We start from the raw sequence: 228,245 nt of genomic DNA, 5'->3' as shown, positions 1-228,245 counted from the left end.
CTCGACCCGGTAGGTCACGGCGGCCTTGCCGTTGGGCGAGAAGACCACGGCCTTGTCGCGGCGGGTGGCGAAGTAGCCGAGCGAGTCCTGGCGGCCGTACGCGCCGAGCAGCGCCCGGATGCGGGGCTCCTCGTCTCCGTGGAGGGCGGCCTCCATCCGCTGGGACCTGAAGAGCGTGGAGGCCGCGGTGAGCAGGGCGATGGCGCCGAACAGGCCGAGGAGGAAGTACAGGGGCCGGGGCGGGCTCCCGTCGAACTGGCCGCTGGACGCGAGGCCGCCGAAGACGCGGTTGGTGGCCCACAGCAGCCGCTGGCCGCGCGGCAGGGTGTCGGGGAACAGTTCCACCAGGCCCCAGCCCACCAGGACGCCCGCCGCGAGCCCGAGGCACAGCACCCCCACCGCCCGGCGGAAGGCACCCTTGCGGGTCTGTGCGTAGAACTGCTTGCGGGCCAGGATCAGGACGGCGAGGACGAGGGCGCAGAAGACGCCGTTGGGGATCCACGCCCATTCGGTGACGGAGATCAGGAGCACGTCGAGGAGGAGCAGCAGCCCCAGGTAGATGACGACCAGCCACCAGGCGACCTTCTTGCGGGCGCCGATCGCGGCCGCGAGCAGCAGCAGGAAGACCGCGTACGCGAGGTTGGCGCTGACCGGCACCGTGACCCGGTCCAGGAACCAGGAGACGGGGTGGAGCAGCCTGCGCAGCGCGGGGATCAGGGCGATGACGGCGCAGAACAGGCCGAGCGCCCCGAAGAACATCGCGAACGCTTCCGGTACGCGCCCCCGAAAGCCGGTCCGGGACGGCATCGGCGCCGTCTCGCTGACAGTCATGCTCAGCACTCTAGGGAGGCCGGGGCCGGGCCGCCTGTCGGAAGCGCCGCCCGGCCCGTTAGCCTCGGGGCGTGACAGAGCAGCGGCCCCAGCCCCACCCCGAGTCCCAGCGCTTCGAACGCGGCACCGACGGTCCCAAGGTGATCGTCGCAGGCGTCGACGGCTCGGACTCCTCCCTCAGAGCCGCGGCGTACGCCAGTGGTCTGGCCCGGCGCCAGAACGCCCTGCTCGCCCTCGTCTACGTCCAGCCCGTGCTGCCGGCGGGCGCGGCGCTCGGTGCGCCCGTCGCCGACACGACCGGCGAGATCGCCGAGGGCCTGGCCGCCGAGATCAGGCAGGCGGCGGAGCGGCTGCGGGGCATCTGGGACGTGCGCTGGGAGTTCCACACCTTCCGCGGCGATCCCTACTCCGGCCTGGTGACCGCGGCCGACGAGCTCACGGCGGACGCGGTGGTGGTCGGCGCGTCGGAGTCGGCGGGGCACCGCATCATCGGGTCGGTGGCGGTGCGCCTGGTGAAGGCGGGCCGCTGGCCGGTCACCGTGGTGCCGTAGCCGCGGCGCCGGTCCGGCGGGGCCCGGTCAGTGGGACATCGTCAGGCCGTCCTTCGCCGCGCCCCGGCTCAGGACCGCGGTGCGGATCTCGTCCTCGGCCTCGGCGTAGTCCTCACGGCCGGGTGACGCGGCCAGCGCCTCGGGCAGGTTCAGGACGCGGCCCCGGTCGACGTCGATCCACTGCGGGATGAACTCGGCCCTGCTGACCTCCCAGCGCGCCTTGGGGGTGCGCGGCGGGACGAAGGTGAAGCGGGCGATCGAGCTCATGTTGCCCCGCTCGTCGCGCTCCCCCGACTCGTTGAACATCTCCCCCGCGATCTGGTCGCCCTCCCCGTACACGATCCAGACCCCGTTGACCTTCTCGTACGCCTGCGGGATGTGCGCGTGGGTGCCGAGGATCAGGTCGATGTCGGGGCGGCCACCGGACCTGGACGCGGTGAGCGCCCTGCCGAGGGTGAGCTGTCGCTCGTCCGGTTCGGTCTGCCATTCGGTCCCCCAGTGGATGCTGACCACCACGACGTCGGCGCCCGCCGCGCGGGCCGCCCGGGCGTCCGCGATGATCTTCTTCTGGTCGATGAGGTGGACCGCCCACGGCTGGCCCGCGGGCATGGGGTAGCCGTTGGTGTCGTAGGTGTAGGCGAGCTGGGCGACCCGCGCGCCGCCCGCCCGCATCAGCGCGGGCCGCGCCGACTCCTGCGCGGTGCGGCCGGAGCCCGTGTGCGAGAGGCCCGCCTTGTCGAAGGCATTGAGCGTGCGGGCCACACCGGCGGCGCCGTCGTCCAGGCTGTGGTTGGAGGCCGTCGAGCAGGAGTCGTACCCGGTGTCCTTGAGCGCGGCGGCCACCTGCGGCGGTGAGGTGAAGGCGGGGTAACCCGTGAAGGGGCCCTCGTCCGGGCCGTACACCGTCTCCATGTGGCAGATCGCCAGGTCCGCGCGGGAGATGACCGGCCTGACCCCGGCGAGCATCGGCCGGAAGTCGTAACTCCCGTTCGCGGCGTCGGACTTGGCCCGCTCGATGGTCGAGTCGTGGGGCAGTACGTCGCCGGTGGCGACCAGAGTGAAGGGGCGTAGGGCGTTCGCGGCGCCCGAGGCCGGGGAGCGCCGGGCGTCCTGGCGGGGCGGGGCCTTCGGTCCGCCGTCGCATCCTGTCGTGGCCGCGAGCAGGAGGACCGCGACGGCCGCCGCGCTTCGTCGGGTGCGCCGGGTCGGCTGGTGCATCGGCGGGGCTCCATCGGTCGAGGGGCGGGCACGAGCGGGGCGGAGCGCGGTCGGGGCCGGTCGTGGGCGCGGCCGATGGACGCGTGGGGACATGTGTCCGAAATTCACCCCCGCGAGAACCGGCCGGTCAAGCCGAAAAGCCGGTGATACGACTGAAGATCGCTGGAACGGACGCACGAGTGCGTCGTCCGTCCGTGTGCCGTGCGCCGTTCGGCGCACCACTCGCCGCTCGGTTCGACCGCTCGTCGCAGCGTGCGGCGGCGCCCTTGTCCCGCTTCGTCCGGACGCGCTCGGATACGGAGCGGTCCACGGATTCGGGGAAAGGGCGTGCGCGGTGGCGACGGTGGTCACGGAGATACGGCGCCACACCGGCGAGCGGGATCTGGCCGAACTACAGCGCGTACACGGTCCCGCGCTGCTGCGTTTCCTGCTGGGGCTCACCTACGGGGACCGTCAGCGGGCCGAGGACCTGGTCCAGGAGACCCTGCTGCGGGCCTGGCAGCACCCGGAGGCGTTCGACGCGCCGTACGGCTCGATGCGGCCCTGGCTGTTCACGGTGGCGCGGCGCCTGGCCATCGACGCCCGGCGCAGCCGCCTCGCGCGGCCCGCCGAGGTCGGCGACGAGGTGCTGCTTTCGCGGCCCGCCCCGGGCGACGATCCCGCAGAGCGGTGCGCGGCGGTCCTCGACGTCCGGATGGCCGTGAGGTCGCTCACACCACAACACCGGGCGGTCCTGGTGCAGTTGTATTTCCGCGGCCTGAGTGTGAACGAGGCGGCCCACGTGCTCGGTGTGGCGCCCGGGACCGTCAAGTCCCGTTCGTACTACGCCCTGCGCGCGCTGGCCCGGATGCTGCCCGGCTATTGTGCGTCAGGCCCCGAAGGGCTCTCCCCGTCGCATTCCAGGTCCGCCTCGGTGAGCAGGGCGAGCAGCGAGAACGCCTCGGCGACCTCCGCGTAGGCGCCCCGGCACGGCGCGCAGCGGCGCAGATGCGCGGCGACGGCGCGGTCGTCGCCGGGCGCGAGCGCGCCAAGGACATAGGCACCGAGCAGCTGCCGCACATGCATGAGCACCTCGGGTCGTGTGACGGATCCTGCCCTTCTGGCCACGGCGGGCACGCGCCCCCGGTTCAATGCTCCCTGGAGCTCCCCGGGAGCGCCGGGACGGTCGATGAAAGAGGCGAGACAGGATGCGTCCGGAGGGAAGTAGCGGGACCAGTGGTGACGAACTGGTGGTGCCGATGGCGTGGATGTACGCGGAGTACATCGCCGATGAATTGCTGCGTACCGGCGACCTGATGCCGCCGACGACACTGGAGTTCCGGGCCGGGCGCCATGCGCTCGCCCTGACGATCTTCCTGTCCGACGGGGCGGTCGGCGGGGCGCGGGTGGTGGGCCGTCTGGAGGAGTGGAGCTCGCTCACCGCGGCCGGGGGCCCGTGGCGGCGCTGGGTGCGCGGGCGGCTGCGCGCCCGGGATCAGGAGACGGGGCCCGATCTGGCGCTGGCGCGGGCCGCCTGGCGCTGGCTGGAGGAGACCGAACTCCTCGCGACGGACCTGGACGCGGTGGTGCCCGGCGGCGTCGACCCCCGCGAGCGCGAGGAGGACGAGCCCCGGGTGTGGACGCCCGCCTGGGAACTGGGCCTGCCGCTCGGCCACTTGGCCATCCACCTGTTCTGACGGTACGTCAGCTACGCGCGTACGTCAGTTGTGCGCCGGCGTCAGCTGTGCGCGTACGTCAGCTGTGCACTCCGGCGCGGTATTTGGGGAAGCGGGCGGTGACCTTCATGCCCGCGCCGACGCCGGTCTCGATGACGAGACCGTAGGTGTCCCCGTACACCTGGCGCAGGCGTTCGTCAACGTTGAGCAGGCCGATGCCACCCGAGGGCCCGCCATCGCCGCGCAGGACGCGGCGCAGGCGCTCGGGGTCCATGCCGGCGCCGTCGTCCTCGATGACGACCTCGGCCTCGTTGCCCGCGTCGAGGGCGCTGATGGTGATGCGCAAAGGAGCCTCCCGCTCCCGCGCGGGCCGGGGGCCCCGGGGGTCCGCGGACGCGCCCTCGACGCCGTGCTTGACGGCGTTCTCCACCAGCGGTTGCAGACACAGGAAGGGCAGGGCGACCGGCAGGACCTCGGGCGCCACCTGGAGGGTGACCGACAGGCGGTCACCGAAGCGGGCCCTGACCAGCGCGAGGTACTGGTCGACGCAGTGCAGCTCCTCGGCGAGCGTGGTGAAGTCGCCGTGCCTGCGAAAGGAGTAGCGGGTGAAGTCGGCGAATTCCAGGAGGAGTTCGCGGGCGCGCTCCGGATCGGTCCGTACGAACGAGGCGATCGCGGCGAGGGAGTTGAAGATGAAGTGCGGGGAGATCTGGGCCCGTAGTGCCTTGATCTCGGCCTCGATCAGACGGGTGCGGGAACGGTCGAGTTCGGCCAGTTCCAGCTGGACCGAGACCCAGCGGCCGACCTCGCCCGCCGCGCGCGCCAGGACCGCCGACTCGCGGGGCGCGTAGGCGACGAGCGCGCCGAGCACCCGGTCGTCCACCCTCAGCGGGACGGCCACGGCCCAGCGCAGCGGGCAGTCGGGCCCGGCGTCCGCGCAGGACAGCGCGAACGCCTTGTCGCGCCCGGTGTCGAGCAACGCCCTTACCTGGTCCATCACTTGGGAGCCGTGGTGCTGCTCCCCCGCGCCGTCCCAGGTGAGGATGGTGTCGCGGTCGGTGAGACAGAGCGCGTCGGTGCCGAGCAGCGAGCGCAGGCCCCGGGCCGACTTTCGGGCGGCCTCCGCGGTCAACCCGGCACGCAGCGGTGGCGCGGCGAGCGAGGCGGTGTGCAGCGTTTCGAAGGTGGCGTGCTCGACGGGGGTGCCGACGTCGCTGGTGCGGGCGCGCCGCGCGCTGCGGCGGCCGAGCAGGAATCCGGCGGCGGCCAGGAGGGGGCCGAGGAAGAGCAGGGCGGCCAGGGTCACCGGCTCACCCCCCGGCGGACCAGCGCCTCGGGCAGGTGGAGGCGGGCCATGGCGGCGTTGGTGCCCGCCGGGATCCGGCCCGGCGTCGCGAGCGACACTCCGGCCATGGTGAGGAAGCCGACCGGCACCGACCACACCGCGGGCCAGGCGAGAAGGGTGCGCGCGGGACCGGGCGGTACCGCTCCGAGAACGGTGGCGGCGACGGCCAGCAGCGCGGAGCCGCCGCCCAGGAGCAGCCCGGCGGCCGCGCCCGGCGGGGTCAGCCCCCGCCACCAGATGCCGAGCACGAGCAGCGGGCAGAAGGAGGAGGCCGACACCGCGAACGCCATGCCGACGGCGTCGGCGACCGGCAGCCCGCTCACCAGGAGCGCCCCGAGCAGCGGCACCAGGATGGCGAGCGGGGTCGCGAGGCGGAAGTGGCGCACGCCCCGGGCGGGCAGCACGTCCTGGGTCAGGACTCCGGCGACCGCCATGGTCAGGCCGGAAGCGGTGGACAGGAACGCGGCGAAGGCGCCACCCGCGACCAGGGCGCCCAGCAGGTCGCCGCCCGGGCCCCCGACGAGACGCCCCGGCAGCAGGAGCACCGCCGCGTCGGCGTCACCGGTGAGCGCGAGTTCGGGGGTGTAGAGCCGACCGAGCGCGCCGTACACGGGAGGCAGCAGATAGAACGCGCCGATCAGGGCGAGCACCACGACGGTGGCCCGCCGGGCCTCGCGGCCCCGGGGGCTGGTGTAGAAGCGGACGACGACATGGGGCAGGCCCATGGTGCCGAGGAACGTCGCCACGATGAGCCCGTACGTCGCGTACAGCGGGTGGCCGGCGCGGGCTGCGCTGCCGGGGACGCGCGCCTTGGCGTCGAGGCCGAGCCGGGCGCCGGCCTCCACACGGTGCTCGCCCGCGCCGAGCGTCAGCGGCTCGCCGTCGTGACGGCGGCCGTCGACCACGCCGTTGATGTGGACGCGCAGCGGTTCGGTCAGGCGCAGCGCGAGCGGGTCGGCGACGCGCACGGTCTGCTGCTGGCGCAGCGCGGCCGGTTCGCCATAGACGGGGCGCGGCGCGCCGTCGCCGCGCCAGGCGATGACCAGGAAGAACACCGGGACGAGCAGCGCGGTCAGCTTGAGCCAGTACTGGAAGGCCTGGACGAAGGTGATGGAACGCATGCCTCCGGCGGCGACCGCCAGGACCACGACAGCGGCGACGAGCACCGGCCCGAGCCAGCCGGGCGCGCCGGTCAGGATCTTCAACGTCAGCCCGGCGCCCTGGAGTTGGGGTACGAGATACAGCCACCCCGCGCCCACCACGAACACGCTCACCAGGCGGCGCACGGCCCGCGATTCGAGCCGCCCCTCGGCGAAGTCGGGCAGGGTGTACGCGCCCGAGCGGCGCAGGGGGGCCGCGACGAAGAGGAGCAGCACCAGATAGCCGGCGGTGTAGCCGACCGGGTACCAGAGCATGTCAGGGCCCTGGACGAGGACGAGTCCCGCGATGCCGAGGAAGGAGGCGGCGGAGAGGTATTCACCGCTGATGGCGGCCGCGTTGAGGCCGGGGCCCACGGTGCGCGAGGCGACGTAGAAGTCGGATGTGGTGCGCGACAGGCGCAGCCCGAACCCGCCGACGAGGACGGTGGCGAGCACGACGGTGGCCACGGCCACCACGGCGTACGTCTGGCTCACGGGGCGACGCGGCCTTCCGTCGGGCGGCCCTGGGGCGGGTGGTTCGGCGTCGGGTGCTCCCGTGTCGGGTGGCTCCCCGGTGCGCGGCCCTCGAACGGGCGGTCGGCGATCAGGCGGGCGAAGTCGCGTTCGTTGCGCTCGGCGGTCCGCACGTACCACCAGGCGATGAGGCCGAGCGGCGGATACAGGGCGAAGCCCAGCACGTACCAGGTGACCGTGGGGTCGTCCAGGGCGCGCAGGGCGAGCGGCAGCGTGGCGACCGTGAGCGCGAGAACCGCGAACCCGGTGAGCGCGGCACGCAGTTGACTGCGCATCAGGGACCGCACATAGGCGCCGCCGAGCGCGGTCTGCTCGTCTATCTCGGACTGGGCGCGGTGGCGCGGCAGCGGGCGGACCCCTCTCGGCTCCCCCGTGACCCTCTCGCGGCGCGCCGCCTGCTCTGCCGCCATGGCGCGGAGTGTACGCAGCGCCCGGGGCCCGGCGAAAGAGCCGGTTCAGTGCGGGGCGCGCCCCAGCAGCCGGTCGCGCACCGTGCGGGCGTGGCGTCGGCTGACGGGGAGTTCGGCCTCTGCGACGCGCACGCTCATGCTGCCGCCTTCCAGGCGGAGTTCGTCGATCCGGTCGAGCGCGACGAGGTGGCTGCGGTGGATCCGGACGAAGCCCCGGCTGCGCCAGCGTTCCTCGAGGGTGGACAGCGCGATCCTTACGAGGTGACTGCCGCGCGCGGTGTGCAGACGCGCGTAGTCGCCCTGGGCCTCGGCGTAGGTGATGTCGGCGATGGCCAAAAAGCGGGTGACGCCGCCGAGTTCGACGGCGATCTGCTCGGGTTCCTGGACCGTGGTGGCGCGGTCGCCGACGAGCTCGGCGACCCGGCGCACCGCCTCGGCAAGGCGCTCACCGCGCACCGGTTTGAGCACGTAGTCGACGGCCTTGAGGTCGAAGGCCCGTACGGCGAAGCCCTCGTGGGCCGTGACGAAGACGACGAGCGGGGGCCGGGCGAACCCGGCGAGCAGGCGCGCGATGTCGAGACCGCTGAGGCCGGCCATGTGGATGTCGAGGAAGACCACGTCGAGTCCGCGATCGCCCTCCTGGCACCCTTCAAGGGCCGCGCCGATGAGCCGCAGGGCCTCGGTGGCGCAGGTCGCGCCCTCGGCCGAGTGGATACGAGGGTCGGAGCGCAGCAGATAGAGGAGTTCTTCCAGGGCGGGGGCCTCGTCGTCGACCGCCAGTACGCGCAGCATGGGGCCGGAGTGTAGGGGCCCGGGCGGCGCGGTGTCTGAGCGTTCGGCACGGTCGCGCCGTATCTGTGGGCATGAGTTCGCCGCAGATCCACCGGGACGCCGGGGCCTACGCCCTTGGCGTGCTGGGCGCCGCCGACGCCTTCCGCTTCGAGGACCACCTCGACGGCTGCGCCCCGTGCCGGGCGGCGCTCGCCGGGTTCGGCGAGGTCGCGGCGCTGCTCGCGGCGTACTCGGCGAACGGGCCGGCGCCGGCCGGGCCGGTGTCGCCCGAGATCCTTCACCGGATGCTGGGGGCGGCGGCCGGGCGGCGCCGGCGCGGGCGCGTGGCGTGGATGGGGCTGGTGGCCGCCGCGGGGGCGCTGGTGGCGGGCGGGCTCGGCGTCGCCCTGGACCCGACGCCTCCGCAGTGGCAGGTGGCCGCGCACACGCCGGGTGTGACGGCGTCCCTGGCGACGCGGGCGCGGGGCTGGGGCACGGATGTGGAGCTCGCGCTGGCGGGCGCGGCGCCGGGGACGTGCACGCTGGTCGTGGTGGGACGGGACGGCACGCAGCAGACGGTGGCGACGTGGGCCGAACGGGGCGGCGCTCCGGTGCGGATGCTGGGCTCGGCGGCCCTGGCGCAGGACACGATCGCGCGGTTCGAGGTACGGGGCGGCGCGAGCGGGACGCGGCTGGCGACGATCACGCCCGGCTGAGGACGGGCTCCGCACCCGGCGGGGCTACTTGAGGAACTTCGAGGTGCGGCGGTCCGCGAGGATCTTGCCGTCGGTCTGACAGGTGGCGCAGTACTGGAGGGAGGAATCGGCGAACGACACCTCACGCACGGTGTCCCCGCAGACCGGGCACGGCTCGCCGGTCCTGCCGTGGACGCGAAGCCCGCTCTTCTTCTCCGCCTTCAGGCGCCCGGCCGCAAGACCGCGTGAGCGTTCGACCGCCTCGGTGAGGGTGGTACGCATCGCCTCGTACAGGGCGGTGATCTCCTCGTCGGTCATGTGGGCGACGGGCTTGAAGGGGGACATCCGCGCCACGTGGAGGATTTCGTCGCTGTAGGCGTTCCCGATGCCGGCGATGAGGCACTGGTCGCGCAGTGCGCCCTTGAGCCGACGCCGCTCGCCCGCCAGGAGCGCGGCGAGCTCGTCGCGGCCGAAGCCGGGGGCCAGCGGATCGGGGCCGAGCCGGGCGATGCCGGGGACCTCGGCCGGGTCGCGCACGAGGTATACGGCGAGGCTCTTGCGGCTGCCCGCCTCGGTGAGGTCGAAGCCGGCGCCGCCGGCGAGGGTGACCCGCAGGGCGAGCGGGCCCTTGCCGGGCTTGGGCGGGGCGGCGGGCAGGGTGTCGTGCCAGCGCAGCCAGCCCGCCCGGGCGAGGTGGACGCACAGGTGCAGCCCCTCGGCGTCGATGTCGAGGAACTTGCCGTGCCGAGCGACACCGGTGACGCTCCGCCCGGCCAGTTCCGTGTACGGCGGGTCGTACGTCTTCAGGGCGCTGATGGCGACCGGCTGGGCGCCGGCGATCTCCTGCCCGACCAGATGGTCGGAGAGGAAGTCCCGCAGGGCCTCGACTTCGGGCAATTCCGGCATACGTACCAGGGTGCCCCGGCCGGGCCCGCTCAGCGAGCCATGGGAGGCCGCGAAGGCCCCGCCGGGGCGGCGGTCACCGCCCGGCGCCGCGCTCGGGGACGACGAACTCGCACCACACGCACTTGCCGCCGCCCCGCGACTCCACGCCCCACACGTCCGCGAGCCGGTCCACCAGCATCAGGCCGCGCCCGGACACCCCGGACGCGCCGGCCTCCCGACGGCGTGGCAGCGCGCTGGAACGGTCCTCCACCTCGACGCGCAGACGGCGTTCGGGGCCCGAAAGCACCCGGATGGTGACGATCGCCCCTCCGTCGGTGTGCATCAGGGCGTTGGTGATGAGCTCGTCGGCGGCCAGCTCGATCTCGTCGGAGCGCTCGCGCGCGCCCCAGGCGCGGACCGCCGCGCGGATCATGTGCCGCGACGAGCTCAGCGCCTCGGGGTCGTTCTGCGCCACGTGCTGGCGCAGCCGGCCGCCGCCCCTCGGCACTTCCGTGACGTCGCGGCGCAGGAGCAACAGGGCCACGTCGTCGTCGCCGCCCCGCTCGTCGACCTCGTCGCACAGCCGGTCCGCCAGCGCCTCCAGCTCCTCGGGTCCCGATCTGACAAGCGACGCCAGGAGCCGCATGCCGTCGTCCAGGTCGGCGCCGGGCTGCTCCACCAGACCGTCGGTGTAGAGCAGCAGGGTCTGGCCCGGGTCGAGCTCGACGGTCGAGACCGGATACTCCAGCCGTCCGAACTCCGCCGAGAGTCCCAGTGGAAGGCCGCCCTCCACCGGCATTCTGCGGCAGCTGCCGTCCGGGAGGCGCACCAGCGGGTCGACGTGCCCGGCGCGCACGATCTGGAGCACCCCGGTGCTCAGGTCGGCCTCGGCGTACGTACAGGTCGCGAAGCGGTCGGTGTCCAGCTCGTGCAGGAAGACCGAGGCGCGCGCGATGACGGTGGCCGGCGCGTGTCCCTCGGCGGCGTACGCGCGCAGCACGATGCGCAGCTGGCCCATCACGGCGGCCGCGTGCGTGTCATGTCCCTGGACGTCGCCGATGGCCACGCCGACCCGGCCGCCCGGCAGCGGCACCACGTCGTACCAGTCGCCGCCGATGTCGCGGCCGAACCGTGCCGAGCGGTAGCGCACGGCGAGCTGGGCGCCGGGCACGTCGGGGATGCGGCGCGGCAGCATGGCCTGCTGAAGCCCCTCGGCCAGGTCGTGCTCCTGCTCGTACAGCATGGCCCGTTGCAGGGACTGGGCGATCGAACTGCCCAGCGCCACCAGGAGGTTGCGTTCGTCGCTGCTGAATCCGCGTTTGCCGCTGTAGAGCAGTCCGATGGCGCCGATGGGGCGGGCCTGGGCGATGAGCGGGAGGTAGGCGGCGGAGGTGATGCCGAGTCCGCTGATGTTCGGCCACAGGACCGGATAGGACTCGGCGAAGTCCTCGGGCGATTCGATGAACCGGGGGGCGAGGGTGCGGACCACTTCGCTCATCGGGTACTGCTCGTCCACCCGCGTCCAGCGGGTGCCCGGCACGAAGCTGCCCTCGGGGCCCTCGGCGATCAGATGGATGCGGCCCGCTTCGAGCAGGCCCATCACCAGACTGGTGGCGCCGAGGTATTCGGGGCCCCGGGAGTCCCTCATGACGTCGATGACGTCCTTGACCGTCCGGGCGTGCGCGAGGGCGGCGGTGGTGGCCTCCACGACGCTGGTGGTGCGGCGCCGCTCGTCGTCGAGGCCGACCCGGGCGGTGGCCTCGGTCAGTTCCTCGGTGGCGTCGCGGACGATGCCGATGATGCGCAGGGGACGGCCGCTCTCGTCGCGGCGCACGAAGCCCTGGGTGTGCGTCCAGCGCAGGCTGCCGTCCCGGCGGCGGATGCGGAAATACACGCCGTAGTTGACGCTGCCGTTCTTCAGCGCCTGCGAGACGAGCGCGTCCAGCCGCAGGGCCTCGGCGGGCGGCACCCGGGCGGCCAGCGTGTCGGGCCGGTCGTCGTAGTCCTCGGCGCGCAGGTCGAAGACGCCGAGCGCGGGCTCGTCCATGTGCAGGAGACCGGTGGTCAGGTCCCAGTCGAAACTGCCCATCCGCAGGTCGGGGCCGTAGGAGTGCAGGAAGCGGCACTCCTCGCCGTCGGCCGGACCGCCGCAGTGGCACAGTTCGGCCGCGCCGGCGTCCCCTTCAGCCACGTCCATGGGGCCACGCTAGGCGCAGCCAGGACCGTGCGCACGCGCAGAGCGCGGGCCCCCGCCCGCGGGGCGCGGGGGCCCCGAACGGTCAGCGCGCCGGGGACGCCTGGCGCAGGGCGGTGATGCAGCTGCCGATGGCCGACTGGAGGGCTTCGAGACGCTGGACCATGTCGTCCTCGTAGAAGTCGCCCGCGTCGTCCAGTGTCAGCTCCTCGAACACCTTGGTCGCCTTGTGCAGGCTGCTGTAGAACTTCGTGCGGCGCTCCTGGACGCGCAGCTCCGGGTCGGCCTCCACGGCGTCGGCGACCAGGCCCTTGACGGTGTCGTACGCCTCGGTGGCCCACTCGCAGGACTCGTCGGCGTCGTCGAGCTCGTCGAGCAGCGAGAGGTGGCGCTCGGCCTCCGCGCGCAGCTCGGCGGGGGCCTGGACGGTCTGCCCGGCGGGTGTGCGGATCTGGCCGTTCTCGACGATCTGGCGGACGTAGCCGATGCGGTCGGCGGCCCGGGCCTCGGTGGCGACCGCCTTCTTCAGGACGTCGGTACGGGCGATGTCGCGGGCGAGCTCGGTCCCGAGCGCCGGGTCCTCGCGGACGCGGTCGAGGAGCGCCGTGCGGGCGGCCTGGGCCGTGCCGGGGTCGGCGAGGATCGCGGCGCGCAGCGCGGTGGGGTTCTCGGCCACCTCCAGGGCCTTGGTGGGGCGGATGCCCTCGGCCTCGGCGGCGGCCGTGATGGCGCTGCCCCGCTCGGAGGTGGCGCTGGAGCGCGACACGTAGTACGTCAGCCACACGTCCGCGTCGGGCAGCTCGATGTCCTCGCCCGGCACCAGCGCCTCGAAGAGCGGGACGAGACCGTCGTCGGATGCCTTGTCCCACGCCTTGTAGTAGCGCATGACGCGCTCGGCGGAGCAGCCGGCCAGCGCGCCGAACTCCTTGGCGGACACCTTGGGCGTCTCGCCGGCCGCCTGCCCGCCGGGGCGCACGCTGCGGGCCACCTTCAGGGCGAACGCCCAGCCGCCGGTGCGGGCGTAGGCGCCGAACTCCCGGGCGTCGCGGGCCACGCTCTCGTGCACCTCGCAGACGGGCGGCGCGGACGGTTCGGGCAGGTCGATCGCGACGGTCACGGAGAAACGCTCCTGGCTGCTCAAAGGGGCGACGAACGAGTCGGACAAGGGGTGCAGCCTATATGCACCCCTTGGTCCGCCTTTTCGTGACTCCCCGAACCGGGCCGGGCGCCGGGGTCTCAGACGTTCTCGGTCTCCGGCGACGGTCCGTAAATGTCGTAGTCGGGGCTGCTCGGTACGCCGCTCGGGACATCGGTGGGCGGCGCGGGCATGTCGCCGGACGAACTCGGCTCGGGCACGGGCGGCGACGACGGCGACGAGGCGGGCGGCGAGACCGGCGGCGCGGTCACGGTGGCCCTCGGGCAGCCGCTGGGGGACGGCGCGGGCTCGCTGGCCGGCGCGGACGGTGTGGCCGGCGCGGACGGCGTGGACGGGGGCGATGGGGTGACGGTCACGGTGGGCGCCGGGCTCGGGCAGTCGGGACTCGGCGCCGGGCTGGTCGCGGGCGGCGAGGTGCTGGGGCTCGCCGGCGGGGACACGGGCGCGGGCACGAGCGGCTCGGCAGGGTCGATGTGGATGTCGGGGCGCCGCCGGTCGTGCCGGCCGTCGTCGCCGGTGGGCCGCTCGATCCAGGTGTTGTTGACGACGTTGACGATGATCAGGTTGTTGATGACCACCGTGGTGGGCCGCACGACGACCACCCGGTCGGCGCGGTAGCCCGGCCAGGGCTTGCCCTTGGCACTGAAGCCGCCCTGGTGGGCGCCGGGCGGCTTCAGCGGGTTCCCGCAGGCGCACCGCACCCGTGGCGCGCCGTGGTCGTCCACCAGGACGGCGGTGCCCGCCTGGAGCACCGACTGGAAGCTGGTTTCCGCGCCGGCGCGGAAACCGTGGTTGGTGACCCGGGTGTCCACGCGCAGCACGACCGGGGTGAGGCCGCGCAGGAAGGACGGGACCGAGCCGGGATCGACGCCCGCCGCGCCGGCGAAGGCCCGGTTCTTGGCCCGGTCACCGCTGAGGAAGCGGATCTGCTTCTCCACGTCGCAGCTGGCCACCGACTGCGTGCCGCCGTACAGGCCGGGCGTGGAGCCCGAGACCGGGCGCGCCGCCGGGACCGCGGACGGCTGCGCGGTGCCGTTCGGCGCGGAGGGCGTGGCCGGGGCGGGGGTCGCCGCCGCTTCGGCGGTGGACCGCGTGAACGGGTCGGGGCCCGGGGCCGCGATCGGCTGGAGGTCGAGGTCCTGGCGGCTGTCGGCGCCGCTCGCGCCGCCACCGCATCCGGCGGCGAAGGCGCCGAAGGACAGCACGGCGGCGGCAGCGGCGATGGTGCGCAGGGTCGAGGGCACGTGGATCTCCCACCTGTACGCCCCGAGTTGGCCCCTCATTGTGTGCGGGAGCCTCCTGCCCCGCGCAAACGGACGGGGTCAGAACGGGCGAGTCACAGCAGTTCGGGCCGCTGCCAGGGCGCCCCGAGCACGTGGTGGTCGAAGAAGTTGAGCAGTGTCGAGTACCACAGCCGGGCGTGGGTGGGCCGCAGTATCCAGTGGCCCTCGTCGGGGAAGTACAGGAACTTCACCGGTACCTCGCGGCGCTGGAGCTCCTGGAAGAGGGCCATGCCCTGGCCGACGGGCACCCGGTAGTCCCTGGCGCCGTGCACCACCAGCATGGGCGTGCGGATGCGGTCGGCCGCGCGGGAGGGGCAGTTCTCCTCGTAGCGCTCGGGCCGGGTCAGCGGGTCCCCGAAGATCTCGCGGAAGTACGGCGAGGCGTCCGACTCGGCCTGCAAGGAGCGCATGTCCCAGATCGTGGCCTGCGAGACGATCGCCTTGAAGCGGTCGGTGAGGGTGGCGACGCGGCCGGCCAGGTAGGCACCGTACGAGGCGCCCGCGAGCCCGGTGCGGGTCCCGTCGATGTCGGGGCGGGTCTCGGCGGCGTCGGTCAGGGCCATCAGATCGTGGTAGGGCCGCCCGCCCCACTGGCCCCAGCCGCGCTCGTGCATCCGGGGGCCGTAGCCCGCCGAGAGCGCGAGGTCGGGCAGCAGGACCGCGTAGCCGCGCGCCGCGAAGGGCCAGGGGTTCCAGCGCCAGGTCCAGGAATTCCAGGAGACCTCGGGCCCGCCGTGCGGGAAGACGATCAGGGGCGCGGGCCGCTCGGCGCAGGCGCCTTCGGGCAGCACGAGCCAGGACCGCAGCGGGAACTGGTCGTCGGCCACCGTGTGCACCTCGGTCAGCGTGCCCGGCAGCCGGCCCACGCCACCGGGCGCCTTGAGCACCACGGGCTCCTGATCGGGCGCGGCCGCGTCGAGGCGGACCGGAGTGGGCGGCGCGTCGACGGCGGCGCGCAGGGCGTACAGCGTCCGGCCGTCGGGTGCCACGCACAGCGAGGTGTACGCGCCTGAGGCGGTGAGCCGGGTGACCGTGCCGTCCGGGTCGCGCCGGAACACCGGGGCGTGGCCGCGTTCGTCGGCGGTGAACCAGAGCGTCGCGTCAGCGGCCAGGGGCGAGACGACGACCCCCATGGGCCAGTGCTCGAAGCCGGCCAGGAGCTCGCTCTCCGCGCCGCTCGCGAGATCGACGCGGACCAGGGTGTAGGAGAACGGCGTCTCGTAGGTCGCGATCCGCCGGCGCACGCACAGGAGCGCGGTTCCGTCGGCGGTGAACATCGGGGCGCCGTATTGGTAGCCGTCCCGGTCGACGACGAGCAGCTGTTCGCCGGTGGCGGCGTCGGCCACCACGACGACCGCGTGATGGTCGGCCGGCAGGCGCCCGGGCGCGTAACGGGTGTGGGCGACCCGGGTGCCGTCCGGCGACAGCGCCGTCTCCGCCTCGCTCGGTGCGCCCTGGCCGCCCGCGTCGACCGCGACGCCGTCCCCCGCGGTGGCGCGGACGAAGGTGTGCGGCTCGTCCGGGCCGAGGTCGCTGTCCCAGAACCGGGTCGTCCCGGTCTCGTAGAGGATCGCGGTGACCTTGGCGCCGGCGCGGTCCGCGCGCAGCTTGCCGTGCGCCTCGGCGTCGGCGGCGCCCGGCAGCAGGCCGGCGGTGTAGGCGAGCACGGGGGCGTTGCCGGCGAGCGTGAACCCGGCGATGCCTCCGGGATGGCGGGCCACGAGCGCCGCCTCACCGTGCTCGGGCAGCGCCCACACGCCGGGGCCCTCCGCCTCGTCCAACGCCGTCCCGGGGTCGTTGTCCGCGCGCCCGGAGAGGAAGAAGAGGGTTCCGTCGGCATGGAAGGCGGGCGCGTACTCGCCGGCGCGGGAGCGGGTCAGCCGACGGGGCTCGCGGCGCGCCGAGGGGTCGATGTCCCAAAGGCCCGGCACATATCCGTTGCCCTCGGCGTTGAGGCCCTGCACGGCGGCGACCAGCCGCTGTCCGTCGGGCGAGAGCGCGAGCCGGCTGACGCGTGGCGTCGCGAGGAAGGCGGACAGGTCGTGGAAGGCGGTGGGCTCACCTGATATCTCGGGCATGGCGGCCATCGTGCCCGCGGCACTCGCGGCCCACAAGGAACGGGAGAAACCTGGGACATTCCCGACATCACCGACAGCCTCGCAAGCTCCGACAGGCCTGACGCTGCGTCAGCTGCTGTGCTCGGGAGGGGCGTTGAGATGGCGGCGCCTTGGTGGCGCGCATCTCGCAGGATGCGCGGTAGGTACGCCGTCGGCCCGTGCCCCCTCAGGGAACACGGGCCGACGGCTCGCGCGGGTCAGTCGATGCCGGGCAGGATGTGCGGCTCGGCCAGGTCGTCCTCGTAACCGGCGAGACGGATCGGGGCCGAGCGGGCCCAGACCTCGATGTTGCGAAGCTTCTCGGGTCGTCCGGGCCGCTCGCCGCCGCGTTCGGGCGTCCGGCGTTCGCGCTCTGTCGTCTCTGGTGTCACCGCGCACTCCTCTGTGTCGCGTAACCCTGGGCGTCCCGGTCGCGTCGCGCCGCGACCCGGTGTCCATCCGCCCTTGGGCAGGGTCTTGGGCAGTTCTGACGCGGTGGCGCCGGCACTCTGTCCGCATCACGGCCACAGGTTGCGGGACGGATCCGGAACGGGCCTCGAGGGCTGGTGGACCCGCTGTGGCTACCGTTCGCACCAGAGTAACCAAATGAGCGCGGTAGCGCTCGATAGCGCCACTTCCTTTGCGTCAACTTTCCTTCTCCGGGCGTTCAGCCCGGTGTTCATCCCGCCATGATCTGCTGACCCGGTCGGCCGCCGCGCGCGGGGAGGAGCACGGATGGAGCTGTCCAGCGGACCCGGTGCCCAGGGGCCCGAGGTGCGGGTGGGGCCCGGGGCCGGCCGGCCGGTCGGCTCGGTCGAGGAGCTGATGGAGCTGCTGCGCGCCTGCCGCGGCGCCTGGGACACCCCCGATCGCAGCGGTGATCCGGTCGATCTCCACGACCACGCGCTCCAGACCGCCCACCTGCTGCGCCGCTCGCACCCGGCCGACAAGGAGCTCCAGGTCGCGGGCCTCGTGCACGATCTCGGTCATCTGCTCCGTCCGGGTGATGACGCCGGGCACGCCGACACCGCGGCGCGGGCGGTGCGACCGCTCCTGGGCGGGCGGGTGGCAGGGCTTGTGCGCTTGCACGTGGCCGCCAAGCGCTATCTGGCCTCGGCCGAGCCGGACCGTACGCTCTCGTCGCGGAGCGCGTTGACGCTGCGCGCGCAGGGCGGGGTGATGGGGCCCGAGGAGGCGGCGGCCTTCGCGCGCGATCCGCTGGCCGAGGACGCGGTGACCCTGCGCCAGGCGGACGACGCGGGCAAGGTCGTCGGGCTGGACGCGGGGGTCATGGACGACTGGCGCGAGATCCTTGAAATCCTCGCCCGGCGGGCCGGCCGGTCCGCACACGGCGCCCGCTGACGGCGAAGGGGCGCCGCGCGGACACGCGACGCCCCTTGGGCGCGGGCTCTTCACGGCGGCCTTGGCACCCGGCCCACCAGTTGGCGGGCGCGTCGTCCTTGCTACCAGTTGGCAGGCGCGTAGTCCTTGAGGAAGACGCTGTGCAGGTCCTCGCCCAGCTCGCCGCGCACGATCGGGTCGTAGACGCGGGCCGCGCCGTCGACCAGGTCGAGCGGGGCGTGGAAGCCTTCCTCGGCGAGGCGCAGCTTGTCGTGGTGCGGGCGCTCGTCGGTGATCCAGCCGGTGTCGACCGACGTCATGAGGATCTTGTCCGTCTCGAACATCTCCTGGCCGCTGGTGCGCGTGACCATGTTCATGGCGGCCTTGGCGGCGTTGGTGTTGGGGTGTCCCGCGCCCTTGTAGCCACGGCTGAACACGCCCTCCATCGCGGACACGTTCACCACGTAGGCGCGGCCGTTCGGAGCCTTGCGGGCGGCGTCGGCCATCGCCGGGCGCAACATGCTGATCAGGATGAACGGCGCCGTGTAGTTGCACAGCTGGGTTTCCAGGAGCTCGACCGGGGAGATCTGCTCGATGGACTGCACCCAGGTGTTGGTGTCGACGACGTCCGGGAGCAGACCGCCCGCGTCCAGGGCGGTGCCGTCCTGGTACTTGGCGATGCTGGCGTTGCCCGCGACCAGGGCGAGGTCGGCGACCCGCTGGGCATCCAGGCTCGACGTGCCGACGGGGAGGGCGGTCAGGCCGTCGACCGCGCCGGAGTTGAACGCTCCGATGACGTGGTGGGCGGGGAGCTCACCGGCGGGCAGCGGGGCGCTCTCGCCGTCGACCAGGGCGGCGTAGGCGGAGGGCAGCCGGCGCACCGTCTGGGTGGCGTTGTTGATCAGGATGTCGAGCGGGCCCGCCTCGGCGGTCCGCTCGGCGAGGGCGACCGCCTGGGCCGGGTCGCGCAGGTCGATGCCCACGACTTCGAGGCGGTGCATCCACTGCGCGGAGTCCTCCATCGCCTTGAAGCGGCGGATGGCGTCCTTGGGGAAGCGCGTGGTGATGGTGGTGTGGGCGCCGTCGCGCAGCAGCCGCAGCGCGATGTACATGCCGATCTTCGCGCGGCCGCCGGTGAGCAGGGCGCGCTTGCCGGTGAGGTCGGTACGGGCGTCGCGCCGGGCCCGGTTCTCGGCGGCGCACTTCTGGCACAGCTGGTGGTAGAACGCGTCGACCTCGACGTACCGGCCCTTGCAGATGTAGCAGGAGCGCGGGCGCTGGAGTATGCCCGCGATCTCGCCGGTGACGGACGAGCTGGGCAGCAGGCCCTCGGTCTCGTCGTCGATGCGCTCGGCGGAGCCGGTCGCGGTCGCCTCGGTGACGGCCCGGTCGTGGGCGGTCTTGGCTGCCCGGCGCTCCTGGCGGCGGCGCTGCTTCACCGTGCGGTAGATGCCGGCGGTGGCGCGGCGCACGGCGATCGCGTCGGGGTGGTCGACGTCGATGGTGTCGAGCTCGGCGAGCACACTCAGGCAGAGCGCGAGCCGCTCGGGGTCGATGCCGGGGCCGAAGTCCTGGTCGACGCCCTGGGCGGGCCGCTCGTCGACACCAAGACCGTGCCCCTGGTCCTGGAAGTCCTCTGTCACCGTCATGGCCGCCGCGTCCTCGATCAGTCGTGGGATCAGTCATGGGATCAGTCGTGGATCCGTCTGGATCCGTCGTGAATACCACGATCCCAAAAGCGCCATGGTACGGAGCGAGTGGCCCCCGCACCAAACCGCCCGCCCCCGGGGCCGGGACCCGGCCGGATCACGGCATACCGTGCCACGGCGACACGAATAAGCCATGGCCGAATCCAGGGCCGTGGACAGGGATGTTCCGGCCGGGCGCTTACTCACGCCCCCACCCGCGCGCAAGGCGCGCACCCCCTCCCTTGACGCCCCTTTTGAGCTGCGGTTTTACTGAAAGTCCGATATCTGGGACGACTTTGGTCGTACGCCCCTACTCCTCCTGGAGTACGGCGCATTCGGTGCTCAGGGACGACGACACGGGGTCGACAACGAGACATCGTGGGAGTCATGAGCGCCCTGGTCCTGGCCGTGCTGCTGTCCCTGGTCTCCGCCGTCGCGTATGCGGCGGCGGCGATCATTCAGGAGCGCGTCGCCGCGGCCGGCCCGGGCCGCGCGTACGCTCCCGTCCGCCGTCCGGCCTGGTGGGGATCGGTCGGGCTCAATGGGCTCGGCGCGACGCTGCACGTGGCGGCCCTGGCGTTCGGGCCGCTGACGCTGGTGCAGCCGATGGGCGCGCTGACCATCGTCTTCGCGCTGCCGATGGCGGCGGTCTTCGCCCACCGAAGGGCCGGGGGTGCCGCGTGGCGTGGAGCCGTCCTGGCCACGGCGGGTCTGGCGGGTCTGCTGGCGCTGACCAAGGGGGCGGACGCCGACGCGCTGGCCACGGGGTCGCGGCTGGTGCTTGCCGCCGCCGGGTTCGGCGCGGTGGCGGCGCTGTTCGTGACGTCCAGGGCGCCGCGCCGGGCAGCCACCCGCAGCGTCCTGCTCGCCGCTGCGGCGGGCACCGCCTTCGGCCTCGCCTCGGTGTTCACCAAGTCCGTCGCCGAGGACTGGCAGTCGGGACTCCCCCTCGGCGAGGTGCCCCTGCTGTTCGTCGTGGCCGGGTTCGCGGCCACGGGGCTGCTGCTCTCCCAGGCCTCCTACCGCGGCGCGGGCCTCGCGGCGCCGCTCGCGACGGTCACCGTCGTCAACCCGGTGGTCGCCGCCGCCATCGGTCTCTGTCTGTTCGGCGAGTCCTTCCGGTACGGGACGGCGGGCACCGCGCTCGCCCTCGGCTTCGGCGTGGTGGCGGCGGGCGGCCTTGTCCTGCTCACCACGCGGCGGCCCGGCGCCGCCCGGCCGGACAAGCCGGTCATGACCTCGGGCGCGCCCGGCGCCCCGGCCCGTGAACGCCAGGGCGACCACCCGGATCAGACCGCGACGCCGCCCGCCCTCAGATAGGCCAGCGGGTCCACGTCCGAGCCGTAGGCGGGTCCGGTCCGTACCTCGAAGTGCAGATGGGGCCCGGTCACATGGCCCGTCGCGCCCGAACGGCCGATCCGCTGGCCGGTGTTGACCTTCTGGCCCGCCTTCACGGTGAGCGCGGACAGATGCGCGTACTGGCTGTAGCGGCCGTCGGGATGGTGGATCACCACCTGGTATCCGTACGCACCGCCCCAGCCGGCCTCCACGACCGTGCCCGAGGTGACCGCCTTGACCGATGTGCCGGTGGAGACGGGGAAGTCGACGCCGGTGTGATAGCCGCTGGCCCAGGACGAACCGGCCCGGTGGTAGGGGGTGCTGGGGTGCGCGTCGACCGGCGCGGTGAACGTTTTTTCGGCCGACGTGGCGGGCTTCTTCGCCACCGGCTTGGCGGCGGGTGGCCTGGCCGCCGGCTTCGGCGCGCTCCTGGGCGGAGCCGTCGGCTTCGCGGGGGCGGCGCCGGGCAGCGTGAGGCGCTGACCGGGACGGATGAGGTCGGGGTCGGCGCCGATGACCGTACGGTTCTCGGCGTACAGGTGCGGCCAGCCGCCCTGGACGCGCTCGCGCTCGGCGATCTCGGACAGCGAGTCGCCGTGCAGCACGGTGTACGACTCCCGTGGGCCCGGCACCTTGGTCGGACTCGCCTGCTCGGCCTTCTTCGGGGCGGCCGGCTTGGCGGCGGGCGCCTTGGTCGCGGTGTGAGCGGCGGCGCGGGTCGCGGTGTGGGCGGCGGCCGGCTTGATCTCGGTGCGGCGCTGCGTCGTCGTGGTCAGCTGGGGGGCCGAGCCGCCCCGGGACAGACCCGCCTCACCCGAGCAGACCGGCCAGGCGCCGGGCCCCTGCCCCCTGAGCACCTGCTCGGCGACGGCGATCTGCTGGTCGCGGGTGGCCAGATCCGCGCGCGGCGCGTACCGGTGGCCGCCGTACGCCGCCCAGGTGGACTGGGTGAACTGGAGCCCGCCGTAGAAGCCGTTGCCCGTGTTGACGTGCCAGTTGCCGGTGGACTCGCAGGCGGCGACCTTGTTCCACACATCGACGGACGCGGCGTCGGCGGCGCCCGCGGCGATCAGTGGAAGGGCGATGCCCACCCCGCCGGCCGTCACCGTCAAGGAAGCCTGGTTGATCCGGCTCGGCTGATACCGGCGGTGCCGGCCGCGTAAGGCCATGAGTCCCCCTCGAAGGCATCAAGAGCCGCCAAAATAGGGGCTGCCAACTGGCCATGACAAGGGGTCGGACGAACGGAGGCCACGCCCTGGTCCGGGCGGGACTTACGGCGCCCGTGTCGGGAATCGAGTCCGTGCCGTCTGACGTGGTGCGTTCCGTAGGGTGGATGGCAACCGCGCGTCGTGACGGTTGCTCGTGGCGCCGCGAACCCCGAGGATCCAGGAGCACACGCATGAGTGGAACAGCCCAGATCGGCGTCACCGGACTCGCGGTCATGGGACGCAACCTCGCCCGTAACTTCGCGCGCAACGGTCTCACGGTCGCCGTGCACAACCGGACGGCCGCCAAGACCCGCGCGCTGGTCGACGAGTTCGGCTCCGAGGGCACTTTCGTCGCGGCCGAGACACCGCGGGACTTCGTGGCCGCCCTGGAGCGGCCGCGCCGGCTCGTCATCATGGTCAAGGCGGGCGAGCCGACGGACGCGGTGATCCAGGAGTTCGCGCCGCTCCTCGAAGAGGGCGACGTCATCATCGACGGCGGCAACGCGCACTTCGAGGACACGCGCAGGCGCGAGCGCGAACTGCGCGAGCGCGGCATCCACTTCGTCGGCGTCGGCATCTCGGGCGGCGAGGAGGGCGCCCTGAACGGGCCGAGCATCATGCCCGGCGGCTCCGCGGAATCCTATGACTCCCTCGGCCCGCTCCTGGAGCGGATCGCGGCGAAGGCCCCGGACGGCGCCCCGTGCGTCACCCACGTGGGACCGGACGGCGCGGGCCACTTCGTGAAGATGGTCCACAACGGCATCGAGTACGCCGACATGCAGCTCATCGCGGAGGCGTACCACCTGCTGCGTACGGTCGCGGGCTACTCCCCCCAGAAGATCGCCGAAACGTTCCGCGGCTGGAACACCGGCCGCCTCGACTCGTATCTGATCGAGATCACGGCCGAGGTGCTGGCCCATGTCGACGCGGCGACCGGGAAGCCGTTCGTCGATGTGGTCCAGGACCAGGCGGAGCAGAAGGGCACCGGCCGCTGGACCGTGCAGATCGCGCTCGACCTCGGTGTGCCGGTGTCGGGCATCGCCGAGGCCGTGTTCGCCCGCTCGCTCTCGGGCCACGCCGAACTGAGGGAAGCCGCCCGTGCGTTGAGCGGCCCCACGGTCGCCCCGCTGGAGGAGAAGGAGGCCGCGGCCTTCGCCGACCAGGTCGAGCAGGCGTTGTACGCGTCCAAGATCGTCTCGTACACGCAGGGCTTCCACCAGGTCCAGGCCGGCAGCCAGAACTACGACTGGGACGTCGACCCCGGCGCGGTGGCGGCGATCTGGCGCGCGGGCTGCATCATCAGGGCCGCGTTCCTCGACCGCATCCGGGCCGCCTACGACACCCAGCCCGACCTGCCGAGCCTGCTCTCGGACAAGGGGTTTCGCGACGAGATCGGCGCGGCGCAGGACGACTGGCGCGCGGTGATCGTGGCGGCGGCCCGCCAGGGCGTTCCGGTGCCCGGCTTCTCTGCGGCGCTCGCCTACTACGACGCGCTGCGCGCCGAGCGGCTTCCGGCAGCGCTCACGCAGGGCCAGCGCGACTTCTTCGGCGCGCACACCTACCGGCGCACGGACCGGGAGGGCTCGTTCCACACGCTGTGGGGCGGGGACCGCTCGGAGCAGAGCGCGGGCTGAGGGCGCCGGGCCGGAGAGGGCCCGGGCCGGAGAGGCCGGGGCAGGCACCGGCTGACCGGCGCCTGTTCCCCGGCGGCTCCCCGGACCCTCAGCCGGCGGGCTCGGGCTGGGGCGGACCCGGCACGGGGTCGGGGCCCGGGGGCTGCGGTACCGGGTCGGGCAGATCCGGGTCCGGGTCCGGCCTCGGCGGTTGCGGATCGGGTCCCGGGCTCGGCGGCACCGGACCCGGGCCGGGACCGGGCCTCGGCGGCACGGGGTCGGGGCCCGGGCCGGGGCCAGGACCCGGCAGCGGGCCCGGTTGGGGGTCGGGCAGCGGCGTGGGCCACGGCGGAGAGGGTTCCGGGTGCGGCACGGTCATGGTCGGCCTCCTCGTTCGAGTCCAGCTTCACCTGCGCGCGTGCCCGGCGCCCGCCGGTTCAACCCGTCCGGGTCAGGCCTCGGGGACCTGTACCTGTCGCGGGCCGGTCAGGTGAGCCCCGTACGAGCGCGCCAATTCCGCCGCCGCGCGCAGGCCGAGCCGGGGGCTGGCCAGGACGGGGACGCCGAGCGTGGTGAGTGCGGCGGCGGGAGCCATCGAGGCCTGCGCCAGCACGACGACATCGACGTCGAGCAGCGCGTCAACGGTCCTGGCGATCTCGTCGTGGTACGCCCGCGTGTCACCGGCCTCGAAGTGCTGCCAGGCGCGGTCGGCCAGGACCAGCCGCAGGACGGGCGACGACGCGGTGGCGCGTACGGCGGCCGGGGCATGCGCCGGGGCCGGGGCATGCGCCGGGGCCGGGGCATGCGCCGGGGCCGGGGCATGCGCCGGGGCCGGGGCATGTTCGGAGCCCGGGGCGTGTTCGGAGCCCGGGGCATGTTCGGAGCCCGGGGGGTGGGCCGGGCCGGCGCGGCCGGGTGGGGCCGGAACGTCGGCGTCCGCGCCCCGGGCCCGCCGCTGGGCTCCCGGCCCCCTGGCCAGGACCGGCGGCTGGTCTCCCTGCTCCGGGGCCGTCGCCGGCGTCCGGGCGTCGGCCTCCTCGCGGATCAGCGCCGCCGTCGGCTCCAAGGTGGACGCGAGAGCGGCCACCACGGCGATGCGGTCGCCGAGCGCGACGGCGGCCGAGGCCATCGGCCGGTCCACCCGGAGCACGGGAACCCCGAGCGAGGCGGCGGCCGCCTCGGCAACGGCCCCGATGGTGGAGCAGGTGCACAGGACCGCGTCCGCGCCCTGGGCCACCGCGTCGGTCAGGACGGCCCGCACTGCCCCGGCCACCGCGTCTGGCCCCAACTCCCGCGCACGGCTGAGCAGTTGCTCGTCCACGAGATGGCGCAGCTCGAGGCCGGGGGCATCCTCGTCGCGCAGGGCGTCGAAGACGGGGACATGGACGGGCGAGGTGTGCAGCAGGGCGAGCGTGGTCATGCGAGCTCCGGGTGCGCGGCGACCGCGGCCCAGGCCGCCTCGACCAGTTCGGCCGGGGCGACGGGCGCTTCGTCCGGGTGACGCCCGGCCCGGTCGGCGGCGTACGGGCAGAGCGGCACGACGAAGACGCCCTCGCGCCCGGCCATGGCGTAGAGCTCCCGCACCAGCGCGCCCGCGATCCCCTTGCCCTCGTGCGCGGGTTCGACGACGGTGTGCACCGCCACGAGCGCGGGCTTTGGCGCATCGAGGGCAAGGGGATCGAGGACAAGGTAAACGACGCGTTCGTCCTCGAACGCCTCCAGGATGCCTCGGGGGCGGTCGTCGCGGATCTGTGCCACGGGTACGGGGGCCTCTTCTCCTCGCGTTCTCCTCGTGCCGACACCGGGCTGCCGGGCCCCGCTGGCCGGGGCACGGCCGGATCAGCTCTGCGGGCTGGGGATCCGCGCGTGCGGGCTGCGCCGCTGGTCGCTGCCGGGCACGGGCGCGGACGCGTCGGTGCCGAGCTCGACGATCCGGTTGGCGCCGTCGACATGCACCACGCTGGGCTTGAACGCGCGGGCCTCGACGTCGTCGACCTGGGCGTAACTGATGAGGATCACCAGGTCCCCCGGGTGCACGAGGTGGGCCGCCGCGCCATTGATGCCGATGACACCGGAACCGCGCTCGCCCTCGATGACGTACGTCTCCAGGCGGTTGCCGTTGTCGATGTCGACGATGTGCACCAGCTCACCGGGGAGCAGGTCGGCGGCATCCATCAGATCGGCGTCCACGGTGACGGAGCCCACGTAATGCAGGTCCGCGTGGGTCACGGTGGCTCGGTGGATCTTGGATTTGAACATCGTACGTATCATCGAGGTACTCCTGGACATAGGCTCCCTGCCTGCGTTTTTGCAGGTCAAGGGCGGTTTCCCACTGTACAACGCGGACGCGCGCCGGGCAGGGCCCACAGCGGTCCCCACGACGGCACGGACCACCCTACGCAGCACTGGCGGAACGGCGCCCGTGATCACCGTCACTCCGGTGGTCCCCGATGCCCGTCGAGAGCGCGTCGGGAGCATGTCGGGGGCCCGGTGTACGCGACCGGTGCGGTTGTATGCGACCCGTTCGGTGTACGCGACCGCTTCGGCAGCCGGCCTGAGTGCGGACGCCTGCTGGAGCGCCTCAGCCGTCTCGGTCCGTCTCAGCCGGCCGGCTCCTCGTCGGGCTCGGTGCGGTCCCTCGCGCGGCGGCCGACCACCGCTGCGGCCGCCACCGCGCTGCCGAGGAAGGCGAGGGCGACCGTCCAGGGCTGGTCGATCACGTGGTCCGTGGCGTGGTCGAGGGAGTAGCGGCCGGCTCCCGCCAGGCCGATTGCCGCGGCGGTGAAGCCGAGGAACGCCGGGTACTCGAACCCGCCGCCCTGGGCGAAGAAGCCGGCCGGGGCGTGGACGGAGACCGCGCCCGCCATGGCGCCTGCCGCGGCGGCTCCCGCCGCCGGGGTGGCGAGGCCGAGGGCCAGCAGTGCGCCGCCGCCCATCTCTCCGAGACCGGCGGCGACAGCGCTCTGCTTGCCCGGGCGGAAGCCCATGTGTTCCATGGCGAGCGCCGTGCCTTCGAGCCCGCCGCCGCCGAAGCAACCGAAGAGCTTCTGGGCGCCGTGCGCCATCAGGACCGCGCCGGTGCCGGTCCGCAGCACGAGCAGTCCGAGGTCACGTCGGTTGAGGCAGGTCATGGGTTCTCCCGGAGCGTGGGGCCGATGGGCTCGGGACCAGTCTCAGGCGCGCACCCGGGCGACCCTCAGCGATGCTGGGCCGTACGGGGCGGGGGCGTGCGGGGACGGGCACGTGCGGGGCTGGCACGTACGGGGACGGGGCGTGCGGGGGTGTGTCCTGGGCCCGGCGCGCGGCACGGCTTACAACGCCCTGGGCGCGACCGAGTTAGGCCACGTGCGGGGGTCGCCGCGCGACCGGGTGGAGGGGACGGGGGTCGCCACGCGACCGGGTGGACGGGACGTGCGGCTCTGGGGCCGGCCGAGCGCGCCCCGGCATGCGTCGGCGCCGGACGTGCGGTGCACCGAGGTCACCGGCGTCATGGGGGTCAGCGGGCCACCCCGTTCCGGCCGTGGTCAGCGGCCAGTCTCACCCTGGGCCGTCTCGATGCCGCCGTGCAGATCCGCCGCCGCCTCGATCGCCGACGCGGCCGAGACGCACAGACAGCCCAGCAGGACGGCGCCTATCAGCCGGGCACCGCGCGCGCGGGCCTTGCCGGTCGCGGGGCGCCGGTCGAGCAGGGCGGCCACCCGGCGCGGCACCGGTCCCGCCGCCGCGGCGAGCACCGCGCGGGGCCGGGGCGCGGCGACGCGGGAGGCGAGGGCGGCGCGGCCGATCGCGCGTGCGGCGAGGCGGCGGTCGCCCACGGCCGATGCGGCGTACTCGTCGGCGGACCGCTCCAGGGCGAAGGCGAGGGGGGCGCGCAGCGAACGCAGCGCGGGGTGGCAGTGCCCGGCGAGCTCGGCGGCGGCGAGGAACAGGTGGTGCCGGCCCAGGAGGTGGGCCCGCTCGTGGGCGAAGAGGGCTTCGCGCTCGGCGGGACCGAGGGCGCCCAGCATGCCGGTGGTGACGACGATCCGTCCCGGGCGCCCCGGCAGCGCGTACGCGTCCGGATTCTGGTCCCGCAGCACCGCGAGCTCGCCGGTGGCCGGGCCCAACTGGGCGCGGGCGGCGCCCAGTTCGGCGAGGTGACGCCGGGCGGCGCGCACCAGTGACGCGACCGTGAGGGCGACAAGTCCGGCGGCGGTGACGGCGGCGGGGAAGCCGAGCCAGGCGGGAAGCGCGTCGAGCGGCGCCGTCAGCTTTCCGAGCGAGGCGAAGAACGGCAGCCGGAGCGCTCCGGCCAGCGCGATCAGACCGAGGGCGGCGGTCGAGCAGGCGGCGAGACCGGTGGCCGTGGCCGCGAGCAGCCAGCCGGCCGGCCGGGGCGGCAGCGCGTCGGCGAGCCGGCGGGCCGCGGGCGCCGCGAGGAAGGGCACGGCGAGCGGGATCCACACCCAGAAGATCATTGGCCGTCGCCTCCGGACTCGTCGAGCAGGGCGCGCAGCAGCCGCTCGTCCTCGTCGCCGAGCTGGGAGACGAAGCGGGCGAGGACGGTGGAGCGGTCGCCCTCCTTCGCCAGCTCGGTGTGCATGCGGCGGGCGGTCAGGCCCGGCGCGTCCTCGGTGGGCGTGTACGCGTAACCGCGTCCGACGCGCCGACGGGTGACCGCGCCCTTGTCGTACAGACGGGTCAGGATCGTCGTCACCGTGGTGCGGGCCAGGTCACCCCCGAGTCCGGCCTGGACCTCGGCGGCTGTGCGCGGCGCTCCTGCGGCCCAGAGCGCGGCGAGCACTCCGGCCTCCAGCTCTCCCGAGGGGCGTCTCGACTCCCCGTGCCCGGTGTCTCCCCTGACCGCCATGGGGCACTCCTCCCGCCTCATTCGTCTACAGTGCTGTAGACCGCCTACTTCACTGTAGTCAGCCGAGCCGCCCGTCCCCGGGACGAGCGGCCCGACCACCATTATGGGAGGGCCCACTGACATGGCTGTCGCACCCCTGTTCGCAGCCTCGGCCCCAGCGGCCGTGAACGTCCTCGACGCGGGCTCACTGCTGTCCGCGTTCGGGGCCATCGGCATCGCCGTGGTGCTCTTCGCCGAGACCGGTCTGCTCGTGGGTTTCCTCCTGCCGGGAGACTCCCTGTTGTTCACCGCGGGCCTGCTCTGCGTGCCGGGCGGCAACGGGCCCGTCTCACTCTCGCTCCCCCAGGTCCTGATCTGCTCGGTGGCCGGCGCCCTGGCCGGCGCCCAGGTGGGGTACTGGATCGGCCGACGTGGCGGCCGCGCCCTGCTGGCCCGCAGCAAGTCGCGCAAACTGCATGAGGGCGCGGCTCGCGCCGAGGAACTGCTCGCCAAGTACGGGCACGCGAAGGCGATCGTGCTCGCGCGCTTCGTGCCGATCGTCCGCACGGTGCTCAACCCCCTCGCGGGCGCCCTGGACGTACCGGCCCGCGTGTTCGCCCTCTGGCAGATCGCGGGCGGCCTCGTGTGGACCTGCGCGCTGGTGCTCGGCGGTTACGCGCTCGGTTCGTCCGTGCCCAACATCGACCGCTACCTGCTGCCGCTGGTCGCGCTGGTCGTCGCCGTCTCGCTCACTCCGGTCGTCCTGGAGGTGCTGCGCGCCCGACGCGCTCGTGCGCGCACCGAGGACGCCCGGTGATGGGCGCGGGGTCCCCTGGCGCGTGCCGCGTGACCGCGCGATGACGAGGGTCCGGCGCACGGGCGCGGCGGCCGGCCTCCTGCTCGCGCTTCTCGTCCTGCTCACGGTGACCGTCGCTGTACGCCACGGGGCGCCGCTGCCCGGCGACCGCGCCCTGCACCACTGGCCCCTCGCCCACCGGCCGCCGGTCGCCGTGGCCACCGCGCGCGCCATCACGGCGACCGGGACCGGCGTCGTGCCCTACGTCCTGGCCGTGGTCGCGGGCCTGATCGCGGGCCGTGGCCGCAAGGGGCGTCGGTACGCGGTGGCCGGCGTACTCGCGGTGCTCGCACTCGGCCAGGTGGTGCGCTACGGCCTGATGGCGGCGGTGGCCCGGCCGCGCCCCGCCGCCGTGGACTGGGCGACCACGGCGTCGGGCCACTCCTTCCCCTCGGGACACACCACCACGAGCGCCCTCACCGCCGGGCTGCTCGCCTGGGCGGTGGTGACCCGCTCCGGCCGCTCGGCCGCCCGTCCCACGATCGCCGTGCTGTCCCTGTGGGCGGTGGCCGTCGGGCTCTCCCGGGTCTACCTCGGGGTGCACTGGGCGAGCGACGTGCTGGGCGGCTGGCTGTTCGCCTCACTGTGGCTCTGCCTCGCCGCGCTCGCCACGACGCCCGGCGTGCTGATCGTGCGCCGGCGCGGGGCCGAACCGTCCGCGCGCGCCGCCGGGACCGACCCGGACGCGACCGCGCCCCCTGGGGGCGGCAACTCCCGGGACATACAAGCGGGTTGAGTCGGCTCAACAGCGGCGCGACAAGACGGCCGCCGCGGTCGAGGTCCCCCCGCCGGTCTCCGCGCCGGTCTCCGCGCCCGTTCCACGCCGGTCTCCCCGCCGCTCTCCGCGCAAGGCCGGCGAGTGGCGCCGGCCCGAACCGGCCTCAGCACGCGGCCATGCATATTCCGCAGTAGCGGTCGGCGTCGGTCAGCTCCGGCGGGACCGGTTTGGCCGCCTCGTGGCGCTCCAGGCTGCGGCCGCACAGGGTGGTGGGATCCTGGTCGCTCATGACGTGCCACAGGAGGGTGTCACCGCGTTCCGCGCCCGGCCCGTCGAGAACCGATTCCGCTCGCATTTCGTGCATGGTGTGCTCCCTCCGCCCCGGGCCGAGCCGGAGCCGCTTCGCGCTCCGGTGCCGGGACTGCCGGTGGGCGCGCGGCCGCCGGCCGGTCCGGCCGGGGTCGCGCTTGCCTTCTTCGAGCAGACCCCGCGCGCCGCGCGTCCGCCTCCCGGCGCCGTGCGGCACGTCCGGCGAAATCCCCCGCGACGCCCGCGACGGCGCAGGTCGTCGCGGGTACGCCGGTCGGAGTCGGCCCGGGCGAAATACGCGGGAGCGCGCCCGAACGGGTGAAGCGCGGAGACGAGGGGACACCAACTGCGCACCCCGCATGCCGCCTTCGCGCACCCCGGTCCCGACCGACCCGGCCGGCCTCGCTCAGGCCGCCTTGAAGAAGGCGTTCCAGCCGCCGGGCGGCGCCTGCCCCACTTCCAGTGAGCGCAGCCGGTCGAGGACCCTCGGGTCCTGCACATCGAGCCAGTCCACGAACTGGCGGAACGAGACAAGACGTACGTCCCGCTTGCCGGCCATGCCCTTCAGGGCCTCCTCGACGGCGTCCATGTAGATGCCGCCGTTCCACTCCTCGAAGTGGTTGCCGATGTAGAACGGCGCGCGGTTCGTCTCGTACGCGCGCTTGAAGCCCGCCAGGTAGGAGGAGGTGGCCTGGGAGCGCCAGCCGGCGTAGCGCGAGGTCATGCCCTTGGTGCTGTTCTTCGACTGGTTGGCGAGGATGTTGTAGTCCATGGACAGGACCTCGAAGGAGTGCCCGGGAAACGGGATGCCCTGCAACGGAAGATCCCATACGCCATGGCGCTTGTCCGGCCACTTCTGGCGTCCGCCGGGCGACGAGGCGTCGTAGCGCCACCCCCGCTCCTTCGCCGCGGGCAGCAGGTTGTCCTGGCCCAGCAGACAGGGCGTACGGCCGCCGACGAGCTCTTTGTGGTAGTCGAACGGCAGCGGGTCCTCGTCGTGCCAGCCCGTGTTGGTGCGCCATTCGGTGACGAAGGAGACCGCCTGGTCGATCTCGCTGTGCCACTGCGCGGGCGTCCAGCCCGCGACCGATCCCGAGCCGCCGCAGAAGTGGCCGTTGAAGTGCGTGCCGATCTCGTGCCCGTCCAGCCAGGCCTGCCGGGTGTACTTCAGCGTCTCCTTGAGGTGTGCGTCGCTGAGGTAGCCGATGTCGGAAGCGCCGACGGGGTTGTTCGGCGGGCGGTAGAGGCTCCGCTTCGATTCGGGGAGCAGATACAGGCCGGAGAGGAAGAACGTCATGCCCGCGCCGTGGTCCCGCGCCACGTCGAGGAAGCGCGGGAAGAGTCCGTTGCCCACCTCGCCCGCGCCGTCCCAGGAGAAGATCACGAACTGCGGTGGGGTCTCGCCCGGTTCGAGCGGAACAGGTGCGTCGGGCTGGTTGGGCTGCTTGCCCGTGTCCGCGGTCGAGCCGTCGCCGATCAGCTTGGCCTGCGCTTTCGCCGGCTTCCCCGGCCCCTGCCCCTGCCCGGGCCGGCCCGCCTCCCCGGAGCCTTCGCCCCCGAAGCCGCACCCGGCGAGCCCCGCCACCGCGACCGCCCCAAGTCCCGCGCCCAGCAGTCCCCTTCGAGTGATGTCTGGCATTCCCGCTCCCGTCACAGATCCCACGGACCTCAGATGTGTAGACCAGTGAGGGGTGAAATAACCCGATTTCCACCTAATTTGAGCCTCCCGCCCCGCCGCACGAGCCCCCTGGCCCAGCGCGCGTAACGAGACCGTCCCCCTCGCCCCCAGGGGAGGCAAAGCGCGGCTAAAGAGCTCCCCATCCCGCACGGCGACCCTTCGCGCACCCCCAACTCGCACCGACCGCGCCCACCTTCCCGGCGTTAGCGTCATATTGACGACAACAAGAAGCTCCCTATCGTCGAACTGACGAAAAGAGAGGGGTGTCCCTCATGGCCGACATCTCCCGGCGCTTCGGCTGGCGCCATCTGCGCTCCGCGCCCACCTCGCACATCCGCCACCACAGGAACGGGAGGCCGGCCCACGACGGCGCCGGCCTGAGCTTCTGGTTCAGGCCGCTGAGCGCCGCCCTGTCCGAAGTGCCGGTCAACGACCGGGAGCCGGCCATGGCCTTCCACGCCCGCACCGCCGACTTCCAGGACGTCACCGTGCAGGCGACCGTGACGTGCCGGATCAGTGAGCCGGACACCGCCGCCGACCGGCTCGACTTCTCGATCGACCCCGACACGGGGGCCTGGCGCGGCGACCCTCCTCGCGGGGCCGCGACATCAAGGAGGTGACCGAGCGCCATCACCGGACCGCGCGGGCGCTGGCCGACGTGGCGGCGGCGATCCCCCCGGCCTGGCGCCGGGCCAGGACCGAACGCGGGGACCTCGACCGCTTCCTGTTCGCGGCGCGGGACGTGGTCGTGGTGGTCGGCCAGGACGGTCTGGTCGCCAACGCCGCCAAGTACCTGTCGGGGCAGCCGGTGATCGGCGTCGACCCCGAACCGGGGCGCAACCCCGGCGTTCTGGTACGCCACCGGCCCGCGTCGGCCGCGGCGCTCTTGACCTCCGCGGTCTCGGAGCGCTGCCCGGTCGAGGAGTTGACGATGGCGGAGGCGCTGACCGACGACCGTCAGCGCCTGCTCGCCCTCAACGAGATCTACCTCGGCGCTCCGGGCCACCAAACCGCGCGATACCGCATCGGACCCGACGACCCGGCTGCGGCCTGTGAGGCGCAGGCGTCGTCGGGCGTCCTGGTGGGCACGGGCACGGGGTCCACCGGCTGGCTGCGCTCGCTGTGGCGCCAACGGGCCGGGGCCCCAGGGCTGCCGGGCCGCTCCGATCCCCGCCTGGCGTGGTTCGTGCGCGAGGCGTGGCCCTCGCCGGTGACCGGCACGTCGTTCATCGGCGGAGAGCTCTGCGGGTCCGAACGGTTGCGCGTCACCGTCGAGTCGGACCACCTGGTCGCCTTCGGGGACGGAATGGAAGCCGACGCCCTGAACCTGACGTGGGGTCAGGCGGTGAGCCTCGGCGTGGCGCGGACGGCGTTGCGGCTGGTGGTGTGAGGGCTGCGAGCGACGGCCCTGGGGGCGCCACCGGGCCCGGCGCCGAGATTCCGCGTCGCCGTCCGGACGCCACGGGACCCGAACGACCGCGCGTCAGCGGGCCGTGACGGACGATTGTCAGTGGCGTACGGCATCGTGAAGGGTGAGGGCCCAACTGGGTCCGGTCCGGGTCTGATCCGGGGTCCGCTCCGGGCCTGAACCGGTTCTGATCGGGGTCCGATCCGAGTCCGAACTGCCGAGGAAAGGCTGCCGATGACCGCCACCGCTGTGATGACGTCCCATGAACGCTCCGCCGCCCAGGCGTATCTGCGCCTGCTCAGCACGGTGCGCGCCGCCCTCGACGCGCCCATGGACCGCCCGCAGGCCCCGCTCGCGCTGGAGGGAGTCATCGCCGAGGCGGACGACGCGCTCGCGCGGGCGGGGCTCGCGGGCAACGAGACCGCGCTGTTCACGCTCGTCGGCAGCCTGCACACGGGCGGGGCGGCCGCGCCCGGACAGCCCCGGCCATGACCACCCCGCCCCTGGCGCCGGGCTCCGGGCGGGGTCCGGCGCCGGCCTCAACTCCCGTACCCGGCTCAGCGCTTGATGCCGACACCACCGAACATCGCGACCTCGTCGGGCAGCTCGCCCGCCTGCTCCGGGCGCCAGCGCGAGCACGACACCACGCCCGGTTCGAGCAGGTCGAGCCCTTCGAAGAACCGGGCCACCTGCTCCGGGGTGCGCTGTGTCAGCTTCGGCGTACCGTGCTCGTTCCAGAACGCCACGGCGTCGTCGACGTCGGGCATCGCCGGGCTGGTGATGGTGTGGGACAGCACGAGGTAGCTGCCCGGGGCGAGTTCCTTCATCAGGTCGCGTACGAGTCCGCGCGCCTCGGCCTCGTCCTCGATGAAGATGACGACGCCGAGCAGCATCAGGGCGACCGGCCGGCTCAGGTCGAGGGTCTTGCCCGCGTGCTCCAGGATGGTGGCGGTGTCGCGCAGGTCGGCGTCGAGATAGTCCGTGCGCCCCTCGGGGGTGCTGGTCAGCAGGGCGCGGGCGTGCGCGAGGACCAGCGGGTCGTTGTCCACGTAGACGATCCGGGCCTCGGGCGCGAGTGCCTGGGCGACCTCGTGGGTGTTGTCGGCGGTGGGCAGGCCCGTACCGACGTCGAGGAACTGGCGCACACCCCGCTCACCCACCAGATGGCGTACGGCCCGGCCCAGGAAGAGCCGGTCGGCCTGCGCGTAGTCGCCGATGCCCGGGTGCAACGCGCGGATCTGGTCGCCGGCCGCGCGGTCGACGGGGTAGTTGTCCTTGCCCCCGAGCCAGTAGTTCCAGATCCGGGCGGTGTGCGGCTGTGCGGTGTTGATGCGGTCACGCACATGGTCGGGCGTCGAGGAGGGCTCGGGGTTCTCGGTCACGGGTGTGTCTCCTGGGATACGTCGCTACGTCAACGGCCAATCTAGATACTCGCGTTGCGTGTGTCACAGGGGAGCGAGCCGTAATCTCAAGGGGTGTCGCGGGGAGTCCGCCCTCCCCGCCGGCGCCGGGTTCCCGCCGGGCCGCGCTTTCACCGGGCGGCGGATCTCGCCGGGCGGCGGATCTCGCCGGATGGCGGTTCGCGACGGACGGCGCCGGGCGAGCGGGCCTGTCGTCGTCAAGCCGTGCCCCGGGTCTCCTCCAGCGCGTCCGCGACCCGCTCGAAGAACGCGGCGTGGGCGGCGGCGCTGCCCGGCGGCTCGGGGTTCCAGGCGACGATGCGGGCGCCGGCCTCCAGGGCGCGCCAGGACGCGTCGGCGCGCACCACCTCCAGCGGGGCCGCGTTCGACCTGATGTCCATGAGGACCAGGCCGGGGCGCAGCGCGGCGGCCGCACGCCAGGACGTGGTCAGCCAGTTGGTGCCAGGACTTTCCTCCGGCTCGATCAGTGCCACCCCGTGCCGAACGAGGTCGCGCAGATCGGGCCAGGCTCCCGGGCGGGCCAGATGGACCTCGTCCGGGCCTGCCGGGGAGAGCGCGAGGACGCGCGGCGCGGGTGCCCTCCCGGCGGCCGCCCGCAGTCGGCTCTCGGCGGCGTTCAGCGAGGTGACGTCCTCGGCGGGCGCGCCCAACGACCGTGCGAGATCGCTGAACCGGGCCCTTGTTCGGGCCGCCGTGCGCGCCTGGCCCACGTCGAGAACGATCACCGGGACCCGCTCCTCCAACTGCTTGGCGGCCTCCGCATCCAGCCCGTACACCTGTCCACCGCCATAGCTGACGGCGACGACGAGGTCCGGGGCGACGGCGAGCAGTGCTTCCGCGGTGAGATCGCCCCCCGCGCCCAGATAGCCGACGTCGTCGAGCGGCAGCGCGCCGCTCTTGGCCGGGTCCGGCAGCGGCCCGTCGTGGAAGGAGCCGAACACCGCCACGGGGCGGATGCCCAGATCCTCCAGCGTGGCGCCGGCCTGGATGTAGGCCAGCACCCGGGTGGGCGGGGCCGCCGCCGTCGCCACCTGTCCACGGTCGTCCGAGAATCGCCAGGCCCTCTGCTCCATGACGTCATCCGCCCCCAATGCGGTCGGTTCACCGGCCCGGGCACGAGCCGGTCCCCCGCTTGCCTGCCCAACGCCCGGGGCCATCAAGCCAGTTCCCGGCGCCACCTCGCGGCCGCCCGCTTCCACCGGGCGTCGCGGCGGCGGACCACCCGTGCCGGGCCGGCCGTTTCGGCGGCGGCGCGTCCTTCGGGCGGAGGCCGGGTTCTCACACCGCACCGGGCCGACCGTGCCGGGTCGGGCCGGCCTGCCGCGACGTGCACGGAGCCGCACCGCGCCGTGCTGCCGGAACGCTCAGGAGCCTCCCCGCCGGGGCATTGGCCCGGCAACGACGGTTTCGAGCCGTTGGGCGCGTAGGGGGAGGACGGCGGGCCCGGCCGGCTTCTACTCTGCGGGGCCATGAAGATGACACGCATCGCGGGTCTTGGCCTCGCCGCGGTCCTTTCATGCGCCGGCGCCCTGCTGTTCGGCGTCGGCACACCCGCGAACGCCGACACGGCGGATCTGACGTTCAGCACGGACACGGCCTCGGTCACACCCGGCTCCACCATGGAGCTGACGATAACGCTCACCAACACCCAGTCGACCGACGTCAGGTTCGTCTACCAGTCCATCCGGCCGACCTGGGAGACCAGCCACCAGAGCGGTCTGAAGTACTCGCTTGCGTCCTGCCGGACCCAGGACGGCCCCTGCGCGGACCCCGGCACCGGCAACCTGGCCCTCAGCTACGCGCCGCCGCTCGCCCCCGGCGAGAGCCGCACGGTCACGCTGACCTACCGCGTCGCCCCGGACTCCGCGTGCGGGCGGGACCTGGGCTTCTCCTCCTACCTCTACTACGAGTACGGCGCCGGCCTGTTCTCCACGAGCGACACGTACTGGAGTCCGGTCGTCCGCGTCGAGTGCCCGGCCGGGCACCCCTGACCCGGCAGACGCGTGGCTGTGGCCCCGGCGTCGCCACCGGGGCCACAGCTCACTGCGCGTACCGCGCGGCCACCTCGTGGTCAGCGCCGCCACCTCGTGGTCAGCGCGCGGCCCGGCGGAACCTCCGGTAGAGGACCCCGCCGCTCAGGAGCAGCGCGGCCGAGGCCGGAAGCGCGAAGCCGAGCCCGTCGGCGCCGGTGTGCGCGAGGGCGGCCCCCTGCGGCTGCGGCGCCGGGAGGGCGGGAGCCTCGGGCGCGGGCGGGGCGGGCTTGGGCGCGGGGGCCGGCGGCGGTGTGGGGCGGTGCCGGACCGGCGGCGTCGAGTGGTTGGACGCGCTGTTGCCGAGGGCCGGATTGCCCACGCCCACCAGACCGACGGAGTTGCCCGCGATGTTCACCGGCAGGTCCACCGGCAGCTCCAGGCCATTGCCGGAGAGCAGCCCGGGCGAGCCCTTTTCGACGCCGGACGCGGAGGCACCCCCCGCGTTGCCGCTCCCGGAGGTTCCCGCGTGCCCCGGACCCGAACGGGCGCCCCGGTGGGCGCCCGAGGCGTTGGCGCAGGTGTTGCCCGCGGCGGGGTTGAGCAGCCCGAGCACATCGACGGTGTTCCCGCACACGTTGACCGGCACGTTCACCGGAAGCCGCACCGCGTTGCCCGCGAGCAACCCGGGGGAGGAAGCGGCGCTCCCGTCGGCGCTCGAGTCCGCGTAGGCGTAGCCGGTCGCTGCCAGCACTCCGCCTGTGGCCACCGCCGTGACCAGGCCCTTCATGGCGACCCGTCTCATTGGTTTCCTGCCTTCCGGAGTCGGTCGCGGACCACACGCCCGCACCGCCATCAACGGGGGCAGGGCCAGATGGGTTATGCCCAGTACGTCTTTCACCCCATCGAGTGGCCTGATTTTCGATTGCGTCAGTAGGTGCCAGATACGTAAGCCCTATGTCGTTATGTACACATGTGCACTGCGCGCAGGGGCCTCGCGCACGCGGCCGAAGAGGCCGGGGGGCGCCCCGGGTTTCGCGCGCGCCCCGTGACAGGATCGTCCGGAGGCCGGCGGGAAGTCCCTGGCCAGGGCGGTTGCGGGGGTTCATGGTGCGCGGGGAGACGGAAGTCCGGTCAAGGCCGGCGGAGCCGGCGTCGGAGCGCGCGGCCGGCGCGCGCCCCCTCGCGGCCCCGGCGGCCGAGCCGCCACGCGCGACCGAACACGGCGGCCTCACGCGTTGCGTACGTTTCCTCCGGCGGAACCTGCGCCGCGAGTTCCGCGGCGTCGTCGTGGAGCCGGTCCGCGCCCTCGTGCGGCACGGTCTCCGCGGTGTCCCGGTGGCAGTGTTCGCCTCCGTGGCGGTCCTGGTGCTGCACGCGGTGGACCAGTCCCGCACCGGAGCCACGCTGGTGCGGCTGATCTCGCACGTCCGGGGCGACATCCCGATCCCGCTCGTGCTGCTGCGTACGCCGCTCTCGCTGTTCGTCCCGGCGCGCGACCTGCCCGCGCTGCCGGGCATCCCCGTGCTGTTCCTCGGATTCGCGCTGGCTCAGCTGGTACTGGGCCGCACCCGGACCCTGGTGGTGGCGTACGCCGTCTCGCTCGCGGGCACGTTCAGCGCCCGGGTCATGATCGCTGTTGGGCCCCGGTGGTGGGGCCTGCCGCCGGAGGCGGCCCATGTGATCGACACCGGGGCCTCCGCCGCCGTGGTCGGCCTCTTCGCCCACATAGCCGTCCTGAAGCGGGCGCCCGTCCTGTTTCTGTGCGCCGTGGGCCCGACGGTGCTGCGGTCGTTCGAGAAGCCGAATCTGGCGGGCCGCGAGCACATCGTCGCGATCACGTTCGCAGTGCTGCTCGGCCTCCTGGCCGCCCGCTCCCCGCGATGGCCCGCGTGGCTCGCTCCGAGGCTCGCGGCCTGAGAACGGCGGGGCCCGACGCACCGGCCCGAGGCGCGCTCACTCGTCCTCGTTGCCCCCTCGGCTGCACGCCACCACACCGGCGACATCGGCGAACCGGGCCGTCAGCGCGCCCGGATCGCCCCGGCCGACCGCCGAGATCAGGACCTCGCCCATCTCCCCGGTGCCGCCCGGCCTGAGGATCTGGAGCCCCGCGACGGCGAACCCGGCGCGCTCGCACTGCTCCATGAGTTCTCGCAGCAGCCCGGGCCGCTGTTCGTACGCGATCCGGAAGCTCGGCGCCACCGACCGCATCGCGGGCAGCCGGTGGACGACGGGACGCACCACATAGGCGGCGACGAAGTACGCGGCCGTCGCCAGGATCGCGAGCAGCGGCAGACCGGCGGCCGCGGCGGCGCCGACGGCGGCCGTCAGCCAGATCGTCGCCGCCGTGGTGAGGCCCTGCACCGACCCCCGGTGCACGAAGATGACCCCGGCCCCGATGAAGCCGACCCCGGACACGATCTGCGCCGCCACGCGTGACGGGTCCAGCTCAATGGTCCCGGGGTGCAGGACGTCTCCGAACCCGTACTTGCTGACGAGCGTGAACAGGGCCGATCCGACGCCGACCGTCGTGTACGTCCGCAGCCCCGCCGCCTTCTGACGGATCTCGCGTTCGAGCCCGATGGCCGCCGACAGCAAGAACGCCAGGCCGAATTCACCGACCTGGAGCCAGCCCTGCCCGGACGGCTCCACCGCACCGACCGCAAGCACCATCCCGTGCCCCTTCCCACTCAGCCCTCACCCACAGCGCGTGAACAGGCTCTCCCTACCCATGGAGCCACACTCCATGACGTCCCGCGCGCACGAAGGGCGGGTCTCCGGGCCGCTCTGCGGCGGCACGGAGACCCGCCCTGATCATGGACTACCTTACGGCGGCCACGGCATCCCGCTCCCCCGACGCCTTCGACGACCGTGACCGCGTCACGGCCTCACGGCCTCGGGGCCGCAAAGCCTCACGGCCTCGGGGCCACCGACGGGAAGACACGCGCATCCGACGGATGACGGACGCGCGCATCGCCGCCGCGTTCGTCCGTCAGGCGGTGAACCCCCCGTCGACGTTGATCGCCGCTCCGGTGATGTACGCCCCGTCCGAACTCGCCAGATGGGCCACGGTGGCGGCTATCTCCGCCGCGCCCGCATAACGCCCCAGCGCCGTGAATCCGGCGATCGCCGCCGCGTTGGGCCCGTCGGCGGGGTTGGCGTCCGTGTCGGTGGGGCCGGGGTGCACCACGTTGACGGTGATGCCCCGCGGACCGAGCTCCCTGGCCAGGCCCTTGGTCATCCCGACGAGCGCCGTCTTGCTCATCGAGTAGAGGGCAAGCCCCGGGAAGACGGCGCGCTCGGCCATGTTGCTGCCGATACTGATGATGCGGCCGCCCTGGCCCATGTGCCGGGCCGCTGCCTGGGACGCCAGGAACGGCGCCCGGATGTTCACCGCCAGAGTGCGGTCGATTTCCTGGGCCCCCATGTCCTCGAGGGGGCCCACGAGGAACGCGGCGGCGTTGTTGACCAGCACATCCAGCCGGCCGAACGTCTCGACGGTCTCCTCCACCGCCGCGGTCAGCCTCTCGGGCACCGCGCAGTCGGCCTGGATGGCCAGCGCCCGGCGGCCCACGGCCTTGACCCGCTCCACCACTTCGGCGGCGCGCTCCGCGTTGTTCTCGTACGTCAGCGCCACATCGGCGCCCTCTTCGGCCAGTCGCAACGCCACGGCAGCGCCGATGCCCCTGCTGCCGCCCGTCACCAACACCACATGTTCTTCAAGTCGGTTCATGAGTAAGAGCATCGCGTCGGCCGACGCCCAGAGCTGGCGCCAATCGGACCTCACGTTCGGTGCTGTGCGGGGGGCGGCATCGACGGAGCCGAACCCGCCGCGCGCAGGGGTGGCCCGATGCTGATGGCCGTTCTCCCACGAGGCCACCTCCGGAGCCGGCCAACCGGCCCGCGCCCGACGACAGCACACGATGAGACACACGTGCATCGTCACCGGAAGGCACCCATCGTCAGATCGCCGCCGACCCGAACCTGCGCCTGTACGCCGAGGGTGTGATGCCGGTCTCGCGGCGCATCAGCGCGCGCAGATTGGCAGCGGTGCCGAGCCCGCTGCGTCGCGCGACCACCTCGAACCGGGACTCACCTCGCTCGATCAGCCGGCACGCCAGAGCAAACCGTTCCCCCGTCAGCCACGCCAGCGGCGTCGTGCCCAGCTGAGCCTGGAAGCGGCGATGCAGAGTCGCCGGGCTGACGGCCGCACGCGCCGCGAGGCCGGACACGGTGAGGGGTGAGTCCAACCGTTCCTGGGCCCAGGCCAGGACGGGCGCCAAGGACTCGTCCGGCAGGTCCGGCATGGGACGCTCCACGAACTGCCGCTGCCCGCCGTCCCGGTGCGCCGCGAAGACCAGCCGCCGGCTCACGGAGTTGGCGACCTCCGCGCCGTGGTCGCGGCGGACCATGTGCAGCCCGAGATCGAGCGCTGCCGCACTCCCTGCCGCGGTGAGGATGTCTCCGTCATCGACGAACAGGACGTCCGTTTCGAGCAGGACGGAGGGAAAGCGGGCCCGGAAGGAATCCGCCCATTGCCAGTGGGCGGTGGCCCGGCGCCCGTCGAGGACTCCGGCCTCGGCCAGTGTGAAGGCGCCGCTGCACAAGCCGACCAGGCGTGCGCCGCGGGAGTGTGCCCGGCGGACGGCATCGAGTACCGCGGGGCGGCGGGGGACTGCGATGTCCGGGCGGTTGGGGACGATCAGGGTGTCCGCCGCGTCGGCCGCTTCCAGGCCGGCGACTCCCGAAAGCGTGAAGAATCCGTCTCGCATCAGAGTGCGGGGCTCGGGTGAACAGAGCTTGAAGTCGTACAGCTCACGCCCGATCTCGGGTCTGCGCAGACCGAAGACCTCGGTCACGCAGCCGAGCTCGAAGGGGTTCGAGTTCTCGTCCACGATCACGACGATCCGGTGAACGCCCGCCGCGTGAGCCGTTTGCGAGGATTCTTTCGCCATGTGCGATTCCTAGCACTCACGGCGGCGGTACGGAACGGCTCAGGATGAGCCCATGAGTAGCGAACCCATCCCCCTCAGCAAGGCTCTGGCCTCCTTCGACGCCCTCTGGAGCCCTCGCATCGTCACGCGCGTCAACGACTACGACGTTCGCGTCGCCAAGGTGGAGGGCGAACACATCTGGCACGCCCACGACGACACCGACGAGTTCTTCCTGGTACTCGAAGGCGAGGTGCGCATCTCCCTGCGCGAGCCCGGCGGGGAGCGCACGGTACTGCTCCCGCAGGGGGCCGTTTTCACCGTGCCCAGAGGCACAGAGCACAAGCCATCCGCCCCGTCCGGCGCCGCGATCCTCATGTTCGAGCCCACCGGGACACCGACCGTGGGTGACCGCCACGACGAGATCCCTCAGCATGTCGACTCAACGACCGGGCACGCCCTCACCACCTGACCGGCACTCAATCCTCGGCGGTGTCCGGATCGCGGTGGTGAGGTGGCGGCGGACGACCGGGCCGAATCGCCGGTCCACCTGGCGGTTCAGTACGGCGGCCAGCAGGAGGGAGAAGGAGAGGCCGACCGCGATCGAGGGGAGCAGACCAAGGGCCGGTACGCATCTCAGAACGCCCCGGGTGACGGGTATGCCCAGGCTCTGGTGCACGAGGTAGAAGGGGTAGGTCAGGGCGCCCGCGTACACGAGGAGGCGCCCTTGGACGCGGCGCAGCGGGCCGCAGGCCAGGACGAGCAGCGCCAGGAAACCGGTGAGGACGGCCGCGCTCGGCCCCCAGGTGGAGGTGGGGTGTGTGGCGACGCGGTCCTCCAGGACGGTCAGGGTGTAGCACCAGGCGAAGCCGGCCAGCAGCCACAGCAGCAGGTCGGATCCGAAGCGGTGCATGAGGTAGAGCGCGATCCCGGTCACGAAGAGGCCCGCGTACTGGCTCAGCAGGAACTCGTCCACGGCGCTGGAGCGCAGTTCACGGCCGATGGAGGCCAGTACGAGCCAGAGGAACCCGAAGGCCACGATCCGCCGGTAGGTCAGACCGATCAGCAGCAGGGCGCCCATCAGGAGGTAGAAGCGGGCCTCCACCCACAGCGTCCAGGCGACGCCCGCGGTGAAGTCCACACCCAGTGGTCGCGGGATCATGGTGAGGTTGCCGAGCGTGGTGCGCAGATCCGTGGGCGCGCCCGACCGCTGGCCGATGAGTACGGTGACGGTGCCCGACACGACGATGATCAGGACGACGGCCCAGTACAGCGGGAAGAGCCGGGCGATGCGGGAGACGGCGAACCCCGCCGGGGTGCGGTCCCAGCAGCTCATGCAGATGACGAACCCGCTGATCAGGAAGAACGCCTCGACACCGAGCCAGCCGTAGCCGCCGGCCGCGTGCAGCAGCGGCGCCGCCCGGGGCAGGTCGTAATTCTCGCCCCAGAAACGAGGGGTGGGAGTGCCCAGGTAGTGGTAGGCGGCCACGCCCGCCGCGGCGAGCAGCCGCAGCCCGTCGACGGCGGCCAGCCGCCCCGCCCCGCTCGGCGACGCGCCGGACAGGCGCCGCCAGGCGGCCCGGGGAAGACGGCTCATGCTGCCCCGCACGCCGCCGTGCGGGGAATCGGGCGCGGGCGCAGACGCGGGCATCGGGGCTCCAGAGGTGGGGCGGCCGGACGGGAGGGGGCCGCTGGCAGACGAGGAGGGGGGAGAAGGTGAGCAAGGCGCGCGCCGGGCACCGCGACGCGGTGAGTAAAGCGCGCGCCGGGCACCGCAACGCGCGCTCCCTCAGGCGGTGTTGATCCGGTCGACGTCGCCGGTGCGCCGCAGCCTCAGGACCACAGCGGTGACCGCGAGGGCGCCGATGAGGGTGAGGAGTTCGTCGGTGCGCACCCATCCGGAGAAGTACAGGATGGTGATGAACGGCGTGGCGGCGGCGGCAAGTTGGCCGGTGGTGCGGATCGCGGCGAAGGCGCGGCGGCCCGCGAGCACCAGGGCCGCGACGATGGGGACACCGAAGCGCCACGGAACGCGCAAGCCGATGCCGAGCGGGTCGATGACCACGAGGGCCGCCACCAGGAGCACGGCCCACACCGCGAGCGCGACCACGCCCGCCGCTCCGCGCGCACGCCGGGCCGGGCGCAGATCCGGCGGACAGGCCAGCGGCAGCGCGGCGAACACGACCGGCGCGAGAAGGAAGCCCACGAACTGCCCGCTCACCTCGGCCGGGGAGGGCCAGACGGGGTGGAGGAAGCTCACCGAACTGACCACCGCCCCGGCGGTCGCCGCCAGCACGCCGGGGACGTAACGTCCGGCCGGCGCCACCACCGCGCCGAGCAGGGTCAGCAGATAGCCGGCGTTCATGAGCGTCAGCAGCGGCGCGGCGTCGGCCACGGCCCCCACGCCGCGCATGACATACCAGTCTCCCGCGCTCGCGTTGAGGTTGAAGGCGGCGTACGCGGCAGTCGCGGCCAGAGCGAAGGGCGCGGCGGCCGCCATGAGACCTCCCCCCGCGTGGGCGGACCCGATCCAGAGGCGCAGCCGCAGGGCGTGCGCGACGACGTCCGCGGCTTCACGGAGCCGGTCGCGCGGGCCGGCGCCGGCCGTCGCTTCGCGGTAGGACTCGGCTATCTCATCGCCGAAAGCACGGCGGAAGCCGGCCGGGTACAGGCGCAGCAGTACGGGGTTCACGAGGTGGCGGCCTCACCGGTCACGCCGAGGCGCCTGGTGGCTTCGCGCGCGGTGGCGGCGATCCGCTCAGCCTCGGCGGCAAGTGCGGCGCGGCCGGGCGAGGTCAGCGTGTAGATGCGCCGCAGCCGGCTGTCGACCACCTCTTCGCTGTGCACCTCGATCAGCCCCTGCTGCAAGAGGCGTTCCAGCGCCCCGTACAGCGTGCCGGTCCGCATCTTCATCCGCCCGCCCGAGATCACCTCCACCTCGCGCGCGATGGCGTAGCCGTGGCGTGGCTCGTCGGCGAGCGCGGTGAGAAGGAGCAAGGTCGGTTCCTGCATGGCCCGATCAGTCATGGCACCACCATATGTCATTCACCGACATATGTCGTGAGCGGGTCCACCGTCCAGGAGGGGCGCGGGCGCGGTCCGTGCGACCGCCCGGGCCTCGCGACGCCACGGCGGCGCCTAGGATCGACAACCCCCTATCGCTGGAGCCGCGTTGACCGTCGTCCTGAAATTCCTCGACCACCGGCTGTCGGCGGACGCCAAGTACGGCGGCCGGTACGACGTGGACGCTCGCCCGCCGCTCCCCGATGTCCTCGACCAGCACCTGCGCGCCCGCGCCCGATGCGCGGCCGACGCCCTTGGCGTGAACCAGGAAATCCGGGCCCGCTGCGTCCGGCGCCCCCGAGTTCACGCGGTTGCTGGCCCATGTGTACACCGGCGAGCCCGGCTACCGGCAGGCCTGGCCTCCGAACCTGCCGAACGCCGAACCTGCCGAACCTGCCGGCGCCTGCCGGCGCTGCCGGACGCCTGCACACCCTCCGGCGGGAACGATCCCCGCGTCAGGGCGCTGCTCGAACAGTGGCGCGCGCAGGAGGAGTTGGCGCCGCAGGCCGCCGAGCACGCCGGCCTCGACTTCGGCTGGCGTGAAGCGGAGCGCCAGGACGGGCAGGGCGTTGTCATCGACGGAACCGGTCGCCCACTCTGGGAGGGCGCCGTCCATCCAGGGGGCCGTTACGCCCTGTGCCGCCAGGGACCGGGCCGCGTCTTGCGAGAGTCGGCGGTGTGGCGCGCGACGCTGTCCCGTCTCGACCTCTCCGCCGACGCGGCTGGGCGATCCTGCACCGCATGGCCAATCGGCGGCAGCGTGGGCGTTCCAGGCGTCGGAGCCGCAGCGTACGGCGAGGCCAGTCGGCTTACGAAGAGGGCGCCTGCGGCCGGAGACTATCGAGGTAGCCCTCCTTCGCCACCAACATCGGCCGGGCCCCGTCCGTCAGCCAAGGAAAGTGATGGATAGCGGTCTGCGCTTGGTCGAGGCTTCCTGTGGCATGACGCCAAAGGGGCAAGTCCTGCCTCCGCGGTCGGCCTCCCTACGCGCTTCCCACCGCCCGTCGTCGCTCTCGTCATCCTCGGTATTTCGTTTGAAGTTGAAGGAACTCGGCTGCGGACCCATACCTCGCCCTGCGTCCAGTGCACGTCCTCCTCCGGCTCCGCACAAGCCCGCAGCTGGTGAAGCGGGCCCGCGCCGCCGAGCGCTCCCATGAAGACGCCCAGCACGGATGTCGGCTGCGCCTCTGGCCCCCAGCCCACGGCGCAACCCGAGCACAACGGTGCCCTCCAACGGCCCGAGCGGTACATCGGCTGCCGGCATGCGGTCGCGCACGAACCCGCTTCTCCCGTCTTGCGAGCTGAGCACTGACACACGCCGTCAGACGGAGAACTCTTCACGCCTCCCGGTCGGCGAATGCACGCGCGACCGCTCGCTGGCGTACCTGGAGTAGCGGCAACTCGGCCAAGGTCGGGCGGGAAGCTGATACCCGAAGACCACGCGCTCGGCGTATTCCTCACCCATACCTGAGGTCGCGCTTGCTACCAGAGCACCCTCGCACGCCGTTCACTATTGAATCCGAGACCGTGTCGATAGATCTCCGGCACCCAGTAGCGTCCGTCGGACCCCTTGCTGAAGACTCCGGATTCGATCAGGAGGTCTGCCTCCGCGACCGTCAGCTGAACCTGCTCGAGCTCGAACGGAACCAGGACAGAGTGGCCGAGCCCCTGCATGTGCACCAGCAGACGCCCAATCTCCTTGTCCTCCTCCCCCACTGAAGCGATCTTGTTCCTGCTGCATTCGAGCAAGGCCTTACGCATAGCAGTCGGGACGAGCACGCGATCGTCCACGGTGTCGTTGTACTGCTCGGATTTCTTGGCCGCTGTCGCGAGAAACATGACTACGTCTCGGGCCTGCACCTGGCCGTTGAAGTCCCCGAGCGCCGCCGGGACCCACAGGTGGGAGCGTGCCTCGCGAGACTTCGCGCTACCCATCTTCCAGCCCCATACCTGGATGAGGCTGTCAATGAGCTCATCCGCCGAGAGATCCGTGATCCCGGAGAGCGAAACAGGTTCGGGTAGTGCTTCGGCGTGCGCAGTCACCCAGAGTGCGAGACGCAACGCCTCGTCCTTGCTCCAATGCAGGGCGTAGTGATCGTATCTGCCGAGGAGCTGGCCGCTGTTCTGCCGAACCGCCCCAGTGACGAGGTCTCGCCGAACGAACACCACGAGGCCGAACGGGCGGCCTCGCAGCGAGCGAAGCCACCCCAGGACATCGATCAGCAAAACCCTCAATGCCGTGCGCTTCGTATCGCTGTCCAGGTTTTGCATGAGATCTTCGAGCCCGTCGATCACGAAGACCGCTTTGGCCCGTCGGCCAAGATCGATCAACGCCTCTTCTGGAGTCCGCTGCTCGGAGACTTCCAATCCACAGGCCACAGCCAAGCATTCCAGCCACAGGCTCCGCCAGCCGAGTTCATCATGACCATCGAGCCTTCCTAGCCCAGCCTTCAGCTTGTACGAGATGCTGGACGCGGTGACATCCCCTGGCGGCAAGTCTTCGTAAGCCGAAGCGAAGGCATCACGCAGGTCCTGCGGCACGAGATCCCCATACTCCAGGTTCGCTGACTCCAGAACAGGAACGATGGGCGCTTCGACCGTGACACCTGTGATTCCGGACTGCTCGGCGAACGTCTGCCATGTCCGCGCGGCGCATGCCTTCGCGTACATGAAAGTCTTGCCTGCTCCTTTGGCTCCCACCACGAGCGCCTGCGGCAACTCAGTTCGGTGGTCGGCAAGCAGACGACGGAGCGGTTCAGTCACGAGGAAGCCGCCCGCCGAGGAGAGCCCGCTCTGTTCCGCGTATACGAGGTTACCGGCGGTCCGGGCGAGATTGCGGCGCAATTGACCATAGTCCGGCACTGTCCCGGGCACCGATCCAGCCGTGGCTCGGGATGCCGGAGCCGGCAGCAGGAACTCGAGTCCGTCGGCGACTCCACACGACGAAATCACGTCCAACACCGCGTCCCAGGAGGAAGGAAGCGCGAGGAGCTCCTCCCTGAAGAGGCTCAATACTGGCTGGGCAAGCAACGCCGCGTCGACGGTTTCAGTTTCGTCTCCGTCGGTCCCCGCCGAACTGCGAAGCGCGGCTCCTAGCGCTACGGAAAGCATATTGCGTGCAGCATCGGCCTGTGCAGTGTGAGTATCCATCCGATATTGGGTGACGATGACCGCCGTCGCAGGGTCGGTGCCTTGAACGGTGGGCGCCTTCGCTCCGAGTTGACGAATCATCAATTCCGTGCCGGCCAGAGATTGATGACTGAGCGTGGTCACGAAGATGCGTTGGACCCTAGGGTCGAGAAGTACCGGAGCAGACAGTTCGGAGGCGCCCGCCCTCAGGTCCACGACCACCGTGTCCACCCCGAGCCGCGCTCCCAGAGCTGCCAGCGCCTCCGTCACGAAGTACGTCGACCTCCCCGGGGAAAGCAGGTCCGCCGGTTCGATCCGAGGCGGAGCCAACGTCACACGACGGCTCGACGGCATGACGGTGATGCTGCCGCCGCCTGCATAGTGGCCAGCCTGCTGATTGGGCAAATAGGCGGTAGCGATATCGACCGCAGTCGCATACTCCCCGTTTTCATCACCCTGCAGAAGAGTGATGAAATCCTCGTACGTGAAGTCGCACTGTCCGCCCTGCTCCTTGTGCATCCACGTGATACCAGGAGCCTCGAGGTCGGCGTCGATCAGCAGGACCTTGCCCCCGCTCCGTGCCACTTTGTCGGCGACGGCCACCGCGTGTACTGTGCGCCCGACTCCGCCCTTGAAGGAGTGGAAGGCCATGAGCTGCACATCGTCAGCAAAAGCCGGCGCGTCGGGCCGGTGAAGGGGTTCTGCCAGCTGGCGCGTGATGTGTTTCTCCCGAAGCAACGGCACGCGTCTCCTCGCCCCGCCAGTCTGCTCAACGTCCACGCTGAGTTCGACCCGCAATCCGGTGAACTCGGTGGTCCGAGGATCGTCGAGCCCCAGCAACAGATCGCCGTCCACCCACCCGGCCGACCCGGTGCCGAACACCTCGTCCAGCCAGCGCTTCACTGTTGCGGGCTCGACAGAAGCCCTGGTGACCAGTTCCAGGCAGTCCCACCACCCGTCCGCGGCAACAAGCCAGTCGGGCCACTCCCCCGCCAGAGCCAGCCTGGTCAAGTGCTCATCCACATCCACCCAGCTGAAGAGGTGGCTGGGAGGCACAATTCCGCTGTCCATGATCTCCAGCTTTCCCAGTTCTGCCACGACTTGCCCCCCTCAATCCTGCTCACACCATGAGATGAGCTCGTCCAACAGTTCACGGGCCCTTTTCTCGTCCTCGACGTGCAGTTTCACACCATAACGCCAGGCTTGATGCAGCTCGGCCAGGGCCACGTTCACCCCGGGCTGCCCTGCGGCACGGCAGTTCTTCATCCCCTTCAGCGCGGTCCCCAGACGCCGTGGCAGGCCAAGGTCCTTTGCCAATTTCCAGAGATCATGTGTCGGCTCGAGATACGAGGTGTCCCGAAGGCCTCGTCGCGCCAGCACCCTCTCCTTGAGCGCACACTCCGCCGCGTAGAAGAGAAGAAGGCAGGAAGTGACCGTATCCCCACCGTCCGCCACCTTGCCCGCACTGTCCCGCAACTGCGTCCGTCGCTTACGGAGCGCAGCCACCCCCACGTGAAGCACCATGCCGCACATCATCGCACCGCAAGTGCGGCCATACCTCCGATGTGATCAAACGTCCGAAACACGCCTACCTTTCACGCATCCAAGGCCCCGCCACCGAACGGCCGCGGTCCGACGCGGGTTCATCAAAGACTCTCTGGCCAAGTCGCAAAGAAGTGCGGTCGCAGCCGCCGCCGACCCCCTACACCTACTCCTCCGCTTGCTGGCGGGAGCCAGTCCCGGCCTGTCGCGCAACCCCAAGACCCCAGTAGGCACTGACAGCATCGCTGGTCACAGACAAACGGACTCGCTCCACGATGGGTGGAGCAGGCCACGTCGGCTCGACCGACATGAGCAAGCTGCCCCGCTCTCCCGTCGCATCCTTCCGGCAGCAGCACAACGGCATCGCGCGTCCTGAGCACGGTTCCCGCCACGCCATGGCCATCGGGCTGAAAGGCGTCACAGCTCATCAAGGGGCTCCGCCGAGCGGCGCCCTGCGATCAAGGCCCGCCTCGACCCGGTCACAGAGCACTCGGGTCCGGTCAAATGCGCTGATCCCCATCCGTCCCAGAAACGATCAAAGGGCCGTTTCAGATTGCTCTGAAACGGCCCCTGATCTGCGACTCTCACGAGTCGGGACGACAGGATTTGAACCTGCGACCCCTTGACCCCCAGTCAAGTGCGCTACCAAGCTGCGCCACGTCCCGATGCCCGTCTGACCTGGGGTTTCCCCCGGCCGTTCGTGCATGAGAACCATACCGCACTCCGGGGGCGGACCAGGAACGGGGCACAATCGCCGTATGGACAGTTCTGCGGCCCGGGATCGTGACGCCGAGGGGCGGGCGCGCAATGCCCGGCCCCGGGACGGGCTCGGGCGGCCGTTGCCGTACGGCGCCGAGGGGGTGGCGCGGCAGCCGGAGGGCGTGACGCGCTCCCCCGAGGAGACGGTGCGCGAGGCGCAGCGGCTGCTGGGGGCGGGGATGCCCTTCCACGCGCACGAGGTGTTCGAGGACGCGTGGAAGTCGGGCCCCGCCCAGGAGGAGCCACTGTGGCGGGGATTGGCGCAGCTCGCGGTGGGGCTCACGCATGCCGCGCGCGGCAACGCCAAGGGAGCCCGCTCGCTCCTTGAACGGGGTACGGGCTCGCTCGCCCGGTACGGGGCGGGTCCGGGCGCCGGGGCCCATGGGCTGGATCTGGACGGGCTCGCCGCGTGGGCGCACGAGCTCGCGGGCCGGCTGCCGGGGCCGGTCGACGCCGCAACCGACGCGCCCCGGCTCACCCGCTGAGCAGGATCACTTCGAGGGCGCGGGGTCCGTGTACGCCCTCCACCCGGTCGAGCTCGATGTCGCTGGTGGCGGAGGGGCCCGAGAGCCAGGTCAGCGGGCGGCGCGGGTCGAGGCGTGACATGGCGCGCGGGACGGAGGCCACGATCTGCTCGGGCGCCCGTACGACGCAGATGTGGTGGTCGGGTACGAGGGTGATGCGCCGGCGCCCCTGGGCCGGTCCCGCGTCCAGGACGAGAGTGCCGGTCTCCGCGATGGCCAGGGCGCAGCCGGTGATGACGCTGTCCACGGCGTCGAGTTCGGCCGCCGTCGCTTCCACGCGGTCCGCCACGCGTACGCAGTCGGTGTCCGCGAGCCACGCGTCGGGGAGCCCCGCCGGAACCAGGACGCTTTTCGCCCCGCGCGCCGCCAGCAGCCGCGCGACGAGCGGCGCCACTCCCGCCGGGTCCGCGCGGTGCACGAGGGCGCGGTAGTCGGCGAGGTTGTCGTGCAGCAGGTCGAGCAGGGCCGCCGGGTCGTCACGGGTGTGGCTGGTGAGGTAGTCGCGGAGCACGGCCGGTGCCTCGGGCGCGCCGGCCACGGCGGCCCGGACCCGGGCGAGGACGCGGTCGCGTGAGCTCATGTGCGGTTCTTCTTCCACCAGTCACGGAAGGGTTGTGCGGGCAGCGGAGGCAGGTCGCGGCTCTCGGTCCAGGCGCCCGCGCCCGGTGGCCGCCCGGGGTGCAGCGCGCGGGTCCTGGCCGCCGCCCGCTCCCCCGCCGCCAGAGCCGCGGGGTGGTCCATGACCCAACTGGCCGCCCGCATCACGGCCTTCTCCGCGCGGTGCCCGCGCCCGCCTTGGTCCGCGACCCGCTCACGGAGGTGGACCAGGACCTCGGGGATGTCGATGGCGACGGGGCAGACGTCGTAGCAGGCGCCGCACAGGGAGGAGGCGTACGGGAGCGAGGCGTCGATCTCGCTCGTGGTGCCCCGGAGTTGAGGCGTGAGGATGGCGCCGATGGGGCCCGGGTAGACCGAGCCGTAGGCGTGGCCGCCGGCCCGTTCGTACACCGGGCACACATTGAGACAGGCCGAGCAGCGGATGCAGCGCAGCGCCTGGCGGCCGATGTCGTCCGCGAGGGCGTCGGTGCGGCCGTTGTCGAGCAGCACGAGGTGGAAGGTGCGGGGGCCGTCGTCGTCGGACGTGCCGGTCCACATGCTGGTGTACGGGTTCATCCGCTCGGCCGTCGACGAGCGCGGCAGGGTTTGCAGGAAGACCTCCAGATCGCGCCAGGTGGGGACGGTCTTCTCGATGCCGACGACCGAGATCAGGGTCTCGGGCAGGGTCAGGCACATGCGGCCGTTGCCCTCGGACTCGAGGACGACCAGGGTGCCGGTCTCGGCGACCATGAAGTTGGCGCCCGAGATGGCGACCTTCGCCCGCAGGAACTTCTCCCGCAGGTGCAGCCGGGCGGCCTCCGCGAGGTCGGCGGGCTCGTCGGTGAGGTCGTCGGGCGCGGGCCTGCCCCATCTGCCCATCCGCTCGCGGAAGATGGCGCGGATCTCGGCGCGGTTGCGGTGGATCGCCGGGACCAGGATGTGCGAGGGTCGGTCGTCGCCGAGCTGGACGATGAGTTCGGCCAGGTCGGTCTCGTAGGCGTGGATGCCCTCGGCGGCCAGTGCCTCGTTGAGACCGATCTCCTGGGTGGCCATCGACTTGACCTTGACCACCTCGCGCTCCCCTGTGGCCTTGACCAGGCCGGTCACGATCCGGTTGGCCTCGTCCGCGTCGGCCGCCCAGTGCACGGTCGCGCCGGCGGCGGTGGCCGCCGCCTCCAACTGCTCCAGGTACCGGTCGAGATGGCGCAGCGTGTGGTCCTTGATCCGCTTGCCGGCCTCGCGCAGCCGCTGCCAGTCCTCGAGTTCGGCGACGGCCCTGGCCCGTTTGTCGCGGATGGTGTGGGTGGCATGGCGCAGGTTGGCGCGCAGAGTGGTGTCGCGTACGGCGTCGCGAGCGGCCTCGGGGAAGGCACGGGGGGTGGGCGGGGGAGGCACAGGGCGGGTGGGCGGGGGAGGCACAGGCATGCCGATGAAGGTGCCGCTCATACGTGGGGCTCCGCTTCCGTACTGAGAAGGATCTCGGCGAGGTGGAGAGCCCGCGTCGGGGCGTCCTGGCGGTGCAGGATGCCGCCGATGTGCATCAGGCAGGAGTTGTCGGCGCCGCACAGCACCTCGGCCCCGGTGGCAAGGGCGTTGCGCACCTTGTCGGTGCCCATCGCGGCGGAGACGTCGGGGTTCTTCAGCGCGAAGGTGCCGCCGAAGCCGCAGCACTCCTCGGCGCCGGGCAGTTCGCGCAGCTCAAGGCCCTTGACGGCGGCCAGCAGGCGGCGCGGGCGGTCGCCGAGGCCCAGCAGGCGCGCTCCGTGGCAGGAGGGATGGTAGGTGACGGTGTGCGGGAAGAAGGCGCCGACGTCGATCACGCCGAGCACGTCCACCAGGAACTCGGTCAGTTCGTAGGTGCGCGGCGCCAGCGCCTGGGCGGCCTCGGTCAGTTCCGGGTCCCCTCCTTCGGCGGCGGCCTTGCGGGCGATGCGGGGGTAGTTGTCGCGGATCATGGCCGCGCAGGAGCCGGAGGGGGTGACGATGTGGTCGTAGCCCGCGAAGACCCGGGCCATGCGGCGCACCAGGGGCTCGGTCTCGTGCCGGTAGCCGGTGTTGAACATGGGCTGTCCGCAGCAGGTCTGGCCGGGCGGGAAGTGGACTTCGACCCCGAGCCGTTCGAGCAGTTTCACCGTCGCGATGCCGGTGGCGGGATACACCGCGTCGTTGACGCAGGTGACGAAGAGTGCGACGCGCATGGTCGGAGGATATGCCGCACGCTCACCAGATCAGCGGGAGCTCTTCGGGCGAGCGGTGGATCATGGTGGGGCGCATGACCACGGGTCTCTCCTCGGCCAGGCGCAGTCCCGGCAGCCGCGCCGTGAGCAGTTCCAGGGTGACCCGCAGCTGTTCGCGGGCCAGCTGGGAGCCCGGGCAGCCGTGCACTCCGTAGCCGAAGGCGAGGTGGCGTGCGGGCGGACGCGTGATGTCGAAGACGTCGGGGCGTTCGTGGCGGCTCGGGTCGCGGTTGGCGGAGCCGAAGGCGACGAACACCACGGCGCCGGTGGGCAGTTCGGTGCCGGACAGCACGACCGGCCGGGTCGTGATGCGCCGAAAACCCTGGATCGGGCTGTCGTAGCGGGCGGCTTCCTCGACGGCGGCCGGAATCAGCTCGGGCTTTTGGCACAGCAGGTCCCACTGGGCCCGGTGGTGCATCAGGTGGAGCAGTGCGGAGCCGATCAGGGCGCTCGTGGTGAGGTGCCCGGCCAGCAGGAAGTTCTGTAGGTGGGCGACCATCTCGTGGCGCTCGTCGAGGGTGAGCTCGCCACCGCCCGGCTCGCCGGGGGTCACCAGCGCGGTGATCAGCGAGCTGCACAGGTCGTCCTCGGGGCGGGCGTACCGCTCGCGCACATAGGTGTCCAGGAGGTGCTGCATCTCCACGACGTCGCGGGCGGCCGCGAGCTGGTCCGCCTCGGCCATCGGCCGGAAGAGCAGTTGCTCGGCGCGGTAGCCGCCGTGCACGGCGAGCGGGACGTCCGCCGGTGCCAGGCCGATCAGGTGCCCGATCACCTGGCCGGGGAGTACGAGGGCGAACTCGGCCATGAGGTCGGCGAAGCCCCGCTCGGCGAAGCCCTCGATGAGCACGCCGGCCCGCTCCGCCGCGTACGGCACGACGGCGGCGACGCGTGAGGGCGAGAGGCCGTGCACGACCGGGGCGCGCAGCCGCTGGTGCAGCGCGCCGTCGGAGCTGACCACGACGGGGCGGCCGCCGAAGCCCCGGCCCATTTCGGCGAGCACCGTGGGACCCGGCAGGACGTCGGGGCGCAGCGCGTTGGCGGAGGAGAACGCCTCGGGGCGGCGCAGCACCTCGCGCACGTCCGCGTCGCGGGCCACCAGCCACGCGTCCAGCTCCGGTACGAAGGTCAGGCCCTCGGCGTGCCGGGCCCGCGCGTAGAGCGGATACGGGTCGCGCTGAAGCGCGTCGAGCCGAGCGTGCTCATGCCTGTCCACAGGGCCCATCGTCTATGACGTCCGGCCACATCGGAAGAGTGCCGCACTGGCGGAACGTGGCGCCGTGGCTGCCGGGGCCCGCGAGGGGACCGGCAGCCGGGCGCGTGCGTCTCAGGCGTCGCGGTCGAGCACCCCGATCAGGCGGGTGACGGTGGCGGCCATCGCCTGCCGGCCGACCGTCAGATACGTGCGGGCGTCGACCGCCTCGGGGTGGGCCGCGAGGTAGGCGCGGATGGCGTCGGTCATCGCCAGGTTCAGGGCGGTGCCGATGTTGACCTTGGCGATGCCGCCCGCGACGGCGGCCGCGAGGGCGTCGTCGGGCACCCCGGATGAGCCGTGCAGGACCAGCGGCACCTTCAGCGCGTCGTCGAGTCTGGCCAGCAGGGCGTGGTCGAGTTGGGCGGTGCGGGAGGTCATGGCGTGGGTGCTGCCGATGGCGACGGCGAGCGCGTCGACGCCACAGTCGGCGACGAACTGCCGCGCCTGCTCGGGGTCGGTGCGCGCGCCGGGCGCGTGGGCGTCGAGCGGCGCCTTTCCGTTCTTGCCGCCGACCTCGCCCAACTCGGCCTCGATCCACAGGCCTTGGGTGTGGGCCCAGTCGGCGGCCGCGCGGGTCGCCGCCAGGTTCTCCTCGTAGGGCAGGTGGGCGGCGTCGTACATGGCGGAGCTGAATCCCGCGTCGGCGGCCTGGCGCAGGAGTTCGTCCCGGGTGACGTGGTCGAGGTGGAGCGCGACCGGTACGGCTGCGGCCTCGGCGGCCGCGACGGCGGCGCGGGCCAGCGGCAGTACCCGGCCGTAGCGGAACTTGACCGCGTTCTCGCTGATTTGCAGGACCACCGGGGACTTGGCGGCCTCGGCGCCCGCGATGACCGCCTCGGCGTGCTCCAGCGTGATGATGTTGAAGGCCGCGACGGCGCGGCGTTTGACGGCGGCCTCGGCGACAAGTGTGCCGGTCCGTGCGAGTGGCATCTGTGCTTCCCCTTCACCTGTGGCGCGTTGTGCGGTGTCTCACCTGTGCCGCATGGTGCGGCGTCTCACCTGTGCCGCGTGGTGCGGCGTCTCCGCCTGTGCCGCGTTGTGCGGCCGTGTCGTGCGGTGTCGTCTGCGGCTCAGGCGCCGTCGAGGATGACCGAGCGGGTGAGGTGGCGCGGGCGGTCCGGGTCGAGACCCCGGGCGGTCGCGACGGCGACGGCCAGACGCTGGGCGCGGACGAGTTCGGCCAGCGGGTCCAGGCGCCCCTCGATCCACAGCGCGCCGGTGGCGGCCACCTGAGCGGCGAGGCCTTCGGGCGCCTCGCCGAACATCCAGGTGGCGGTCGTGGTGGTGGAGATGGCAATGGGGCCGTGGCGGTACTCCATCGCCGGGTAGGCCTCGGTCCAGGACAGGGAGGCCTCACGCATCTTGAGGGCGGCCTCCTGGGCGAGGCCGTTGGTCCAACCCCGGCCGACGAAGGTGAACTGGGCCGCTTCCACCAGGCCTTGGGGCAGCGGATCGGCCAGCGCGGTACGGGCGTCGGCGACGACCTGCTCGGTGTGCAGCCCGAGGTGGGCGCGGAGCAGGGTGAGGGCGGTGGTGGCGAAGCGGGTCTGGACGACCGACTCCTCGTCCGCGAAGTCGAGCACCACGATGTCGTCGGCGGCCCGCATGACCGGCGTCGCGGGGTCGGCCGTGATGGCGGTGGTACGGGCCCGGCCGCGCACCCGCGCCAGCAGGGCGAGCACTTCGGTGGTGGTCCCGGAGCGGGTCAGCGCGACGACCCGGTCGTAGGAGCGGGCCTCGGGGAACTCCGACGCGGCGAACGCGTCGGTCTCGCCGAGGCCCGCGCTCTCGCGCAGGGCGGCGACGGCCTGCGCCATGAAGAAGGAGGTGCCGCAGCCGACGACCGCGACGCGCTCGCCGGGGGCCGGCAGGGCCTCCTTGTGCTGGACGGCCACCTCGGCCGCCCGCGTCCAGCACTCGGGCTGACTGCTCAGTTCGTTCTCGACATGGCTCATCCGGGCACTCCCACCCTTGAGGTCACTGGACCTTGAGGTCACTGGACACTGGTCAGTCCGCGTCCACGTGCTTGTTTCTGCAAAATATAGCGAGATTTCGAGCACGATCAAGCATATGGACGTGCGCTAAGGTCACTACGGACGGTTACCGGTACGAAGAACGGGGATGCGGATGTCGCGCGACGCCCGCTGGCAAACGCTCCTTGAGCTGCTTGTGGATCAGGGCCGCCTCGACGTCGACGAGGCGGCGAGCGCCCTTGGGGTGTCGGCCGCCACGATCCGCCGCGACTTCGACCAGCTCGCCGAGCAGCAGATGCTGGTGCGCACCCGGGGCGGAGCGCTGGTGCACGGCGTCTCCTACGAGCTGCCGCTGCGTTACAAGTCGGCGCGCCAGGCGTCGGAGAAGCAGCGGATCGCCAGGGCCGTGGCGGATCTGGTGGCGCCGGGCGAGGCGGTGGGCCTGACCGGCGGCACCACGACCACAGAGGTCGCCCGCGCGCTCGCGGTGCGGCCCGAACTGGCCCATGGCGCACCGGCGTTGACGATCGTGACGAACGCGCTCAACATCGCCAACGAGCTCGCGGTGCGGCCGCAGTTCAAGATCGTGGTGACGGGCGGGGTGGCCCGCCCCCAGACCTACGAGCTCACGGGGCCACTCGCGGGCGGCGTCCTGAACCAGATCACGATGGACGTGGCGGTGCTCGGCGTCGGCGCCTTCGACGTGACCCACGGGGCCTCGGCGCACGACGAGGACGAGGCCGGCATCAACCGGCTGCTGTGCGAGCGCGCCGAGCGGGTCGTGGTGGCCGCGGACTCGACGAAGCTGGGCAAGCGCTCGTTCGCCAGGATCTGCGCGACATCCCAGGTGGGCACGCTGGTGACGGACACGGCCGTGACCGAGGAGACGGTCGCTCGCTTCACCGAGGCCGGGGTGACGGTCATCGCCGTCTGAGTGAGCGTCAACTCGCGTACGAATACGTCGAGTCGGCCCCGCACCTCAGCCGATCCGCAGCGCCGGGAAGATCACGGCCTCCAGGAGGCCGAGCAGGGTGTCCTCGCCGCGGAAACGGTCCTCGAACAACCGCTCGATGCGCAACATGCCCATGATCATGGGGGCGACATAGCCGAGCGCGGGATGGTCCGCCGCCACCTCTCCGCGCTCGACACCCCGTGCGAGCATCGCGTCGAGCGCGGCGATCTCGGGGTTCAGGACGGTCTCGCGCAGGGCTTCGCGCAGGTCGGGGTGTTTGATGTAGGCCTGGCCAACCGCTTCCATCAGCTCCGTGTCGGGGCCCTCGCGCCGGCCGACCGCACGGGCCGCCTCACGCAGGTCCCCGGCCAGGGTCCCGGTGTCGATGCCGGTGAAGAACGAGCAGCGCTTCGCGCCGAGCGCCGCCGTCACCAGGAGCGGCTTGTTCTTCCACTGCCGGTACAGGGTCGCCTTGCCGCACCGGGTGCGCGCGGCGACGCCCTCCATGGTCACGGAGTCGTAGCCGCCCTCTCTGAGCAGGTCGAGCACCGCCTCGTACAGCTCGAGCTCGCGCTCGGGGCTGATCTTGCTGCGGCGGGCAGCGGCCGTGGCGGCCTGCGTCGACATCGTTGCCTCCGAGGGAAGAGCACGGGGTGCTTCTGCACGTACGAGAGTAGGCTCCGCTCAATCGAGACGCAAACGTATCGAGACGTTTGCGTCTCGATGAGTTTCGATCTAGCCTTCCTGTGTTCGCTTGCGCTTTTTCCACGTATCGATCCAGGTTCAAAGGGGCCGGAGCATGTTTGCCGGTATAACCACGGGGGCGCGTCGCCAGACCCGTCCCGCAGAACCGGAGACGACCGCTTCCCGGCCGCCCCTGGTGCGCGAGCTGCTGCTCGTGACCGCGCTCTTCCTCGTCTACAAGTTCGGCCGTCAGCTCGCGAACGGGCACGAGGCGAGCGCCTTCGACAACGCCGACCGCGTGTGGAGCTGGGAGCGCGCGCTGCGTCTGCCCGGCGAGGGCTCGGTACAGCATCTGCTGCTGCACGGCGACACCCTGGTGAAGGTCGCCAACACCTTCTACGCGACGGTGCACTTCCCCGCCACGGTGGCCTTCCTGGTCTATCTGTACCTGCGCCGCCCCGGCCACTACCTCTGGTCGCGCCGGGTGCTCGCGGGGCTCACCGCCGCCGCCCTCGTGCTGCACATCACGGTTCCGCTCGCCCCGCCGCGCATGCTGACCACGGCGGGACTGGTCGACACGGCGCAGGTCTACGGGCCCTCCGTGTACGCCGCGACGCCGGGCACCGACACCATGGCGAACCAGTTCGCGGCGATGCCCTCACTGCACTTCGGCTGGGCGCTGATGGTGGCAATCGGGCTGATCATGGCGACCCGGAGCCGCTGGCGCTGGTTGTGGCTGCTGCACCCGCTGCTCACCCTGCTCGTGGTCGTCGGCACCGCGAACCACTACTGGCTCGACGCGATCGTGGCCACCGCGCTGCTGGGAGCGGTGCTCTGCTTCGTGCCCGCGCCCCCGCGGCCCGCACGGTTGCCTGCGGCATCCAAGTCGGCCGAACGGGCACACGGGCCACGGGCGGCGGCCGGTGTCGAGCTCCGGTCCAGGCCCGGGTACGCGCCGGCCCCCCTGCCCGCCGCCGAGGCCACCACGCCCGCGTCCCGGCAGACACCCACTCCCCCGCGCGCTCCCGCGCCCCAGCTCTCCGAGGCCGTGCGATGAACGAATCCGCGTTGCTCGCGATCCTGCTCTCGCTCGCGTCGGCCGCCGGTTACGCGCTGGCCGCCGTCGCGCAGTCCCGCCTCGCCGCCCAGGGCGGCAAGGGCGTCGGCCAGTTGCTCACCCGGCCGCTGTGGTGGTGGGCGGTGGGCCTGAACGCCGCCGGCGCCCTCATGCACGTGGCCGCGCTCCACTACGGCCCGCTCACTCTGGTCCAGCCGCTCGGCGCGCTCACCCTGGTCGCCGCGCTGCCGCTGTCGGCGTACTACGAGCGCCGCAGGGTCGGCCGGCGCGAGTGGCGCGGGGCGGCCTGGACGCTGGCCGGGCTCACCGGCCTGATCGCGGTCACCGGACCCGCGAGCCCCGGTGACGCGCTCAGCGTGAACGAGGCCCTTGCCATCGCGACAGGCACCGCGCTGCTGCTCGCCTTCCTGGTACGGGCCGGCGCGCACTCCGCGCACGGCGGCGGCCTCGGCCTCGCCACGGCGTCCGGTGTCGCGTCCGGCGTGGCGTCCGCCCTGACCCAGACGGTCACCGCCTCCCTCGCCAGGGAGCTGCCCTCGGGACCGCCGGCCTGGTGGGGAACTACGCTGGTCGCTGTGCTCGTGGCGGCGTTCGCGGTCGGCGGGCTGCTGCTCTCGCAGGCCGCCTACCGGGGCGGGCTCGCCGCCCCCCTGGCCGTGGTCAACCTCGCCAACCCCGCCGCGGCCGCGGTGATCGGGGTCGCGCTGCTCGGCGAGAGCTTCCACGGCGGCCCGCTCGGCTGGCTGACCGCCGCGGCGTCCGCGTGTGTGGCGGCCCGGGGCGTCCTCATGCTGACCGGCGCCACGCCCCCGGCCCCGGCACTCGCCCCCACGCCGCCCCGCCCGCACCAAGCGCCGACACCCCCGGCGGACCTCCCGCCCACCCTTTCCCTGCCACCGCTGCCCCTGCCGCTGCCGCCGCTGGCCGGCGACGTGCACTCCACCGAACCGGCGGTACACATCCCCGCCTGAGGGCGACCCGGGCGGGGGGCGCGGGTCAGGCGTCGAGTGTGAGGGCGTTCTTGGCGCGCTCCAGGGACTCCTCGCCGGCCGCGCCGCCCGGATTCTCCGTCGCCAACGCCTGGTTGAGCGCGACGAAGGGCCGCATCCGCGCCTCGTACCGCGCGAAGGCGGCGCGGTGGTCCCCGCCTGTGCGCCGAAGCGCGTCCACGAGGATGTACGCGCCCACGAGCGCGAGGCTGGTGCCCTGGCCCGAGAGCGGCGAGGCACAGTATCCGGCGTCCCCGACCAGCACCGCCCGGCCGCGCGACCAGCGGTCCAGCCTGACCTGCGCCATCGCGTCGGCGTAGAAGTCGGGCGCGGTCCACAGCGCCTTGAGGAGCCGGGGAGTCTCCCAGCACAGCGCGCCCATCCTGTCCGCGACCTCCTGCCTCAGCACCTGCGGGTCGCGCGTGGCGGGGTCGAGCGGACCGGACGCGAAGCCGAAGGTGATCCGCAGCTCGCTGTCGTCGCGCACTGGATATATCCCGTATCCGGCGTCCCCGTCGCGGTGCCACAGCTGCCAGTTGTCCAGGCCGAGAAAATTCTCGGCGCTGAAGATCGCCAGGTGCGTGCCGAGGTGGTGCGGGGACGTTCCTTCGGGGCCGAACGCGAGCGTACGCACCGTCGAGTGCAGTCCGTCGGCGCCGACCACGAGGTCGAAGGTCCGTGCGGGGCCGTACTCGAAGGCGACGTGGACCCCGTGCTCGCCCTCGTCGAGTGCGACGATCCGGTCCCCGTAGATGAACTCGGCCTGACCCGCGCCCAGTTGCTCCAGGACGCCCACCAGATCCTCGCGCAGCAACTCGACATCCCCGCTGTCGAGTCTGCCGGCGCTGAACGTCGCCTCCGTGGAACGGTGCAGCTCCTTGCCGTTCGCGTCGATCACGGACATGCCCCGCATATGGGTGGCCCCCTCCCTCACCCGGCGGAGCAGCCCCATCCGCTCCACGACGCCGAGCGCCACTCCCCTGACATCGACCGCCTGCCCGCCGGGCCGCACCCCAGGAGCGCGCTCGACGACCGTCGGAACGAAGCCGCACCGACCCAGCCAGTACGCGAGGGCACACCCCGCGACCCCCGCCGTCCCAGTACAGCGGGGCGGCCGCGTGGAAAGGGGACCGGGCATGGAAAGGGGAAGGTGAGCAGCCGCCCTATCTGCGTATCGCCGGGGAGATCCGGCGGCGTGTCACGAGCGGGGAGCTGGCGCCGGGCGACCGGGTGCCTTCGACGCGCGGGATCGTCAAGGAGTGGGGTGTCGCGCTGGCGACCGCCACCAAAGCGCTCACCACCCTGCGCCTGGAAGGCGTCGTGGAGACCCTTCCCCGGGTCGGCACCGTGGTGAGCGTCCGCACGAGCGCGTCACGGGCACGGACGCGCGTCCGGCGCGATGAAGAGCACCCGCAGGAGCGGGATCTGACGCCCGAACGCATCGTGGCGGCCGCCATGAAGATCGCCGACAGTGAAGGGTCGGGCGCGCTGTCCATGCGCGCAGTCGCCGCCCGGCTAGGGGTCGCCGCGATGTCGCCGTACCGGCATGTCGGCGGCAAGGACGACCTGGTGCTCCTGATGGCGGACGCCGCGTTCGGCGAGGCGGGCTATCCGGCCGTGCCCCCGGACGGCTGGCGCGCACGGCTCGAACTGGGCGGCCGGACCCCGCGCCGTCGGTCAGGCGTTGACGTCCACCACCGTGCGGCCGCGTACCTGGCCCTTCAGGATGCGTTCGGCGACCGCGGGGACCTCGTCGAGGGCGACGAGGGTGGTCATCGTTTCGAGGCGGGTGAGATCGAGATCCCGTACCAGCCGCTCGTACGCCCTGATCCGGCGCTCCATCGGCGCCTGCACGGAGTCGATACCGGTCAGGGTCACCCCGCGCAGGATGAACGGCACCACCGTGCCCGGCAGATCGATGCCCTGGGCCAGGCCGCAGCTGGTGACCGTGCCGCCGTAGCGGGTGCCCGCGAGGACGTTGACCAGGGTGTGGCTGCCGACCGAGTCGACCGCGCCGGCCCAGCGCTCCTTGCCGAGCGGGCGGCCGGGCTCGGAGAGTTCGGCGCGGTCGATGATCTCGGCGGCGCCGAGGCCGCGCAGATAGTCGGCCTCGGCGGCCCGACCGGTGGAGGCGAGCACCCGGTAGCCGAGTCCCGCCAGGAGCGACACGGCGACCGAGCCGACGCCTCCCGCCGCGCCCGTCACCAGCACGTCACCGCTGTCGGGGGTGAGGCCCGCGTCCTCAAGGGCGAGCACGCTGAGCATGGCCGTGTATCCGGCGGTGCCGATCGCGGCCGCCTGCCGGGTGGTGAGCCCGGCGGGCAGCGGGACCAGCCAGTCGCCGTTGACCCGGGCCTTCTGCGCGAAGCCGCCGTCGTGCCCCTCCCCCACGCCGTAGCCGTTGAGCACCACCTGGTCGCCGGGCGCGAACGAGGGGTGCGTGGACGATTCGACGGTGCCCGCGAAGTCGATGCCGGGCACCAGCGGATACGTCCGCACGATGCCCTTGCCGTGGGCGAGCGCGAGGCCGTCCTTGTAGTTGACGGTGGAGTAGTCCACGGCGACCGTCACATCGCCGTCGTGGAGTTCCTCCTCCTCCAGCGTGACGGTCTCGACGTGGTGGCCCCGCTCGTCGTCCTTGGTGACACGGATGGCACGGAATGACATCGGATCGATCTCCTTGACGGTGGAGTGCCTGTTCAGCCGTACGCCGATCCTGCCCCAACCCACCTCCCGCACGTGCGAAGGGGCCGTACCGGACGGCTCACGGTACGGCCCCCGGCCCGGCGCCGGGCGTCAGGCCACCCTCACGCGATCTCGACGGAGAAACCGCGCCCGGTGGACTGCGACGGCGTCCTGATCTGCGTCACTCCGGTCGCCGGATCGAAGAACCAGCCGGTGCCCGCCGCGCCGAGCTCGGCCGCCGAACCGTACCGGCGCAGCCGCTGCCCGCCGAGCGCGACGATGGTGGGCGCGGTCCTGCCGTGCACGGTGAGACGGTAGGCGCGGCTGGCCGGCTTGCCCTGGTAACTGCCCACACTGGGGCCGACGTTGACGACCGAGGCCCGTCCGGCCGAGGTCACCTGGACCCGCTGGGTTGCCGAAGCGCCCTGGGCGAACTTCCGTGTGACACCGTCGTCCTCGTACAGCGTGTAGGAGGAAGTGCCGAGGCGCGGATAGATGTCGTAGTCCAGCTCGCCCTTGTTCCGGGTCTCCCAGGATGTCGTGCCCTGGGGCCACATCGGCACGATCGAGCCGCCCTTCACGAACAGCGGCAACGTGTCCAGGGGCGCGGCGTAATGGTCGATGGTCGTGGGGCCCTGGTAGGTCTTGCCCGTCCAGTAGTCGGTCCAGGTGCCCTTGGGCAGGTAGATGCCGTCCCGGACGCTGGTGTCGCTGTAGACGGGCGCGACGAGGAAGTCGGGACCGGCCAAGAACTCGTACTTGGCGTCGGCGCCCAGAGTGTTGGGGTCGTCCGGGTACTCCAGGGAGAGCGGGCGGACCGCGCCGACACCGGTCTTCGTGGCGTCCTTGGAGAGCCCGTACATGTACGGGATGAGACGTTCCTTGAGCTGGAGGTACTTGCGGTTGATGGAGGCGTAGGGCCCACCGTCCAGCCAGGGCTGCTGGTCGGCGGCCTTGCCGGTGGTGAGGTCCTTGGCCCAGCCGTCCATCGTCATGATGGCCGGCAGGAACGCCTTCCACTGGAGGTCACGCGTGTACATCTTGGGGTCGTGGCCGAAGATGCTGCCGACGTCACCCGTGTTGTACGCGATGCCCGACAACGTGGCGCCCGCGTACGTGGGGATCTGCCAGCGCAGATAGTCCCAGCTGAGCTTCTGGTCACCGCTCCACAGGACGCCGCAGCGCTGGGCGCCGGCCCAGGAGACGGGCAGCCATACGAAGCCGCGCGCGTCGCTGTTGTCCTCGATGCCGGCCTTCGCCTGGTCGCAGGCGTTCAGGGCGAAGCCATATCCGTTGCCGACCCACGCGACGTCCAGCTTGGCCACGCGCTGGCCCGCCTTGACCTGGTCGGCGAGTTTGCCGAGGCCGTCCTGGGTCCACAGGCCGAGCTGGGCGTTGTGGGCCCGCAGGCCCTTGCCGGTCTCGGCCAGGTTCTCATAGCCGCAGCCATAGCCGTCGTTGACGAGCATCCAGCCGAGCGGCATCTGGTTCTGGGTGTAGCCGTCGGCGACCTTGAGCGCGTCCAGCGTGTGGCGCTCGCCCCGGTTGGCGTTGTGCAAGTAGCAGTCGGAGTCGCCCGGTTCGAGGCCGTACACGGGCGGCATGAACGGCTTGCCCACCAGCGAGGTGTACTTGCCGATGACCGACTTGACGTCGCCGGTGAAGTAGTAGGCGTCCAGGCGCCGTTCCTGCTGTCCGGTTCGCACGCGCGGCCCGAAGTCGTAGACGCCCGGCGTGAAGGTGTTGCGGAACACGCCGTATCCGGCCGAGGAGATGTAGAAGGGCTGGGAGTTGTTCCAGCCACCCTCGTTCCAGTTGGTGTTGTTGCCCACGTTCATGACCTGGTCGCGGTGCGAGAAGCTGCCGTTCTGCTCGCCGCCGCCGAAGAACTGCTCATCCGCGCCACGGGTCAGGCTCTGACGCATCCCACCGGAGGTCCAGCGCAGCGGGTCGGCCTCGGACCAGATGACGGTTTCGTTGTCCCCCTTGTAGAGGGCGAAGCGCAGCGGCTTCTTGTAGACACGCAGGACGGTGTCCTTGCTCCGGATACCGTAATAGCCGTGCGCGTCAAAGGACTTGGTGTCCTTCTGCGCCTTGGGCTGCGTCTGGATCATGTGGCTGCCGGGCGGGTCGGTGAAGGTGCCGTCCGGCGCGGCGCGCAGCCGCAGGGTGTCGTCGGCGAGAAAGTCCACGCGGGCCTTCAGCGCGCCGGCGGCGATGTCGTACGTACCGTCCTTGCCGGCGAAGGCGGTGAGGTTCCCCGCGTCCGTGGGCTCGGGCAGGTACGCCGTACCCGTGAAGGAGTTGTGGTGTACGTCGTAAGGGACGATGACCACGTGGTAGGTCCCCGACGCCTTCGGGATGACGGTGGCCTCGGGGTCGGCGGTACCGGCGCTGGAGGCGACCTGCTTGCCCGCGTCGTCGTAGACGTAGAGGTCGAAGTCGTCGGTGGGCGTGGCCCATTGGACGGAGACGGGCACGCCGCCCTCCGGGTTGTCGTCCCACTGGTGGGCGGGCGGACGCACCGTCAGGTCGAAGCGGGCGCAGACGGCGCCGGCCGGGTCCTGCGCGGGGGGCGGGCACTTGTCGGGCGCGTCGACAGTGCCCTTCTCGTAGATCGGGCTCTGCCAGGTCAATGACTTCGTCCCGCTGTCCAGGACGCCACCGGGCGGCGCCGCGGCCTCGGCCCGCGCGGCGGCCGGGACGGTCAGGGCGGTGAGGGCGAGCGCGAGCGCCGAGAGGGCGGCGACGGCGGGGCGCCGGGGAGGGTGAAAGCGATACCAGAGGGTCCGCAAGAGTCGTTCTCCGTTCGTACCGAGCAACAGCCGGGCGCGGTGTGCGCGCTTACGCCAACAGCCGGTGGCGGTGTACGCGGTTATGCCGACGGCCGGGGCGGGTGTGCGCGTTCATGCTTGGAACAGTGGAGTTTCGAGCATCAAGATTCACCGTGAGGCGGGTACATGTCAACGGGTGGGGGGAGGGCAAGTGCGGGTGGGTGGGGCGCGGGGAGCCTCGGGCACGTTGGCAGGCGGGGCACGCGGCGCCGGGCCGGGCCGTCTGCTGTGCCGGCTGCCACGAGGGCCGGTGAGGGCAGCCGCTTCGGGCTCGGGCGCAGCCTGAGAGCGCTCTCAGACCCTGGGTGGAGCGAGGGCGCGAGATGCGGTGAGCCGTAACGGGGTGGGGTAGGCGGCACGGGGAGGCGGGGTTGCTGGGGGGTGCCCGGGCGGGGCGGGGTTGCTGAGGGGTGCCGGGACCGGGTGGCCCGCTGGGCGGGTGGGCCCGAGGGCGGGGTTGCCTGAGGCGCCGGTTGGCTTTCGAATTTGACCGGCCTGAGAGCGCTCTCGGACGGGGCGCTCGTCGGCCCTGCGAAGCCCTGCGGGGTGCCGGGGTGCCCGCCGGCCCGCGTGGCGTGGGGCCGGGGAGCAGGGAGGGAAGCAACCGAAGGCGGCCTGTCAGGGCAGGACGAACCAGTCCATGCCGAACGCCGCGGCGAGGCCCACCACGAGGAGCCAGGAGGCAAGCCGGGTACGCCCGTTGCGGCTCAGCTCGATGACCACGCCGCACAGGATGAGAGCGATTCCATAAACGCCGACGACCAGCACCGAGGAACGGGTCGCCAGCCGTACGACGAGGATCACGCCGATCGCCACCATGAGCACACCGGCGGCGACCATGCGGATGCGGCGCGCCTGCCGGGGGGCAAGACCGCCCCGCGCGGGCGCGTCCTGGGGCGGGGCGCCCTCGGCGGAAGCGTGCGGGGTCGCGTCGGCGGGGGCCTGGTCGTCGAGAGCGTCCGGGGCGCCTTCGTTCCCACCACCCCCGCGTTGGGCGTCCGGGGTGACCGCTCCACGGATCTCCGGGTCACCCGCTGCCGGGGCGCCCGGGGATATCTCACCAGGGTGGGCCGCCGCACCCTTGACGGGCTCGCCCGGGGTGGCCACACCAGTCGCGCCCATGGCCGCCTCAGAGCCAGTCTCGGCACGCCCGCCCGAAGCGGCCGCATCAAGAGCGTCGTCCGCAGTCGCTTCGACCGAACCGGAGCCCGAACCACCCGCCACGCGCCCGCCTCCGCCCGAGGTGGCCCCGTCAAGCGCGTCCACGGCCGCCTCGACCGAACCAGAGCCCGAACCACCCGCCACGCGCCCGCCGGACGCGGCCTTGGGGTGGGCGGTGGCGCCCGGATCAGCCGCCGTCGCGCCTTCCGGGTCCTGGGTTGCGTTCAAGTCCCCTTCTGCACGCGGAAGTTGAGCGGCGCGAGGGGACGCCTCCCCGCCCTGCCGCTCCCCCGCCTCCGGGGCCCGCCCGGCGCTCGCGGACTGAGCCCGGGTGCCCTCGGAAGCGTCCCGATCGCCGGCTGCCTCGGCCCCACCCCGCTCCGAACGCGGCTTCGCCGCAGGCGATGGCTTCGCTCCGGTCGTTCCGGGGGCTTCCGGGGTCGCGTCCACCGCTTGGTCCTGATCCGAGGTGCTCATGAGCCGGATCGTAATCGTTGCCCGTTACCGTGTCCCACCCCGGCCATGCCTTCTCCCAAACCGCCGCCACAACAGCTGACGGCTCGTCACCACGCCCGTACGGGCGCGATGCCCTCACGGCGCGGGCGCGAGGGCGTCCAAGGTGGCGGGCCGCACCGCCGAGGTGGCCGCGGAGCCGCGCAACAGGGCCGCCAAGTCGCGGGGTTCGGCCTGTTCGGCGAGGGGTTGCGCCGTCGCGATCCGGTCGAGGCGGAAGCCCCGGCCCGCCCGGCGCGTACGGCACCAGGCGATGAGGTACCAGCGCCCCTCGGCGGTGAGCAGTCCCGCCGGTTCCACCACGCGGACGCTCGCGCGGCCGCCCGCGTCGAGGTAGGACAGCCGCAGGGCCGTGTTGGCGCTGAGAGCGCTCTCCACCGCGCTACGGACACCGCGGTCGCCCGGCGAGGGCAGCGTCACGATCCGGGCGGCGAGTTCGCGCGCCGCGGTCGACGCGGGACCGGTGATCGAGGCCGCGATCTTCTGGGCGGCCGTACGGGCGGCGCCCGCGTACGGGGCGCCGGCCCCGACCCCCGCGAGGGCCACCGTGAGGGCGGCGGCCTCATCGGCGGTGAACCGCACCGGCGGCAGGGTCATGCCGGGGTCGATCGACCAGCCCCCCGCCCCGCCCCGTCATCGTGCGCACCGGCACGCCGGTCTCCATCAGTGTCTGGAGGTCGCGCTGCACGGTGCGCGTACTCACCTCGCATCGCGCGGCGAGCGCCGCGACCGTCAGGGGCCTCGGCGCCGCCGCGCGCAGTTCTTCGACCAGCCAGTACAGACGGGCAGTACGGTTCACGTCGTCGGACGCTACCGTGCCGAGGCCAGGAAGCTTCCCTGGCGTCGCAGTTCCCGCTCGGTGATGGTGAGGGGGAACAGGGTGAAGCCGTGCATGGCCCCGGCGACGACATCGAGCCGTACGGGTGCGCCCGCCGCCCGCCACCGCGCGGCCAGAAAGAGGGAGTCGTCCCGCAACGGGTCCTCGGTTCCGACCACGATCCGGGCCGGCGGCAGTCCCGTGAGGTCGGCGAAGAGCGGGGACATGCCGGGATCGCGGCGCCGCTCGGCGTCCATGCCGGGCGTGAACTGCTCATAGGTGGAGCGCAGGGTGTCCGTGTTGCTCAGCGACCGCCGGGAACCGAACAGGCGCTGGCTCGGAGTCATCGACAGGCGTAGGGCCCGAACAGCAGGTGGGCCGCCCGGAACGCTCCGCTGACGCCGTGCCGGTCACGCAGGCGCAGCAGCGTCAGGACGCTCAGGTGCGCGCCGGCCGACTCGCCGCCGATCAGGAGCCGGCGGGTGCCGAATTCGGCCTCGGCGTTGTCCACCAGCCAGCGGGCGGCGGTCTCGCAGTCCTCGGGCCCGGCGGGGAAGGGGTGTTCGGGCGCGAGGCGGTACTCCACGCTCACCACGGCGACCCGGGCGTCTCGCGCCAGACGCCACAGGCGGTCGTCCTGCCCGTCGGCGGAGCCGAACGCCCAGCCGCCGCCGTGGATGTGCAGGTACACGCCGTCGACGCGCGGGGGTATGAAGGTCCGGACCCGCACCCCGCCCGCGAGGACGCGGTCGTGCCCATGGGGCAGTCGTACGGGAGGCGTGTCGCCGCCCAGGCGGTTGCGGCGAAGGGCGGCCAGCATGGTGGCGTCGGGCGCTCCCCGGCGTACCCGGCTGTCCGCGTCGGCCGCGAACCGTTCATTGAACGCCAGGGTCTCGGTGAGGCAGTCCTCGTCTTTGATCATCATGTGCGGCACGGTCGCAGCCGTCCGCGACACCGTCGTGTCACCCTTTTCCAGTGAGCCGCGTCACGTCCGCGCCGAGCCCCCCGCGCGCACACGACAGGGCGCGCAGCCGCGTCGCGGCGGTACGCGCCCTGGGGTGCTCGCACCGGCCCGCGAAGCGCCGGAACGAGGGGGCCTCAGTGGGAGTGGTGACCCATCCAGCCGCCCATCTGGCCCATCCACTCGGAGTGCTTACAGGCGCTGCCGAACGACGCGTTCCCGCCGTGCGCCGCGGCGAACGTGGCGCAGCTGCCCTTCCTGCCGCCGGAGTAGTGGTCGTCCCGGTCGTGGGCGAGCGCGGTGCCGGTGCTGCCGAGGATCGCGGCGACGGCGAGGACGCCGGCGGTGAGGGTGGTACGCATGCGCATGATTGCTCCTGTTCGAGCGGTTGGATGAGGAACAGGGTGATCAGTCCCCGGCGCCCGGGCCCGGCAAAACCGGTATCACCCGACCGCCGACGCGCCCGCTCCAAGTCCCCGCCGAGCCCCCGCGTCAGCCGGCACCCCGGCCGGGCGGCGCCGCGCTCCGCCCGGCTCGTGGCTCCTGCCGTCCAGGAACAGCGGGGTCGCGGCGGGGCGGGGCCGGGGCCACGGCCCTAACGGTGCTGTCCGGCCGCGCAGCTCGGGCCAGGATCGGGCCGGCACTCGCGGGTCATCGCCTCGGCCGCTCCCTTGGCGGCCGCGTAGGTCTCTGCCAGGGTGTTGCCCGGCGCCGCCCGGACCCGGCCGTCCCGAAGCCGGCCAGCGGGTCAGCGGGTCAGCGAGCCGGCCCGCCTCACCCGCCAGCCCGTCACGACCGCCAACCCGCCAGCCCGCCAACCTGTCAACCTGTCAACCTGTCACGCCAAAATCTCCACGTACCCGTCCGTCCCGTGCACCCGGATCCGCTGCCCGTCCCGGATCCGGCGGGTGGCGCCCTCCACGCCCACGACGGCGGGCAGGCCGTACTCCCGCGCGATCACCGCGCCGTGGGTCATCACGCCGCCCACCTCCGTGACCAGACCCGCGATCGCGACGAACAGCGGCGACCAGCTGGGGTCGGTGAAAGTGGTGACCAGGATGTCGCCCGCTTCGAGGTCGGCGTGCGCCATGTCCAGGACGACGCGGGCCCGCCCCTCGACGGTCCCGGCGGACACCGGGATGCCGCTCAGCGCGCCGGGCGGTACGTCGTCGCGCCGGTAGGCCCCGTTCAGGGCCTCGCCCTCCGAGGTGAGCACCCGGGGCGGCGTGAGCGCCTGGTAGGAGCGGAACGCTTCCCTGCGCTCCTGGAGGAGACGGCCGTCCACCCGGCCCGAGCGTGCGACGTCACGCAGTTCCTCGAACCTGAGGTAGAAGATGTCCTCCTCCTCGTCGAGCACCCCGGCTCGCACCAGCCGCCCGGCCTCCTTCAGGAGGGCCTGCTTGTAGACGAAGTACCGGCTGATGATGCCGTACTTGGGGTACTCCCGGTATCCGGTGAAGGTCCTGACGCGCCTGATCACGCGCTCGGTCTCGGCGGCCTTGTCATCCCCGTCCGGCAGGGCCCGCAGGCGGGCCAGCACATCCTGTTCCTTGGCCAGCGCCTTCTGCCGCCCCTGCTCGAACCGCCGCTGCGCCGCGCCCGGTTGGAAGTTCCTGACGTTGTCGAGGATGACCGGCACGAGAGTCGAGGGGCGTTCGCTCCAGCGTGGCCGGGTGATGTCGATCTCGCCGACGCAGCGCATGCCGTACCGGTCGAGATAGGACTCGATGGCGGCACGCGCCTCGGCCCCGCCCGTGAGCTTTCCCAGCTCCTCCAGGAAGCCGTTGCCCGCGACATCCCCGACGCCCCCCAGGTACGCGACCACCTCCGGGTACGGGCGGATGGCGTCCGCGACGTCGAGCAGCGCCAGGCCCATCTCCGAGGTGACGTTGTCGGGGGCGGACAGGATGAGCGTGTCCGCCGCGTTCTTCTCGCCCAGCCACTCAAGGAGCTTGTCGTTGAGCCACCAGGTAGCCTCCATGCCGGCCATGATCGCCCGCATGCTCAGCGGATCACCGAGCTCGCGCTTGTGCGTGGCGAACGCGTCGAGCAGGAAGTCGAAGAGCGCCGGTCCGCTCTTCGTCTCGATGTCGCGCTTGAGGGCGGCGACGGCGGCACGGTTGCGTTCGATCAGTCCGGTGACAATGGCCGGGTCGGTCTCGATCGGGGCGGCGGGCGCGCCGCCGGGCGCCGGACCGGCGGGCCGCGCGTCGGGAAGCGACGGAAGGAACCCGTCGCGGGCGAGGACGGTTTCCAGCGCGTCCCTGGTCAGCGGATCGCCGCGCCCGATGAGGTCGAGCAGGCCCGCGCGGCTCGTGGGCGAGGCAAGCCGCCGGGTGGCGTCGACGAACAGCCTCCCGCCGGCCTCGGGCATCGGCGCCATGGCCGTCAGCTGCCACACCGAGAGCCCCAGTGGCTTGATGGCGTCGGTCATCATCTGCTGGTGGCCGACGGAGAGATAGACGTGGTTCTCCTCGTCCCCGCTGTCCGGGACCGGGAACAGCGTCGTGATCGGGCGGCTCTGCACGATGTGGAAGGTGTCGCCGACCAGGCACCATTCGACGTCCTGCGGGCGGCCGAAGTGCGCCTCGATGCGTCGTCCGAGTTCCACCAGCCGTACGGCCTGCGCGTCCGTCAGCGCCGGCTCCTCCTGACGCCCCGCGTCGATGGCCACCTCACGCGTACCGCCGCCGGGCACGGCGTCGACGGCGCACGCCTTCGCGGCGATCGTCCTGGCGAGGACCTGGCCGTCGCGCACCTTGAAGACGTCCGGATTCACCAGGCCGGAGACCAGGGCCTCACCAAGGCCGAACCCGGCGTCCACGGTGGCGATCGCGCGGTTGCCCGTGACGGGGTCGGCCGTGAACATCACGCCCGAAGCCCGCGGCTCGGCCATCCGCTGCACGACCACGGCCATGCGCACCGCGCGGTGGTCGATGCCGTTGCGCTCCCGGTAGGTCACGGCCCGCTCCGTGAACAGCGAGGCCCAGCACCGGCTGATGTGCCGCAGGATCTCCGCCGGCCCCACGATGTTGAGGTACGTGTCCTGCTGACCGGCGAAGGAGGCGGTCGGCAGGTCCTCAGCCGTCGCGCTGGACCGCACGGCGTACGCGTCCCGCTCGCCGTGCCGGGTGAGCGCGTCGGTGATCTCGGCGGCGAGGTCGCCTGGAAGGGGGATCTCTTCGATGGTCCGGCGCAGCTGTGCGCTGAGCGTACGGACGGCGTCCCGGTCCTCCGGTTCCACGCGGGCCAGCCGCTGGAGGAGTTGGCCGACCGATGGCTGTCGGGCCACGACCCTGGCGAAGGCCTCGGTCGTCACGCAGAAGCCGTCCGGCACCTCCACCCCCTCGATCCGCGCGAGGGCGCCCAGGTGCCCGGCCTTGCCGCCGACGAGCGCGAGCGGCGTCCCGTCGGCCTCCTGAAGATCCAGCACGTACTGCTCAGTCACTGCGTTGCCTCCGAGGCGTGGTGCTCCGTCGATGTGCGGCGGACGGTCGCGTCCTGGCCGCCCGGCCCTTTCGGCTGGTGTCGGGCGCCGATTCTGCGCTCCCCCCTGGGCCTTGTGGCAAGCCCCCCGGTGCGCTATATCTTGAGACAGGCGGGGAGAAGTGTCTCCCTGCCTTTGTCATGTGGTCTGCCTCTGTCATGTGGCCTGCCTTGGTCATGTGGGCCTCGGCGGGGCGCCCAGGCCGGGCGCGCCGACCACACGCGCGCCCGTGGCCACTCGGGACGGCTCCCCACCCCCATCCCCCTCGGACAGCGCCCTTCGCGACTGCGCCAAGCGCGCCCGCGTCCACCCGCGCCGGCCCTCCCGCGAGCATGATCCGAACGTGACGGAGGCACATCCCGGTGGCGCTGTCGGCGTTCCGCCCATCGACAGATGACGAAAAAGCGCCACCGACCTTTCATACATCTGTACGAAGTGGGGGCGGGGAGGTTCTGCGAGAGTGCGGTTCGCGACAAGGAGCCGGTCCGGTCGCGGAGTTGGGGGTTCCGGCGGCACCACGCGGTCCGTGATGAGCTGTGCTCACCTGCGCCGATGACCAGGCCCGGAGTTTTTTGCCGATGACCACGCCCAGAGATTTCTCCGGCCGTCGAGTCCCCTCGGGGCGCCGACTGTCGGCGGTCGAGGAGGACTTGAGTGACGCATTCGCCTCAGGAGGCTGTTGTGACGGATGAGACAGACGAGAACAAGACGCGCAAGAACGGCCTGTACGGGGGCGTGAGCACCGAGCTCACCGAGAACATGAGGCAGGGCTGGGCGGACACCGAACGCCGCGACCTCCAGCCCATCGCGCAGGCGCCGCACACCGCGCGCCGCCGGGCGGCGCTGTCCGCCCAGTTCCCCGGTGAGCTCCTGGTGATCCCCGCCGGCAACCCCAAGGTGCGCTCCAACGACACGGACTACCCTTTCCGGCCGTCGTCGGACTACGTGTACCTGACGGGTGATCAGTCGCAGGACGCCGTCCTGGTTCTCGAGCCGGGCGAGAGCGGCGGGCACCAGGCCGTCGCCTACGTGCTGCCCCGCTCCGACCGCGAGTCCGGCGAGTTCTGGCTCGACTACCACGGCGAGCTCTGGGACGGCCGGCGCAACAGCCTCAGCGAGAACGAGCGCCTGCTAGGCCTGCCCTGCCGTGATGTCCGCACCCTGACCGGCCGGCTGGCCGAGGCGCGTGGACCGATCCGGCTGCTGCGCGGGTACGACGCGGCCGTCGACGCCACACTGAGCGACAAGGTCACCGCCGAGCGGGACATCGAGTTCCGGATCGCGCTCTCCGAAATGCGCCTGGTCAAGGACGAGTTCGAGATCGCCGACCTGCGTCACGCCGTCCAGGCCACCGCGCGCGGTTTCGAGGACGTCGTGGGCATCCTCGGCACGGACCGGCCGACCCTGGAGCGGGCCATCGAGGGCACGTTCTGGATGCGCGCGCGGATCGAGGGCAATGACGTGGGGTACGCCTCGGTCTGCGCCGCCGGCCCGCACGCAACGACCCTGCACTGGGTGCGCAACGACGGCGAGGCCCGCCCCGGCGACCTGCTGCTGCTGGACGCCGGCGTGGAGAGCCGCAATCTCTACACCGCCGACGTCACCCGCACCCTGCCCGTCGACGGCCGCTTCACTCCCGCGCAGCGCAAGGTGTACGACGCGGTGTACGCGGCGCAGTCGGCCGGCATCGCCGCCGTCAAGCCGGGCGCCAAGTACCGGGACTTCCACCACGCCGCCCAGCGGGTGCTGACCGAACACCTCGCCTCCTGGGGCCTGTTCGGCAGCCGCTCGGTGGACGAGGCGTACGAGCTCGGGCTCTTCCGGCGCTGGACCCTCGCCGGCACCGGGCACATGATCGGCCTCGACGTCCACGACTGCGCCAAGGCCCGTACCGAGCTGTACGTCGAGGGCACCCTCGCCGCGGGCATGGTGCTGACCGTCGAGCCCGGGCTGTACTTCCAGTCGGACGACCTGACCGTCCCGGAGGAGTTCCGGGGCATCGGCATCCGGATCGAGGACGACATCCTGGTCACCGAGGACGGCAACGAGAACCTGTCGGCCGACCTCCCCCGGGCCGCCGACGAGGTGGAGGCCTGGATGGCCCGGCTGCGGGGCTGACGGCGACCGCCGTGGCCGGCCGCACAACGGCGTGCGGCCGGCCACGGCCAGGACCACGGGGTCCTCCGGCGAGAACGGATCACCACACGAGGGGACGCGAGTGATGGAACAGCAGGACGGTTCGCGCGGGTTGCGCAGCCACGATCATCAAGTACCGGACGCGGTGGCGGAGGTCTTCCGGCACGGCTGGGCCGACACGAGCCGGCCCGCGAGGCCCGGGTCGGGAGCCGCGTGGGCGGCCAAGCGGCGGGCCGCGGTGTCCGAGCGGTTCCCCGGCGAGCGGATCGTCGTTCCGTCCGGTGGCCTCAAGACCCGCAGCAACGACTTCGACTACGCCTTCCGGCCGCACTCCGCGTACATCCATCTCACCGCCGAGCTGGGCACGCGAGCGGTGCCGGACAGCGTGCTGGTCTTCGAGCCGACCGGGCAGGGGCACGAGGTCACGCTGTTCACCCGGCCGCGCTCGCCCCGTGACGCCGGGCCGCGCGGCGCGGAGTTCTACAGCGACCGCCGGCACGGCGAGTTCTGGGTCGGCAGGCGCCGGACGCTCGCCGAGACCGCCGGTGACCTCGGCATCGAGACGCGCTCCCGCGACGACTTGGAGCGGGCACTCGCCGGCGGCGTGCCGACCCGGGCCGTGCGGGGCGAGGACGCGGTCGTCGACGCCCTGGTGACGCCGTCCGCGCCCGGCGACGCCGAACTGCTCGCCTTTCTGGCCGAGTCGCGCCTGGTCAAGGACGAGTGGGAGATCGAGCAGCTGCGTACGGCGGTGGGGAACACGCTGGCCGGCTTCCACGACGTCGCCGCCGAACTGCCGTACGCCACCCGCCTGGAGCGGGGCGAGCGCTGGATCGAGGGCACCTTCAACCGGCGGGCGCGGCTGGAAGGTTATGGCCTGGGATTCGAGACGATCGCGGCGGCCGGTAACCATGCGTGCGTCCTGCACTGGATGCACAACGACGGTCCGGTGCGCGAGGGCGATCTGCTGCTCCTCGACGCGGGCGCCGAGGCCGACACGTTCTACACCGGGGACGTGACCCGGACGCTGCCGGTCGGCGGCCGCTTCACCGACGCTCAACGCCGGGTGTACGAGCTGGTGTTCGCCGCGCAGTCCGCGGGCATCGCCGCTCTTCGGCCCGGCGCGCCCTACGGCGCGTTCCACGACGCGGCGACGCGGGTCATCGCCGAGGGCCTTGACGCCTGGGGCCTGCGGCCCGGCGGCGACGTGGTCGCGCACGAGTCGGCCCTGTACCGCAGGTACACCGTCTGCGGCACCGGTCACATGCTCGGTCTCGACTGCCACGACTGCGCCTCGGCCCGCAGCGAGACCTACGCCCGGGGCGTGCTCCGCGAGGGCCATGTGCTCACCGTCGAGCCCGGACTGTACTTCCAGCCCGACGACTTGACGGTCCCTCAGGAGCTGCGGGGCATCGGCGTGCGCATCGAGGACGACTTCCTCATCACGGCCGACGGCGCGGAGTGTCTTTCGTCGGGCCTGCCACGCGCCGCCGACGACGTCGAGGCGTGGATGGGCGCGTCGCGGTGAGAGCCCCCCGCCCCCTGGTCGACCAGGTCTGCGGACAGCTGCGGCAGGCCGGTGCGGTGGCGGTGGTCGGACCCACCGGGTTCGGCAAGTCCGCGGTCCTCGACGCGGTGTGCACCGTGTGGGAGACCTCGGGGGACCCGGTGGTCAGGCTCAGTTCGGCGCCCGGCGACACCCATCTGCCGTATGTGCCCTTCATGGATCTGTTCACCGTCTGCCCGGACGACGTCAGCCGTGAACTCTCCGACGTGCAGCGGTCGACGATCGACTGGGTCCTGCGGCGGGTCACCGGTCCCGAGCCCGATCCCGCGGTCCTGCGCGTCACGGTCCTGTCCTGCCTGCAGGCCTGGGGGCGCAGGGCCCGGCTGTTGCTCACCGTCGACGACGTGCACTGGTGGGGGCGGGACAGCCTGGGCGTCTTCGGTTACGCGGCACGCCGCAGCCGGGGCAGCGTGTCGTTGCTCGCCGCCCTGCGGCCCGGCGGGCCGCCCGCGCACGACGTCCTGGGCGGCGACGCCGTGGAGATAACGGTGCCCACGCTCAGACCGCAGGAGTCGGCCGCCGTCGTACGGTCCTTCGGGATCCCGCTGCGCACCGCCGCGCGCATCCACACGGCGACGGGCGGCAACCCCCGGCTCGTCTCGGAGATCGCCGCCGGGCTCGCCCGCGCCGGGACGCCGGCGGTGCTCGACGTCCAGCCGCTCGCCCCCTATGCCCGCAAGGCACTGCGCGCCTGGCTCTCCGGGCTCGCGGCGCCGGTGCACTGGGTGCTGCTGCTCGCCGCGCTGGCCGCCGACCCCTCGCTCGACACCGTCCGGCGCGCGGGCGGCCCGTGCGCCGACACGGCCCTGGCGGACGCCGAGGCCGCGGGTCTGATCCAAGTGGGCGCCACCGTGCGCTTTCCCGCCCCGGTCGTCCGTGAGGGCATCATCGCCGAGGCCAGCGGCGAGGCGGTGAGCCAGGCCCATCTCGCCCTCGCCACCGCCTCCTCCGCCGATGAGGACCGGGTCTGGCACCAGGCCTCCGCGCTGGCCCCGGCCGGGCTGCCCGCGTATCTGGTCCCGGCGCTCCTCGGCGCCGCCGCAGAGGCGCGGGCCGGCGCCGACCACGCCAGGGCCGCCGAGTTCGGCCTCCTCGCGGGCGCGAGGCCCGGCGGCGACCAGCACCGCCTGCTGGTCGCCGCCGCCCAGGACGCCGAGGCGGCGGGCCGCTTCGACCTGGCCCGCGCGGCGCTCGACCAACTGGAGCGCGGCCGGGCCGCACCCGAGGCCCGCGCCCGGGCCCGGCTCGCCGTGGTGGACGCCGCCGGACGGGGGGCCGCACTGGTCGAACACCTGGCGGCCCAGGCCCTGGCCGAGGCCACGGCCGCCGACGATCCGGGTCTGATCGCGGCGACCCATCTGCGGCTGGCCCGTGGCCTGCGGCTGAGCCGGGGCTGCCACCCCGAGGCCCTTGGCCACGCCTGGTCCGCCGAGGAGTGGGCGGGACGCGCCGGTGACGCCGCGACCCGTGCCGCCGCCCTGGCCCTGACGGCGCTGATCGAGCAGGGCTCGGGATCGGCCGGCCACGGCGCGCTGCTCGGGCGGGCGCTGGCGGCGGGTCACGGCCACGGCGCGGGCCCCGCCCCGGGGACACCACGCCGTACCGCTGTCGCCTTCGCCCTCCTCGACGACCGGGTCGACGAGGCCGCCCGGCTCCTCGATGAGGCTCCGGCCCCCTGTCGCGCCGACCGGCTTCGGCTGCTGGCCGGCTCCGTCCGCGTCCACGCCCTGCGCGGTGAGGGCGCCGCCGCCCGCGAGGAGGCGGGCCACCTGCTCGCCCTCACCCGTGATCTCGGGGCATCCCCCGGGCCCGCCTGGCATGCGGCCGCGCTCGCCGAACTCGCCGGCGGCAGCCTGGAAGAGGCCCTGGCGTGCGCCGATCTCGGCCTCACGGCCTCACGTGAGGAAGCCGACACGGTCCTTGCCGCGCACTGTCTGCATCTGTCCGGTGCGACCCGGCTGCTGCTGCGCGACACCGGCGGAGCGCTTGCCGATCTGCTCGGCGTCCGTGACCTGGCGCGGGAGTTGGGCATGCGCGATCCGGCGGAGATCCGCTACGACGCCGACCTCGCCGAGGCGCTGCTCGCCGCCGGTGACCTCCCGGCCGCGCTGCGGACGGTCGCATCGGCCCGGCGCCGGGCCGAGGACCTGCGACGCCGTGGCGTCCTTGCCTCGCTCGCCCGCGCGGAGGCCCTGTGCCACACGGCGGCGGGCGACTTCGACCGGGCCGAGGAACTGCTGGACGAAGCCCGGCGCGCCTTCGAGGCGCTGGGGCATCCGTTGCAGCGCGGGCGGGTGCTGCTCGCCCACGCGTCGGTCGAGCAGCGCCGCAGACGCCCCGCCCGCGCCAGGGAACTCCAGGCCGCGGCCGAGGCGGTGTTCCGCGGGGCGGGCGCGCCGCTGTGGGGGCCGCCGCGGTCCGAGGCCGCCCGGGCGCAGGCCTGGCAGGCCGGGCTCACCGACGCCGAGCGGCGCATCACCGAGCTCGTCGTCGAAGGGCTCGCCAACCGTGACATCGCGGCCGCCCTGTACATCAGCGTCAAGACCGTGGAGGCGGTCCTCACCCGGATCTACCGCAAGTTGCAGGTGCGCTCGCGCGTCCAACTGATGGCGCTGGTACGCAAGGACGACCACCGGGCGGCCCGCTGACCCGGGCCGTCCGGACCGCCATGTGCCGGGGCGCTCAGTCCTCGTACCAGCCGACCGATCCCAGGATGCTCGACGCCGCCGCCCCCGGTTCGGCCCCGCCCGGGGCGGGGACGTCGTAGCGCACCCCGCATCCCGTCATGCGACCGCCCATGAACAGCGGTCCGAACACCGCGCCCGTGCTGATGCCGAGGTAGCTGTCCCGGTCGCGGTCCAGGACGTCCGCGCGGATCCTGGTGCTGTGGACGGCCTCCTGCGCTATCCAGGTGCCGGCCGCCTTCGCCCTGGTGATCACGTGCTCCCAGGCGGCGGGTTCGGTCCTCGAGCCGATGTGCACGTCGAAGTTCTGGTCGCCGTCGGAACGCTTGACGACGAAGTCCTCCCGGCGCCGGCGCAGCAGCTCCTCCAACTGCCATGTCTCGCCCTGGAATTCCACCTTCTCCTCCCGTATGCCGCGCGACCACGGCAGGTAGCGCCGCGTGAACGCGCGGTCCTCGTCACTCATCCAGTCCTGGCCCTTGGACAGCAGCGCGAACAGCTGCTTGTTCGCCGCCTGGTAGGAGCTCTGCGGGGTGAGCACGGCCGAGCCGCACTTCCTGATCCTCAGCAGCGGCCGGATGTCGCGGCCCGCGTCCAGCCACTCCTGCGGCACCGTGCGCTCCAGGACCAGCGGGTGGGGCGCCCGGCCGGCGTCGAGGGCTCCGATGAACTCGTCGGTGTCGAAGTAATCGGCGGCGATACCGGACTTCCGCAGCGACTCGACCTCGATGTCGTAGTACCTGCGGCTCCCCGTGTACCCGCCGACGAAGACGTCCGGCAGATAGCCGACGACCGCCACGCCCGGATCGAGCCCCAGTTCGCCGAGGACGCTCCGCAGGACGTCCGCGCGTGCCTTGAGGGGGTCGGCGAGGATGAGCGTGCCGAGCACCGCCTCGGACAGCAGCTGCCGCCACAGATCGTTGAGCAGATGGAGGTAGACCTGCCCGCCGGTGGAGGAGCAGAAGTTGAACTCGATGAACTTCCAGCCCGCGTCGGTGAGGATGACGTCCGGGCGGCCCATCACCGTGGCGTAGGCGTTCTCGAACTCCTCGTCGCCGTAGAACGCCGTCAGGCGCTCGTCCAGGCCCAGTGCGCGGTGCCGGGCGAGGCAGTCCTCGCCCAGGTGCCGCACCGCGCGGCGCAGCAGGTCGGCCAAGTAGGCGACCGCGCCCTCCAGTTCGGCTCCTTGGGCGGCGGGCCTGACGACGGGGCCCGCCGGGGCGATCCGGTCGAACCAGAACGTCCTGAAGCCCCGCAACTGGTGGTCGAACGCGTTGATCAGGGTGCGGGGATCCGGTACGTGCGGCCCTCGCGCCGCACCCACCCGCAGCGCCGCCGAGGTGTCTTCCATGGTGTCTTCCGCTCTGTCCGGCGTGTTGGGTCCGGACGGGTCTGCCGGTCCGGCTTGTCTTCTCATTTCAGGACGGGCCGGGTCTCGCGCCGGCCGAACTCGGCCTCCAGCGCGAGACCGGCCCGCAGCAGGTCCGCCTCGCCGAAGGCGCGCCCCACCAGCTGCACCCCGATGGGCAGGCCGTTGCCGGCGAACCCCAGGGGCACGGACAGGGCGGGGTGTCCGGTGACGGCGAACGGGATGGTCTGCATGTCGTTGGCGAGCTTCGGCGGGGGCCAGTCGGTGCCGAACGCGTCGACCCGGGCCGCGGTGGTCTGCCCGCAGGCCGTGACCAGCACGTCGTGACCGGCGAAGATCCGCCGGTCGAGCGCGGCGGTGAGCTGCTCGCGCACCTCGTGGGCCCTGCGCAGTTCGGCCGGCCCGACGCCCGCGCCGGGCATCAGCTTCTGGTAGGTGTAGCGGCCGAACGAGCGGGGCGAGCGGCGCAGGTTCTCCTCGTGCACCGCGAAGCCCTCGGCCATGAGGACGACGCGGCCGCAGGCGTCGAAGACCTCGTACGGCGGCAGATGGCACTCCTCGACGATCGCGCCGAGCTTGTCGAGGTGGTCCAGGGCCCGGTCGATGCTCTCGGTGATCTCGCCGAGGGTCCCGGGGTCGGCCGCGTACCAGTCCTTGGCGTACGCCACGCGCAGTCCCTTGACGTCGCCGTCGAGGGCGCCGAGGAAGTCGGGCGCGGGGGTGTCGCGGGTGCGGGCGTCGCGGGGGTCGGGGCCCGAGACGACCTGGAGCGCGACGGCGGCGTCGGCCACCGTCCAGGCCAGCGGGCCGAAGTGGTCCATGGTGGGTGCCAGCGGGGTCGCCCCGTGGCCGGAGACACTGCCGTACGTGGGTTTCAGGCCGACCGCTCCGCAGTGGAAGGCGGGGCCGCGCAGCGAGCCCGCCGTGTCGGAGCCGAAGGTGACGCGCAGGAACCCGGCGGCCACCGCCGCGCCCGCTCCCGACGAGGAGCCGCTGGTGATGTGGTCGCTGTTCCACGGGTTGCGGGCCGGCGGGAAGGGCAGGTCGTGGCTCGGGCCGCCGAAGGCGAACTCGTAGGTGGCCAGTTTGCCCAGGAGCACACCGCCGCCGGCCCGCAGGCGGGCCTCCACGGCGCTGTCCTCGGTGGCGACGCCATTGAGGGTGAGGTGGGAGTGGTTGGTGGTGGGCAGGCCCTCGACGTCGAGGATGTCCTTCAGGGCGTAGGGGATGCCGTGCAGCGGGCCCCGGTCGGTGCCGGCCCGCAGTTCGCGGTCGGCCCGGGCGGCGCGGCGCAGCGCGAGGTCGCGGGTGACCAGGACGAAGGCGTGCAGGTCGCCGTCGTGCGCGTCGATCAGGCTCAGCGCGTGCTCCACCAGCTCCACCGAGGTGAGGCGTCCGGCCCGCAGCAGCGCGCCGGCCTCCACGACGGACAGTTCGGTGAGGGCGCCGGGGTCCGCGGTGACGGTCTCAGACATCGGAGACCTCCACTGCGCGCAGCAGCTCGCTCATCGCCCGCAGGGAGCGGGCGCCGGCCAGGACGCCGGGGGCCAGATCGGGCGGCATCACGATGTCGCGGCGCGCGAGGGCGTCGGTGAACTCCCGGTCGGCGGCCGCCAGTTGGGCCTCCTGGGTGCCGGGGGGGCCGGCGCTCTCCTGTGTGCCGGGCTGTGCCACGTACGGTCGCCCCTTCGGTGCGGTGGATGCCTGCCGCGTCACCAGGTGGGCGCAGGTGATGAGGTCGAGCGATGCGTGCCCGGTGGAGCTGAAGACGGTGGTGCGCCCGGGCAGGCCGGTGTGGTCGCCGCTCACCAGGGATTCCAGGTCGATGGCCCCGCGGTGGATCTCGCCGGCTTCGGCGACGGCGATCTCGATGTCCTCGACGACGAGCGCGGCACGTTCCATCAGCGTGCGGGACACCTCACGCGAGTCGGTGGTGTGGGCGCCCATGCAGTTGATGTGCACATGGGGCGCGAGCCGCGCCGCGATCGGCAGCGGCCGCACGGACGTGGTCGCCGTGGAGATGACGTCCGCGCCTTCGGTGGCCTCCCGCGCCGAGGCGCAGACCCGCACGCGTGCCGAGGGGTCCGCGCGCCGGACGCGCGCGCACAGCACGTCGGCGTGGGCGGCGGTGCGCGAGTGGATGCGTACGTCGGTGATCGGGCGGGCCGCCGTGACCCCGAGGTACTGCTGCCAGGCCTGGACGCCCGATCCGATGATCGCGAGGCTCGTGGCGTCAGGAGCGGCGCAGCAGTCGGTGACCAGCGCCGTCACGGCCGCGCACTTCAGGTCGGTGACGAGTGCGCCGTCCAGTACGTCCAGCAGGTCTCCGGTGGCGGTGGAGAACACCGGAACCACCGAGGTCACGGTGGGGCCCGGGCCGTCGGTGATGGTGGCGGTCTTGTTGACGCACAGGCCGAGGTCGGCGCTGACGGCCGGCATGGAGAGGAACCGGGTGCCGTGGCCGTCCTCGACGACCTCGCGCAGCGGCACGGCCATCCGCCGCACCGCGCCGCCGCGCAGGCTCTGCCGCATCAGCGCGGCGACGGCCAGCACGTCGGTGCGGTCTCCCGTGCTGCCGTGCCCGGTCGTCTTGCCGTGCGGGGTCATCCGACGTCCGCCAGCACCTCGAGGAGGTCCGTCGCGAAGCGCTCGGTCAGCTCGGTGGGCATGTCGCCGCGCAGCATCATCCGCACGCCGGCCTGGCCACGGGCCACGATGGGGAAGAACATCGCGGAGCAGTAGTAACCGCGCCGGTAGAGCTCGGTGGAAAGGCGCACCGCCCGGTCGTTGTCGCCGACGGTCACGAACTTGATGTGCGACCCTTCGCCGCGCAGGCCGTGGCCGTCGAGCCGTTTGTCGAACAGGGCGATGTTGTGGGCGAGTTGGCGCTGGCGCTCACCGAGCAGGGGGCTTCGGTGGACTTCGAGCGCGCCGAGGGCCGTGCCGATCGCGGCCGTCCGCAGCCCCTGCGACCAGGCCAGTGGCCCGCTCCGGTACAGGAAGTCGAAGAGGTCGCGGTCACCGACCATCGCGATACCGCCGGTGGCGCCGAAGGCCTTGGCGATGGAGGCGACGACGATCGTACGGGGGCCGAGGGTGTCGAACACGGTGCGCGCGTAGCCCACTCCGCGCTCGCCCATGGCGGACAGGGCGTGCGAGTCGTCGAGGTAGACGAACATGCCGTACCGGTCCTGGAGGTCCTTGATGCCGGACAGGTCGGCCTGGCCGCCGGTGGAGTAGACGCCCTCGGCGACGTAGGCCACCCTCGGGTAGCGCTTGCAGACGTCTTCGAGGAACTGCGTGTCGTTGTGCGGGCAGGTCATCACCAGCGTCTCGTCGGCGATGACCGGCTTGAGGAAGTTCATGGAGAAGTGCGCGAACCGGTCGAAGACCACGACGAGCGGTTCCCCGTCGGTGAGGTGTCCGGAGGCGAGCAGCGGCAGGATCGCCGCGCTGAGCACACCGCAGGACACCGACGGCAGCACCTGGGCGCCGAAGTGCGCGCTCAGCTCCTCCTCCAGGCGTTCCATGATGCCGAGCCGGATCCGGAACTCCCCCATGGAAAGGCCGGTTATCTGCTCCTGTTCCAGTGCGGCGCGCCCGGCCTCGACCACCGTGGGGTGGCTGTTGAAACCGAGGTAGGAGCAGGACGAGAGGTTCGCGAACTCGTGCCCGGTGCGCAGGTCACGCAGCCGGTTCTGGCCCTCGACGGCCTCGACGACGAGGCCGAGCATGCCGTGCTTGCGCGACAGACCCCAGGCCTCCTCGCCGGCCGGCACCATCTTGCGGTTGTTGCGGTAGCGGTGGGGCCCTGTGATGTCCGCGACGTCCGTGATCTCTTCGCTCATCAGGCGCCCACCGCCTGGGCGCGGAGCCAGCCGCCGAGCCGGTTCACCGCTTCGCGTGCCTTGCCCAGGCGGGCGTGGTGCAGGTGCCACACGTGCACCATGCCGGGCCACACCTCCAGGACGCCGGTGCCGCCCGCGCGGCGCAGGCCGGCGGCGAAGCGCTCCGCGTCGCTGAGCAGGATCTCGCGGCTGCCCACCTGGAGCAGTACCGGGGGGAGCCCGGCGAGGTCCCCGAACAGCGGGGACACATACGGGTCGGTCCGGTCGGTGTCCCCCAGGTAGGAGGAGGTCACCAGGTCCACGACCGGCTTGTCCAGCATGGGGTCCTCATGTTCCAGGGTGCGGTAGCTCTCGCCGCTGCCGGTGAGGTCGGTCCACGGGGAGACGCAGGCCGCGGCGGCCGGCAGCGCGATCCCCGCGTCGCGCAGCCTCAGGAGCGTCGCGAGCACCAGGCCACCGCCCGCCGAGTCGCCCGCCAGGACGATCTGGCCGGCCGTGAGCCCGTCGTCCAGCAGGCTCCGGTAGGCGGCCACGGCGTCGTCCAGCGCCGCCGGATAGGGGTGTTCGGGGGCCCGCCGGTAGTCCACGAAGAACGTGCGGCAGCGGGCCACCCTCGCGATCTCGGCGACCATGTGGCCGTGGCTGCGCAGCGACCCGTACACATAGCCCCCGCCGTGCAGGTAGAGCGCGGTCAGGCGCCCTTCGGCGTTCGGCGGGGTCAACAGGTGGCCGCCGTCGCGCTGTTGGACCGCGATGTCGTCGGCGATCGGCATGCCCCACGCGTCGTAGAACAGCCGGGCCCTGCCGATGTCCATCGGCCACTCGTCCGCGGCGAGCGCCGCGAGCAGCGCGTCGAGCTCCTGGTGGTCGTGGTCGGACATGGCCGGCACCGTGAAGTGCACGGAGGTACTCATCGGCCCGTCCCGACGGGGTCCACGCCGCGGTGGTAGCGCTCGCGCGCCGCGTCGTCGGGGACCTGGAGGCTCGGCTGGGGGATCTCCAGGCGGTAGTGCCGGTACCACTTGTCCAGTTCCACGCCCTCGGCGAACTGGTACTCCAGGTGCCGGATGGGGCGGCGCGCCGGCAGCTTCGCGTCGGCGGGGCGGGGCTCGGAGCCGGCGTGCGCGAGGCCGCCGTCCACCTCGTTCAGGAGCACCACCATGACCAGGTCGGCCGAGAGGTCCACGTCCACGGCGGCGGCGTAGCCGTCGAGGACGGGTCCTGCGTGCTCCTCGCGGACGGCGACGTTGAAGCTGTGCGGCATCAGCTCCAGCAGGTCCGCGGGGTCCACGCCCCGCTCGCGGCAGTAGGCGCGGGTGTCGCACACCAGCGGGATGCCGCCGACGATGTTGGTGTTGGGGCCGTAGATGTTCCCGATGAAGGGCGTGCCGGCGTCGAAGTGCACGCACTTGGTGGTCAGGAACTCGCGCTCGGTGGTGTGGTCGCCGTTGGGCGTGAAGTGGGTGTTCTTGTTGTAGCCGTCGACGTCCATGCCGGCGATCCGGTCGTAGTCCATCTCCACGGGACTGAAGCGAGCGACGTCCACCCGCTCGCCGAAGGCGCGGAACAGGGACTCCAGGTAGTCGCGGGCGAGACCCGCGTGGTCCTGGTCGCGGACGTCGAGGCCGTGGCGCGCCAGCGTCTTGGCCAGGCCGTGGCAGACGGCGACGCCGTCGCCCTCGGCGACCAGGCGTACAAGGGTGGAGACGATCTCGTCACCGACGGCCTGGAGCCGGCCGTCGGCCAGCCGCGTCTCGTAGGCGGAGACGTCGATGATCACGTGCTGCGGAAGCTTCTTCATGGGATCCCCCGGTTACTTGGTGCGGGCGTTCGACTGGGCTTCGGGTGCGTGGAGCTGGAGCATGCGCTGGGCCCTCAGCACGAAGGGCGGGGCCAGCACACGGTCCTTGTCGACCGCGAAGCCGTACGGTGTGGAGTGGTAGTCCTCGACCACGCTGCGGAATTCGGCGAGGGCGTCCGGGCCGACGGTGAACGTCTCGGCGATGACGTCGACCTGCCGGGGATGGATGGCCGCCTTGCCGGTGAAACCGGCGTCGCGGGCCGCCCGGCACTGCGCGGCCACGACATCGAGGTCGTGGAGCTCGAAGGAGTTGGTGTCGATGGCGGGCACCTGGTGCCTGGCCGCGGCGGCGCACAGCCGGGCCCGGGCGTGATCGAGGTAGAAGGCGTTCTCGGCGTACAGGTCCGCGGTCAGGTCCGCCTGTCCGAAGCACAGGCCGTCGCTCACCGAGGCGATCTCCAGGGCGTTCTCGACGGAGTCGACGCTCTCGATGAAGCTGCATATCTCGGGTGGGTTGGAGGTGTGGGACAGCAGCGAGCGGTAGATCATCACGTCGCCCGGGCCGGAGATCTTCGGGATGAAGACCACGTCGAGGGGGATGCCGCCGATGCGGGCGTCCATCGCGATCACTGCCCGCAGGTCCTCCAGGCCGTCGGGCGTCGCCAGGGTGTTCACCCGCAAACCGAGCGCGGGAATGCCGGAGCCGGTGAGGTCCGTGCTCGCCATCAGCGCGCGTGCCTCGGCCTTCCTGCCCGGATGGATGGAGTCCTCGAGGTCCAGGACCAGCATGTCGGCGCGGACCTTGCCGGGCCGGGCGACCGACGCGAGCAGCAGCGCCGGGGTGTACAGCAAGCTTGCGTAGGACTTCATCGCGCGCCTTCTCTCCCGAACAGCAGATTCATCTTCTGAAGTGAGAAATCCTCGTAGCGGATCGGCTCGTACTTGGGGGCGCGGTCCGCGGCGAACTTGGGGAAGCACTCGATGACGGTGTCGTCGTTGGCCAGCTTGAAGAACACGATGGACTGGCGCTGCCGGTCCGCCAGGCGCACCCGGTGGGGCGTCGAGACGTATTCGTCGTTGGACCAACGGGCCATCAGATCACCGATGTTGACGATGAAGCTGTCCCGTTCCTGGACGTCGATGTCCAGCCAGCGTCCCGCGCGGTCCTGGAGCTGGAGCCCGGGGCCGTCCTGGGTGAGCAGGGTGATCAGGGTGCCGTCGGTGTGCTGCCCCATGCCCTGGTCGTTCAGGAACTCCGGGGCGACTCCCGGGTAGAGATGGGAGCGCAGTGAGTCGTTGGAGGTGTTGGTCCGGGTGGCGAAGAAGGTGCGGGGCAGATCCAGGGCGAGGGCGAGCAGTTCGGCGATGTGACCCGCCACGCTCTCGCAGGCCGCGAAGTACGCCTTCAGACTGGCGCGCAGCCGCTGTCCCGACTCGTCCTTGGGGAAGGGGAGTTCTTCGTCGTCGTCGAGGATCAGCCGTCCGACGCTGAACTTCTCCACGTAGTCCGACGGCATGCCGGGCCTGCCGGTGTAGGCGTAGGCGTTCTCCGACAGCAGGGCGCTGTAGCCGTAGGGGCTGTAGTCGTTGTCGCCGCGCGCGGTCGAGGTGCGCATCGGCAGTTCGCGCTTGGCTTCGAGCGGGAGCTGGAAGAAGCGCAGCGAGGCGCTGTAGGCGTCGTCGAAGACCTCGCGGGCGATGCCGTGTCCGCGTACGACGAAGAAGCCGGTCTGCCGGCACGCCTGGGAGATCTCCTCCGCGGTCCTGCGCTCGTCGCGGTGGGCGGGGGCCAGGTCGATCACCGGAATCATGCGGCTGCTTCCTTGGTGGGGACGAGAATCGTCCGGTCGAATTCGATCACCGTCACGTCGTCCTGGTTGCGGCCCGTGGTGTGGACGGTCACGATGCCCTGGTCGGGGCGGGTGGCGGACTTCCGGCAGGAGACGATGCGGGTCGAGGCGTAGAGGGTGTCGCCCACGAAGACCGGAGCGGTCAGGCGCACGCTGTCCCAGCCGAGGTTGGCCACGCACTTGGAGCTGATGGTCGACACGGTCAGGCCGTTGACGATGCCGAAGGTGACCAGGCTGGAGACGACGATCTTGCCGAAGCCGCTCTGCTCGGCCCAGACCGCGTCGATGTGCAGCGGGTGCTGGTTGAGGCAGAGCAGCGAGCTCCACACGTTGTCGGTCATGGTGATCGTCCGGCCGGGACGGTGTTCGACGATCTCGCCGGGGACGTAGTCCTCGTAGACCATTCCGCTGTCTTCGCGGTAGATGCCGGGACCGACCGCGAGAAACGAGTTGTTCTTCACCGTTCTCCTTCGTGCAGGCCCGCGCGGCGCAGCGCGGAACGGGCCGATCTGTGGGCCGCGTCCGCGGCGGTGGCTGCCTGGCCGAGTCCCCAGACGGTGCGCCCCTCGAAGTCCAGGGCGATGAAGCAGGTGGCTCGCGCGCCGGCCCGTGCGGCGTCGCCGGTGGGGCGCGGCGGGGTGAAGGCGACGCCGTGCCGCGCGGCGAGCTGGGCCAGGACCTCATCGGCGTCGGCGCCGCCGGGCAGCGCGGGCGCGTCGTCGAGGCCGTACGTGTCCAGGAGCAGCCGCCAGATCTCGGCCCCTTCGAGTTCACGGCCCAGGGCGTCGGTGGTGGCCTGGACCACGGCCGCGAAGTCCCGGCGCAGTTCGACGGGGAGGTCCACGCCCCAGCCCGCCTTGAGCACATAGGCGATACCGCCCTTGCCCGACTGGCCGTTGACGCGGATGATCGCCTCGTAGTCGCGCCCGACGTCCTTGGGGTCGATGGGCAGATAGGGGACCTGCCAGGGCATCTCCTCCACGGTCCTGCCCTCCTGGGCGGCCCGCGCGTCCAGCGCGGCCAGGCCCTTGGCGATGGCGTCCTGGTGGGTGCCGGAGAACGCCGTGTACACGAGGTCGCCGGCGTAGGGGTGGCGCGGGTGGACGGGCAGCCGGTTGCACTCCTCGACGACCGCGCGGACCGCGTCGATGTCGCCGAGTTCGAGCTCGGGGTCGACGCCGCTGCTGAACATATTGAGCGCGAGCGTCACCAGGTCGACGTTCCCGGTGCGTTCGCCGTTGCCGAACAGCGTGCCCTCGACCCGGTCCGCGCCGGCGAGCAGCGCCAGTTCGGCCGACGCGACGGCGGTACCCCGGTCGTTGTGCGGATGCACCGACAGGATGATCGCCTCGCGCCGGTCGAGGTTGCGGTGCATCCACTCCACCTGGTCGGCGAAGACCTGGGGGCCGTGGGTCTCCACGGTGGTCGGCAGGTTGAGGATGAGCGGGCGCTCCGTCGTGGCGTCGACCACCTCGGCGACCCGGCCCGCGATCTCCAGGGCGAGCTCCGGCTCGGTCAGGTTGAAGGTCTCGGGCGAGTACTCGAACCGGATGTCGGTGCCGGGCTCCCGTTCCGCGAGCCGCACCATGTGCTCCGCGCCGTCCACGGCCATCCGCACGACCTCGTCGGCCGTCAGGCCGAACACGACCTCGCGCCACAGACAGGCCGTCGCATGGCACAAATGCACCACCGCGCGGTCCGCCCCCCTAATCGCCTCGAAGGTCCGCTCGATCAGTTCCGCGCGAGCCGGTGTGAATACCGAGACCGTCACATCGTCCGGAATTGCGTCCTTGACGATCAGCTCCCGTACGAAATCAAAATCGTGCGCGCTCGCCGCAGGATATCCAATTTCTATGTCTTTGAATCCTGTCGCGGTGAGCAGATCGAACATCCGCCGTTTGCGGTGGGTGTCCATGGGATCGGCAAGAGCCTGATTCCCGTCCCGCAGGTCCACCGAAGCCCACAGCGGGGCCCGGTCGAGCGCCTTGTCGGGCCACCGCCGCGACCAGCCGACAGTCGGGGACACGGAGTCCCGCGCATACCGGTGGAACGGCATGGATGACGGATGTTGTGCGGCTGTCCAAGAATCTCGATGAAAGGACAATGGTGATCCCCCTCGCACTTCCGTGCTGCACCTTTCGCGTTCTCAGCGCTTCGAGACTAGGGAGCGCCGGACCCGGCGGGGAAGTAGACCGTCCTCTATACCTGACCCTGGAATCGGGCTATTCGGACACCGGGGCCGGACCGACCGGTTCCACGGTTGACGCCTCCGGTTTGACCACTAGGATTTCGCAGTATTGCCCGGCATCTATTCACCGCCTCACGCGAAATGGCAGGCCATGGCCGAATCGACCAGCTTCGACAAACGCGCCCCGGACACCGTGGGCGCTCCTGTGCGCCCCGGCCGGGTCCTGGCCGTGGCCTGCCTGGCGCACGGGATGATCGTCGTCGACACCAGCATCGTCCACGTCGCGATCCCCACCATCCGCGACCACCTCCACGCGAGCCTGCCGGCGATGCAGTTCGTCGTCACCTCGTACGTGGTGGTCATCGCCGGCCTGATGCTCGCCGGAGCGGCGGCCGTGGGGCGCCACGGCGCGGTGCGGATGCTGCGCCTTGGGGTCGCGCTGTTCGGGCTCGCCTCCGTGCTGTGCGCGCTGGCCCCCAACAGCGCCGTGCTCGTGGCCCTGCGGGCGGCGCAGGGAGTGGGCGCGGTCCTGGTCATGCCCGCCGCCCTGGTGATGCTGACCGAGACCTACCGGGACACCGGGCAGCGCGCCAAGGCCATATCCATCTGGTCGATGGTGGCCGGCAGCCCGGTCGCCTTCGGGCCCACGCTCGGTGGCGCCCTGGTGGAGACGGTGGGCTGGCGGAGCATCTTCTGGATCAATGTGCCCTTTGTCCTGCTCGTGCTGTGGCTCTCCAGGCGGCACATGCCCCGGGGCGAGCGGCCGGCCGCCGCCCGTGAACCGCAGGACGTGCCCGGCCAGTTGCTCTCCATCGTCTTCCTCGGCGGCCTCGCGCTGGCCCTCGCCGAGGGCCAGGACCTGGGCTGGAGCCGCCCCCTGCCGGTGGTGGCCTCGGTGACGGCGCTGGCCGCGCTGGCCGCGTTCGTCGTCCGCCAGCGCCGGTACGCGCACCCCATGATCCCGGCGGACCTCTTCCGCGCCCCGGGGTTTCGCAGCTATGTCACGGTCGGCCTGCTGCTCTTCGTCGGCTACAACGGCCTGATCTTCACCCTCAGCGTCTTCCTCCAGCAGGTGCGGGGCTACGACCCGGTCACCGTCGGGCTCTGCCTGCTGTCGTCCGCCGTGCCGATCACCTTCATGCCCCTGCTCGCGGGCCGCTTCGCCGCCAAGTACGGGGCCCGCGCGGTGCTGGGCGCCGGGGTCGCGTTCTCGTTGCTCGGCGGGGTGGCACTCGTGCTCGTCGGCGGCCACGCCCCGCTCGGCACCTGTCTGGGTCTGGTGTTCATCGGCCTCGGCTTCGGCCTGGTGACGGTGCCTCAGATCACGCTGACCATGGCGGCGGCGCCCGGACACCGCTCGGCCATCGCATCCGGGCTGCTCTCGGCCGGCCGCTCGACCGGATCGCTGGTCGGGATCTCGCTGCTGGCCGGCCTCCAGTCGGGCGCGGGCATCACCGGCCCCGCGCTCGCGCTCGTCGCCGTCTACGCCCTGATGGGTCTCGCCGCCGCGCTCGGCGCCCGGAAGCTGCCCGCCGAGGCGTAGGGGGTGTCTGGTGGACCATGGCCGGGGGTGCGGCGTCCGGCACGGCACCTCACGGCGTTGCCGAATCGCCCCGGCAGCTCCGCCATCGAGACGCTCCGGCGCCTTGCGATGCACCGCACCAGACGCCGCCCTGACCGACCCTGACCGACCCTGATCCACCGGACACCCCCCGGCCGCGCGCCGGCTGCCCGCCCGGACACCTCCCACCGCACGTTTCCACCACCGGAGCACTCATGTCAGAGCACAAGGCAGGCCATGACGTCGCGTCCAGAATCGCCCAACTGCGCTTGAATGACGGCGAGTTCGTTCGGGCCGCGCCCTCCCCCGAGGTCGCCGGGGCCATCGCGGGACGCGCCACGCTGACCGGGGCCATCGCGGCGGCCATGGCCGGATACGGAGACCGGCCGGCCCTCGCCCGCCGCGCCCACCACGTCGTACGCGACCGGGCCACCGGGCGCGCCGTCCGTGAACTCCTGCCCGCCTACAAGGCGTTGACGTACACCGAGCTGTGGCAGCGGGTGGGCCGGATCGCGGCCGCCTGGCGCGAGGGCGCGACGGGAGTGCGGGCCCACGACTTCGTCGCAACCCTCGGCTTCACCGGTGTGGACTACGCCGTCATTGATCTGGCCTGCATGTATCTGGGGACCGTCTCGGTGCCGCTGGCCACGGGAGCGCCCGCCGCGCGTCTCGCCCCGGTCGTCGCCGAGACGTCGCCCCGGCTGCTCGCCGCCGACATCGGCTCGCTGGACGCCGCGGTCGGCGTGGTCCTCGCGTCGGACTCCATCGAGCGTCTGGTCGTCTTCGACTACGACCCGCTGGTGGACGAGGAACGCGAGGCGTTCGAGGCGGCCGCAAAGAAGCTGGCCGGGCGCGCCGAGGTGGCACCGCTGCACGAGGACCTGGCGCGCGGGGCCCTGCTGCCGCAAGCCCAACCGTACGAGAACGACGATCCCGACCGTCTGGTCGGCCTCATCTACACCTCCGGCAGCACGGGCACCCCCAAGGGCGCCATGTACACCTCCTCCATGATCACCAGGATGTGGCACAACGCGCGCGGCGGCCTCAACACCCCCGGCGGCAGCGGCAATCCGGTGATCGTGCTGCACTACATGCCCATGAGCCACGTCAACGGACGCTCCTGGCTGATCAACGGGCTCGCCTCCGGCGGCACCGGCTACTACACGGCCCGCAGCGACATGTCGACGCTGTTCGAGGACATCCGTCTCGCCCGTCCCACGGTGCTCAGTCTGGTGCCCAGGATCTGCGACATGGTGCACCAGCGGTACCTGCTGGAGGCGGACCGGCTCGGCCGCGCGGGCACCCCGCGCCCGGAGGCGGAGGCGGGCGCGGCCACGCTGGTGCGCGACGGGATGCTCGGCGGCCGGATCGTCTCCGCCCTGTGCGGCAGCGCACCGCTGTCCGACGGCATGCGTTCCTTCACCGCCTCACTCCTCGGCACCCCGGTCATCGACTGCTACGGGTCCACGGAGACGACCCGGGCCATCGTGGTCGACCAGGTGCTGCGCAACCCGCCGGTGACCGACCACCGCCTCGTCGACGTGCCCGAGCTCGGCTACTTCACCACCGACAAGCCCTACCCGCGCGGGGAGTTGAGGGTGAAGTCCGTCGGCCTCTTCCCCGGCTACTACCGCCAGCCGGAGGTCACCGCCCGCGCCTTCGACGAGGACGGCTACTACCGCACGGGCGACGTGTTCGCCGAGACGGCCCCGGGCCGCCTGGTCTACGTCGACCGCATCAACAACGTCCTGAAGCTCTCCCAGGGCGAGTTCGTGGCCGTCTCGGGACTCGAGGCGCTGTACTCCACCAGCGCGGACATCGCGCAGATCTATGTGTACGGAAGCAGCGAGCAGGCGTTTTTGCTGGCCGTGGTGGTCCCCGACGCGGGGCGCCTGGGGCACGTGGACGACGAGACCGTACGGGCGAGAGTGCTCGACTCGATACGGGAACTCGCGCACGGGGCGGGCCTGCACGCGTACGAGATCCCCCACGACGTCCTCGTCGAGCGCCGGCCCTTCAGCATCGCGAACGGTCTGCTGTCGGGCGTCGGCAAAGTGCTGCGGCCAGCCCTCAAAGAGCACTACGGGCCGCGTCTTGAGCGGATGTACGCCGACCTCGCGGCGGGGCGCGCGGGCCGGCTCGCCCAGCTGCGGGCCCGGGGCCATGACGTCACCCCGCTCGAAGCGGTCCTGGCCGCCGCGCAGATCACCCTCGGCTGCCCCTCGTCGCTGGTCCGGGCGGACGCCGCGTTCGCGGATCTGGGGGGCGACTCCCTGTCGGCGCACACCTTCGCCACGGTTCTCGAACAGATCGTCGGCCAGGAGGTGCCCATCCAGGCCGTCCTCGCGCCGGCCTCGACGCTGGCCCGCATCGCCCAGGGGCTCGGCGTCGCCCGGGAGCCCGGCGCCTCGGGCCCCACGTTCGCCTCCGTCCACGGCCAGGGCGCGCGCGAGGTGCGGGCCACCGATCTGACGCTCGACCGGTTCCTCGGGGAGCACGTGCTCACGGCCGAGCGGACGGCGCCGGATGCCTCGGCCCCCGTCCGCCGTGTCCTGATGACCGGGGCGACCGGCTATCTCGGACAGTTCCTCGCCGTCGAATGGCTGCGGCGCCTCGCCGGGAGTGGCGGGGAGCTGACCTGCCTCGCCCGGGCCGCCGACGACGCCGGCGCACGGGCGCGCGTGCTGGAGACCCTGCGCACGGCGGCGGGTGAGGACAGCGCGTGGTTCGAGGCCGCCGCCGCGCGGCACCTGCGGGTCCTCGCCTCGGACGTGTCGGCGCCGAGACTGGGCCTGGGCGTGGCCGACTGGGAGGCGCTGGCCGAGCAGACCGACCAGATCGTGCACGCCGCGGCGCTGGTCAACCACGTCCTTCCCTACCACCGCCTGTTCGTACCGAACGTCGCCGCGACGGCCACGCTCATCGAGCTGGCTCTCACCCGCACAATGAAGCGCTTCGCGCAGATCTCGACGGTGGCCGCCGCGATGCTGCCCGGCGGCCCGGTCCTCGACGAGCGCGCCGACATCCGAACGGCCTCGCCCCTACGGCAGTTGGACGAGTCCGACGCCAACGGGTACGCCACCAGCAAGTGGGCCGGGGAGGTACTGCTGCGCGAGGCACACGAGCGTACGGGCCTGCCGGTCACCGTGTTCCGGCCGGACATGATCCTGGCCCACAGCCGCCTGCCCGGCCGGCTGAACCTCACCGACCGCTTCACCCGTCTGCTCCTGAGCGTCCTCGCCACGGGCATGGCGCCGCGTTCGTTCTACCGGCCCGGCCCCGACGGCGCCCGCTCGCGGGCCCACTACAGCGGCCTGCCCGTCGACTTCACCGCCACCGCGATCACCGCTCTGACCCTGGACGCGCCGCGGGGGTACGTCACCTACAACACGGTCAACCCGCACGACGACGGCATCTCGCTCGACGCGTTCGTGGACTGGCTGACCGAGGCGGGGCACCCGATCGCCCGCTTCGAGGACCACACGCAGTGGCACATGCGCGCCCTGGCGGCCATGCGCGGCCTGCCCGAGCGTCAACGCGCCCTGTCCCTGCTGCCGTTGATGGACGCCTACGCCCGGCCTGGCGAGCCCAAGTCCGGCACCGACGCTCCGGCGGCCCGCTTCACCGAGGCGGTCGGCGCGCTGGGCGTCAACGAGGGGGCGGTGCCCTCTCTGTCGCCCGAGTTCATCGCCAAGTGCGTGCAGGATCTGCGCCTGCACGGCCTGCTCTGATTCCGGGGAGCCGGGCGCGAACGCCGCGCTACAGGCGCCGCCAGCGCGCGGAGGCGAAGGAGAAGACGCCGAAGAGAATCAGGCCGAGGGCCACGGCGAGCAGCAGCCAGGGGCCCATGGGGGTGTCCGCGAGGCTGCGCAGGGTCGCGTCCATGCCCTTGGCCTGGTTGGGATCGAAGCGGACGGCTGCCACCAGGACGAAGACCCCGGCGGCGGCGAACACGATGCCGCGCGCCGCGCCGCCGCCCACGCCGAGCGCGGTGACGGCCATCTTCGTACGGGAGTTCATCGTGGCGGTGTTCAGCTGGCGCAGAAAGCGCCGCATGGCGGCCCGCACGGCGAGGGTGAGGCCGACGCCGATCAGGACGCACCCCGCCGCGCCCACCAGGAACCGGCCGAAGGAGAGCCCCAGGGCGGTGGCCGTCCAGTCACGCGACTTGGCGTTGCCGTCCGAGCCCCCGCTGTCGCCGGTGGCGAAGGTGGCGGTGGCCCAGCAGACGGAGGCGTAGAAGACGGCCCGGCCGGCGTCCAGGACCCGTGAGCCGGCCTTGCGGCCGGGCCCTCTGGTGAGCACGGCGCGAGCCCCCCGCCACAGCGCCATGCATCCGAAGCCGACCACCAGCAGCCACAGCATCACCTTGCCGAAGGGCTGCGCCGCGACCTGGTTGAGGGCGCCCTGCCGGTCCGCCTGCCCCCCGCTGCCCAGGGCTATCCGGATGGCCAGCACACCGATGAGGACATAGACGACACCCCGGGCGACGAATCCCGCCCGCCCGGCGGCGCTCAGCGTCTCGCGCTGCGCGGAGCGCCGGGTGAACCTCCGGTTGACCGAGGCCAGGGCGCGACTCCCTGCTCCTGAGTGACGTGCGGGTGACGAGCTCACGATGCCCTCCTTCAGGCCCAACGCGCCGTGTGGCACGGCGCGTTGAGGCGAAACGGTCAGCCGGTACGGCGGTCACGGGGCGGGGGCGCACCCCGCGCGACGCGCGGACGACCGGCCCCGTGTGCACGTCGAGTGCCCCCACGGGCGGGCGTCAACCGGCCGTCAACTCGTCCGCCACCGCTGGTCGGGCAGGAACCGCACGTCGTAACGTCCGGGCACGGTCGCGAACTTCTCGGGTTCCGGCACAAGGGGCTCGGCCGGCAGCCCGTGCCCCGTGGTCGGGGCGCCGAGGGTTTCGAAGAACCGCTCGAAGGTGCCGCCCGGTCCGGCCGCGACGCCGACGAGCTGACTGTGGTGGCGCTCCATGCGGTAGGCGTGCGGACAGTTCCTTGGCACGAAGCCGAAGTCGCCCGGCGTGAGCAGTTTCTCCTGCTGAACGCCCTCGGTGTCCTCCACGAACAGCCGCACCGCGCCCTGGGTGACGTAGAAGACCTCGTGCGTATCGGGGTGCAGATGGGCGGGGATGAGGTCGCCCTTCGGGCCTTCGACCGTGAAGAAATTGAAGGCGTTGCCGGTCTGCTCACCGCCGGCGTAGATGGTGATCAGGTCGCCGAACAGATGGGCCCGGTCCCCCTCGCCCTTCTCGATGAAGTACGGCTTGCCCGGGTCAGCGGGTATGCGTGAGGCGGCCCGGTACCGGGTGGCGTACTCGATGGTCATGGCGTCTCCAAGGTCGACGGGTCCAATGTCAGGTAGCCTGACATTAAACCGGGCGCACGGGCAAGTGACGCCCCGGCCGTCAGCCATCCTCGTGAGGATCAGATGCACTCCACCCGCCACAGCCTCCCCCAGCTGCTCACCGAAGCCCGGCGCTGGTTCGAGGAGGGCCTGCTCACGGCGATGGAGGCGACAGGGGCCACCCCGGTGTCGCCGACCCAGGCCCAGCTCTTCGCCGTCCTCGACGAGGACGGCACGACCGTCTCGGAGCTGGCGCGACGCATGGGAGTCACGCGGCAGACCGCCCATCAGGCGGTACACGGCCTGGTCGACGCCGGACTGCTCGCCCAGTCCCCCGACCCGGACTCGGCCCGGCGCCGGCTCATCCGCCGCACCCCGCAGGGCGAACACGCACACCGCCGGGCCACGGCCGTTCTCGACCGCCTTGAGGAAGACCTCGCCGAACGCATCGGCCGGAACACGGTCGACGCGTTGCGCGCGGCTCTGGAGACCCCCTGGGGCGAACCCCCCACGCCGCGGCGCCCCGGGCATCCGGTCCGCCCGGCGCAGAAAACGCCGGAGACAGGATGACGTGCGCCCACAGCAGCTGAGAGAGTGCGGAAACACCCGGCTGGGCGCTGGGGACCGAGGTTCTTGGTCCCAGGTACGAGGCGAGGTCCTAGGTACGAGGCTAGGTCCCAGGTACGAGGCTAGGTCCGAGGTCCGGACACGGGTGTACGCGGTGACCGACCAGGGTCCGGGCATGCGGAAGGCCATCCTCTCCAGCGAGAGAATGGCCTCCGACCTGCTCAAAGCATGGTCGGGACGACAGGATTTGAACCTGCGACCCCTTGACCCCCAGTCAAGTGCGCTACCAAGCTGCGCCACGTCCCGATGCCCGTCTGACCTGGGGTTTCCCCCGGCCGTTCGTGCATGAGAACAATACCGCACTTCCCCGGGTGGTCACGAACCCCTTCGCCGAACGCCCCCCGACGCCCCCGGCGACCGCGCGGCCGGCCCGGCGCGCGCGGGCCCCGGCCGCCCCTACCGCTGCCCCCGCTCGAAGTACGCCACCAGGTCCGGATCAAGGCGCGGTACCTGGCGCGGGACGCCGCCCGCCCGCAGGGAGGCCGTGGCCTCGTAACCGGCGGCGACCGCCATCCGCGCGGCCACCGGCGAGGTGTCGGTGGCGCCGCCCTCCCGCACGAAGCGCAGGAACTCCTGCACGATCAGCGGATCGGCCCCACCGTGCCCCCGCTCGTCCCCGCCCTTGATCTCGTACGTCTCGTCGGGCTCGGCCCGGTAGGCGGAGCGGCGGGAGTTCCAGACCTTCACCAGGCTGCCGGGACCGTCGCCGAAGTTCTCCAGGCGGCCCGCGTCACCGATGACCGTGTAGTTGCGCCAGTAGTCCGGGGTGAAATGACACTGCTGGTACGAGGCGAGGACGCCGTTGTCCAGGCGCATGTTGAGCAGCGACACGTCCTCGATGTCGATCACCGGGTTCAGCGCGCGCTGGGCGGCCGGGGGCCAGTGGCCGTCCTTGGTGTACCAGTCATCGGTCTTCGGCTCGCCCGGGGCCCTGCGGTGCGGGCTGTCGCCGTAGACCATGAGGTCGCCCATCGCCTGCACGTCACGCGTGTAGCCGCCGGACAGCCAGTGCACCACGTCGATGTCGTGTGCCGCCTTCTGCAACAGCAGGCCGGTGGTGTAGCGGCGCTCGGCGTGCCAGTCCTTGAAGTACCAGTCGCCGCCGTACCCCACGAAGTGACGCACCCAGACCGTTTTGACGGCGCCGATGACACCCCGGCCGATCAGGTCGCGCATCATCCGCACCACGGGCATGTGCCGCATGTTGTGGCCCACGTAGAGGCGGGTGCCGGTCTCGTGGGCCGTGCGCAGGATCTCGTCGCAGCGCTCCACGGTGATGTCCAGGGGCTTCTCCACGAACACCGGCTTTCCGGCGCGCAGGGCGGCGCGGGCGAGGTCCGCGTGGGTGTGGTCGGGGGTGAGGACGAGCACGGCGTCCAAGTCCGCGGCGCCGGTCACCTCGTGGTGGTCGGCGCCGACGCGCGCGCCGGGGAAAGCGGCGGCGGCCGCCTCCCGCGCCCGGGGGTCGGGGTCGGCGACGGCGGCGACGACCGCGCCGCGTCCTGGCCGGTGCGCGGTACGGGCGATGCTGCCGCGCAGGCCGTATCCGATGGCGCCGATACGGAGGTCGGTCATGTCACCTTCCTTGTGGTTCAGGGGAGTTGGGGCAGGAGCCCGCACCGGCCGAGCGCGAGGTAAGGGGCGCGGGGCGCGAGGTACGGGGCGTGAGGCGTGAGATACGGGGCGTGACATACGGGGCGCGAGGCACAGGCGCGAGGTGCGAGGTGATCGGCCCGGGTTCGCCCCCTCGACCGCGCGGCGTCCGCGCCGGAACACGCACCTCGCGGCTGCCACCCGGGCGCGTACCCCCACGCGCTGTCCGCGTCGGCGTCGGCCACCCCCCCGCACGCGAACCCCGGGCCCCAGAAGCACCGTCCAGCTCCCCGCTCCGCCCCGCGCGATGGCCGGATTCCTCACCATTTCCCCACACCTCGGGGGCGGCCCGCCCACGCGAGCGCGGCGACCCGCCCCGCGCCTCCGGAGCACGTGGCAGGGGCGCGTGTCCGGATGCGACGGGTCGGCGGCCGGAACTCGACGGCACGCGACGAGCGCGGTCAGGGAGGCGTCCGGTTCCACATCGCACACTCCCCCGCGCGCCCCGCACCACCTTCGCGCCCCCTTCACGCCGGTCCGTGCCCCAACGCGCCTCCCCCTGGGGCCACCGAAAAGACACCGCCAGGGTCCCACAGCTGGACCCGAACCGTCCCGTTCCCCTTCAGGACCAAGGACGCCCTCGATCATGGGCGGACGGCCCGCCCGAGCCGGCGGGCCCGTGCCGACGCGTGGACGCGCCGCGCCACCCCCGCCCGCCCCGCGCAATCGATCTCCGTCGTGCCCACACCCCTCCACCGCCAGCGGGTCCACCGACAAAAACACCAGGTCAGATGGGCAGAGAGGCGACCGCAGCGCCCTCACGACCCGGCGCACAGGACACATACGCCCGGCGCGGCATGCCGACGGGTGCGCTCGACCCGCCACCCCCCGCCACCCCGGAAGCGCAAGGGTGCTGGTGGGGGCAGAGGCGCGGGCCCCGTTCATTCACCCACACGCGTGAAAAAGAGTCCGTTTGCGTCAGGTTCGAAGCTGAATCGGTTCTGCACTTGTTCTCAGATGTCACGTCCATGCTCATCCGATTCCGCTTGCTGTCCCTCAGTGCCACATGGCCACGAAACTTTTGCCGTGGGCATGTGGCAGGAACTTGTGTGAAGGGGATGCAATCGACTGGGACCGGACGGGGCCGGGCCGCACACAACACATCGCCATCCAACGTCAACTCGGCTGCTTCTGGCCAACGTTGGCAAAAAATGGCACAGGAACCGATGGTGAACCACACCAGGAGCTGGGGAGCCACAACTGGAGAGGCCGGCCCCTTCAGGACGGGACCACTGCCGATGCACCACCTGCCGGGGCCACCCATGGCAGGCGTTTCGCGGAGGAGGCTCGCGGATGCACGGATACGTCAACAGCCGGCCGTACCAACAACTCAGGGAAGACGTCAGGCACTTCGCGGAGAGCGAGGTGAGGCCCCGGATAGCCGAGATGGAGACGGCCCGCACCGTCCAGCACGAACTGTCGCGGCTCATCGCCCGCCAGGGCTGGATCGGCGCCACCGTGAGCCCCGCGTACGGGGGCATGGGCGTCGGCCACCTCGGCAAGACCATCATCATCGAGGAGCTGTCGCGGGTCAGCGGCGCGATGGGCGCCATGGTGCAGGCCTCGCAGCTCGGCGTCGCCAAGATCGTGCACTTCGGTAACGAGGAACAGAAGAAGAACTGGCTTCCGGCGGTCTGCGCGGGCGACTGCCTTCCGACGATCGCCGTCACCGAGCCCGAGTCGGGCGGGCATGTCCTGGGGATGGCCGCGAGCGCGGTCCGCGATGGCGACGACTACATTCTTCAGGGCCGCAAAGTCTTTGTGGGCAATAGCCATGTCGGCGATCTTCACGGGGTGATCCTTCGCACCGGGCCGGGCTCCCACGGGCTCTCGGCCTTCCTTGTCGAGTCCGGCCGGCCCGGCTTCTCACTGGGCGAGCATCGGCCGGCGATGGGGCTGCACGGCTTCAGTTTCGGCGAGGTCCGTTTTGACAACTGTCGTATTCCGGTGGCCAATCGGCTCGGACAGGAGGGCGACGGCCTCGCCGTGGCGTACTCCTCGAGCGTGTTGTACGGGCGGGCCAATCTCACCGCCGTGTCCCTGGGCATTCACCAGGCGATCCTGGAGGAGACCACCAAGTTCTGCCGGGAACGCGTTCGTTACGGCAAGCCGTTGTACGAACTGCCCAACATCAAAATCAAGTTGGGACAATTGCAGTCCCGGGTGATGACGGCGCGACTTGTGGCCTACCACGCGGTCCAGATGCTCGACCAGGGGCTGCCCTGCGATGCCGAACTCATGAACGCCAAGGTGGTCAACGTCGAGTCGGCTCTGGACTCGGCGCGCAACGCCATGGAGATCCACGCGGCGGCGGGCCTGTTCACCGACCGTCCCATCGAGAGGTATCTGCGCGACGCCCACCACATCTTCGCGCCGGCCGGCACCTCGGACGTCCAGCTGCTGCGGCTGGCCGAGGTGGCGCTCGGCATGGCGAAGGGGCAGTGGTCGCAGCGGCTGTCCGACCGGGTGCGCCTCGAAGAGCCCGCACCCCTGCACTGACCGTCACCGCGCGCGAGGACGTCAGAAACCGCCGTCCTCGCGCCGGTGGATCTGCTCGATCAGCTCCGCCGCCATGGACTTGATCGTTTCGAGCCCGGCCCTGCCCCAGGGCCGGGGTTCGGTGTCCACCACGCAGATCGTGCCCAGCGCGATGCCCGTGCGGTCGATGAGCGGCGCCCCGAGATAGGACCGGATGCCGATCTCGTCGACGACCGGGTTGCCGGCGAACCGCGGGTAGTCGCACACGTCCTCAAGGACGAGCGCCTTGCGCCGGACCACGACGTGCGGGCAGTACCCGTGGTCGCGGGCCATGATCCGGCTCACTCCCCCGGTGCCGGCGACCGCCGCGCCCAGGTCCGAGCCGGTGTGGGCGCCCTGGGGGGTGTGCAGGCCCGCGAAGAACTGCTGGTTCTCATCGATGAAGTTGACCATCGAGAAGGGGGCGCCGGTCACCTCGGCGAGCTTGTGGGCGAACTCGTCGAAGGCGGGATCGGGCAGTCGCCCCATGCCGAGCTGGCGCAGCCGCTGCACGCGGGCCGGCGCCTCCCGGTCGACGGGGGTGAGCAGCAGATGTCCGGTCGGGTCGTACGTCATAGTCAGGCTCCATGGCTGGTGGCTGCCGGGACGGTGGCGAGCAGATGCTGGACCAGGGTGACCAGCGTCCGGATGCCGGAGCTGCCGATGCGGGCGTCGCACAGCACGACGGGGACCTCGGGTTTGAGGTCTATGGCGGCCCGCACCTCCTCCGGCTCGTAGCGGTACGAACCGTCGAACTCGTTGACGGCGACGAGGAATTGGATGCCCCGCCGCTCGAAGAAGTCGACGGCGGCGAAGCACGCGTCGAGTCTGCGGGTGTCGGCGAGGATCACCGCGCCGAGCGCCCCTTCGGACAGCTCGTCCCACATGAACCAGAAGCGCTCCTGGCCGGGCGTGCCGAACAGATAGAGCACATGGCGGTCGTCCAGGGTGATGCGGCCGAAGTCCATGGCGACCGTGGTGGTGGTCTTGGACTCGACCCCTTCGAGGCTGTCGTGCGCCACGCTGACCGTGGTCAGAAGCTCTTCGGTGGAGAGCGGTTCGATCTCGCTGACCGCTCCGACAAAGGTGGTCTTGCCGACCCCGAACCCGCCCGCGACGAGGATTTTCAGCGCGGTCGGGAACAGGTCCACGGCGTCCCGTTCGGGGCGGGTGTCACAGCCGTCGTCGTAGGCCATCGAGCACTGCCTCCAGCAGAGATCGGTCGGTGGGCGTGTGAGTGAAGCGGGGGGCCCGTGCGGTCACCGCCCCGCAGTCCACCAGATCGGACAGGAGCACTTTGGTGACGACGGCCGGCAGCCGCAGGTGAGCCGAGATCTCCGCCACCGATGTGGGGCCCTTGCACAGGCCGAGTGCCTGTGAGTGCTCGGGGCCCAGGTGCATCAGGGGAGGAGTGCCGGTCGCCATGACCTGGGAGAGCAGATCGAGCGTGGCAGTCGGCCTGGTGCGGCCGTTGCTCACCGTGTAGGGGCGGATCAGCCGCCCGGCCGCGTCGTCGAGCCACGGCCCGTCCTGAGGGGCCGCCACCGTCAACTCCTCAGACCGCTCGGTGTTCCGGCGCTCTGCCTCGCAGGTGTCACCAGGTAGGGACGTACGCTCTTGACGAGCATGGCCATCTCGTAGCCGAGCACGGCGGCGTCCGCCTCCCGGCCGGCGAGTACGGCGAGACAGGTGCCGGAGCCGGCCGTGGACACGAACAGCAGGGTGGAGTCCAGCTCCACCACCACCTGGCGCACCTCGCCCCCGTCGCCGAAGCGCGCCCCGGCGCTGCGGCCCAGGGAGTACAGGCCCGAGGCGAGGGCCGCCATGTGGTCGGCGCTGTCGGTGTCCAGACCGTGCACGGATTTGACCAGTCCGTCACAGGAGAGCAGAACCGCGTTGTGGGTGTAGGGCACCCGCTGGACAAGACCGCTCAGGAGCCAGTCGAGGTCCGAGACGTGTCCGGTCGGCGCATCGCTCGCCATGGTGCATCTACTCCTTGGAGTGTTCGGCGTCAGTTTCCGACTGGAGCGCCTGGGGGGACTGGTGGGTCGGCTCTGCGAAGTGGTGCTGCTGCGCCTCCGCGAGCCCGATGCCGCGCTGGAAGGCGGCCATCAACCCCGGATCGTGCAGGGTGTGTTCGTCGTTCCTGCGGGGCGCGGGGGCGTCGCGCAACTGGGGCACCAGGTGTTCCTGGCTGCGGCGCCGGGGCAGATCGGGGCGGCCCATGGTGCCGCGCACGGCGGCGCTCTGGTTTCTCGGCGCGCTGGAGACGCGCGGTTCGGCGCTCTCGCCGGTCACGCCGGTCACGCCGTGGTGGATGCCGGGGGGCGCGGCGGCGGGGTTGGGCCGCTGCGGGTCCGCCCCGCGCACGGGGAGCGGCCCGTTGCCGTGCCCCACCGTGGTCGGCTCCGCGCGGTGCTGCCGGGGCGGCGGCACCGGATCCATGGGGAGCCGCGTCGCGGGGGCAGGGGCTGGGGCGGGATCCAGCGGTACGGATGCGGACAGCGGCCTCGCGCGTTCTGCCTGCGCCGGGTCGAAGGCCGGCTCCGAGTGGGCCGGTTCGCGGTGAGCCGGTTCGCGGTGCGTGGGCTCCAGGTGGGCCGGTTCGTGATGGGCCGGTTCCAGGTGGGCCGGTTCCAGATGGGCAGGTTCGGCGTGGGCGGGGAGCGGGGCGGGGGCCGGGAGCGCGGGGCTCGCCTCGGCGGCGGCCGCCGGCCCGCCGGGCGCCTTCGCCCCAAAGACCTGGCCCGCGCCCTCCCGCGCGGCGCTCCGGCCCGCCTGCGCGTCGGAGCGATGGTGCTGGCCGCCCTCGCCCGGCTCGGCGCCCAACAGGTCCTGCGGCAGCACCAGTACGGCCTGCACTCCCCCGTAGATGTTGGTCCCCAGGCGGACCGCGATGCCGTGCCTGCGGGCGAGCGCGGAGACCACGAACAGTCCGATGCGGCCGTCCTGTAGGAGGTGGGCGACGTTGACCTGGTCGGGGTCGCACAGCAGGGCGTTCATCTTGTTCTGCTCGGTGACCGGCATCCCCAGGCCCCGGTCCTCGACCTCCACGGCGAGGCCCGCCGTCACGAACTGGGCCCGCAGCAGGACCTGGGTGTGCGGGGCGGAGAACACCGTGGCGTTCTCGACGAGTTCGGCGAGCAGGTGGATCACGTCGGCCACGGCGTGGCCGCGCAGCGTCCCGTCGATCGGCGGGACGAGCTTGACCCGGGGGTACTGCTCGACCTCGGCGATAGAGGAGCGCAGGACCTCCGTCATGGTGACCGGATGCGACCACTGGCGCCGGGAGATGGCGCCGCCGAGCACGGCCAGGTTCTCGGCGTGCCGGCGGATGCGGGTGGCCAGATGGTCGACGTGGAAGAGGCCCTTGAGCAGTTCGGGGTCCTCCACCTGGTTCTCCAGCTCGTCCAGGAGCTGGATCTCGCGGTGGACGAGTGATTGCAGCCTGCGGGCGAGGTTGACGAAGACCTCGACCTTCTGTTCGTTGCCGACGCTGCTGGAGAGCTGGGACGCCTGCACCACGGCGGCCACGGCCGCGTCGTGGGAGCGGGTCAGCTCGTGCGCGAGCAGTTCGAACGCGTCCGCGCCCGGCGGCAGTTGGGCCGGCGCGCGGCGCGCGGGCGGCCCTTCGCCGCGGCGCAGCGCCTCCACGACCGTACGCAGATCGGCGGCCGACCGCGCGCTGCCGCGGCGCAGTCCGTTGGCGCGGCCGAGGACGGACTTGGCCACCCGGTCGGCGCCGATGCCCGCCGCGACCAGCGCGGCGATCGCCAGCACGGCGAGCCCCGCGAGCAGCGCCCAGAGCCCGAGGGAGGGGTGCTTGCCGGTGGAGTGCAGGGTGAAGGCGACCGCGGCCGCGCCGCACAGGACCGCGACGGTGGCGGGCAGCACGGCGGCGCGCAGCAGTTGGGGTCGTATGCGGGACTCGTGCGGCGGGCGGGACCGTTGGGGCGCCGGGGCCCGGCCCGCCGGGTCCTTGCGGCCGGCGTCGGCGGGGGCGTGCGGCCGGGTGGCGTTACGGCCGTGCCGCCCGCCCTCGCGGCGGTCCGGCCGCGCTGCGGATGCGCGGAGATGTGACATCGGCGTCCTCGGTGCGTGGGGTGCCATGGATCACTTCGGCAGGCCCGACACGGCTGCCGCAAGGCCCACGTTGCTCGTCGGCGCCTCACCGTAGTAGCCAATCCATCACCCTCGGTGCGCAGTTGGCAAACTTCCCCGGACGGCGTCCCACTCTGGTATGACGCCTCGTACGGCCGACCGATATCGGGCAGGGGCGCACGCCGCCCCTGCCCCTGCCCCTGCCCCTGCCCGACCGATCGTGGGGCACCTTTCCGGCTGCGGGGTACCTTCTCAGCCGTCCGAACCGGGCAGCGTCGTCGTGGTCAGCGTGCCGGCGGGGACCCCGGCGAGCGCGCCCTCGATCGAGTCGCGCCAGACGGGCCCCGCGAGGGTGCCGCCGAACGCCTGGCCGACGATCGTGCCACCGATGCTCTGGCCGTCGAGGTCGTGCGGGCTCTTGGTGTCGCTGACCACGGCCGCGCCGGACAGCTCGGGGGTGTAGCCGGCGAACCACACCTGCTTGCTGTCGTCGGTGGTGCCGGTCTTGCCCGCGCTGTCACGGTCGGTGAGCCCGGCGGGCTTGCCGGTGCCGTCCTGGACGACGCCCAGGAGCATGGTCGTGACGGTGTCGGCGGTCTCCGGCGACATCACCTGGTGACAGTCGGCCCCCGGCACCGGGACGCTGCCGCCGTCGGGCTTGGTCACCGAGGTTATGGCGACGGGGGCGCAGTAGGTGCCGTGGTTGGCGAACGTCGCGTAGACGTTGGCCATCTCCAGCGGCGTCAGGTCGTTGCTGCCCAGCGTGAGCGAGGGGACGACCTGCAACTTGGTGCCACCGGCCTGGGCCTTGATGCCGAGCGAGTTGGCCATCTTCGCCACCTCGCACAGCCCCGTGTCCGCCTCCAGCTCCGCGAAGTAGGTGTTGACGGACTGCGCCATGGCGTCCGGCATGGCGAACGGCCCGACCAGGGAGTGGCTGTCGTTATGGACCTCGCCGTTCTCCGGATAGGTGTTGCCCGCGCAGTCGGACATCGCGGGCCAGGGCATGGAGTACGGCGCCGGGTACTTCTGCGACGGGCTCGTGCCCTTCTCCAGCGCGGCGGCCGCCACGATCGGCTTGAACGTGGAGCCGGTCGGGAAGCCGAGGCCGCCGCCCATCTTCGTCCCGACGTTGAGGTTGATCTCGGTCTGGTGCGCGCCCAGGCCGTAGTCGCGGCTCTGGCCCATCGCGACGATCTTTCCGGTGCCGGGCTGGACGAGGCTCATCACGGCGGCGGCGTCGTCCGTGGTGTACGCGTGCGAGGTGACCGAGTCCTGGAGCGACTTCTGCGCCTTGGGCGACAGCGTCGTGTGGATCTTCAGACCGCCCCTGCTCCACAGCGCGCGCCGTTCGGCGGCCGTCTTGCCGAAGGCCGGATCGCTCAGGACGGTCCGGTGCACGTAGTCGCAGAAGAAGCCCTCGCCGTGCTGAGCGGTGATGCAGCCCTGGCGCGGCGCACTGATCTTGAGCTGGATCGGAGTGGCGATCGCCTCCTGGGCCTGGGCGGAGGTGATCGAGCCGTATTCGGCCATCTTGCTCAGCACGGTGTCCCGGCGCTGCTTGGCCAGGGCCGCGTTGCTGACCGGGTCGTACATGGACGGCGACTGGACGAGCCCGGCCAGCAGAGCCGCCTGCGGAAGGCTCAGGTCCTTGGCGTGCACGCTGAAGTAACGCTCAGAGGCCGCCTCGATGCCGTACGCCTGCTCACCGAAGAAGGTGATGTTGAGGTAGTTGGTGAGAATCTGGTCCTTGGGCAGGGTCTGCTCCAGCTCGATCGCGTAGCGCAGCTCCTGGATCTTGCGGCCGAGGGTCTGGCGCTGGGCTTCGAGTACCGCCTTCTGGTCGCTGCCCGCCTGCTCGACGAAGACGTTCTTGACGTACTGCTGGGTGAGGGTGGAGGCACCCTGGGCGACGCTTCCACTGGCCGCGTTCTTGTTCAGCGCGCGCAGTACGCCCTGGAGATCCACGGCTCCGTGCTGGTAGAAGCGGTTGTCCTCGATGTCGACCAGTGCCTGGCGCATGACCGGCGCGATCTGGTCACCGGGTATGACGGTGCGGTCACGGTCGTAGACGGTGGCGATGAGCCCCCCGTCGGCGTCGTAGATCCCCGACGCCTGCGACAGCGGGGGCGTCTTGAACTCGTCGGGCAGGCTGTTGAAGCTCTCCGCGGCGGATTTGGCGCCCACCCCCAGCGCACCCGCCACCGGCAGCGCGACGCCGGCGGCCATCGCGCCCGCCAGGACACTCACTCCGAGGAACCGAAACGTACGACTGAGGGCGGATCCGGATCCATCCGGACGGGAACGCGTGAAGGGCATACGGCGAAACATACGCAGTACACCTATGAATCACATCAAAGAATTATGTACGAGGTGTCGATCCGGCTGCCGGGGCGGGTGGCCGGATATAGGTGAGGGTGTGGTGGGAGACCAGCCTCCCCTCGGTGTCGGTCGTCTCGGCGGTGCCGTAGACGATCAGGCGGCCGGCGCGGACGATGGTCGCCTCGCACATCAGATCGGTGCGTGCGGGACCGAGGAAGCTCGTGGTCATCTGCTGCGTGACGCTGGGGTCGTCCGCGCCGGACAGCGACATGATGGCGATCCAGCAGGTCACGTCGGCCAGCGTCATGGCGCACCCGCCCTGGAGGACGCCGCCCGGCCTGAAGAGCTCGGGGCGCTGCGGCAGCGCGACCTTGGCCCACCCCTCTTTGAGTGCTTCGACCCGGAACCCCCACCAGGGCCCGAAGGGGCTGCTGTCAAGAACCGCTTGAGCCGCCGCGACATCCATCACCGGGGGAACATAGCACCGGATCTCGACGGCGGCGCGCGTGAGTCCGGCGAGGTGGGTTGGTTTGCTCGGGTGCGTCAACTGGCAGCGGCAATAGGGCAGTTACGCGCCGGCGTACGCTCAAGTGCCGCTTACGCAACCGCACTCCCGACCTCCACCTAAAACCGCCTCACCCGGGACCGCCCTCGCCGAGCAGGGGCCTCAGGTGGTCATGGGCCCACGCGGCGAGCGTGGTCGGGGTGGTGGTCCCCACGGTTCGCGGCTGTTCGGGTACGAAGTCCTCGCGCAGGCCGGTCGACATGCCGATGACGGCCTCGACCAGGCCTTCGCTCATCCCGGCCCGCCGGAGCTGGGCGCGCATCGCGTCGTCCGTGACGCGCTCGACGCCGATCCGCCGCCCGGTGGCCGCCGTCAGGATGCCGGCGACCTGGTGCCAGGTGAGGTCGGCGGGACCGTGCACCGCCTGTACGCACCGGCCCGACCAGGCCGGCGAGAGCAGCCGCCCGACGGCCACCTCGGCGATGTCGCGGGGCGCGACCCAGGCCATGGGCTGGTCGAGCGGCAGGATCACCTGGAGCTTGCCGGCCCGCAGGGCGTCGATCTGGAGGTCGAGGTTGGTGAAGAAGTAGCCGCAGCGCAGGTGGGTCACGTCGACACCGAGGCCGTCGAGAGCGCTCTCCGTGTGGGCGAGACCATCGATCTCGCCGGCGCCGTGCCGCTTTTCGGCGCCGACGCTGCTCTGGAAGACGACGCGGCCGATCCGGTTCTCGGTGACGGCGCGGACCACGCTCGCGGTGGCCCGCGCGTAGTCCGCGAGCGGGTCCTGACCGCCGGTGGTCGGGTCCACCCAGAACAGCGCGTCCACGTCACGGGTGGCGGCGGCCACGGCATCGGCGTCGTACTGGTCGACCCGCGCGGCATCGACCTCGCCCCGCACGTCCGGGGCGAGCCGTCCCGGGTCGCGCGCGAGGACGCGCGGCCGGACGCCGGCACGGATCAGGGCGGTGACGACGTGCCGGCCGACGTTGCCGGTCGGGGTGGTGACGGCGATCTTCATGATGTCCTCCCACTCGGTGGTCGTCCGCAGGATGGCCGAAGGCGGCGGCAGCGCCCGCGACCAACACGAACCGCCTTCCCGGATGCGGTCGCCGGAATGCCGCCCGTTCCCCATTCCCCGAACCGGGCTCCCCAGGGCTTGCCCCCCGGCCCGGCCCCCAGCCCCGGGCCCCGACCCTGCCCCGGCCCCGGTCCCGGCGCGGGTTCCCCCTGGCCCCGCCCCCGGCCCCTGGCCCCCGGCCCGGGTTCCCCTCGCCCCGGTACGGCCCCCGGCCCCGCCCCGCGCCCCCTGGCCGACCCGGGCTCCCCCGGCCGGACCGGGCCCCGGGCATCCACCCATCAACCGGAGTCCCCCCGGCCTCCGCCCCCGGCCTCCACCCCCGGCACCCGTCCCCCGCCCCGCCCTGAGACCCCCTCCGCCCCCCGCCCCGCCGGATGGTTGACTACCCCGCATGGCTCTCCCACCACCGCCCGCCCCGGATCCGATCGACCCGGCGATCCCTGTGCCGGTGGACCTCGAACTCCTCGTCGCGCTGCGGGGGTTGGGGGACGCCGCCAGGGAGCCGTTCACCCCGGCGAACCTCGCGGCCCGGCAGAAGCAGGACGCGGCGGCGCGCCCCCGGCCGACCGCGCGGGACCTGTGCGCCGACGGCCGCTTCGAGGTGGCCGAGCTGCGGGTGCCGGGGGCCCGCGCGGGGCGGGAGGTCACCCTGGTGAGTGCGCGTCCCGCGGGTCTGACCGGTCCGCTTCCGCTGCTGTACTACCTGCACGGCGGCGGAATGATCATGGGCAACGCGTGGTCCGTCCTGCCGAAGGTGCTGCGCCAGTGGGCGCTCCCACTGGGCCTCGCCGTCCTCTCCGTCGAGTACCCGCTCGCGCCGCGAGCGCGGTATCCGGTACCGGTCGAGGACTGTTACGCCGGGCTCCTGTGGACGGCCGCGCACGCCCCGGACCTGGGGATCGACCCGGACCGTTTCGTCATCGGCGGCCGGAGCGCGGGTGGCGGGCTCGCCGCGGCGCTGGCCCTGATGGCGCGCGACCGGGGCGGCCCGGAGCCGGCCGGCCAACTGCTCCTGTGCCCGATGCTCGACGACCGCGCCACCACCTTCTCCACGCGTCAGATGGCCGGCGCCGACCTCTGGGACCGTACCTCCAACGCCACCGCCTGGCAGGCCCTGCTGGGCGACCTGTACGGAACGCCGGACGTGCCGCCCTATGCCGCGCCCGCACGGGCCACCGATCTGACGCGGCTGCCTCCGGCGTACATCGAGGTCGGGTCTGCCGAGACCTTCAGGGACGAGGGCGTGGCCTACGCGAACGCGATCTGGCAGGCCGGCGGCCGGGCCGAACTGCACGTGTGGCCGGGCGCCTTCCACGGTTTCGACAGCTTCGCCCCGACGGCGGCGCTCAGCCTCGACGCCCAGGAGACCCGCGTCCGCTGGCTGCGGCGCACCCTCGCGCCGTCCGGCGCAAACGAAAAGCGCGACACTTGACCGAATCTCGCCTCACGACGTGGAGTTGACGGGCCGTCACGTCGGGGGGTCCGGCGCGCCTCACACCTGCCGGGCGACCACGAACAGCACCAACAGCACGGTGGCGCCCGCGCTCACCCCGTGGGCGACGACGGCGGTGAAGGGGAAGTGGCGCTCCGCCGTGGCGCCGCCCGTGGAGTGCCGTCCGGAACTGGGCAGCCACCGCAGCAGCATCGTGAAGCCGAACGCGGCCACCACCAGGACACCCGCGCACGCCGCCCAGGCCAGGCTCGCCAGGTCGCCCAGAAGGTAGCCGCTCCAGGCCGCGAGTCCCGCCACCGCGACCGCCACATGACCCCCGACCAGCCACAGCGGCAGGCGCGTCACGCCGGGGGCCCGCTGGCTCAGCCCGCCGTGGCGGATCCACACGACGGCCAGATAGCCGCCGAGCGCGGCGGTGAGCAGCCACGCACCCAGCACGAACACGCCCATGCGCTCCCCCGAAGTCCCGAGACGGGATGTCGTGCACCAGCACAGCGCACGCCGGGGAGCGGTCCCGGACTCCCATTCACCGATTCACCCGTTGGCGTGAACAGAGTCCCGAGTCCCCCGCGCGGCCGGGCTCGGCTGTGGCATGGCGCGCTCGGCCCCCGCCGAATCCGAGACTCCGCCCGGCACGCGCCCGCCCGCCGAATCCGAGACTCCGCCGAGGTGGGCGCAGGCCCCGCCCGCCGCCGAAATCGAGGGCCCGCCCCGCCCGGCACGGCCCCATGCCGCCGTCACCCGTCGAGCGCCGTCCCGCAGCTCCAGCAGAAGCGCGCCCCGCGCTCACCGCAGACCCGCCCGCACTCGGGGCACACCCGGGTGAGGAAGCACGCCGCCTCTCCGCCCTCCTCGTTCGGCGGCCCGCCGATGGTGAGCCCGGGCCTGCGCTGGTGCACGGAGAGGTAGCCCATGCCCTCGTCCCCGGCGATCAGGGCGCGCCGCGAACCCCTGGGCAGCCAGAGCGCGGTGACGGGGCGCAGCTCCTGGGTGCCCGCGTCGGTGCGGAGCCGGCCACCGCCTTCGAGGACGACCAGGAGGACGTCGAGCCGGAGATCGGTGTGCTCCTCGATGGTCCGGCCCGGCGGCAGGCGCAGCAGGTTCGCGTCGAGCCCCCGTCCGCTCTCGCTCAGCCGCCACAGCGCGCCACTCGTGTCCGGCGCCGCCGCCGCGAGCTCCCGGCCGAGGTCGGCCACCACCCGCGCGGTCCCCTGCTCCATCTGTCCCTCATCCTCCCCGCGACCGGCACGGTTCTTCCGTGGGCCGCCCCGTCGTCCGCACACACATGCCTATTGCAAGTATTGCAAAGAGCAAGACAAAAAGCGTATAGCTCGCATCAACTCTCCGGAGTCGCACCCTTGCCCACCGCGCCCGGGATGCAGTCTGAGGTGAAGCGGAACACCGGCCACCGTAAGCCAGAACGGAGGACCGGCGTGTTCCGGGCAGCCCTGAAAGGAGCGACGGTGGCGGTACGGCGTGGTGCTCGGATGGAAGCGGAGAAGGTGGCCGGCTACGCCACGGAACAGCTTCTGCGGGCCGGGCGGATACTGCGGCGGACCACGACGACGCCGGACCTGCGGGCGGTGTACCGCGCGGACCAGAAGGTCAACGACGAGCCGTACCGCGAGCGTTGGGCCCACGACAAGGTGGTGCGCTCCACGCACGGCGTGAACTGCACGGGGTCGTGCTCGTGGAAGGTGTACGTCAAGGACGGGCTCATCACCTGGGAGACCCAGGAGACGGACTATCCCTCGGTGGGACCCGACCGGCCGGAGTACGAGCCGCGCGGCTGCCCCCGGGGCGCCTCCTTCTCCTGGTACACCTACTCCCCCACCCGTGTCCGTCACCCCCTGGCGCGCGGCGTCCTCGTGGAGATGTACCGGGAGGCCAAGGGGCGGCTGAAGGACCCCGTGGCCGCCTGGGCGGAGGTCACCCAGGATCCCGAGCGGCGCCGGCGCTACCAGACGGCGCGGGGCAAGGGCGGCCTGGTGCGCGTCGGCTGGGAGGAGGCCCTGGAGATGGCGGCCGCCGCCCAGGTGCACACCATCAAGACCTACGGCCCCGACCGCGTCGCCGGGTTCTCCCCCATCCCCGCCATGTCCATGGCCTCGCACGCGGTCGGCGCCCGCTACCACTCCCTCATCGGCGCGCCCATGCTGTCGTTCTACGACTGGTACGCGGACCTGCCGATCGCCTCCCCGCAGGTCTTCGGCGACCAGACGGACGTGCCGGAGTCGGGTGACTGGTGGGACGCGGCGTATCTGATGCTGTGGGGCTCCAACGTGCCGGTGACGCGCACCCCGGACGCGCACTGGATGGCCGAGGCGCGCTACCGGGGGCAGAAGGTGGTGGTCGTCTCTCCCGACTACGCGGACGCGACGAAGTTCGCGGACGAGTGGCTGCATCCGCATCCCGGCACCGACGGGGCGCTGGCCATGGCCATGGGGCATGTCGTCCTGAGCGAGTTCTTCGTCAAGCGCCAGGTGCCGTACTTCACGGACTACGTACGCAAGTTCACCGATCTGCCCTTCCTGGTGGAGGTGACGGCCCGCGAGGACGGCAGCCGCGTCGCGGGCAAGTTCGTGACCGCGGCCGACCTCGGGCTCGGGGACGAGCCGGGCGCGGCGGCGGACCGGTTCCGGCCGGTCCTGGTTGACGAGGTGTCGGGGCGGCCGGTCGTGCCGGGCGGCACCCTGGGCGACCGCTGGTCCAAGGAGGGCGAGGGACGGTGGAACCTGGAGCTGGGTGACGTCGTGCCCGAGCTGACCTTCCACCGGGCCACGGGCGCCCCGAGCACCGAGATCCTGCTGCCGCGCTTCGACCAGGCGGGCACGGTGCGGCGCGCGGTGCCGGTGCGGGAGATCGGCGGGCGCCAGGTGACCACGGTCTTCGACCTGCTGCTCGCCCAGTACGGCGTATGGCGCGAGGGTCTGACCGGGCAGTGGCCCGTCGACTACCAGGACACCTCGCAGCCCTGCACGCCCGCCTGGCAGGAGACCATCACCTCCGTCCCGGCGGGGGCGGTGGTGCGCGCGGCACGGGAGTTCGCGCACACCGCGGAGAAGACCCGGGGGCGCTGCATGATCGTGATGGGGGCGGGCACCAACCACTGGTTCCACTCCGACACGATCTACCGCTCGTTCCTGTCCCTGCTGCTCCTGACGGGTTGTCAGGGCGTGAACGGCGGCGGCTGGGCGCACTACGTGGGGCAGGAGAAGGTCCGCCCCTATACGGGCTGGCAGCAGACGCAGTCCGCGGCGGACTGGGTGCGTCCCTCGCGCCAGATGGCCGGCACACCGTTCTGGTACCTCCACACCGACCAGTGGCGCTACGAGAGGTACGGCGCGGACGCGCTCTCCTCGCCGGCCGGCCAGGGCCTTTTCGCCGGACGGCACACCATTGACCTGGTCGCGCAGTCGGCGCGCCTGGGCTGGATGCCCTCCTACCCCACGTTCAGCGCCAACCCGCTCGACCTCGGCGCGCGCGTGCACGCCAGCGGCCACGAACCCGGGGAGTGGACGGCGACCGAACTCGCCGCCGGGCGGCTCCAGTTCGCGGGCGCCGACCCCGACGACCCGGCCAACTGGCCCCGGGTCCTGACGGTGTGGCGGGCCAACCTCATCGGCTCGTCCGCCAAGGGCAACGAGTTCTTCCTGCGCCATCTGCTCGGCACCGGCGACAACGCCCGCGCCGAGGAGGCGGCGCCCGACGAGCGGCCCCGCGAGGTGGTCTGGCACGATCAGGCGCCGCGCGGCAAGCTCGATCTGCTGCTCGCCCTCGACTTCCGCATGACCTCCACCACGCTCATGGCGGACCTGGTCCTGCCCGCCGCCACCTGGTACGAGAAACACGACCTGTCCAGCACGGACATGCACCCCTATGTGCACGCGTTCTCACCCGCGATCGACCCGCCGTGGCAGGCCCGCACGGACTTCGAGATCTTCCACGGGCTCGCGGCCAAGCTCAGTGAGCTGTCCGCGGGACACCTGGACACCGCCTATGACCTGGTGGCGACCGCCCTGCACCACGACACCCCGGGCGAGGTCGCCCAGCCCGGCGGCGTGACCCCCGAGTGGCAGGGCGGCCCCGCTCCCGTCCCCGGGTTCAACATGCCCGACGTCACGGTGGTGGAGCGCGACTACACCACCGTCGCCGCCCGGCTCGCGACGCTGGGGCCGCTGGCCGAGCAGCACGGCATGACGGTGAAGGGGGTAACCGTCCATCCCGGCCCCGAGCTGCGCTGGCTGGCCAGCCGCTGCGGGACGGCGGCCTCCGGGCCCGCGAGCGGCCGGCCGCTCCTGGACACCGATGTGAAGCTGTGCGAGGCGATCCTCGCGCTCTCGGGCACCACCAACGGGCGCCTCGCGGCGGAGGGGTTCGACCAGCTCGCCCTGCGCTGCGGCCCTGAGAGCGCTCTCATCACGCTGTCCGAGACGGTCTCCGAGCGGCGCGTGGTCTTCTCCGACACCCAGCGCGGGCCGGTCCAGGTAGGGGCCAGCTTCGAGTGGTCGGGCAAGGAGGCGCCCGACCGCCGCTACTCCCCCTTCACCATCAACACCGAGCACCGCAAGCCCTGGCACACCCTGACCGGCCGCCAGCACTTCTACCTCGACCACGACTGGATGGCCGAGCTCGGTGAACAACTTCCGCTGTACCGGCCGCCGTTGGACCTCGCGGCGCTCGGCGAGCACGCCCAGGCACAGGAGGAGGGCGCCCGCTCGGTCGCGGTGCGCTATGTGACGCCGCACTCGAAGTGGTCGATCCACTCCGAGTACCAGGAGAACCTGCTGATGCAGACTCTGGCGCGCGGCGGACCCGTGATCTGGATGAGCGTCCAGGACGCCGAGGCCATCGAGGTGGCGGACAACGACTGGATCGAGGCGGTCAACGCCAACGGCGTCGTCGTGGCCCGCGCCGTCGTCTCGCACCGCATGCCGCCCGGCACCGTCTTCATGTACCACGTGCAGGAGCGCCTGGTGAACGTACCCAGGTCCGAGACCACGGGCCGGCGCGGCGGTGTCCACAACGCGCTCACCAAGGTCCTCATCAAACCGACCCATCTGATCGGCGGATACGGCCAGTTGTCATTCGCGCCCAACTACTACGGGCCCACCGGCAACCAGCGCGACGCCGTCACCGTGATCCGCCGCCGTTCGCAGAACGTGGAGTACTGAGACCATGCCCCGTCGTGAAGCACGCAGGGGACGCGTCATGGCGCAGGTCGCCATGGTGATGAACCTCGACAAGTGCATTGGCTGTCACACCTGTTCGGTCACGTGCAAGCAGACGTGGACCAACCGCAGTGGCACCGAGTACGCCTGGTTCAACAACGTCGAGACCCGGCCCGGCCAGGGCTATCCGCGCGGCCACGAGGACCAGGAGAAGTGGAAGGGCGGCTGGCGGCTCAAGAACGGCCGTCTCGTGCCGCGCTCCGGCGGCCGGGCCCGCCGCCTCGCCACCTTGTTCGCCAACCCCGAACTTCCCTCGCTCGCCGACTACTACGAGCCCTGGACGTACGACTACGAGACCCTGATCAGCGCCCCGCTCGGCGACGACGTACCCACCGCCCGGCCGCACTCCCTGATCGACGGCCGGCCCACCGAGGTGACCTGGGGCCCGAACTGGGACGACGATCTGGGCGGCGGCCCCGGCCACCTGACCGGCGACCCCGTCCTGCGGCAGATGAACGAATCGGTGCGCCTGGAGTACGAGCAGGCGTTCATGTTCTATCTGCCGCGGATCTGCGAGCACTGCCTGAACCCGTCGTGCGTCGCGGTCTGCCCCTCGGGCGCCCTGTACAAGCGCATCGAGGACGGCATCGTCCTGGTCGACCAGGACCGGTGCCGGGGCTGGCGGATGTGCGTGTCGGGCTGCCCGTACAAGAAGATCTACTTCAACCACCAGAGCGGCAAGGCCGAGAAGTGCACCTTCTGCTACCCGCGCGTCGAGGCGGGTGAGCCCACCGTCTGCTCGGAGACGTGTGTGGGCCGGCTGCGCTATCTCGGCGTGATGCTGTACGACGCCGACAAGGTCGGCGAGGCGGCCGCCGTCGCCGACGAGAAGGACCTGTACGAGGCGCAGCTCGGCTGTTTCCTCGATCCGCACGACCCCGAAGTCGCCCGCGCCGCCGAGGAGTCGGGCATCCCGCACGACTGGATCACCGCCGCGCGCCGCTCGCCGGTCCGCGCGCTGATCACCGACTACCGGGTCGCGCTGCCGCTGCACCCGGAGTACCGCACCATGCCCATGGTCTGGTACGTGCCGCCGCTGTCGCCCGTGGTGGACTCGCTGACCCGCAGCGGACACGACGGCGAGGACCCGGCCCAGCTCTTCGGCGCCATCGACTCGTTGCGCATCCCGCTGGAATACCTCGCCGGGCTCTTCACCGCCGGCGACACCGGACCGGTGGAGGCGGCCCTGTGCCGCCTGGCCGCGATGCGCGCCCATATGCGCCGCGTCAACCTCGGCGAGGAGCGCGACCCGGCGATCGCGCGGGGCGTGGGCCTCGACGAGCGGCGCATCGAGGAGATGTACCGGCTGCTCGCCGTGGCGAAGTACGAGGACCGCTATGTGATCCCCACCAGCTACACCGGTTCCGTCCCGAGCGATCCCGGGGACGGGTGCAGTCTGGACGGGGAGGGCGGCCCCGGCATGTACGAGGCGGGGCTGCCGGGCATGGAGGCCTTCCACGCGCCGCCCGCCACCGCGCCGGCCGGCGCAGGCGGAGCCTCGGACACCGCGCTGCGCGGCCGGGTCAACCTCCTCAACTGGGACGGCACAAGCACCCCGCGCGGCCTCTTCCCGCGCCGTCGCGAGGAGGAGGGCAAATGATCCGGCCCGCCCTGCACCAGGCGGCCTCGCTGCTGCTCGCCTACCCGGACACCGACTGGCCGCGGCGGCTGGGCGTCGTCCGCGCGGCTCTGGCCCAACTGCCGTCCAAGGACACCGAGTTGCTGCTGCGGTTCTGCGACAGCGTCGCCGAGGTTCCTCCGTTGGAACTAGGCGCCCGCTATGTCGCCACCTTCGACCGCAGCAGGCGCCGCGCCCTGCACCTGACGTACTACACCGACGGCGACACCCGCCGCCGCGGCGCGTCCCTGGCCCGCCTCAAAGCCCTCTTCCGCGCGCACGGCTGGGAGCAGGGCGATGGGGAGCTGCCCGACTTCCTGCCCGCCGTCCTGGAGTTCGCCGCCCGCTGCCCCGAGCCGGGGCTCGCCGTGCTGGTCGAGCACCGGGCCGCCCTGGAACTGCTCGGACACGCACTGGAGAAGTTCCGCAGTCCCTACGCCGACGTGGTGCGGGCCGTGTGCCGCACCCTGCCGGGGCCCGCGCCCGCCGATCACGCCGAGGCGCTGCGCCTGGCGCGCACCGGGCCGCCCACCGAGAGCGTCGGTCTCGCCCCCTTCCCGCCCCAAGGTTCGCGGCCCACCGAAGGAGCCCGCAGGTGACGCATCTGCACATCGCCCTGTGGGGCGTCCTGCCCTATCTGGCCCTCACCGTCCTCGTGGCCGGCACCGCCTGGCGCTACCGCTACGACCGCTTCGGCTTCACCACCCGCTCCAGCCAGCTCCACGAGTCACGGCTGCTGCGGGTGGGCGGCCCGATGTTCCACTACGCGCTGCTGCTCGTCATCGGCGGGCACATCATGGGCCTGCTGGTGCCGGAGGCGGTGACCCAGCGCCTGCGGGTCAGCGAGGAGATGTACCACGCCTCGGCGCTCGCCATGGGCGGCGTCGCGGGCCTCGCGGCCACCGCCGGCCTCGGCATTCTGCTCGTACGGCGTCTGCGCACCCCGGGCGTGCGCCGCGCGACCAGCCGCAGCGACCGGTTCGTCTACCCCCTGCTGGTGCTGGTGCTCCTCGCGGGTCTGACGGCGACCGCGACCAGCGCCACCAACCCCTACGACTACCGCCTCGGCGTCTCGGTGTGGTTTCGCAGTCTGTTCGCGCTCGACCCGGACGTGGACGCGATGGCGCACGCCCCGCTGGTGTACCGACTGCACGCGCTGCTCGCCATGACACTGTTCGCGGCCTGGCCCTTCAGCCGGCTCATCCACGCCTTCACCGCGCCGCTCGGCTATCTGGTGCGGCCCTATGTCGTCTACCGCTCGCGGGCCCGCGCCACGCCGTATCGCCACCCCGCCGCCGGGGTCACCCCGGGGCACGAGCGGCCCGTACCGCGCTGACCGTCCCGCCGCCGACGGCTGACCCGGTGAACGTGCGCCGGGTCAGCCGTCGGCGGCGGCCTCGCGGAAGTGGTCGGCGAGGTGGCGGCGGCCCGTCGCGGGGGCCAGGACGTCCTGAGTGAGCACGGTCAGCGGGAACTCCAGCCGGCCGTGCACCCGCAGCGGGGTGAGGCGCCGCAGCACGGCGAGCGCGCCCGTGAGCGTCCAGGAGGGCAGCCGGGTGATGCGGGGCGGGCGCCCCAGGGCCGCGAAGGCGGCCCGCGCGATGTCCTCGTGGGTGAGCACGTCGGGCCCGCCGACGTCGACCTCCTCGGCGGCTTCGGTGACGGCGTCGGCGGCCGCCACGGCGACGTCCGCCCCGTCGACGGGGTTGATGCGCAGGCCGCCCCCGCCGAAGACGACCACGCGGCCCCTGCGCGCCATGGCGAGGAATTCGTCCATGTCGGAGAAGAAACCATTGGGGTAGAGGATGGTGTACGCGAGCCCGCCGCTGCGCAGATCCGCCTCGAACTGCCGCTTGGCGCGCACGAGTTGGACGCGCTCCAGTCCGGGCGAGCGCACCACCGACACATAGACGAACTTGGTCACCCCCGCTCGCCGCGCCTCCTGGAGCAGGGCGCGGTTGGCGCCTCGGTCCACGTCCCAGCAGGTCTGCTTGGTCCGCTTGCCGACCAGACCCATGGCGCTGATCACCACGTCGACGCCGTCGCAGCAGCCTGCCAGCGACGCGGCGTCGGTGGCGTCGGCGATGTGGACGTCGTCGAGGCACGCCCGCAGGGGCGCCGGCGTGTCCGGGGTGCGGGCCAGGGCCCGTACCCGGTGACCCCGCGCCGCGAGTTCCCGCACGATCCGGCTGCCCAGATAACCGGTCGCGCCGGCCACCAGCACCTTCATCCGCGCACCCCCTTCCCGGCCGGCTTCAGCGTCCGGGCGCGAGGGGGTCCTCGACGAGCCCGCCGATGCGCCGCACCTCGTCGAACGGGTCGACGGCCAGCTCGCCTGCGGCCTGGGTCAGGGCGCGCAGGGCGGGCACGAGCCCGGCCCGCTCCTCGGCCGGCACGCGGGCGACGAGCGCGCCGACCTCGGCCTGACGGTGCGCCATCACCCGGCTCACCAGGGAGCGGCCCGCGTCGGTCAGGTTCAGGACGACCTCACGCCGGCTCGCGGGGTTGGTCCTGCGGTCCACGAGACCGGCGGCCTCCAGGCGGTCGACCATGCGCATGGCGGTGGAGGGGTTCACTCCGAGCGTCGTCGCCATGGCCGCCAGTTTGAGCGGTTCGCAGCTCTCCAGGACCACCAGGGCGCGTAGCTGCGGCAGCGTCATCGTGTCGTCGATCGAGGCGAGAGCGCGGGCGGAGATCGCGACCAGGAGACGTGAGGCCGCCATGACGGCCACGGCGACCTCCTCGGCCTCCTGGTCGAGTGCCTGCCGCTCGGGTCCCGCGGCGCTGCTGGAAGGTTTCTGCGGCTGCCGCGGAGCCGCTTGGCCGTGCGTCTTGGACATCGGTACACCCCGCTGTGTCAAGGCTGCCTCAAGACGGAGGGGCGGCCCCTGTAATCATTGCAGTCTGCAATGTTAGCCTGTGTTCGGATCGACCGGACCTGCGCGGGCGCGACGGGAACGGTCAGCTAGGAGTGATTGACGATGAGGGTGGAGCCCACACGCGAAGCCTATTCGTTCGTGTGTCTGCACTGCGGGCACGGCTGGGAAGGCTCGTACGACCTCAGGCACGCGACGGATGCCAACGGTGTCCCGCGCACGGACTACTACGTCCGGGGCGTGCGGGAGCCCTCTCCGCTGACCCAGAACACCTGCCGGACCTGCCACAGCACCACGATCCGCGTCCTGCGCCCCGGCCGCGTCGCGGCGGCCCGCCCCGTCCGCGACTGACCGGACCGCACCCCCGAGGCACCGCGTTCGACGAAGCACGCCGCACCTTCGGGGCGCGTGCGGGGCACGCCCCGCGCACCCCGACGACGTCCCCTTCCCGTCCCTTTCCGCACCTCTCCGTTCTTTCCCCTCCTGACGGGCAGCGCCGCCCGTCCCCTCCCGCTGCCCCGGGCCACGCGGGCACCACGCCGCGCCCGGAACCGACCCGTCCCGCCAACCCCCGTCCCCGCCCCGGATCCGGAGCCCCGCCATGCCGTTCACCCATGCCGCCCATCCCCATCCGCCCGCACGCCCCGCCGTGAAGATCCCGCATCTCGGGGACTTCCACGTACCGCCGCGCGTCGTGGCCATAACCGCGCTCGCCCTCCCCATCGGCGCGGCCGCCGCACTGGTCGCTGTCGGCCTGCTCAAGCTGATCGCGCTCTTCACCAACCTCTGCTTCTACGGCAGGTTCGCCTTCTCCACGGCCGCGCCGCACGGCACGCCGCACCGCTGGCTCCTGGTGGTCATGCCCATCGTCGGCGGCCTGGTCATCGGCCTGATGGCGCGGTACGGATCGGAGAAGATCCGCGGCCACGGCATGCCCGAGGCCATCGAGTCGATCCTGATCGGCGGCAGTCGCGTACAGCCTCGCGTGGCGGCGCTCAAGCCGCTGTCGGCCGCGATATCCATCGGCACCGGCGGCCCCTTCGGCGCCGAGGGCCCCATCATCATGACCGGCGGCGCCGTCGGCTCGATCATCTCCCAGCATCTGCGCGTCACCACCGACGAACGCAAGGCGCTGCTCGTCGCCGGTTCCGCGGCCGGCATGGCCGCGACGTTCAACGCGCCGCTGGCCGCGATCCTGCTCGCCATCGAGCTGCTGCTCTTCGAGTGGCGCCCGCGCTCGTATCTGCCGGTCGCCGTCGCCGCCGCGACCGCGACCCTCGTGCGCGGCCCGCTCCTCGGCACCGCGCCCCTGTTCGGCGGCGCCCACGTCCCCGCGCACCTGGCCACGTCGGCCTACGGGCTGTGCGTCGTCGCGGGCCTGGCCGCCGGAGTGCTCGCCCTGGGCGCGACCTGGCTCGTCTACTTCTCCGAGGACCTGTTCGCCAAGCTGCCCTTCCACTGGATGTGGTGGCCCGCCATCGGCGGCGCGATCATCGGCGTCGGCGGCCTCTTCGAGCCCCGCGCCCTCGGTGTCGGCTACGACGTCATCGACCAGCTCCTGACCGGACGCGCCACCACCGGCCTGATCGTCGGCATCCTCCTCGTCAAGACGCTCATCTGGGGCCTGTCGCTCGGATCGGGCACCTCGGGCGGCGTCCTTGCCCCCATGTTCATGATCGGCGGGGCACTCGGCGCCGCCGAAGGGCTCGTCTTTCCCGCCGTCAGCCCCGGCTTCTGGGCGCTCGTCTCGCTCGCGGGCGTACTGGGCGGCGTGATGCGCTCACCGCTCACCGGCATCGTGTTCTGCCTGGAGCTGACCCATGAGATGAACGCCCTCATCCCGATGGTCATCACCGCGTCTGCGGCCTACCTCCTGTCCGTCATCGTGCTCAAGCGCTCGGTGCTCACCGAAAAGCTCGCCCGGCGGGGCATGCACCTGACGCGCGAGTACTCCGTGGACCCGCTGGAGGTCCATCTCGTACGGCAGTTGGAGACGCCGCTGCGCCTGACCCTCCAAGCGGGCCGGACGGTGGGCGAGGCGGCCCGGACGCTGCACCGCGCATACGAGGCGGGCGACCCCGACAAGCTCCTGGCGCAGCGCCTCTACCCCGTACTCGACGGCGACACCCTCGCCGGTGTCGTCACCCGCCACCAGCTGGTGCACGGCTCGGACGACGACAGCACCCCGCTCGCCGACCTCGCACGCCCCGCCGTCACGGCCTTCGAGGACGAGACGCTGCGTACCCTGGCCAACCGGATGGCCGAGCACGACATCACCCGGATCCTCATCGTCAGCCGTGACCAACTGCCGCGCCTGGAGGGGCTGGTGAGCCTGCGTCAGCTCCTGCACGCCCGCCGGGTCGATCTGCACGAGGAGCAGCACATGCAGCGCCATCTGAGTCTGCGGCCGCGCCGGGGCCGCTCGCTCGTGGTCGCCTCGGGCAGCGGATCGACGCCGCGGCCGGGCCCCGACGAGCCCGCGACGCCCACCGAGCCCGCCGCGCTCCCCACCCAGTCCGCCGGCTGACGGCCCCGCCCACCGCGCCGGCCGTCCGCGTCCCTGTCGGGCTTCAGCGCCCGGTCGGCGCGGGCGCGGCGGCGGGCCCCGGGGGCCGGCCCCCGGGCAGAGCGCAGGCCGGGGTGGCGCCCGGCATCCGGTCGCGGTGGTCGGCGACGAGGCGGTAGACGCCATGCGCGAGCCGGCGCACGGGCGGCAGGGCGAGCAGCGCCCCGAGCACGCTCCATCCGCCGCCCGAGCTCAGCAGCAGCTTGGCGACGGCCCCGGCCCCGCCGTACACCGTCCCGGTCGGGGTGACCCACAACACCTCGTACTGGGCGCGCCGCTGGGTGACGCCGAGCGCGTCCGGATCGGCGAACTGCCACGGGACGCTCTCGCAGTGGGGCCCGATGCGCCGCTCGGCGAAGCTCACACAGCTGCTGCAAAAAGCGCAGTCTCCGTCATAGACGAGCAGGGGCCTGGTACGCATGCCCCCCATCATCGCGCACCCCCACTCCCCCTATCCTTGTGTCCTGTTGTTGCACATCATTCGCAACAACGAACAACAGGCAGAAGAGGTGTGCGGGTGGGCAATCCAGTGGTGCTCGGGATCGAGTCGTCGTGCGACGAGACCGGCGCCGGTCTCGTGCGCGCGGGCCGGCTGCTGGGTCACGCGGTGGCGTCGAGCATGGACGAGCACGCCCGTTACGGCGGGGTGGTCCCCGAGATCGCCGCACGGGCCCACGTCCACTCCCTCACCCCGGTCGTCCGGCGGGCACTCGACGAGGCAGGGCTCACGATGTCCGACATCGACGCGGTCGCCGTGACGACCGGACCCGGCCTGTCCGGGGCGCTCCAGGTGGGTCTCGCGGGCGCGAAGGGCCTCGCGTACGCCCTGGACGTACCGCTGTACGGGGTCCACCACCTGGCGGGACACGTCGCGGCCGACACCCTGGAGCACGGCCCGCTGCCCGACCCGTGCGTGGTGCTGATCGTGTCGGGCGGCCACACCTCGCTGCTGCTCGTACGGGACCTGGCGCGCGACCCGATCACGCACCTCGGCGACACGCTGGACGACGCGGCGGGCGAATGCTTCGACAAGGTGGCCCGCGTATTCGGGCTGCCCTACCCCGGCGGCCCCGCCATCGACCGGGCGGCCAGGGGCGGCGATCCGGGCGCCGTGACCTTCCCCAGGCCGCTGACCGGGCCGCGTGACGACCCGTACGCGTTCTCCTTCTCGGGGCTGAAGACGGCGGCCGCCCGCTGGGCCGAGGGGCACGCGGGCCGCCAACTGCCCGTCGCCGACGGCTCGGCGGCCCTCCAGGAGGCCATCGCCGACGTCCTGACCCGCAAGGCGGTGGCCGCCTGTCACGCCCACGGGGTCGGCACGCTGGTCGTGGTGGGCGGGGTCGCCGCGAACTCGCGGGTGCGCGCGCTGGCCGAACAGCGCTGCGCGGTGGCCGGGATCACCCTGCGGGTGCCACCCCTGAAGCTGTGCACCGACAACGGGGCGATGATCGCCGCCGTGGGCGACCTCCTGGTACGCGCGGGCGCGCGGCCGGCCCCGCTGGACGTGTCCATCGACCCCTCGGCCCCCCTGGAGTACGCCACCCTGCACCCGCGCGCCAGGGCCCTGGGCGCGGCGTAGATCCGGGCCCCCGCCCCGGCGCGGCGCCGCCGGATCAGCCGCGCGTCACCGCTCGCCTGCGAGGTCGAGCTCGCCCAGCGGCTCCGGCGTCAGCTCCGGGGCCGCGGACGCGCGCCAGGGGTGGTCGAGCGGCGCGGACAGCGGCTGCCACCACGGCGCCGTGGGCAGCTCACCCCCCGGCTCGAACGGCTCGCCCGGGCGGGGGAAGGCCGCCGCCTGCTCCGCTTCCTGGGCCGCGTCCCGCGTCCACTCGCCGGGCTCGGCCCACGCGTGGGGGGCGAGGTTGAACGTGGCCCAGTGGATCGGAAGCAGCACCCCGTGCGGTGCGCCGCCCTGGAGGTCGAGGTGGGCTCGCATGCCCTCGGCCGGTGTCATGTGGATGTCGGGCCAGAACTCGCTGTAGGCGCCGATCTGGATCATGGTCGCGTCGAACGGTCCGTGCGCCGCGCCGATGTCCTTGAAGCCGCTGAAGTACCCCGTGTCGCCGCTGTGGTAGATCCGGTGGTCGGGCCCGGCCACCACCCAGGACGCCCACAGGGTGTGCTGCTGGTTGCGCAGACCCCGGCCGCAGAAGTGGCGGGCGGGGGTCGCGGTGAGGGTGATGCCCTCGACCTCCACGGCCTCGTTCCAGTCCAGTTCGTGGATCCGGTCGGGGCGCACCCCCCAGTGCTCCAGGTGTGCGCCGACCCCGAGCGGCACCGCGAACACCGTGCTGGTCCTGGCAAGCGCGCGGATGGTCGGCAGGTCGAGGTGGTCGTAGTGGTCGTGGGAGATGACGACGACGTCGACCGGCCCCAGGGCGGCGAGCGGCAGCGGGACGGGGTGCAGCCGCTTGGGCCCGGCGAAGGCGAACGGGGAGCAGCGCTCGCCCCACACCGGGTCGAAGAGCACCCGGCGTCCGTCGATTTCGGCCAGCACGCTCGAATGACCCATCCAGGTGAGGCGCAGTCCGCCGGCCGCCGGCTCGGCGATGTCCGCGAGCGTGGTGGGGTGGACCGGGATGGTGCCCATCGGGGCCCGACGCAGGCGCTGCTCCTTGGCGAAGAACTGTTTCGCGAACTCCATCGTCGACCCCGAGGGACGCACGCGCGCGCCCTCGGGGTTCTGGAACACCCCGTCCGCGAAGTTCGGCGAACCGAGGATCCGGGCCCACCGCTCCCCCTTCGAGTCGGCACCGAACGCGTCGGGCCGCAGCTCGCGGAGTCTGGAGCGGAGCGGAAGCAGAGAACCAGCGCCGGTCACGGCACCTCCTGGGGGTTCGGGTTGAATTCCATTATGTGCGCCCCCCGTGTCCGCCCCCACGCGACCGCCCCCGCGAGCCGCCGGTGGGCGGCGGGTCAGGCTCCGTCCCGGCGTGGCTGGCCGTACGCCCGCTCCACGCGCAGCCGCACCACGAGCCGCCGGTCGCGGACCATCGCGGCGCGGTACTCGTCCCAGTCGGGATGCTCGCCCTGGACGGCCCGGTAGAGGGAGATCAGTTCTTCGACCGTCTCGTCGTGGGGGTCGTGGGCGACCGGTGTGAGGTCGGCCGTTCCCTCGGCGACCGTCCACGCCCAGCGGTCCTCGCTGGTCACGTGGTAGCTGGCCCGCGGGTCCCGGCGCAGGTTCCTGGTCTTGGCCCGGTCATCGGTGACCGAGACCCTGATGACGCCATCCGCCGGAGAGTAGGCGTGGGTGACGTTGGAGAGCTGGGGCCGCCCGTCCCGCTTCAGGGTGACCAGCACGCCGCCCTTGGCCTCCGCCAGCAGGTCGAGCAGCGCTTCTTGGGGTGCCTCGAATGCCGTCATGGCTGGGGAACGCCGGCACGGGGTGTCCGGATTCCCCGGCGACGCCCGGACGGCCGGACGCCCGGACGCCCGGACGGCCGGACGCCCTGCCATGGCGGGGAGGTGATCGCTCCGGCGTCCCTCGGTGCTCGCCGGTGTGCGCCGGGGCCCCCTTTCGATTACGCCCAGAGCAAGACACGCCTCCCGAGGGCCACCCCGCGGGCACAGTGACGGCCATGAGAGTGCTGATGCTGGGCGGAACGCAATTCGTCGGCCGGGCCGTGACCGTGGCGGCGCTGGCACGCGGACACGAGGTGACGGTCTTCCACCGGGGACACCACGAGCCGCCCGCGCCGGCGGTGTCGCTGCGCGGCGACCGCACCGAGCCCGGCGGACTCGCCGCGCTCGCGGACGGCACGTGGGACGTGGTCGTCGACACCTGGTCAAGCACCCCGGCCTCGGTGCGCGACACGGCCCGGCTGCTCGCGGGGCGCGCGAAACGGTACGTCTATGTGTCGAGCCTGTCGGTGTACCGACACCCCACTCCCCTCAAGGCGGACGAGCGGGCACCGCTGGTGGAGGGCTCACCCGACGAGGCGGGCGTGGTGCCCTATCCGCAGGCCAAGCGCGGTGGCGAGCTGGCCGCCGTCGCGGAGTTCGGCGCCGAGCGGACCGTGCTGGCGCGGGCGGGCCTCATCCTGGGCCCCTGGGAGAACATCGGCCGGCTGCCGTGGTGGCTGGGCCGGGCCGCGCGCGGCGGCGCCATGCTCGCGCCGGGCCCGCGCGATCTGGGGATCCAGTACATCGACTGCCGCGATCTCGCGGAGTGGATCCTGGACGCGGCGCAGGGCGGGCTCCACGGCGCATACAACCTCGTCAGTCCGCCGGGCCACGCCACGATGGGCTCCCTGCTCGATGCGTGCGTACGGGTCACCGGCGGGCGGGCCGCGCCGCGCTGGACGGACCCGGAGGCCATCCTCGCGGCCGGGATCGAGCCGTGGCTTCAGCTTCCGGTGTGGGTTCCACCTGGCGAGCAGCACGACACGGTCCACGGGACGGCTGTCGCCAAGGCGCTCACGGCCGGACTGCGCTGTCGGCCCGTGGAGGAGACGGTCGCCGACACCTGGGCCTGGCTGCGCTCGATCGGTGGGACCGCGCCTCAGCGCCCGGACCGTCCCCGGGTCGGTCTCGACCCGGAGACGGAGGCCAAGGTGCTGGCCGAATGACGGCACGACGACTCCCTCTGCCCAGCGCCCTGGTGACGGACCATCAGATCTGACACAACCTCAGAGCGGAAGCAGATCGGGGCGCTTGGCGGACACCGCGTCGCCCGACGACTCACCACGCAGCCGCCGCCCGATCCATGGCACCAGATACTCGCGCGCCCAGTGAATGTCGTCGCGCCGCACCTCCAGGGTGCCGCGCGGCGGCAGCGGGGGCCACGGCTGGTCGGGGTCGGCCGGCACATCGAACCCGAGCACCTGGGCCGCGCGCAGCGCGACCCGGGTGTGCCCCTCGGCGGACAGGTGCAGCCGGTCGCCGTCCCAGGCCCGCCGGTCCTGGACGGACTTGAGCGACCACAGGTCCAGCACCGGGCAGTCGTAGCGGTCGGCGATGGCCCGCACATGCCCGTTGTACGTCGCGATCTTGCCCCGCAGATGGCGCAGGAGCGTGACGCCCCGGGTGTCGAAGCCCGTCGTCACCATGACCGTGCCGACCGCCGGCTTCAGGTCCGCGAGGGCCCGCTCGAAGCGTTCGGCCACCTCGTCGGGGTCGGTGCCGGGGCGGATGATGTCGTTGCCGCCGGCGCAGAAGCTCACCAGGTCCGGGGCGAGCTCCTTGGCCCGGGGCACCTGGTCCTCGACGATCTGGTCGAGGAGCTTGCCGCGCACCGCGAGATTGGCATAGCGGAAGGACCCCTCCGGCCGCTGGTCGGCGAGGAGGACGGCGAACCTGTCCGCCCAGCCGACGAACGTCCCGTCCGGGCCGGGGTCACCGACGCCTTCCGTGAAGCTGTCACCGATCGCCGTGTACGACCCGAACGTGCCGTTGCTGAATGATCTCGAATCGTCTGCCACGAGGGCTCATACTCCTCCAACGCGAGTGACCTACGCCACCGTAGGGAGGGGTTGACGAGGGGTGATATAGACCACCCGGTCAGTTTCGTGGGACCGGGAATAGTGCCGGTGGCGATCACAACAGCGGTACGGGGAGCGGGCGGAGGGCGGGCACGGCGGATGGGGCCGCCGCGAACGCGACGGCCCCACCTGGTGTCGGCGGTCCGGGTCAGCCGGTGAAGGCCGCGGTGCCGTTCGGGGTGCCGAGCCCGGTCGGGCCGTCGTAGCCGGAGCCCGCCGTGCACAGGTAGGCCGGGCTGCAACTGCCGTTGGCGCCGGAGGTCACGTCGTTGAGCGCGGAGGTGTGGGCGTAGGGGAAGGAGGAGGGGGTGGAGTTCGCACCGGGGGTGCCGGCCAGCGCGTACACGCCGGCGATGATGGGCGAGGAGGCGCTGGTGCCGCCGTACACGTTCCAGCCGCTGGCCTGGTAGCTGTCGTACACCGCGACGCCCGTGGCGGGGTCGGCGACGGCCGCGACGTCGGCGACGGCCCGCTTGGCGCAGCCGGTGTCCTTCTGCCAGGACGGCTTGGTCTCGTACGCGGAGCAGCCCGAGCCCGCGCCTTCACCGCCGCCGCTCGACCCCCACACCGACTCCGACCAGCCGCGCGTGCTGCCGTCCCGCTTCAGCGAGGTGCCGCCCACCGCCGTGACATACGGAGAGGAGGCCGGGTACTCGACGCCGTAGCCGTTGTCGCCGGAGGAGACGGTGATGGCGACGCCCGGGTGGTTGAAGTACTGGGTGTCGGCCGCGGTGTCGCCGGTGTCCTCGCCGCCGCCATAGCTGTTGGAGACGTACTTGGCGCCCATGGCCACCGCGCGGTTCACCGCGGCGCCCAGGTCTTCCATGTTGGCGGAGTTGGCCTCGACGAGCAGGATGTGGCACTGCGGGCAGGCGGCGCTGACCATGTCGACGTCGAGGGAGATCTCACCGGCCCAACCCGCGTCCGCCTTGGGGTAGTTGGTGCCGCCGTCCTGGTCGGTCTTCTGGAAGCAGCCGTTGGCGGTGGTGCAGGCGGGCAGACCGTACTGGGAGCGATAGGTCGCCAGGTCGGCCTCCGCGTTCGGGTCGTCCTGCGCGTCCACGATCGCCACGGTCGCGCCGGAACCGCCGCCCGCCGGGAGGTTGTAGGCCTTCTGGAGATCGGCGGGGCCAAGACCCGAGGGGGTGGCGTCGGCGGTGATGCCTCTGTGCTGCTTGACGTCCGTACGCTCCAGGGCGAGGCAGTGCATCATGCCGGGCTGTGCCCGGGTCGCGCACAACTGCTTCACGTTGGAAGCGGGGTCACCGGCCTGCTGGGCCGAGGCCGAGGGCGCCGCCGCCAGCAGTCCGCCCGTGACGAGGGCGAGCAGGGACAGCAGCGCGGGCGCCGTACCGGCGGAGCGCCGGTTGGGACGGGAGGTTCGTATGTGGTGCACGTTCTTCCTCCATGGGGGGTCGTCCGCTCCTGGGTCGGGGCGGACGCGAAGAAACGTCGAGTGCATGACAAATTGACGTTCGGGGATTGCCACCACGGCGAGTGGGGGCAGTCCTGAACGTACCGACGCGCACCACTGGTTGACAGGAGCCTCAGAGCAAAGGCTTTCTCTCGACTCTGTGTCCGCTCGCTCCGTTGGTGGCGGCGCGGTGAAGAGATCACACCGGAACGCGCAAGCCCCTTGTCACGGCGGCGAGTTCAAGCGTAGAAGGCCGAAATCGTTCGGTGGGGCGTCCCGTTCCCTGACCGGGGCGCCCGCCCGCCGGGGCACGTCTGTGCGGTGTCCGAGGAGATGGTTGCCCCGGGAACGCTTGTCGTATCGTCGAAAGACGCGCAGGCCGCGCCGCCAGGATCGACGTCAGGAGTCCCCGTGACCCAGCAGATACCGCAGGCCCCCTCGACCCCTTCCGAGCTGACGGGCGTGCGCAATTTCCGTGATGTGGGCGGGCTGCCGACCGTGGACGGACTGCGGGTGCGCCGTGGGCGGCTGTTTCGCAGCGGTCATCTCGCCCACGCCACCGCGGCCGACGCCGCCTTCCTCGCCACGCTCGGACTGCACACCGTCTTCGACTTCCGCAACGCGGGCGACCAGAAACTGGAGGGGCCCGACATCGAGCTGCCGGGCGTTCGCAACATCAACATTCCGCTGACGGATCCGGCCGACGGGGCGGAGTTCTGGAAGATGGTCCGCGAGGGCGAGCTCGAGGAGTTGCGGGCCGCTCTGTCGGGAAGCAGGGGCGCGGACCGGATGATCGCGTCGTACCGCGAGCTCGTCCTTGGGCGCACCGCCGAACACGGCCGGGTGCTGCACGCGCTGGCCACGGACAGCGTGCCTGCCCTGATGCACTGCGCGGCCGGAAAGGACCGGGCGGGCGTGTCCATAGCCCTGGCCCTGCTCGCGGTCGGCGTGGAGCGGGACGCCATCGAGGCCGACTACCTCAAGTCCAACGCCCCGCACCGTCGCTACCCGGTACGCCGCGCCGGCACGTCCGCCGATGCGATGTCCGCGGAGGTGATGGAACTCCTCAGCCCCCTTTTCGATGCCCGCGCCAGCTATCTGCGGGCCGCGTTCGACACCATCGAGGAGACCTGGGGCACCTCGGAGCGCTACTTCAGCCAGGGCCTCGGGCTCGCTCCCGAGACCCGCCGGCGGCTGCGTGAACGGCTCCTGGAGAGCTCCGTGTGAGCCTGCGCTCCCGCGCGGCGGGCGCTACTTGCCGCCCACCTCGAAGAGCAGATAGAGGAAACCGGCGAAGACGTGTCCCGCGACGAGGTAGGCGAAGAGCCTGACCACCAGGCCCCTGGGGAACTTGGTCTCCGCCGTCTCCTCGATGTTCTTGCGGGGTGTCGCCGAAAGGGGAGCGGTCTCGTGCTCGGACATGGCGGTGGCGTCCTTTCAGCTGTGCGGGTGGTACGGATGCGGGTCGGGGCTCTGGAGCAGGGTGTGCACGAAAAGGAACGCGGCTCCGCCGTGCGAGGCGGCGGAGATCCGGTGCGGGGTGAGTGAGTCGAAGTGCGCGCTGTCGCCCGGGTCGAGTTCATGGGTGGCCTCGCCCAGGCTCAGCCGGAGCCGTCCGGTCAGCACGTAGAGCCATTCCTCGCCGGGGTGGACCCGGACCAGCTCGCGCTGGGTGCCGTAGGGGACCTCGACGCGCAGCGCCTGCATGGCGCGGCCCGGTCCCCCGGTCTGGTGGTACGTCCAGCCGTCGGCCTCGCTCGGTGCGGCGCGGCCGGCCCGGATGACGGGCTCGCGCTCCGGCGGCATCTCCCCGAGCAGTTCCGAAACCGTCGTACCGTAGATGCGGGCAAGCGCGAGCAGCATCGGCAGCGAGGGCTGGCGCGCGCCCGTCTCCAGGCGGGACAGATGCGCGGGCGAGAGGCCGGCTCGCTGGGCGGCGACCTCCAGGGTGAGACCGCGGCGGCGGCGCAGTTCGCGCAGCCGGGGCGCGACGCCCGGAAGCGCCGCGACGTCTTCGTCGCCAGGAGTGCTCATGCACTCCATTCAGACAGGCGGTTGCCTCAGAGGCAAACTTTTTGCCTCTGAGGCAAAGCCGGCGGGAGGCGACGCGCCGGGAGGGGACGCCGAGCGGTCAGCGGTTGGCGACCGCCTGCTTCACCAGAGTCCGCCCGAAGTCCCACATCAGGCCGCCGCCACCGTGCGCGTCGTCCATGACGGCGGTGAAGGCCGCCACGAACCGGTCCACCTCGCGCTCGGTGATGGTCAGCGGCGGAATCAGCTTGATCACCTCCAGGTGGTCGCCGGACACCTGGGTGAGGATGCGGTGCTTCTGGAGCAGCGGCACCACCACCATCTGCGCGAACAGGCCCTTGCGCGCGGCCTGGAGCATGGTCCAGCGCCCGCGCAGCTTGAGCGAGGACGGCCGGCCGAACTCGATCCCGATCATGAGACCGCGTCCGCGTACGTCCGCAAGGAGTTCGTAGCGGCCGATCAGGTCCGCGAGCCGGGTGCGCAGCAGATCGCCGGTGGTGCGCGCGTTCTCGACGATCGCCTCCTCCTCCATGACCGACAGGACGGCGAGCCCGGCCGCCATGGCCTGGGCGTTGGAGCCGAAGCTGGCCGAGTGGACCAGGACGCGATCCATGGACGAGTAGACCTTCTTGAAGATCCAGTCCTTGCCGAGGGTGGCGCCGACCGGCACATAACCGCCTGAGAGCGCTTTCGCCACGCACACCAGGTCGGGCTCGACCCCCGCGTCGTGCTGGTAGGCGTAGAAGTCACCGGTGCGCCCGAGACCGGTCTGCACCTCGTCGGCGATGAGCAGCGCCTTGTGCCGGCGCAGCAGCTCCTGCGCGGCGAGCAGATAGCCGGGGGGCGCCTCGTGGACGCCCTTGCCCTGGATCGGCTCGACGATGAGCGCGGCCACGTCGCCGCGCTTCAACTCCCGCTCCAGGGCGGCCAGATCACCGAGCGGCACCGCCGTGTCGGGCAGCAGCGGCGCGAAGCCGTCGCGAAAACCCGACTCGCCGTTGACCGAGAGCGAGCCGGTCGTCAGGCCGTGGAAGGCGTGCGAGCAGTACAGGATCCGGGGTTTGCCGGTGGCGTAGCGGGCGAATTTGAGAGCGGTCTCCACGGCTTCGGTGCCGCTGTTGCCGAAGAACACCCGGTCCAGGTGCGGGCTGTGCGCGAGCAGCCGCTCGGCGAGCAGGCCGGGCAGCGGCTGGCAGTCGAAGCGGGTCAGGTCCGCGAGCGAGGCGTCCAGGACGTCGTGCAGCGCCTTGCGCACGACGGGGTGGTGGCGGCCGAGGCCCATGACGCCGAACCCGGCGAGCATGTCGAGGTAGTCATGGCCATCGGCGTCCCAGAAGTAGGCGCCCTCCGCGCGCTCGTACACCTTGTCGAAACCGATGGTGTGCAGCATGCGCGGCAGCTGGTGGTTGAGGTAGCGGGTGTGCAGGTCATAGCGCTCGGCCCCGCGTTCGGCGAGGAGTCGCGTCAGGTCGAACCCCTTGCTCGAAGGGGCCGGGGGCCCAGGGGCCTCGAAGGCCTTCGGCTCGCCGTCGGTCATGCGTCGTTCTCCTTCCGGGCCGCGGTGGCGGCATCCTCCATGGCCGCGAGCGCGGCGCCGATTGGTCCCGCGATCCCCACGGGGGTGAGCCCGGTGTCGGCCGGCACCTCGCCGTGCCAGGCGTGGAGCGGAAACCGCCTCGGGGATGCCGAGACCGCGCGGCGGCGCGTCCAGGTCGGCGTCCCTCGGAGCCTGCCCGGCGGCCCAACCGGCAACGCCGGTAGGGACGTTGTCCTCCACGACGCCGCCCAAGCGGCGCGCCGTGGTCGGCGGGGCGGCGCTTCGTCGACGGGCTCGGCCCGGCGGGGGCCGACGACCGACCGCGCACTGCGGGCCGTGCCGACGTGCCGACGTGCCGTCGTGCCGACGTGCCGACGTGCCGACGTGCCGACGTGCCGACGTGCCGACGTGCCGACGTGCCGTCGAGGATCGTCACGTCCCGGCCCCCTCCTCCCGATCCTGTCAAGCTCATGGTCACCCCGGGTCCGCGCCATGGCGGCCCCGGCCGCCCCGGGGAGGTCCGCTCCCCGGGGCCCGTGACGTCAGCCCCGGTTGCCCTGGATCGTCTCGCGGACCGCCCTGATCGACTCCTTCAGGGACCCCATGGTGGCGAGCACCGCGGTCGGCTCGTAGCCGCAGTGCGCCATGCAGTTGGCGCAGCGGTCGTCCTTGCCCCGGCCGTACTTGTCCCAGTCGGTGTCCTCGACCAGTTCGCGGTAGGTGGGCACATACCCGTCGCTCATCAGATAGCAGGGGCGCTGCCAGCCGAAGAGGGAGTAGTTGGGGATCGCCCACGCCGTGCACGGGAAGTCGGCCTTGCCCTCGAGGAAGTCGAGGAAGAGCGGCGAGTGGTTGAGGCGCCAGCGGCCGCGGTTGCCGCCGGAGAACGCCTTCTTGAAGAGTTCCCTCGTCTGCTCGACGCCGAGGAAGTGTTCCTGGTCGGGCGCCTTCTCATAGGCGTAGGCGGGCGAGATCATCATCTCGTCGACCTTGAGATCGTCATTGAGGAAGTTCAGCACCTCGATGATGGTCTGCGGGGTGTCGGTGTTGAAGAACGTGGAATTGGTGGTGACCCGGAAGCCCTGCCGCTTGGCCTCCTTGATGGCCTCCACCGCCTCGTCGAACACACCCTCCTTCGCCACGGACTCGTCGTGCCGCTCGCGCAGGCCGTCGATGTGCACGGCGAAAGCGAAGTACGGCGACGGGGTGAACTTCTCCAGCTTCTTGCGCATGAGCAGCGCGTTGGTGCACAGGAAGACGTACTTCTTCTTGGCCACCAGCTGACGCACGATCTCGTCGATCTGGGGGTGCATCAGTGGCTCGCCGCCCGCGATGGACACCATCGGCGCACCGGATTCCAGGACCGCCCCGACGGCCTGGGCCACCGGCATACGCTGCTTCAGGATCCCGGCCGGATGCTGGATCTTTCCACAGCCCTCGCATTTCAGATTGCAGGCGAAAAGCGGTTCCAGCTCGACGATCAGCGGAAACTTCTCACGCTTGCGCAACTTCTGTTCAAAAAGATAGGTCCCGACCCTGATGGACTGGCGAAGCGGCATGGCCATCTGGCTCACCTCCTGGGGAGCGGCAAAGAACGGTGCCATTCAAAGAAAGCGGGAAGAACGGCACGAAGAACGCGGAAGGCTGATATTCCACCGCGCACCGTGCCGATCCGGACGAGTTCATGTTCTGGAGCGTCCACGACCACCCGGACGGCCGCAACCGGACGCGGTCCGCGCCGCTGGGCGGTCCAGAGCGTGGCGGCGGACTCCATGTCCACCGCGATCGCTCCGGTCGCCCGCAGAGCGGCCCGCTCGGGCCCCCGTACGACATGGTCGGACCCGGCGAGCGGGCCGGTGTGGACCGTGCGGCCCGGCAGCGCCTCGGCGAGCGCCTTGGCGAGCACGTCGACGCCGGCGCACACGGTGGCGCCCCGGGGGTCGCGGGTTTCCTCGGCGACGACCAGGTCCCCGGGGTGCATCCCGGGGACGAGACCGGCGCAGAAGCCTGAGGCGATGACCGCCGCCGCACGGGTCGCGGGCGCGCCCAGCACCTCGTGGACAGCGCGTTCGGCGGCTTTCGGGCCCATCCCGCTGCGCACCACGGTGACCGGCGCCGCCGCGCCGCCGTGGGCGCCGCGCAGCGCCAGGCGCTCGATGGTGAGCGCGCACGCGATCACCAGCGGCACGTGCGGCGGCTGGGGTGTGTCCATCAACTCCCCTTGGCGGCGTTGGGGGAGAACGGTTCTCCATGGACGTAACGCCCGAGCGCGGTCAGCGGGAAGACCTGCCGGTAGAGGTGGTAGTTGATCGAGAAGTCCCAGGGGAATCCGGTGCCGGTGAAGTACGGCTCGTCCCAGGACCCGTCCTCGCGCTGGTTCTCGGCGAGCCAGGCGATGCCGCGTTCGGCGGCCCTGCCCTCCCGCTCCCCCGCCGCGAGGAGCGCGAGCAGCGCCCAGGCGGTCTGCGAGGCCGTCGAGGGCCCGCGGCCCATCCATTCCGTCTCGCCGTACGAGCGCAGGTCCTCGCCCCAGCCGCCGTCGTCGTTCTGCACGGATTCCAGCCAGCCGACCGCCCGGCGGATCGCCGGGTGCGAGGCGGGGATGCCGGCGGCGGTCAGGGCAGGCACCACCGAGCCGGTGCCGTAGACGTAGTTGACGCCCCAGCGCCCGAACCAGGCGCCGTTGGCCTCCTGTTCGGCCAGCAGCCACTCCACGCCGCGCCGGGTGCGCGGATCGTGCGCCTTGCCCTCGTAGGCCAGCATCTCCACGACGTGGGCGGTGACATCGGCCGACGGCGGGTCGATGACCTCACCGAAGTCGCAGAACGGCAGCCGGTTGGGGAAGGCACTGGTGTTGTCCGCGTCGAACGCGGCCCACGCGCCGTTCTTGGACTGCATGCCCACGCTCCAGCGCACCCCGCGCGCGATGGCCGCCTCGACCTCGTTCTGACGGGGATGCTTGACGCGGCGCAGCGCCAGGATCACCTCGGCGGTGTCGTCGATGTCGGGGTAGTTGTCGTTGTGGAACTCGAACGCCCAGCCCCCCGGCTCGAGTTGGGGCCGGCGCACCGCCCAGTCGCCCGGCCGGGTGATCTCCTCGGCGAGCATCCAGTCGGCCGCCTTGACGAGGGCGGGATGGTCGGGCGCCACGCCCGCGTCGGCCAGCGCGATGACGGCGAGGCAGGTGTCCCACACCGGGGACTGGCAGGCCTCGATCATCCGGGAACCGTCCTCGCGCCACACCGCGAACCGGTCCAGCGACTCCAGGCCGGCCCGCATCACGGGATGCTGGAGGTCGTAGCCGAGCAGATGCAGGGCGATGACGGAGTACACCGCGGGTGGCTGGATACCGCCCCAGCAGCCGTCGTTCTCCTGGCGTTCGACGATCCAGCGGGCGGCCCCGCGCATCGCCGCCCGGCGCAGCTTGCGGGGCGCCACCTTGCGATAGGCGTGCAGCACTTTGTCGAGCCGCTGGAAGGCGCCGCTCCAACTGGCGAGCGGGGCAAGGGGTTTGGCCGGATTGGGCCGCCGCGCGTCGGTGTGCAGCTCATCCAGCGCGAAGGGCGCGGGCCGCACCGGGCGCTTGGCCGAGACCACCGTGAGCGGCACGATGGTCTGCCGCGCCCAGCAGCCGAAGTCGTAGATGTTGAGGGGGACCCACGGCGGCAGGAAGATCAGCTCGGGCGGCAGCTCGGGCAGGTCGTCCCACTTCCACCAGCCGAACAGGGCCAGCCAGATGCGGGTGAAGACCCGGGCCGAGGCGATCCCGCCCTTCGCCCTGATCCAGGCCGAGGCTCGCGCCATGTGCGGGGCCTCGGGCAAGTCGCCGGCGAGCCTGAGGGCGACGTACGCCTCGATGGTGGCGGACAGTTCACCGGGCCCGCCGTAGAAGGTGGCCCAGGTCCCGTCGTCGCGCTGCTGGCCCCGGATGAACAGGGCGGCCGCGGCCAGCACCTTGTCGTCCTGGATTCCGAGGAACTGCCGCAGCAGCAGGTCCTCGGCGTCCATGGTGACGTTGGTCTCCAGGTCGCCCTTCCACCAGCCCTGGGCGTCCTGTCTCGCCAGCAGGTGCTCCACCCCGCGCTGTGCGGCCAGCTTCGCGGCGTCGAGCACCTGGTCCGCGCCGGGTGCCGTCCCGGCGGTCGTCCTGGCCGCGGCGGCCCGGGGCGTCGGGGCCCCGGTGCTTCCGTCGGTCGTCGCTGTCATGGCTTCCCCTTCGTGCAGTGGCTACTTCTGCTGTGCTGGGGTGTGACGTCGGCGCGAGCCCGATTGCCCGGGCCCTGCCGGCGACTGCGCGTCATATGGGAATCGTGATCATCTCTTTCGTACGACGACGAAGTCCGCCAGCGCGGTGAGCTGGGCGCGGACGGTTTGCGGCATGTCGACGGCGCCGAGCGCGTCGATGGCGATGGTGTGCTGCCTGCGGGCCTCCTGGGAGGTCCACTCCCGGCCGCCGGCCTCCTCGATCAGGGCCGCCCGGGTGGCGAACTCCGCCTCGGAGAAGCTGTCGAAGTCATTGCTCTTGGCGTCGGCGGCCAGGAGCTCGCCGAGCCGGGTGGAGGCCGGGCCGCCCGCGGCGAGCGCGGCGACGACGGGCAGGGACTTCTTGCGCTGGCGCAGGTCGCTCCAGGTCTGCTTGCCCGTGGCGTCCGGGTCGCCCCAGATGCCGAGCAGGTCGTCGACGGCCTGGAAGGCGAGGCCGAGGTGGTAGCCGTACGCCTCCAGGGTGTCGGCCATCGCCTCGTCCGCGCCGCCGAGGACCGCGCCGATGGAGACGGCGCAGGCGAGCAGCGCGCCCGTCTTGTTGCCCTCCATCTCCAGGCACTCCTCGACGGTGACCCGCTCGCGGTGCTCGTAGGAGATGTCCTGGGCCTGACCGTCGATCAGCTTGCGGGTGGCGGTGGTCAGACGGCGCGTGGCGCGGCCCGCCTCGACCGTGCCCAGCTCAAGCAGGACCTCGTTGGCGAGCGCGAACAGGGCGTCACCCACGAGGATCGCCTGCGCCGGGCCGTGCACCTTCCACACCGTGTCGCGGTGGCGGCGCTGCTCGTCGCCGTCCATGAGGTCGTCGTGCAGGAGCGAGAAGTTGTGCACGAGCTCCACGGCGACCGCGCCGGGCACGCCGACCTCGGCCGCGGCCCCCGCCGCCTCCGCGGAGAGCAGGGCGAGCGCGGGCCGCACCGCCTTGCCGCCGTCACCGGCCGAGGGGCGCCCCTCGGCGTCGATCCACCCGAAGTGGTAGGCGGCGACGGTGTCCATGGGAGCCGCGAGCCGGTCGACGGCCGCGCGAAGCTCCGGCGTGGACAGCTCGCGCCCCCGCTCCAGCAGGGCGTTGACGTCCACGGTGTCCACAGCCGGATTCGCCGAAGCCGAAGGCACAGTCGGCACAGTCTCTCCTCTTGTTCCAGTACTGCTAACAGTCATGCCGCCTCCTGAAGCGGATGAACAGGGGGGCGGCCCAGCGCGGCGAGCGCCGCGCCCGCGGCGCTGAACCCGCTGCGCACGGCGCCCTCCATGGTCGCGGGCCAGCCGGTCGCGGTCCACGCGCCGGCCAGGTACAGACCGTCCGCGCGGGTCCGCGCCGGTGGCCGCAGCCGTCCGACGCCGGGGGTGGGGGCGAACGTCGCTGTCCGCTCCCGGGTGACGAAGAAGTCGAGGATCTTCGCGCCGCGCGCCGCGGGCAACAGCTTTTCCAGTTCCGGCAGGTAGCGGGCGCGCAATTCGGCCACCGGCAGTTCGATCTCGTCCCCGGCGTCGGACTGGGAGACGGCCAGGTACTGGCCGCCGCCGATCAGCCCCGAGGAGTCCGTCCGGTCGAAGACGAACTGCACGGGGCTGCCGAGCGCGGCGAAGAAGGGCTGTCTGAGAACCTTGCGGTCGTAGACGACGTGGACGTTGAGGATCGGCGCGGTGCCGATGGCGAGCAGCTTGCCCGGGTCCTCGAGGGCGCCCTCGGGCAGCAGACCGTGGGCCTCCTTCTGCGGCACGGCCAGCACCACGGCCTCCGCCTCGAGCGTCTCGCCGGTCAGCTCGACGCGCCAACCGCCGTGCCCCGTACGGGAGATGGCCTCGGCCTTGGCGCGCGTCAGGGTGCGTACGCCCGCCGCGTCCAGGGCCTTGCGGGCCAGCGTGTCGTGCAGATGGCCGAGCGGGACACGGGCCCAGCCGATGTCCCCGGCGCCCGGCGCGGAGAGCAGCCCGGTCTTGAAGACCTTCGCGGCGAGCCCGAGCGAGGCGTGCGGCGCGGTGGCGTTCAGGGTCGCCACGCCCACCAGGTCCCACAGAGCCTCGATGGTCCGCTCGGACTGGCCGTGCCGGGTGAGCCAGCCGGCGAAGTCCTCGTCGTCCAGAGCCGGATCGTCCGGGTCGAGGCGCCCGAGCGCCAGTGCGGCGCGCCCCACACCGGCGCGTTCGGCGAGCGAGAGATGGGGGTAGGCCGCGAGGCCGCGCGCCAGGTGCAGCGGTACGGGCAGCGGGTCGCGGCGCAGCCGGCCGAGCCGGGGGCCCCTGGGGTGGCCCACGTCCAGGACGGGCACGTCCATGCGCTCTTGGACCGGGGCGAGGTCCGCGCCGTCGACGCGGTCGAGGAACCACTGGTAGGCGGTGCAGCAGCGCAGGTAGACGTGCTGGCCGTTGTCGACGGTGAGGTCGCCCCTGCGGAAGGAGAAGGCGAGTCCGCCGAGCCTTGGGCGGCCCTCGACGAGGGTCACCTCCACGCCCGCGTCGGCCAGTTGGAGGGCGGCGGTGGTGCCGGCGAGGCCGCCGCCGACCACCACCGCGCGGGTGGGGCGCGCGTCGTTCATGCCGTCTCCCGTGGGGACGCGTGGGGCGCGCCGCCGGGGCACGCCGCGCCGGTGGCACGTCGCGCGGCCCCGGCCGCGGCGAAGGGGCTGTGCGGGGCGCGCCGGGGCACCGGCGTGGTGCCCGGTCCTTCGTCGAGGTGCGGGTGGTGCATCAGGCGCGCCTCCTGGCGGTGCCCCGCGAGACGTACCGGGTGTCGAGTCCGGACAGGCCGCGCACCGCGACGTACGCCTTCTCGCGGCCGGGCAGCGAGACCCGGCCGCGCAGCACCGCCTCGGGGTCGCGCTCGATGCGGTCGAGCAGGCGCCGGTAGATGCCGGCCATGGCGGCCACGCAGGCGCCGCTGCGCCGGTCCAGCATGGGCAGCAGCCGGTAGCCCTCGGCGAACAGGGCCCGGGCGCGCCGCACTTCGAAGTGGACGAGGCCGGCGAAGTCGGAGCCGGGGGGCGGCAGGGGGCCGTCGAAGCCCAGGGAGCAGCCGAACTTGGCGAGGTCATCGGAGGGCAGATAGGTCCGCCCGGTACCGGCGTCCTCGCGAACGTCCCTGAGGATGTTGGTGAGTTGGAGTGCGAGCCCCAGCGTGTCGGCGTACTCCGCGGCGCGTTCGGTGCCCGGCGCGCCGGGCTGGGTGCCGAACACGCCGAGCGAGAGCCGGCCGATGGCGCCCGCGACACACCGGCAGTAGCCCTTCAGGTCCTCCCACGTCTCATAGCTCTCGCCGTGGACGTCCATCAGGACGCCGTCGATGAGCTCGTCGAGGCCGCCGAGCGGGATCGGGAAACGGCGCGCCGCGTCCGCCAGCGCCACCGCGACCGGGTCGGTGTCGTCCTCGGGGACCGCGCCGTCGCGGATCCGCGCGAGCAGTGCCCGGGTCTCCTCCAGACGGGTCTCCTTGGCGTCCTTGGCCAGCGTGCCGTCACCGATGTCGTCGACCCGGCGTGAGAACGCGTACAGCGCCGACATCGCCTGCCGCTTGTCGGCCGGCAGCAACCGGATGCCGTACGCGAAATTGCGCGCCTGCTGCCCGGTCACGGCCTCGCAGTAGCTGTATGCGGCCTGTACCGGTGCGGACACGGGTGCCTGTGCCTCCACTGTCCGGCTCACCCCTCTCTACGCGCTCTTCGCAAGACGGCTCCCACCTCGCGCATCAGCCTTGCCTTGGTGGGCTTGGGCGGCCCCGGGAGTACGTCGTGGCCGGCGGCGGCGACCGCGTCGAGCGCGGCGCGTCCCCCGGCCACGAATCCGGCCAGCAACAGCTTGAGTCTGCCGTGGACGCTACCCACCAGGGGGGTGCCTTCATTCAGCAACGACCCGGCGCGTTCCGCTTCGAACGCGACCAGCGCACGCACCGAAGCGCTCCCTCGCGGCGCGGCCAGATCGGCCGGCGTGACATGGAAACGTGACATGTCCTCGGCCGGCAGATAGATCCGGTCACGGCCGAGGTCCTCCTTGACGTCCTGGAGGTGTTCGACGATCTGAAGCGCCGTGCAGATCGCGTCGGAACGGCGGAGGCGCTCCGGGCTCGTGGTGCCGGTGATGGCGAGGACGAGCCGCCCTACAGGGTTGGCCGAAAGTTCACAGTAGGCGAGCAGTTCCTCATACGTCTCATAGCGCCGCACCCGCTGGTCCTGGCGGTTCGCGGCGATCAGGCCGAGGAAGGGTTCCGGGGTGAGCGCGCAGCGCCGCACGGTGGGCTGGAGCGCCTCGAGGAGGGGGTGGCGCGGGCTTCCGTCGAAGACCCGGCGCAGATCCGCCTCGAAGGCGTCGAGCAGGGCGAGCCGGCCGTCGGGGTCGTCGGGGGCGCGGGGGTCGCCGGGACCGACGCCGAGGTGGCGGGCGTCGGCGCCGCCGGGGGCGAGGTCGCCGTCGCCGATGTCGTCGACGAGCCGGGCGAAGCCGTAGACGGCCATCAGGTCCTCGCGCCAGGCGCGCGGCAGGAAGAAGGGGGCGACGGGGAAGTTCTCGTCCGCGGCCTTGTCGAGTGTGGCGCGCGACGCGGATCCGGTGCGCACGTCCGGGACTGGGGTCACCGGGTACCGCCCGGGGCGGGAACGGCGGCCGTCCCTTGGAGCTGGAGATCTTCCGTAGCCATGGCCGTCACATCTCCCGTTCTACACCGCCGACCTAAAACATCCTATTTCGGACACGCCGCCTGACCTCCCCGGACGGGATGACCCGCCGCGCGCGGAGCCGGGAGCGTATTGCCCCACTTGCCGCGAATCAGCACCGGTACAGCTTACGTTGTACAACGACCGCCACCGCGCCGGGGTGTTGCGAGCATTACAAGAACACGGCGATCCGGTCCAACCTTCCCCCCGTACTGGCAACTTGACGGGATCTTGACGGTCCGACCACACCCTAGGACGCAACGGCCCCCACCGGGGTTGATCGGCGGGGGCCACGACTGCGGAGTTCTTGAGGTGACGACGCGTCAGCGGCCGGATTCCCTCTGGTAGGCCTTGACGACCTCGTCGGTCGGCCCGTCCATCAGCAGCTCGCCGCGCTCGAGCCAGAGCACCCGGTCGCAGGTGTCCCGGATGGAGCCGATGCTGTGGCTCACCAGGAAGACGGTGCCCGCGTGCTTGCGCAGCTCCCGGATGCGCTCCTCGGAGCGGATCTGGAACTGGCGGTCACCGGTGGCAAGCGCCTCGTCGATCATGAGGACGTCGTGGTCCTTGGCCGCCGCGATGGAGAACCGCAGCCGGGCCGCCATGCCCGAGGAGTACGTCCGCATCGGCAGCGAGATGAAGTCGCCCTTGTCGTTGATCCCGGAGAACTCCACGATCTCCTCGTAGCGCTCCTTGACCTCCTCGCGCGACATGCCCATGGCCAGGCCGCCCAGGATGACGTTGCGCTCGCCGGTGAGGTCGTTCATCAGCGCCGCGTTGACACCGAGCAGCGAGGGCTGCCCGTCGGTGTACACGCGCCCGCTCTCGGGCGGCAGCAGGCCGGCGATGGCCCGCAGCAGCGTCGACTTGCCCGAGCCGTTGGAGCCGATGAGCCCGATCGCCTCGCCGCGGTAGGCGGTGAACGACACGCCCTTGACGGCGTGCACCCGCCGCATGCCCCGGGTGGCGCCGCCGGTCTTGTCCTTCTTGACCATGCGGCTCAGCGCGGCCGTCGCGCTGCCCCGTCCGCCCCCGCCACCGTTGACGGTGTACACGATGTGCACGTCGTCGCAGATGACGGTGGGAATCCGCGCGTCCTCGACCGCGACGCGGTCCTTGATGTCCTCAGCCACGGCCATACCGCTCCTCAGCCTTCCAGAAGTACACGAATCCAAGGGCGCCCACGACGACGGCCCAGCCGACCGCCAGGGCCCAGACGTGCGGGGGCAGGGACCCCCTGCCATAACCGTCCAGCAGGGCGTAGCGCGCCAGATCCATGTAGATCGCGGCGGGGTTGACCTGAAGGACGTGCTTGAGCCAGCTCGGCTTGTCGTGGAGCACCGCGGTGATGCTGAACATCACGCCGGAGGAATACATCCACGTACGCATGATGAACGGCATCAGCTGCGCGAGGTCGGGTGTCTTGGCGCCGAGCCGCGCGAAGATCAGCGCGAGGCCGGTGTTGAAGACGAACTGCAACGCGAGCACCGGAATGATCAGGGGCCAGGTCGTGCCGGGCGCGAAGCCGGAGGCGACCACCACGATCATCAGGACGATCATCGAGAAGAGCAGCTGCTGGAGCTGCTGGAGCGCGAAGGAGATGGGCAGGGACGCGCGCGGGAAGTGCAGCGCGCGCACCAGGCCCAGGTTGCCCGAGATGGCCCGTACGCCGGCCATCAGCGAGTTCTGGGTGAAGGTGAACAGGAACACGCCGGTCACCAGGAACGGGATGAAGACATCGTTGGGGATGCCCTTCCTCGTTCCCATGAGCACGCCGAAGATGAAGTAGTAGACCAGCGCGTTCAGCAGGGGCGTCGCCACCTGCCAGATCTGGCCGAGCTTCGCCTCGCTGTACTGGGCGGTGAGCTTGGCCGAGGAGAACGACAGGATGAAGTGGCGCCGACCCCACAGCTGCTTGATGTAAGCGGTGAGCCCGGGACGGGCACCGCTCACCGACAGCCCGTGCTTGGCGGCGAGATCCGCCGGGGACAGGGTTGTGTCACTCACAAGTGGAAACTTTCGTGTTCAAGAAGTACGCCCGATGGTCGTGGAGCCGAAACTCTCAGATCACGGGGGGACGGCCGAGGCGGGTGAGCTTGAAGACCGTACGCCACTTCATGGGGCGGCGCGGCCCGCAGGGCGTGGTCCAGCCCTCCTTGAAGCCGCCGAACCAGGCTCTCAGAGCCGGGCCCGAGGGCTTGCGGGCCAGCGTCAGGAGCAGCCAGACCCCGAGGTAGACGGGGACCAGGAGCGCCGGCAGATTGCGCCGGGCCAGCCAGACGCGGTTGCGGGCCACCATCCGGTGGTAGACCGCGTGCCGGGACGGGGCGGTCGTCGGGTGGTGCAGGACCATGTCCGCGCGGTAGTCGATCATCCAGCCGCCGTCGAGCGCGCGCCAGGCGAGGTCGGTCTCCTCGTGGGCGTAGAAGAACTCCTCCGGCAGCGCTCCGACCTCGGCGAACACCCGGGTGCGCACGGCGTTGGCACCGCCGAGGAAGGTGGTCACGCGCGAGGAGCGCATCGGGTCGGAGGCGCGCAGCCTCGGGACGTGGCGGCGCTGGGTGACGCCGGTGTCCGGGTCGGCGATGCGGAAGCTGATGATGCCGAGCTCGGGGTCGGCCGCGAAGGCCTGGCGGCACAGCTCCGCGGTGTCGGTGTTCGCCAGCGAGCCGTCGTCGTCGAGGAAGAGCAGCACGTCGACGTCGGAGCCCGAGGGGCCGAACGCCTCGATGCCGACGTTGCGCCCGCCCGGGATGCCCAGGTTCTCCGGCAGCTCCACGGTGCGTACGCCCTCGGGGACGTCCGGGACCGGGGCGCCGTTGCCGACCACCACGACCTGGACCGCGTCGCCGTCCTGCCCGGCCACCGAGTCGAGCAGGGCGCGCAGTTCAGCGGGGCGGTTGCCCATGGTGATGACGACCGCTCCGACCTTCAGGGGGCCGCCCTGCGCCGGGGCGCTCACTTGAGCCTGCTCGAAGCCAGGACGGACACGAGGTGCAGCAGCGTCTGAAGGAGCGCGATGCCGGCGAGCACCGCGACGCCCAGGCGCGAGAAGTACAGGTCGCCGCGGACCTGGTCCACGACCGCGAGGACCAGGATCAGCAGGGACGCCTCGATGCCGAGGACGAGCCGGTGGAACTTCAGCGCGGCGGCGGCCCGGCGGGCCAGCGCCATGCCGGAGGAGCGCGGGGTCGCGGCCGCGTCCTTGACCTGCGGCAGGCCGGCCTGGTGGCGGGCGACGCCGACGAGGTCGGTCTCGGCCTTGATCAGGATCGCGCCGAGCGCCGCGAGCGTACCGAGGAAGGCCCACAGCCAGTCGATGCGGCCGGGGCCCCACAGGTCGGCGGCGCGCAGGCCGAAACCGACCAGGACCGCCGCGTCGCACAGATAGGCGCCGACGCGGTCCAGGTAGACCCCGGAGAGCGAGAACTGCTTCTTCCAGCGGGCCACTTCGCCGTCGACGCAGTCGAGCAGCAGATAGCCCTGGACGGCCACGACGCCGAGGACGGCGCCCCAGACGCCCGGCACGAGCAGGGCGGGCGCGGCGAGGACACCACTGAGCGTCATCAGGTAGGTCAGCTGGTTGGGCGTGACCTTGGTGGTGACCAGGAGGCGGGTGACGCGCAGCGAGATCTCGCGCATGTACAGGCGGCCGCCCCAGTGTTCTCCGCTGACCCGGTCCTTGACACCCGCCGGGTGCACGACCGGGCGGAGTTCAGCTACGGATGGTCTTGGCATAGTCGGCGTACGCGTCCCTGATCTGGTCGGTGGACAGGTCGAGATGTTCAAGGATGGTGTAGCGGCCGGGACGGGTCCGCGGCGCGAACTCGACGGCCTGGACGAACTCCTCGGCGCTGAAGCCGATTTCCTCCGCCGTCACCGGCAGGGCGTGCCGGCGCAGCACCTCGGCCATCAGCGCGGACTGCCCGGTCGCGCCGCGCAGGTGCATCGCGAACGCGGCGCCCAGACCGCACTGCTCGCCGTGGCTCGCGGCGCGCTGCGGGAAGAGCAGGTCGAAGGCGTGGCTGATCTCGTGGCAGGCGCCCGACGAGGGCCGGGTGTCGCCGCTGATCGACATGGCGATGCCGGACATGACCAGGCCCTCGGAGAGCGTGACCAGGAAGTCGTCGTCGCCGACCGTGCCGGGGTGGCGCAGGACCGCCTCGCCGGCGCTGCGTGCCATGGCGGCGGCCAGGCCGTCGACGGGCTCACCGGTCTCGCGGTGGGAGAGCTCCCAGTCCGCGATGGCGGACAGGTTGGAGATCGCGTCACCGATGCCGGAGCGCACATAGCGCGCCGGGGCGTCGCGGATGACGTCCAGGTCGATGAGGATCGCCAGCGGGGTGGGCACCCCGTAGGAGCCGCGACCGTTGTCGTTGTCGAGGGTGGAGACGGGCGAGCAGATGCCGTCGTGGGAGAGGTTCGTGGCGACCGCGACCATCGGCAGACCGACGCGGGCCGCCGCGTACTTGGTCACGTCGATGATCTTGCCGCCGCCCAGCGCCACGACCGCGTCGTAGCGCTTGCCGCGCATCTGGTCGGCCAGGGTGACGGCGGCGTCGATGGTGCCGCCGTCCACCGCGTACCACTCGGCGCCGGGAAGGACCGGGGCGAACCGCTCGCGCAGCTTCTGCCCCGAGCCGCCGCTGACCGCGATGGCGAGGTTGCCGTTGGCGGAGATCCGCTGGTCGGCCAGGACGACCGCGAGATCGTCCAGGGCGCCGCGCCGGATGTCGACGACGACGGGTGACGGGATGAGCCGCGTCAGTACTGGCACGCGATCTCACGGCCCTTCGCCAGGTCGTCGTGGTTGTCGATCTCGACCCACGACACCTCGCCGATGGGCGCCACGTCGACGGTGAAGCCGCGGCCCACGAGCTCCTGGTAGCCGTCCTCGTAGTAGAGGTCGGGGTCGCGCTCGAAGGTGGCCTTCAGGGCATCGGCCAGTTCCTCGGCGGCCTCGGCCTCGATGAGCGTGACGCCGATGTACTCACCCGTGGCCTCGGCGGGGTCCATCAGCTTGGTGATGCGCTGGACGCCCTTGCCCTCGGCGGTGATCACCTTCATCTCCTCGTCGGCCAGGCTCTTGACCGTGTCGAGGGCGAGGATGATCTTCCGGCCCTCGCCGCGCGCGCCGAGCAGCGTCTTCTCGACGGAGACGGGATGGACGGTGTCGCCGTTGGCGAGGATCACTCCGCGCTTGAGGACCTCACGCGCACACCACAGGGAGTAGGCGTTGTTCCACTCCTCGGCCTTGTCGTTGTCGATCAGCGTGATCGTGACGCCGTACCGGGCCTCAAGGGCCTCCTTGCGCGCGTACACGGCTTCCTTGCGGTAGCCGACGACGACGGCGACTTCGGTGAGGCCGACCTCGGCGAAGTTCTTCAGCGCGATGTCCAGGACGGTGGTGTCACCGTCGACCGGCACGAGAGCCTTCGGGAGCGTGTCGGTGTAGGGGCGCAGACGCCGTCCGGCACCGGCTGCCAGAACAAGGCCAATCATGCTGTCTCTCCTTCGTCATGTACGGCAGGTGCTCCGGAGGACACCCAGAAACGGATGGACTCCACGAGCACCACGAGCGCGACGGCCGCCGCCAGGGCGGTGAGCGCCAGGGTGAAGTCTGTGTCGCGCGCGGCCAGCGCGGCGGCGAGCACCGTCACCACGAGCGCCCGGCCCTCGTGCCCGCCGACCGCCCGGACCAGCCAGGCCGGCGGCGCGCCGGATCCGCCCTTGATGCGGTAGACCGTGTCGTAGTGATGGTAGGCGACCGCGGAGACCAGCCCGAAGGCCGCGGGAAGGGCCCCGGGGACGTCCGAGCGGGCCGCGAGGATGAGGATCACGCAGTACTCCGCCACCCGGAAGAGTGGCGGAACGAGCCAGTCGAGGGCGCCCTTGAGGGGGGCCGCGACGGCGAGGCCGGACAAGAGCGCGTACAGCGCGGCGGCGCCGATCACCAGGCCGCCGCCGGGCGGCACCGTGAGGGCGGCGGCGATCAGCAACGCCGCGCCGATGCCCGCGAGGACGGGGGCGCCCGGGATCCGGGGCGCCCTCGCCGCGATCAGCTGGGCGAGCGGGCCGCTGTCGGCGAGGTCGGCCAGCGCCCGGGCGGCGCGGTCGGTGCGGGTGGCCCGGCGGGTCACGGAGCGCAGGACGCGCCCCGCGGTGGTGTAGCAGGCGGCGAAGGCGCAGCCGATGAGCAGCGCGTAGAAAACGACGCGGGGGGTGGTGAGGGCCGTCAGCACCGCAATCATCGCCCAGCGCTCGCCGATGGGCAGCACGATCATGCGGCGTACCCACACCGTCCAGCCGACCGAGTCGAGCCGGTCGGACAGGGCGGCGGTGGGGCTGGTGTTGGCGGTGGCGTCGGTGCCTACGACGTGCGCCTCGTTGTAGGAGAAGTCCACGACATGGCGGCAGGTCTGGAGCACCATCGCCCCCAGCGCGAGCGCCCATACGTCGTCGCCGCCCCGGGCGGCTCCGAGGGCGAGGCCCGCGTAGTAGGCGTACTCCTTGGCGCGGTCGAACGTGGCGTCGAGCCAGGCGCCCATCGTGGAGTACTGCAACGAGTAGCGGGCGAGCTGCCCGTCGGTGCAGTCCAGGACGAAGGACAGGAGAAGGAGCACACCGGCCGCGACGTATCCGCCACGGCTGCCGGTCGCCGCGCAGCCCGCCGCGATCAGGGCGGTGATCAGCGAGGCGGTGGTGACCTGGTTGGGGGTCAGTCCCCTGCGGGCGCACCAGCGGGCGAGGTAGCGGGAGTAGGGGCTGATGAAGTGGGTGGTGAAGAAGCCGTCGCGCGACTTGACGGCGTTGCGCAGGCGTACGGCCTCGTCGTCGACGGCGGCGACGGCGCGGGCCGCCTCTGCCGCGGCCACCGCGTCGGCGGGGACGGTCGCGACGAGCGAGCCCAGCTCGGGGTGGTGCACGGCCACGCCGTCTGCTTCCAGGGCGCGGACGACGTCGTCGGTGAGCACGGCGGCGACGGGCACCTGGGCCACGGGTGCGGGGGCGGCCCCGGCCAGGGCGCGCGCCAGCGCCGGGCGGGCCTCGGCCTGGACCGTCAGGGCGCCGGGGACGGCGGCGGCCGGGAAGCGGGGGTCGGTCAGCGCCAGGCGCAGCGCGTGGACGTGGCCGAGGAAGCGCGGATCGACCAGGGCGACGCGCTCACCCGCGGGCACGCGCTCGAGCAGGCCGGGCAGGTCGTCGGGGAGGAAGGCGTTCTGTACGTCGAAACCCAGTGCGCGCAGGTCGGGTCCGAGCTGCGATCCGGGCACCGGCGGGCCGGTAACGATGGCGGTCGACAGACGAACTCACTCCTTGCGACTGACATGGCGGTAGTCCAACGGCCCGGCCCGAACGGGAGGCGGGCGGCACGTCGGCAGAGGCTATCGGATGCGCGGAAGCGGGAATTCACTGGCCGTTCACGCCCGCTGAGGCCCACCGGCTCCCGCTGCCGCACGGCAGCGATCATCATCGTCGATCGGGGGCGCCGCCCACAAACCGCCTGCCCGTGGCGGCCGCCCCGCCCGCGCGCCGCCGTCGCCCCCCAAGGCCGCCCGCAGATCGCCACAACGCTCTGACCTGCGGGCATTTGCGCAGGTCAGAGACTATGACAACGGTGTTCAGTGCCGTGTTGCGGATACCCCCTACCCGTAGTTCACTTGCCCCTCGTACGAGACGCCAGGATTGATCAGGAACGGATCCGGGAGGCCTTTCATGGGGGCTGGGCACGACCACGGACACACACACGGCGCACCGCCGCCGACGGGCACCGCGGCGGCCGCCTACCGGGGACGGCTGCGCATCGCGCTCGCCATCACACTGACGGTGATGGTCGTGGAGGTCGTCGGCGGCCTGCTCGCGGACTCCCTGGCGCTGGTCGCGGACGCGGCGCACATGGCGACGGACGGCCTCGGGCTCGCGATGGCGCTGCTGGCCATCCACTTCGCCAACCGCCCGGCCGGCGGCAACCGCACCTATGGCTACGCCAGGGCCGAGATCCTTGCGGCGCTCGCCAACTGCCTGCTGCTGCTCGGCGTGGGTGGCTACATCCTGTTCGAGGCCGTCTCGCGATTCGTGGAGCCGGCCGGCACCTCGGGCGGCACGGCCGTGGTCTTCGGCCTCGTGGGCCTGGCCGCGAACTCGGTCTCCCTGTGCCTGCTGATGAAGGGGCAGCAGGAGAGCCTGAACGTGCGCGGCGCCTTCCTCGAAGTGCTCTCCGACGCGCTCGGCTCGGGGGCCGTGGTGGTGGCCGGCCTCGTCATCATCACCACCGGCTGGCAGGCGGCCGACCCGATCGCCTCCCTGGTGATCGGCCTGATGATCGTGCCGAGGACCGTCAAGCTGCTGCGCGAGACCTTGAACGTGCTGCTCGAGTCGGCCCCCAAAGGGGTGGACATGGCGGAGGTCCGCTCGCACATCGTGGCGCTGGAGGGCGTCGAGGACGTCCACGATCTGCACGCCTGGACGATCACCTCGGGCATGCCGGTGCTCTCCGCCCACGTGGTGGTCAGCCAGGACGTGCTCGACTCGGTGGGACACGAGAAGCTGCTGCACGAATTGCAGGGCTGCCTGGGCGACCACTTCGACGTGGAGCACTGCACCTTCCAGCTGGAGCCCGGTGGGCACGCCGAGCACGAGGCGCGGCTCTGCCACTGACCTGCGGCGGTTCCCGGGGCGACCCGTGGGGCAGGACATGCGGGTGCCGCTCAATGGCGAAGACGCCGCCGTTGTACGGCAGACTGGGCAGCCGAGGACCGAAGCGAAGGATGGTTATGCCGAGCACACCAGCCACCACGGCGAACAACTCGTCGAACGGGACCATGGGCGCCGCACCGGAGATCATGCTCGAACTCGTCGACGAGAGCGGCAACACCATCGGGACCGCGGAGAAGCTGGCCGCGCACCAGGCGCCCGGTCAGCTGCACCGGGCGTTCTCCGTCTTCCTCTTCGACCAGAAGGGCCGGCTGCTGTTGCAGCGGCGCGCGCTCGGCAAGTACCACTCCCCCGGTGTCTGGTCCAACACCTGCTGCGGCCATCCTTACCCCGGCGAGTCCCCGTTCGCGGCGGCCGCCCGGCGCACCCATGAGGAGCTGGGCATCTCACCCACGCTGCTCGCCGAGGCGGGCACGGTGCGCTACAACCACCCCGACCCGGAGTCGGGTCTGGTGGAGCAGGAGTACAACCACCTCTTCGTGGGACTTGCCCAGTCCGCGCTGCGGCCCGATCCCGAGGAGATCGGCGAGACGGCGTTCGTGAGCGCCGAGGAGCTCGCCGAGCGGCACGCGAGTACGCCGTTCTCGGCGTGGTTCATGACGGTCCTCGACGCCGCGCGGCCCGCGATCAAGGAGCTCACGGGGCCCGGCGCGGGCTGGTGATCCCCGGCAGAGGGGCCAGCGGGAGTGCGGCCCACACGATCTTTCCGCCGCTCGCGGTCTGCTCGACGTCGCACACCCCGCCGGCCTCCTCGGTGATCTCACGGACCAGGAGCAGCCCGCGCCCGCCGGTCCGCGCGCAGTCGGCCTCCAGGGCCTTGGGCCGGTAGGGGTGCTCGTCCTCGACGGACACCCGGATCCACTCGGCCCCGATCGCCACCTCGACGGCGACCTGCGGCGAGAGCAGCGCCGCGTGTCTGACCGCGTTGGTGACCAGCTCCGAGACGATGAGCAGCAGGCCCTGTACGAGGTCGTCGTGGGCCGGCACGTCCTGGCGGCGCAGCAGGTCGCGCACCGCGTGCCGGGCCCCTGGGACCGAGACGTCGACGGCGGGAGCGGTGAACCGCCACACGCCTTCGTAGGACCGCGCGCCGCCAACAGCGGCGGTTTCGGGCGGAAGGCTCCCGCGGATCTCCATGTTCTGGCACCCACCCTTACGGCTCGACGGGGGACCCCCACTCCTGACGAGTGTCCAAAGTGCGCTGGTCCGGACCGCCCGACTGACCAGAAGTCCCCATCTATCGCCGCTTTTTGACCGCCGAAGCAAGAAAGTGTCACCTCGGCGGCGGGTACTGTTCGCCGTCTGACGGTTTTGCCACGGCTTGCGGGGGTGTCGGAGACATCGGAGGCGTGTCCTTGGCGGCGCCCGGCGAGGCCACCGCGTCGCTCACAAGAGTGACGATTCTGCGCCCGCCCACGCCGATGGCGATCAGCCCGAGACCGTCGAACAGCAGGGCCAGCGAGAAGAAGCAGCCGATGACGTACCGGCTGTTGCTCGGCCAGCTCGCGAGCACCAGCACACCCAGGAGCACCCCGAAGGCGCCCTGCACCAGCGTCCAGCCGAACTGCGGCCCGCGCACCACCACGCTGCCCGCCAGGCGGAAGACCCCGCCGGTCAGGAACAGCAGGGCGGCGAACATCGTCAGCGCCTCCGCGCTGCCCTCGGGGCGGCGGATGATGACGACGCCCGCGGCCAGGTTCAGCGCGGCGACCACGACGGCGAGCCAGAAGAAGCCCGAGCCGCGCGACTGGATCGCGTGCGCCAGGCCCACGACGCCGCCGATCAGCAGCAGCCAGCCGAAGAGCAGCATGGTGGTGAGGGTGGCGAACTCGGTGTAGCCGAGGCCCACCAGACCGGCCACGACCAGGATCGCGCCGAGCAGGGCCAACAGCCCGAAGCTCCGGCTCAGTCTCCTGCCTTCGCGTACGCCGTCGCGCCCGGTGCCGTCGCGTCCGGTGCCTGCGCGTCCGGTGCCTGCGGTTCCGACGTCGCGCCTGGGTCTGGCCATCAGCGTCTCCTCATCGATCCGCGTGCGACCCCCCTTGCGATCATAAGGAGCGGGTGCCCGGATAGCATCCGGCGCATGCAGCCGCAGCTACGGCACAGCCTCAGCGAGGGCGTCGCCACCGTCGTCATCGACAACCCCGCCAAACGCAACGCGATGACCTCGGCCATGTGGCGCGCGCTGCCGCCCCTGCTCGACACCCTGGCGGCCGATCCGGGCGTACGGGTGCTGGTGCTGACCGGAGCGGGGGACACCTTCTGCGCGGGGGCCGACATTTCCTCACTGCGTGAGCCGGGCGAGGACCCGAGAGCGCTCGCGGTACGGGCCGAGGAGGCGCTTGCGGCCTTTCCCCGCCCCACGCTCGCCGCGGTGCGCGGTCACTGCGTGGGCGGCGGCAGCCAGCTGGCCGCCGCCTGCGATCTGCGTTTCGCGCGCCAGGACGCCCTCTTCGGCATCACGCCCGCCAAGCTCGGCATCGTCTACCCGGCCTCCTCCACCCGGCGCCTGGCCGCGCTCGTGGGGCCCGCGAGCGCCAAGTACCTCCTGTTCTCAGGCGAGTTGATCGACAGCGGGCGGGCGCTGCGGACCGGCCTGGTGGACGAGGTGCTGCCCGAGGGCGAACTGGGCAGGCGTGTGGAGCAGTTCAGCCGCCTGCTGGCGGCGCGCTCCCAGCTCACGCAGGCGGCGGCCAAGGAATTCACGGACGGCAGGACGGGCCGCGAGGAGCACTGGGCCGCACAGGAGCGTGCCTGCGGCGACACCGAGGAGGGGATCGCCGCGTTCCTTGAGCGCAGGCCCCCGCGCTTCCTCTGGCCGCTCAGTCCCGGGGAAATCCGTTCGACCTGAACTGTTCCACCAGGTCGGCGGGGGCCTTGTCGGGTGAGCCCGCGTCGTAGGGCGGCTGCGGGTCGTACTCGATGAGCAGCTGCACGGCCTGGGCGTAGCGGTCCCCGGCGATCGCGCCGAGCAGGGTGAGCCCCATGTCGATGCCGGAGGAGACGCCGGCGGCGGTGACGTATTTGCGGTCGACGACGACCCGCTCGCCCGTCGTGTTCACGCCGAACGCCGCGAGCCGGTCGAGGGCGAGCCAGTGCGAGGTCGCCCGGCGCCCCTTGAGGAGCCCGGCCGCGCCGAGCAGCAGCGAGCCGGTGCACACCGATGTGGTCCAGGTGGAGGCGATGTCGGCTTCGCGCAGCCAGTCAAGGAGCGGTCCGCCGTCCAGATACGGTTCGACGGCCTCGGGCGGGGCTCCGGGCACCACGACGATGTCGGGCCGCGGCACCTCTTCGAAGGACTTCTCGGCCATCAGGGTCAGGCCCCCGGCGTCGTTGCGCACCGGCCCCGCCTGCTCGGCGACGAACACCGTCTCGGCGCCGGGGAGGCGGGCGAGGGTGTCGTAGGGGCCCACCGCGTCCAGCGCGGTGAAGCCGGGGTAGAGGGCGACGGCGATCAGCATGGGCTGTCCTTCATCGAGAAAAGATCGGGCGCGGGCACGGCGGACCCCGAGGCCGCGAACGGGCCGGTGCGGGCGTGCGCGCCGCGCGCGTGGTCCTCGCGCGAGCTACGCGGGGGTGGGACGGAAGCGGCGGCGGTACTCGGCGGGAGCCGTGCCGAGCGTCTTGACGAAGGCGCGCCGCATCGCCTCGGGGGTGCCGTATCCGGCGGCGCGGGAGACCTCCCGCACGCCGTCCGGGGTCTCCTCCAGCAGGCGCCTGGCGTGTTCGAGGCGGACCCGCTCGACGTAACGGCCCGGCGTGGTGCCGGTCTCGGCGTGGAAGGCGCGGGCGAAGTGGCGCGGCGAGAGTCTGGCGCGCCGGGCCAGGGCCTCCACGCTGAGGTCGTCGCCGGGGTGTTCGGTGATCCACTGCTGGAGTTCGCGCAGGGGTTCACGCCGCGCCGTCTGCGCCGCGAGCTGGGCGCTGAACTGGGCCTGGTTGCCCGGGCGGCGCAGGAACACCACCAGGATGCGGGCGACGGCGAGGGCGACGCCCCTGCCGTGGTCCTCCTCCACCAGGGCGAGCGCCAGATCGATGCCCGCGCTCACCCCGGCCGAGGTCGCCACGCGGCCGTCCCGCACGAAGATCGGGTCGGCTTCGACGCGTACCGCCGGATAGCGCCGGGCCATGTCGGCGCAGGACGCCCAGTGCGTGGTGGCCCGGTGCCCGTCGAGCAGCCCCGCCTCGGCCAGGAGCAGCGAGCCCGAGCAGACGGAGACGAGCCGGTCCGCCCCTGGCCCGTGCGCGCGCAGCCAGTCGAGGAGCCCGGGATCGGGGTGGTGGGCGCCGTCACCGCCCGGGACGAGCAGGATGTCCGTTTTTTTGGGTCCTGCGTCCTTGAGCGAGGCGTCCGCCATGAGGCGCAGTCCGCTGTGCGCGGTCACCGGCGCCCCGTCGAGCGAGGCGAAGCGCAGCCGGTAGGCGGCGGGGTCACCAAGGACGCGTCCGGCCGCGGTGAACGCCTCGGCGGGGCCGGTCACATCGAGGCTCTGGACGCCGTCGAAGAGGACGACCAGGACGGAACGCTGCGTCATGCTCCCATCCTTGGGGTCCCGCGACGGTGGCCGCAATGACAAGAATCCCACCTTTCCTGCCATGGGGTTCCAGGGTGGCCGGGGTCCTCGAGGTTCCGGCCCGCCCCTTCCCGGGCGTACCGACCAGTCGGTAACGTGCGGGGCATGAGCTCTCTCCCCTCGCGCGCCGGACGCCGCTGCCACAGCCCCGTCAACTCCCTGCACTCCACGATCTATTTCTCGCCCGACTTCACCAGGGAACTCGCCGCGATCGGCATCGAGGACCGCGCCGCCGCCTACTTCGCGGGCCGGGCCGCCGCCATGGGCGCCGTCGGGCCAGGAGTGGTGGCGGCCTCCTTCTACAACTTCAACCACGCCCTGATCGCCCGGCACCTGCCGACGGTGTGGCGCACCGCCTCCCCCGAGACGGTCCTCGCCGCACGCCTGCGGGCCGCCGACGCCACCCTGCGCCGCCTCCTCGGCGACGAAGCGCTCGCCTCGCCGGAACTGGCCGAAGCCGCAGAGCTCGCCCTGCGCGCCACCGAAGGCTGCACCCGCCACGCCCGCCCGCTGTACGCCGCCCACGCCGACCTGCCCGTGCCCGACCAGCCCCACCTCGCCTTCTGGCACGCCGCGACGCTGCTGCGCGAACACCGGGGCGACGGCCACCTCGCGGCCCTGCTCGACGCCGGACTCGACCCGCTGGAGGCCCTGGTCAGCCACACCGCGACCGGCAAGGGCATGGTCCCGCGCTGGGTGCTCGCCACCCGTGGCTGGCAGGAATCGGACTGGGACGCCGCCGCCGGGCGCCTGCGCGAGCGCGGACTGCTCGACGCCGAGGGCGAGTTGACCGAGGCCGGGACCGCGCTGCGCGCCGGCCTCGAGGACCGCACCGACCGCCTCGACCTCGCCCCCTACGAACACCTCGGCGAGCAAGGCGTGGCCCGGCTCACCGAACTCGCCCAGAAGTTCCTGACGACGGCCGCCCTGGCCGGGGGATTCCCGGCCGACCTCATCGGCAAGGGCTGATCGCCGATTGTCACCGCCGCCTGCCACAATGGCGCCTCAGGCTCAGCGAGAAGGCGGTACGGCAACGTGACGACGTCCATCGAAGGCAGGATCGCCGAAGAACTCGGCGTACGGGAGCGGCAGGTGAAGGCCGCCGTCGAACTGCTCGACGGCGGGTCCACCGTCCCGTTCATCGCTCGCTACCGCAAGGAAGCGACCGAGATGCTGGACGACGCCCAGCTGCGCACCCTTGAGGAGCGGCTGCGCTATCTGCGGGAACTTGAGGACCGGCGCGCGGCGGTCCTGGAGTCCGTACGGGAGCAGGGCAAGCTCACCGACGCCCTGGAGGCGCAGATCCGGGCCGCCGACACCAAGGCCCGCCTCGAGGACATCTACCTGCCCTTCAAGCCCAAGCGGCGCACCAAGGCGCAGATCGCGCGCGAGGCCGGTCTGCAACCGCTCGCCGACGGCCTGCTGGGCGACCCGTCCAGCGACCCGCTCGTGGCGGCCGCGGCCTACGTGGACGCCGACAAGGGCGTCGCCGATCCGGCGGCCGCCCTTGAAGGCGCACGCGCCATCCTGGCCGAGCGGTTCTCCGAGGACGCCGACCTGATCGGCGAGCTGCGCGAACGCATGTGGACGAAGGGACGGCTCGCGGCGAAGGTGCGGGAGGGCAAGGAGGAGGCCGGCGCCAAGTTCGCCGACTACTTCGACTTCACCGAGCCCTTCGCCGCGCTGCCCTCGCACCGGGTCCTGGCGATGCTGCGCGGCGAGAAGGAGGGCGTCCTCGACCTCGTCCTCGAGCCCGAGGAGCCGTCGGCCGAGCCCGGCCCCTCGACGTACGAGAACATGGTGGCGCGGCGCTTCGGCGTCGCCGACCGGGGCCGGCCCGGCGACAAGTGGCTGGGCGAGACGGTGCGCTGGGCCTGGCGCACCCGCATCCTGGTCCACCTCGGCATCGATCTGCGGCTGCGCCTTCGCACCGCCGCCGAGGACGAGGCGGTCCGCGTGTTCGCCTCCAACCTGCGCGACCTGCTGCTCGCCGCCCCGGCCGGCACCCGCGCCACCCTCGGTCTCGACCCCGGCTTCCGCACGGGCGTGAAGGTTGCGGTCGTGGACGCGACCGGCAAGGTCGTGGCCACCGATGTGATCCACCCGCACGTCCCGGCGAACAAGTGGGACCAGGCGCTGAAGAAGCTGGCCGCGCTCTGCCAGGAGCACGCGGTCGAGCTGATCGCCATCGGCAACGGCACCGCCTCCCGCGAGACGGACAAGCTCGCCGGGGAACTCATCGCCGGGCACCCGGAGTTGAACCTGGCGAAGGTGATGGTGTCGGAGGCGGGCGCCTCGGTGTACTCGGCATCCGCGTTCGCCTCGCAGGAGTTCCCCGACATGGACGTGTCCCTGCGCGGAGCGGTCTCCATCGCCCGGCGCCTTCAGGACCCGCTGGCCGAGCTGGTGAAGATCGACCCCAAGTCCATCGGGGTCGGCCAGTACCAGCACGACCTGTCCGAGGTGAAGCTGTCGCGCTCGCTGGACGCGGTGGTCGAGGACTGTGTGAACGGCGTGGGGGTCGACGTCAACACCGCCTCGGCGCCGCTGCTTTCGCGGGTGTCCGGCATCGGCTCCGGCCTGGCCGAGAACATCGTGGCGCACCGCGACACCAACGGCCCCTTCCGTTCGCGCCGGGCGCTCAAGGACGTGGCGCGGCTCGGCCCCAAGGCGTACGAGCAGTGCGCGGGCTTCCTGCGCATCCGCGACGGCGAGGACCCGCTCGACGCCTCCAGCGTGCACCCCGAGGCGTATCCGGTGGTGCGGCGGATGGTGAAGACGGCGGGCGGCGAGGTCGCGTCCCTCATCGGCAACACCGGCGTGCTGCGCTCGCTGCGGCCCGACGACTACGTGGACGAGAAGTTCGGCCTTCCCACCGTGACGGACATCCTGCGCGAGCTGGAGAAGCCGGGCCGTGACCCGCGTCCCGCGTTCAAGACGGCCACGTTCAAGGAGGGCGTCGAGAAGATCGGCGACCTGGAGGCCGGGATGGTCCTCGAGGGCGTTGTCACCAACGTGGCGGCGTTCGGCGCGTTCATCGACATCGGCGTCCACCAGGACGGGCTCGCCCATGTCTCGGCGCTGTCGAAGACCTTCGTGAAGGACCCGCGCGATGTGGTGAAGCCGGGCGACATCGTCAAGGTCAAGGTCCTCGACGTCGATGTGCCGCGCAAGCGGATCTCGCTGACGCTGCGGCTGGACGACGACGCGTCCGCGCCGGGCGGCGCGCCCCAGCGCGAGCGCGGCGGCCGGGGCCAGGGCGGCCAGGACCAGGGCGGCCGGCCCCCGCGCCAGCGCCAGGGCGGCGCGCAGAGCCAGGGGCAGGGGCAGGGGCAGCAGCGCCGGGGTGGCTCCGGCGGCGGCGAGGCGCGCGGCGCCGGCCGGCAAGGGGCCGGCCGGCAGGGTGGCGACCGGCAGGGTGGCGGACAGGGCCGAGGCGCTGCGCCGGCCCCCGCCAACAGCGCGATGGCGGACGCCCTGCGCAAGGCGGGCCTGGTCGACCCGAAGGGCCGCGGCGGCCGCTGACCTGCCGGATGACCGGTGCGGGCGTACGACCAACTGGCGTACGCCCGCACTCGTATGACGGCTCCAGCCCTTCCGGGCGGGGCTCAGCGCTCGGTCACCCTGCCGTCCGCGACCTCCAGACGGCGGGTGGTGTGGATGGCGTCCAGCATGCGCCGGTCATGGGTGACCAGCAGCAGCGTGCCGGTGTAGGAGTCGAGCGCGGACTCCAGCTGCTCGATGGCGGGCAGGTCCAGGTGGTTGGTCGGCTCGTCGAGAACGAGGAGGTTGACCCCCCGGCCCTGGAGCAGGGCGAGCGCGGCGCGGGTCCGCTCCCCCGGCGAGAGCGACCCGGCCGGACGCAGCACATGGTGCGCCTTGAGGCCGAACTTCGCGAGCAGCGTGCGGACTTCGGCGGGCTCCGTGTCGGGTACCGCCGCGCAGAACGCCTCCAGCAGCGCGTCGTCCCCGAGGAAGAGCCCGCGCGCCTGGTCGACCTCACCGACGACGACACCCGAGCCGAGCGTGGCGTGCCCGGCGTCCAGCGGCAGCCGCCCCAGGAGGGCGGCGAGCAGCGTCGACTTGCCGGACCCGTTGGCCCCGGTGATCGCGACGCGGTCGGCCCAGTCGATCTGAAGCGAGACCGGCCCGAACGTGAACGCCTCCCGGTGCACCTCGGCGTCGCGCAGCGTGGCGACGACGGCGCCGGAACGCGGCGCGGAAGCGATCTCCATCCGCAGCTCCCACTCCTTGCGCGGCTCGTCCACCACGTCAAGACGCTCGATCATGCGCTGGGTCTGTCGCGCCTTGGCCGCCTGCTTCTCGCTGGACTCGCTGCGGAACTTCCTCCCGAGCTTGTCGCTGTCGGTGGCCTTGCGACGGGCGTTCTTGACGCCCTTGTCCATCCACGAATGCTGCATCTGGGCGCGGCCTTCGAGGGCGGAACGCTTGTCGGCGTACTCCTCGTAGTCGTCGCGCGCGTGGCGTCGGGCGGTGGCGCGCTCTTCGAGGTACGCCTCGTAGCCGCCGCCGTACAGGTTGATCTGCTGCTGCGCGAGGTCGAGTTCGAGGACCTTGGTGACGGTACGGGCCAGGAACTCGCGGTCGTGGCTCACGACGACCGTGCCGGCCCGCAGCCCCTTGACGAAGGCCTCAAGGCGCTCAAGGCCGTCCAGGTCGAGGTCGTTGGTCGGCTCGTCGAGCAGGAAGACGTCGTAGCGGGACAGGAGCAGCGAGGCGAGCCCGGCGCGGGCGGCCTGGCCGCCGGAGAGCGCGGTCATCGGCTGATCGAGGCCGGTGGTCAGACCGAGCGACGCTGCGACCTCCTCCGCCCGCTCGTCCAGGTCCGCGCCACCGAGCGCGAGCCAGCGCTCCAGGCTGTCCGCATAGGCGTCGTCGGCGCCCGGCGCCCCGTCGACCAGGGCCTGCGTGGCGGCGTCCATCGTCTCCTGGGCGGCGGCGACACCGGTGCGCCGCGCGAGGAAGGCGCGGATCGTCTCGCCGGGGCGCCGGTCGGGCTCCTGCGGCAGGTGTCCGACGCTCGCGCCGGGCGGGGAGAGCCGCAGCTCGCCCTCCTCTGGGGTGTCGAGCCCGGCGAGCAGGCGCAGCAGGGAGGACTTGCCCGCCCCGTTGGGTCCGACGAGGCCGATGACGTCGCCGGGGGCGACCACCAGGTCGAGCCCAGCGAAGAGGGTGCGGTCGCCGTGGCCGGCGGCGAGGTCCTTGGCGACGAGAGTGGCAGTCATGAGGTGACCGATCCTAAGCGGTCACCGAACCGGGCCGGACCCCGTCCCCGGCCCCTCCACCCACCCGGCCTGGGGCCGGCCGTCTCCGGCCCCGCCATCCCGGCGCGGGCACATGGCCAGAACCAGCCAGGTACGCGCCGGATGAATGGGAGACTCATCGGCATGGGGCCGACGGGGAGGCGCCCCGGCGCGTGGCCGGCTCCCCGCCCGCCGCTTCGCCCGCCCGCTCACCCGGAGGTTCCCGCACCATGCACTCCCCCGCGTCGCCCAGCTGGCTCATCGCAGGACAGTCGCGCCCCGGCGCCCCCAAGCTCTACTGTTTCGCGCACGCCGGCGGTTCGGCCACGGAGTACATCCGTTGGGGCCGGGGCGTGACGGACGCCGAGTTCCACGCCGTACAGCTGCCGGGCCGAGGGTCGCGCTTTCGAGAGCCGATGTTCCCCACGATGCGGGCCCTGGTGGAGGCGTTCCTCGAAGAGGTGCCGTTGAGTCCGCAGCCGTACGCCTTCTTCGGCCACAGCCTGGGCTCCCTCGTAGCCTACGAGATCACGCGTGCCCTGCGCGACGCGGGCCGGCCGCTGCCCGCGCGGCTGATCCTCTCGGGCTGCCCCGCGCCGCACCTGCCCAGGGCGCGCGTCTTCGGCCCGGTACACCAGCTGTCCGACGACGCCCTCATCGAGCGCGTCGCCTCGATGCACGGCGGCATACCGCAGGAGGTCCTGGACAGTCAGGAGCTGCGCGAACTGATCGTCGGCGCGCTGCGGGCCGACTACCGCGTCCTGGAGACCTACACCTGGCAAGAAGCGGAACCCCTCCCCGTGCCCCTCACGATCCTGGGCGGCAGCGCCGACCACACACCGGAACAGCTGGACGCCTGGCAGAGCCACACCAGCGCGCCCCTGACGGTACGTCAATTCCCGGGCGGCCACTTCTACTTGCGCACAGACCCCGACCCCGTCCTACGTGCCCTCGCCGAGGCCGCGAGATCAGTACAGGCGCCGGCTACGGCCTGAGAGGGGTGGCACCGGCTACGGCCGGCGACACGTGGCGCCGACTACCGCCTGAGACGCGTACGGAGCCGGGCGGCACCAGATCCGAGAGCGCTCTCGGCGGGTGACTGCTTGGGAGCGCTCTCGGCGGGTGACTGCTTGCGAGCGCTCTCGGCGGGTGACTGCTTGCGAGCGCTCCCGGCGGGTGACTACCTGGGAGGGCTCCCGGCCGGTCGGCCGCCTGGGAGCGCTTTCGGCGCGCCGGTTGCTTGGTAGCGCTCCCGGCCCGCCGACTGGCTGGGAGCGCTCTCTGCCGACCAGCGGACTGGGAGCGCTCTCGGCCGGCGGCCGGCCGGGGAGCGCTCTCAGGGACGAAGACTCTTGAGAGCGCTCCCGACCTCAGCGCGACCGGGAGCGCTCCTGACCTTGGCGAAGGTCGCAGAGCGCTCTCCGTCTCAGCGTCGTCAGCGACCGGCGCCGCCCGGCAGGCGCTGCGCCGCCATCCGGGGAACCGGGATCCCTGGCGAGGACGGCGTACCGTCCGGGACGCCCGCCGCGACGTTCGGGCGCGCGCCGGACGTGGCCCGCGCAAACGCGCCGGCCCCTCCGACGAACGGCACCCTGGCACCCGAACGCGCCAGGTCGAGCGTGAGGGTCGGCCTGCTCGGGGGCGGGTCAATGAGGCCGTTGTCGGTGCCGGCCACGATCAGCGCGAGGCGATGCCCGGCCGGTACGACATGGTCCGTGGCCGCGAGATCGAGCGTGATGGTGTACGCCTTGCCCGGGGTCAGCGGCACACCCTTGCGGTCGGAGGCGTAATTGCCGAGGTCGGCCCAGCCACGGCTGAAGACGGTGAAGCCGACGTCCGCCTTGTCCGCCGACGTCGTCAGGTAGCACGAACTGTCACCAGCCGTGCTCACGCCCCAGCAGGTGCGGTCGGTGCCGGTCAGGATGCCTTCGCCTTCGCCCGCGTAATTGCGGATGGTGTCCGGCCCGACGTCGACGAGGACCGCCGACAGGTGGGCGCTGCTGGTGGTGGGCGTCACCGTGACGCTCACCCTGGACGAGCCGGACACTCTCAGATCCTTTGTCAGCGGGGCGGTGGCGAACCCGGCCTTGTCCGGCGTCGACTTGTCGATGTTCGCGGCCCAACTGCTTTCGTCGAGAGCGGGGTTGTCGGTGAAGGTGGAGGCCGTCCCGGCGGGAGCGGGGCTTGCTGAAAGCGCTCCCACACCCGGCACGGGACCGTTCACCGGGTGCACGGTGGCGGCCGAGGTGCCGGACGGGGGCCACACCCGGTCGGTGGACCACTGGTCGGGGTGGCGCTCGATGTCCGCCATCGGCCGGCGCTCGATGCCGTTGTCGTAGCCGAGGAGATAGTGGTCGAACCACTGGTGGAGGACGGGGACCCAGGCGTCGCGCCGGTAGTCGAACGGGTCCACGTGCCCGGTCTGCGACAGCCAGATCTTCCGCTCGACCCCGTTCGCCGCGAGCGCGTCCCACCACTGGCCGAAGTTCTTGGTGCGGACGTTGAGGTCCTGCATGCCGTGCACCACGAACACGCTGGCCTTGACGTGATCGGCGCGCAGCACGTAGTCCCGGTCGTTCCACAGTTGCGTCCAGTCGCCGCTGCGTGGCGAGCCGTCCACCAGCTTCTGCCGCGCCGCGGCGCAGTGTGCCTGCGCGTCCGGGCTTTCGACGGCGTCGGCGAGTTCGGCGGGACCGCCGTCGTACAGCGGGGCGCCCTTGGCGAAGTAGTAGTCGTACCAGGACGAGATCGAGCTGATCGGCACGATCGTCTTCAGGCCCTCGACGCCGGTGGCGGCCACGCCGTTGGCGATGGTGCCGTCCCAGCTCTTGCCGATCATGCCGGTGCGGCCGTTGGTCCATCCTGCGGTGGCGCGTTCTGTGCCCGTACGCGACGTATAGGCCCGCGCCCGGCCGTTCAGCCAGTCGATGACCGCCTTCGCCGACAGGACGTCGGAGCGGCCGCCCACGTCGACGCAGCCGTCCGAGCGATTGGTTCCGGCCAGGTCCACGCCCACGAACGCGTAGCCGCGCGGCACGAAGTAGTTGTCGTAGAACAGCGGCATCTGCACGACGTCACCCTTGGCGTCGTACGTCTTGAGCTGGCTCTCATTGCCGCGCCCACAGCAGGAGTAGTACGGGCTGGCATCCATGATGACCGGTACCTTCCGGCCCTGCTGTGCCGGTTCGCGCGGGCGGACGATGTCGACCGCGACACGGTCGCCCCTGCCGTCCCCGTCGGCGTCGAGCCCGGTGTCCACCCAGACCGCCTCGCGGACAGCGCTCTCATACGAGTAGATGGGCCGGCTCTCCGTGGGACGGGCCGCCGCCTGGGCGCCCACCGGCGCCGGCAGCACCGCCGCCAGAGCGGCCACGGCCGCGAAGACGAGTGATCTGAGGAATCCGGGAGACCTCAGGGGTCCTGTTCTGTGGCGGGCGCCCCGCGCGCGTATCGGCATGGGCGGAAGGTACCCCCGGTCAACTGCCCTGCGACAGGGGGCGGTCGGGGAAGAAAGGCGGACGAACGGGAGCGGGCGCGCCGCGCGAGTGCGCACGCACCATGTCGGCCGAATGGCGATCGTGTGACAACAGGGGCCATGGACATGACCGGGGCGGCGGGGGCTGAATAAGGTCCGAAGAGATCGTTCACCATCGTTCACCCCACGACGACACTGACGACTTGGAGCTTTTGTGTACCGCAGAATTCTCGCCCCGAGCGTGCTCGCCGCCTCCCTGCTGCTGGTGATCCCGGCATCGGCCGCGGACTTCACTCCGGGCGCCCCGGGCATCGGCGACCCCTACTACCCGGCCAGCGGCAACGGCGGCTACGACGTCTCGCACTACGACCTGAAGCTCAAGTACCAGCCCGCCACCGATCTGTTGGAGGGTACGGCCACGCTGCTGGCCACCACCCAGCAGGACCTCTCCCGCTTCAATCTGGACTTCGGACTCGCCGTCAGCGAAGTGCGGGTGAACGGCGTCAAGGCCACGTTCGCCACCTCCGGCAGTCACGAACTGGAGATCACCCCGGCCACGCCGCTCGCCAAGGGCAAGTCGATCACCGTCGTGGTCAAGTACGCGGGCAAGCCCTCGGAGTTGAAGGTCGACGGCTGGACCGCCTGGCAGCGCACCCCGGACGGCGGCGTGGCCGCCCAGGAACCGGACTCGGCCGTGTGGTGGTTCCCCTCCAACGACCACCCGCTGGACAAGGCCACGTACGACGTGTCGGTGAAGGTGCCCAACGGTACGCAGGCGATCAGCAACGGCGTTCTCCAGAGCCAGAGTTCGAAGCTCGGCTGGACGACATACAACTGGCGTTCCAACAAGCCGCAGGCGTCCTACTTGACCACGCTGGCAGTGGGCAAGTTCGACATCACCACCGACAAGACCGCGAGCGGGCTGCCCATCCTCAATGCTTACAGCAAGGACCTGGGCGACAACGACGGCGCCGTTCGCGCCAGCATCGAGCGCACCAAGGACGTCACGGAGTGGCTTGAGAGCGTTTTCGGCACGTACCCGTTCAACGCGGTCGGCGGCTACGTCCCCAACGTGCCGAGCCACTTCGCCCTGGAGACCCAGACCCGCCCGTTCTACAGCCCGGCGCAGTTCGCCAACGGTGCCAACGTGTCGGTGGTCGTGCACGAGTTGGCGCACCAGTGGTACGGCGACAGCGTCTCCGTCAAGGGCTGGAAGGACATCTGGGACAACGAAGGCTTCGCCTCCTACGCCCAGTGGCTCTGGTCGGAGAAGCAGGGTGACGGCACCGCCCAGGAACTGGCGGACTGGGTGTACTCCCAGCACCCCGCCGACGACCCGTTCTGGAAGGTGAAGCCGGGCGACCCGGGCCCGGACAACCAGTTCGACGGCGCCGTCTACGACCGCGGCGCCCTCGCCATCCAGGCCCTGCGCAACACGGTGGGCGACGCGTCGTTCTTCAAGATCCTCAAGGGCTGGCCGACCGAGCACGCCTACGGCAACGCGGCGGTCGCTGACTTCGTCAAGTACGCCGAGAAGATCTCGGGCAAGCCGCTCGCCGAGCTCTTCGACACCTGGCTCTTCCAGCCCGCCAAGCCCTCCGACTCGGCTGCGGTCAAGGCCAAGTTGGGGACTGCGGCAGGACTCGCCAAGTCGCCTTCCGCCAGGTCGGCGCAGCCCGCCGAGCCGGGTGCGCCCGCCGAACCGAAGTCGTGGAAGAAGATCGTCGAGTCGCACACGGTACCCGCTCAGCACTGAGGCCGTACCAGGCCGTGGGGCCGGCCGGGCGCCGAATGGCCACGGTTGTGCCGTTCGGCGTCCAGCCGACGGGCTTGGCGGAGCCCCCGCCGGGGTCGGCAAACGACCGACGGCCCCGGCGGCCGAACGACCAACCGCGCGGCCATCACCCAGACCGATGAATGGAGATGGGAAAAGACCGATGCCTGGACATGGGAAAGGGGTGGAGCCCAGAAGGTGAGAAGCGGTGCGAGGAGGGGCGGAAAGCGCTCTCACAGGGCGCGGCCGGACGCAAGGCCCCCGGGCACGTGTGGAGGCGAGAGCGCTCTCACGGGGTACGACCGGACACAAGGCCTGCCCGGCGCTTATGGAGATGAGAGCGCTCTCACCAGGTATGGCCGGGTATAAGGGCCGCCAGCGCGCGGAGGCGAGAGCGCTCTCGCGGACGGCAGGCACCCGATACCCTGCCGGGCAACACGGTTCTGGCCGCCTGGCTACTACCGTGCGCGACGGGGAAGTTGTGCGCCTGCTCGCTCGCCCGGGGGCCGCCGACCCGCGTCCGCTCGCCACCTGCCGATGAGGAGAACTCGCCTTGACCGAGTGGTACTTCGGGATCCGTCCCACCCTCGACGCCGTAGCGGCACACGCCGGTGTATCCCGGGCCACCGCCTCCCGGGTGGTCAACGGCGGTACAGGGGTGCGCCCCCATCTGGTGGAGAAAGTGCGCCAGGCCGTGGAGGAGTTGCGCTACATCCCCAATCCGGCGGCCCGTTCACTCGTGACCCGCCGCACCGGCGCGGTCGCCGTGATCGTCGCCGAACCGGAAACCAGGTTCTTCTCCGACCCCTTCTTCTCCCAGCAGATTCGCGGCATCGGCAAGGAACTCTCCGCCCATGACACTCAGTTGGTGCTGCTCCTCGTGGAGGACGCCGACGATTACGGGCGGGTGTCCCGGTACCTGGCGGGCGGTCACGTCGACGGAGCGCTCGCCTTCTCGCTGCACGAGGAGGACCCGCTCCCGGCCATCACCCGGGGAGCAGGTGTGCTGACGGTCTTCGGCGGTCGGCCCGGCTTCCCGACCTCCGTCCCCTACGTCGACGCCGACAACCGGGGTGGCGCACGCGAGGCCGTACGCCACCTGCTCGCGATCGGGCGCAAACGCATCGCACACATCGCCGGCCCACTGGACCAGACCGCTTCGACGGACCGCCTCGCCGGATACCGCGATGTACTCCCTGAGGCGGATCCGGCGCTGGTCGCCGAGGGCGCGTTCACCTCCGAGAGCGGGGCCGAGGCGATGAGCCGACTTCTCGCCCGGCGGCCGGACTTGGACGCCGTGTTCGCCGGCAATGACCTGATGGCCTCGGGCGCGCTGCGAGTATTGCGGGACAGCGGCCGGCGCGTACCGGAGGATGTCGCCCTGGTCGGTTTCGACGACATGGCCTCGGTCGCGGAGGCCACCGACCCGCCTCTGACGACCGTGCGCCAGGAGATCGAGGAAATGGGCCGCCTGATGGCCCGGCTGCTGCTGCGGGGACTCGATCAGGGCGGCGCCGTCGTAGCCCCGCCCGCCTCCGTGATCACCCCGACCACCCTGGTCCGCCGGGCCTCAGCCTGAGGTCAGTCTGCGGGCGGCCTGGGTCAACCCGAGGTCGCCCCCCCCCCGGAGCCGGCCGCTCGGCGGACCGGGGCCCTCGCGTCATTGAGAGCGCTTCCCGCGAGCCGCCGAACGCCGGAAGTCGGCGCGTGCCCGGCGCGCGAGCGGCAAGTAGCGCAACCGCTCGGGCAGCAGGGGTACAGCCACGCGGACCACCCGGCCCATGCGGCGCAGCGCGAGTTCCTGCTCGTCCGTCCATTCGAGCCCGATCGCCTCGCGTGCGTCCGGCGGCATGAACCCGATGGTCACGAACCGCCGGAAGCGCGCCAGCGGGGGCAGGAGTAGCGGCCAGAGCGCTCTCAGCAGCAACCGCAGAGGCAGCGGACCACGGTCGGGAGCCGGTATGGGGCGGTCGGTGGCGACAAGGTCCTCGACCACGACGTTGGACCGGATCTCGTCCGCGAGGACCTTGCGGTAGTAGGGCCAGAATTGCTCGATGCTCTGCGGCATGTCCCGGTCGTGGATCCCGAGGATCCGGCCTACTTGCAGCCACTCCGCGTACAGCTTGCGATGCTGGGCCTCGGTGAAGGGCCGGCCGATGTACTCCTGGGCGTGCGCGTACACGGGGTAACCGGTGGCGTGCACCCAGGCGTAATAGGCCGGGGTCAGCGCGTGGTAGCGCCGCCCGGTGGCATCCGTGCCCTGGATCTTCTTGTGCAGTTCCCGCAGCCGGCGCCCCTCCCGCGCGGCCTGGTCGCCTCCGTATACCCAGAGTTGGAGCGAGCGCAGAGAGCGCTCTCCGCGGCCCCAGGGGTCGGTGCGGAACACCGAGTGCTGGTCCACACCCGCTCCGACGGCGGGGTGCGCGACCTGCATGGTGAGCGCGGCGGGCAGGGTAAGCAGCATCCTCACGTCCCCGGCAAGGCTCCAGAGGACGCCTCCGGGCGGCGGGGGCGGGGGCGCATGCTCGCGGCGGCTCATGACTGGGCTCCCTGGGACTGGCCGGAATGTGGTGCACTGCCGTGTTTGCAGGGATTCCAGTATGCAAGTGTCCCGATCACGACGGCACCCAGGGGGCGGCGGAGCCGGCCGCGCAAGGGGCGGGCCCCGCGGCCCCGCTCTCCGGCGACCACGAACCACCGCGCCGGCGCCTCAAGGTGGTCACCGTGAGGCACGCTCACGTCACGCGACGCGTTCGACGCGCATGGACGCTCGCCCGGGCGGCGCTATCAGGTCGTGGAGTGCGGTCGAGCACGACTCGGGTCAGCGGTCTGCCGGGGTCGGGAGTGGTTCGCCGAGGACGCGGCCGGCCAGCTCGGCGGCGAGGACATGGACGTACGGGCGAAGCTCGGCCTCGGCGGACGCGCGGGCGGCGGCGATGTCCGCGGCGCCGGACGCCAGGATGTGATCGCGCTCTCGCGCGCCCTCGGCGCGGGCGGCGGCGATCGCCGCGGTGCCCTCCTCCTTGGCCTGCTGCCTGATGCGCGCGGCCTCGTGTCGCGCCCCCGCGAGTTCGGCCTCGTACCGGGCGCGCACCTCGGCCGCCTCCGCGAGGATGGCCTCCGCCTCCTGTGTGCGGCCCGAGGTCAGCGCCTCCCGCTCCTCCAACGTCCGCCTGACGCGCGGAAGCAGCACACCCGCCAGCATCCAGAAGCAGAACGCGAACGACACCAGGCCGATCACGAGGTCCTGCACCGTGGGGTTGAGGGGACCCACGTTTATTGGGATGAGATTCACTACTGACACCCCTATCTCACGCGCCCCGGCGCGGTGTCGCCCAGGCTGTCGCACCCCTGATCGTATGACAGAGACAAGTGTGCGGACGCAGGGAGGTTACCTCTAGGTAACCGCAGCTGATTTGATGAGGCACGCAGTTCAACATCCGTTGTCCATAGAGGAGTTCGTGTGTCGCCTTCTTCGTTCCGCCGGGCCTCCGGGGCCGCCTTCGCCGTCACGCTCAGCGCCGCCACGATCGCGGCCGCCGCCCCCGCTACGGCCGCTGCGGCCGAACCGCCCCGTTTGAAGGTGCTGACGTACAACACGTTCCTGATGAGCCAGAGCCTGTACCCCAACTGGGGCCAGGACCACCGGGCTCAGGCCATTCCCACGGCCCCCTTCTTCCAGGGCAACGACGTCGTGGTGCTTCAGGAGGCGTTCGACAATGCCGCCTCGGACGCGTTGAAGCGGAACGCCTCGGCCCAGTACCCGTACCAGACACCGGTGGTGGGGCGGAGCAAGGACGGGTGGGACGCGACCGGTGGCTCCTACTCCGCCACCAGCCCCGAGGACGGAGGTGTCACCCTTCTCAGCAAGTGGCCCATCGTGCGCAAGGAGCAGTTCATCTACAAGGACGCCTGCGGCTCGGACTGGTGGTCCAACAAAGGCTTCACTTATGTGGTGTTGGACGTGAACGGCACCAGGGTGCACATGGTCGCCACCCACACCCAGTCGACGGACTCCGGGTGCGGCGCGGGCGAGGCGGTCAAGGACCGCGCCCTCCAGTTCAAGGCGATCAAGTCCTTCCTCGACGCGAAGAACATTCCGGCGAGCGAGGAGGTCATGGTCGCGGGGGACTTCAACGTGGACTCGCACGGGTCCGAGTACGCCTCGATGCTCGCGAACGGCGGCCTGGTCGGCGCCGACTCGCGCACCGGACACGCGTACTCCTTCGACACCACCGAGAACTCCATAGCGCGCTACCGCTACCCGACGGACCCGAGTGAGGACCTGGACTACGTCCTGCACGTCGCGGGCCACGCCCGCCCCTCCAACTGGAACAACAACGTGGTGCAGGAGACCGCGGCGCCCTGGAAGGTGAGCAGTTGGGGCACCGACTACACGTACACCAACCTCAGCGACCACTACCCCCTCCAGGCCGGCCGGACCGCATAACGCCGCAGCCCCCGGCTGACGGCCGACCGTCGGATCAGAACGCACCGGGAGAGAGCGCGTTCAAGCAGAGCGTGATCAGACCCTGGTGAGGTCCACGCAAGCCGGCCGGCGCCCACATCGCGCGCGGGCCGGCCCCGCCCGGGCCCGCCCGGCCGGACCTCGGGACCCCCAGGACCCCCAGGACCCTCGGGGCCCAGGACCCAAGGCCCCAAGGCTCCGGAGCCCCCGGCCCCGGCCCCGGCCCGGCCATATTGAGCAGTGCCGGTGAGACAGCAATACTGTTGCACCGGATCGGCCACGCACACCGGCGGCCGGAAACACCGGGGAGGCACAGCCATGGCGACGGAGACCGAGGAGCCGACACTCACGGTTGACGAGCTGGCCGCGCGCGCCGGTGTCACCGTCCGCACCATCCGGTTCTACGGCACCCGGGGCCTGCTCCCGCCGCCCGTGATCGGACCGCGCCGGGTGGGGCACTACGGCCCCGCTCACCTGTCCCGGCTCGCGCTGATCGAGGAGTTGCAGCACCACGGGATGACGCTGGCCGCGATCGAACGCTACCTCCAGCAGCTGCCGGCCGACCTGAGCGCGCACGACCTGGCCATCCACCGGGCCGTGGTGGCCTCCTGGGCACCCGACTCGGCGGACGACGTGAGCCGGGCCGAGCTCGAACGCCGGGCCGGGCGGCCACTGTCCGCCACCGACCTCGACCGGCTCGCCGCGATGAACGTCCTTGAGCCGATCGCGGACTCCGCCGACACCTTCCGCGTCGATCCGGGTCTGCTCGCGCTCGGCGTCCAGCTGCTGGACGTTCCCATCGCGCACGAGACGATCCTGGCGGCCCGTACGGTCCTGATGGAGCACACCCGCTCGGCCGCGCACGAGCTGACCCGGCTCTTCCGTGATGAGGTGTGGAACCCCTACCGGGAGCGGGAGTCCGACCCCGATCACGTCGAGGCGATGAAATCGCTCTCGGCGCACATGCAGCCCATGGTGTTGCAGGCTCTGGTCACCGCCTTCCAGCGTTCGCTGAAGGAAGAGCTGAGGGCGGCCTTCGGCTCGGCAGAGGCTGCCCCCGAGACCTGACGGGTCCGCGAGAGTCCTGACTGGCCGAAAAAGGGGGTGCGGGAAGCCGCACGCGCGGGGAGGAGCCGCGCCACCAGCCCCCGCGCCCGCAGGCCTGAGCCCAGCCCCGGGCCAAGAACCACAAGCCCCGCCACCAGCCCCCCGCGCCCACGCCCCCGCGCCAACACCCCCGCCCCGCGCAGCGCTACGCGTCCCGGAACGTCTCCCCCTGCTCCGCCTTCCGCACCAGCAGCGCAGGCGGCTGAAAGCGCTCTCCGTAGCGCTCGGCGAGTTCACGGGCGCGGGCCACGAAGCCGGGCAGTCCGCCCTCGTACCCGTTGATGTACTGGAGGACGCCGCCGGTCCAGGCGGGGAAGCCGATGCCCATGATCGAGCCGATGTTGGCGTCGGCGACGGAGGTCAGAACGCCCTCCTCGAAGAGGCGGACGGTGTCCAGGGACTCCGAGAACAGCATCCGCTCCTTCATGTCCTCGAACGGGATCGCGTGCCCCGGCTTGGTGAAGTGTTCGCGCAGGCCGGGCCAGAGCCTGCCCCGCTTGCCGTCCTCGCCGTACTCGTAGAACCCCGCCCCGCCACTGCGGCCGGTGCGGCCGAACTCGTCGACCATGCGGTCGATGACCGCGTCCGAGGGATGACCGGGCCAGACACCGCCGGCCTCCTCGACCGCCCGCTTGGTCTCGTTGCGGATCTTGCGCGGCAGGGTCAGGGTCAGCTCGTCCATCAAGGAGAGCACCTTGGCCGGATAGCCGGCCTGGCCTGCGGCCTGCTCGATGGAGGCGGGCTCGATGCCCTCCCCGACCATCGCGACGCCCTCGTTGATGAACTGGCCGATCACCCGCGAGGTGAAGAAGCCGCGCGAGTCGTTCACGACGATCGGGGTCTTCTTGATCTGGCGTACGAGGTCGAAGGCGCGGGCCAGCGCCACCTCGCCCGTGCGCTCGCCCTTGATGATCTCCACGAGTGGCATCTTGTCGACGGGCGAGAAGAAGTGCAGGCCGATGAAGTCGCCCTGGCGCGTGACGCCCTCGGCGAGCCCTGTGATCGGCAGCGTCGAGGTGTTGGAGCAGAGCAGCGCGTCCGGCTCGACGATGTCCTGGATCTCCTGGAACACCTTGTGCTTGAGAGCGGTGTCCTCGAAGACCGCCTCGATGACCGCGTCGCAGCCCGCGAGCGCCTGCGGGTCGGCGGTCGGCGTGATCAGGGCGAGCAGCTCGTCCCGCTGGGCCTCGGTCGTACGCCCCCGTGAGAGCGCTTTCACCAACAGCTTCTCGGAGTACGCCTTGCCCTTCTCGGCGGCTTCGAGCGACACGTCCTTGAGGACGACCTCGATGCCGGCCCGGGCGCACGCGTACGCGATGCCCGCGCCCATCATCCCGGCGCCGAGGACCGCGACCCTGCGCACGGGGCGCGGTTCGATGCCCTGGGGCCGGCTGACCCCGGAGTTGACGGCCTGGAGGTCGAAGAAGAAGGCCTGGATCATGTTCTTCGAGGTCTGCCCCGTCACCAGCTCGGTGAAGTACCGCGCCTCGATGGTGAGAGCGCTCTCGAAGTCGACCTGCGAGCCCTCGACGGCGGCCGCGAGGATGTTGCGCGGCGCCGGGTAGGGCGCCCCCTGGAGCTGCTTCTTCAAGTTGGCCGGGAACGCGGGGAGGTTGGCGGCGAAGCGCGGGTTGGACGGCGTGCCGCCCGGGATCTTGTACCCCTTGACGTCCCACGGCTGGTGGGATTCCGGGTGGGCGTCGATGAACGCGCGCGCCTTGGCCATCATCTCGTCGGGCGTGGCGGCGACTTCATGCACGAGAGCGTTCTCAACGGCACGTCGCGGGGAGTACTGCGTGCCCTGGAGCAGCACCTTCAGGAGCGCGTCCGCGATGCCCATCAGGCGTACGGTGCGGGTCACGCCGCCGCCCGCGGGCAGCAGCCCGAGGGTGACCTCCGGCAGGCCGATCTTGGAGCCCGGCGCATCCAGCGCGATGCGGTGGTGGCAGGCGAGAGCGATCTCGTAACCGCCGCCCAGGGCCGCGCCGTTGATGGCGGCGACGACCGGCTTGCCGAGGGTTTCGATGCGACGCAGCGAGTTCTTGATGGCGGTGCCGGTGTCGAAGGCCTGCTGGGCGAGTTCGGGGCCTACCTGGATCATGTCCTTGAGGTCGCCGCCCGCGAAGAAGGTCTTTTTCGCGGAGGTGTAGATGATGCCCCGGATGGAGTCCTTCTCGGCTTCCGCGCGCTCGGCGACGGCCGCGATGGAGTCCTTGAAGGCCTGGTTCATCGTGTTGGCGGACTGGTTGGGGTCGTCCAGGACGAGGGTGACGATGCCACTCTCGTCCTGTTCCCAGCGGATGGTCGTGCTCTTGGTCATTGCTGCGATCTCCGTATGAGCCGTATGAGCCGGATGGGCCGGGCGAGCCATATGGGCGGGTGAGCCGTATGAGGGGGCGCCGAGAGGGGGCGGTCAGACCCGCTCGACGATGGTGGCGACGCCCATGCCGCCTCCGACGCACAGGGTGGCGAGGCCGTAGCGCAGGTCGCGCCGCTCCAGCTCGTCCACGAGGGTGCCCAGGATCATGGCGCCGGTCGCGCCGAGCGGGTGGCCCATCGCGATGGCGCCGCCGTTGACGTTGACCTTGTCGAGGCTGAGGCCCATCTCCTTGACGAAGCGAAGCACGACAGCCGCGAAGGCCTCGTTGATCTCCACGAGGTCGATGTCGTCGATGCTCAGGCCCGCCTTGGCGAGCGCCTTGCGGGTCGCGGGCGCCGGCCCGGTCAGCATGATCGTGGGCTCGGAGCCGGAGACGGCGGCGGCGACGACGCGGGCGCGCGGCGTCATTCCGTACCGCTCTCCGACCTCGCGGGAGCCGACGGCGACGAGGGCCGAACCATCCACGATCCCCGAGGAGTTGCCCGCGTGGTGGACGTGGCTGATCGCCTCGACCCAGTGGTACTTCTGAAGAGCCACGGCGTCGAAGCCGCCCATGTCGCCGATGCCGGCGAAGGAGGGCTTGAGGCCGGCGAGCGAGTCCGCCGTGGTGCCGGGGCGGGTGTGCTCGTCGCGGTCGAGGACGACGAGGCCGTTGCGGTCCTTGACCGGCACGACGGAGCGGGCGAAGCGGCCCTCCTTCCATGCCTCGGCGGCCCGTTCCTGCGACAGGGCGGCGTACTCGTCGACGTCGCGGCGCGTGAAGCCCTCAATGGTGGCGATGAGGTCGGCGCCGATGCCCTGGGGCACGAAGTTGGTGGCGTAGTTGGTCATCGGGTCCGCGAACCACGCGCCACCGTCGGACGCCATCGGGACGCGTGACATGGATTCGACGCCGCCCGCCAGCACCAGGTCCTCCCAGCCCGAACGGACCTTCATGGCAGCCAGGTTGACGGCTTCCAGGCCCGAGGCACAGAAGCGGTTCTCCTGGACGCCGGCCACCGTGTCGGGCAGTCCGGCGGCGATCGCGGCGATGCGGGCGATGTCGGACCCCTGGTCGCCGACCGGGCCGACGACGCCGAGCACGATGTCGTCGATGGCCGCCGGGTCGAGGCCGGGGAAACGGTGCTGGATCTCGTGGATCAGACCCACCACGAGGTCGATCGGCTTGGTGCCGTGCAGGGAGCCGGTAGCCTTGCCGCGTCCGCGCGGGGTGCGGATCGCGTCGTATACGTACGCTTCGGTGCTCAACGTCGGGCCTTTCGGATGAGGGTGGTTCGGGATGCGCGGTCAGCCGAGCAGGGAGCGGCCGATGATTTCCTTCATGATCTCGGTCGTGCCGCCATAGATCGTCTGGATGCGGCCGTCGGTGAACGCCCTGGCCACCCGGTACTCGGTCATGTAGCCGTATCCGCCGTGCAGTTGGAGACAGCGGTCGGCGACGCGCTTTTGCAGTTCGGTGGCCCACCACTTGGCCATGGAGGCGTGGACGGCGTCGAGTTCGCCGTTGGAATGGTCCACGATGCACCGGTCCAGGAAGGTGCGGGTGACGGCGCACTCGGTGGCCATCTCGGCGATCTCGAACCGGATGTGCTGGAGTCTGGCGAGCGGCCGGCCGAAGGCTTCGCGTTCCTTGACGTAACTCGTGGTGATCTCCAGGAGGTGTTCGGCGGCGGCGATGCCGGCGACCGCGATACCCATCCGCTCCTGGGCCAGGTTGGTCATCAGGTGGATGAAGGCGCCGTCCAGCTCGCCGAGGAGATTGTCCTTCGGTACGCGTACGTCGTGGAAGAACAACTCGGCGGTGTCCTGCGACTTCTGGCCGATCTTGTCGAGGTTGCGGCCGCGTTCGAAACCCTCGGCGCCGCGCTCCACGACCAGGAGGGACAGGCCCTTGGCGCCGCCCTCCGGGGTGGTTTTCGCGACCACGATCACGAGGTCGGCGAGGATGCCGTTGGAGATGAACGTCTTGGAACCATTCAGCAGCCAGTGGTCGCCCTTGTCCTCGGCGGTGGTGCGGATGCCCTGGAGGTCGGAGCCGGCGCCGGGCTCTGTCATGGCGATGGCGGTGATGAGCGAGCCGTCGCAGAACCCGGGGAGCCAGCGGCGTTTCTGCTCCTCGGTGGCGAGCCCGGTCAGATACGGGCCGACGATGTCGTTGTGCAGGCCGAGCGCGAGCCCGGCCGCCCCGGCGCGCGTGAACTCCTCGGCGAGGACGGCGCTGTAGCGGAAGTCGCTCTGCCCGCCACCCCCGTACTCCTCGGGCACCGCGAGGCCGAGCAGCCCCTGCTTGCCCGCGGCGAGCCACGCCTGGCGCGAGACGATGCCGTCCTTCTCCCATTGTTCGTAGTACGGCAGGACCTCCTTGGCGAGGAAGGTGCGGACGGTCTCGCGGAACGCCTCGTGCTCGGCACTGAAGATCTGCCGTTTCAACTCAAGCCTCCTGTGCGGGAGTTGGTGTCGTCGTCGGGTCCGCCGTGAGCGAGGGCACGTCCCAGTCGCGGGCGACGTCGGCGGTGTGGGCGCCCGGCAGGGCGGGGGGCCGCCGGATGGATCCGGGGGTGGCGGAGAAGCGGGGCGCGGGCGCGGGCTGGGTGACGCCGTCGTACGCGGTGAAGGTGGCGCGGGCGGCCAGATGCGGGTGGCGCGGAGCCTCGGTGAGGGAGAGCACGGGCGCCACACAGGCGTCCGACCCCTCGAAGAGGGCCGTCCACTCCTCGCGGGTGCGGGTACGGAACCGGTCGGCGACGGCGGTGCGCAGCTGGGGCCACGCGGCCGGGTCGTTGCGGGCGGGGGCCACGTCCTGGATGCCGAGGAGGCGGACGAATTCGTCGTAGAACCGCTGTTCAAGGGCGCCGACCGCCATGTACTGGCCGTCCGAGGTCTCGTAGGTGCCGTAGAAGGGGCAGCCGCCGTCCAGGAGGTTGACGCCGCGCCGGTCCTGCCAGCCGCCGGCCGCGACCATGGCGTGGATCATCGTGGCGAGGTGGGCGCTGCCGTCGACGATCGCCGCGTCCACGACCTGGCCCGCTCCTTGGGCCCGGGCGTGCTGGAGGGCCGCCAGGACGCCGATGACCAGGTAGAGCGAGCCGCCGGCGTAGTCGCCGACGAGGTTGGCCGGGACGACCGGGCCGCCCGTCGCGTCGCCGATCATGCCGAGGGTGCCGGTGACGGCGATGTACGCGATGTCGTGTCCGGCCCGGGCGGCGAGCGGCCCGTCCTGGCCCCATCCGGTCATCCGTCCGTAGACGAGGGCGGGATTGCGGCCCATGCACACCTCGGGGCCGACCCCCAGTCGTTCGGCGACGCCGGGCCGGTAGCCCTCGATGAGGATGTCGGCGCGCTCGACCAGGTCGAGTACGAGGCCGGGCCCCTCGGGCGCCTTGAGGTCGATGAGCACGGAGCGTTTGTTGCGGTTGGTGAGGTCATGGGCCGGGTCGACGCCGAGGCCAGGACCCCCTGGGCGGTCCACCCGCACCACGTCGGCGCCGAGGTCGGCGAGGAGCATGGCGGCGAACGGGCCGGGCCCGATGCCCGCCAGCTCGACCACGCGCACCCCGGCGAGCGGGCCGGTTCCTGTCACTGCCATCAAGCCCCCAGCACTGTGACACAACTGATGTAACATCAATGATGCTAAGAACACGTTCCACTGTGCACAAGCCCTCATGGGCAACGCGCACAAGCCGTTCATGAGCAACCACTCAGCGCGCCGCGACCCCGCCGGGGCGGGGGTTGCCCCGGTACGCCCGGCTTTACGACTGGCCCACCCCGGCGCACGCCCGGCGCACCGCGTGCTCCACCCCCGTCGCCCGTCGGCCGGCTCCGACCGGGCCCGGATGCCGCGACCGGTCGCCGCACGCTAGCCTCACAACCCGGCATCGGCCGACGGCGTCACCCAGCAGCAGAAGTGCGGAGGCACAGGTGGAACCCTCGAAGCGGAATTACGACATCGTGTTGTTCGGCGCGACGGGTTTCGTCGGGGCGCTGACCGCCCAATACCTCGCCCTGCACGCGCCCGACGACTGCCGGTGGGCCGTCGCCGGCCGCAACCGCACCAAGCTGGAGCGGCTGCGCGAGCGCCTGACGGAACTCAACCCGGCCTGCGCCACGCTGCCCCTGATCACGGCCGACTCCACCGACCCCGTCTCACTGCGCTCGCTCGCCGAGTCCAGCCGGGTGATCGCCACCACCGTCGGTCCCTACGTCTGGTACGGCGAGGGCCTGGTGGAGGCGTGCGCCGAGGCCGGTACCGACTATCTCGACCTGACCGGCGAGCCGGAGTTCGTCGACACGATGTACGTCCGTCACGACGCGCGGGCCCGTGAGCGGGGCGCCCGTCTGGTGCACGCCTGCGGCTTCGACTCGGTGCCGCACGACCTCGGCGCCCTGTTCACGGTGCGCCAACTCCCGACCGGTGTACCGCTGCGGGTGGACGGTTTCGTGCGGACCAACGCGATGTTCTCCGGAGGTACGCTCGCCTCCGCGCTGACCGCGCTGGGCCGTGGCACGCAGACCGCGCGGGCCGCGCGGGAGCGCCGCCTGCACGAGCCGCGCCTGGTGGGGCGGCAGGCGCGCGCCCAGCTCGGCGCGCCGCACTTCAGCAAGGAGGCCGGCGCCTGGGCGTTGCCGATGCCCACCATCGACCCTCAGGTCATCACCCGTTCCGCGGCGGCCGACGAGCGGTACGGGCCCGACTTCCGCTACCGGCACTTCGCCGCCGTCAAGCACCTGCCGTTCGCCATCGGCGGGGTGGCGGCAGTGGGCGCCGTCGCCGCTGCCAGCCAACTCCCGCCCGCCCGGGCCTGGTTGATGAACCGTTACGAAGGTGGGCAGGGACCGGACGAGGCGCGCCGGGCGCGCAGCTGGTTCACGGTCCGCTTCGTCGGCGAGGGCGGCGGCCGCCGTGTCTTCACGGAGGTCCGCGGCGGCGACCCGGGCTATGACGAGACCGCGAAGATCCTCGCCGAGGCGGCACTCTGCCTCGCGTTCGACGAACTCCCAGAGCGTGCGGGCCAGTTGACGCCCGCGACCGCGATGGGGACCACCCTCATCGAGCGCCTGCGGGCCGCCGGGATGCGCTTCCGGGTCGCGCACACACGCTGACACGGCCGGAAGACCGCGTGCGTGAGACCTCGTGCGGGTCGGATGCCTCGTACGGCCGGATGCCTCGTACGGCCGGAGCCCGGCAGAGCCCGGCAACACGCGCCGCACCCGCCGGTCACCGGACGCCCAACCAGGGCTGCGTCAAAGCTTGTTGGGCTTCCTTGAGAGCCCGGCGGCACAGCGAGTCGGCGCGCCGGGTGGACTCGGGGAGGCGGTAGCGGCGGGCCAGTTCGAGGGTGTGGGCGCACGCGCCGTCCAGGCTGATCCGGTGACCGACCGACACGAAGACGGGTTTGGTGGCGTCCTGGGTACGCAGGGCGCGGCCTACCTCGGCGCCGTCGTCGGCCAGCAGCGGTGAGCTCTCGCCGCGGCGCGGCCCCGGCGGCTCGTAGGTGAACGTGAACGGGTTCTTGGCCACCCCGATGACGGGCAGCCCGGTGAGGACGCCCAGGTGGCTCGCGAGGCCGAAGCGGCGCGGATGTGCGAGCCCGTACCCGTCGCACACGACCGTCCCCGGACCCGAGCGGAGCCGATCGAGCGCGGCGAGCACGGTGGGGATCTCCCGGAAGGCGAGCAGGCCGGGAACATAGGGGAAGGCCACACGGCCCACCGCGGTCGCCTCCTCGACGACCTCGTGGGTCGCGGCGTCCAGCACCACGGCGGCCGCCACGACCAGGTCGCGCTCGTCGTCGTAGGCCACGTCGACGCCGGTGACGAGCCCGGTGCCCGGCGGAGGCCCCGGCTCGTCCCGTACGACGCGACCGCGCAGCTCGTCCTGCACGGCGAGCGCGGCCGCCTCATCGCCCGGCCAGCCCTGCGGAATCCCCGTGATGATCTCCATGGCGCCCACCTTAGGTGCTGCGCCGGGACGCCCCTTTTTCGGCCGTCCGCAGGCCGTGGGCGGCGAGCGAAGGGCGTGTGGCGGACGGGGACGCGCAGGTGTGACGGACCCGGGCGCGCAGGTGCGGTTGACGCAGGCGCGTAAGCACGACGGACCCGGGCGCCACGCAGGTGCGGCCAACGAAGCGCCCGGCGACGAACGCGGGCCTACGGCCCGGGCTTTGTTCCGGACCGCCCCCGAGCCGCCCCTCGGGCTGCGCGTAATCTGGCGATCATGTTCATACTCGAGCTGACCTACACCGCCCCTCTGGACCGCGTCGACGCGCTGCTCGACGCCCATGTCACCTGGCTCAACGGCCATTACGAGGCCGGCGTCTTCATCGCGTCGGGCCGAAAGGAGCCGCGCGACGGCGGGATCATCCTGGCTGTGGGCGACGACCGCGCCGCCATGGAACGGCTCGTCGCCGACGACCCCTTCCTCGTCAACGGCGTATGCGCTTACACGATCACCGAGTTCATCGCGACCAAGGTCGCCCCCGAACTCGCCTCGTACCAGCAGACGTTGCCCGTCTAGTCGCGTACGCCCGCATATGGCCCGTATGCACCGGGCCAATCCGCGAGCGCCCGTCCAGTGCGTTGGCGCCCGCCCGGCGCGTGAGCGCTCCTCTAGTCCGTGAGCCGCGCCACCCGGCCCTGCTCGCCGGCGGCCCAGCAGCCGCCGTCGTGGGCGCAGTCGGCCGTGTCGTACGAACCGGTGTCCACCGTGGTCCAGGTGCGGCCGCCGTCGCGGGTCACGTCGGTGCCGGTCGGTCCGACGGCGAGCGCGGACGCCCGGGTGTGCGGGAGCCAGGCGACGCCCGAGCGGTAGCCGGCCACGGGCGTTGCCGCCGGGTCCCAGTGCCGGCCGCCGTCCCCGGTGACCGCCGCGGCCCTCGGTGACGGCTGTCCCGCCCGGTAGTCGCCACCGACCGCGATACCGTGCGTACGATCGCGGAAGGCGAGCCCGAACACCCCACGGGCCGGGTCGCCCGCGTCGATGCCCGCCTCCGCCGCGGTCCAGGTCAGACCCCGGTCGCCGGAGTGCAGCACGCGTCCGGTGGCGCCGCCTCCCGTGGCCAGCCACACGTCCCTCGGTCCGGAGGCCACCAGACACTGGCCACTCGCGGCGAAGCCCGCCTCGCCGGGCTCGGCGGCCGGCATCCCGCGGCTTGGCAGGACCTTCCAGGATCGGCCGCCGTCCGCGGTGGACAGGATGCGGTACTTGCCGTCGACGGGGTCGCTCATCGCCAGGCCGTGCCGGGGGTCGAAGAACGTCAGGCAGTCGTAGAACGCCTTCGGGTCGGTGTTGCGAAACGATTCGCTCCAGGTGACTCCGCCGTCCTCGGTGCGATAGACCCGGGACGCCTCGCCCTCGCCGATGGCCAGCACCACGGCGCGCCGGGCGTCGAACGCCTCGACGTCGCGGAATTCGAGACCGGCCGCGCCGGGCGGGGAGACGTTCTTCCAGGTGCGGCCGCCGTCCAGGGTCCGCAGGACCGTGCCCTTGGTCCCGGCCACCCAGGCGGTGGACCGGCTGACGGCGGCGAGCCCCCGGAAGCGGGCGTCACTCGCGGTGTCCTTCATCTGCCAGCCGGGCGTGCGGTGTTCGTGCGCCTGGGCCGGCACCGCCAGCGCGGCCGCGAGCGCCAGCGCGCCCGCCCCCGCCGACAGCATGCGTCGCGTCTTCCCCATGGACCTCATGGCGTCGGAAGCTAGCCCAGCCCCACTCGCCCGTCCAGAGTGCGTACGCCGCAGGCCCCCGGCGACCGAGCGGCGGGGCGTAAGGCAATCGCGCACCACTCACTGAAGTCCACTGTGCAAGGAGGGACAACGAGGGACAACGAGGGGAAACGAGGGGCCAGCCGTTGAGCCATACGAGACGCGAGTGATCCAGTGTGGCTGGAGTGATAGGGGGAACCAGCGCCATGACGACCAATGTGCCTCGCGCGCCGCGCGTTGACGGTCGGCAGTGACGCAGGTCACGTGAACCTCCGGTGCACGCAACACTGCGTTTCGACGTCTCTCCGGGCGGCAGGAGAGAACCCCCGAGGCTGAGGGAGCAGGGCTTTGTCCACCGTCATCGAGCAGCCCGTCCAGGTACGCCTGATCGCGTCCGCGCCCCGCATGGAGACCGTGCCCGCGACACTGCGCTACGACCCCGATGATCCCTTCGCCGTGCGGATGGCCTTCCCGGCGCCTGCCACCCTGGAAGGCACCGACGTCTCCTGGGAGTTCGCCCGCGAACTGCTCGAAGCGGGCGTCGACACCCCCTCGGGGGTCGGCGACGTACGGGTGCGCCCCTACGGTTACGACCGCACCGTCCTGGAGTTCCACGCCCGTGAGGGCGTCGCCATGGTGCACATCCGCACTTCCGAGGTCCGCCGCTTCCTCCAGCGCGCCCAGCTCCTGGTGCCGGCCGGCCGTGAGCACCAGTACCTCGATCTGGACAAGGACTTGGCCGTCCTGCTGCGCGACGCCTGCTGAACAGATCCGCCGGGGCCGGCGCCCCCTCCCGCTCCGTCTCCGATCCTGCCCGGCCGGGCGGTGCCCCGGATCTCCCGGCCTTCCCGGCTCCCCCGGCTCCCTGCCTGCCGCCCGGCCCGCCGCCCGGCCCGCCGCCCGGCCTGCCGACGCCGGCCGTTAAATGGTTTGCCCGTGCGCCGGGCGGCGGCGTACGTTCGTGACTGGCCCTGTTGTCGTCGAATGGAGCAGGACGTTGCTCGTCTGAGGCCCTGAGACACCGCCACGCGCACTCCCTTCCGTGCGGCGCGTCCGGTGTGACCTCTGCCTCCGAGCCATGTCCCCCAGACGACCAGGGCCTTCTTCGTGCCCTGAGCGGTGTCTCAGAACCCCCGTTGCCCGCATTCCTCTTCCCCGCAACCGGGAGACCCGCATGTCATCTTCCCCCCTCCAGATCAGCTCCCCCGCGCTGTCCTTCGCGTGGCCAGACGGCACGCCCGTCTTCGAGGACCTCCAGCTCGCCGTCGGTCCCGGCCGCACCGGCCTCGTCGGCCTCAACGGGTCAGGAAAGTCAACCCTGTTGAAGCTCGTCGCGGGCTCCCTGACCCCGAGCTCGGGGTCGATCAGGACGGCGGGCGAGGTCGGATACCTGCCGCAGAACCTGGTCCTGGACACCACCTCACGGGTGGACGAGGCCCTGGGCATCGACGCGGTACGCGCCGCGCTGCACGCCATCGAGGGCGGCGACGCGGACGAGCGGCACTTCGAGACGGTGGGCGACGCCTGGGACGTCGAGGAGCGCGCCCGGGCCGCACTCGACCAGCTCGGTCTCGGCGCCATCGGCCTGGACCGCACGATCGGCGAACTCTCGGGCGGCGAGTCGGTGCTGCTGCGCCTGGCCGCACTGCTGCTGAAGCGCCCCGATGTCCTGCTGCTCGACGAGCCGACGAACAATCTGGACCTGCCCGCCCGGCGACGCCTGTACGACGCCGTCGACTCCTGGAACGGGGTGCTCCTCGTGGTCAGCCACGACCGGGAGCTCCTGGACCGGGTGGACCGCATCGCCGACCTGCGCGAGGGGCAACTCGCATGGTACGGCGGCAACTTCACGGCGTACGAGGAGGCACTGCGGGCCGAACAGGAGGCGGCCGAACGGATGGTGCGAGTGGCTGAGGCCGATGTCCAGCGCCAAAAGCGTGAACTGACCGAAGCACAGGTCAAACTGGCGCGGCGTCAGCGCTATGGCCAGCAGAGCTACGACAACAAGGTGGTGCCGCGGATCGTCGCCAACAACCGCCGGCGCGAGGCGCAGGTGTCGGCGGGCAAACACCGCGTCCTGCAGACCGAACGCCTCGACCAGGCGCGCGAACGCCTCGGCCATGCGGCGGAGGCCGTACGTGACGACGAGGAGATCCGGATCGAGTTGCCGCTCACCACGGTGCACCCGGGCCGCAGGGTCCTGACCCTGAGGGACCTTCGTCTTGCCTACGGGGCGCGAGTGGAGGGCGAACTCGATGTGCGCGGCCCCGAGCGGATCGCGCTGGTCGGGCGGAACGGAGCGGGCAAGACCACGTTGCTCAGAACGCTCGCCGGACAGCTGGAGCCGGTGGCAGGCGAGGCGGAGGTCCATGTGCCGCTGCGCTTCCTGCCCCAGCGTCTGGACGTACTCGACGACGCTGCGAGCGTGGTGGAGAACGTGGCCCGCCATGCCCCCGGAGCCACCGACAACGCGATCCGGGCGCGGCTGGCCCGGTTCTTGTTCAAGGGGGCGCGGGCGGAACGGCCGGCGGGGACCCTCTCGGGCGGAGAGCGCTTTCGGGCCACGCTCGCCGCGCTACTCCTGGCGGAGCCCGCGCCCCGGCTGCTGATGCTGGACGAGCCGACCAACAACCTGGACATGGCCAGTGTGAGCGCTCTCAAGGCCGCGCTCGAAGCCTATGAGGGCGCGCTCGTCGTGGCGAGCCACGACGTGCCGTTCCTGGAGTCGATCGGCGTAACCCGCTGGCTGCTGCTCGACGGGAAACTCACCGACACGACGGCGGAAGCGGTCAGGGACGGTCTGGCGGTGCGCTGAGCCGGGCGGCGCCCGGGGCGTGCGCTGAGCCGGGCGCTGTCGGGCGGTGCGCTGAGCTGGCGGCCGCCGGGCGGTGCGCCGGGTCGGCCGCCGGGGGGTACGCCGGGTCGGCCGCCGCCCGGCGGCTGTCACGGGGCGGGGGCGGGGCCCGGCGGCTGTCACGGGGCGGGGGCGGGGCCCGGCGGCTGTCACGGGGCGGGGGCGGGGCCCGGCGGCTGTCACGGGGCGGGGGCGGGGCCCGGCGGCTGTCACGGGGCGGGGGCGGGGCCCGGCCGGGTCGCACGCGATCCGGCCGGGCCCCGCGCGCGTCTTGTTTCCGCATGGGCCCAGCACGTGTTTCGCTTCACAGGATGCCCTCGTTCGAGGAGGTGACTTGCCGCTCCTTCGACCTCGCCTGCCTGCGCCTATAACAGAACGTAACCGGACGAAGGGAAGGACGGACTTGGCTGGGGCTTACGGCCGCCTTAACCTACGGTCTCGTAACCTACGTATGCGTAGGTACGCCTGCCGTCCCCCTTTTCCGTCCCCCTGGAGCACCCCCGTGACGATCACTTCTCCCCACCTCGGCAGTTCGGACGCGTGGACTGACGCCCGGCTGCTGTTCGCGCTGGAAGAGGTAGTCGAAAAGGAGCTCAACCGGCACCTCAAGGTCGCCAAGGACTGGATGCCGCACGACTACGTGCCCTGGTCCGACGCCCGTAACTTCCCCGGCCTCTTCGAGGACGGCGAGGCCTGGGACCCGCAGCAGTCCAAGGTCACCGACATAGGAAAGATCGCCCTGGTGGTCAACCTGCTCACCGAGGACAATCTGCCGAGCTACCACCACGAGATCGCCTCGCTGTTCGGCCGCGACGGCGCGTGGGGCACGTGGGTTCACCGCTGGACCGCCGAGGAGGGCCGGCACGGCATCGTGATGCGCGACTACCTGCTCGCCTCGCGCGCGGTGGATCCGGACAAGCTGGAGCAGTTCCGGATGGCGCACATGAGCGAGGGCTTCGAGTCCGACAACCGGCACTCGATGCTGCACTCGGTCGCCTACGTCGCCTTCCAGGAGCTCGCGACGCGCGTCTCGCACCGCAACACCGGCCATCAGTCGGGCGACCCGGTCTGCGACCGGATGCTGGCGCGCATCGCGACCGACGAGAACCTGCACATGGTCTTCTACCGCAATCTGCTCGGAGCGGCCTTCGAGATCGCCCCGGATCTGACGATGCAGTCGGTGCGGGACGTCGTCGTGAACTTCCGGATGCCCGGTCACGGCATGCCCGGTTTCGAGCGGGCGGCGGCGCAGATGGCGATCGGCGAGATCTACAACATGCGCATCCACCACGACGACGTCCTTCAGCCGGTGCTGCGCCACCTCAGGGTCCTGGAGATCGACGGGCTCGGCCCCGAGGGCCTGAAGGCTCAGGAAGAGCTCGGCATGTACATGGGTGGGCTGGACTCCGAGGCGGCCAAGTTCGACGAGAAGCTGGCCGCACGCAAGGCGCGGATGGCGGCTCGTCGCTGATCTTCCGAGGGCGCTGCCGGGTACACGGCGGCGCCCTGGCGTGCTGTCCGGGCGTGCGTCGGGGCAGGCGTTCGGGCGTACGTCCGGGTGCGCCGGGCGGAGGCCTGGGCAAGCGCTGGGGCAGGCGTTCGGGCGGGCGGACGCCGGGAAGGGCCAAGGGCTAGGGCAGGTGCGGGGGCGGGCGCCGGGGCGGGCGCGGACGCAGCCCCGAGAGCGCTCTCAGCGCTGCCGGGCGCGTTGCAGGTCGAGCCGTTCCCGCTCGGAGAGGCCGCCCCACACTCCGAACCGTTCGTCGTTGGCCAGAGCGTACTCGAGGCAGGCTTTGCGCTGCTCGCAGGCACCGCAGAGCTGTTTGGCCTCGCGCGTCGAACTGCCCGGTGCCGGGAAGAAGAACTCGGGCCCGGCCTGCGCGCACAACGCGTTCTCCTGCCAGGCGAGTTCCGTGCCGGTGTCGATGGTCTTGTTCAGCATGTCTGCCACGCTCCCGGGCGCCGATCAACGTCCGGTCAACGAACGGTGAACGCCGACGTCGATCACCCCGGGGGCGCGGTCGGCGTCGCGGGCCGTATCGGTCCCGCCGCGCCCGACCCGGCACCGCTGGGGACCCGGCACCGCCGGGGCCTCCGCCGGAACGTCCGCCCGGCCCGCGCCCGACCCGCGGTCAGGACGCCGCCGAACTCGTGACGAAGGCGATGCGCGCACCGAACGGATCGGCGATCCTGCCCAGCCGCCCCACCCCCGCCACGTCCATGGGGGCCATGCGGACGGTGCCGCCGAGTTCCCGCGCCCTGGCAGCCGTCGCGTCGGCGTCGTCCACCTCGATGTACGGCATCCAGTAGGCGCCCGCCTCGGCCTCCACCGCGTCGTTGTCCAACGGAACCATGCCGCCGAACATGGAATCCGGCCCGGCGGTGGCGGGGTTGACGGTCGTATAGGTGCCGCCGGGGAAAGGCACCTCGGAGGTCTCCCAGCCGAACACCGCGTGGTAGAACTCGGTGGCCGCCTTGACGTCCGGGGTATACAGCTCGACCCAGCCCAGAGTGCCGGGGTCGCCGGCCGCCTCCATGCCGTTCATCCGCTGCGGCTGCCAGGCCGCGAAGCCGACGCCCGCCGGGTCCCGGAAGAAAGCGCTGCGGCCGAGCTCCATGACGTCGATGGGCGGCGCGGTGACGCTACCCCCGGCCTGCCCGACGGATCGGGCCGTGGCTTCGATGTCCGAGGTCTGGAAGTACACCTTCCAGGCGGGCTCGCCCTGCCCGGGGTCGGCCGCCATGCCGCCCGCGACGGTCTTGCCCCCGGCCTGGAACGTGCCGTACCCGCCGACCTCAGGCCCGCCAGGCTGAAAACTCCAGCCGAACACGCCCGTGTAGAAGGCCGCCGCTGCGTCCATGTCCGGTGTGCCGAGATCGAACCAGCTGGGAGAGCCCGTGACATAACGGGTGGTGAGCATGATGAGCTCCTTCGTGAAGCGTGAGCTCCGTCGGGGATCCCGTTGTCCTGCCATCTTGAGTCTTGTACCGGGTGCTGACAATTCGGTACGGAAGGGGCGGGGGCGGCTGGGGGCCTGAGGGGGCTGAGAGCGCTCCCACGGTGCCCCCTGGCCGAGGGCCGGCAGGCTGGCCCAACCTTTGAGAGCGCTCCCAAAGGGACCGCCGGCCCGAGCTCTCCCCGGTCTGGCGCGGCCCCGAGAACGCTCTCACCACGGCGTCACCCGGAGTGCGCCGACCGACCGACCCAGCGCGTACCGCCGCCTAATCACCACCCGAAACGTCGCCTCTGCCCGCAACCTGGGCATCGCACGCCTGCCTGAGAGCGCTCCCAGCGCCCGGGCCGTCCTGGAGACGGTAACGGCACAGGACTTGGTGGCCGCGCTCAGCGACGAACGCAAGGTGCCCATCGGCTCCTTCGTGTTCACCGATGCCTTCACCGACGCCGACACCAAGGAACGCGGGATGGGCTCGGCGGCCTTCGCGCCCGCCTCGCCAGCCCCGGCCGCCTGACTCGCCTCTGGTCCGCACGGCCGCGCTGACGTGCTGCCGGACTGACGTGCTGCCCGACTGTCGTGCCGGGGTATCGCCGTGTCCGTGTCGGCGAGCTGCCGTGCTCAGGTGTCCTTGGCGGGGCTCCTGGCGGGGTCCTTGGCGGCGCGGCTCGGCTGCACCCGTTTGGGCTCCCCCGGCATCTTGGGATAGTCCGGCGGGTACGGCATGTCGCCGAGCCGATGGTCGCGCTCGTCCCGCTCCGCGAGTTCCAGCAGCGGCTCAAGTCCGAAGGCGTGGTCGTCCATGTCCGCGTGCAGATCGCCGAGTTCGGCGTAGCGCGCGGGCATGGACCGCAGGTCGAAGTCCGTGGGGTGCACGTCGTCGAGTTCGTCCCAGCGCAGCGGCGCCGAGACCGGGGCGTGCGGCTTGGGGCGCACCGAGTAGGCGGAGGCGATGGTGCGGTCGCGCGCGGTCTGGTTGTAGTCCACGAAAATCCGCTCGCCGCGTTCCTCCTTCCACCAGGCCGTGGTGACCCGGCCCGCCATGCGGCGCTCCAGCTCACGCCCGATGGCGATGGCGCAGCGGCGCACCTCGGTGAACGTCCAGCGCGGCTCGATGGGCACGAAGACGTGGATGCCCCGCCCGCCGGACGTCTTCGGCCAGCCAGTGATGCCCAACTCCCCCAGAAAGGCCCGCAGTTCGTGAGCCACGGGGACGGCGTCATCGAAGTCGGTCCCGGGCTGGGGGTCCAGGTCGATGCGGAGTTCGTCGGGGTGGTCGGTGGCTTCGCGCCGTACCGGCCACGGGTGGAACGTCAGGCACCCGAGCTGCGCGGCCCATACAACGGCGGCCGGTTCGGTGGGGCAGATCTCGTCCGCGTGCCGTCCGCTCGGGAACTCGATCCTGGCGGTGGGAATCCATTCGGGGAGGTTCTTGGGGGCCCGCTTCTGGAAGAACGACTCGCCGTCGACCCCGTCGGGATAGCGCTCCAACGTGGTGGGCCGGTCGCGCACAGCACGGGTGATGCCGTCGGCGACGGCCAGGTAGTACCGCGCCACGTCCAGCTTGGTGTAGCCGGGCTCGGGAAAGTACACCTTGTCCGGATTCGAGAGCCGCACGGTCCGCCCGCCGACCTCCAGCTCGATCGCCTCACCCTTACCCATGCAGGCCACGGTAGGCGGAGGGCGACAATGGCGCATATCGGTAAGAATCGGCTGCATGGATCTCCCGGTGATGCCGCCCGTCAAGCCGATGCTCGCCAAGTCCGTGGCGAAGATTCCGCCCGGGATGCAGTACGAGGCGAAGTGGGACGGGTTCCGGGCGATCGTGCACCGGGACGGCGCCGACGTCGTCATCGGCAGTCGCAACGGCAAGCCTCTGACCCGCTACTTTCCCGAACTGGCGGCAGCCCTGGCGCAGCGGTTGCCCGAGCGCTGCGTGGTGGACGGTGAGATCGTCATCGCGTACCAGGGGCGCCTGGACTTCGACCGGCTCACCGAGCGCATCCACCCCGCCGCGTCCCGCGTGAGACTGCTCGCCGAGCAGACCCCGGCCAGTTTCGTCGCCTTCGACCTGCTGGCGCTCGGGGACACGGCGCTGCTCGACACACCTCTGACCGAGCGCCGGGCCCTGCTGACCGAGGCGTTGAGAGCGGTTTCAGCGCCGGTCTACCTGGCCCCGGCCACGACCGACATCGAGGTGGCGCGCCGCTGGTTCGACCAGTACGAGGGCGCGGGACTCGACGGCGTCGTCGCCAAACCGCTCGATCTGCCCTACCGGCCCGACGCCCGCCTCATGTACAAGATCAAACACGAGCGCACGGCGGATGTCGTGGTGGCCGGCTACCGCCATCACAAGAGCGGTCCGGTCGTCGGCTCGCTCCTGCTCGGCCTGCACGACGCCGAGGGCGCTCTGCAGCACGTCGGCGTGTGCGCCGCGTTCCCGATGAAGCGCCGAGCGGAACTGATCGAAGAACTCGCCCCGCTGCTCATGACCGATCCCGTGGCCGAGGGCCACCCGTGGGCCGCCTGGGCCGAGGAGGCCGCACACGAGGGCGCACGTCTGCCGGGTGCCACCAGCCGCTGGACCGGCAAGAAGGACCTGTCGTGGGTGGCGGTGCGGCCCGAGCTGGTGGTGGAGGTGGCGTACGACCACATGGAGGGAGACCGGTTCCGCCACACCGCGCAGTTCCGGCGCTGGCGTCCTGATCGCGCTCCCAGCAGCTGCACCTACGCCCAGTTGGAGGAGCCGGTCGGTTACGACCTCGCGGAGGTCCTGTCGCCGGAAGTCCTGACGCCGGGGGCCGGTTCGCCGGGGGCCGGTTCGCCGGAGGAGACGACGGACGGCGGGTGAGCCTCGGGGGCCGATCGGAGCCTTGCCGGGGCTCCGCAAGCTCCGAACGCCGTCAGGGAGCACGTCAAGGAGAACGTCAGGGAGTAGGTGACGGGCAGCCCGGGCCTGATGGTGGAACGCTCGGGTCCGGCGTCGCGGAGGCCGAGGGCGGCCCGCTGGAGCAGGCCGGCCCGCCGGGGCTCCCCGACGGCGAGGGGCCGTTGGTCGCGCTCTCAGAGGGCGAGGGCGACGGAGACTGACCGGGGCCCTCGGACGACGAAGGCGAAGCCGAGGGGGACGGCGAAGCGGAGCCGGAGGGGGACGCGGAGGGCGGATGCGGCGGAAGCGAGGAGGTGGGGCTGCCCACGGGCGGCGTCGGCACCGAGGCCGAGGGCCGCACGCCTCCCGGCTGGGGTCCGATCACGATCCCGCCACCCTGCTTACGGCCGTGGTCGGCGTCCATCTGCCCGGCGCTGCCGGCTCCCGGCGTGCTGGGAAGCGCTCCCTTCCCGTCCGGCACGGTATGGGTGCCCCGGCGGTAGAAGTCCAGCCACGACAGGACCGTACGCAGATAGTCGGCGGAGTGGTTGTAGCTCAGGACCGCGCGCTCCAGGTCGGCCGGGACGGCCAGGTTCCGGGCGTCCGCGCACAGATACACGCCGGCTGCGAGCGCCGCGTCGAAGACGTTGTTGGGGTCCTTCCTTCCGTCGCCATTGCCGTCCTGAGCCCAGGTGGCCCAAGTGGACGGGATGAACTGCATGGGCCCCACGGCACGGTCGTAGTGGTCGTCTCCGTCCAGCGTCCCGTGATCGGTGTCGGCGATGTGCGCGAAGCCCGCGCCGTTCAGCACCGGTCCGAGGATCGGCGTGAGGGTGGTGCCGTGCGCGTCGACTCGCCCCCCGCCCGCGTGCCCCGACTCGACCTTGCCCAGGGCCGCGAGCAGTTGCCAGGGAAGATGACAGCCCGGCACCGTGCGTGAGAGCGCTCTCTGCGCCTGCTGGTAGGCGGCGAGCACGGTGGCCGGGATGCCCTCCTGGTCCCACACCGGATCGGACACCGCCGCCCCAGGAGAGTCCTGCGGGGGTGGTGGGGACTGCGGGCTCTGCGAGTCCTGCGGCGGGATGAGTGGCGGGAGTTCCGTGTGGTAGGAACCGTCGGACGGCGGTTGCTCGCTCGGCGTGACCCCGGATCCGGCAGCCGCTCCCTCCTGCCGCTGGGGCACGGTACCCAGCAGGCCGGGGGCCTGCGAGGCAGTGAGCGCGGCCATCGTGACGGCCGCCACCGCCGTACCGGTAAGGCCCCGCCGAAAGCGCTTTCCGCCGGGCAGCCGGAGCGCGATGGGCCAGGCACCGACGAGCCCTTGCGGGGCCTTCATGATCCCTGCCCGAAGGTGTCGATGCCGGAGATCCTCCAGGTGGAACCGCTGGAACCACTGGAGCCGCTTCCGCGCACCACGTCGACGGCGAACATCGCGGCGGCGTAGGACGTTTCGGGCTTCTTGCCCGCCGTCCGCGTGCTGCTCTGGTCGGCGTAGACGAGAACCCGGGCGCGGGAGCCGTCGATCATCTCCACTCCGCTCTCCGTCACGGTGGTCGTCAGCACCAGTTTCTGGTCCTTGCCCTGGGACCGGACGGCGGCCAGCATGTCGTGGTGCTGCTGAACCGCCTTGCCGGTCACAAGAGTTGAGGCCGCCTTGTCGGTGGGGGCGGTGTCCGCGTAGTTGTACGAGAACAACGCGGCGACGGCTTTGGCGGTCTGGCCCTTGACATCGCTGGTACGGGCGGGATCGGTCAGGGCGGCGTTCCGGGCGGCCGGGTCGGAACGCAGCGCCTCGGCCCGGGTGAGGGCGAGGCCGCCGAACGCGCCGAACAGGACGACGAGTACGCACAGAACGACGGGTAGGGGGACGCGGGTGACCCGGCGCAGAACCGAGACGACACGTCCGACGTCCGCCCCGTCGCCGGCCTCTTCGCCAACCTTCCTGCCGGCCTCACCGCGGTCCCCACCTCCGACACCGGTCGCCCCGCCCGCGTCTTCGCCGTCCCCCCTGCCAGGCCGGCGTCGCGGGGCGGGGAAGCGGCTGCGCGCCTGAGAGCCCGGGGCACCCGAAGACGTCGGCGACGCCGAGGATGCCGCGGGCTCCGCCCCTGCCCCTGCCCCTGCCCCTGCCCCTGGGACATTGCCACGCGAATTCCCCTTGCGCACAAGGGACTTACCAGGCTTCGTAGGGGACGCTGGGGAGATGGGGGATGTAGCAGATTTCCCAGCGCCGCGCCCCGCCTCGGGCGGCGACTCGACTGCGGCGCGGGCGGCGTCCGCGTGAGCCAGGCGGCGTTGGCGGTTGACCAGGTGGCGGGTGGTCGACATGTGCGGCTCCTGTCCGGAGTACGAGAGAGGGATCAGTTGGCCGCGCTGTTGCCGACCGGGGCCTGGCCGAGTGCGCTGAGCTTCCAGCCGCCCGGCGTGCGGGTGAGTTCGCCGAGCATCCGGCTGTCCTTGGCCGCGGGCTGCTGTTTGGGCGCCTGCACCGTGATGCGCAGAGCCACCATGACCCGGGCCCGGCCGGCCCGGTCGTCGAGCTCGGTGACCGCGCCGTCGAGCACCTTGGCGGTGGTCACGGTCTGCGCCTGCTGCACCTGCTTCTCGAACTCGCCTCGCCCTGCTGCCAGTTGCTGGTGCAGGTCGCCGGTGGTGGAGTCCTGCCACATGTCGAGACCGTGGGCGAGGTCCTTGTGGTCGAGGGTAGAGAGGTTCTGCACGGCCTGCTCGCCCGCCGCGAGGACCCTGTCCCGGGAACGGGCGTAAGCGGCGGAGTCGTCGTGCGCGGCGCCGTACCAGGACCAGCCCGCCCACGCCGCGAACCCGCCCGCGAGCAACGTGAGCGCCATAGCGACGACGAGCAGGGGCTGGATCGTCATGCGTGCCATGTTCTTGGGGCTCCCTCTGTGTGGCGGCTGTGAGGTCTCGGTGGGTGGTGGCCCTGGGGACGAGGGGCGCCGGGCGGCGCCGTCTAACGTGCCTGCATGTCGGTGATCTGCCAGTGACCGCCGATGAGTTGGGCGGTAACGTGCAGTTGGGCGGCGGCAGCGGTCGCCGGCTTTCCGTCTCGTTGCGCCCTTTGGTCGAGGAAGACCAGCAGCTCTGCCTGGTCGCGGGTCAGCCGCACCACCGCGGCCCGCACCACATGAGTGGTCAGGCTGAGCTTCTGCTCCGCCACGCGCTGCCTCAACTCGCCGAAGAGCGCGGCGTATTGACTCGCGGCGCGCCCGCCGAGCAGGTCCCGCGCCGCGTCCTCGGTGACGCCGGTGTCCTGGGGCACATAGGAGAACACCTTGCCGAGCGTGTCGCTGACGTCCCCGATGACTTGCGTGGTCGCCCCGGCGTCGGTGAGCGCCCGGTTGTTCGCGGCCGGCGCGTCGGTCAACTGCCTTGCCGCGAACAGCAGTCCGCCGCCGCTCAGGAGAAGAATCAGGACGCAGGCGAGGACGAGCACCCGACGTGGACGTCCGGACGGCACGTCGTCGGCGGGGCGGGCGCCGTCGGGTTCCATCGGGTCGGTGGGGCGGGCGCCGCCGAAATCCGCCGGGTCAGCGGGTTGGGCGCCGTCGTGATCCGTCGGGCCGGCGTGCGGGGCCTGGGCCGGGGCCGCCTGGGCCTGGGCCTGCGAGCCCGGGCCCGGATGTTCGGGTCCACTCGCTCGTCCGGCGCCCTGGTCCTCGTCGGCTGCCCGGTCTCCGTCCGGGCCCGGGGTGGCCTCCACCTCTGCTGTGCTCACGCTGTCTTCTCCCTATCGCTGCGGGGTCAGGGGGCGGCGACCGGGACCGCGTTGAGTGCCTTCAACTTCCAGCCGGAGTCGGTGCGTTCGAGCGCCGCTTCGAAGCGCTTGCGGTCGGTGGTGGCGGTGCCGCTCGTCGGAGTGAGCCGGACCTGCACGGTCGCGATCAGCTTTGCGCTGCCCGCCCGGTCGTCGAGCGCGGTGAGCGCGGCGTCGGTGACATCGCCGCGTGCCGAGGTCGACGGTTTCGCGATGCCCGCCCGACGGAGCTCGTCGTGAAGGGGCCCCGTGGAGGCGTCGAGCCAGGTGCGCAACGCCGCGTCGGGGTGGGCGGCGTCCAGTGTCGAGAGCGCTGCGATCTGCGTACGGCCCGCCTTCAGTGCGGCGTCGCGCGAGGCGGCGTACGCCAGGGACGAGTCGCCGCGCGCCTCGAGGTAGGCCCATCCCCCGAGCACCGTGAAGGCCGCTGAGAGCGCGATCACGGCCACCACGAGGACGCGACGGAGCCGGATCCCACTCGGACACCGCATCACGGCCGCCCGTCCTGTCCAGGAGCGTTTCCTGCCGCGTCACGCCTCAGACCGAGTAGTCCGGCCAGGTCCGATGGGCCGCCGCCGGGCAGGGCCGGCAGTCCGAGTGCGCCGGGAAGCTGCTCCTGTACGGCTTCGGGTGACGCTCCCGGCGCGGAAGACCGGTCGGCCGCCTGGTACGACCCGGCCGGCAAGGACCCCGGTCGGGCCGGGTCCGGAACCGGCCCTCCGCTCGGGGCGTGCGCCGAGCCCCGTACGTCGATGCCGCTGCTCGCCGGCGCGGCGCATCGGGCCTTGGTGTTGAGCTGGGGGGTGTCGAGGGTTTCGAGGCCGTTGCGGTAGGTGGTACCGCCGTACCCGTCGGTGCAGGGCAGCGGCGCGAAGAAGGTGGTCGCCATGCCGAGGTGGGCGCCCTTCGCGTCGATGGCGGTGGCGCCGGCGGCGGCCAACGGGGGTACTTTCACCAGCAGTTCCTCGATTCCACGCTGCCGGGTCACGGCCACGTCCGCCGTGGTGAGGAGATTGGCGAGCACCACACTGAGCTGCGGGTCGAGATCCCTGAGCAGCCCGCTGACCTGCCCGGCGGCATCAGGCGCGGCGGCGATCAGACGGCGCAGATCGGTGTCCGAATCCTTCAGCGTGGCCGCCAGGCTCCGCGCTCCGGACGCGAAGGTCTTGATGGCCTGCGCCTCGTCGGCCTGGGTACTGAGAACGCTTTCACCGTCGGCGAGCAGCGTCTTCGTACTCGGCAACGCCCTGTCCGCGGCCCGCACGAAGTCGCTGCCGTTGTCGAGCAGCGCCTGGAGGTCGTCTCCGCGCCCTTCGAATGCCTTGCCGAACTCGTCGACGACCGTGCGCAGCGACTCCAGCGGCACGGAGGCGGCGAGATCGTTCACACTGGTCAGTACGGTGGTGACGGGCGCCGGGGTGCGCGTGTCGGACTGCGCGATCACGGCGCCGTCTCCCAGGTAGGGCGCGCCGGCGGAAGTGGGCCGCAGGTCGATGTACTCCTCCCCGACGGCGGACAGGTTGGCCACCACCGCCTGCAACGCGCTCGGGATGGGCGGCGCCGAGTTGTCGATGCGCAGCTCGGCGACGACGCCGTCGTCGGTGAGCCCGATCGGCCCCACCCGTCCGACCGAGACGCCCCGGTAGGTGACGTTGGAGTGGGTGAACAGCCCGCCCGTCTCAGCGAGATGGACCTTCACCGTGTAGTAGTCGCGGATGCCGATGTAGTGGCCGACGTCGGCATACCGGAATCCGGTGTAGCCGAGCACCAGGACACCGATGACGAGGAACGCGACGTTCTTGAGTCTGGTCGCCAGGGTCAGCATCAGCGCGTACCTCCCTGGCCCCCGAGGGGCGGCAGGCCGAGTGGCGGACTCTCTGTGCCGCGCCCGCTGCCCTTACCGGGATCTCCCTGGCCGCTCTGCCCACTTTGGCTGCTTCGGCCTCCCCCACCGGCCTGACCGGCCTGACCACCTTGACCGCTCGGCGTGTCCGGCGACTTGGCCGCCGCTTTCGGCGCAGTCGACGCCGGTGACGTCGGTGACGCCGTCGGAGCGGGCCCCGTCGTGAGCGGCGGAATGATCTGCGTGCCGGGCGCGGCCGTCACATCGAGGTAGACGTTGAGGTAGTCGCCCTTGACGCCCCGCAGCACCTCGTCGGTGAACGGATAGGTGAGCAGCACCTGGAGCGAGTCCGGCAGGTCCTTGCCGGAATCCGCCAGCGACTTGAGGGTCGGTGCGATCGCCTTCAGGTCGGCCACCATGTCGTCCTTGCTCTTGTTGACCGTCGCGACGGCGACCGTGGAAAGGGAGTCCAGCGACTTCAGCATCGTCAGAAGTGAACCCCGTTGATCCTCAAGGACTTTGAGTCCCGGGGAGAGTCCGGTGAGCACCGTGCCGACCTGTTGCTTGCGGGTGGCCAGGGTCGCGGAGAGGCGGTTGACTCCGTCGAGGGCGTCGGTGATGTCACCGCGGTGGCCGTCGAGGTCGGTGACGAGGGTGTTGACGCGCTGGAGCATGGAGCGGACCTGCGGCTCGCGGCCCGCGATGGCCTTGTTGAGCTCGGTCGTGATGGTCTTGAGCTGACTGACGCCGCCTCCGTTGAGCAGCATGGAGAGCGCTCCCAAAACCTCCTCGACCTCCGGGTTGCGGTTGGTCCGTGCGATCGGGATGGCGGCGCCCGGGCCAAGGCGTCCCTGGGGTGCCTCCTTGGTCCCCTTCGCCGGCGCGGAGAGCTGGATGAACTTCTCCCCCAGGAGGCTGGACTGTTCCAGCTGGGCGTACGCGTTGGCGGGCAGCGCCACATCACCCCGGATCCGCATGGTGACCTTGGCCGACCAGCCGTCGGGGGCGAGGGTCACTCTGGTGACGCGGCCGACTGCGACGTCGTTGACCTTCACCGCGGCCTGCGGGACCAGGCTCAGCACATCGGCGAAGTCGGCGGTGATGTCGTACGGGTGGCTCCCCAGGTCGGCGCCTCCGGGCAGCGGCAGCTGGTCGAGTCCGGAGAACGACGGGAGCGAGCAGCTGCCGAGGGTGAGGGCCAGGGCGACGACGACCGCGACGCCTGCCCCCAGCGCCGCGCCCGTGCGCCGGCCAATACGCCCCTTCATCCCTGGCCCCCGCTCCTGGCCCCGGAGCCCGGGGACGAGCCGGCTGGAGAACTGCCCGACGGCTCGCCCGGGCCGCTTGAGGGGGCCGGGGCGCCCAAGGGGGCCGGGTTGCCAGAGTCCTTCGCGGTGTCGACGGACGTCCCGTACACCGTGCCCACGGGGGGAAGCGGCAGCGCTGGGAGCGCTCTCAGACTCGCCTGCGGCACCGGCACGAGCGGCGCGTCGCCGGCCACCGCCGGGTTCGGGGCACGGACGAGGTCGCCGCCCATGCTGATCTCGTTGATGTCGCCGCGCCCGTCCAGCGTGCGGTGCACCGGGTCGTAGGCGTTGAGAGCGTTCCCGGCGGCCAGCGGCGCGGTGTCGAGGGCTTCCGCGAGCGAGGCGCGCTGATCGACCAGGATCTGCGTGAGCGGGGTGAGCTTGTCGACCTCGGCCTTGAGGCCGGCGCGGTTGTCCTGGATGAAGGTCTTGACGTCGCCGAGCGCAGTGCCGAGCTCCTTGAGCGCGCCCGCGAGGTTGTCCTTGTTGTCGGCGAAGAACGAGGTGACGTCGGCGAGTTGGTTCTGCGCGTCGCGCACCGCGCCGTCCTTGTTCTTCAGCATCGTGGTGAACGTCTGGAGATAGGACAGCGTGTTGAAGAGGTGGTCGCTGCTGCCGTCGAGCGTCTTGGCGGCCTTGCCGAACTGCTCGATGGAGTCGCCGATCGCGGCGCCGTTGCCGTTGAGGTTGCGGGCGCCGGTGTCGAGGAGCCCTGAGAGCGCTCCCGCCGAGTTCGCCCCGGTGGGGCCGAGCGCCTTGCTGAGCTCGGTCAACGAGGCGTACAGCTGGTCGACCTCGACGGGGGTGGCGTTGCGGGAAGCGGGCAGTTCCGCCCGGTCGGCGATCTCGGGTCCGCCGGTGTACGCGGGGGTGAGCTGGACGTAACGGTCGGCGACGACGCTGGGCGAGACGACGGCGGCCCGCGCGTCCTTGGGCACCTTCACGCCCGGATCGAGGGTGACCACGACCTTGACCTGCCGGCCCTGCGGGGTCACGGAATCGACCTCGCCGACCTTGACTCCGAGAACCCGCAGGTCGGAGCCCGGGTAGATGCCGACCGCCCGGTCGAAGTAGGCGGTGATGTGTTTGCCGCCGGAGCCGGCGAACACCCGCAGGCCGCCGACCACGGTGGCGGCGACGGCCGCGAGGGCCAGCACGATGGAGAGAGCGCGTCGCCGGCTCACGCGTAGCCTCCGTTCTTCGGCGGCATGCAGCCGGTGCCCGGGAGCGACTTCGCCGGGAGGTAGTTCCTGGGGACGAGGCCGCAGATGTAGGTGTCGAACCAGCGGCCGTTGCCGACGGTGTTGCCGACGAGCCGGTAGTAGGGGCCGGCCAGCGCCAGGGTGCGGTCGAGACCCGCCTGGTTCTTGACCAGGACATCCGTGACGCGCCCCAACGCCGCCAGTGCCGGCTTGAGTTGGGCGTTGTTGTCCTTGACCAGGCCGGTGAGCTGGGTGCCGAGTCCGCGGGTTCCGGTGAGGAGTGCCTGGATGGCGTCGCGGCGTTGCTTGAGCTCACCCAGGAGAAGACCGCCGTCGTCGATGAGGGTTTCGAAACTGCTCTTCTTGTCGGCCAGCGTCTTGGTCAACTGCTCGCTGCCCTTGAGGAGTTGGGCGAGCTGGCTGTCGCGCTGCGAGACGGTTTTGGAGAGCGCCGACAGGCCGGACACGGCCGTGCGCACCTCGGGCGGCGAGTCCTTGAAGGTGTCCGAGATCGTCTCGAAGCTCTTGGCGAGCTGAGCGGTGTCGATGTCGCCGATCGTGTTGCTGAGCCCTTCGAAGGCCTGGGTGACGTCGTACGGAGAGGTCGTGCGGGACAGCGGTATGCGGCTGCCCGGGTTCTGCCGTGCGCTGCCGAGCGGGTCGATGGCCAGGTACTTCTCGCCGAGCAGTGTCTTGATGGCGATCGCCGCGGTCGACGCGTCGCCGATCCAGGCGTCCCGCACTTTGAAGGCGACCTTCACTTTGGCGCCGTCCAGGGTGACCGCCTTGACCTCGCCGACCTTGACCCCGGCGATCCGCACCTCGTCGCCGTCGCGCAGCCCGGCGGACTCGGAGAAGTCGGCGCTGTAGGTCGTGCCGCCGCCGATGAACGGCAGCGAGTCGGCGTTGTAGGCGGCCACGCCGATGAGCGCCAGGACCAGCAGCCCCACGAGGCTGACCGCGACGGGGTTGCGTTCCTTCATGGGCTTGAGGCGAAAGCGCCGCACGGCGGGGCGCGGCCGCCGTCCGGGCCGTCGCCGGCGCGGCACGGGGAATCTCATCCCTGGCACCTCGATTCGCTGACCGGGATTCCGGTGGGCGGCGCGCTGCCGTCCTCGGTCTTCACGCCGGACACCTTGGCCTCGCAGAGGTAGAGGTTGAGCCAGGATCCGTACGACGCGATACGGGTGACGGCCCGCATCTTGGCCGGGGTCCTGGTCAGGAAGTTCTCGATGGTGGGAGCGCTCTCAGCGAGGTTCGAGGACAGCCTGCCCAGTTGTTTGATGTCCTCCTTGAGCGGGGCCCTGCCGTCCCGGAACAGGCCGGCGGTCACCGTGGTGAGGTCACCCATGGCGGCGATGGCCTCGCCGAGGGGTTTGCGGTCCCCGGCGAACCCGGAGACCAGTTTCTGGAGCGTGACCACCAGGTCGTTGAAGCCCGCCTCACGGTCGTTGACGGTGCTCAGGACGGTGTTGAGGTTGGTGATGACCTCACCGATCACCTTGTCCTTGGCGGCGACGGTGGTGGTCAGTGAGCCGATGTGCCGCAGGAGGCTGTCCACGGTGGTGCCCTCACCCTGGAGGACCTGCACGATGGAGCCGGCCAGCTGGTTGACGTCCTTGGGTGAGAGCCCTTCGAACAGCGGCTGGAAGCCGTTGAAGAGCTGGGTGAGGTCCAGGGCGGGCGTGGTGCGTTCCAGGGGGATGGTCGCGCCGGGTGCCAGCGTCGCCCCGACCTGGCCCGTGCCCCGGCCCAGCTCGACATACCGCTGCCCGACCATGTTGAGGTATTTGATGGCGGCGGTGGTCGTGCCGGGCAGGGTCTGGCCGCGCCGCACGGAGAACGTGACCTGGGCGAGCCGGTGGTCCACGACCCGCACCTGGTCGACCTGGCCGACCTTCACGCCGGCGATACGGACGCTGTCGCCCTCGATCAGGCCGGTCGTGTCGGTGAAGCGCGCCCGGTAGGAGACGGTGTCCCCCACCCCGGTGTTGGCGATGGACAGCGCGAGCACGGTGGTGGCGAGCGCGGTCACCAGGACGAAGACCAGGGACTTGATCAGGGGCCCCGCGATGCTGCGACGGTTCACCCGATGCTCACCTCCGCTCCGCGCAGGGCCGGCCCGACGAGCAGACTGCTCCAGTCCGGCAGGGACGCGGCGGACTCCTTGAGGCCTGGCGCGAGCAGCTCGTTCACCAGCTGGTTCTCCTGGGGCGAGTTCGGCAGGCCGAGACCGGTGTTCGAGGTCGCGGCCGGGTTCGTGTCCGTATGCGTGAGAGCGCTCTCAGCGGGGAGCGGGGCGCCGAGGTAGGGCACCGGATAGCACTGCGGGCCGCCATCGGCGGTGTACGCGGGGGTGTCGCGTCCGGGCACGTACTTGCCGAGCGAGGGCACCGTTTTGACGCTGACGTGGAGCCCGGGTTGGCCGGTGCCCTTGCCGAGCGCCTTGTCCATCGCGGGGACGAAGCCGGCCAGCGTCCGCAGGGTGCACGGAAAGGACGGCGCGTACTTGGCGAGGAGTTCCAGGGTCGGTCGGCTCACGGCGCTCAGCCGGATGATGTTGTCCTTGTTCTGCTGCAGGAAGGCCGTGAGGTCCTGGGCGGTTGTGGTCGTCCGCCCGTAGACAGCCAGGAGTTGGGAGCGCTCATCCACCAGGGTGCCCGTGGTGGTCGTGGCGTCGGTAAGCGCTCTCAGGATGTCGGGGGCGGCGTCGCTGTAGGTCTGGGTGACCTTGACGAGTCGCACCAGGTCGGCGTTGAGCGTGGGCAGCTCGGGGTTGAACTTCCTCAGGTGCGCGTCCAGGGTGGCGAAGGTGTCGCCGAGCTCGGTGCCGCGTCCGCGCAGCGCCTGGGCGACAGCGGAGAGCGTGGAGGAGAGTCTGTCCGGCTTGACGGCGGTGAGCATCGGCAGGACGTGGTCGAGGACCTGTTCCAGTTCGATGGCGTTGCGGGACCGGTCCTGGGGGATGGTCGCATCGGCTGAGAGCGCTCTCGTGGATGGGTTCGGCGGGGGCACGAGCGCCACGAACCGTTCGCCGAACAGGGTGGTCGGCAGCATCTGCGCCCGGACGTCGGCGGGGATGTGGCTGAGTCCCCCGGGGCGCAGAGCGAGGGTCAGCCTTGCTCCGTCGCCGTCGGTGCTGATGGCGCGGACCTCGCCGACGACGACGCCGCGCAGCTTGACCTCGGCGCCCCGGTGCATCTCGTTGCCCACGCTGCTCGTCAGCACGGTCACCGTGTCCGAGCGGGTGAAGTCCTTGTTGTAGACGGCTATCGAGAGCCAGATGAGCAGCGCCGGCACGAGCAGGAAGACGACCCCGGCGAGGCGGCGGCGTACGGTACGCGCGTTCATCCGGCCACCTTCACGGTGGTGGTGGCGCCCCACAGGGCGAGGGAGAGGAAGAAGTCGGTGACCGCGATCAGCACGATCGCGTTGCGCACCGAGCGGCCCACCGCCACGCCGACACCGGCCGGCCCCCCACTGGCGCGGAAGCCGTAGTAACAGTGGGCCAGGATCACCATCACGCTGAAGATGAGCACTTTGAGCACGGAGAGCAGGACGTCGGTCGGGGAGAGGAACAGGTTGAAGTAGTGGTCGAAGGTTCCGCGTGACTGGCCTTTGAAGAAGACCGTGGTCATCCGGGACGCGAAGTAGGAGCTGAGCAGCCCGATCGCGTACAGCGGAATGATCGCGACGACCCCGGCGATGATCCTCGTGGTGACGAGGTAGGGGAGGCTGCGGATGCCCATGCCTTCCAGGGCGTCGATCTCCTCGTTGATGCGCATCGCGCCGAGCTGGGCGGTGAAGCCCGCGCCCACGGTGGCGGAGAGCGCGAGTCCCGCGACCAGCGGGGCGATCTCGCGCGTGTTGAAGTAGGCGGAGACGAAGCCGGTGAAGGCGGCGGTGCCGATCTGGTTGAGCGCGGCGTACCCCTGGAGGCCGACCACCGTGCCGGTGAACAGGGTCATGGCGATCATGACGCCGATGGTCCCGCCGATGACTCCGAGGCCGCCGCTGCCGAAGGCGACCTCGGCAAGCAGCCGTTGGACCTCCCTGAGGTAGCGCCGCAGGGTGCGCGGTATCCACAGCAACGCCCGTACGTAGAAAGCGAGTTGGTCGCCGGAGCGGTCGAGGAGGCTGACTGGGGCCATTGGTCAGCCGCCCTTCGGGGGAACGATCTGGAGATAGATCCCGGTAAGGACCATGTTCACGAAGAAGAGCAGCAGGAAGGTGATGACCACGGACTGGTTGACTGCGTCGCCGACACCCTTGGGGCCGCCGCGCGGGTTGAGTCCCCGGTAGGCGGCGACGATGCCGGCGATGAATCCGAAGATCAGTGCCTTGATCTCGCTGACGTACAGGTCGGGGAGCTGGGCCAGGGCGGAGAAGCTGGAGAGGTAGGCGCCGGGGGTGCCGCCCTGGAGGATGACGTTGAAGAAGTAGCCGCCGAGTGTGCCGACCACGGAGACCATTCCGTTGAGCAGCACGGCGACGAACATGGTCGCCAACACCCTTGGTACGACCAGGCGTTGTACGGGCGAGACGCCCATGACCTCCATCGCGTCGAGCTCCTCGCGGATGGTGCGCGAGCCCAGGTCGGCGCAGATCGCGGAGCCGCCGGCGCCCGCGATGAGCAGGGCCACGATCAGGGGGCTCGCCTGCTGGATGACGGCGAGGACGGAGGCGCCGCCGGTGAACGACTGGGCGCCCAGCTGCTGGGTGAGGGAGCCCACCTGGAGCGCTATGACGGCGCCGAACGGGATGGAGACGAGGGCTGCGGGCAGGATGGTGACGCTGGCGATGAACCAGAACTGCTCGATGAATTCGCGTAGTTGGAAGGGCCGGCGAAAGACCGCCCGGATGACGGCGGCGGCGAGGGCGAAGAGCCGTCCCGTCTGGCGGAACGCGCCGAGTCCGGGAAGCGGCCCGCGCGGTGGCCGGGTCGGCGGGGGCGTGGGTGGGGGCGGCGTTCTCTCGGCCTCCATCGTCATGGCGTGGCCTCCCGCTCCGGCGCCGGGCCATTCTCGATGGCGCGACGGGCCGCGGGCGGCAGCTGGTCGAGCATCGCCATGACGCGCAGTTTGCGGCGCAGCACCGCCTGGCGTGCGGGCAGCCCCGGCGAGGGCTCCAGCTGCGGGACGAGCGGGCGGGGTGAAAGCCCGGGTCCGGACGGGGAGTCGAGCTGTTCCTGGGCGAGGGTCGCCGCGTCCTTCTCCTCGGACATCCCGATGGGACCCTCGCGGCGTCCGCTCAGGAACTGCGCGACGACGGGCTCTTCGCTCGTCAGCAGCACCTCACGCGGGCCGAAGGTCACGAGGTTGCGACGGAAGAGCATGCCCATGTTGTCGGGGACGGTCGCCGCGATGTCGAGATTGTGGGTGACGATCAGCATCGTCGCGTCGATCTGCGCGTTCAGGTCGATCAGGAGCTGCGAGATGAACGCGGTGCGCACCGGGTCGAGCCCCGAGTCCGGCTCGTCGCACAGGATGATCTGGGGGTCGAGTACCAGGGCGCGGGCGAGGCCGGCGCGTTTGCGCATGCCGCCGGAGATCTCCCCGGGAAGCTTCTCCTCGGCGCCGAGCAGTCCGACCATGTCGACCCGCTCCATGACGATGCGACGGATCTCGGACTCCTTCTTGCGGGTGTGCTCACGCAGCGGAAAGGCGATGTTGTCGAAGAGCGACATGGATCCGAACAGCGCGCCGTCCTGGAACATCAACCCGAAGAGCTTCCGCGTCTCATAGATCTCCCGCTCGGGGCTGTTCACCATGTCGACGCCATTGATGAGAACCCGGCCGCGTTCCGGTTTGAGGAGACCGATGAGCGATTTGAGGAAGACGGTCTTTCCCGTGCCGGAGGGGCCCAGCATGACGCTGACTTCTCCTGCGGGAAGCGTGAGCGAGACGTCCTGCCAGATGTTCTGCTTGCCGAAGGACTTGGTCAGATCCTCGACCACGACTTCAATTCCCATCCCACCTCCAGCAGGCATGCGCGACATGCGTAGAGCGACGCGAGATCACCAAGGGGCGCACGGTAAGGTGCGCGGCGCCACCGAAACAAGATCCCGGAGGGCCGCATTCGTCAATTCCTCTTTCCTTTGTCACTGGTTGACAAGTTCCGGCGTCCTCCTGATCCCTGACTGCGCAGCAATTGAGCGGTCAGAACGCACGGAGGACGGGGGTGGCGCGTCCAGGAGAGCTGAGCGGCGCCGCCCCGCCCCGACGAGCCGGCCTGGAATTTTCAAAGCGGTGCGGCCAAGGGGGCTTGCCCCGACCGGTCCCGGCCTTCGGGGTGTGGCCGGGAGAGCGGGGGCGCCGAGCGGGCGGGGCCCGGGTGAGCTGTCCGGACCGGCCGCACACCGGACGCTACGGCTGGGTAACCTCGCTCTGCAATACCAGTTCCAGAAGTTTCCGCGAGCCCTCACCCGGCCATCGACAACTTGTCATTTCCCGCGCATTTACCCTGGGTAAGTTGTCACTCCTTGACGGATTTCACCTGTAACCTCGCGTGCGGCCCTCTTTCATGGGGAGCGAGCTGGGAAGTTCGGCACGCGACGCCCGCCCTGCGTCTCTCCATTGCGCACCAACCGACAAGAAAGGGCGGCCGGTTACTCACCTGCGACACAACGCAGGGTCTTGCTCGGCACAATCTTGAACGGCAGGATTGTGCGCCCATGTTTCCCGCAAGTAACGTCCGCGTCGTCACGGATCGTACGTGGCCGAATCCGTATCCGTAGCAGGTGAAATCGGAGGATATCGCTGTGCGAAGCACCCTAGGAAAGATCGCGCTGGTATGTGGCGCCGCGAGTGCCGCGTTCGCCCTGGCGACCGCGCCCGCCCTGGCCGCGTCGCCCACTCACTGGGTCATCGGCCCCAACTCGCCGGAGAGTTTCACCGCCACTTCGAGCGATGTCGTGCTCTCCATCAACGGCATCGACATGACCTGCACTTACGCGGACGCGGGTGGCAGCTTGCAGAGCGCGACCGGCAACCCGGCCGCGGTGGGCAGCATCAACCCCGCGCACTTCGGCAGTTCGAGTGAGCCGTGCACCAGCTTCCTCGGCACGGTGGACACCGTGGCGAACACACCCTGGACGCTGAACGTGACCGACTACGACGCGGGCACCGGTGTCTCGCAGGGTTACATATCCGGTGTCAACGCCCGTGTGTCGGTGGCGACTTGCGCGTTCACCGTGACCGGTACGGCGCACGGCACGTACACCAACTCCACCGGCGATCTGGCGGTGGCGGCCAACCCCACCGAACTGACGGTGTCGGCGCCGACGGCCGGCTGTGCGGGGGTCGTCTCCGCGGGTGACCATCCGTCGTTCAACGGCGACTACTACGCGGTGGTCAGCGGCACCAGCACGCACCCGACCATCGTCGGCTCGTAGTACCGCATGGCGCAGCGCGTTCGCCCCGGGCCCGCCCGGCCGGCCCACGGCCTGTCGGGCGGGCCCCCAGACGCGGCGCGGACGCCCCCCGTCCGCCGAGCCGGACGGTGGGTCCGTGTGCACCCCAGGCAAGGGAGCTGAGTGAGTGGAGCTGATCGCGACGTGACGAGGAAGCGGGGCTCCGGCGGCCGTTGGCAGACCGTACGCGGCCGGGGTGCGGTCGCGGCGGCGACCGTCGTGCTGGCCGCCATCGTGCCGGGCGCGACCGCGGCGCTCGGGGATCAGCAGGTCAGCACCGATCTCGCCTACACCTGCGCGTTCCCGGGCGGAGCGCGGTCTGTGTCGGTACGAGTCGCGGCCAAGTTCCCCGAGCGGGCCGCGCCGGGTGTGGCGATCCGGCCCGTCGACGTCGCCACACGGGTGACGCTGCCCGCGTCCGCCGTCGCCGAACTCACCGCGCTGCACGCGGCCACGACGGGAGCGAGCATCCGGCTGACGACGCGGGTGGCGCAGAACGGCGCCGACGTCACTGCCCTGTGGCAGCTGGGCGCGCCCTCGGTCCCCCTCCCGCCCGCGGGCGACGCGGTCCTCACGGCCACCGGCGACGTCCCCACCATCACCGCCAACGACCCCGGCGACCTCACGGTGACCGCCACGGCTCTCACGCTCGACTTCCAACCGGTCACCATCGAGGGCCGCGCCACGCAGCCGGCGACCCTGTCGGTGTCATGCACGAGAACCCCGGGTGGATCGGATCAGCTGGCCAAAGTGCCGGTGTCCGGGGCCACTTCGGGCTCCACACCGTCGTCGGCGCCCGGCGCCTCGACGCCGAGCCCCACGGCCGCCGCCACCCCGCCGCACCCCTCCCTCGCCGCCCCCAAGGTCGCCGCCCCCACGGCGGGAAGCGCTCCCCCCGCCGCCGTGCCCCCGTGCCACGGTGACACCGCCCAGCCCCTCGCCCTCGCGGCGTACGTCACCGGGTACTCCAATGTCACCAAGCTGAACGGCGCCTCCCTGATCCCCGTCTACTGCGCCCAGATCGTCCAGGGCCTCAACCAGCTGAAGCGGATCGAGGTGAGACCCGGCGTCTTCGAACTCCATCTGCTCCAGAAGTCGCAGGGCCGGCTCGACTACCAGGGCCGGGCCCAGACTCCTCCGGCCCCGGCCACATTTTTGACCTTCGGGTTCATGCCGACCACCGCGACGATGACGTTGGAACAGACCGGTCCCATGTCCATCGACTCCGATCTCAACAACACCGCCGGGCACGGCGAGACCTACATCAGGATTCCGTTGACCCTGCGCCTGAGCGACGTCAAGGTCAATGGCACACCGATGGACGTCGGCCCCAACTGCCGTACCAGCGGCCCCATTTACTCCCGAGATCCTGACCCGTCGAACAACACCAAGGACCACATGGTTCTGCTGGGGCAGCTCAAGAAGGGCAAGGACACCGTCTGGCGCGGCTACTCGCTCTCCCGGGGCGGTCCCCTGGACGGCGAGGTGACCATTCCGCCGTTCACCGGTTGCGGCGTGGGCGAAGACCTCAGCCCGCTGTTCACCGCGTCGGTGTCCGGGCCCGCCAACACGGTGAAGCAGAACCAGGGAGCGCCGTGCGCGTCCGGCATCCCGGACGACCCGGCCAAGCTGTGCACCCCGGACAAGCAGCCCACGACCATCCCGCCGCCCCTGCGCTGACTTCCGGCCAACTCCGGTTCGGTACACAGTTGTTGGCGCAGCCGCCCATATCCGTACAGGACGTCGCGTGTCGGGACGTCCAGAGGGGACGACTCCATGAGACCCGTATCCAACCGCCTGAGCGCCGCACTGCTCGCCACGGGCACCGCCCTGACAGTGCTGGGTGCGGTGGGGACCGCCTCCGCCGACACCACGTCGGCGAGTCAACTGGCGGGTGACTGGGCCCCGTTCACCCGGTGTCCCGTGGACGACCCGGCCATGCTCGCGGCCGACGGACGCGCCGACATCGTGCAGTGCATCGCCTCCCACTCGCCCGGCGGCTCCATCAAGCTCGGCAACACCGACGTCACCACGGGAGCGAGCGACTTGCAGGTCGGGGTCATCCAGCACTCGGGCGGGACATCCACACTCGTCGCCCCCGCCGGCGGCGCGCTGGTCGCCGACCCCGCCGACATCCCCGGCGGGCTGCTCGGCCTGATGTGCCCGAGCGACATCCCCGTCGTCAGCGGCATCTGCCAGGGCATCACCAACGCCAGTCTCAACCGGGTGACCGCGACCATGGAATCCGTCGGTACGCCCAGCGACTTCCAACTCACCGCCGGTGCCACCTCCGGTCAGCCGATTCTCGCGATCCCGGTCCGCATCCATCTGCAAAACCCACTCCTCGGCGGCTCCTGCTACCTCGGATCGGCGGCCCACCCCATCGTTCTGCGCCCCCAGAACGTCACGGTGCCCAAGCTCGGCATCCAGCGCTTCGACGGCAACGGCACGGCCAACACGGCCGGCGTCATGAACCGGCTCAGCCTCACCGGCGCCGACCAGACGGACACCACGTTCGCGGTGCCCGGGGCAAGCGGTTGCGGCCTCGCGGGCCTGCTCGACTGGGCGGTGAACCTCAAGACGGGCCTTCCCTCGGCGGGCGGCCGCAACAACCTCGTCCTCAACAACGCGTCCACCTACCTCGCCGGACTGCACGCCCCCGGCACGGTCGTTCCCAACAACGGCAAACTCCTCTCTCAGTACTGGCATTCGGCGGCCCAGTGACGTCTGCCACCACCCACGCGCGGCGGCCCGGCCGAGCTCCGGCCGGGCCGCACCGGAATCGGCCGACAACCGACGCACCCTGAGCCCGGCACCGACCCAAGTGTTGTCCCTGGCACGGCAGTTGTTCTAGGTTCAGCAGTCCGCCAAGGTACGCACCTGTCGGTCGATGGGAGCGCTTTCCCCATCGGTCATCCCCCCACCGGAGCGCCGTAGTGCAAGGGGAGTGAGATGCCCACAGCCGCGCAGTCATCGGACACCCAGGAGCCCTTGGGACCGCTCCCACAGGAGTTCGCCGCGATCATGCGTCCCGAACTTCCGGGACTCCTCAAGGAGATCGGCGCGGAGGTCACGCGCGCCTACCCCGAGTACGCCCGGTTGCTCGAGGGCCCCTACGGGGAGGCCATCAGGGTCGGGGTGGAACAGAATCTCACCGTCTTCGTCGACCAGGTCGCCTCCCCCAGCGCGCCCTCCACCCTCCGCGACGAGATGTGCCGGCGCTTCGGCCGGTTCGAGGCCTACGAGGGCCGGAGCCTGGAAACGCTCCAGGGGGCCTACCGGCTGGGCGCCCGCGTCGCGCTGCGGCGGGCCAAGAAGATCGGCCGGCGCTACAACCTCTCCCCCGCCCTGATGCTCAGCTTCGCGGACGCGCTCTTCACGTACGTCGAGGAATTGGAAGCGCTCTCACGAGAGGGGTATCTGGAGGTAACGTCCTTCTCCGGCGAGCGCTCCGACGCGCTGCGCAGACGGCTGCTGCATCTGGTCCTCGCCGGCTCCCCAGTGCCCCGCGCCGCCATCGCGGAACTGGCCGACCGCGCCCGCTGGCCACTGCCCGAGCGAGTCACCCTGATCGCGCTCCGCTCCGGGGCGGGCCTCACGCGCGCCGCTTTGGACAACGATGTCCTGGTCGACTCCGGCGAACCGCACCCCCACCTCCTGGTGCCGGGCCCGGTGGACGAGACGCGAAGACGGATGCTGGACGCCGCCCTGCACGGGTCCTGGGCCGCGGTGGGGCTCGAGGTCCCCATCGGTGACGCGTCCGACTCCCTGCGTTGGGCGCGCCAGGTCCTCGACCTCGCGGCGGCGGGCGTCATCGAGAGCGAGTCCGGCCGGCTGTACTGCGAGGACCACCTGGTCACGCTCTGGCTGCGCTCCGATCCGGCGCTGCTCGAACACCTCGCCCGCCGCGAACTCGCCCCTTTGGAAGCGCTTACACCCGGTCGGCGCGACCGCCTCATCGACACCCTGCGGACCTGGCTCGCGACCCGTGGCACCGCCGCCCACATGGGCGAACTCCTCGCCGTGCACCCGCAGACGGTGCGCTACCGGATGCGCACCCTCGAGTCCATCTTCGGCGACCGGCTCGCCGACCCCGAACACCGGTTCGCCACCGAACTAGTGCTACGCGCAAGGGACCTCTGCCGCCGGGATCGCCCCTGAACTTGCCCCGATCGGCGCCATAATCATCCGAATCACTTCGAAAACAACGGATAAATATCGTCAAGTACCAGGGCGGGTGCGAACCCGCCGCTCGGTATGCCCGTCTGGATGGGCGGATGTCCGAAGGATGTCCGTACCACCCGCACTACGCCAGAGGCATACCGATGTCTTCGCACCTGCCGGCCGTCTTCCGCGGCGCAGCGGCCCCGCACCCCCGCACCCTGCTCGACATACTGGACGCGACGGCGGCCGCCCACCCGGGCGCACCCGCACTCGACGCGGGCGGCGAGCGGCTGACCTACCAAGACCTCTGCGACCGGATCACCGAACGCGCCGTGCGGCTCACCCGCCACGGCATCGGCCCCGGCGACCGGGTCGGCATCCGTATCCCGTCCGGCACCTGCGATCTGTATCTCGCCATCCTCGCGGTGCTGCTGTGCGGCGCGGCGTATGTGCCGGTCGACGCCGACGACCCCGATGAACGCGCGGCGACGGTCTTCAGCGAGGCCGGGGTGTGCGCCGTCATCGAGGCGGGAGAGCGGATACTGCCGGGGTCCACGGCACCGCTCGGCGCCCACTGGCGTGCCGCGCGGCCCGAGGACGACGCCTGGATCATCTTCACCTCCGGTTCGACGGGGCTGCCCAAGGGCGTGGCGGTCACCCATCGTTCGGCCGCCGCGTTCGTGGACGCGGAGGCACAACTGTTCCTGGCCGAGCGGCCGTTGGGGCCCGGCGACCGGGTCCTGGCCGGCCTCTCCGTCGCGTTCGACGCCTCGTGCGAGGAGATGTGGCTGGCCTGGCGGCACGGCGGCTGCCTGGTTCCGGCGCCGCGTTCGCTGGTGCGGGCCGGCCATGAACTGGGCCCCTGGCTCATGGAGCGCGGCATCACGGTGGTCTCCACGGTGCCCACCCTGGCCGCGCTCTGGCCGGACGAGGCGTTGGAGGACGTACGGCTCCTGATCGTCGGGGGTGAGGCCTGCCCGGGCGCCCTCGCGGACCGGTTCGCGGTCAAGGGCCGTGAGATGTGGAACACCTACGGGCCCACCGAGACCACGGTGGTGGCGACAGCGGCCCGCATGATGCCCGGGGAGCCCGTACGCATCGGACTTCCCCTGGCCGGCTGGGAGTTGGCGGTCCTCGACCGGGCCGGAAACCCCGTCCCCTACGGAGGCGAGGGGGAACTGGTCATCGCCGGGGCGGGCACCGCGCGGTATCTGGACGGCGTCAAGGACGCCGAACGGTTCACGCCGCTCGCCCTCCTCGACACCCGGCGCGCCTACCGCACCGGAGACCTCGTGCGCGCCGAGGCCGCCGGCCTCGTCCACCTCGGGCGGGCCGACGACCAGGTCAAGGTGGGCGGGCGCCGCATCGAACTCGGCGAGATCGACGCCACGTTGAGAGCGCTTCCAGGCGTACGCGCCGCCGCCTGCGCGGTGCGCGGCACCCCGGCCGGGGGGCAGATCCTGGTGGGTTACCTGGTACCTGAACGGGAAGGATTCCGCGCCGATGAGGCGCGTGGCATCCTCACCGAACGCCTCCCGGCCGCTCTGGTGCCGCTGCTCGTGGAGGTAGCCGATCTGCCGACGCGTACCTCGGGCAAGGTCGACCGGGACGCGCTTCCCTGGCCGCTCCCCTCGCAACGCGCTCCCCTCACCCCGGCCGAACAGGACGGCTCCACCGCCGCGCGGCTCGCCGGGGCGTGGGAGCGCATGCTGGGCGTGCGCCCCGAGCCGGACAGCGACTTCTTCGCTCTCGGCGGCTCCAGCCTGAGCGCCGCACGACTGGCGTCCGAGCTGCGTGAGCACTACCCCGGCGTGTCCGTCGCCGACCTCTACCGCCGGCCCCTGCTGCGGGACATGGCCCTGCACCTTGAATCACTCGCCGGTCCCGCCGCCGAGAAACGCACGATCCAGCCGGTTCCGCGCAGCGCCGGGGTGGTCCAACTCCTGGTGACGACAGCCCTGTTCGGCGTCGCCGGACTGCGCGGGCTGATCGCGCTGGCCACGCTCGACAACATCATGGGCTGGCTCGCGCCCCAGGCCTGGGCGCCGCACACCTCCTGGTGGTTCGTTCTCATCGGCGCCGTGGTCCTCCTCAGCGCGCCGGCCCGCTTCGCCATCGGCGCGGCAGCCGCGCGTGCGCTGACCCGAGGAGTGAAGCCGGGTGCCTATCCCCGGGGCGGGCGTGTCCATCTGCGGCTGTGGACGGCCGAACGCGTCGTGGCGGCGTTCGGCGTCTCCTCCCTGCTCGGGACACCCTGGGCCCGTCTGTACGCGCGTTCACTGGGCTGCCGGGTCGGCAAGGGCGTCGCCCTGCACGCCATGCCCCCGGTGACCGGTCTTGCCACGATCGGCCGGGGGGCGAGCGTGGAGCCCGAGGCCGACATCAGCGGCTGGTGGCTGGACGGGGCGACGCTGCGCATCGGAGCGGTACGCGTCGGGGACGGCGCCCGGGTCGGCCACCGCAGCACCCTGATGCCCGGCGCGGTCCTCGGCACGGACGCCGAACTCGAGCCGGGCGCCTGCCTGGACGGCCAGGTCCCGCCCGGCCGCCGCTGGCTCGGCTCACCGGCCCGCCAGGCCGAGGCGTACGAGCGCGTCGCCGGGACCGGCTGGCCCGCGCCGCGTCCGCAACGCTCGCGCCGCTGGGCCGTGGCCTACGCGCTCTCCTTGACCGCGCTGCCGCTGGTCTCGCTCCTGTACACCGCGCCCGCGCTGGTCGGCGTCTACTACCTGGTGCGTTCCTGCGACACGCTCTCAGCCGTGGCGGTACGCCTGCTGGTGGCCGCGCCGCCCATCGCGGTGGCCACCACCCTGCTCTCCATGCTGACGCTCGCGGTCCTGGTACGGATCCTCGGGCGGGGCCTGAAGCCCGGCTTCCACCCGGTGTGCGGCGGTGTCGCCTGGCGCGCCTGGCTGGTGACGCGCCTGGTCGGCGGCGCCCGAGGCAGCCTCTTTCCCCTGTACGCGAGCCTGGCCACCCCGGTGTGGCTGCGGCTGCTCGGGGCCCGGGTGGGACGGCGCGCGGAGATCTCGACGGTGCTGCCGCTGCCCTCTCTCCTGACGGTGGAGGACGGCGCCTTCCTCGCCGACGACACCCTGATGGCGCCGTTCGAAATCCGGGGCGGCTGGCTGAAGTTGGGCAGGGCGAGCGTGGGACGGCGCGCCTTCGTCGGCAATTCCGGCATCGTCGGCCCGGACCGCGGGGTGCCCGACGGCGCCCTGATCGGCGTGCTGTGCGACGCGCCGGCCCACAGCGAGCCGGGCAGTTCCTGGCTCGGGCGGCCGGCCCTTCCGCTGCCGAGAGTCGCGGCCACCGCCGACCCCGGACGCACCTTCGACCCGCCGCGCCGGCTCGTGCTCGCCCGCGCCTCGGTCGAGCTGTGCAGGGTGACGCCCCTGATCTGCTCGGTGCTGCTCGCCGAAGCCGTACTCATCGGCGAGCAGAGCGCTCTCAACCGGGGCGGGCTCTTGCTCGCCGCGCTGGCGGGGACCTTGCTCCTTGTGGGGGCGGCCGCCGTGGCGGGCCTGACGGCGACCGCCGCGAAGTGGGCCCTGGTCGGCCGGTTCAAGGCCGGCGAGCACCCCCTGTGGTCCTCCTTCGTGTGGCGCAACGAGCTGTACGACACCTTCGTCGAGTCTCTGGCGGTGCCGTGGATGGCGGGCTCCTTCACCGGGACGCCGGTCCTCAACTGGTGGCTGCGCAGCCTGGGGGCCCACATCGGACGCGGGGTGTGGCTGGAAACGTACTGGCTGCCGGAGACCGACCTGATCACCCTGGGGGACGGGGCGAGCGTGAACCGGGGGTGCGTGTTGCAGACCCATCTCTTCCACGACCGGATCATGCGCCTCGACGCCGTGCGGCTCGCCGAGGGCGCGTCGCTCGGCCCGCACAGCATCGCGCTGCCCGGCACCGACATCGGCGCCAGGGCCTCGGTCGGCGCCGCCTCACTGGTCATGCGCGGCGAGAGCGTACCGCCGGACACCCGCTGGGCGGGCAACCCCATCGCGGGTGAGCAGTCAACGCCCGTGCATACCCAACTCTCCATCAATGGAACGAAGTTGACGGCACATCAGGGCGCCTCGCCCCGCGAAGGGAGCGCCGCGTGACCCGGTACAGCCGGCGGTCCCTGGTCCGGGTCGCCGCCCTGTCCACGCTCGGCGCGCTCGCGATCGCGGACGAGTCGGCCACCGGCCACCGGGACCGCTACTTCCCCCAGCACGGCTCCTACGGGCACGACACCCTCGCCTACGATCTGCGGATCGCCTACGACTCCACAAGCGGCCGCCTGGCCGGTACGGCGCTGATCCAGGCCGTCGCGCTGCGGCCCTTGGAGCGGGTGGAACTCGATCTGTTCCGGCTCAACGCCCAGGCGGCGCACATCGACGGCAGGGCCGCCCGCGTCCGGCAGCGCCAGGGCAAGCTGTACCTGACGCCCAGTCAACCGGTTGCGGCCGGAGCGTCGTTCACGACGAAGGTACGGTACGGGGGGCGGCCAGGACCGATCCGCTCGCCGTTCGGGAGCATCGGCTGGGACCGTACCGGAGACAGCCATGACGGCACCCTGGTCGCCTCTCAGCCACTCGGGGCGCCGTCCTGGTTCCCCTGCAACGACCGGCCCGACGACAAGGCGGCGTACACCTTCCGGGTCACGGTGCCGCGCGACCGGCAGGCGCTCGCCAACGGAACGCTCACCGAGTGCCGCAGCGAGGGCGCCACCGATGTGTGGACCTATCACCACCCCGGTCCCATGGCCACCTATCTGGCCGCGCTCTACACCGGCCGCTTCCAGCACGACAGCGTGCTGGCGCCCGGGCTGCCGGGCGGCAGGTCGATCCCGGTGCACAACGCCTATCCGTCGCGGCTCGCCGACGCGGCCCGCCACGATCTGGGCCGCCAGCCCGACATGCTGCGGCACTTCTCGCACCTGTTCGGGCCCTACCCGTTCGAGGCGTACGGCGCGGTGGTGGTCGACGCCGACCTCGGCGCGCCGGTCGAGAACCAGACCCGCTCGGTGTTCGGCCGCAACCACATCGACGGGCGGCGCGGCTGGGAGACCCTGGTGGCCCACGAGTTGGCGCACCAGTGGTTCGGCAACAGCGTGGGCATCCGCGAGTGGCGCCACATCTGGCTCAACGAGGGCTTCGCGACGTATGCCGAGTGGCTGTGGTCGGAGCACATCGGCGAGGACAGCGCCGACGAGATCGCGCGCCGGGAGTGGCGCGGTCTCGCGCGGCGCGGCCAGAACCTGCGGCTCGCCGAGCCGGGCCCGCGCCGCATCTTCGACGACCGGCTCTACACCCGGGGCGCGTGCACCTTGCACGCGCTGCGTCTGACGCTGGGCGACGACCGGTTCTTCGCGGTGCTGCGCGGATGGCACGAAGCCCGACGCGGACGGATCGGCGACACCGTCGCGTTCATCGCCCACGCGCAGGCGATGGCGGGTGACGAGGTGCGGCCCCTGCTCCAGATGTGGCTCTACGAGAAGAAACTCCCTGAACTGCCGCAGCCGGTGGCCAACTGACGCGCCACCAGGTGCGCGTCTCGTCAGGTGAGGGGTCATCCCGGCGGGGCGGCGGGGTCGGGCTGGGCCGAGGCTGGGCGGGGCCGAACAGGGCCGAGCCGGGCTGGGCTCGGGGGCGGGGGGCCGATGGGCGCGGGCGCGGACCACTCGTGCCATCGTCTGGGAGCGCTCTCAGCACGCTGTCGTCGTGTACAAACCTTTACCTACGCGCGAACTTCGGGCTGCTTCATGACGGTTCGCCGCCTATATGACCCTTGCCGGATCCCCCATGCCGCCCCTTACAGTGCGCTTGGCCACGACCGGCCGCTTTCACGGTTCTCAAGGGAGGCTCACGTGCGACTGCCGCGCACCGCACACCGGGGGCTGTTCGCGGTGTACGTGCTGCGGGGCCAGGCACAGGTGCCGTTCATGCCGAGCGCCGTGACCGGGGCCATCTTCACCGTCGCGCTCTTCGCCGCGGGATGGCAGTACGGCCTCTACGGTATCCTCGGCACCGCGCTCGGTACCGGCACCGCGCACTTGCTCGGCGTGGACCGGAGCCGGGTGTCGGCCGGCCTGGAGGGGTTCAACGCCTGCCTGGTCGCGGTCGGCTTCGCCGTGTTCCTCGGGCCCCAGTACCCTTCCACGATGGTGCTGGCCGCCGGCGGCTGCGCGGTCGTCACCGTGGTCACCGCGGCCTCCACCACGCTGTTGCGCGGCTGGGGTCTGCCCACCTTGACGCTGCCCTTCTGCCTGACGGCGAGCGCGATGACGATCGCGGCGCCCGGGTTCGAGCGGGTGTGGCACCACGGCCCGGGGACGGCTGAACTGAGTCGCGCGGCCGAGGGTTCGGTCGCCCTCGCCGTCGACGACGTGGGACGCGCTTTCTTCGCCAACATCGCCCAGATCTTCCTGATGCCGCAGTGGTACGTGGGCCTGATCCTCCTGGTCGGCATCTTCGCGGCCAGCCGGACGGCCGGGGCGATGGCCTGCGTGGGAAGCTCCGTCGGCCTGGTGACCGCGTGGGCACTCGGGGCGCCCACCGCCCGGATCGTGGACGGCACCATGGGCTACAACGCGGTACTCGTGGCGATGGCGCTCTGCGGGGTGCTGCTGGCCGCGGACCGGTGGAGCCTCGGTTTCGCGGTGGTGGGCGCGGTGGTGGCCACCGTGCTGGGCCCCGCCGTGAGAGCGCTCTCCGCGCCGGTCGGCGGACACGCCTTCACTTGGCCGTTCGTGCTCACGACCCTGGTCTTCCTCGCCTCCGTACCGGCATTGCCCAGGCTGCACCGCGCCGGGCCACACGTGCGACCCCTGCCCGAACCGGCGACCGGTTCCGACGTCGCGCTGAGGACCTGAGCCTGAGCCGACGTAACCGGTCACGACCCGTATTGGCCGGGGGCCCGGGCCCACGTGACAGCGCGGGTCGCGACCGTGCTGGGGTCTGAGCCCGGCACCGGCACCCCGGACGCTCTTCGCCTCGGCACCGGAGGCCCCGGACGCCCTCCGCCCCCAGCGCCGGACAGCCGACCGCGCGCTTCGTCCGCGGCAGGAGTAGGCCGCGCGTCCGCCGACCCGGCAGTGGTCGACGCCCATGCCCTGCGCTCCCAGCACCAGCCCGGGGGCCCCGCCGCCCCGGCACCGGTCGCCCCGGACTCCCCCGCTCCCCGTGCCGGCGTCCGGCGCCCCCTCATCCGCGCGGCCTACACCGCATGCGCGCCACCTGCGGCGGTGTGACGCTGCCAGGGTGACCACCGCCAGCGATACAGCACCCGTGTCCGCGCCACCCGTGCTCGATGTCCGGCAGCGGAACATCGTCTTCGGCACGATCATGCTCGGCATGCTGCTGGCCGCGCTCGACCAGACCATCGTTGGAACCGCTCTCCCCACCATCGTCTCGGACCTCGGCGGCGCCGCCCACATGTCATGGGTGGTCACGTCCTACCTGCTGGCGGAGACCGTCGCCACCGCTCTGGTGGGCAAGTTCGGTGACCTGTTCGGCCGCAAGGTCGTCTTCCAGGTATCCGCGATCATCTTCATCACCGGCTCGTTCCTGTGCGGGCTCGCGACGAACATGTCCCTGCTCATCGCCTGGCGGGCGCTGCAAGGTATCGGTGCCGGCGGCCTGATGGTGACCGCGATGGCACTGATCGCCGACGTGATCCCCCTGCGCGAACGCGGCAAGTACCAGGGTGCGATCGGCGCCGTGTTCGGTGTGTCGACCGTCATCGGTCCCCTGCTCGGCGGGGTGTTCACCGACCATCTGAGCTGGCGCTGGGCCTTCTACGTGAACGTGCCCATCGCCGTGCTCGTGGTGATCGCGGCGGCCCGTAACATCCCCTCGGTCCGCTCGACGGCCAAGCCCGTCATCGACTACCTCGGCATCGGCCTGGTCGCCGCGGGCGCCAGTGCCCTTATTCTCGCGACGAGTTGGGGCGGAAACGAGTACGCGTGGGGTTCGGCGACCATCATCACGCTGTTCGCGGTCGGCGTGATAGCGCTCTCATTGTTCTGCTGGGTGGAGACCCGGGCCGTCGAAGCGATGCTGCCGATGCGCCTGTTCCGCAACCCAGTCTTCACGGTGTGCTCGGTCCTCAGCTTCATCGTGGGCTTCGCGATGCTGGGCGCGATGACCTTCCTGCCCACCTATCTGCAGTACGTGGACGGCGACTCGGCCACCCTCTCCGGCGTACGCACCCTGCCCATGGTCGTCGGCCTGCTCATCGCATCCATCTTCAGCGGCAACGTGGTGAGCAGGACCGGTCAGTACCGCGTCTTTCCCATCGTCGGCGCCCTGGTCATGGGGGTGGGTCTGTATCTTCTGTCCCTGATGGGGCCCGGGGTGGGAGCCTGGCTGGAATCGCTCTACATGTTCGTGCTCGGGCTCGGCATCGGGCTGTGCATGCAGGTCCTCACCATCGCCGTACAGAACACGGTCGACTACGCGGACCTCGGCACGGCGACGTCCGGAGTCACCTTCTTCCGCACGCTGGGCAGCTCGTTCGGCACCGCCGTGTTCGGCACGATCTACGCCAACACACTGAAGACGAACCTCCAGGACGGGATCGCCGCGGCGGCACGGGCCGGCGGGACGGACCCGGCGGCGCTCGCCCGGGCCGCGCAGTCCCCGACGGGCTTGCACCAACTGCCGCCGGCTTCGGCCGCCCCCCTGGTGAGGGCGTACTCCGACAGCCTCCACACCGTGTTCCTGTGGACGGTGCCCGTCGCCGCCGTCGGCTTCCTGGTAGCGCTCTTCCTCAAGCAGGTCGAGCTGCGCGACACCGCGCGCTCCGCCTCCACCGACATGGGCGAGGGCTTCGCGCAGCCGACCACCGGCGACCCGGCCAAGGTGCTCGAACTCGCCGTCGGAAAGATCGTGCGCGGGGCGGACATGAACACCGCGCGGCGCATCGTCGCGGCCTCCGACACCCGGCTCGACGTGGCGGGAGCCTGGGCGGTCATGCAGGTCGAGCAGTACACGCGGATGGTCGGTCACGCCAGCCTCGGCCTGATCGCCGCGCGCCGCCAGGTGCCGCCGGAGGTGCTGGTGCCGGTGTTCCAGCGCATGGTGGACGAGGGCTTCCTCAGCCGCGAGGGCAGCTACTTCTCGCACACCCCCGCCGGGGAACGCGAGGTCGCCACCATCACCGACTCCTGGGCGGCCTGGCTGAACGAGCAGCTGGAGAAGGACCGAGGCCGGCCACGCAGCGCGGAACTGCGGGCCGCCGCCGACGTGATCGCGAAGCGCCTGATGGCCGAGGACCTGGCGAACGGCCTACCGGCGATCCGCGAAAAGGCGTTCGCGTCCAACCCCGCCTGAGAGACCTGAGAGCGCTCTCACCGGCGTTTCTCGTGTCACCGTCCGTTCCGTGCGTTCCGGGTGTGCCGGGTGTGCCGGGGTGGCCTGGATGTGGCCTGGATGCCGGCGTTCAGCCGTCGGCCGCTGAACGGCGTGCGTGGAGGCACGTGACCACTCAATTCACACCGGCCGGGGGAGCGCGTCCCGGGTCGCGTCAGTCGCGTCCGTGGCGTCAGTCGCGTCAGTCACATCAGTCGCGTCAGTGGCGTCAGTCGGCGAAGACCGCGTCCAGATAGACCCACCTGCCCTCGACCCGCGAAAAACGGCTCTGCTCGTGGAGCGATCCCGCCTCCGCGCCGTGGGTGTAGTGCGCCCGGAAGGTGACCGTGCCGGTGGAGTGAAAGGCGCTGCCGTCGGTGGTGCCCAGGATTTCCAGACGCGTCCAGCACATGCCGGGGTCCAGGTCGAGGCTCGCGGGCCGAGTGTCGGGATGCCAGGTGCGCAGCAGATACGGGCCGTCCTGGACCGCGAACGCGCTGAACCGGGAACGCATCAGCGCCTCGGCGGTGGGGGCGGCGGCCGTACCCGCGTGGTAGCGGCCACAACACTCGGCGTAGGTGGCAGTCAGGCCGCAGGGGCAGGCCTTCGGGCCTGGGCTCTCGGCGGCGGGACGTGCGGGACGTGCGGGACGCTTGGTGCGACGGGACATGGGTCCATCTGATCACAGGCGTACGGTTACGCCGTCCTCCTCTGTCGGAGTGGGTGGCAGGCCCGACTCGGGCCGCGTCCCAGCCATGGCCTGGAGCGCGGCCGGCCAGGCGCCGGGGCACGGCTCTGTACCCCGGGCCCCGGCTTCCCGCACCCCCATGGGTCCGGCCCGGTGGCTCCACGCTGGACCAGATCCGTCCCGGGTCCCGGGCTGGACCAGATCGGCTTGGCGCTCGGTCCTCGGTGCTTGGCGCTCGGTCCTCGGTGCTTGGCGCTCGGTCCTCGGTGCTTGGCGCTCGGCGTTCGGTGCTCCGCCAAGGCCTGCCGGCTGGGCGTTCGGTCGTGGCGTGGCCGGCCGAGGTCCGTGCCTGGGCGGCCGGGCGATCGGCACCGTCGCCCTGGGGGTTGCCGACCCCCTGCCCTCTCCCCCGTTTCCGCGGCTTCCAGCCACCGCGCGCAGGGGCAGCGTCCAGAGCAACTTCGCCGCCCGCCGCTCGCTGATCGCGCTCTCAACCGCGTCACCGAGCGGCCCGGCAGGCACGGGGCCGTGACGGGCTGGGCCGGGCCGGGACGGGTCGCCGAGCACCTACCGTGGAACCCGCCGGGGCCCAGCCACGGACCCTCTCCTCGTGCCGCTGCTCCAACAGGGCGACGCGCGGGCCTCGTTCTCGCCGTGCGCCGCTCGTCCTGCCGGGCATTCGGGCGCCCGCACCACATGGTGGGGGTGTGCCGAGCCGTACCGCCGTACACTCCGGCACCGATCGCCCCTTCCGACTCCGACAGGGAAGCCACATGACCACAGCACGGGACCTGCTGATCGTCAGCATGGACGTCCCCGCCGCAGACTGTCCCGTCGAGCAGGGGGATCTCTCGCTCGCCCTGGCCGGAGCCGAACTCCTCGACCTCGCCGCCGCCCATGCGCTCACCGTCGAGGCTGACCGCATCGTGCCGGACCCGATGTACGCGCCGAGCACACTGGACGCCCTGGGCGAACGGCAGTTGGCCGAAGCGGCATCGGCGCTCACGCGACAGCCCCCGTACGAGACCGTCGAGGAATGGCTGTGGCGCCGGGGCCGGGGCCTGCGCGCCGCCTACCTCGCCACCATGGAGTCCGAGGGCCGCCTCATCCGTCAGCGGCACCGCTTCCACCCGCTCAGCTCGGGCCGGACCGTGGTCGTCGACTCACCGGATCGGCGCCGCGCGGCGGAGCGCTGGGCATCGGGCGAGCCCGTGCTCGCCGCCCTCGCGGCCGCCGTCCGGATCCAGGACGCGGCGGCCGACGAGCTCGCACGCCTGACCTCGGACACGATCGTCACCGTGCTGGCCGCCGTTGACGAGGCGGTGACGGAACTCGCCGGCGAGCGACAGCGGCGCACCATCGAGGACGCCGCCTTCGACAACATCTGGCGCGGCCAGTGAACCGCTCTGGCGACCGAGCGCCCGCCCGCATCCGGACAGGGAGTTGAGGAATGAAACTGAGGTTGCGCGTCCTGGTCGCGGTCAGCACCCTGACGCTGGCCGTAACAGGGGCGGGAGTGGGGACGGGCGCGGAGAGCGCGAACGCGGGTGCGGCGACGCGCGACTGTCCCCCGGCGCAGATCTTCGCCACCGACAACACAGCGATCATCACCGACCCGGCGGACCCCAGGCTCAAGACGCGTCTGACCCGGTTCGACCACGAGGTGCGCGGCATCATCCATGCCAACGGGGCGCGGCCGGGCCCCTCGAAGCTCCTCAACGGCCTTTTCTGGTCAAGGGAGTTGCAGCAGACCACTTATGAGCGCTCGCGCGAGTTCGACATCGGCCACGTCAGCCCGGACGGGCTGCGCCACATCGCCGGAGTGATCGGAAAGCGCTACTACCAGGAGTCAGTGCTGACTTTCCGCTGCCTTGCGCGTATGTCGCCCGCGACCGACGCCGTGGAGATTCAGGCGCCCGGTGTCTCGCCGACCGCGCTCCGCGACGCGCTGCTCGCCGACCCCGAGGCGCGCGACCAGCTGGGCGGCGGCTCGGTCACCCTGGACGGGCGGCTCATCCTCGTCACTCCGGTCGCCGACCTGCCGGTGGCGAAGGAGCTCACCCAGGCCCTCGGGGTCGACTGGGACACGGCGCAAGTGCGTTACGGGGACGAGGAGTTCGTCTCGTAACGCCACCCCCGAGGACTGGGACCGCTGGCGAAGGGAGTCCGGCGGGCGAGGCCCTGGGCGACCGGTACGTGCGGCACCCCGGACGACTCGGGCAGTCGGCCACTCCGCCCTTCGCCTCACACTTTGCGGGCCACGCCCGCGTAGACGGGAAGGGTCTCATCGCCGTCGAGAGCGCTCTCACCGAGCTCCGGATGCCAGGAAGCGGCGAGTCCCACGCCCGGCGAGACCAGTTCACGGCCGTCGAAGAAGCGTGCGACCTCCGCCTTGGTCCGTGGGCGCAGTGTGACGCCGCCGCTCTTGTAGAGCTCGATCGCGCGGGCAGCGCTCTCCGGGTCGAAGTCGCCGGTGATCTGCGACAGAACCAGGTAGCTGCCCGGCGCGAAGACATCGAGGAGCCGGTCGACGATGCCGTACACATCGTCGTCGTCCCCGATGAAGTGAGTCAGAGCGATCAGCGAAACCGCGACCGGACGCTCGAAGTCAAGGGTGTCGCGGGCCAGTTCGAGGATGCGTTCCGGTTCGCGGGCGTCGGCCTGGATGTACTCCGTGACCCCCTCGGGGGCGGAACGCAACAGCGCCTCCGCGTGCCGCAGCACGATCGGGTCGTTGTCGGCGTACACGATGCGGGCGTCGGGAGCGGTGCGCTGGGCGATCTGGTGGAGGTTGGGCTCCGTGGGGATGCCGGTACCGATGTCAAGAAACTGTCGTACGCCCTGCTCGGCGAGCCACCGTGTGGCGCGGTGCATGAAGGCGCGGTTGACCCGCGCGATGTCCCGGCCGCGCGAGTCGAGGGCGAGCAGCTGCTCGGCCAGCACCTCGTCGACCGGATAGTTGTCCTTCCCGCCGAGGAACCAGTCGTACACCCGCGCCGGATGAGGCTTGCTGGTGTCGATCTGAATGGCGGTGCGGTCTTGCCCGGTCATGTGCGCTCCATGGAGATGAAGGTCAGTGAACAGGAGGGAGGAGTACGGCAGTTGAAGGAGTACGGGAGTTGGCAGATCGGATGGTTGTTGGTCGGGACGGCTGTGACTCGGATCGTAGGGCGGGCCGATGAGGGAGAGTCGGGGGCCCGGCGACGCAGGTGGGTCGGAGCGGGCTGGTCGACCTGAGCGGCGGCCGGAGCAGCGGCCGGCCGTAGCGGCGGTCGAGCCGCGTCGCGTCACGCGCGCTGTGTCGCTCGCGCTGCGTCACGCGCTCGCGCTGCGTCACGTCAGCAAGAAATCGGCCTTGCCTGACTTCGCGCCCTGAATGAACGCCGCGATCTCACCGGGGGTATAGATCAACGCGGGGCCTTCGGGATCGGCGGACTGGCGGACCGCGACCCTGCCGTCGGCCAGCTTCATGGCCTCGAAGCAGTTGCCGCCGTTGCCGCCGCTCCACGGCTTGTGCCAGCCCTCGGCGCCGAGTTCGGCGGCGGGCATACCGTTGTAGATGCGCCCGGCCGCCGGCCCGCCGTCGTATATGTGATCCATTCACAGCTCCTTGCGGAGACCCTTGAGGATCTCCTTCGTGCGTTGTGCAGTGGCGGCCTGAGCCGCCATGCGGTCCATGACCTCCAGGTGGGTGGCCACCTCGGGGCGCGCGTCGAGGTAGACGGCGCCGGTCAGGTACTCGCTGTAGACCATGTCCGGCAGTTCGGGCACGGCGAAACGGAACAGGACGAAGGGCCCGTACGTCCCCGGATGGTGCCCGGAGGCGAACTCCGCCACCTGAACGGTGACGTTGGGCAGCGTCGAGGCTTCGAGGAGACGGTCGATCTGGTCCCGCATGACCTGCGGGCTCCCGACCGGGCGGCGCAGTACGGTCTCGTCCAGGATGACCCACAGCCTGGGGGCGTCGTCCCGGGTGAGCAGCGACTGGCGCTCCATGCGCAGCGCCACGTGCCGGTCGATGTCGGCCTCGCTGGTGGCGCCGAGCGCGCCGGTGCGCATCACGGCACGGGCGTACTCCTCGGTCTGCAGCAGTCCGGGCACGAAGTGCGGCTCGTACGACCTGATCAGCGAGGCCGCGCCCTCCAGGCTGACGTACATGCTGAACCAGTCCGGCAGGATGTCGTGGAAGCGCTGCCACCAGCCCGGCTTGTTGGCCTCCTCGGCAAGGGCGACGAAACCTTCCGTCTCCGTGTCCGCGATCCCGTACGCCTTCAGCAGCAGGACGACGTAGGGAATCTTGAGGGAGACTTCGGCCATCTCCATGCGCCGGATGGTGGCCGGGGCGACCCGCAGTACCTTGGCCGCCTCCTCGCGCCTGAGGCCGGCCCGCTCGCGCAGGTCCTGGAGGCGCCTGCCCAGCACGACCTGGCCCACGGTCGGGGCGGACCGGGGTTCACTCACTTCAGACCTCCCCACGCACTGTTGCGAGCAGTGTGCCACGTCGCTGCAGATAGGAGAACGGCACTCTGCATTTTTCAGAGTGCCCCTTGCCAAGTGTCCGCCGGAGGTACATGGTGGGTCGGTGAACCAGTTCACACGCGGTCGTCGAGTACAGCCTTGGGGGAGGCCGTACGGAGCACCGCTTCCCCACTGTGAGGATTCCGGTCGTGGCTCCTGGTAACGCGCTCATCCCGCAGCTGACAGGCGCATGCTCCGGGACCACCGTTCGACGGTACGCCTTCGACGTGCCGGCCCGTACCGAGTCGGTCTCCCTGGCGCGCCGTCGCAGCAGGGCCATGCTGACCGGCTGGGGGCACGACGAGGAGCTGCACGAGACCGTCTCCCTGGTGATCTCGGAGCTCGTCACGAACGCCGTCGTGCACACCGCCGGGGACCACATACTGTGCGAACTCACCGACCTGCGGCGGGCGTTGCTGATAGCCGTCCGGGACCTGGGCTGCGGTTCGGCCGGTCCTCGGCTGTGCCACTCCGGCGACGAGGAAGAACGCGGTCGCGGGCTGCTGCTCGTGGACGCGGTGAGCAGTGCCTGGGGCTCGCACGATGCCCCGTACGGCCCCGGACGCGTCGTCTGGGCCGAGCTCGCGCACGAAGGGCCGAACAAGGCGGTCCTTGAGTGCTGAGAGAGATGCTTCCCTGGGGACCCCGGGCCGGGCGACAGGGCCCGCGACCCGATGGGTCCGGAACCGCCGGGCCCCGTGGCCCCGTGCGCAGTGGGGGTGCGCACGGTGAGCCCGGGCCCGGCGGCTCCGCCGCTCCATGCGGCGGGGTGCTGCTGCCGTCGGTCCGGCCCGCCACGCTGGGCCGGGACGCTGTGGGAGTGCCCGCCCGGCACGGCTTCAGGCTGCTGTCCCGGCTTCCCCGGTCCGGCTGCGTGTTCGCCTCGGCCGAGTGGTGGTGGTGGATCGTGCCGGCCGGTTCCGACCATGATCTGCCCTGGCCACGCCCGGTGCGTTACGCGCCGGGCGCCGTAGTGCCGGACGCCGACCGGCCGCGCCTGATCAACTTCCCGGAGGGCCCGACGCCCTACACTCCTCCGATCCCGCTGTACTTGGTCGTCTGCCAGCTGACGGGCACGGCGCCGGCCTGGGCGTGAGGTGGGCGTGAGGTGGGCAGGGGCTGGCGGGGGCCGCCGCCGCTGATCGCTTGGGTGGGCTTGAGAGCGCTTTCGTCCGGGGCGGCTGCGGGAGGGAGTGCAGGCGGGGTGGGGCTTGAGAGCGCTCTCCCCTGCCCGGGCGGCTTAGGGACCCCACATCACGGCCTCGCGGCGCTTGAGAGCGCTCTCTCTCGGTGGTTCCGTGGTGCGTACCGCAGCTGGGGGCCGGCCGAGAGCGCTCTCTAGCAGCCCCACCCCCACACCACACCCACCCAGCGTGTCTCGGCGCCTCAGCGTCTCGGCTGCTTCAGCGCCTCAGCACCCTCGCGGCCGGGCGGTCCGGCGATCGGGCGACCCGGCGGGTCGCCCGGCAGTGGGGCGGCCGGCGCAGCGGGGCGGTCGGGCGACCCGGCGGCTTCAATCGGTCGGAAGGCCTTCCGCCGCCTCCGCAAGGGCCTCGAGGACCGGTCGGAACAGCGGATGCCTCTCCGCTCCCCTGCGTACCGCCGCGAACACCCTGCGGGTCGCCGCCGTGCCTGCCACAGGGCGTACAACCGTATCCTTCTGCTCCATGCCGCGCAGCGCGGAGCGGGGCACGAGCGCCACCCCCGCGCCGGCGCCCGCGAGCGCCACCACCGCCCGGAAGTCGTCCGAGGAGTGCACCAACTTGGGCTGAAATCCCGCGAGTTCACATGCGAGCAGCATTACGTCGTGGCAGGGGTTGCCCGGGTAGGGCCCGATCCAGTCGTCGTCGGCCAGCGCCGACAGCGGCACGTGGGAGTCCTGGGCGAGCGGGTGCGCGGCGTTCAGTACCGCGTCGAACGGTTCGGCGTACAACGGCACACGCGAGAGTCTGCTGTCGTCCTCCCGGGGCGCCCCCCGATACTCCACGGCCAGCGCCAAATCCGCCTCGCCGTCAAGGACCAGCGGCAGCGCCTCGTCGCCCTCGGCGTCGCGTACTCGTACCCGGATCGCGGGGTGGCTGGCGCGCAGCCGCACGATCGCGGGGGCAAGCACCTCCGCGATCCCCGTCGCGAAGGCGGCCACCGTGACCTCGCCGGCTGCTCCGCCCGCGTAGGCGGCCAGTTCCGCCTCGGCCCGTTCGAGCTGGGCCAGGACCGCGTTGGCGTGCTCCAGCAGGATCTCCCCGGCAGCCGTGAGCCGTACGCCCCTGCCGCTGCGGGTCA

196 protein-coding genes, 2 tRNA genes and 5 pseudogenes (2 of these 203 cut by a window edge) are annotated in these 228,245 nt (G+C 71.8%); 66 read left to right on the top strand and 137 right to left on the bottom strand.

The window, feature by feature from the left end:
- On the bottom strand, window positions 1-831 hold the beginning of the coding sequence (gene lysX, locus ABR738_RS34140) for a bifunctional lysylphosphatidylglycerol synthetase/lysine--tRNA ligase LysX (protein WP_350233796.1). Its footprint begins 2,439 nt before the window's first position; the window shows 831 of its 3,270 coding nt (coding positions 1-831); it begins with the start codon at window positions 829-831; the stop codon falls past the left edge of the window.
- A gap of 71 nt (window positions 832-902) precedes the next feature.
- On the opposite strand from lysX, the gene ABR738_RS34135 reads away from it, so the two are divergent.
- Window positions 903-1,382: a universal stress protein gene (locus tag ABR738_RS34135; protein WP_350233795.1), complete on the top strand. Its 480-nt coding sequence runs from the start codon at window positions 903-905 to the stop codon at window positions 1,380-1,382.
- Between the two features lie 27 nt (window positions 1,383-1,409).
- Here ABR738_RS34135 and ABR738_RS34130 read toward each other — a convergent pair whose 3' ends face one another.
- Window positions 1,410-2,600 (bottom strand): CapA family protein, encoded by a 1,191-nt coding sequence (locus tag ABR738_RS34130; protein WP_350233794.1) that lies wholly within the window; start codon window positions 2,598-2,600, stop codon window positions 1,410-1,412.
- 334 nt (window positions 2,601-2,934) lie between these two features.
- Between ABR738_RS34130 and ABR738_RS34125 the strand changes: the two genes are divergently transcribed.
- Window positions 2,935-3,558, top strand: coding sequence for a sigma-70 family RNA polymerase sigma factor (locus ABR738_RS34125; protein ID WP_350233793.1), 624 nt, complete (start codon window positions 2,935-2,937; stop codon window positions 3,556-3,558).
- On the opposite strand, the gene ABR738_RS34120 is transcribed toward ABR738_RS34125, so the two are convergent.
- Window positions 3,459-3,665, bottom strand: a complete 207-nt coding sequence (locus ABR738_RS34120; protein WP_350233792.1) for a zf-HC2 domain-containing protein — start codon at window positions 3,663-3,665, stop codon at window positions 3,459-3,461. The two genes, ABR738_RS34125 and ABR738_RS34120, sit on opposite strands and share 100 nt — an antisense overlap.
- Window positions 3,666-3,787: 122 nt before the next feature.
- Here ABR738_RS34120 and ABR738_RS34115 point away from each other — a divergent pair, with 122 nt between their 5' ends.
- Window positions 3,788-4,276 carry a hypothetical protein gene (locus tag ABR738_RS34115; protein ID WP_350233791.1) on the top strand — a complete coding sequence of 163 codons (489 nt, stop codon included), beginning with the start codon at window positions 3,788-3,790 and terminating at the stop codon, window positions 4,274-4,276.
- A gap of 58 nt (window positions 4,277-4,334) precedes the next feature.
- Here ABR738_RS34115 and ABR738_RS34110 read toward each other — a convergent pair whose 3' ends face one another.
- From ABR738_RS34110 to ABR738_RS34095, 4 genes and pseudogenes are all read right to left on the bottom strand, one after another.
- Complete coding sequence (locus tag ABR738_RS34110; protein WP_350233790.1) at window positions 4,335-5,561, bottom strand: sensor histidine kinase; 1,227 nt, start codon at window positions 5,559-5,561, stop codon at window positions 4,335-4,337.
- A complete protein-coding gene (locus tag ABR738_RS34105) occupies window positions 5,558-7,234 on the bottom strand; it encodes a sodium/solute symporter (RefSeq protein WP_350233788.1) in 1,677 nt (558 codons plus the stop codon). Before ABR738_RS34105 ends, ABR738_RS34110 begins: the two co-directional genes overlap by 4 nt.
- 95 nt (window positions 7,235-7,329) lie before the next feature.
- Window positions 7,330-7,683, bottom strand: a pseudogene (locus ABR738_RS34100) (hypothetical protein); the annotation flags it as partial.
- Window positions 7,684-7,728: 45 nt separating this feature from the next.
- Window positions 7,729-8,475 carry a LytR/AlgR family response regulator transcription factor gene (locus ABR738_RS34095; RefSeq protein WP_350233787.1) on the bottom strand — a complete coding sequence of 249 codons (747 nt, stop codon included), beginning with the start codon at window positions 8,473-8,475 and terminating at the stop codon, window positions 7,729-7,731.
- A 71-nt stretch (window positions 8,476-8,546) separates the two neighbouring features.
- Between ABR738_RS34095 and ABR738_RS34090 the strand changes: the two genes are divergently transcribed.
- Window positions 8,547-9,170, top strand: coding sequence for a zf-HC2 domain-containing protein (locus ABR738_RS34090; RefSeq protein ID WP_350233786.1), 624 nt, complete (start codon window positions 8,547-8,549; stop codon window positions 9,168-9,170).
- A 24-nt stretch (window positions 9,171-9,194) separates the two neighbouring features.
- On the opposite strand, the gene ABR738_RS34085 is transcribed toward ABR738_RS34090, so the two are convergent.
- From ABR738_RS34085 to ABR738_RS34060, 6 genes are all read right to left on the bottom strand, one after another.
- Complete coding sequence (locus ABR738_RS34085; protein ID WP_350233785.1) at window positions 9,195-10,055, bottom strand: Fpg/Nei family DNA glycosylase; 861 nt, start codon at window positions 10,053-10,055, stop codon at window positions 9,195-9,197.
- Between the two features lie 73 nt (window positions 10,056-10,128).
- Window positions 10,129-12,123: a SpoIIE family protein phosphatase gene (locus ABR738_RS34080; protein ID WP_350234868.1), complete on the bottom strand. Its 1,995-nt coding sequence runs from the start codon at window positions 12,121-12,123 to the stop codon at window positions 10,129-10,131.
- 190 nt (window positions 12,124-12,313) lie between these two features.
- Entirely contained in the window at window positions 12,314-13,345 is a 1,032-nt protein-coding gene (locus tag ABR738_RS34075) for a hypothetical protein (protein WP_350234866.1), read from the bottom strand.
- 119 nt (window positions 13,346-13,464) lie between these two features.
- Window positions 13,465-14,628: a DUF6777 domain-containing protein gene (locus ABR738_RS34070; RefSeq protein ID WP_350233784.1), complete on the bottom strand. Its 1,164-nt coding sequence runs from the start codon at window positions 14,626-14,628 to the stop codon at window positions 13,465-13,467.
- A gap of 92 nt (window positions 14,629-14,720) precedes the next feature.
- Window positions 14,721-16,745 carry a prolyl oligopeptidase family serine peptidase gene (locus ABR738_RS34065; RefSeq protein ID WP_350233783.1) on the bottom strand — a complete coding sequence of 675 codons (2,025 nt, stop codon included), beginning with the start codon at window positions 16,743-16,745 and terminating at the stop codon, window positions 14,721-14,723.
- Window positions 16,746-16,981: 236 nt separating this feature from the next.
- Entirely contained in the window at window positions 16,982-17,155 is a 174-nt protein-coding gene (locus ABR738_RS34060; protein ID WP_350233782.1) for a hypothetical protein, read from the bottom strand.
- Between the two features lie 433 nt (window positions 17,156-17,588).
- Between ABR738_RS34060 and ABR738_RS34055 the strand changes: the two genes are divergently transcribed.
- Window positions 17,589-18,125, top strand: a complete 537-nt coding sequence (locus ABR738_RS34055) for an inositol oxygenase family protein (RefSeq protein ID WP_350234865.1) — start codon at window positions 17,589-17,591, stop codon at window positions 18,123-18,125.
- A gap of 101 nt (window positions 18,126-18,226) precedes the next feature.
- Here ABR738_RS34055 and ABR738_RS34050 read toward each other — a convergent pair whose 3' ends face one another.
- Complete coding sequence (locus ABR738_RS34050) at window positions 18,227-19,753, bottom strand: SDR family NAD(P)-dependent oxidoreductase (protein ID WP_350233781.1); 1,527 nt, start codon at window positions 19,751-19,753, stop codon at window positions 18,227-18,229.
- Between the two features lie 426 nt (window positions 19,754-20,179).
- On the opposite strand from ABR738_RS34050, the gene ABR738_RS34045 reads away from it, so the two are divergent.
- Window positions 20,180-21,112: a DMT family transporter gene (locus ABR738_RS34045; RefSeq protein ID WP_502964190.1), complete on the top strand. Its 933-nt coding sequence runs from the start codon at window positions 20,180-20,182 to the stop codon at window positions 21,110-21,112.
- Here ABR738_RS34045 and ABR738_RS34040 read toward each other — a convergent pair.
- Window positions 21,082-22,299, bottom strand: a complete 1,218-nt coding sequence (locus tag ABR738_RS34040) for a transglycosylase family protein (protein ID WP_350233780.1) — start codon at window positions 22,297-22,299, stop codon at window positions 21,082-21,084. The genes ABR738_RS34045 and ABR738_RS34040 overlap by 31 nt on opposite strands.
- 230 nt (window positions 22,300-22,529) lie before the next feature.
- On the opposite strand from ABR738_RS34040, the gene gnd reads away from it, so the two are divergent.
- Window positions 22,530-23,972 carry an NADP-dependent phosphogluconate dehydrogenase gene (gene gnd, locus ABR738_RS34035; protein ID WP_350233779.1) on the top strand — a complete coding sequence of 481 codons (1,443 nt, stop codon included), beginning with the start codon at window positions 22,530-22,532 and terminating at the stop codon, window positions 23,970-23,972.
- Between the two features lie 1,009 nt (window positions 23,973-24,981).
- Here the strand turns inward: gnd and ABR738_RS34030 are convergent.
- From ABR738_RS34030 to ABR738_RS34005, 6 genes and pseudogenes are all read right to left on the bottom strand, one after another.
- Window positions 24,982-25,371, bottom strand: a pseudogene (locus ABR738_RS34030) (aspartate/glutamate racemase family protein); the annotation flags it as partial.
- A complete protein-coding gene (locus ABR738_RS34025; RefSeq protein ID WP_350233778.1) occupies window positions 25,368-25,709 on the bottom strand; it encodes a GNAT family N-acetyltransferase in 342 nt (113 codons plus the stop codon). The pseudogene ABR738_RS34030 and the gene ABR738_RS34025, both read right to left, overlap by 4 nt.
- A gap of 81 nt (window positions 25,710-25,790) precedes the next feature.
- Window positions 25,791-26,222 (bottom strand): aspartate 1-decarboxylase, encoded by a 432-nt coding sequence (gene panD, locus ABR738_RS34020; protein WP_350233777.1) that lies wholly within the window; start codon window positions 26,220-26,222, stop codon window positions 25,791-25,793.
- 329 nt (window positions 26,223-26,551) lie between these two features.
- Window positions 26,552-27,082: a DoxX family protein gene (locus ABR738_RS34015; protein WP_350233776.1), complete on the bottom strand. Its 531-nt coding sequence runs from the start codon at window positions 27,080-27,082 to the stop codon at window positions 26,552-26,554.
- A 393-nt stretch (window positions 27,083-27,475) separates the two neighbouring features.
- A complete protein-coding gene (locus tag ABR738_RS34010) occupies window positions 27,476-28,408 on the bottom strand; it encodes a M56 family metallopeptidase (protein ID WP_350233775.1) in 933 nt (310 codons plus the stop codon).
- Window positions 28,405-28,800, bottom strand: a complete 396-nt coding sequence (locus ABR738_RS34005; RefSeq protein WP_350233774.1) for a BlaI/MecI/CopY family transcriptional regulator — start codon at window positions 28,798-28,800, stop codon at window positions 28,405-28,407. Before ABR738_RS34005 ends, ABR738_RS34010 begins: the two co-directional genes overlap by 4 nt.
- A 121-nt stretch (window positions 28,801-28,921) precedes the next feature.
- Here ABR738_RS34005 and ABR738_RS34000 point away from each other — a divergent pair, with 121 nt between their 5' ends.
- Window positions 28,922-29,596 carry a DedA family protein gene (locus ABR738_RS34000; protein ID WP_350233773.1) on the top strand — a complete coding sequence of 225 codons (675 nt, stop codon included), beginning with the start codon at window positions 28,922-28,924 and terminating at the stop codon, window positions 29,594-29,596.
- 40 nt (window positions 29,597-29,636) lie between these two features.
- Window positions 29,637-30,371 (top strand): phosphatase PAP2 family protein, encoded by a 735-nt coding sequence (locus ABR738_RS33995; RefSeq protein WP_350233772.1) that lies wholly within the window; start codon window positions 29,637-29,639, stop codon window positions 30,369-30,371.
- Between the two features lie 145 nt (window positions 30,372-30,516).
- Here the strand turns inward: ABR738_RS33995 and ABR738_RS33990 are convergent, their stop codons facing one another.
- Window positions 30,517-30,717 carry a hypothetical protein gene (locus ABR738_RS33990; protein WP_350233771.1) on the bottom strand — a complete coding sequence of 67 codons (201 nt, stop codon included), beginning with the start codon at window positions 30,715-30,717 and terminating at the stop codon, window positions 30,517-30,519.
- A gap of 351 nt (window positions 30,718-31,068) precedes the next feature.
- Window positions 31,069-32,301, bottom strand: a complete 1,233-nt coding sequence (locus ABR738_RS33985) for a polysaccharide deacetylase family protein (protein ID WP_350233770.1) — start codon at window positions 32,299-32,301, stop codon at window positions 31,069-31,071.
- A 311-nt stretch (window positions 32,302-32,612) separates the two neighbouring features.
- Between ABR738_RS33985 and ABR738_RS33980 the strand changes: the two are divergent.
- From ABR738_RS33980 to ABR738_RS33970, 3 genes and pseudogenes are all read left to right on the top strand, one after another.
- Window positions 32,613-32,948: pseudogene (locus tag ABR738_RS33980) on the top strand (SPFH domain-containing protein); the annotation flags it as partial.
- Window positions 32,906-33,730 (top strand): annotated as a pseudogene (locus tag ABR738_RS33975) (hypothetical protein); the annotation flags it as partial. The pseudogenes ABR738_RS33980 and ABR738_RS33975, both read left to right, overlap by 43 nt.
- 252 nt (window positions 33,731-33,982) lie before the next feature.
- Window positions 33,983-34,240, top strand: coding sequence for a hypothetical protein (locus ABR738_RS33970; protein ID WP_350233769.1), 258 nt, complete (start codon window positions 33,983-33,985; stop codon window positions 34,238-34,240).
- Between the two features lie 65 nt (window positions 34,241-34,305).
- Here the strand turns inward: ABR738_RS33970 and ABR738_RS33965 are convergent, their stop codons facing one another.
- Complete coding sequence (locus ABR738_RS33965) at window positions 34,306-35,130, bottom strand: SAM-dependent methyltransferase (RefSeq protein WP_350233768.1); 825 nt, start codon at window positions 35,128-35,130, stop codon at window positions 34,306-34,308.
- A gap of 236 nt (window positions 35,131-35,366) precedes the next feature.
- Window positions 35,367-36,242, bottom strand: coding sequence for an ABC transporter substrate-binding protein (locus ABR738_RS33960; RefSeq protein WP_350233767.1), 876 nt, complete (start codon window positions 36,240-36,242; stop codon window positions 35,367-35,369).
- A gap of 396 nt (window positions 36,243-36,638) precedes the next feature.
- On the opposite strand from ABR738_RS33960, the gene ABR738_RS33955 reads away from it, so the two are divergent.
- Window positions 36,639-37,160 (top strand): hypothetical protein, encoded by a 522-nt coding sequence (locus ABR738_RS33955; RefSeq protein ID WP_350233766.1) that lies wholly within the window; start codon window positions 36,639-36,641, stop codon window positions 37,158-37,160.
- Window positions 37,161-37,260: 100 nt separating this feature from the next.
- Here ABR738_RS33955 and ABR738_RS33950 read toward each other — a convergent pair whose 3' ends face one another.
- Window positions 37,261-37,944 (bottom strand): chaplin, encoded by a 684-nt coding sequence (locus tag ABR738_RS33950; RefSeq protein WP_350233765.1) that lies wholly within the window; start codon window positions 37,942-37,944, stop codon window positions 37,261-37,263.
- Between the two features lie 533 nt (window positions 37,945-38,477).
- On the opposite strand from ABR738_RS33950, the gene ABR738_RS33945 reads away from it, so the two are divergent.
- The gene (locus tag ABR738_RS33945; protein WP_350233764.1) at window positions 38,478-39,059 is read left to right on the top strand and encodes a hypothetical protein; all 582 of its coding nucleotides are present in this window, start codon (window positions 38,478-38,480) and stop codon (window positions 39,057-39,059) included.
- 36 nt (window positions 39,060-39,095) lie between these two features.
- Here the strand turns inward: ABR738_RS33945 and ABR738_RS33940 are convergent, their stop codons facing one another.
- The 3 genes from ABR738_RS33940 to ABR738_RS33930 all read right to left on the bottom strand — a co-directional run bounded on the left by ABR738_RS33940 (window position 39,096) and on the right by ABR738_RS33930 (window position 42,094).
- Complete coding sequence (locus ABR738_RS33940) at window positions 39,096-39,812, bottom strand: MgtC/SapB family protein (RefSeq protein ID WP_350233763.1); 717 nt, start codon at window positions 39,810-39,812, stop codon at window positions 39,096-39,098.
- 319 nt (window positions 39,813-40,131) lie between these two features.
- Window positions 40,132-40,872: an SDR family NAD(P)-dependent oxidoreductase gene (locus ABR738_RS33935; protein WP_350233762.1), complete on the bottom strand. Its 741-nt coding sequence runs from the start codon at window positions 40,870-40,872 to the stop codon at window positions 40,132-40,134.
- Window positions 40,873-41,101: 229 nt separating this feature from the next.
- Complete coding sequence (locus ABR738_RS33930; protein ID WP_350233761.1) at window positions 41,102-42,094, bottom strand: GlxA family transcriptional regulator; 993 nt, start codon at window positions 42,092-42,094, stop codon at window positions 41,102-41,104.
- A gap of 52 nt (window positions 42,095-42,146) precedes the next feature.
- Between ABR738_RS33930 and ABR738_RS33925 the strand changes: the two genes are divergently transcribed.
- A complete protein-coding gene (locus tag ABR738_RS33925; protein ID WP_350233760.1) occupies window positions 42,147-42,542 on the top strand; it encodes a cupin domain-containing protein in 396 nt (131 codons plus the stop codon).
- Here ABR738_RS33925 and ABR738_RS33920 read toward each other — a convergent pair.
- The 6 genes from ABR738_RS33920 to ABR738_RS33895 form a co-directional block, all read right to left on the bottom strand.
- Entirely contained in the window at window positions 42,513-43,667 is a 1,155-nt protein-coding gene (locus ABR738_RS33920) for an acyltransferase family protein (protein ID WP_350233759.1), read from the bottom strand. The two genes, ABR738_RS33925 and ABR738_RS33920, sit on opposite strands and share 30 nt — an antisense overlap.
- A 192-nt stretch (window positions 43,668-43,859) precedes the next feature.
- Window positions 43,860-44,762, bottom strand: coding sequence for a hypothetical protein (locus ABR738_RS33915; RefSeq protein ID WP_350233758.1), 903 nt, complete (start codon window positions 44,760-44,762; stop codon window positions 43,860-43,862).
- Window positions 44,759-45,097 carry a PadR family transcriptional regulator gene (locus ABR738_RS33910; RefSeq protein ID WP_350233757.1) on the bottom strand — a complete coding sequence of 113 codons (339 nt, stop codon included), beginning with the start codon at window positions 45,095-45,097 and terminating at the stop codon, window positions 44,759-44,761. Before ABR738_RS33910 ends, ABR738_RS33915 begins: the two co-directional genes overlap by 4 nt.
- Before the next feature lie 1,518 nt (window positions 45,098-46,615).
- Window positions 46,616-49,360, bottom strand: a complete 2,745-nt coding sequence (locus ABR738_RS33905; RefSeq protein WP_350233756.1) for a KGGVGR-motif variant AAA ATPase — start codon at window positions 49,358-49,360, stop codon at window positions 46,616-46,618.
- 12 nt (window positions 49,361-49,372) lie between these two features.
- A complete protein-coding gene (locus ABR738_RS33900; protein ID WP_350233755.1) occupies window positions 49,373-49,786 on the bottom strand; it encodes a hypothetical protein in 414 nt (137 codons plus the stop codon).
- Window positions 49,787-50,395: 609 nt separating this feature from the next.
- A tRNA-Pro gene (locus tag ABR738_RS33895) sits at window positions 50,396-50,469 on the bottom strand.
- A 93-nt stretch (window positions 50,470-50,562) separates the two neighbouring features.
- Between ABR738_RS33895 and ABR738_RS33890 the strand changes: the two genes are divergently transcribed.
- Entirely contained in the window at window positions 50,563-51,048 is a 486-nt protein-coding gene (locus ABR738_RS33890) for a DUF309 domain-containing protein (RefSeq protein WP_350233754.1), read from the top strand.
- Here ABR738_RS33890 and ABR738_RS33885 read toward each other — a convergent pair.
- The 6 genes from ABR738_RS33885 to ABR738_RS33860 all read right to left on the bottom strand — a co-directional run bounded on the left by ABR738_RS33885 (window position 51,038) and on the right by ABR738_RS33860 (window position 57,128).
- Window positions 51,038-51,667 carry a LutC/YkgG family protein gene (locus ABR738_RS33885; protein ID WP_350233753.1) on the bottom strand — a complete coding sequence of 210 codons (630 nt, stop codon included), beginning with the start codon at window positions 51,665-51,667 and terminating at the stop codon, window positions 51,038-51,040. The genes ABR738_RS33890 and ABR738_RS33885 overlap by 11 nt on opposite strands.
- Window positions 51,664-53,130 carry a lactate utilization protein B gene (locus tag ABR738_RS33880; RefSeq protein WP_502964189.1) on the bottom strand — a complete coding sequence of 489 codons (1,467 nt, stop codon included), beginning with the start codon at window positions 53,128-53,130 and terminating at the stop codon, window positions 51,664-51,666. The genes ABR738_RS33885 and ABR738_RS33880 overlap by 4 nt, the downstream gene beginning before the upstream one ends.
- Complete coding sequence (locus tag ABR738_RS33875) at window positions 53,127-53,882, bottom strand: (Fe-S)-binding protein (RefSeq protein ID WP_350233751.1); 756 nt, start codon at window positions 53,880-53,882, stop codon at window positions 53,127-53,129. The genes ABR738_RS33880 and ABR738_RS33875 overlap by 4 nt, the downstream gene beginning before the upstream one ends.
- 22 nt (window positions 53,883-53,904) lie before the next feature.
- Window positions 53,905-55,134 (bottom strand): cytochrome P450, encoded by a 1,230-nt coding sequence (locus ABR738_RS33870; protein WP_350233750.1) that lies wholly within the window; start codon window positions 55,132-55,134, stop codon window positions 53,905-53,907.
- A 111-nt stretch (window positions 55,135-55,245) separates the two neighbouring features.
- Window positions 55,246-56,103 (bottom strand): class II fructose-bisphosphate aldolase, encoded by an 858-nt coding sequence (locus ABR738_RS33865; protein WP_350233749.1) that lies wholly within the window; start codon window positions 56,101-56,103, stop codon window positions 55,246-55,248.
- A gap of 140 nt (window positions 56,104-56,243) precedes the next feature.
- Complete coding sequence (locus tag ABR738_RS33860; protein WP_350233748.1) at window positions 56,244-57,128, bottom strand: SIS domain-containing protein; 885 nt, start codon at window positions 57,126-57,128, stop codon at window positions 56,244-56,246.
- 172 nt (window positions 57,129-57,300) lie between these two features.
- On the opposite strand from ABR738_RS33860, the gene ABR738_RS33855 reads away from it, so the two are divergent.
- Window positions 57,301-58,080: a DeoR/GlpR family DNA-binding transcription regulator gene (locus tag ABR738_RS33855; protein ID WP_350233747.1), complete on the top strand. Its 780-nt coding sequence runs from the start codon at window positions 57,301-57,303 to the stop codon at window positions 58,078-58,080.
- Window positions 58,081-58,125: 45 nt separating this feature from the next.
- Here ABR738_RS33855 and ABR738_RS33850 read toward each other — a convergent pair whose 3' ends face one another.
- Complete coding sequence (locus tag ABR738_RS33850) at window positions 58,126-58,725, bottom strand: TetR/AcrR family transcriptional regulator (protein WP_350233746.1); 600 nt, start codon at window positions 58,723-58,725, stop codon at window positions 58,126-58,128.
- Window positions 58,726-58,897: 172 nt separating this feature from the next.
- Between ABR738_RS33850 and ABR738_RS33845 the strand changes: the two genes are divergently transcribed.
- Entirely contained in the window at window positions 58,898-59,839 is a 942-nt protein-coding gene (locus ABR738_RS33845) for a phosphatase PAP2 family protein (RefSeq protein WP_350233745.1), read from the top strand.
- Window positions 59,836-60,831 (top strand): DMT family transporter, encoded by a 996-nt coding sequence (locus tag ABR738_RS33840; RefSeq protein ID WP_350233744.1) that lies wholly within the window; start codon window positions 59,836-59,838, stop codon window positions 60,829-60,831. The genes ABR738_RS33845 and ABR738_RS33840 overlap by 4 nt, the downstream gene beginning before the upstream one ends.
- A gap of 25 nt (window positions 60,832-60,856) precedes the next feature.
- On the opposite strand, the gene ABR738_RS33835 is transcribed toward ABR738_RS33840, so the two are convergent.
- Window positions 60,857-61,987, bottom strand: a complete 1,131-nt coding sequence (locus tag ABR738_RS33835; RefSeq protein ID WP_350233743.1) for an FAD-dependent monooxygenase — start codon at window positions 61,985-61,987, stop codon at window positions 60,857-60,859.
- Between the two features lie 29 nt (window positions 61,988-62,016).
- Between ABR738_RS33835 and ABR738_RS33830 the strand changes: the two are divergent.
- A pseudogene (locus tag ABR738_RS33830) lies at window positions 62,017-62,514 on the top strand (GntR family transcriptional regulator); the annotation flags it as partial.
- A gap of 12 nt (window positions 62,515-62,526) precedes the next feature.
- Here the strand turns inward: ABR738_RS33830 and acuI are convergent.
- The 9 genes from acuI to rph form a co-directional block, all read right to left on the bottom strand.
- The gene (acuI, locus tag ABR738_RS33825; protein ID WP_350233742.1) at window positions 62,527-63,516 is read right to left on the bottom strand and encodes an acrylyl-CoA reductase (NADPH); all 990 of its coding nucleotides are present in this window, start codon (window positions 63,514-63,516) and stop codon (window positions 62,527-62,529) included.
- Between the two features lie 140 nt (window positions 63,517-63,656).
- The gene (locus ABR738_RS33820) at window positions 63,657-66,329 is read right to left on the bottom strand and encodes a glycoside hydrolase family 31 protein (protein WP_350233741.1); all 2,673 of its coding nucleotides are present in this window, start codon (window positions 66,327-66,329) and stop codon (window positions 63,657-63,659) included.
- 657 nt (window positions 66,330-66,986) lie between these two features.
- Complete coding sequence (locus ABR738_RS33815; protein WP_502964188.1) at window positions 66,987-67,757, bottom strand: hypothetical protein; 771 nt, start codon at window positions 67,755-67,757, stop codon at window positions 66,987-66,989.
- A gap of 363 nt (window positions 67,758-68,120) precedes the next feature.
- Entirely contained in the window at window positions 68,121-68,639 is a 519-nt protein-coding gene (locus tag ABR738_RS33810) for a helix-turn-helix transcriptional regulator (protein WP_350233740.1), read from the bottom strand.
- Window positions 68,605-68,841, bottom strand: a complete 237-nt coding sequence (locus ABR738_RS33805) for a helix-turn-helix transcriptional regulator (protein ID WP_350233739.1) — start codon at window positions 68,839-68,841, stop codon at window positions 68,605-68,607. The genes ABR738_RS33810 and ABR738_RS33805 overlap by 35 nt, the downstream gene beginning before the upstream one ends.
- 11 nt (window positions 68,842-68,852) lie before the next feature.
- On the bottom strand, window positions 68,853-69,206 hold the full coding sequence (locus ABR738_RS37810; protein WP_502964187.1) for an alpha/beta hydrolase: 354 nt from the start codon (window positions 69,204-69,206) through the stop codon (window positions 68,853-68,855).
- Window positions 69,203-69,784, bottom strand: coding sequence for an alpha/beta hydrolase (locus tag ABR738_RS37805; RefSeq protein WP_502964186.1), 582 nt, complete (start codon window positions 69,782-69,784; stop codon window positions 69,203-69,205). Before ABR738_RS37805 ends, ABR738_RS37810 begins: the two co-directional genes overlap by 4 nt.
- Before the next feature lie 173 nt (window positions 69,785-69,957).
- Complete coding sequence (locus tag ABR738_RS33795; RefSeq protein WP_350233738.1) at window positions 69,958-70,188, bottom strand: hypothetical protein; 231 nt, start codon at window positions 70,186-70,188, stop codon at window positions 69,958-69,960.
- A 470-nt stretch (window positions 70,189-70,658) separates the two neighbouring features.
- Entirely contained in the window at window positions 70,659-73,268 is a 2,610-nt protein-coding gene (gene rph / locus ABR738_RS33790) for a rifamycin-inactivating phosphotransferase (RefSeq protein WP_350233737.1), read from the bottom strand.
- A gap of 720 nt (window positions 73,269-73,988) precedes the next feature.
- On the opposite strand from rph, the gene ABR738_RS33785 reads away from it, so the two are divergent.
- The 3 genes from ABR738_RS33785 (at window position 73,989) to ABR738_RS33775 (ending at window position 79,658) form a co-directional block, all read left to right on the top strand.
- Entirely contained in the window at window positions 73,989-75,425 is a 1,437-nt protein-coding gene (locus ABR738_RS33785) for an aminopeptidase P family protein (protein WP_350233736.1), read from the top strand.
- A gap of 103 nt (window positions 75,426-75,528) precedes the next feature.
- Window positions 75,529-76,971, top strand: coding sequence for an aminopeptidase P family protein (locus tag ABR738_RS33780; protein WP_350233735.1), 1,443 nt, complete (start codon window positions 75,529-75,531; stop codon window positions 76,969-76,971).
- Complete coding sequence (locus ABR738_RS33775) at window positions 76,968-79,658, top strand: helix-turn-helix transcriptional regulator (protein ID WP_350233734.1); 2,691 nt, start codon at window positions 76,968-76,970, stop codon at window positions 79,656-79,658. Before ABR738_RS33780 ends, ABR738_RS33775 begins: the two co-directional genes overlap by 4 nt.
- A 34-nt stretch (window positions 79,659-79,692) precedes the next feature.
- Here the strand turns inward: ABR738_RS33775 and ABR738_RS33770 are convergent, their stop codons facing one another.
- From ABR738_RS33770 to ABR738_RS33725, 10 genes are all read right to left on the bottom strand, one after another.
- Window positions 79,693-81,045: a hypothetical protein gene (locus ABR738_RS33770; protein ID WP_350233733.1), complete on the bottom strand. Its 1,353-nt coding sequence runs from the start codon at window positions 81,043-81,045 to the stop codon at window positions 79,693-79,695.
- Window positions 81,046-81,107: 62 nt separating this feature from the next.
- A complete protein-coding gene (locus ABR738_RS33765; RefSeq protein ID WP_350233732.1) occupies window positions 81,108-82,538 on the bottom strand; it encodes an amidase in 1,431 nt (476 codons plus the stop codon).
- A complete protein-coding gene (locus ABR738_RS33760; RefSeq protein ID WP_350233731.1) occupies window positions 82,531-83,670 on the bottom strand; it encodes an ornithine cyclodeaminase family protein in 1,140 nt (379 codons plus the stop codon). Before ABR738_RS33760 ends, ABR738_RS33765 begins: the two co-directional genes overlap by 8 nt.
- Window positions 83,667-84,911, bottom strand: a complete 1,245-nt coding sequence (locus tag ABR738_RS33755; RefSeq protein WP_350233730.1) for an aminotransferase class I/II-fold pyridoxal phosphate-dependent enzyme — start codon at window positions 84,909-84,911, stop codon at window positions 83,667-83,669. Before ABR738_RS33755 ends, ABR738_RS33760 begins: the two co-directional genes overlap by 4 nt.
- A complete protein-coding gene (locus tag ABR738_RS33750; RefSeq protein WP_350233729.1) occupies window positions 84,911-85,825 on the bottom strand; it encodes an alpha/beta hydrolase in 915 nt (304 codons plus the stop codon). Before ABR738_RS33750 ends, ABR738_RS33755 begins: the two co-directional genes overlap by 1 nt.
- Complete coding sequence (locus tag ABR738_RS33745) at window positions 85,822-86,712, bottom strand: hypothetical protein (RefSeq protein WP_350233728.1); 891 nt, start codon at window positions 86,710-86,712, stop codon at window positions 85,822-85,824. The genes ABR738_RS33750 and ABR738_RS33745 overlap by 4 nt, the downstream gene beginning before the upstream one ends.
- Before the next feature lie 12 nt (window positions 86,713-86,724).
- Window positions 86,725-87,582 carry an HpcH/HpaI aldolase/citrate lyase family protein gene (locus ABR738_RS33740; protein ID WP_350233727.1) on the bottom strand — a complete coding sequence of 286 codons (858 nt, stop codon included), beginning with the start codon at window positions 87,580-87,582 and terminating at the stop codon, window positions 86,725-86,727.
- Complete coding sequence (locus ABR738_RS33735) at window positions 87,579-88,523, bottom strand: isopenicillin N synthase family dioxygenase (protein WP_350233726.1); 945 nt, start codon at window positions 88,521-88,523, stop codon at window positions 87,579-87,581. The genes ABR738_RS33740 and ABR738_RS33735 overlap by 4 nt, the downstream gene beginning before the upstream one ends.
- A complete protein-coding gene (locus ABR738_RS33730) occupies window positions 88,520-88,966 on the bottom strand; it encodes a MaoC family dehydratase (protein WP_350234862.1) in 447 nt (148 codons plus the stop codon). The genes ABR738_RS33735 and ABR738_RS33730 overlap by 4 nt, the downstream gene beginning before the upstream one ends.
- A 53-nt stretch (window positions 88,967-89,019) precedes the next feature.
- Window positions 89,020-90,618 carry a 2-isopropylmalate synthase gene (locus ABR738_RS33725; protein ID WP_350233725.1) on the bottom strand — a complete coding sequence of 533 codons (1,599 nt, stop codon included), beginning with the start codon at window positions 90,616-90,618 and terminating at the stop codon, window positions 89,020-89,022.
- 283 nt (window positions 90,619-90,901) lie between these two features.
- Here ABR738_RS33725 and ABR738_RS33720 point away from each other — a divergent pair, with 283 nt between their 5' ends.
- Both ABR738_RS33720 and car read left to right on the top strand, forming a co-directional pair.
- The gene (locus tag ABR738_RS33720; protein WP_350233724.1) at window positions 90,902-92,293 is read left to right on the top strand and encodes an MFS transporter; all 1,392 of its coding nucleotides are present in this window, start codon (window positions 90,902-90,904) and stop codon (window positions 92,291-92,293) included.
- 233 nt (window positions 92,294-92,526) lie between these two features.
- Complete coding sequence (car, locus tag ABR738_RS33715) at window positions 92,527-96,042, top strand: carboxylic acid reductase (protein WP_350233723.1); 3,516 nt, start codon at window positions 92,527-92,529, stop codon at window positions 96,040-96,042.
- A 28-nt stretch (window positions 96,043-96,070) separates the two neighbouring features.
- Here car and ABR738_RS33710 read toward each other — a convergent pair whose 3' ends face one another.
- Window positions 96,071-96,880 (bottom strand): DUF1206 domain-containing protein, encoded by an 810-nt coding sequence (locus tag ABR738_RS33710; protein WP_502964259.1) that lies wholly within the window; start codon window positions 96,878-96,880, stop codon window positions 96,071-96,073.
- 207 nt (window positions 96,881-97,087) lie between these two features.
- Window positions 97,088-97,645 carry a quercetin 2,3-dioxygenase gene (locus ABR738_RS33705; RefSeq protein WP_350233722.1) on the bottom strand — a complete coding sequence of 186 codons (558 nt, stop codon included), beginning with the start codon at window positions 97,643-97,645 and terminating at the stop codon, window positions 97,088-97,090.
- A 102-nt stretch (window positions 97,646-97,747) separates the two neighbouring features.
- Here ABR738_RS33705 and ABR738_RS33700 point away from each other — a divergent pair, with 102 nt between their 5' ends.
- Window positions 97,748-98,233 carry a MarR family winged helix-turn-helix transcriptional regulator gene (locus ABR738_RS33700; RefSeq protein WP_350233721.1) on the top strand — a complete coding sequence of 162 codons (486 nt, stop codon included), beginning with the start codon at window positions 97,748-97,750 and terminating at the stop codon, window positions 98,231-98,233.
- A gap of 226 nt (window positions 98,234-98,459) precedes the next feature.
- Here the strand turns inward: ABR738_RS33700 and ABR738_RS33695 are convergent.
- Both ABR738_RS33695 and ABR738_RS33690 read right to left on the bottom strand, forming a co-directional pair.
- Window positions 98,460-98,536, bottom strand: a tRNA-Pro gene (locus ABR738_RS33695).
- A gap of 150 nt (window positions 98,537-98,686) precedes the next feature.
- Window positions 98,687-99,865, bottom strand: a complete 1,179-nt coding sequence (locus ABR738_RS33690) for a Gfo/Idh/MocA family protein (RefSeq protein WP_350233720.1) — start codon at window positions 99,863-99,865, stop codon at window positions 98,687-98,689.
- A 1,371-nt stretch (window positions 99,866-101,236) separates the two neighbouring features.
- Here ABR738_RS33690 and ABR738_RS33685 point away from each other — a divergent pair.
- Window positions 101,237-102,442: an acyl-CoA dehydrogenase family protein gene (locus ABR738_RS33685; RefSeq protein WP_350233719.1), complete on the top strand. Its 1,206-nt coding sequence runs from the start codon at window positions 101,237-101,239 to the stop codon at window positions 102,440-102,442.
- Between the two features lie 21 nt (window positions 102,443-102,463).
- Here ABR738_RS33685 and ABR738_RS33680 read toward each other — a convergent pair whose 3' ends face one another.
- The 8 genes from ABR738_RS33680 to ABR738_RS33645 form a co-directional block, all read right to left on the bottom strand.
- Window positions 102,464-103,036 carry a GAF domain-containing protein gene (locus tag ABR738_RS33680; RefSeq protein ID WP_350233718.1) on the bottom strand — a complete coding sequence of 191 codons (573 nt, stop codon included), beginning with the start codon at window positions 103,034-103,036 and terminating at the stop codon, window positions 102,464-102,466.
- 2 nt (window positions 103,037-103,038) lie between these two features.
- Window positions 103,039-103,656 carry a GTP-binding protein gene (locus ABR738_RS33675; protein WP_350233717.1) on the bottom strand — a complete coding sequence of 206 codons (618 nt, stop codon included), beginning with the start codon at window positions 103,654-103,656 and terminating at the stop codon, window positions 103,039-103,041.
- Entirely contained in the window at window positions 103,634-104,005 is a 372-nt protein-coding gene (locus ABR738_RS33670) for a DUF742 domain-containing protein (RefSeq protein ID WP_350233716.1), read from the bottom strand. The genes ABR738_RS33675 and ABR738_RS33670 overlap by 23 nt, the downstream gene beginning before the upstream one ends.
- A gap of 2 nt (window positions 104,006-104,007) precedes the next feature.
- Entirely contained in the window at window positions 104,008-104,442 is a 435-nt protein-coding gene (locus tag ABR738_RS33665; protein ID WP_350233715.1) for a roadblock/LC7 domain-containing protein, read from the bottom strand.
- Between the two features lie 7 nt (window positions 104,443-104,449).
- Window positions 104,450-106,543, bottom strand: coding sequence for an ATP-binding protein (locus ABR738_RS33660; RefSeq protein ID WP_350233714.1), 2,094 nt, complete (start codon window positions 106,541-106,543; stop codon window positions 104,450-104,452).
- Between the two features lie 270 nt (window positions 106,544-106,813).
- Window positions 106,814-108,811 (bottom strand): transglycosylase domain-containing protein, encoded by a 1,998-nt coding sequence (locus ABR738_RS33655; RefSeq protein ID WP_350233713.1) that lies wholly within the window; start codon window positions 108,809-108,811, stop codon window positions 106,814-106,816.
- Between the two features lie 112 nt (window positions 108,812-108,923).
- Window positions 108,924-109,349 (bottom strand): PaaI family thioesterase, encoded by a 426-nt coding sequence (locus ABR738_RS33650; protein WP_350234860.1) that lies wholly within the window; start codon window positions 109,347-109,349, stop codon window positions 108,924-108,926.
- 169 nt (window positions 109,350-109,518) lie between these two features.
- Entirely contained in the window at window positions 109,519-110,406 is an 888-nt protein-coding gene (locus ABR738_RS33645) for an NAD(P)H-binding protein (protein WP_350233712.1), read from the bottom strand.
- Between the two features lie 451 nt (window positions 110,407-110,857).
- On the opposite strand from ABR738_RS33645, the gene ABR738_RS33640 reads away from it, so the two are divergent.
- On the top strand, window positions 110,858-111,898 hold the full coding sequence (locus ABR738_RS33640; RefSeq protein WP_350233711.1) for an alpha/beta hydrolase: 1,041 nt from the start codon (window positions 110,858-110,860) through the stop codon (window positions 111,896-111,898).
- A gap of 60 nt (window positions 111,899-111,958) precedes the next feature.
- On the opposite strand, the gene ABR738_RS33635 is transcribed toward ABR738_RS33640, so the two are convergent.
- Complete coding sequence (locus ABR738_RS33635; protein ID WP_350233710.1) at window positions 111,959-112,369, bottom strand: hypothetical protein; 411 nt, start codon at window positions 112,367-112,369, stop codon at window positions 111,959-111,961.
- A gap of 287 nt (window positions 112,370-112,656) precedes the next feature.
- On the bottom strand, window positions 112,657-113,139 hold the full coding sequence (locus ABR738_RS33630) for a hypothetical protein (protein WP_350233708.1): 483 nt from the start codon (window positions 113,137-113,139) through the stop codon (window positions 112,657-112,659).
- Between the two features lie 267 nt (window positions 113,140-113,406).
- Here ABR738_RS33630 and ABR738_RS33625 point away from each other — a divergent pair, with 267 nt between their 5' ends.
- The 4 genes from ABR738_RS33625 to narI are packed head-to-tail and all read left to right on the top strand — an operon-like array spanning window position 113,407 to window position 120,104.
- Window positions 113,407-117,093 (top strand): nitrate reductase subunit alpha, encoded by a 3,687-nt coding sequence (locus ABR738_RS33625; protein ID WP_350233707.1) that lies wholly within the window; start codon window positions 113,407-113,409, stop codon window positions 117,091-117,093.
- A 4-nt stretch (window positions 117,094-117,097) separates the two neighbouring features.
- Entirely contained in the window at window positions 117,098-118,750 is a 1,653-nt protein-coding gene (gene narH, locus ABR738_RS33620) for a nitrate reductase subunit beta (protein WP_350233706.1), read from the top strand.
- Entirely contained in the window at window positions 118,747-119,367 is a 621-nt protein-coding gene (gene narJ / locus ABR738_RS33615) for a nitrate reductase molybdenum cofactor assembly chaperone (RefSeq protein ID WP_350233705.1), read from the top strand. Before narH ends, narJ begins: the two co-directional genes overlap by 4 nt.
- Entirely contained in the window at window positions 119,364-120,104 is a 741-nt protein-coding gene (gene narI / locus ABR738_RS33610; RefSeq protein ID WP_350233704.1) for a respiratory nitrate reductase subunit gamma, read from the top strand. Before narJ ends, narI begins: the two co-directional genes overlap by 4 nt.
- Before the next feature lie 42 nt (window positions 120,105-120,146).
- Here the strand turns inward: narI and ABR738_RS33605 are convergent, their stop codons facing one another.
- Together ABR738_RS33605 and ABR738_RS33600 are read right to left on the bottom strand one after the other, a co-directional pair.
- On the bottom strand, window positions 120,147-120,998 hold the full coding sequence (locus tag ABR738_RS33605; protein WP_350233703.1) for an SDR family oxidoreductase: 852 nt from the start codon (window positions 120,996-120,998) through the stop codon (window positions 120,147-120,149).
- Window positions 120,999-121,023: 25 nt separating this feature from the next.
- Complete coding sequence (locus ABR738_RS33600) at window positions 121,024-121,608, bottom strand: MarR family winged helix-turn-helix transcriptional regulator (RefSeq protein ID WP_350233702.1); 585 nt, start codon at window positions 121,606-121,608, stop codon at window positions 121,024-121,026.
- A gap of 141 nt (window positions 121,609-121,749) precedes the next feature.
- Here ABR738_RS33600 and ABR738_RS33595 point away from each other — a divergent pair, with 141 nt between their 5' ends.
- Both ABR738_RS33595 and ABR738_RS33590 read left to right on the top strand, forming a co-directional pair.
- Window positions 121,750-121,995 carry a hypothetical protein gene (locus ABR738_RS33595; protein ID WP_350233701.1) on the top strand — a complete coding sequence of 82 codons (246 nt, stop codon included), beginning with the start codon at window positions 121,750-121,752 and terminating at the stop codon, window positions 121,993-121,995.
- 250 nt (window positions 121,996-122,245) lie between these two features.
- A complete protein-coding gene (locus tag ABR738_RS33590; RefSeq protein ID WP_350233700.1) occupies window positions 122,246-124,171 on the top strand; it encodes a chloride channel protein in 1,926 nt (641 codons plus the stop codon).
- Window positions 124,172-124,214: 43 nt separating this feature from the next.
- Here ABR738_RS33590 and ABR738_RS33585 read toward each other — a convergent pair whose 3' ends face one another.
- Window positions 124,215-124,631: a thiol-disulfide oxidoreductase DCC family protein gene (locus tag ABR738_RS33585; protein WP_350233699.1), complete on the bottom strand. Its 417-nt coding sequence runs from the start codon at window positions 124,629-124,631 to the stop codon at window positions 124,215-124,217.
- Between the two features lie 96 nt (window positions 124,632-124,727).
- Between ABR738_RS33585 and tsaD the strand changes: the two genes are divergently transcribed.
- Window positions 124,728-125,789 (top strand): tRNA (adenosine(37)-N6)-threonylcarbamoyltransferase complex transferase subunit TsaD, encoded by a 1,062-nt coding sequence (gene tsaD / locus ABR738_RS33580; RefSeq protein WP_350233698.1) that lies wholly within the window; start codon window positions 124,728-124,730, stop codon window positions 125,787-125,789.
- 45 nt (window positions 125,790-125,834) lie between these two features.
- Here tsaD and ABR738_RS33575 read toward each other — a convergent pair whose 3' ends face one another.
- Window positions 125,835-127,031 carry an MBL fold metallo-hydrolase gene (locus tag ABR738_RS33575; RefSeq protein WP_350233697.1) on the bottom strand — a complete coding sequence of 399 codons (1,197 nt, stop codon included), beginning with the start codon at window positions 127,029-127,031 and terminating at the stop codon, window positions 125,835-125,837.
- A gap of 95 nt (window positions 127,032-127,126) precedes the next feature.
- Window positions 127,127-127,576 carry a PPOX class F420-dependent oxidoreductase gene (locus ABR738_RS33570; RefSeq protein WP_350233696.1) on the bottom strand — a complete coding sequence of 150 codons (450 nt, stop codon included), beginning with the start codon at window positions 127,574-127,576 and terminating at the stop codon, window positions 127,127-127,129.
- A 227-nt stretch (window positions 127,577-127,803) separates the two neighbouring features.
- Between ABR738_RS33570 and ABR738_RS33565 the strand changes: the two genes are divergently transcribed.
- Window positions 127,804-128,781, top strand: a complete 978-nt coding sequence (locus tag ABR738_RS33565; protein ID WP_350234859.1) for an NAD-dependent epimerase/dehydratase family protein — start codon at window positions 127,804-127,806, stop codon at window positions 128,779-128,781.
- A gap of 60 nt (window positions 128,782-128,841) precedes the next feature.
- On the opposite strand, the gene ABR738_RS33560 is transcribed toward ABR738_RS33565, so the two are convergent.
- Window positions 128,842-129,633, bottom strand: a complete 792-nt coding sequence (locus ABR738_RS33560) for an SGNH/GDSL hydrolase family protein (protein ID WP_350233695.1) — start codon at window positions 129,631-129,633, stop codon at window positions 128,842-128,844.
- A gap of 208 nt (window positions 129,634-129,841) precedes the next feature.
- Complete coding sequence (locus tag ABR738_RS33555) at window positions 129,842-131,089, bottom strand: S53 family peptidase (RefSeq protein ID WP_502964185.1); 1,248 nt, start codon at window positions 131,087-131,089, stop codon at window positions 129,842-129,844.
- A gap of 429 nt (window positions 131,090-131,518) precedes the next feature.
- On the opposite strand from ABR738_RS33555, the gene ABR738_RS33550 reads away from it, so the two are divergent.
- Window positions 131,519-132,334, top strand: coding sequence for a tyrosine-protein phosphatase (locus tag ABR738_RS33550; protein WP_350233694.1), 816 nt, complete (start codon window positions 131,519-131,521; stop codon window positions 132,332-132,334).
- A gap of 24 nt (window positions 132,335-132,358) precedes the next feature.
- Here ABR738_RS33550 and ABR738_RS33545 read toward each other — a convergent pair whose 3' ends face one another.
- The 18 genes from ABR738_RS33545 to ABR738_RS33460 all read right to left on the bottom strand — a co-directional run bounded on the left by ABR738_RS33545 (window position 132,359) and on the right by ABR738_RS33460 (window position 150,888).
- Window positions 132,359-132,529 (bottom strand): DUF6126 family protein, encoded by a 171-nt coding sequence (locus ABR738_RS33545; RefSeq protein WP_350233693.1) that lies wholly within the window; start codon window positions 132,527-132,529, stop codon window positions 132,359-132,361.
- Between the two features lie 15 nt (window positions 132,530-132,544).
- Window positions 132,545-133,141, bottom strand: coding sequence for a helix-turn-helix domain-containing protein (locus ABR738_RS33540; RefSeq protein ID WP_350233691.1), 597 nt, complete (start codon window positions 133,139-133,141; stop codon window positions 132,545-132,547).
- Between the two features lie 97 nt (window positions 133,142-133,238).
- Window positions 133,239-134,675 (bottom strand): aspartate aminotransferase family protein, encoded by a 1,437-nt coding sequence (locus tag ABR738_RS33535; protein ID WP_350233690.1) that lies wholly within the window; start codon window positions 134,673-134,675, stop codon window positions 133,239-133,241.
- A 542-nt stretch (window positions 134,676-135,217) separates the two neighbouring features.
- Window positions 135,218-136,240: an adenosyl-hopene transferase HpnH gene (gene hpnH, locus ABR738_RS33530; protein ID WP_350233689.1), complete on the bottom strand. Its 1,023-nt coding sequence runs from the start codon at window positions 136,238-136,240 to the stop codon at window positions 135,218-135,220.
- A 5-nt stretch (window positions 136,241-136,245) separates the two neighbouring features.
- On the bottom strand, window positions 136,246-136,887 hold the full coding sequence (locus ABR738_RS33525; RefSeq protein WP_350233688.1) for a phosphorylase family protein: 642 nt from the start codon (window positions 136,885-136,887) through the stop codon (window positions 136,246-136,248).
- Window positions 136,887-138,881, bottom strand: a complete 1,995-nt coding sequence (gene shc / locus ABR738_RS33520) for a squalene--hopene cyclase (RefSeq protein ID WP_350233687.1) — start codon at window positions 138,879-138,881, stop codon at window positions 136,887-136,889. Before shc ends, ABR738_RS33525 begins: the two co-directional genes overlap by 1 nt.
- Window positions 138,882-138,989: 108 nt before the next feature.
- Window positions 138,990-140,099 carry a polyprenyl synthetase family protein gene (locus tag ABR738_RS33515; RefSeq protein WP_350233686.1) on the bottom strand — a complete coding sequence of 370 codons (1,110 nt, stop codon included), beginning with the start codon at window positions 140,097-140,099 and terminating at the stop codon, window positions 138,990-138,992.
- Window positions 140,096-141,478 carry a hydroxysqualene dehydroxylase HpnE gene (gene hpnE, locus ABR738_RS33510; protein WP_350233685.1) on the bottom strand — a complete coding sequence of 461 codons (1,383 nt, stop codon included), beginning with the start codon at window positions 141,476-141,478 and terminating at the stop codon, window positions 140,096-140,098. The genes ABR738_RS33515 and hpnE overlap by 4 nt, the downstream gene beginning before the upstream one ends.
- On the bottom strand, window positions 141,475-141,630 hold the full coding sequence (locus ABR738_RS33505; protein ID WP_350233684.1) for a hypothetical protein: 156 nt from the start codon (window positions 141,628-141,630) through the stop codon (window positions 141,475-141,477). Before ABR738_RS33505 ends, hpnE begins: the two co-directional genes overlap by 4 nt.
- Window positions 141,630-142,580, bottom strand: coding sequence for a presqualene diphosphate synthase HpnD (hpnD, locus tag ABR738_RS33500; RefSeq protein WP_350233682.1), 951 nt, complete (start codon window positions 142,578-142,580; stop codon window positions 141,630-141,632). Before hpnD ends, ABR738_RS33505 begins: the two co-directional genes overlap by 1 nt.
- Window positions 142,577-143,488, bottom strand: coding sequence for a squalene synthase HpnC (hpnC, locus tag ABR738_RS33495; protein WP_350233681.1), 912 nt, complete (start codon window positions 143,486-143,488; stop codon window positions 142,577-142,579). Before hpnC ends, hpnD begins: the two co-directional genes overlap by 4 nt.
- Window positions 143,489-143,907: 419 nt before the next feature.
- A complete protein-coding gene (locus ABR738_RS33490) occupies window positions 143,908-144,723 on the bottom strand; it encodes an ABC transporter ATP-binding protein (RefSeq protein ID WP_350233680.1) in 816 nt (271 codons plus the stop codon).
- A complete protein-coding gene (locus ABR738_RS33485; RefSeq protein ID WP_350233679.1) occupies window positions 144,710-145,591 on the bottom strand; it encodes an ABC transporter permease in 882 nt (293 codons plus the stop codon). Before ABR738_RS33485 ends, ABR738_RS33490 begins: the two co-directional genes overlap by 14 nt.
- Window positions 145,592-145,646: 55 nt before the next feature.
- Window positions 145,647-146,492 (bottom strand): glycosyltransferase family 2 protein, encoded by an 846-nt coding sequence (locus ABR738_RS33480; RefSeq protein WP_350234857.1) that lies wholly within the window; start codon window positions 146,490-146,492, stop codon window positions 145,647-145,649.
- 50 nt (window positions 146,493-146,542) lie between these two features.
- On the bottom strand, window positions 146,543-147,322 hold the full coding sequence (locus ABR738_RS33475; protein WP_350233678.1) for a CDP-alcohol phosphatidyltransferase family protein: 780 nt from the start codon (window positions 147,320-147,322) through the stop codon (window positions 146,543-146,545).
- Complete coding sequence (locus tag ABR738_RS33470) at window positions 147,300-148,361, bottom strand: iron-containing alcohol dehydrogenase family protein (protein ID WP_350233677.1); 1,062 nt, start codon at window positions 148,359-148,361, stop codon at window positions 147,300-147,302. The genes ABR738_RS33475 and ABR738_RS33470 overlap by 23 nt, the downstream gene beginning before the upstream one ends.
- Window positions 148,349-149,086 carry a phosphocholine cytidylyltransferase family protein gene (locus tag ABR738_RS33465; RefSeq protein ID WP_350233676.1) on the bottom strand — a complete coding sequence of 246 codons (738 nt, stop codon included), beginning with the start codon at window positions 149,084-149,086 and terminating at the stop codon, window positions 148,349-148,351. The genes ABR738_RS33470 and ABR738_RS33465 overlap by 13 nt, the downstream gene beginning before the upstream one ends.
- Window positions 149,083-150,888: a DUF5941 domain-containing protein gene (locus ABR738_RS33460; RefSeq protein ID WP_350234856.1), complete on the bottom strand. Its 1,806-nt coding sequence runs from the start codon at window positions 150,886-150,888 to the stop codon at window positions 149,083-149,085. The genes ABR738_RS33465 and ABR738_RS33460 overlap by 4 nt, the downstream gene beginning before the upstream one ends.
- A 412-nt stretch (window positions 150,889-151,300) precedes the next feature.
- On the opposite strand from ABR738_RS33460, the gene ABR738_RS33455 reads away from it, so the two are divergent.
- Together ABR738_RS33455 and idi are read left to right on the top strand one after the other, a co-directional pair.
- Window positions 151,301-152,242, top strand: a complete 942-nt coding sequence (locus ABR738_RS33455; protein ID WP_350233675.1) for a cation diffusion facilitator family transporter — start codon at window positions 151,301-151,303, stop codon at window positions 152,240-152,242.
- 116 nt (window positions 152,243-152,358) lie between these two features.
- Complete coding sequence (idi, locus tag ABR738_RS33450; RefSeq protein WP_350233674.1) at window positions 152,359-152,961, top strand: isopentenyl-diphosphate Delta-isomerase; 603 nt, start codon at window positions 152,359-152,361, stop codon at window positions 152,959-152,961.
- Here the strand turns inward: idi and ABR738_RS33445 are convergent.
- Together ABR738_RS33445 and ABR738_RS33440 are read right to left on the bottom strand one after the other, a co-directional pair.
- Window positions 152,936-153,436: an ATP-binding protein gene (locus ABR738_RS33445; RefSeq protein WP_350233673.1), complete on the bottom strand. Its 501-nt coding sequence runs from the start codon at window positions 153,434-153,436 to the stop codon at window positions 152,936-152,938. The genes idi and ABR738_RS33445 overlap by 26 nt on opposite strands.
- A gap of 136 nt (window positions 153,437-153,572) precedes the next feature.
- The gene (locus tag ABR738_RS33440; protein ID WP_350233672.1) at window positions 153,573-154,307 is read right to left on the bottom strand and encodes an HdeD family acid-resistance protein; all 735 of its coding nucleotides are present in this window, start codon (window positions 154,305-154,307) and stop codon (window positions 153,573-153,575) included.
- Between the two features lie 75 nt (window positions 154,308-154,382).
- Here ABR738_RS33440 and ABR738_RS33435 point away from each other — a divergent pair, with 75 nt between their 5' ends.
- Window positions 154,383-155,150, top strand: coding sequence for an enoyl-CoA hydratase/isomerase family protein (locus tag ABR738_RS33435; protein WP_350233671.1), 768 nt, complete (start codon window positions 154,383-154,385; stop codon window positions 155,148-155,150).
- Here the strand turns inward: ABR738_RS33435 and ABR738_RS33430 are convergent.
- Both ABR738_RS33430 and ABR738_RS33425 read right to left on the bottom strand, forming a co-directional pair.
- A complete protein-coding gene (locus tag ABR738_RS33430; protein WP_350233670.1) occupies window positions 155,122-155,760 on the bottom strand; it encodes a DJ-1/PfpI family protein in 639 nt (212 codons plus the stop codon). The two genes, ABR738_RS33435 and ABR738_RS33430, sit on opposite strands and share 29 nt — an antisense overlap.
- 105 nt (window positions 155,761-155,865) lie before the next feature.
- The gene (locus ABR738_RS33425) at window positions 155,866-156,834 is read right to left on the bottom strand and encodes a GlxA family transcriptional regulator (RefSeq protein WP_350233669.1); all 969 of its coding nucleotides are present in this window, start codon (window positions 156,832-156,834) and stop codon (window positions 155,866-155,868) included.
- A gap of 144 nt (window positions 156,835-156,978) precedes the next feature.
- Between ABR738_RS33425 and ABR738_RS33420 the strand changes: the two genes are divergently transcribed.
- The gene (locus ABR738_RS33420) at window positions 156,979-157,842 is read left to right on the top strand and encodes an SCO6745 family protein (RefSeq protein WP_350233668.1); all 864 of its coding nucleotides are present in this window, start codon (window positions 156,979-156,981) and stop codon (window positions 157,840-157,842) included.
- Between the two features lie 66 nt (window positions 157,843-157,908).
- Window positions 157,909-160,398: a Tex family protein gene (locus ABR738_RS33415; protein WP_350233667.1), complete on the top strand. Its 2,490-nt coding sequence runs from the start codon at window positions 157,909-157,911 to the stop codon at window positions 160,396-160,398.
- A gap of 83 nt (window positions 160,399-160,481) precedes the next feature.
- Here the strand turns inward: ABR738_RS33415 and ABR738_RS33410 are convergent, their stop codons facing one another.
- The gene (locus ABR738_RS33410; RefSeq protein WP_350233666.1) at window positions 160,482-162,119 is read right to left on the bottom strand and encodes an ABC-F family ATP-binding cassette domain-containing protein; all 1,638 of its coding nucleotides are present in this window, start codon (window positions 162,117-162,119) and stop codon (window positions 160,482-160,484) included.
- A gap of 248 nt (window positions 162,120-162,367) precedes the next feature.
- Here ABR738_RS33410 and ABR738_RS33405 point away from each other — a divergent pair, with 248 nt between their 5' ends.
- Window positions 162,368-163,132: a thioesterase II family protein gene (locus ABR738_RS33405; protein WP_350233665.1), complete on the top strand. Its 765-nt coding sequence runs from the start codon at window positions 162,368-162,370 to the stop codon at window positions 163,130-163,132.
- Between the two features lie 440 nt (window positions 163,133-163,572).
- Here ABR738_RS33405 and ABR738_RS33400 read toward each other — a convergent pair whose 3' ends face one another.
- Window positions 163,573-165,594, bottom strand: a complete 2,022-nt coding sequence (locus tag ABR738_RS33400; RefSeq protein ID WP_350233664.1) for a Xaa-Pro dipeptidyl-peptidase — start codon at window positions 165,592-165,594, stop codon at window positions 163,573-163,575.
- A gap of 232 nt (window positions 165,595-165,826) precedes the next feature.
- On the opposite strand from ABR738_RS33400, the gene ABR738_RS33395 reads away from it, so the two are divergent.
- Window positions 165,827-167,368, top strand: coding sequence for a M1 family metallopeptidase (locus ABR738_RS33395; protein WP_350233663.1), 1,542 nt, complete (start codon window positions 165,827-165,829; stop codon window positions 167,366-167,368).
- A gap of 571 nt (window positions 167,369-167,939) precedes the next feature.
- Window positions 167,940-168,965: a LacI family DNA-binding transcriptional regulator gene (locus ABR738_RS33390; protein WP_350233662.1), complete on the top strand. Its 1,026-nt coding sequence runs from the start codon at window positions 167,940-167,942 to the stop codon at window positions 168,963-168,965.
- A gap of 81 nt (window positions 168,966-169,046) precedes the next feature.
- On the opposite strand, the gene ABR738_RS33385 is transcribed toward ABR738_RS33390, so the two are convergent.
- Both ABR738_RS33385 and ABR738_RS33380 read right to left on the bottom strand, forming a co-directional pair.
- Complete coding sequence (locus ABR738_RS33385; RefSeq protein ID WP_350233661.1) at window positions 169,047-169,925, bottom strand: oxygenase MpaB family protein; 879 nt, start codon at window positions 169,923-169,925, stop codon at window positions 169,047-169,049.
- A 282-nt stretch (window positions 169,926-170,207) separates the two neighbouring features.
- Window positions 170,208-170,660 (bottom strand): F0F1 ATP synthase subunit B family protein, encoded by a 453-nt coding sequence (locus ABR738_RS33380; protein ID WP_350233660.1) that lies wholly within the window; start codon window positions 170,658-170,660, stop codon window positions 170,208-170,210.
- Between the two features lie 189 nt (window positions 170,661-170,849).
- Here ABR738_RS33380 and sph point away from each other — a divergent pair, with 189 nt between their 5' ends.
- Together sph and ABR738_RS33370 are read left to right on the top strand one after the other, a co-directional pair.
- Window positions 170,850-171,836 (top strand): sphingomyelin phosphodiesterase, encoded by a 987-nt coding sequence (gene sph / locus ABR738_RS33375; protein WP_350233659.1) that lies wholly within the window; start codon window positions 170,850-170,852, stop codon window positions 171,834-171,836.
- A 336-nt stretch (window positions 171,837-172,172) separates the two neighbouring features.
- On the top strand, window positions 172,173-172,922 hold the full coding sequence (locus tag ABR738_RS33370; protein ID WP_350233658.1) for a MerR family transcriptional regulator: 750 nt from the start codon (window positions 172,173-172,175) through the stop codon (window positions 172,920-172,922).
- A 184-nt stretch (window positions 172,923-173,106) separates the two neighbouring features.
- Here ABR738_RS33370 and ABR738_RS33365 read toward each other — a convergent pair whose 3' ends face one another.
- The 4 genes from ABR738_RS33365 to ABR738_RS33350 all read right to left on the bottom strand — a co-directional run bounded on the left by ABR738_RS33365 (window position 173,107) and on the right by ABR738_RS33350 (window position 178,927).
- Entirely contained in the window at window positions 173,107-175,281 is a 2,175-nt protein-coding gene (locus ABR738_RS33365; protein ID WP_350233657.1) for a 3-hydroxyacyl-CoA dehydrogenase NAD-binding domain-containing protein, read from the bottom strand.
- Window positions 175,282-175,374: 93 nt separating this feature from the next.
- Complete coding sequence (locus ABR738_RS33360) at window positions 175,375-176,589, bottom strand: acetyl-CoA C-acetyltransferase (protein WP_350233656.1); 1,215 nt, start codon at window positions 176,587-176,589, stop codon at window positions 175,375-175,377.
- Window positions 176,590-176,628: 39 nt separating this feature from the next.
- A complete protein-coding gene (locus ABR738_RS33355) occupies window positions 176,629-177,771 on the bottom strand; it encodes an acyl-CoA dehydrogenase family protein (protein WP_350233655.1) in 1,143 nt (380 codons plus the stop codon).
- A 1-nt stretch (window position 177,772) separates the two neighbouring features.
- Window positions 177,773-178,927 (bottom strand): CaiB/BaiF CoA transferase family protein, encoded by a 1,155-nt coding sequence (locus ABR738_RS33350; RefSeq protein WP_350233654.1) that lies wholly within the window; start codon window positions 178,925-178,927, stop codon window positions 177,773-177,775.
- A gap of 332 nt (window positions 178,928-179,259) precedes the next feature.
- On the opposite strand from ABR738_RS33350, the gene ABR738_RS33345 reads away from it, so the two are divergent.
- Window positions 179,260-180,441, top strand: a complete 1,182-nt coding sequence (locus tag ABR738_RS33345) for a saccharopine dehydrogenase family protein (protein ID WP_350233653.1) — start codon at window positions 179,260-179,262, stop codon at window positions 180,439-180,441.
- A gap of 115 nt (window positions 180,442-180,556) precedes the next feature.
- Here ABR738_RS33345 and ABR738_RS33340 read toward each other — a convergent pair whose 3' ends face one another.
- Complete coding sequence (locus ABR738_RS33340) at window positions 180,557-181,282, bottom strand: endonuclease V (protein ID WP_350233652.1); 726 nt, start codon at window positions 181,280-181,282, stop codon at window positions 180,557-180,559.
- Window positions 181,283-181,555: 273 nt separating this feature from the next.
- Here ABR738_RS33340 and ABR738_RS33335 point away from each other — a divergent pair, with 273 nt between their 5' ends.
- The gene (locus ABR738_RS33335) at window positions 181,556-181,855 is read left to right on the top strand and encodes a YciI family protein (RefSeq protein ID WP_350233651.1); all 300 of its coding nucleotides are present in this window, start codon (window positions 181,556-181,558) and stop codon (window positions 181,853-181,855) included.
- A gap of 92 nt (window positions 181,856-181,947) precedes the next feature.
- On the opposite strand, the gene ABR738_RS33330 is transcribed toward ABR738_RS33335, so the two are convergent.
- Window positions 181,948-183,021, bottom strand: coding sequence for a WD40/YVTN/BNR-like repeat-containing protein (locus ABR738_RS33330; protein WP_350233650.1), 1,074 nt, complete (start codon window positions 183,019-183,021; stop codon window positions 181,948-181,950).
- Between the two features lie 366 nt (window positions 183,022-183,387).
- Between ABR738_RS33330 and ssgD the strand changes: the two genes are divergently transcribed.
- The 3 genes from ssgD to ABR738_RS33315 all read left to right on the top strand — a co-directional run bounded on the left by ssgD (window position 183,388) and on the right by ABR738_RS33315 (window position 187,364).
- Window positions 183,388-183,804 (top strand): spore wall synthesis regulator SsgD, encoded by a 417-nt coding sequence (ssgD, locus tag ABR738_RS33325; RefSeq protein ID WP_350233649.1) that lies wholly within the window; start codon window positions 183,388-183,390, stop codon window positions 183,802-183,804.
- Window positions 183,805-184,213: 409 nt separating this feature from the next.
- Window positions 184,214-185,854 carry an ABC-F family ATP-binding cassette domain-containing protein gene (locus ABR738_RS33320; RefSeq protein WP_350233648.1) on the top strand — a complete coding sequence of 547 codons (1,641 nt, stop codon included), beginning with the start codon at window positions 184,214-184,216 and terminating at the stop codon, window positions 185,852-185,854.
- A gap of 541 nt (window positions 185,855-186,395) precedes the next feature.
- Window positions 186,396-187,364 carry an acyl-ACP desaturase gene (locus ABR738_RS33315; RefSeq protein WP_350233647.1) on the top strand — a complete coding sequence of 323 codons (969 nt, stop codon included), beginning with the start codon at window positions 186,396-186,398 and terminating at the stop codon, window positions 187,362-187,364.
- Window positions 187,365-187,583: 219 nt separating this feature from the next.
- Here the strand turns inward: ABR738_RS33315 and ABR738_RS33310 are convergent, their stop codons facing one another.
- Both ABR738_RS33310 and ABR738_RS33305 read right to left on the bottom strand, forming a co-directional pair.
- Window positions 187,584-187,835: a WhiB family transcriptional regulator gene (locus ABR738_RS33310; protein ID WP_350233646.1), complete on the bottom strand. Its 252-nt coding sequence runs from the start codon at window positions 187,833-187,835 to the stop codon at window positions 187,584-187,586.
- A gap of 190 nt (window positions 187,836-188,025) precedes the next feature.
- The gene (locus ABR738_RS33305) at window positions 188,026-188,814 is read right to left on the bottom strand and encodes a VOC family protein (RefSeq protein ID WP_350233645.1); all 789 of its coding nucleotides are present in this window, start codon (window positions 188,812-188,814) and stop codon (window positions 188,026-188,028) included.
- A 412-nt stretch (window positions 188,815-189,226) separates the two neighbouring features.
- Between ABR738_RS33305 and ABR738_RS33300 the strand changes: the two genes are divergently transcribed.
- Window positions 189,227-189,364, top strand: coding sequence for a hypothetical protein (locus ABR738_RS33300; RefSeq protein ID WP_350233644.1), 138 nt, complete (start codon window positions 189,227-189,229; stop codon window positions 189,362-189,364).
- A 104-nt stretch (window positions 189,365-189,468) separates the two neighbouring features.
- Here ABR738_RS33300 and ligD read toward each other — a convergent pair whose 3' ends face one another.
- The gene (gene ligD / locus ABR738_RS33295) at window positions 189,469-190,509 is read right to left on the bottom strand and encodes a non-homologous end-joining DNA ligase (protein ID WP_350233643.1); all 1,041 of its coding nucleotides are present in this window, start codon (window positions 190,507-190,509) and stop codon (window positions 189,469-189,471) included.
- A 55-nt stretch (window positions 190,510-190,564) separates the two neighbouring features.
- Here ligD and ABR738_RS33290 point away from each other — a divergent pair, with 55 nt between their 5' ends.
- Complete coding sequence (locus ABR738_RS33290) at window positions 190,565-191,698, top strand: ATP-dependent DNA ligase (RefSeq protein ID WP_350233642.1); 1,134 nt, start codon at window positions 190,565-190,567, stop codon at window positions 191,696-191,698.
- A gap of 76 nt (window positions 191,699-191,774) precedes the next feature.
- Here the strand turns inward: ABR738_RS33290 and ABR738_RS33285 are convergent, their stop codons facing one another.
- The 14 genes from ABR738_RS33285 to ABR738_RS33220 all read right to left on the bottom strand — a co-directional run bounded on the left by ABR738_RS33285 (window position 191,775) and on the right by ABR738_RS33220 (window position 205,814).
- Window positions 191,775-193,052: a lytic transglycosylase domain-containing protein gene (locus tag ABR738_RS33285; RefSeq protein WP_502964184.1), complete on the bottom strand. Its 1,278-nt coding sequence runs from the start codon at window positions 193,050-193,052 to the stop codon at window positions 191,775-191,777.
- Window positions 193,049-193,411, bottom strand: coding sequence for a hypothetical protein (locus ABR738_RS33280; protein ID WP_502964183.1), 363 nt, complete (start codon window positions 193,409-193,411; stop codon window positions 193,049-193,051). Before ABR738_RS33280 ends, ABR738_RS33285 begins: the two co-directional genes overlap by 4 nt.
- A 665-nt stretch (window positions 193,412-194,076) precedes the next feature.
- A complete protein-coding gene (locus tag ABR738_RS33275) occupies window positions 194,077-194,604 on the bottom strand; it encodes an Rv1363c family protein (RefSeq protein WP_350233641.1) in 528 nt (175 codons plus the stop codon).
- A gap of 83 nt (window positions 194,605-194,687) precedes the next feature.
- Entirely contained in the window at window positions 194,688-195,452 is a 765-nt protein-coding gene (locus tag ABR738_RS33270) for an ICP22 family protein (RefSeq protein WP_350233640.1), read from the bottom strand.
- Between the two features lie 26 nt (window positions 195,453-195,478).
- Window positions 195,479-195,982: a hypothetical protein gene (locus tag ABR738_RS33265; RefSeq protein WP_350233639.1), complete on the bottom strand. Its 504-nt coding sequence runs from the start codon at window positions 195,980-195,982 to the stop codon at window positions 195,479-195,481.
- Window positions 195,982-197,316 (bottom strand): MCE family protein, encoded by a 1,335-nt coding sequence (locus ABR738_RS33260; RefSeq protein ID WP_350233638.1) that lies wholly within the window; start codon window positions 197,314-197,316, stop codon window positions 195,982-195,984. Before ABR738_RS33260 ends, ABR738_RS33265 begins: the two co-directional genes overlap by 1 nt.
- On the bottom strand, window positions 197,316-198,602 hold the full coding sequence (locus tag ABR738_RS33255) for an MCE family protein (protein ID WP_350233637.1): 1,287 nt from the start codon (window positions 198,600-198,602) through the stop codon (window positions 197,316-197,318). The genes ABR738_RS33260 and ABR738_RS33255 overlap by 1 nt, the downstream gene beginning before the upstream one ends.
- The gene (locus tag ABR738_RS33250; protein WP_350233636.1) at window positions 198,599-199,825 is read right to left on the bottom strand and encodes an MCE family protein; all 1,227 of its coding nucleotides are present in this window, start codon (window positions 199,823-199,825) and stop codon (window positions 198,599-198,601) included. Before ABR738_RS33250 ends, ABR738_RS33255 begins: the two co-directional genes overlap by 4 nt.
- The gene (locus ABR738_RS33245) at window positions 199,822-200,826 is read right to left on the bottom strand and encodes an MCE family protein (protein ID WP_350233635.1); all 1,005 of its coding nucleotides are present in this window, start codon (window positions 200,824-200,826) and stop codon (window positions 199,822-199,824) included. Before ABR738_RS33245 ends, ABR738_RS33250 begins: the two co-directional genes overlap by 4 nt.
- A 74-nt stretch (window positions 200,827-200,900) precedes the next feature.
- Entirely contained in the window at window positions 200,901-201,932 is a 1,032-nt protein-coding gene (locus ABR738_RS33240) for an MCE family protein (protein ID WP_350233634.1), read from the bottom strand.
- The gene (locus ABR738_RS33235) at window positions 201,929-203,194 is read right to left on the bottom strand and encodes an MCE family protein (RefSeq protein ID WP_350233633.1); all 1,266 of its coding nucleotides are present in this window, start codon (window positions 203,192-203,194) and stop codon (window positions 201,929-201,931) included. Before ABR738_RS33235 ends, ABR738_RS33240 begins: the two co-directional genes overlap by 4 nt.
- Complete coding sequence (locus ABR738_RS33230) at window positions 203,191-203,994, bottom strand: MlaE family ABC transporter permease (protein WP_350233632.1); 804 nt, start codon at window positions 203,992-203,994, stop codon at window positions 203,191-203,193. Before ABR738_RS33230 ends, ABR738_RS33235 begins: the two co-directional genes overlap by 4 nt.
- Window positions 203,995-203,997: 3 nt before the next feature.
- Window positions 203,998-204,834, bottom strand: coding sequence for an MlaE family ABC transporter permease (locus tag ABR738_RS33225; RefSeq protein WP_502964182.1), 837 nt, complete (start codon window positions 204,832-204,834; stop codon window positions 203,998-204,000).
- On the bottom strand, window positions 204,831-205,814 hold the full coding sequence (locus ABR738_RS33220) for an ABC transporter ATP-binding protein (protein ID WP_350233631.1): 984 nt from the start codon (window positions 205,812-205,814) through the stop codon (window positions 204,831-204,833). The genes ABR738_RS33225 and ABR738_RS33220 overlap by 4 nt, the downstream gene beginning before the upstream one ends.
- Before the next feature lie 789 nt (window positions 205,815-206,603).
- Here ABR738_RS33220 and ABR738_RS33215 point away from each other — a divergent pair.
- From ABR738_RS33215 to ABR738_RS33180, 8 genes are all read left to right on the top strand, one after another.
- Window positions 206,604-207,236, top strand: a complete 633-nt coding sequence (locus ABR738_RS33215) for a hypothetical protein (RefSeq protein WP_350233630.1) — start codon at window positions 206,604-206,606, stop codon at window positions 207,234-207,236.
- Between the two features lie 162 nt (window positions 207,237-207,398).
- Window positions 207,399-208,934, top strand: coding sequence for a DUF6801 domain-containing protein (locus ABR738_RS33210; protein ID WP_350233629.1), 1,536 nt, complete (start codon window positions 207,399-207,401; stop codon window positions 208,932-208,934).
- A gap of 96 nt (window positions 208,935-209,030) precedes the next feature.
- Window positions 209,031-209,978, top strand: a complete 948-nt coding sequence (locus ABR738_RS33205) for a hypothetical protein (RefSeq protein ID WP_350233628.1) — start codon at window positions 209,031-209,033, stop codon at window positions 209,976-209,978.
- Window positions 209,979-210,206: 228 nt separating this feature from the next.
- Window positions 210,207-211,415, top strand: a complete 1,209-nt coding sequence (locus ABR738_RS33200) for a PucR family transcriptional regulator (RefSeq protein ID WP_350233627.1) — start codon at window positions 210,207-210,209, stop codon at window positions 211,413-211,415.
- Window positions 211,416-211,579: 164 nt separating this feature from the next.
- Window positions 211,580-215,524 (top strand): Pls/PosA family non-ribosomal peptide synthetase, encoded by a 3,945-nt coding sequence (locus ABR738_RS33195; RefSeq protein WP_350233626.1) that lies wholly within the window; start codon window positions 211,580-211,582, stop codon window positions 215,522-215,524.
- A complete protein-coding gene (locus tag ABR738_RS33190) occupies window positions 215,521-216,939 on the top strand; it encodes a M1 family metallopeptidase (protein WP_350233625.1) in 1,419 nt (472 codons plus the stop codon). Before ABR738_RS33195 ends, ABR738_RS33190 begins: the two co-directional genes overlap by 4 nt.
- A 333-nt stretch (window positions 216,940-217,272) precedes the next feature.
- Complete coding sequence (locus ABR738_RS33185; protein WP_350233624.1) at window positions 217,273-218,277, top strand: urea transporter; 1,005 nt, start codon at window positions 217,273-217,275, stop codon at window positions 218,275-218,277.
- Between the two features lie 388 nt (window positions 218,278-218,665).
- Window positions 218,666-220,738, top strand: coding sequence for an MDR family MFS transporter (locus ABR738_RS33180; protein WP_350233623.1), 2,073 nt, complete (start codon window positions 218,666-218,668; stop codon window positions 220,736-220,738).
- A 247-nt stretch (window positions 220,739-220,985) separates the two neighbouring features.
- Here ABR738_RS33180 and ABR738_RS33175 read toward each other — a convergent pair whose 3' ends face one another.
- Window positions 220,986-221,426 (bottom strand): YchJ family protein, encoded by a 441-nt coding sequence (locus ABR738_RS33175; protein ID WP_350233622.1) that lies wholly within the window; start codon window positions 221,424-221,426, stop codon window positions 220,986-220,988.
- A gap of 791 nt (window positions 221,427-222,217) precedes the next feature.
- Between ABR738_RS33175 and ABR738_RS33170 the strand changes: the two genes are divergently transcribed.
- Both ABR738_RS33170 and ABR738_RS33165 read left to right on the top strand, forming a co-directional pair.
- Entirely contained in the window at window positions 222,218-222,844 is a 627-nt protein-coding gene (locus tag ABR738_RS33170; RefSeq protein WP_350233621.1) for a GPP34 family phosphoprotein, read from the top strand.
- Window positions 222,845-222,894: 50 nt separating this feature from the next.
- A complete protein-coding gene (locus ABR738_RS33165) occupies window positions 222,895-223,572 on the top strand; it encodes a hypothetical protein (RefSeq protein ID WP_350233620.1) in 678 nt (225 codons plus the stop codon).
- 116 nt (window positions 223,573-223,688) lie between these two features.
- Here the strand turns inward: ABR738_RS33165 and ABR738_RS33160 are convergent, their stop codons facing one another.
- The 3 genes from ABR738_RS33160 to ABR738_RS33150 form a co-directional block, all read right to left on the bottom strand.
- Window positions 223,689-224,495 carry an SAM-dependent methyltransferase gene (locus tag ABR738_RS33160; RefSeq protein ID WP_350233619.1) on the bottom strand — a complete coding sequence of 269 codons (807 nt, stop codon included), beginning with the start codon at window positions 224,493-224,495 and terminating at the stop codon, window positions 223,689-223,691.
- 282 nt (window positions 224,496-224,777) lie between these two features.
- Window positions 224,778-225,044: a DUF397 domain-containing protein gene (locus ABR738_RS33155; protein WP_267057405.1), complete on the bottom strand. Its 267-nt coding sequence runs from the start codon at window positions 225,042-225,044 to the stop codon at window positions 224,778-224,780.
- A complete protein-coding gene (locus ABR738_RS33150; protein WP_350233618.1) occupies window positions 225,045-225,905 on the bottom strand; it encodes a Sco1979 family transcriptional regulator in 861 nt (286 codons plus the stop codon).
- A gap of 206 nt (window positions 225,906-226,111) precedes the next feature.
- Between ABR738_RS33150 and ABR738_RS33145 the strand changes: the two genes are divergently transcribed.
- Both ABR738_RS33145 and ABR738_RS33140 read left to right on the top strand, forming a co-directional pair.
- On the top strand, window positions 226,112-226,585 hold the full coding sequence (locus tag ABR738_RS33145; protein ID WP_350233617.1) for an ATP-binding protein: 474 nt from the start codon (window positions 226,112-226,114) through the stop codon (window positions 226,583-226,585).
- Window positions 226,586-226,668: 83 nt separating this feature from the next.
- Window positions 226,669-227,058 (top strand): hypothetical protein, encoded by a 390-nt coding sequence (locus tag ABR738_RS33140; protein ID WP_502964181.1) that lies wholly within the window; start codon window positions 226,669-226,671, stop codon window positions 227,056-227,058.
- 417 nt (window positions 227,059-227,475) lie between these two features.
- On the opposite strand, the gene ABR738_RS33135 is transcribed toward ABR738_RS33140, so the two are convergent.
- Window positions 227,476-228,245: the 3' portion of a LysR family transcriptional regulator gene (locus tag ABR738_RS33135; RefSeq protein ID WP_350233616.1), read on the bottom strand. The gene runs 145 nt beyond the window's last position; 770 of the gene's 915 nt are visible here — the last part of the coding sequence; its start codon lies off the right edge, out of view; its stop codon occupies window positions 227,476-227,478.

Source organism: Streptomyces sp. Edi4 (genome assembly GCF_040253615.1).
Taxonomy (GTDB): domain Bacteria; phylum Actinomycetota; class Actinomycetes; order Streptomycetales; family Streptomycetaceae; genus Streptomyces.
Note: the sequence above shows the minus strand (reverse complement) of the source record. Positions and strands in the feature narration are given on the sequence as shown.

Coding starts and splice junctions, on each gene's coding strand:
- ABR738_RS33930 (WP_350233761.1), bottom strand. CDS start 42,094: ATGGCGAAAGAATCCTCGCAAACGGCTCACGCGGCGGGCGTTCACCGG.
- ABR738_RS33385 (WP_350233661.1), bottom strand. CDS start 169,925: ATGAGCCGCCGCGAGCATGCGCCCCCGCCCCCGCCGCCCGGAGGCGTC.
- ABR738_RS34015 (WP_350233776.1), bottom strand. CDS start 27,082: ATGACCTGCCTCAACCGACGTGACCTCGGACTGCTCGTGCTGCGGACC.
- ABR738_RS33675 (WP_350233717.1), bottom strand. CDS start 103,656: ATGGCCTACGACGACGGCTGTGACACCCGCCCCGAACGGGACGCCGTG.
- ABR738_RS33260 (WP_350233638.1), bottom strand. CDS start 197,316: ATGCTGACCCTGGCGACCAGACTCAAGAACGTCGCGTTCCTCGTCATC.
- ligD (WP_350233643.1), bottom strand. CDS start 190,509: ATGGGTAAGGGTGAGGCGATCGAGCTGGAGGTCGGCGGGCGGACCGTG.
- ABR738_RS34010 (WP_350233775.1), bottom strand. CDS start 28,408: ATGATCTTCTGGGTGTGGATCCCGCTCGCCGTGCCCTTCCTCGCGGCG.
- ABR738_RS33640 (WP_350233711.1), top strand. CDS start 110,858: ATGGCTCTCCCACCACCGCCCGCCCCGGATCCGATCGACCCGGCGATC.
- ABR738_RS33275 (WP_350233641.1), bottom strand. CDS start 194,604: ATGGCACGCATGACGATCCAGCCCCTGCTCGTCGTCGCTATGGCGCTC.
- ABR738_RS33795 (WP_350233738.1), bottom strand. CDS start 70,188: ATGCGCATGCGTACCACCCTCACCGCCGGCGTCCTCGCCGTCGCCGCG.
- ABR738_RS37810 (WP_502964187.1), bottom strand. CDS start 69,206: ATGACTCCGAGCCAGCGCCTGTTCGGTTCCCGGCGGTCGCTGAGCAAC.
- ABR738_RS33735 (WP_350233726.1), bottom strand. CDS start 88,523: ATGATTCCGGTGATCGACCTGGCCCCCGCCCACCGCGACGAGCGCAGG.
- ABR738_RS33970 (WP_350233769.1), top strand. CDS start 33,983: ATGACCGCCACCGCTGTGATGACGTCCCATGAACGCTCCGCCGCCCAG.
- ABR738_RS33565 (WP_350234859.1), top strand. CDS start 127,804: ATGCTGGGCGGAACGCAATTCGTCGGCCGGGCCGTGACCGTGGCGGCG.
- ABR738_RS33535 (WP_350233690.1), bottom strand. CDS start 134,675: ATGACCGACGGCGAGCCGAAGGCCTTCGAGGCCCCTGGGCCCCCGGCC.
- ABR738_RS33465 (WP_350233676.1), bottom strand. CDS start 149,086: ATGATTGGCCTTGTTCTGGCAGCCGGTGCCGGACGGCGTCTGCGCCCC.
- ABR738_RS37805 (WP_502964186.1), bottom strand. CDS start 69,784: ATGATGATCAAAGACGAGGACTGCCTCACCGAGACCCTGGCGTTCAAT.
- ABR738_RS33850 (WP_350233746.1), bottom strand. CDS start 58,725: ATGTCGACGCAGGCCGCCACGGCCGCTGCCCGCCGCAGCAAGATCAGC.
- ABR738_RS33650 (WP_350234860.1), bottom strand. CDS start 109,349: ATGGATGTCGCGGCGGCTCAAGCGGTTCTTGACAGCAGCCCCTTCGGG.
- ABR738_RS33630 (WP_350233708.1), bottom strand. CDS start 113,139: ATGGAGCAGGGGACCGCGCGGGTGGTGGCCGACCTCGGCCGGGAGCTC.
- ABR738_RS33840 (WP_350233744.1), top strand. CDS start 59,836: ATGAACGAATCCGCGTTGCTCGCGATCCTGCTCTCGCTCGCGTCGGCC.
- ABR738_RS34095 (WP_350233787.1), bottom strand. CDS start 8,475: ATGCTGCGCGTACTGGCGGTCGACGACGAGGCCCCCGCCCTGGAAGAA.
- ABR738_RS33780 (WP_350233735.1), top strand. CDS start 75,529: ATGGAACAGCAGGACGGTTCGCGCGGGTTGCGCAGCCACGATCATCAA.
- ABR738_RS33225 (WP_502964182.1), bottom strand. CDS start 204,834: ATGACGATGGAGGCCGAGAGAACGCCGCCCCCACCCACGCCCCCGCCG.
- ABR738_RS33835 (WP_350233743.1), bottom strand. CDS start 61,987: ATGCCCGGTCCCCTTTCCACGCGGCCGCCCCGCTGTACTGGGACGGCG.
- ABR738_RS33400 (WP_350233664.1), bottom strand. CDS start 165,594: ATGCCGATACGCGCGCGGGGCGCCCGCCACAGAACAGGACCCCTGAGG.
- ABR738_RS33440 (WP_350233672.1), bottom strand. CDS start 154,307: ATGGCCAGACCCAGGCGCGACGTCGGAACCGCAGGCACCGGACGCGCA.
- ABR738_RS33365 (WP_350233657.1), bottom strand. CDS start 175,281: ATGACCAAGAGCACGACCATCCGCTGGGAACAGGACGAGAGTGGCATC.
- ABR738_RS33160 (WP_350233619.1), bottom strand. CDS start 224,495: ATGACCGGGCAAGACCGCACCGCCATTCAGATCGACACCAGCAAGCCT.
- ABR738_RS33410 (WP_350233666.1), bottom strand. CDS start 162,119: ATGACTGCCACTCTCGTCGCCAAGGACCTCGCCGCCGGCCACGGCGAC.
- ABR738_RS33950 (WP_350233765.1), bottom strand. CDS start 37,944: ATGAGACGGGTCGCCATGAAGGGCCTGGTCACGGCGGTGGCCACAGGC.
- ABR738_RS33995 (WP_350233772.1), top strand. CDS start 29,637: ATGACGAGGGTCCGGCGCACGGGCGCGGCGGCCGGCCTCCTGCTCGCG.
- ABR738_RS33305 (WP_350233645.1), bottom strand. CDS start 188,814: ATGCTCACCACCCGTTATGTCACGGGCTCTCCCAGCTGGTTCGATCTC.
- ABR738_RS34115 (WP_350233791.1), top strand. CDS start 3,788: ATGCGTCCGGAGGGAAGTAGCGGGACCAGTGGTGACGAACTGGTGGTG.
- ABR738_RS33545 (WP_350233693.1), bottom strand. CDS start 132,529: ATGTCCGAGCACGAGACCGCTCCCCTTTCGGCGACACCCCGCAAGAAC.
- acuI (WP_350233742.1), bottom strand. CDS start 63,516: ATGTCATTCCGTGCCATCCGTGTCACCAAGGACGACGAGCGGGGCCAC.
- ABR738_RS33745 (WP_350233728.1), bottom strand. CDS start 86,712: ATGAAGAAGCTTCCGCAGCACGTGATCATCGACGTCTCCGCCTACGAG.
- ABR738_RS33200 (WP_350233627.1), top strand. CDS start 210,207: ATGCCCACAGCCGCGCAGTCATCGGACACCCAGGAGCCCTTGGGACCG.
- ABR738_RS33505 (WP_350233684.1), bottom strand. CDS start 141,630: ATGCACCACCCGCACCTCGACGAAGGACCGGGCACCACGCCGGTGCCC.
- shc (WP_350233687.1), bottom strand. CDS start 138,881: ATGACAGCGACGACCGACGGAAGCACCGGGGCCCCGACGCCCCGGGCC.
- ABR738_RS33660 (WP_350233714.1), bottom strand. CDS start 106,543: ATGTCACATCTCCGCGCATCCGCAGCGCGGCCGGACCGCCGCGAGGGC.
- ABR738_RS33685 (WP_350233719.1), top strand. CDS start 101,237: ATGCACGGATACGTCAACAGCCGGCCGTACCAACAACTCAGGGAAGAC.
- ABR738_RS33310 (WP_350233646.1), bottom strand. CDS start 187,835: ATGCTGAACAAGACCATCGACACCGGCACGGAACTCGCCTGGCAGGAG.
- ABR738_RS33205 (WP_350233628.1), top strand. CDS start 209,031: ATGAGACCCGTATCCAACCGCCTGAGCGCCGCACTGCTCGCCACGGGC.
- ABR738_RS34085 (WP_350233785.1), bottom strand. CDS start 10,055: ATGCCGGAATTGCCCGAAGTCGAGGCCCTGCGGGACTTCCTCTCCGAC.
- ABR738_RS33525 (WP_350233688.1), bottom strand. CDS start 136,887: ATGGACACACCCCAGCCGCCGCACGTGCCGCTGGTGATCGCGTGCGCG.
- ABR738_RS33680 (WP_350233718.1), bottom strand. CDS start 103,036: ATGACGTACGACCCGACCGGACATCTGCTGCTCACCCCCGTCGACCGG.
- ABR738_RS33540 (WP_350233691.1), bottom strand. CDS start 133,141: ATGAGCACTCCTGGCGACGAAGACGTCGCGGCGCTTCCGGGCGTCGCG.
- ABR738_RS33755 (WP_350233730.1), bottom strand. CDS start 84,911: ATGAGCGAAGAGATCACGGACGTCGCGGACATCACAGGGCCCCACCGC.
- ABR738_RS33285 (WP_502964184.1), bottom strand. CDS start 193,052: ATGAAGGCCCCGCAAGGGCTCGTCGGTGCCTGGCCCATCGCGCTCCGG.
- ABR738_RS34005 (WP_350233774.1), bottom strand. CDS start 28,800: ATGGCGGTCAGGGGAGACACCGGGCACGGGGAGTCGAGACGCCCCTCG.
- ABR738_RS33370 (WP_350233658.1), top strand. CDS start 172,173: ATGGCGACGGAGACCGAGGAGCCGACACTCACGGTTGACGAGCTGGCC.
- ABR738_RS33935 (WP_350233762.1), bottom strand. CDS start 40,872: ATGAACCGACTTGAAGAACATGTGGTGTTGGTGACGGGCGGCAGCAGG.
- ABR738_RS33880 (WP_502964189.1), bottom strand. CDS start 53,130: ATGAGCGGCACCTTCATCGGCATGCCTGTGCCTCCCCCGCCCACCCGC.
- ABR738_RS33490 (WP_350233680.1), bottom strand. CDS start 144,723: ATGGCCGTGGCTGAGGACATCAAGGACCGCGTCGCGGTCGAGGACGCG.
- ABR738_RS33900 (WP_350233755.1), bottom strand. CDS start 49,786: ATGGTGCTTCACGTGGGGGTGGCTGCGCTCCGTAAGCGACGGACGCAG.
- ABR738_RS33195 (WP_350233626.1), top strand. CDS start 211,580: ATGTCTTCGCACCTGCCGGCCGTCTTCCGCGGCGCAGCGGCCCCGCAC.
- ABR738_RS33170 (WP_350233621.1), top strand. CDS start 222,218: ATGACCACAGCACGGGACCTGCTGATCGTCAGCATGGACGTCCCCGCC.
- ABR738_RS33605 (WP_350233703.1), bottom strand. CDS start 120,998: ATGAAGGTGCTGGTGGCCGGCGCGACCGGTTATCTGGGCAGCCGGATC.
- ABR738_RS33245 (WP_350233635.1), bottom strand. CDS start 200,826: ATGAAGGAACGCAACCCCGTCGCGGTCAGCCTCGTGGGGCTGCTGGTC.
- hpnE (WP_350233685.1), bottom strand. CDS start 141,478: ATGAACGACGCGCGCCCCACCCGCGCGGTGGTGGTCGGCGGCGGCCTC.
- ABR738_RS33235 (WP_350233633.1), bottom strand. CDS start 203,194: ATGAACGCGCGTACCGTACGCCGCCGCCTCGCCGGGGTCGTCTTCCTG.
- ABR738_RS33845 (WP_350233745.1), top strand. CDS start 58,898: ATGTTTGCCGGTATAACCACGGGGGCGCGTCGCCAGACCCGTCCCGCA.
- ABR738_RS33720 (WP_350233724.1), top strand. CDS start 90,902: ATGGCCGAATCGACCAGCTTCGACAAACGCGCCCCGGACACCGTGGGC.
- ABR738_RS33810 (WP_350233740.1), bottom strand. CDS start 68,639: ATGACCCTGCCGCCGGTGCGGTTCACCGCCGATGAGGCCGCCGCCCTC.
- ABR738_RS33920 (WP_350233759.1), bottom strand. CDS start 43,667: ATGAGCCGTCTTCCCCGGGCCGCCTGGCGGCGCCTGTCCGGCGCGTCG.
- panD (WP_350233777.1), bottom strand. CDS start 26,222: ATGATACGTACGATGTTCAAATCCAAGATCCACCGAGCCACCGTGACC.
- ABR738_RS33990 (WP_350233771.1), bottom strand. CDS start 30,717: ATGCACGAAATGCGAGCGGAATCGGTTCTCGACGGGCCGGGCGCGGAA.
- ABR738_RS33635 (WP_350233710.1), bottom strand. CDS start 112,369: ATGGGCGTGTTCGTGCTGGGTGCGTGGCTGCTCACCGCCGCGCTCGGC.
- ABR738_RS33425 (WP_350233669.1), bottom strand. CDS start 156,834: ATGACGCAGCGTTCCGTCCTGGTCGTCCTCTTCGACGGCGTCCAGAGC.
- ABR738_RS33885 (WP_350233753.1), bottom strand. CDS start 51,667: ATGAGCTCACGCGACCGCGTCCTCGCCCGGGTCCGGGCCGCCGTGGCC.
- ABR738_RS33645 (WP_350233712.1), bottom strand. CDS start 110,406: ATGAAGATCGCCGTCACCACCCCGACCGGCAACGTCGGCCGGCACGTC.
- ABR738_RS33230 (WP_350233632.1), bottom strand. CDS start 203,994: ATGGCCCCAGTCAGCCTCCTCGACCGCTCCGGCGACCAACTCGCTTTC.
- ABR738_RS34050 (WP_350233781.1), bottom strand. CDS start 19,753: ATGACGGTGACAGAGGACTTCCAGGACCAGGGGCACGGTCTTGGTGTC.
- ABR738_RS33910 (WP_350233757.1), bottom strand. CDS start 45,097: ATGACTGATCGGGCCATGCAGGAACCGACCTTGCTCCTTCTCACCGCG.
- ABR738_RS33330 (WP_350233650.1), bottom strand. CDS start 183,021: ATGAGGTCCATGGGGAAGACGCGACGCATGCTGTCGGCGGGGGCGGGC.
- ABR738_RS33960 (WP_350233767.1), bottom strand. CDS start 36,242: ATGGAGCAGAGGGCCTGGCGATTCTCGGACGACCGTGGACAGGTGGCG.
- ABR738_RS33600 (WP_350233702.1), bottom strand. CDS start 121,608: ATGTCCAAGACGCACGGCCAAGCGGCTCCGCGGCAGCCGCAGAAACCT.
- ABR738_RS33765 (WP_350233732.1), bottom strand. CDS start 82,538: ATGTCTGAGACCGTCACCGCGGACCCCGGCGCCCTCACCGAACTGTCC.
- ABR738_RS33760 (WP_350233731.1), bottom strand. CDS start 83,670: ATGACCCCGCACGGCAAGACGACCGGGCACGGCAGCACGGGAGACCGC.
- narJ (WP_350233705.1), top strand. CDS start 118,747: ATGATCCGGCCCGCCCTGCACCAGGCGGCCTCGCTGCTGCTCGCCTAC.
- ABR738_RS34065 (WP_350233783.1), bottom strand. CDS start 16,745: ATGCCCGAGATATCAGGTGAGCCCACCGCCTTCCACGACCTGTCCGCC.
- ABR738_RS33455 (WP_350233675.1), top strand. CDS start 151,301: ATGGGGGCTGGGCACGACCACGGACACACACACGGCGCACCGCCGCCG.
- ABR738_RS33940 (WP_350233763.1), bottom strand. CDS start 39,812: ATGGTGCTTGCGGTCGGTGCGGTGGAGCCGTCCGGGCAGGGCTGGCTC.
- ABR738_RS33585 (WP_350233699.1), bottom strand. CDS start 124,631: ATGCGTACCAGGCCCCTGCTCGTCTATGACGGAGACTGCGCTTTTTGC.
- gnd (WP_350233779.1), top strand. CDS start 22,530: ATGAGTGGAACAGCCCAGATCGGCGTCACCGGACTCGCGGTCATGGGA.
- ABR738_RS33475 (WP_350233678.1), bottom strand. CDS start 147,322: ATGCCAAGACCATCCGTAGCTGAACTCCGCCCGGTCGTGCACCCGGCG.
- ABR738_RS33350 (WP_350233654.1), bottom strand. CDS start 178,927: ATGGCAGTGACAGGAACCGGCCCGCTCGCCGGGGTGCGCGTGGTCGAG.
- ABR738_RS33590 (WP_350233700.1), top strand. CDS start 122,246: ATGCCGTTCACCCATGCCGCCCATCCCCATCCGCCCGCACGCCCCGCC.
- ABR738_RS33340 (WP_350233652.1), bottom strand. CDS start 181,282: ATGGAGATCATCACGGGGATTCCGCAGGGCTGGCCGGGCGATGAGGCG.
- ABR738_RS33985 (WP_350233770.1), bottom strand. CDS start 32,301: ATGCCAGACATCACTCGAAGGGGACTGCTGGGCGCGGGACTTGGGGCG.
- ABR738_RS34130 (WP_350233794.1), bottom strand. CDS start 2,600: ATGCACCAGCCGACCCGGCGCACCCGACGAAGCGCGGCGGCCGTCGCG.
- idi (WP_350233674.1), top strand. CDS start 152,359: ATGCCGAGCACACCAGCCACCACGGCGAACAACTCGTCGAACGGGACC.
- car (WP_350233723.1), top strand. CDS start 92,527: ATGTCAGAGCACAAGGCAGGCCATGACGTCGCGTCCAGAATCGCCCAA.
- ABR738_RS33265 (WP_350233639.1), bottom strand. CDS start 195,982: ATGCGGTGTCCGAGTGGGATCCGGCTCCGTCGCGTCCTCGTGGTGGCC.
- ABR738_RS33165 (WP_350233620.1), top strand. CDS start 222,895: ATGAAACTGAGGTTGCGCGTCCTGGTCGCGGTCAGCACCCTGACGCTG.
- ABR738_RS34040 (WP_350233780.1), bottom strand. CDS start 22,299: ATGGCCTTACGCGGCCGGCACCGCCGGTATCAGCCGAGCCGGATCAAC.
- ABR738_RS33595 (WP_350233701.1), top strand. CDS start 121,750: ATGAGGGTGGAGCCCACACGCGAAGCCTATTCGTTCGTGTGTCTGCAC.
- ABR738_RS33860 (WP_350233748.1), bottom strand. CDS start 57,128: ATGAGCCATGTCGAGAACGAACTGAGCAGTCAGCCCGAGTGCTGGACG.
- narH (WP_350233706.1), top strand. CDS start 117,098: ATGCCCCGTCGTGAAGCACGCAGGGGACGCGTCATGGCGCAGGTCGCC.
- ABR738_RS34055 (WP_350234865.1), top strand. CDS start 17,589: ATGGAGCTGCTGCGCGCCTGCCGCGGCGCCTGGGACACCCCCGATCGC.
- ABR738_RS33175 (WP_350233622.1), bottom strand. CDS start 221,426: ATGTCCCGTCGCACCAAGCGTCCCGCACGTCCCGCACGTCCCGCCGCC.
- ABR738_RS34120 (WP_350233792.1), bottom strand. CDS start 3,665: ATGCATGTGCGGCAGCTGCTCGGTGCCTATGTCCTTGGCGCGCTCGCG.
- ABR738_RS33770 (WP_350233733.1), bottom strand. CDS start 81,045: ATGGAAGACACCTCGGCGGCGCTGCGGGTGGGTGCGGCGCGAGGGCCG.
- ABR738_RS33480 (WP_350234857.1), bottom strand. CDS start 146,492: ATGGGCAACCGCCCCGCTGAACTGCGCGCCCTGCTCGACTCGGTGGCC.
- ABR738_RS33155 (WP_267057405.1), bottom strand. CDS start 225,044: ATGGATCACATATACGACGGCGGGCCGGCGGCCGGGCGCATCTACAAC.
- ABR738_RS33855 (WP_350233747.1), top strand. CDS start 57,301: ATGTCGCGCGACGCCCGCTGGCAAACGCTCCTTGAGCTGCTTGTGGAT.
- ABR738_RS33220 (WP_350233631.1), bottom strand. CDS start 205,814: ATGGGAATTGAAGTCGTGGTCGAGGATCTGACCAAGTCCTTCGGCAAG.
- ABR738_RS33925 (WP_350233760.1), top strand. CDS start 42,147: ATGAGTAGCGAACCCATCCCCCTCAGCAAGGCTCTGGCCTCCTTCGAC.
- hpnH (WP_350233689.1), bottom strand. CDS start 136,240: ATGGCCATGCCGCTTCGCCAGTCCATCAGGGTCGGGACCTATCTTTTT.
- ABR738_RS33955 (WP_350233766.1), top strand. CDS start 36,639: ATGAAGATGACACGCATCGCGGGTCTTGGCCTCGCCGCGGTCCTTTCA.
- ABR738_RS33420 (WP_350233668.1), top strand. CDS start 156,979: ATGAGCTCTCTCCCCTCGCGCGCCGGACGCCGCTGCCACAGCCCCGTC.
- ABR738_RS33515 (WP_350233686.1), bottom strand. CDS start 140,099: ATGACTGTTAGCAGTACTGGAACAAGAGGAGAGACTGTGCCGACTGTG.
- ABR738_RS33435 (WP_350233671.1), top strand. CDS start 154,383: ATGCAGCCGCAGCTACGGCACAGCCTCAGCGAGGGCGTCGCCACCGTC.
- ABR738_RS33750 (WP_350233729.1), bottom strand. CDS start 85,825: ATGAGTACCTCCGTGCACTTCACGGTGCCGGCCATGTCCGACCACGAC.
- ABR738_RS33690 (WP_350233720.1), bottom strand. CDS start 99,865: ATGACCGACCTCCGTATCGGCGCCATCGGATACGGCCTGCGCGGCAGC.
- ABR738_RS33705 (WP_350233722.1), bottom strand. CDS start 97,645: ATGACCATCGAGTACGCCACCCGGTACCGGGCCGCCTCACGCATACCC.
- ABR738_RS33730 (WP_350234862.1), bottom strand. CDS start 88,966: ATGGTCTACGAGGACTACGTCCCCGGCGAGATCGTCGAACACCGTCCC.
- ABR738_RS33320 (WP_350233648.1), top strand. CDS start 184,214: ATGTCATCTTCCCCCCTCCAGATCAGCTCCCCCGCGCTGTCCTTCGCG.
- ABR738_RS33335 (WP_350233651.1), top strand. CDS start 181,556: ATGTTCATACTCGAGCTGACCTACACCGCCCCTCTGGACCGCGTCGAC.
- ABR738_RS33625 (WP_350233707.1), top strand. CDS start 113,407: ATGGAAGCGGAGAAGGTGGCCGGCTACGCCACGGAACAGCTTCTGCGG.
- ABR738_RS33405 (WP_350233665.1), top strand. CDS start 162,368: ATGCACTCCCCCGCGTCGCCCAGCTGGCTCATCGCAGGACAGTCGCGC.
- ABR738_RS33875 (WP_350233751.1), bottom strand. CDS start 53,882: ATGCGCGTCGCACTCTTCGTCACCTGCGTCAACGACGCGGTGTATCCC.
- ABR738_RS33700 (WP_350233721.1), top strand. CDS start 97,748: ATGCACTCCACCCGCCACAGCCTCCCCCAGCTGCTCACCGAAGCCCGG.
- ABR738_RS33255 (WP_350233637.1), bottom strand. CDS start 198,602: ATGAAGGGGCGTATTGGCCGGCGCACGGGCGCGGCGCTGGGGGCAGGC.
- ABR738_RS33865 (WP_350233749.1), bottom strand. CDS start 56,103: ATGCCACTCGCACGGACCGGCACACTTGTCGCCGAGGCCGCCGTCAAA.
- ABR738_RS33570 (WP_350233696.1), bottom strand. CDS start 127,576: ATGACGGCATTCGAGGCACCCCAAGAAGCGCTGCTCGACCTGCTGGCG.
- ABR738_RS33740 (WP_350233727.1), bottom strand. CDS start 87,582: ATGAAGTCCTACGCAAGCTTGCTGTACACCCCGGCGCTGCTGCTCGCG.
- ABR738_RS33725 (WP_350233725.1), bottom strand. CDS start 90,618: ATGCCGTTCCACCGGTATGCGCGGGACTCCGTGTCCCCGACTGTCGGC.
- ABR738_RS34080 (WP_350234868.1), bottom strand. CDS start 12,123: ATGGGCAGTTTCGACTGGGACCTGACCACCGGTCTCCTGCACATGGAC.
- ABR738_RS33290 (WP_350233642.1), top strand. CDS start 190,565: ATGGATCTCCCGGTGATGCCGCCCGTCAAGCCGATGCTCGCCAAGTCC.
- ABR738_RS34045 (WP_502964190.1), top strand. CDS start 20,180: ATGAGCGCCCTGGTCCTGGCCGTGCTGCTGTCCCTGGTCTCCGCCGTC.
- ABR738_RS34000 (WP_350233773.1), top strand. CDS start 28,922: ATGGCTGTCGCACCCCTGTTCGCAGCCTCGGCCCCAGCGGCCGTGAAC.
- ABR738_RS33430 (WP_350233670.1), bottom strand. CDS start 155,760: ATGCTGATCGCCGTCGCCCTCTACCCCGGCTTCACCGCGCTGGACGCG.
- ABR738_RS34090 (WP_350233786.1), top strand. CDS start 8,547: ATGAGTTCGCCGCAGATCCACCGGGACGCCGGGGCCTACGCCCTTGGC.
- ABR738_RS33665 (WP_350233715.1), bottom strand. CDS start 104,442: ATGGCGAGCGATGCGCCGACCGGACACGTCTCGGACCTCGACTGGCTC.
- ABR738_RS33890 (WP_350233754.1), top strand. CDS start 50,563: ATGGACAGTTCTGCGGCCCGGGATCGTGACGCCGAGGGGCGGGCGCGC.
- ABR738_RS33445 (WP_350233673.1), bottom strand. CDS start 153,436: ATGGAGATCCGCGGGAGCCTTCCGCCCGAAACCGCCGCTGTTGGCGGC.